Annotated in this window: 247 protein-coding genes, 1 tRNA gene, 1 riboswitch and 1 other annotated feature (2 of these 250 only partly in view); of the genes, 178 read left to right on the plus strand and 70 right to left on the minus strand. The window is 38.6% G+C overall.

Annotation, left to right across the window (positions count from 1 at the left end):
- The 8 genes from J2S78_RS06040 to fabF all read left to right on the plus strand — a co-directional run.
- On the plus strand, positions 1–521 hold the final stretch of the coding sequence (locus J2S78_RS06040; RefSeq protein ID WP_306897058.1) for a carbamoyl phosphate synthase small subunit. Its footprint begins 562 nt before the window's first position; the window shows 521 of its 1,083 coding nt (coding positions 563–1,083); the start codon falls outside the window, past its left edge; its stop codon occupies positions 519–521.
- Complete coding sequence (gene carB / locus J2S78_RS06045) at positions 514–3,702, plus strand: carbamoyl-phosphate synthase (glutamine-hydrolyzing) large subunit (RefSeq protein WP_306897059.1); 3,189 nt, start codon at positions 514–516, stop codon at positions 3,700–3,702. The genes J2S78_RS06040 and carB overlap by 8 nt, the downstream gene beginning before the upstream one ends.
- 7 nt (positions 3,703–3,709) lie before the next feature.
- Positions 3,710–4,669, plus strand: coding sequence for an ornithine carbamoyltransferase (gene argF, locus J2S78_RS06050; RefSeq protein WP_306897061.1), 960 nt, complete (start codon positions 3,710–3,712; stop codon positions 4,667–4,669).
- A gap of 368 nt (positions 4,670–5,037) precedes the next feature.
- Entirely contained in the window at positions 5,038–6,015 is a 978-nt protein-coding gene (locus tag J2S78_RS06055; RefSeq protein ID WP_306897063.1) for a BMP family ABC transporter substrate-binding protein, read from the plus strand.
- Positions 6,016–6,095: 80 nt separating this feature from the next.
- Positions 6,096–6,281 (plus strand): ComZ family protein, encoded by a 186-nt coding sequence (locus tag J2S78_RS06060; RefSeq protein ID WP_125559115.1) that lies wholly within the window; start codon positions 6,096–6,098, stop codon positions 6,279–6,281.
- A gap of 72 nt (positions 6,282–6,353) precedes the next feature.
- Complete coding sequence (locus J2S78_RS06065; protein WP_306897065.1) at positions 6,354–6,653, plus strand: penicillin-binding protein; 300 nt, start codon at positions 6,354–6,356, stop codon at positions 6,651–6,653.
- Between the two features lie 219 nt (positions 6,654–6,872).
- The gene (locus J2S78_RS06070) at positions 6,873–7,808 is read left to right on the plus strand and encodes a beta-ketoacyl-ACP synthase III (protein WP_306897068.1); all 936 of its coding nucleotides are present in this window, start codon (positions 6,873–6,875) and stop codon (positions 7,806–7,808) included.
- A 36-nt stretch (positions 7,809–7,844) separates the two neighbouring features.
- The gene (gene fabF / locus J2S78_RS06075; RefSeq protein WP_306897069.1) at positions 7,845–9,089 is read left to right on the plus strand and encodes a beta-ketoacyl-ACP synthase II; all 1,245 of its coding nucleotides are present in this window, start codon (positions 7,845–7,847) and stop codon (positions 9,087–9,089) included.
- Positions 9,090–9,171: 82 nt separating this feature from the next.
- Here fabF and J2S78_RS06080 read toward each other — a convergent pair whose 3' ends face one another.
- Together J2S78_RS06080 and J2S78_RS06085 are read right to left on the minus strand one after the other, a co-directional pair.
- The gene (locus J2S78_RS06080; RefSeq protein ID WP_306897071.1) at positions 9,172–10,230 is read right to left on the minus strand and encodes an LCP family protein; all 1,059 of its coding nucleotides are present in this window, start codon (positions 10,228–10,230) and stop codon (positions 9,172–9,174) included.
- A 101-nt stretch (positions 10,231–10,331) separates the two neighbouring features.
- A complete protein-coding gene (locus tag J2S78_RS06085) occupies positions 10,332–12,890 on the minus strand; it encodes a CBS domain-containing protein (RefSeq protein ID WP_306897072.1) in 2,559 nt (852 codons plus the stop codon).
- A 259-nt stretch (positions 12,891–13,149) separates the two neighbouring features.
- Here J2S78_RS06085 and J2S78_RS06090 point away from each other — a divergent pair, with 259 nt between their 5' ends.
- Together J2S78_RS06090 and J2S78_RS06095 are read left to right on the plus strand one after the other, a co-directional pair.
- Positions 13,150–13,356, plus strand: a complete 207-nt coding sequence (locus J2S78_RS06090; protein WP_306897073.1) for a YuzI family membrane protein — start codon at positions 13,150–13,152, stop codon at positions 13,354–13,356.
- A gap of 84 nt (positions 13,357–13,440) precedes the next feature.
- Positions 13,441–14,190, plus strand: a complete 750-nt coding sequence (locus tag J2S78_RS06095) for a DUF3603 family protein (RefSeq protein WP_306897075.1) — start codon at positions 13,441–13,443, stop codon at positions 14,188–14,190.
- Between the two features lie 251 nt (positions 14,191–14,441).
- Here J2S78_RS06095 and trpS read toward each other — a convergent pair whose 3' ends face one another.
- Positions 14,442–15,431, minus strand: coding sequence for a tryptophan--tRNA ligase (gene trpS / locus J2S78_RS06100; protein ID WP_306897076.1), 990 nt, complete (start codon positions 15,429–15,431; stop codon positions 14,442–14,444).
- 163 nt (positions 15,432–15,594) lie between these two features.
- On the opposite strand from trpS, the gene J2S78_RS06105 reads away from it, so the two are divergent.
- On the plus strand, positions 15,595–16,680 hold the full coding sequence (locus J2S78_RS06105) for a glycosyltransferase (protein WP_306897078.1): 1,086 nt from the start codon (positions 15,595–15,597) through the stop codon (positions 16,678–16,680).
- A gap of 172 nt (positions 16,681–16,852) precedes the next feature.
- Positions 16,853–17,422, plus strand: coding sequence for a TlpA family protein disulfide reductase (locus J2S78_RS06110; RefSeq protein WP_306897079.1), 570 nt, complete (start codon positions 16,853–16,855; stop codon positions 17,420–17,422).
- Between the two features lie 19 nt (positions 17,423–17,441).
- On the opposite strand, the gene J2S78_RS06115 is transcribed toward J2S78_RS06110, so the two are convergent.
- A complete protein-coding gene (locus J2S78_RS06115) occupies positions 17,442–18,437 on the minus strand; it encodes a sodium:calcium antiporter (protein WP_306897080.1) in 996 nt (331 codons plus the stop codon).
- A gap of 340 nt (positions 18,438–18,777) precedes the next feature.
- Here J2S78_RS06115 and J2S78_RS06120 point away from each other — a divergent pair, with 340 nt between their 5' ends.
- From J2S78_RS06120 to J2S78_RS06130, 3 genes are all read left to right on the plus strand, one after another.
- The gene (locus J2S78_RS06120; protein ID WP_306897081.1) at positions 18,778–19,050 is read left to right on the plus strand and encodes a YciI family protein; all 273 of its coding nucleotides are present in this window, start codon (positions 18,778–18,780) and stop codon (positions 19,048–19,050) included.
- The gene (locus tag J2S78_RS06125) at positions 19,041–19,943 is read left to right on the plus strand and encodes an NAD(P)-dependent oxidoreductase (RefSeq protein ID WP_503167815.1); all 903 of its coding nucleotides are present in this window, start codon (positions 19,041–19,043) and stop codon (positions 19,941–19,943) included. The genes J2S78_RS06120 and J2S78_RS06125 overlap by 10 nt, the downstream gene beginning before the upstream one ends.
- A gap of 151 nt (positions 19,944–20,094) precedes the next feature.
- On the plus strand, positions 20,095–20,649 hold the full coding sequence (locus J2S78_RS06130; protein ID WP_306897083.1) for an NADPH-dependent FMN reductase: 555 nt from the start codon (positions 20,095–20,097) through the stop codon (positions 20,647–20,649).
- A 108-nt stretch (positions 20,650–20,757) separates the two neighbouring features.
- On the opposite strand, the gene J2S78_RS06135 is transcribed toward J2S78_RS06130, so the two are convergent.
- Entirely contained in the window at positions 20,758–21,306 is a 549-nt protein-coding gene (locus tag J2S78_RS06135) for an HD domain-containing protein (RefSeq protein ID WP_306897085.1), read from the minus strand.
- A 307-nt stretch (positions 21,307–21,613) separates the two neighbouring features.
- On the opposite strand from J2S78_RS06135, the gene J2S78_RS06140 reads away from it, so the two are divergent.
- From J2S78_RS06140 to pepF, 7 genes are all read left to right on the plus strand, one after another.
- Positions 21,614–22,816: a putative glycoside hydrolase gene (locus J2S78_RS06140; RefSeq protein ID WP_306897087.1), complete on the plus strand. Its 1,203-nt coding sequence runs from the start codon at positions 21,614–21,616 to the stop codon at positions 22,814–22,816.
- 207 nt (positions 22,817–23,023) lie between these two features.
- Positions 23,024–23,593, plus strand: a complete 570-nt coding sequence (locus J2S78_RS06145; protein ID WP_306898727.1) for a GNAT family N-acetyltransferase — start codon at positions 23,024–23,026, stop codon at positions 23,591–23,593.
- Positions 23,594–23,620: 27 nt separating this feature from the next.
- Entirely contained in the window at positions 23,621–23,764 is a 144-nt protein-coding gene (locus tag J2S78_RS06150) for a hypothetical protein (protein WP_306897089.1), read from the plus strand.
- Between the two features lie 372 nt (positions 23,765–24,136).
- Positions 24,137–24,532, plus strand: a complete 396-nt coding sequence (spxA, locus tag J2S78_RS06155; RefSeq protein WP_125559147.1) for a transcriptional regulator SpxA — start codon at positions 24,137–24,139, stop codon at positions 24,530–24,532.
- A 429-nt stretch (positions 24,533–24,961) separates the two neighbouring features.
- The gene (mecA, locus tag J2S78_RS06160; RefSeq protein WP_306897091.1) at positions 24,962–25,633 is read left to right on the plus strand and encodes an adaptor protein MecA; all 672 of its coding nucleotides are present in this window, start codon (positions 24,962–24,964) and stop codon (positions 25,631–25,633) included.
- A gap of 243 nt (positions 25,634–25,876) precedes the next feature.
- On the plus strand, positions 25,877–27,055 hold the full coding sequence (locus J2S78_RS06165; protein ID WP_306897092.1) for a competence protein CoiA: 1,179 nt from the start codon (positions 25,877–25,879) through the stop codon (positions 27,053–27,055).
- A gap of 77 nt (positions 27,056–27,132) precedes the next feature.
- Positions 27,133–28,953, plus strand: a complete 1,821-nt coding sequence (pepF, locus tag J2S78_RS06170) for an oligoendopeptidase F (protein WP_306897094.1) — start codon at positions 27,133–27,135, stop codon at positions 28,951–28,953.
- 56 nt (positions 28,954–29,009) lie between these two features.
- On the opposite strand, the gene J2S78_RS17150 is transcribed toward pepF, so the two are convergent.
- The 5 genes from J2S78_RS17150 to J2S78_RS06195 all read right to left on the minus strand — a co-directional run bounded on the left by J2S78_RS17150 (position 29,010) and on the right by J2S78_RS06195 (position 32,847).
- Positions 29,010–29,186, minus strand: coding sequence for a hypothetical protein (locus J2S78_RS17150; protein WP_503167817.1), 177 nt, complete (start codon positions 29,184–29,186; stop codon positions 29,010–29,012).
- Between the two features lie 85 nt (positions 29,187–29,271).
- A complete protein-coding gene (locus tag J2S78_RS06180) occupies positions 29,272–30,183 on the minus strand; it encodes a ClpXP adapter SpxH family protein (protein WP_306897096.1) in 912 nt (303 codons plus the stop codon).
- A 25-nt stretch (positions 30,184–30,208) separates the two neighbouring features.
- Positions 30,209–30,592 carry a globin domain-containing protein gene (locus tag J2S78_RS06185; protein WP_306897100.1) on the minus strand — a complete coding sequence of 128 codons (384 nt, stop codon included), beginning with the start codon at positions 30,590–30,592 and terminating at the stop codon, positions 30,209–30,211.
- 901 nt (positions 30,593–31,493) lie between these two features.
- The gene (locus J2S78_RS06190) at positions 31,494–32,174 is read right to left on the minus strand and encodes a lytic transglycosylase domain-containing protein (protein ID WP_306897102.1); all 681 of its coding nucleotides are present in this window, start codon (positions 32,172–32,174) and stop codon (positions 31,494–31,496) included.
- A gap of 85 nt (positions 32,175–32,259) precedes the next feature.
- Positions 32,260–32,847, minus strand: a complete 588-nt coding sequence (locus J2S78_RS06195; RefSeq protein WP_306897103.1) for a CYTH domain-containing protein — start codon at positions 32,845–32,847, stop codon at positions 32,260–32,262.
- A gap of 197 nt (positions 32,848–33,044) precedes the next feature.
- Here J2S78_RS06195 and J2S78_RS06200 point away from each other — a divergent pair, with 197 nt between their 5' ends.
- Genes J2S78_RS06200 through J2S78_RS06215 form a run of 4 tightly spaced genes read left to right on the plus strand, consistent with a single transcriptional unit; the run spans position 33,045 to position 35,827 of the window.
- Positions 33,045–33,422 carry a UPF0738 family protein gene (locus J2S78_RS06200; RefSeq protein WP_306897105.1) on the plus strand — a complete coding sequence of 126 codons (378 nt, stop codon included), beginning with the start codon at positions 33,045–33,047 and terminating at the stop codon, positions 33,420–33,422.
- Between the two features lie 33 nt (positions 33,423–33,455).
- Positions 33,456–34,094 (plus strand): GTP diphosphokinase, encoded by a 639-nt coding sequence (gene yjbM, locus J2S78_RS06205; protein WP_306898730.1) that lies wholly within the window; start codon positions 33,456–33,458, stop codon positions 34,092–34,094.
- A 29-nt stretch (positions 34,095–34,123) separates the two neighbouring features.
- On the plus strand, positions 34,124–34,924 hold the full coding sequence (locus J2S78_RS06210; protein ID WP_306897106.1) for an NAD kinase: 801 nt from the start codon (positions 34,124–34,126) through the stop codon (positions 34,922–34,924).
- A gap of 6 nt (positions 34,925–34,930) precedes the next feature.
- Entirely contained in the window at positions 34,931–35,827 is an 897-nt protein-coding gene (locus tag J2S78_RS06215) for an RluA family pseudouridine synthase (RefSeq protein ID WP_306897107.1), read from the plus strand.
- 7 nt (positions 35,828–35,834) lie between these two features.
- Here J2S78_RS06215 and prpE read toward each other — a convergent pair whose 3' ends face one another.
- Entirely contained in the window at positions 35,835–36,566 is a 732-nt protein-coding gene (prpE, locus tag J2S78_RS06220) for a bis(5'-nucleosyl)-tetraphosphatase PrpE (protein ID WP_306897109.1), read from the minus strand.
- 106 nt (positions 36,567–36,672) lie between these two features.
- On the opposite strand from prpE, the gene fabI reads away from it, so the two are divergent.
- From fabI to J2S78_RS06245, 5 genes are all read left to right on the plus strand, one after another.
- Complete coding sequence (fabI, locus tag J2S78_RS06225) at positions 36,673–37,455, plus strand: enoyl-ACP reductase FabI (protein WP_306897111.1); 783 nt, start codon at positions 36,673–36,675, stop codon at positions 37,453–37,455.
- 270 nt (positions 37,456–37,725) lie between these two features.
- Positions 37,726–37,808, plus strand: a riboswitch (cyclic di-GMP riboswitch).
- Between the two features lie 37 nt (positions 37,809–37,845).
- On the plus strand, positions 37,846–38,100 hold the full coding sequence (locus J2S78_RS06230; RefSeq protein ID WP_306897114.1) for a Spo0E family sporulation regulatory protein-aspartic acid phosphatase: 255 nt from the start codon (positions 37,846–37,848) through the stop codon (positions 38,098–38,100).
- 217 nt (positions 38,101–38,317) lie between these two features.
- Positions 38,318–39,154: a glucose PTS transporter transcription antiterminator GlcT gene (glcT, locus tag J2S78_RS06235; protein ID WP_306897116.1), complete on the plus strand. Its 837-nt coding sequence runs from the start codon at positions 38,318–38,320 to the stop codon at positions 39,152–39,154.
- Positions 39,155–39,346: 192 nt separating this feature from the next.
- On the plus strand, positions 39,347–41,401 hold the full coding sequence (gene ptsG, locus J2S78_RS06240) for a glucose-specific PTS transporter subunit IIBC (protein WP_306897118.1): 2,055 nt from the start codon (positions 39,347–39,349) through the stop codon (positions 41,399–41,401).
- Positions 41,402–41,615: 214 nt separating this feature from the next.
- Entirely contained in the window at positions 41,616–41,702 is an 87-nt protein-coding gene (locus J2S78_RS06245) for a YjcZ family sporulation protein (RefSeq protein ID WP_125559891.1), read from the plus strand.
- Positions 41,703–41,732: 30 nt separating this feature from the next.
- On the opposite strand, the gene J2S78_RS06250 is transcribed toward J2S78_RS06245, so the two are convergent.
- Positions 41,733–42,164: a hypothetical protein gene (locus tag J2S78_RS06250; RefSeq protein WP_306897120.1), complete on the minus strand. Its 432-nt coding sequence runs from the start codon at positions 42,162–42,164 to the stop codon at positions 41,733–41,735.
- Between the two features lie 142 nt (positions 42,165–42,306).
- Here J2S78_RS06250 and J2S78_RS06255 point away from each other — a divergent pair, with 142 nt between their 5' ends.
- Positions 42,307–42,807 (plus strand): hypothetical protein, encoded by a 501-nt coding sequence (locus J2S78_RS06255; RefSeq protein WP_306897122.1) that lies wholly within the window; start codon positions 42,307–42,309, stop codon positions 42,805–42,807.
- Between the two features lie 58 nt (positions 42,808–42,865).
- On the opposite strand, the gene J2S78_RS06260 is transcribed toward J2S78_RS06255, so the two are convergent.
- Positions 42,866–43,348 (minus strand): CotY/CotZ family spore coat protein, encoded by a 483-nt coding sequence (locus J2S78_RS06260; RefSeq protein ID WP_306897124.1) that lies wholly within the window; start codon positions 43,346–43,348, stop codon positions 42,866–42,868.
- Between the two features lie 218 nt (positions 43,349–43,566).
- On the opposite strand from J2S78_RS06260, the gene J2S78_RS06265 reads away from it, so the two are divergent.
- On the plus strand, positions 43,567–43,806 hold the full coding sequence (locus tag J2S78_RS06265; RefSeq protein WP_306897126.1) for a hypothetical protein: 240 nt from the start codon (positions 43,567–43,569) through the stop codon (positions 43,804–43,806).
- Positions 43,807–43,858: 52 nt separating this feature from the next.
- On the opposite strand, the gene J2S78_RS06270 is transcribed toward J2S78_RS06265, so the two are convergent.
- The gene (locus J2S78_RS06270; protein WP_306897127.1) at positions 43,859–44,317 is read right to left on the minus strand and encodes a GNAT family N-acetyltransferase; all 459 of its coding nucleotides are present in this window, start codon (positions 44,315–44,317) and stop codon (positions 43,859–43,861) included.
- A 2-nt stretch (positions 44,318–44,319) separates the two neighbouring features.
- Positions 44,320–45,054, minus strand: coding sequence for an alpha/beta hydrolase (locus tag J2S78_RS06275; RefSeq protein WP_306897129.1), 735 nt, complete (start codon positions 45,052–45,054; stop codon positions 44,320–44,322).
- 143 nt (positions 45,055–45,197) lie between these two features.
- Between J2S78_RS06275 and J2S78_RS06280 the strand changes: the two genes are divergently transcribed.
- Positions 45,198–45,749: a phosphatidylglycerophosphatase A family protein gene (locus tag J2S78_RS06280; RefSeq protein ID WP_306898733.1), complete on the plus strand. Its 552-nt coding sequence runs from the start codon at positions 45,198–45,200 to the stop codon at positions 45,747–45,749.
- Positions 45,750–45,884: 135 nt separating this feature from the next.
- The gene (locus J2S78_RS06285) at positions 45,885–46,067 is read left to right on the plus strand and encodes a hypothetical protein (RefSeq protein ID WP_125559751.1); all 183 of its coding nucleotides are present in this window, start codon (positions 45,885–45,887) and stop codon (positions 46,065–46,067) included.
- Positions 46,068–46,272: 205 nt separating this feature from the next.
- On the opposite strand, the gene fumC is transcribed toward J2S78_RS06285, so the two are convergent.
- Complete coding sequence (gene fumC, locus J2S78_RS06290) at positions 46,273–47,661, minus strand: class II fumarate hydratase (protein WP_306897131.1); 1,389 nt, start codon at positions 47,659–47,661, stop codon at positions 46,273–46,275.
- 269 nt (positions 47,662–47,930) lie between these two features.
- Between fumC and J2S78_RS06295 the strand changes: the two genes are divergently transcribed.
- Both J2S78_RS06295 and J2S78_RS06300 read left to right on the plus strand, forming a co-directional pair.
- The gene (locus J2S78_RS06295; RefSeq protein WP_306897132.1) at positions 47,931–49,610 is read left to right on the plus strand and encodes a methyl-accepting chemotaxis protein; all 1,680 of its coding nucleotides are present in this window, start codon (positions 47,931–47,933) and stop codon (positions 49,608–49,610) included.
- A 78-nt stretch (positions 49,611–49,688) separates the two neighbouring features.
- Entirely contained in the window at positions 49,689–50,657 is a 969-nt protein-coding gene (locus J2S78_RS06300; RefSeq protein ID WP_306897135.1) for a 2-hydroxyacid dehydrogenase, read from the plus strand.
- A 104-nt stretch (positions 50,658–50,761) separates the two neighbouring features.
- Here J2S78_RS06300 and J2S78_RS06305 read toward each other — a convergent pair whose 3' ends face one another.
- Positions 50,762–52,114 carry an alanine/glycine:cation symporter family protein gene (locus J2S78_RS06305; protein ID WP_306897137.1) on the minus strand — a complete coding sequence of 451 codons (1,353 nt, stop codon included), beginning with the start codon at positions 52,112–52,114 and terminating at the stop codon, positions 50,762–50,764.
- Between the two features lie 197 nt (positions 52,115–52,311).
- On the opposite strand from J2S78_RS06305, the gene J2S78_RS06310 reads away from it, so the two are divergent.
- Positions 52,312–52,881: an NADPH-dependent FMN reductase gene (locus tag J2S78_RS06310; protein ID WP_306897140.1), complete on the plus strand. Its 570-nt coding sequence runs from the start codon at positions 52,312–52,314 to the stop codon at positions 52,879–52,881.
- 170 nt (positions 52,882–53,051) lie between these two features.
- On the opposite strand, the gene mbcS is transcribed toward J2S78_RS06310, so the two are convergent.
- The gene (gene mbcS, locus J2S78_RS06315; RefSeq protein WP_306897142.1) at positions 53,052–54,641 is read right to left on the minus strand and encodes an acyl-CoA synthetase MbcS; all 1,590 of its coding nucleotides are present in this window, start codon (positions 54,639–54,641) and stop codon (positions 53,052–53,054) included.
- Between the two features lie 160 nt (positions 54,642–54,801).
- Between mbcS and J2S78_RS06320 the strand changes: the two genes are divergently transcribed.
- Together J2S78_RS06320 and J2S78_RS06325 are read left to right on the plus strand one after the other, a co-directional pair.
- On the plus strand, positions 54,802–56,433 hold the full coding sequence (locus J2S78_RS06320) for an acetolactate synthase large subunit (protein ID WP_306897144.1): 1,632 nt from the start codon (positions 54,802–54,804) through the stop codon (positions 56,431–56,433).
- Between the two features lie 15 nt (positions 56,434–56,448).
- Entirely contained in the window at positions 56,449–57,882 is a 1,434-nt protein-coding gene (locus J2S78_RS06325) for an aldehyde dehydrogenase family protein (RefSeq protein ID WP_306897146.1), read from the plus strand.
- Between the two features lie 81 nt (positions 57,883–57,963).
- Here J2S78_RS06325 and J2S78_RS06330 read toward each other — a convergent pair whose 3' ends face one another.
- The 6 genes from J2S78_RS06330 to J2S78_RS06355 all read right to left on the minus strand — a co-directional run bounded on the left by J2S78_RS06330 (position 57,964) and on the right by J2S78_RS06355 (position 62,099).
- Entirely contained in the window at positions 57,964–59,268 is a 1,305-nt protein-coding gene (locus tag J2S78_RS06330; protein ID WP_306897148.1) for a Glu/Leu/Phe/Val family dehydrogenase, read from the minus strand.
- 128 nt (positions 59,269–59,396) lie between these two features.
- The gene (locus J2S78_RS06335; protein WP_306897149.1) at positions 59,397–59,672 is read right to left on the minus strand and encodes a spore coat protein; all 276 of its coding nucleotides are present in this window, start codon (positions 59,670–59,672) and stop codon (positions 59,397–59,399) included.
- Between the two features lie 12 nt (positions 59,673–59,684).
- Positions 59,685–59,882: a spore coat protein gene (locus J2S78_RS06340; protein ID WP_306897151.1), complete on the minus strand. Its 198-nt coding sequence runs from the start codon at positions 59,880–59,882 to the stop codon at positions 59,685–59,687.
- Positions 59,883–59,914: 32 nt separating this feature from the next.
- On the minus strand, positions 59,915–60,760 hold the full coding sequence (locus J2S78_RS06345) for a manganese catalase (RefSeq protein WP_306897152.1): 846 nt from the start codon (positions 60,758–60,760) through the stop codon (positions 59,915–59,917).
- A gap of 14 nt (positions 60,761–60,774) precedes the next feature.
- Entirely contained in the window at positions 60,775–61,140 is a 366-nt protein-coding gene (locus J2S78_RS06350) for a DUF2512 family protein (protein WP_306897153.1), read from the minus strand.
- 125 nt (positions 61,141–61,265) lie between these two features.
- Positions 61,266–62,099: a manganese catalase gene (locus J2S78_RS06355; RefSeq protein WP_125559777.1), complete on the minus strand. Its 834-nt coding sequence runs from the start codon at positions 62,097–62,099 to the stop codon at positions 61,266–61,268.
- Between the two features lie 202 nt (positions 62,100–62,301).
- Between J2S78_RS06355 and J2S78_RS06360 the strand changes: the two genes are divergently transcribed.
- Positions 62,302–62,412: a YjcZ family sporulation protein gene (locus J2S78_RS06360; RefSeq protein WP_125559779.1), complete on the plus strand. Its 111-nt coding sequence runs from the start codon at positions 62,302–62,304 to the stop codon at positions 62,410–62,412.
- 116 nt (positions 62,413–62,528) lie between these two features.
- Positions 62,529–63,272: a succinate dehydrogenase iron-sulfur subunit gene (sdhB, locus tag J2S78_RS06365; RefSeq protein ID WP_306898734.1), complete on the plus strand. Its 744-nt coding sequence runs from the start codon at positions 62,529–62,531 to the stop codon at positions 63,270–63,272.
- A 9-nt stretch (positions 63,273–63,281) separates the two neighbouring features.
- Here sdhB and J2S78_RS06370 read toward each other — a convergent pair whose 3' ends face one another.
- Positions 63,282–64,514 carry a DNA polymerase IV gene (locus J2S78_RS06370; RefSeq protein WP_306897155.1) on the minus strand — a complete coding sequence of 411 codons (1,233 nt, stop codon included), beginning with the start codon at positions 64,512–64,514 and terminating at the stop codon, positions 63,282–63,284.
- 504 nt (positions 64,515–65,018) lie between these two features.
- Here J2S78_RS06370 and J2S78_RS06375 point away from each other — a divergent pair.
- From J2S78_RS06375 to J2S78_RS06460, 18 genes are all read left to right on the plus strand, one after another.
- The gene (locus J2S78_RS06375; protein ID WP_306897157.1) at positions 65,019–65,357 is read left to right on the plus strand and encodes a DUF192 domain-containing protein; all 339 of its coding nucleotides are present in this window, start codon (positions 65,019–65,021) and stop codon (positions 65,355–65,357) included.
- 13 nt (positions 65,358–65,370) lie between these two features.
- Positions 65,371–66,135: a hypothetical protein gene (locus tag J2S78_RS06380; protein WP_306897158.1), complete on the plus strand. Its 765-nt coding sequence runs from the start codon at positions 65,371–65,373 to the stop codon at positions 66,133–66,135.
- A gap of 36 nt (positions 66,136–66,171) precedes the next feature.
- The gene (cpaB, locus tag J2S78_RS06385; RefSeq protein WP_306897159.1) at positions 66,172–66,900 is read left to right on the plus strand and encodes a Flp pilus assembly protein CpaB; all 729 of its coding nucleotides are present in this window, start codon (positions 66,172–66,174) and stop codon (positions 66,898–66,900) included.
- Positions 66,901–66,923: 23 nt separating this feature from the next.
- Positions 66,924–68,177, plus strand: coding sequence for a CpaE/TadZ family protein (locus J2S78_RS06390; protein WP_306897160.1), 1,254 nt, complete (start codon positions 66,924–66,926; stop codon positions 68,175–68,177).
- On the plus strand, positions 68,177–69,550 hold the full coding sequence (locus J2S78_RS06395) for a TadA family conjugal transfer-associated ATPase (protein WP_306897161.1): 1,374 nt from the start codon (positions 68,177–68,179) through the stop codon (positions 69,548–69,550). Before J2S78_RS06390 ends, J2S78_RS06395 begins: the two co-directional genes overlap by 1 nt.
- An 11-nt stretch (positions 69,551–69,561) precedes the next feature.
- Positions 69,562–70,467: a type II secretion system F family protein gene (locus J2S78_RS06400; RefSeq protein WP_185819807.1), complete on the plus strand. Its 906-nt coding sequence runs from the start codon at positions 69,562–69,564 to the stop codon at positions 70,465–70,467.
- Between the two features lie 11 nt (positions 70,468–70,478).
- The gene (locus J2S78_RS06405) at positions 70,479–71,372 is read left to right on the plus strand and encodes a type II secretion system F family protein (RefSeq protein WP_306897163.1); all 894 of its coding nucleotides are present in this window, start codon (positions 70,479–70,481) and stop codon (positions 71,370–71,372) included.
- A gap of 14 nt (positions 71,373–71,386) precedes the next feature.
- Positions 71,387–71,893 (plus strand): A24 family peptidase, encoded by a 507-nt coding sequence (locus J2S78_RS06410; RefSeq protein ID WP_306897165.1) that lies wholly within the window; start codon positions 71,387–71,389, stop codon positions 71,891–71,893.
- The gene (locus J2S78_RS06415) at positions 71,878–72,330 is read left to right on the plus strand and encodes a TadE/TadG family type IV pilus assembly protein (protein WP_306897167.1); all 453 of its coding nucleotides are present in this window, start codon (positions 71,878–71,880) and stop codon (positions 72,328–72,330) included. Before J2S78_RS06410 ends, J2S78_RS06415 begins: the two co-directional genes overlap by 16 nt.
- Positions 72,323–72,730, plus strand: a complete 408-nt coding sequence (locus J2S78_RS06420; RefSeq protein ID WP_306897168.1) for a TadE/TadG family type IV pilus assembly protein — start codon at positions 72,323–72,325, stop codon at positions 72,728–72,730. The genes J2S78_RS06415 and J2S78_RS06420 overlap by 8 nt, the downstream gene beginning before the upstream one ends.
- Positions 72,731–72,821: 91 nt before the next feature.
- Positions 72,822–74,384 (plus strand): ICP22 family protein, encoded by a 1,563-nt coding sequence (locus J2S78_RS06425; protein WP_306897170.1) that lies wholly within the window; start codon positions 72,822–72,824, stop codon positions 74,382–74,384.
- A gap of 12 nt (positions 74,385–74,396) precedes the next feature.
- Complete coding sequence (locus J2S78_RS06430) at positions 74,397–74,570, plus strand: Flp family type IVb pilin (RefSeq protein WP_306897172.1); 174 nt, start codon at positions 74,397–74,399, stop codon at positions 74,568–74,570.
- A gap of 169 nt (positions 74,571–74,739) precedes the next feature.
- Positions 74,740–75,624: a hypothetical protein gene (locus J2S78_RS06435; protein WP_306897175.1), complete on the plus strand. Its 885-nt coding sequence runs from the start codon at positions 74,740–74,742 to the stop codon at positions 75,622–75,624.
- Positions 75,625–75,654: 30 nt separating this feature from the next.
- Positions 75,655–76,536, plus strand: coding sequence for a hypothetical protein (locus J2S78_RS06440; RefSeq protein ID WP_306897176.1), 882 nt, complete (start codon positions 75,655–75,657; stop codon positions 76,534–76,536).
- 144 nt (positions 76,537–76,680) lie between these two features.
- On the plus strand, positions 76,681–76,893 hold the full coding sequence (locus J2S78_RS06445; RefSeq protein ID WP_306897178.1) for a hypothetical protein: 213 nt from the start codon (positions 76,681–76,683) through the stop codon (positions 76,891–76,893).
- 104 nt (positions 76,894–76,997) lie between these two features.
- Positions 76,998–77,165: a YozQ family protein gene (locus J2S78_RS06450; protein WP_306897179.1), complete on the plus strand. Its 168-nt coding sequence runs from the start codon at positions 76,998–77,000 to the stop codon at positions 77,163–77,165.
- A 59-nt stretch (positions 77,166–77,224) separates the two neighbouring features.
- Positions 77,225–77,416 carry a hypothetical protein gene (locus J2S78_RS06455; protein ID WP_306897180.1) on the plus strand — a complete coding sequence of 64 codons (192 nt, stop codon included), beginning with the start codon at positions 77,225–77,227 and terminating at the stop codon, positions 77,414–77,416.
- A gap of 172 nt (positions 77,417–77,588) precedes the next feature.
- Positions 77,589–77,882 carry a hypothetical protein gene (locus tag J2S78_RS06460; RefSeq protein ID WP_125559816.1) on the plus strand — a complete coding sequence of 98 codons (294 nt, stop codon included), beginning with the start codon at positions 77,589–77,591 and terminating at the stop codon, positions 77,880–77,882.
- 118 nt (positions 77,883–78,000) lie between these two features.
- Here J2S78_RS06460 and J2S78_RS06465 read toward each other — a convergent pair whose 3' ends face one another.
- A complete protein-coding gene (locus J2S78_RS06465) occupies positions 78,001–78,384 on the minus strand; it encodes a hypothetical protein (RefSeq protein WP_306897181.1) in 384 nt (127 codons plus the stop codon).
- Between the two features lie 213 nt (positions 78,385–78,597).
- Between J2S78_RS06465 and J2S78_RS06470 the strand changes: the two genes are divergently transcribed.
- Positions 78,598–78,927 (plus strand): metal-sulfur cluster assembly factor, encoded by a 330-nt coding sequence (locus J2S78_RS06470; RefSeq protein WP_125559819.1) that lies wholly within the window; start codon positions 78,598–78,600, stop codon positions 78,925–78,927.
- Positions 78,928–78,990: 63 nt separating this feature from the next.
- Here the strand turns inward: J2S78_RS06470 and J2S78_RS06475 are convergent, their stop codons facing one another.
- On the minus strand, positions 78,991–80,031 hold the full coding sequence (locus J2S78_RS06475) for a zinc-dependent alcohol dehydrogenase (RefSeq protein ID WP_306897183.1): 1,041 nt from the start codon (positions 80,029–80,031) through the stop codon (positions 78,991–78,993).
- A 17-nt stretch (positions 80,032–80,048) separates the two neighbouring features.
- Positions 80,049–81,695, minus strand: a complete 1,647-nt coding sequence (locus J2S78_RS06480) for a glycerol-3-phosphate dehydrogenase/oxidase (protein WP_306897185.1) — start codon at positions 81,693–81,695, stop codon at positions 80,049–80,051.
- A 215-nt stretch (positions 81,696–81,910) separates the two neighbouring features.
- Between J2S78_RS06480 and J2S78_RS06485 the strand changes: the two genes are divergently transcribed.
- From J2S78_RS06485 to J2S78_RS06535, 11 genes are all read left to right on the plus strand, one after another.
- On the plus strand, positions 81,911–82,852 hold the full coding sequence (locus tag J2S78_RS06485) for a sugar-binding transcriptional regulator (protein ID WP_306897187.1): 942 nt from the start codon (positions 81,911–81,913) through the stop codon (positions 82,850–82,852).
- Positions 82,853–82,958: 106 nt separating this feature from the next.
- Complete coding sequence (locus J2S78_RS06490) at positions 82,959–83,360, plus strand: transcriptional regulator GutM (RefSeq protein WP_306897188.1); 402 nt, start codon at positions 82,959–82,961, stop codon at positions 83,358–83,360.
- Positions 83,348–83,899 (plus strand): PTS glucitol/sorbitol transporter subunit IIC, encoded by a 552-nt coding sequence (srlA, locus tag J2S78_RS06495; RefSeq protein WP_125559829.1) that lies wholly within the window; start codon positions 83,348–83,350, stop codon positions 83,897–83,899. Before J2S78_RS06490 ends, srlA begins: the two co-directional genes overlap by 13 nt.
- A gap of 30 nt (positions 83,900–83,929) precedes the next feature.
- Complete coding sequence (gene srlE, locus J2S78_RS06500) at positions 83,930–84,973, plus strand: PTS glucitol/sorbitol transporter subunit IIB (RefSeq protein WP_306897191.1); 1,044 nt, start codon at positions 83,930–83,932, stop codon at positions 84,971–84,973.
- Positions 84,974–85,172: 199 nt separating this feature from the next.
- The gene (locus tag J2S78_RS06505; protein ID WP_306897193.1) at positions 85,173–86,156 is read left to right on the plus strand and encodes a thiamine pyrophosphate-dependent dehydrogenase E1 component subunit alpha; all 984 of its coding nucleotides are present in this window, start codon (positions 85,173–85,175) and stop codon (positions 86,154–86,156) included.
- A 29-nt stretch (positions 86,157–86,185) separates the two neighbouring features.
- Positions 86,186–87,172 (plus strand): alpha-ketoacid dehydrogenase subunit beta, encoded by a 987-nt coding sequence (locus J2S78_RS06510; protein WP_306897194.1) that lies wholly within the window; start codon positions 86,186–86,188, stop codon positions 87,170–87,172.
- 12 nt (positions 87,173–87,184) lie between these two features.
- The gene (locus tag J2S78_RS06515; RefSeq protein WP_306897195.1) at positions 87,185–88,504 is read left to right on the plus strand and encodes a dihydrolipoamide acetyltransferase family protein; all 1,320 of its coding nucleotides are present in this window, start codon (positions 87,185–87,187) and stop codon (positions 88,502–88,504) included.
- 12 nt (positions 88,505–88,516) lie between these two features.
- Positions 88,517–89,902 (plus strand): dihydrolipoyl dehydrogenase, encoded by a 1,386-nt coding sequence (gene lpdA / locus J2S78_RS06520; protein ID WP_306897196.1) that lies wholly within the window; start codon positions 88,517–88,519, stop codon positions 89,900–89,902.
- A gap of 70 nt (positions 89,903–89,972) precedes the next feature.
- Complete coding sequence (locus J2S78_RS06525; RefSeq protein ID WP_306897197.1) at positions 89,973–90,917, plus strand: sugar-binding transcriptional regulator; 945 nt, start codon at positions 89,973–89,975, stop codon at positions 90,915–90,917.
- A gap of 29 nt (positions 90,918–90,946) precedes the next feature.
- Entirely contained in the window at positions 90,947–91,315 is a 369-nt protein-coding gene (locus J2S78_RS06530) for a PTS glucitol/sorbitol transporter subunit IIA (protein WP_306897198.1), read from the plus strand.
- Positions 91,316–91,338: 23 nt separating this feature from the next.
- On the plus strand, positions 91,339–92,622 hold the full coding sequence (locus J2S78_RS06535) for an NAD(P)H-dependent oxidoreductase (protein ID WP_306897201.1): 1,284 nt from the start codon (positions 91,339–91,341) through the stop codon (positions 92,620–92,622).
- An 830-nt stretch (positions 92,623–93,452) separates the two neighbouring features.
- Here J2S78_RS06535 and J2S78_RS06540 read toward each other — a convergent pair.
- Complete coding sequence (locus tag J2S78_RS06540) at positions 93,453–93,605, minus strand: hypothetical protein (protein ID WP_306897202.1); 153 nt, start codon at positions 93,603–93,605, stop codon at positions 93,453–93,455.
- Between the two features lie 43 nt (positions 93,606–93,648).
- Positions 93,649–93,954 (minus strand): hypothetical protein, encoded by a 306-nt coding sequence (locus J2S78_RS06545; RefSeq protein ID WP_306897204.1) that lies wholly within the window; start codon positions 93,952–93,954, stop codon positions 93,649–93,651.
- Between the two features lie 232 nt (positions 93,955–94,186).
- Here J2S78_RS06545 and J2S78_RS06550 point away from each other — a divergent pair, with 232 nt between their 5' ends.
- Positions 94,187–94,786 carry an MOSC domain-containing protein gene (locus J2S78_RS06550; protein ID WP_306898735.1) on the plus strand — a complete coding sequence of 200 codons (600 nt, stop codon included), beginning with the start codon at positions 94,187–94,189 and terminating at the stop codon, positions 94,784–94,786.
- Between the two features lie 7 nt (positions 94,787–94,793).
- Here J2S78_RS06550 and J2S78_RS06555 read toward each other — a convergent pair whose 3' ends face one another.
- The 5 genes from J2S78_RS06555 to J2S78_RS06575 all read right to left on the minus strand — a co-directional run bounded on the left by J2S78_RS06555 (position 94,794) and on the right by J2S78_RS06575 (position 97,605).
- Positions 94,794–95,021 (minus strand): hypothetical protein, encoded by a 228-nt coding sequence (locus J2S78_RS06555; RefSeq protein WP_306897205.1) that lies wholly within the window; start codon positions 95,019–95,021, stop codon positions 94,794–94,796.
- Positions 95,022–95,134: 113 nt separating this feature from the next.
- On the minus strand, positions 95,135–95,230 hold the full coding sequence (locus tag J2S78_RS17080) for a hypothetical protein (RefSeq protein ID WP_370871523.1): 96 nt from the start codon (positions 95,228–95,230) through the stop codon (positions 95,135–95,137).
- Between the two features lie 274 nt (positions 95,231–95,504).
- Complete coding sequence (locus J2S78_RS06565) at positions 95,505–96,332, minus strand: YihY/virulence factor BrkB family protein (protein WP_306897207.1); 828 nt, start codon at positions 96,330–96,332, stop codon at positions 95,505–95,507.
- A gap of 270 nt (positions 96,333–96,602) precedes the next feature.
- Complete coding sequence (locus J2S78_RS06570) at positions 96,603–96,758, minus strand: DUF1540 domain-containing protein (RefSeq protein ID WP_125559852.1); 156 nt, start codon at positions 96,756–96,758, stop codon at positions 96,603–96,605.
- Between the two features lie 31 nt (positions 96,759–96,789).
- Entirely contained in the window at positions 96,790–97,605 is an 816-nt protein-coding gene (locus J2S78_RS06575) for an MBL fold metallo-hydrolase (RefSeq protein WP_306897210.1), read from the minus strand.
- 133 nt (positions 97,606–97,738) lie between these two features.
- Here J2S78_RS06575 and J2S78_RS06580 point away from each other — a divergent pair, with 133 nt between their 5' ends.
- The 3 genes from J2S78_RS06580 to J2S78_RS06590 all read left to right on the plus strand — a co-directional run bounded on the left by J2S78_RS06580 (position 97,739) and on the right by J2S78_RS06590 (position 98,738).
- A complete protein-coding gene (locus tag J2S78_RS06580; RefSeq protein ID WP_306897211.1) occupies positions 97,739–98,077 on the plus strand; it encodes a YckD family protein in 339 nt (112 codons plus the stop codon).
- Between the two features lie 171 nt (positions 98,078–98,248).
- Positions 98,249–98,509 (plus strand): hypothetical protein, encoded by a 261-nt coding sequence (locus J2S78_RS06585; RefSeq protein WP_306897213.1) that lies wholly within the window; start codon positions 98,249–98,251, stop codon positions 98,507–98,509.
- A gap of 34 nt (positions 98,510–98,543) precedes the next feature.
- Complete coding sequence (locus J2S78_RS06590) at positions 98,544–98,738, plus strand: hypothetical protein (RefSeq protein ID WP_306897215.1); 195 nt, start codon at positions 98,544–98,546, stop codon at positions 98,736–98,738.
- 1 nt (position 98,739) lies between these two features.
- Here the strand turns inward: J2S78_RS06590 and J2S78_RS06595 are convergent, their stop codons facing one another.
- On the minus strand, positions 98,740–100,695 hold the full coding sequence (locus J2S78_RS06595) for an electron transport protein (RefSeq protein ID WP_370871559.1): 1,956 nt from the start codon (positions 100,693–100,695) through the stop codon (positions 98,740–98,742).
- 383 nt (positions 100,696–101,078) lie between these two features.
- Here J2S78_RS06595 and tagD point away from each other — a divergent pair, with 383 nt between their 5' ends.
- The 8 genes from tagD (at position 101,079) to J2S78_RS06635 (ending at position 108,762) form a co-directional block, all read left to right on the plus strand.
- Complete coding sequence (gene tagD / locus J2S78_RS06600) at positions 101,079–101,477, plus strand: glycerol-3-phosphate cytidylyltransferase (protein ID WP_125559863.1); 399 nt, start codon at positions 101,079–101,081, stop codon at positions 101,475–101,477.
- A 118-nt stretch (positions 101,478–101,595) separates the two neighbouring features.
- Positions 101,596–102,810, plus strand: coding sequence for a CDP-glycerol glycerophosphotransferase family protein (locus J2S78_RS06605; protein ID WP_306897218.1), 1,215 nt, complete (start codon positions 101,596–101,598; stop codon positions 102,808–102,810).
- Between the two features lie 23 nt (positions 102,811–102,833).
- Complete coding sequence (locus J2S78_RS06610) at positions 102,834–103,637, plus strand: ABC transporter permease (protein WP_306897220.1); 804 nt, start codon at positions 102,834–102,836, stop codon at positions 103,635–103,637.
- Between the two features lie 15 nt (positions 103,638–103,652).
- On the plus strand, positions 103,653–104,471 hold the full coding sequence (gene tagH / locus J2S78_RS06615; protein WP_306897221.1) for a teichoic acids export ABC transporter ATP-binding subunit TagH: 819 nt from the start codon (positions 103,653–103,655) through the stop codon (positions 104,469–104,471).
- A 183-nt stretch (positions 104,472–104,654) separates the two neighbouring features.
- Positions 104,655–105,233, plus strand: a complete 579-nt coding sequence (locus tag J2S78_RS06620; protein ID WP_306897223.1) for a biotin transporter BioY — start codon at positions 104,655–104,657, stop codon at positions 105,231–105,233.
- 10 nt (positions 105,234–105,243) lie between these two features.
- Complete coding sequence (locus J2S78_RS06625; RefSeq protein WP_306897224.1) at positions 105,244–106,785, plus strand: AMP-binding protein; 1,542 nt, start codon at positions 105,244–105,246, stop codon at positions 106,783–106,785.
- Positions 106,778–107,938, plus strand: a complete 1,161-nt coding sequence (locus J2S78_RS06630; RefSeq protein WP_306897226.1) for a thiolase family protein — start codon at positions 106,778–106,780, stop codon at positions 107,936–107,938. The genes J2S78_RS06625 and J2S78_RS06630 overlap by 8 nt, the downstream gene beginning before the upstream one ends.
- Positions 107,935–108,762 (plus strand): MaoC family dehydratase, encoded by an 828-nt coding sequence (locus J2S78_RS06635; RefSeq protein WP_306897228.1) that lies wholly within the window; start codon positions 107,935–107,937, stop codon positions 108,760–108,762. The genes J2S78_RS06630 and J2S78_RS06635 overlap by 4 nt, the downstream gene beginning before the upstream one ends.
- Here J2S78_RS06635 and J2S78_RS06640 read toward each other — a convergent pair.
- Positions 108,756–108,962, minus strand: coding sequence for a methionine aminopeptidase (locus J2S78_RS06640; protein WP_306897230.1), 207 nt, complete (start codon positions 108,960–108,962; stop codon positions 108,756–108,758). The genes J2S78_RS06635 and J2S78_RS06640 overlap by 7 nt on opposite strands.
- 159 nt (positions 108,963–109,121) lie before the next feature.
- Here J2S78_RS06640 and J2S78_RS06645 point away from each other — a divergent pair, with 159 nt between their 5' ends.
- The 5 genes from J2S78_RS06645 (at position 109,122) to J2S78_RS06665 (ending at position 114,435) form a co-directional block, all read left to right on the plus strand.
- On the plus strand, positions 109,122–110,117 hold the full coding sequence (locus tag J2S78_RS06645; RefSeq protein WP_306897231.1) for an S-layer homology domain-containing protein: 996 nt from the start codon (positions 109,122–109,124) through the stop codon (positions 110,115–110,117).
- A 156-nt stretch (positions 110,118–110,273) separates the two neighbouring features.
- Positions 110,274–110,522, plus strand: coding sequence for a hypothetical protein (locus J2S78_RS06650; protein ID WP_306897232.1), 249 nt, complete (start codon positions 110,274–110,276; stop codon positions 110,520–110,522).
- 50 nt (positions 110,523–110,572) lie between these two features.
- On the plus strand, positions 110,573–111,046 hold the full coding sequence (locus J2S78_RS06655) for an acyl-CoA thioesterase (RefSeq protein WP_306897234.1): 474 nt from the start codon (positions 110,573–110,575) through the stop codon (positions 111,044–111,046).
- A gap of 132 nt (positions 111,047–111,178) precedes the next feature.
- Entirely contained in the window at positions 111,179–113,197 is a 2,019-nt protein-coding gene (locus J2S78_RS06660; protein WP_306897235.1) for a methyl-accepting chemotaxis protein, read from the plus strand.
- Positions 113,198–113,334: 137 nt separating this feature from the next.
- A complete protein-coding gene (locus J2S78_RS06665) occupies positions 113,335–114,435 on the plus strand; it encodes an NADH:flavin oxidoreductase (RefSeq protein ID WP_306898737.1) in 1,101 nt (366 codons plus the stop codon).
- 73 nt (positions 114,436–114,508) lie between these two features.
- On the opposite strand, the gene J2S78_RS06670 is transcribed toward J2S78_RS06665, so the two are convergent.
- Positions 114,509–116,617: a heavy metal translocating P-type ATPase gene (locus J2S78_RS06670; RefSeq protein WP_306897236.1), complete on the minus strand. Its 2,109-nt coding sequence runs from the start codon at positions 116,615–116,617 to the stop codon at positions 114,509–114,511.
- Positions 116,618–116,789: 172 nt separating this feature from the next.
- On the opposite strand from J2S78_RS06670, the gene J2S78_RS06675 reads away from it, so the two are divergent.
- From J2S78_RS06675 to J2S78_RS06690, 4 genes are all read left to right on the plus strand, one after another.
- A complete protein-coding gene (locus tag J2S78_RS06675) occupies positions 116,790–117,659 on the plus strand; it encodes a peptidoglycan recognition protein family protein (RefSeq protein WP_306897238.1) in 870 nt (289 codons plus the stop codon).
- Between the two features lie 292 nt (positions 117,660–117,951).
- Positions 117,952–118,026 (plus strand) — tRNA-Val (locus tag J2S78_RS06680).
- 100 nt (positions 118,027–118,126) lie between these two features.
- Complete coding sequence (locus tag J2S78_RS06685) at positions 118,127–118,372, plus strand: hypothetical protein (RefSeq protein ID WP_306897239.1); 246 nt, start codon at positions 118,127–118,129, stop codon at positions 118,370–118,372.
- A gap of 200 nt (positions 118,373–118,572) precedes the next feature.
- Positions 118,573–119,337 carry a hypothetical protein gene (locus J2S78_RS06690; protein ID WP_306897240.1) on the plus strand — a complete coding sequence of 255 codons (765 nt, stop codon included), beginning with the start codon at positions 118,573–118,575 and terminating at the stop codon, positions 119,335–119,337.
- Between the two features lie 616 nt (positions 119,338–119,953).
- Here J2S78_RS06690 and tatC read toward each other — a convergent pair.
- The 6 genes from tatC to J2S78_RS06720 form a co-directional block, all read right to left on the minus strand.
- Positions 119,954–120,703 (minus strand): twin-arginine translocase subunit TatC, encoded by a 750-nt coding sequence (gene tatC / locus J2S78_RS06695; RefSeq protein WP_306897241.1) that lies wholly within the window; start codon positions 120,701–120,703, stop codon positions 119,954–119,956.
- Positions 120,678–120,911: a twin-arginine translocase TatA/TatE family subunit gene (gene tatA / locus J2S78_RS06700; RefSeq protein ID WP_306897242.1), complete on the minus strand. Its 234-nt coding sequence runs from the start codon at positions 120,909–120,911 to the stop codon at positions 120,678–120,680. Before tatA ends, tatC begins: the two co-directional genes overlap by 26 nt.
- Positions 120,912–121,100: 189 nt before the next feature.
- Positions 121,101–122,840 carry a GMC family oxidoreductase gene (locus J2S78_RS06705; protein ID WP_306897243.1) on the minus strand — a complete coding sequence of 580 codons (1,740 nt, stop codon included), beginning with the start codon at positions 122,838–122,840 and terminating at the stop codon, positions 121,101–121,103.
- Between the two features lie 17 nt (positions 122,841–122,857).
- Positions 122,858–123,619: a gluconate 2-dehydrogenase subunit 3 family protein gene (locus J2S78_RS06710; RefSeq protein WP_306897244.1), complete on the minus strand. Its 762-nt coding sequence runs from the start codon at positions 123,617–123,619 to the stop codon at positions 122,858–122,860.
- A 170-nt stretch (positions 123,620–123,789) separates the two neighbouring features.
- Positions 123,790–123,945, minus strand: coding sequence for a small acid-soluble spore protein P (locus J2S78_RS06715; protein WP_306897245.1), 156 nt, complete (start codon positions 123,943–123,945; stop codon positions 123,790–123,792).
- A gap of 160 nt (positions 123,946–124,105) precedes the next feature.
- Complete coding sequence (locus J2S78_RS06720; RefSeq protein WP_306897246.1) at positions 124,106–125,329, minus strand: dicarboxylate/amino acid:cation symporter; 1,224 nt, start codon at positions 125,327–125,329, stop codon at positions 124,106–124,108.
- Positions 125,330–125,515: 186 nt separating this feature from the next.
- Between J2S78_RS06720 and J2S78_RS06725 the strand changes: the two genes are divergently transcribed.
- From J2S78_RS06725 to J2S78_RS06735, 3 genes are all read left to right on the plus strand, one after another.
- Entirely contained in the window at positions 125,516–126,625 is a 1,110-nt protein-coding gene (locus tag J2S78_RS06725; protein WP_306897247.1) for a mechanosensitive ion channel family protein, read from the plus strand.
- A gap of 108 nt (positions 126,626–126,733) precedes the next feature.
- The gene (locus J2S78_RS06730) at positions 126,734–127,129 is read left to right on the plus strand and encodes an HPr family phosphocarrier protein (protein WP_306897249.1); all 396 of its coding nucleotides are present in this window, start codon (positions 126,734–126,736) and stop codon (positions 127,127–127,129) included.
- 139 nt (positions 127,130–127,268) lie between these two features.
- Positions 127,269–128,300, plus strand: coding sequence for an HD-GYP domain-containing protein (locus J2S78_RS06735; RefSeq protein WP_306897250.1), 1,032 nt, complete (start codon positions 127,269–127,271; stop codon positions 128,298–128,300).
- Here the strand turns inward: J2S78_RS06735 and J2S78_RS06740 are convergent.
- The gene (locus J2S78_RS06740; protein WP_306897251.1) at positions 128,297–129,181 is read right to left on the minus strand and encodes a LysR family transcriptional regulator; all 885 of its coding nucleotides are present in this window, start codon (positions 129,179–129,181) and stop codon (positions 128,297–128,299) included. The two genes, J2S78_RS06735 and J2S78_RS06740, sit on opposite strands and share 4 nt — an antisense overlap.
- A 120-nt stretch (positions 129,182–129,301) precedes the next feature.
- Here J2S78_RS06740 and J2S78_RS06745 point away from each other — a divergent pair, with 120 nt between their 5' ends.
- The 4 genes from J2S78_RS06745 (at position 129,302) to aceA (ending at position 132,887) form a co-directional block, all read left to right on the plus strand.
- Positions 129,302–130,516, plus strand: a complete 1,215-nt coding sequence (locus tag J2S78_RS06745) for an MFS transporter (protein ID WP_306897256.1) — start codon at positions 129,302–129,304, stop codon at positions 130,514–130,516.
- A 100-nt stretch (positions 130,517–130,616) separates the two neighbouring features.
- Positions 130,617–131,171, plus strand: a complete 555-nt coding sequence (locus J2S78_RS06750) for a hypothetical protein (protein ID WP_306897258.1) — start codon at positions 130,617–130,619, stop codon at positions 131,169–131,171.
- 114 nt (positions 131,172–131,285) lie between these two features.
- On the plus strand, positions 131,286–131,393 hold the full coding sequence (locus tag J2S78_RS17085) for an S-layer homology domain-containing protein (protein WP_370871560.1): 108 nt from the start codon (positions 131,286–131,288) through the stop codon (positions 131,391–131,393).
- Between the two features lie 216 nt (positions 131,394–131,609).
- On the plus strand, positions 131,610–132,887 hold the full coding sequence (gene aceA, locus J2S78_RS06755; RefSeq protein ID WP_306897260.1) for an isocitrate lyase: 1,278 nt from the start codon (positions 131,610–131,612) through the stop codon (positions 132,885–132,887).
- Between the two features lie 27 nt (positions 132,888–132,914).
- Here the strand turns inward: aceA and J2S78_RS06760 are convergent, their stop codons facing one another.
- From J2S78_RS06760 to rraA, 3 genes are all read right to left on the minus strand, one after another.
- The gene (locus J2S78_RS06760; protein WP_306897262.1) at positions 132,915–134,138 is read right to left on the minus strand and encodes an MFS transporter; all 1,224 of its coding nucleotides are present in this window, start codon (positions 134,136–134,138) and stop codon (positions 132,915–132,917) included.
- On the minus strand, positions 134,125–134,559 hold the full coding sequence (locus tag J2S78_RS06765; RefSeq protein ID WP_306898738.1) for a MarR family winged helix-turn-helix transcriptional regulator: 435 nt from the start codon (positions 134,557–134,559) through the stop codon (positions 134,125–134,127). The genes J2S78_RS06760 and J2S78_RS06765 overlap by 14 nt, the downstream gene beginning before the upstream one ends.
- Positions 134,560–134,741: 182 nt before the next feature.
- Positions 134,742–135,215: a ribonuclease E activity regulator RraA gene (rraA, locus tag J2S78_RS06770; protein WP_306897264.1), complete on the minus strand. Its 474-nt coding sequence runs from the start codon at positions 135,213–135,215 to the stop codon at positions 134,742–134,744.
- 147 nt (positions 135,216–135,362) lie between these two features.
- Here rraA and dapD point away from each other — a divergent pair, with 147 nt between their 5' ends.
- The 5 genes from dapD (at position 135,363) to J2S78_RS06795 (ending at position 139,880) form a co-directional block, all read left to right on the plus strand.
- Positions 135,363–136,085 (plus strand): 2,3,4,5-tetrahydropyridine-2,6-dicarboxylate N-acetyltransferase, encoded by a 723-nt coding sequence (dapD, locus tag J2S78_RS06775; RefSeq protein ID WP_306897267.1) that lies wholly within the window; start codon positions 135,363–135,365, stop codon positions 136,083–136,085.
- Positions 136,086–136,192: 107 nt separating this feature from the next.
- Entirely contained in the window at positions 136,193–137,407 is a 1,215-nt protein-coding gene (locus J2S78_RS06780; protein WP_306897268.1) for an aspartate aminotransferase family protein, read from the plus strand.
- Positions 137,404–138,522: an N-acetyldiaminopimelate deacetylase gene (locus J2S78_RS06785; protein ID WP_306897269.1), complete on the plus strand. Its 1,119-nt coding sequence runs from the start codon at positions 137,404–137,406 to the stop codon at positions 138,520–138,522. The genes J2S78_RS06780 and J2S78_RS06785 overlap by 4 nt, the downstream gene beginning before the upstream one ends.
- Positions 138,523–138,585: 63 nt before the next feature.
- Positions 138,586–138,768, plus strand: coding sequence for a cold-shock protein (locus J2S78_RS06790; protein ID WP_125559225.1), 183 nt, complete (start codon positions 138,586–138,588; stop codon positions 138,766–138,768).
- A 200-nt stretch (positions 138,769–138,968) separates the two neighbouring features.
- Positions 138,969–139,880 carry an NAD(P)/FAD-dependent oxidoreductase gene (locus tag J2S78_RS06795; RefSeq protein ID WP_306897273.1) on the plus strand — a complete coding sequence of 304 codons (912 nt, stop codon included), beginning with the start codon at positions 138,969–138,971 and terminating at the stop codon, positions 139,878–139,880.
- 35 nt (positions 139,881–139,915) lie between these two features.
- Here J2S78_RS06795 and J2S78_RS06800 read toward each other — a convergent pair whose 3' ends face one another.
- Positions 139,916–140,761: a mechanosensitive ion channel family protein gene (locus J2S78_RS06800; RefSeq protein ID WP_306897275.1), complete on the minus strand. Its 846-nt coding sequence runs from the start codon at positions 140,759–140,761 to the stop codon at positions 139,916–139,918.
- A 161-nt stretch (positions 140,762–140,922) separates the two neighbouring features.
- On the opposite strand from J2S78_RS06800, the gene J2S78_RS06805 reads away from it, so the two are divergent.
- The 3 genes from J2S78_RS06805 to J2S78_RS06815 all read left to right on the plus strand — a co-directional run bounded on the left by J2S78_RS06805 (position 140,923) and on the right by J2S78_RS06815 (position 142,863).
- Positions 140,923–141,486 (plus strand): peroxiredoxin, encoded by a 564-nt coding sequence (locus J2S78_RS06805; RefSeq protein ID WP_306897277.1) that lies wholly within the window; start codon positions 140,923–140,925, stop codon positions 141,484–141,486.
- A 70-nt stretch (positions 141,487–141,556) separates the two neighbouring features.
- Positions 141,557–142,012, plus strand: coding sequence for a TlpA family protein disulfide reductase (locus J2S78_RS06810; RefSeq protein ID WP_306897278.1), 456 nt, complete (start codon positions 141,557–141,559; stop codon positions 142,010–142,012).
- Positions 142,013–142,197: 185 nt separating this feature from the next.
- Positions 142,198–142,863 carry a potassium channel family protein gene (locus tag J2S78_RS06815; RefSeq protein WP_306897281.1) on the plus strand — a complete coding sequence of 222 codons (666 nt, stop codon included), beginning with the start codon at positions 142,198–142,200 and terminating at the stop codon, positions 142,861–142,863.
- A 181-nt stretch (positions 142,864–143,044) separates the two neighbouring features.
- On the opposite strand, the gene rnjA is transcribed toward J2S78_RS06815, so the two are convergent.
- Positions 143,045–144,712, minus strand: coding sequence for a ribonuclease J1 (gene rnjA, locus J2S78_RS06820; protein ID WP_125559237.1), 1,668 nt, complete (start codon positions 144,710–144,712; stop codon positions 143,045–143,047).
- A gap of 3 nt (positions 144,713–144,715) precedes the next feature.
- Positions 144,716–144,925, minus strand: a complete 210-nt coding sequence (locus J2S78_RS06825) for a DNA-dependent RNA polymerase subunit epsilon (RefSeq protein WP_125559239.1) — start codon at positions 144,923–144,925, stop codon at positions 144,716–144,718.
- A gap of 362 nt (positions 144,926–145,287) precedes the next feature.
- Between J2S78_RS06825 and J2S78_RS06830 the strand changes: the two genes are divergently transcribed.
- Complete coding sequence (locus tag J2S78_RS06830) at positions 145,288–146,064, plus strand: Cof-type HAD-IIB family hydrolase (protein WP_306897284.1); 777 nt, start codon at positions 145,288–145,290, stop codon at positions 146,062–146,064.
- A 108-nt stretch (positions 146,065–146,172) separates the two neighbouring features.
- On the opposite strand, the gene def is transcribed toward J2S78_RS06830, so the two are convergent.
- A complete protein-coding gene (def, locus tag J2S78_RS06835; protein WP_306897286.1) occupies positions 146,173–146,700 on the minus strand; it encodes a peptide deformylase in 528 nt (175 codons plus the stop codon).
- A gap of 200 nt (positions 146,701–146,900) precedes the next feature.
- Positions 146,901–147,119 carry a YjcZ family sporulation protein gene (locus J2S78_RS06840; protein WP_370871524.1) on the minus strand — a complete coding sequence of 73 codons (219 nt, stop codon included), beginning with the start codon at positions 147,117–147,119 and terminating at the stop codon, positions 146,901–146,903.
- Between the two features lie 234 nt (positions 147,120–147,353).
- Between J2S78_RS06840 and J2S78_RS06845 the strand changes: the two genes are divergently transcribed.
- From J2S78_RS06845 to lpdA (J2S78_RS06865), 5 genes are all read left to right on the plus strand, one after another.
- On the plus strand, positions 147,354–148,031 hold the full coding sequence (locus J2S78_RS06845) for a YkyA family protein (protein WP_306897288.1): 678 nt from the start codon (positions 147,354–147,356) through the stop codon (positions 148,029–148,031).
- A gap of 523 nt (positions 148,032–148,554) precedes the next feature.
- Entirely contained in the window at positions 148,555–149,598 is a 1,044-nt protein-coding gene (gene pdhA, locus J2S78_RS06850; protein ID WP_125559369.1) for a pyruvate dehydrogenase (acetyl-transferring) E1 component subunit alpha, read from the plus strand.
- Between the two features lie 3 nt (positions 149,599–149,601).
- The gene (locus J2S78_RS06855; protein ID WP_125559247.1) at positions 149,602–150,579 is read left to right on the plus strand and encodes an alpha-ketoacid dehydrogenase subunit beta; all 978 of its coding nucleotides are present in this window, start codon (positions 149,602–149,604) and stop codon (positions 150,577–150,579) included.
- A gap of 94 nt (positions 150,580–150,673) precedes the next feature.
- Positions 150,674–151,954: a dihydrolipoamide acetyltransferase family protein gene (locus J2S78_RS06860; protein WP_306897291.1), complete on the plus strand. Its 1,281-nt coding sequence runs from the start codon at positions 150,674–150,676 to the stop codon at positions 151,952–151,954.
- Positions 151,955–151,956: 2 nt separating this feature from the next.
- Positions 151,957–153,363, plus strand: a complete 1,407-nt coding sequence (gene lpdA, locus J2S78_RS06865; RefSeq protein ID WP_306897293.1) for a dihydrolipoyl dehydrogenase — start codon at positions 151,957–151,959, stop codon at positions 153,361–153,363.
- Between the two features lie 323 nt (positions 153,364–153,686).
- Here the strand turns inward: lpdA (J2S78_RS06865) and J2S78_RS06870 are convergent, their stop codons facing one another.
- Positions 153,687–155,291 (minus strand): glycine betaine uptake BCCT transporter, encoded by a 1,605-nt coding sequence (locus J2S78_RS06870; protein WP_306897294.1) that lies wholly within the window; start codon positions 155,289–155,291, stop codon positions 153,687–153,689.
- Between the two features lie 357 nt (positions 155,292–155,648).
- On the opposite strand from J2S78_RS06870, the gene J2S78_RS06875 reads away from it, so the two are divergent.
- The 3 genes from J2S78_RS06875 (at position 155,649) to J2S78_RS06885 (ending at position 157,834) form a co-directional block, all read left to right on the plus strand.
- A complete protein-coding gene (locus J2S78_RS06875; protein WP_306897297.1) occupies positions 155,649–156,491 on the plus strand; it encodes a polysaccharide deacetylase family protein in 843 nt (280 codons plus the stop codon).
- Between the two features lie 96 nt (positions 156,492–156,587).
- A complete protein-coding gene (locus J2S78_RS06880) occupies positions 156,588–157,547 on the plus strand; it encodes an NAD(P)H-dependent flavin oxidoreductase (RefSeq protein WP_306897299.1) in 960 nt (319 codons plus the stop codon).
- Positions 157,548–157,558: 11 nt separating this feature from the next.
- Positions 157,559–157,834, plus strand: a complete 276-nt coding sequence (locus tag J2S78_RS06885; protein ID WP_306897301.1) for a UPF0223 family protein — start codon at positions 157,559–157,561, stop codon at positions 157,832–157,834.
- Between the two features lie 109 nt (positions 157,835–157,943).
- Here J2S78_RS06885 and J2S78_RS06890 read toward each other — a convergent pair whose 3' ends face one another.
- Complete coding sequence (locus J2S78_RS06890; RefSeq protein ID WP_125559260.1) at positions 157,944–158,573, minus strand: YktB family protein; 630 nt, start codon at positions 158,571–158,573, stop codon at positions 157,944–157,946.
- 253 nt (positions 158,574–158,826) lie between these two features.
- Here J2S78_RS06890 and J2S78_RS06895 point away from each other — a divergent pair, with 253 nt between their 5' ends.
- Positions 158,827–159,015 carry a YkzI domain-containing protein gene (locus J2S78_RS06895; RefSeq protein ID WP_306897304.1) on the plus strand — a complete coding sequence of 63 codons (189 nt, stop codon included), beginning with the start codon at positions 158,827–158,829 and terminating at the stop codon, positions 159,013–159,015.
- Positions 159,016–159,161: 146 nt separating this feature from the next.
- A complete protein-coding gene (locus J2S78_RS06900) occupies positions 159,162–159,971 on the plus strand; it encodes an inositol monophosphatase family protein (protein WP_306897306.1) in 810 nt (269 codons plus the stop codon).
- A 44-nt stretch (positions 159,972–160,015) separates the two neighbouring features.
- Here J2S78_RS06900 and J2S78_RS06905 read toward each other — a convergent pair whose 3' ends face one another.
- Positions 160,016–160,189 carry a DUF5325 family protein gene (locus tag J2S78_RS06905; protein WP_306897308.1) on the minus strand — a complete coding sequence of 58 codons (174 nt, stop codon included), beginning with the start codon at positions 160,187–160,189 and terminating at the stop codon, positions 160,016–160,018.
- 153 nt (positions 160,190–160,342) lie between these two features.
- Between J2S78_RS06905 and typA the strand changes: the two genes are divergently transcribed.
- The 3 genes from typA (at position 160,343) to J2S78_RS06920 (ending at position 163,248) form a co-directional block, all read left to right on the plus strand.
- On the plus strand, positions 160,343–162,187 hold the full coding sequence (gene typA, locus J2S78_RS06910) for a translational GTPase TypA (RefSeq protein ID WP_306897310.1): 1,845 nt from the start codon (positions 160,343–160,345) through the stop codon (positions 162,185–162,187).
- Between the two features lie 47 nt (positions 162,188–162,234).
- Entirely contained in the window at positions 162,235–162,597 is a 363-nt protein-coding gene (locus J2S78_RS06915; protein ID WP_306897312.1) for a YlaH-like family protein, read from the plus strand.
- A gap of 249 nt (positions 162,598–162,846) precedes the next feature.
- A complete protein-coding gene (locus J2S78_RS06920; RefSeq protein WP_306897313.1) occupies positions 162,847–163,248 on the plus strand; it encodes an acyl-CoA thioesterase in 402 nt (133 codons plus the stop codon).
- Between the two features lie 36 nt (positions 163,249–163,284).
- Here the strand turns inward: J2S78_RS06920 and J2S78_RS06925 are convergent, their stop codons facing one another.
- Positions 163,285–163,485: a YlaI family protein gene (locus J2S78_RS06925; protein WP_306897315.1), complete on the minus strand. Its 201-nt coding sequence runs from the start codon at positions 163,483–163,485 to the stop codon at positions 163,285–163,287.
- Positions 163,486–163,706: 221 nt separating this feature from the next.
- Here J2S78_RS06925 and J2S78_RS06930 point away from each other — a divergent pair, with 221 nt between their 5' ends.
- Both J2S78_RS06930 and J2S78_RS06935 read left to right on the plus strand, forming a co-directional pair.
- On the plus strand, positions 163,707–164,162 hold the full coding sequence (locus tag J2S78_RS06930) for a pyridoxamine 5'-phosphate oxidase family protein (protein ID WP_306897317.1): 456 nt from the start codon (positions 163,707–163,709) through the stop codon (positions 164,160–164,162).
- Positions 164,163–164,362: 200 nt separating this feature from the next.
- Entirely contained in the window at positions 164,363–165,691 is a 1,329-nt protein-coding gene (locus J2S78_RS06935; RefSeq protein ID WP_306897318.1) for a PhoH family protein, read from the plus strand.
- An 84-nt stretch (positions 165,692–165,775) separates the two neighbouring features.
- Here J2S78_RS06935 and J2S78_RS06940 read toward each other — a convergent pair whose 3' ends face one another.
- Positions 165,776–166,279 carry a peptidyl-prolyl cis-trans isomerase gene (locus tag J2S78_RS06940; protein WP_306897319.1) on the minus strand — a complete coding sequence of 168 codons (504 nt, stop codon included), beginning with the start codon at positions 166,277–166,279 and terminating at the stop codon, positions 165,776–165,778.
- Positions 166,280–166,405: 126 nt separating this feature from the next.
- On the opposite strand from J2S78_RS06940, the gene glsA reads away from it, so the two are divergent.
- The 5 genes from glsA (at position 166,406) to J2S78_RS06965 (ending at position 174,201) form a co-directional block, all read left to right on the plus strand.
- On the plus strand, positions 166,406–167,356 hold the full coding sequence (gene glsA / locus J2S78_RS06945; protein ID WP_306897321.1) for a glutaminase A: 951 nt from the start codon (positions 166,406–166,408) through the stop codon (positions 167,354–167,356).
- Between the two features lie 126 nt (positions 167,357–167,482).
- Positions 167,483–167,767 carry an Fpa/YlaN family protein gene (locus J2S78_RS06950; RefSeq protein WP_125559281.1) on the plus strand — a complete coding sequence of 95 codons (285 nt, stop codon included), beginning with the start codon at positions 167,483–167,485 and terminating at the stop codon, positions 167,765–167,767.
- A gap of 321 nt (positions 167,768–168,088) precedes the next feature.
- On the plus strand, positions 168,089–171,538 hold the full coding sequence (gene pyc, locus J2S78_RS06955) for a pyruvate carboxylase (RefSeq protein ID WP_306897323.1): 3,450 nt from the start codon (positions 168,089–168,091) through the stop codon (positions 171,536–171,538).
- Between the two features lie 68 nt (positions 171,539–171,606).
- The gene (locus J2S78_RS06960; RefSeq protein WP_306897324.1) at positions 171,607–173,025 is read left to right on the plus strand and encodes a cryptochrome/photolyase family protein; all 1,419 of its coding nucleotides are present in this window, start codon (positions 171,607–171,609) and stop codon (positions 173,023–173,025) included.
- 6 nt (positions 173,026–173,031) lie between these two features.
- Complete coding sequence (locus tag J2S78_RS06965; protein WP_306897326.1) at positions 173,032–174,201, plus strand: GNAT family N-acetyltransferase; 1,170 nt, start codon at positions 173,032–173,034, stop codon at positions 174,199–174,201.
- Between the two features lie 41 nt (positions 174,202–174,242).
- On the opposite strand, the gene J2S78_RS06970 is transcribed toward J2S78_RS06965, so the two are convergent.
- Positions 174,243–175,148, minus strand: a complete 906-nt coding sequence (locus J2S78_RS06970) for a COX15/CtaA family protein (RefSeq protein ID WP_306897328.1) — start codon at positions 175,146–175,148, stop codon at positions 174,243–174,245.
- A gap of 389 nt (positions 175,149–175,537) precedes the next feature.
- Between J2S78_RS06970 and cyoE the strand changes: the two genes are divergently transcribed.
- The 6 genes from cyoE (at position 175,538) to J2S78_RS07000 (ending at position 181,304) form a co-directional block, all read left to right on the plus strand.
- On the plus strand, positions 175,538–176,443 hold the full coding sequence (cyoE, locus tag J2S78_RS06975; RefSeq protein ID WP_306898742.1) for a heme o synthase: 906 nt from the start codon (positions 175,538–175,540) through the stop codon (positions 176,441–176,443).
- A 147-nt stretch (positions 176,444–176,590) separates the two neighbouring features.
- On the plus strand, positions 176,591–177,745 hold the full coding sequence (gene coxB / locus J2S78_RS06980) for a cytochrome c oxidase subunit II (protein ID WP_306897330.1): 1,155 nt from the start codon (positions 176,591–176,593) through the stop codon (positions 177,743–177,745).
- 43 nt (positions 177,746–177,788) lie between these two features.
- A complete protein-coding gene (gene ctaD, locus J2S78_RS06985) occupies positions 177,789–179,645 on the plus strand; it encodes a cytochrome c oxidase subunit I (RefSeq protein ID WP_306898743.1) in 1,857 nt (618 codons plus the stop codon).
- Between the two features lies 1 nt (position 179,646).
- Complete coding sequence (locus J2S78_RS06990) at positions 179,647–180,270, plus strand: cytochrome (ubi)quinol oxidase subunit III (protein WP_306897332.1); 624 nt, start codon at positions 179,647–179,649, stop codon at positions 180,268–180,270.
- Positions 180,271–180,273: 3 nt separating this feature from the next.
- Positions 180,274–180,618: a cytochrome C oxidase subunit IV family protein gene (locus tag J2S78_RS06995; protein WP_306897334.1), complete on the plus strand. Its 345-nt coding sequence runs from the start codon at positions 180,274–180,276 to the stop codon at positions 180,616–180,618.
- Positions 180,619–180,758: 140 nt separating this feature from the next.
- Positions 180,759–181,304, plus strand: coding sequence for a DUF420 domain-containing protein (locus J2S78_RS07000; RefSeq protein ID WP_306897336.1), 546 nt, complete (start codon positions 180,759–180,761; stop codon positions 181,302–181,304).
- 108 nt (positions 181,305–181,412) lie between these two features.
- Here J2S78_RS07000 and ytvI read toward each other — a convergent pair whose 3' ends face one another.
- Positions 181,413–182,471, minus strand: coding sequence for a sporulation integral membrane protein YtvI (gene ytvI, locus J2S78_RS07005; RefSeq protein WP_306897338.1), 1,059 nt, complete (start codon positions 182,469–182,471; stop codon positions 181,413–181,415).
- Positions 182,472–182,636: 165 nt separating this feature from the next.
- On the minus strand, positions 182,637–182,999 hold the full coding sequence (locus J2S78_RS07010; RefSeq protein WP_125559303.1) for a YugN family protein: 363 nt from the start codon (positions 182,997–182,999) through the stop codon (positions 182,637–182,639).
- Between the two features lie 160 nt (positions 183,000–183,159).
- Between J2S78_RS07010 and J2S78_RS07015 the strand changes: the two genes are divergently transcribed.
- The 6 genes from J2S78_RS07015 to J2S78_RS07040 all read left to right on the plus strand — a co-directional run bounded on the left by J2S78_RS07015 (position 183,160) and on the right by J2S78_RS07040 (position 185,878).
- Positions 183,160–183,588: a CBS domain-containing protein gene (locus J2S78_RS07015; protein ID WP_306897340.1), complete on the plus strand. Its 429-nt coding sequence runs from the start codon at positions 183,160–183,162 to the stop codon at positions 183,586–183,588.
- Positions 183,589–183,731: 143 nt separating this feature from the next.
- A complete protein-coding gene (ylbD, locus tag J2S78_RS07020; RefSeq protein ID WP_306897342.1) occupies positions 183,732–184,115 on the plus strand; it encodes a spore coat protein YlbD in 384 nt (127 codons plus the stop codon).
- Between the two features lie 14 nt (positions 184,116–184,129).
- On the plus strand, positions 184,130–184,351 hold the full coding sequence (locus J2S78_RS07025; RefSeq protein ID WP_306897343.1) for a YlbE-like family protein: 222 nt from the start codon (positions 184,130–184,132) through the stop codon (positions 184,349–184,351).
- 65 nt (positions 184,352–184,416) lie between these two features.
- Positions 184,417–184,833, plus strand: a complete 417-nt coding sequence (locus tag J2S78_RS07030) for a hypothetical protein (RefSeq protein ID WP_306897345.1) — start codon at positions 184,417–184,419, stop codon at positions 184,831–184,833.
- Between the two features lie 60 nt (positions 184,834–184,893).
- Positions 184,894–185,349, plus strand: a complete 456-nt coding sequence (locus J2S78_RS07035) for a YlbF/YmcA family competence regulator (protein WP_306897348.1) — start codon at positions 184,894–184,896, stop codon at positions 185,347–185,349.
- Between the two features lie 109 nt (positions 185,350–185,458).
- Complete coding sequence (locus tag J2S78_RS07040; protein WP_306897349.1) at positions 185,459–185,878, plus strand: hypothetical protein; 420 nt, start codon at positions 185,459–185,461, stop codon at positions 185,876–185,878.
- A gap of 112 nt (positions 185,879–185,990) precedes the next feature.
- Here the strand turns inward: J2S78_RS07040 and cbpB are convergent, their stop codons facing one another.
- Together cbpB and J2S78_RS07050 are read right to left on the minus strand one after the other, a co-directional pair.
- Positions 185,991–186,434: a cyclic-di-AMP-binding protein CbpB gene (cbpB, locus tag J2S78_RS07045; RefSeq protein WP_306897351.1), complete on the minus strand. Its 444-nt coding sequence runs from the start codon at positions 186,432–186,434 to the stop codon at positions 185,991–185,993.
- Positions 186,435–186,601: 167 nt separating this feature from the next.
- Entirely contained in the window at positions 186,602–186,907 is a 306-nt protein-coding gene (locus J2S78_RS07050; RefSeq protein WP_306897353.1) for a MerR family transcriptional regulator, read from the minus strand.
- 215 nt (positions 186,908–187,122) lie between these two features.
- Here J2S78_RS07050 and bioB point away from each other — a divergent pair, with 215 nt between their 5' ends.
- The 4 genes from bioB (at position 187,123) to J2S78_RS07070 (ending at position 191,146) form a co-directional block, all read left to right on the plus strand.
- Positions 187,123–188,124: a biotin synthase BioB gene (gene bioB, locus J2S78_RS07055; RefSeq protein WP_306897354.1), complete on the plus strand. Its 1,002-nt coding sequence runs from the start codon at positions 187,123–187,125 to the stop codon at positions 188,122–188,124.
- 513 nt (positions 188,125–188,637) lie between these two features.
- The gene (locus J2S78_RS07060) at positions 188,638–189,204 is read left to right on the plus strand and encodes a nitroreductase family protein (protein ID WP_306897356.1); all 567 of its coding nucleotides are present in this window, start codon (positions 188,638–188,640) and stop codon (positions 189,202–189,204) included.
- 15 nt (positions 189,205–189,219) lie between these two features.
- The gene (locus tag J2S78_RS07065; protein WP_306897358.1) at positions 189,220–189,558 is read left to right on the plus strand and encodes a hypothetical protein; all 339 of its coding nucleotides are present in this window, start codon (positions 189,220–189,222) and stop codon (positions 189,556–189,558) included.
- Between the two features lie 220 nt (positions 189,559–189,778).
- Positions 189,779–191,146 carry an aspartate kinase gene (locus tag J2S78_RS07070; protein WP_306897359.1) on the plus strand — a complete coding sequence of 456 codons (1,368 nt, stop codon included), beginning with the start codon at positions 189,779–189,781 and terminating at the stop codon, positions 191,144–191,146.
- 61 nt (positions 191,147–191,207) lie between these two features.
- Here the strand turns inward: J2S78_RS07070 and J2S78_RS07075 are convergent, their stop codons facing one another.
- The 4 genes from J2S78_RS07075 to proB form a co-directional block, all read right to left on the minus strand.
- The gene (locus J2S78_RS07075) at positions 191,208–192,047 is read right to left on the minus strand and encodes an ion transporter (RefSeq protein WP_306897361.1); all 840 of its coding nucleotides are present in this window, start codon (positions 192,045–192,047) and stop codon (positions 191,208–191,210) included.
- A gap of 160 nt (positions 192,048–192,207) precedes the next feature.
- Positions 192,208–193,041: a pyrroline-5-carboxylate reductase gene (gene proC, locus J2S78_RS07080; RefSeq protein ID WP_306897365.1), complete on the minus strand. Its 834-nt coding sequence runs from the start codon at positions 193,039–193,041 to the stop codon at positions 192,208–192,210.
- An 11-nt stretch (positions 193,042–193,052) separates the two neighbouring features.
- Positions 193,053–194,300: a glutamate-5-semialdehyde dehydrogenase gene (locus J2S78_RS07085; protein WP_306897366.1), complete on the minus strand. Its 1,248-nt coding sequence runs from the start codon at positions 194,298–194,300 to the stop codon at positions 193,053–193,055.
- A gap of 1 nt (position 194,301) precedes the next feature.
- Positions 194,302–195,420, minus strand: a complete 1,119-nt coding sequence (gene proB / locus J2S78_RS07090; protein WP_306897367.1) for a glutamate 5-kinase — start codon at positions 195,418–195,420, stop codon at positions 194,302–194,304.
- A gap of 44 nt (positions 195,421–195,464) precedes the next feature.
- Positions 195,465–195,697, minus strand: a binding site (T-box leader).
- A 125-nt stretch (positions 195,698–195,822) separates the two neighbouring features.
- Here proB and J2S78_RS07095 point away from each other — a divergent pair.
- The 5 genes from J2S78_RS07095 (at position 195,823) to coaD (ending at position 199,682) form a co-directional block, all read left to right on the plus strand.
- Positions 195,823–196,608, plus strand: a complete 786-nt coding sequence (locus J2S78_RS07095; protein ID WP_306897368.1) for an SDR family NAD(P)-dependent oxidoreductase — start codon at positions 195,823–195,825, stop codon at positions 196,606–196,608.
- An 88-nt stretch (positions 196,609–196,696) separates the two neighbouring features.
- The gene (locus J2S78_RS07100; RefSeq protein ID WP_306897370.1) at positions 196,697–196,972 is read left to right on the plus strand and encodes a YlbG family protein; all 276 of its coding nucleotides are present in this window, start codon (positions 196,697–196,699) and stop codon (positions 196,970–196,972) included.
- 180 nt (positions 196,973–197,152) lie between these two features.
- Positions 197,153–198,343 carry an MFS transporter gene (locus tag J2S78_RS07105; RefSeq protein ID WP_306897372.1) on the plus strand — a complete coding sequence of 397 codons (1,191 nt, stop codon included), beginning with the start codon at positions 197,153–197,155 and terminating at the stop codon, positions 198,341–198,343.
- Between the two features lie 275 nt (positions 198,344–198,618).
- Complete coding sequence (gene rsmD, locus J2S78_RS07110; protein WP_306897373.1) at positions 198,619–199,173, plus strand: 16S rRNA (guanine(966)-N(2))-methyltransferase RsmD; 555 nt, start codon at positions 198,619–198,621, stop codon at positions 199,171–199,173.
- A 14-nt stretch (positions 199,174–199,187) separates the two neighbouring features.
- Positions 199,188–199,682 (plus strand): pantetheine-phosphate adenylyltransferase, encoded by a 495-nt coding sequence (gene coaD / locus J2S78_RS07115; RefSeq protein WP_306897376.1) that lies wholly within the window; start codon positions 199,188–199,190, stop codon positions 199,680–199,682.
- A gap of 208 nt (positions 199,683–199,890) precedes the next feature.
- Here the strand turns inward: coaD and spoVV are convergent, their stop codons facing one another.
- The gene (gene spoVV, locus J2S78_RS07120; protein ID WP_306897377.1) at positions 199,891–201,117 is read right to left on the minus strand and encodes a dipicolinic acid transporter SpoVV; all 1,227 of its coding nucleotides are present in this window, start codon (positions 201,115–201,117) and stop codon (positions 199,891–199,893) included.
- Between the two features lie 199 nt (positions 201,118–201,316).
- Here spoVV and J2S78_RS07125 point away from each other — a divergent pair, with 199 nt between their 5' ends.
- Positions 201,317–202,369, plus strand: a complete 1,053-nt coding sequence (locus J2S78_RS07125) for a SepM family pheromone-processing serine protease (protein WP_306897379.1) — start codon at positions 201,317–201,319, stop codon at positions 202,367–202,369.
- A gap of 19 nt (positions 202,370–202,388) precedes the next feature.
- Here the strand turns inward: J2S78_RS07125 and J2S78_RS07130 are convergent, their stop codons facing one another.
- Positions 202,389–203,609: a nucleotidyltransferase gene (locus J2S78_RS07130; RefSeq protein ID WP_306897382.1), complete on the minus strand. Its 1,221-nt coding sequence runs from the start codon at positions 203,607–203,609 to the stop codon at positions 202,389–202,391.
- Between the two features lie 174 nt (positions 203,610–203,783).
- Here J2S78_RS07130 and J2S78_RS07135 point away from each other — a divergent pair, with 174 nt between their 5' ends.
- The 3 genes from J2S78_RS07135 to J2S78_RS07145 all read left to right on the plus strand — a co-directional run bounded on the left by J2S78_RS07135 (position 203,784) and on the right by J2S78_RS07145 (position 205,474).
- Positions 203,784–204,317 carry a YceD family protein gene (locus J2S78_RS07135; RefSeq protein ID WP_306897384.1) on the plus strand — a complete coding sequence of 178 codons (534 nt, stop codon included), beginning with the start codon at positions 203,784–203,786 and terminating at the stop codon, positions 204,315–204,317.
- Between the two features lie 75 nt (positions 204,318–204,392).
- On the plus strand, positions 204,393–204,569 hold the full coding sequence (gene rpmF, locus J2S78_RS07140) for a 50S ribosomal protein L32 (RefSeq protein ID WP_306897386.1): 177 nt from the start codon (positions 204,393–204,395) through the stop codon (positions 204,567–204,569).
- A gap of 290 nt (positions 204,570–204,859) precedes the next feature.
- Entirely contained in the window at positions 204,860–205,474 is a 615-nt protein-coding gene (locus tag J2S78_RS07145) for an RsfA family transcriptional regulator (protein ID WP_306897389.1), read from the plus strand.
- Between the two features lie 172 nt (positions 205,475–205,646).
- On the opposite strand, the gene J2S78_RS07150 is transcribed toward J2S78_RS07145, so the two are convergent.
- Complete coding sequence (locus J2S78_RS07150) at positions 205,647–206,153, minus strand: N-acetyltransferase (RefSeq protein WP_306897390.1); 507 nt, start codon at positions 206,151–206,153, stop codon at positions 205,647–205,649.
- Positions 206,154–206,343: 190 nt separating this feature from the next.
- Here J2S78_RS07150 and J2S78_RS07155 point away from each other — a divergent pair, with 190 nt between their 5' ends.
- From J2S78_RS07155 to pgeF, 24 genes are all read left to right on the plus strand, one after another.
- Positions 206,344–206,736 (plus strand): DUF3397 domain-containing protein, encoded by a 393-nt coding sequence (locus J2S78_RS07155; protein ID WP_306897391.1) that lies wholly within the window; start codon positions 206,344–206,346, stop codon positions 206,734–206,736.
- A 67-nt stretch (positions 206,737–206,803) separates the two neighbouring features.
- On the plus strand, positions 206,804–208,426 hold the full coding sequence (gene bshC / locus J2S78_RS07160; protein WP_306897393.1) for a bacillithiol biosynthesis cysteine-adding enzyme BshC: 1,623 nt from the start codon (positions 206,804–206,806) through the stop codon (positions 208,424–208,426).
- Between the two features lie 153 nt (positions 208,427–208,579).
- On the plus strand, positions 208,580–209,011 hold the full coding sequence (gene mraZ, locus J2S78_RS07165; protein WP_125558669.1) for a division/cell wall cluster transcriptional repressor MraZ: 432 nt from the start codon (positions 208,580–208,582) through the stop codon (positions 209,009–209,011).
- 39 nt (positions 209,012–209,050) lie between these two features.
- Positions 209,051–209,989 carry a 16S rRNA (cytosine(1402)-N(4))-methyltransferase RsmH gene (gene rsmH, locus J2S78_RS07170; protein ID WP_306897396.1) on the plus strand — a complete coding sequence of 313 codons (939 nt, stop codon included), beginning with the start codon at positions 209,051–209,053 and terminating at the stop codon, positions 209,987–209,989.
- 11 nt (positions 209,990–210,000) lie between these two features.
- Positions 210,001–210,369: a cell division protein FtsL gene (ftsL, locus tag J2S78_RS07175; RefSeq protein WP_125558672.1), complete on the plus strand. Its 369-nt coding sequence runs from the start codon at positions 210,001–210,003 to the stop codon at positions 210,367–210,369.
- Positions 210,370–210,454: 85 nt separating this feature from the next.
- Positions 210,455–212,665: a penicillin-binding protein gene (locus J2S78_RS07180; protein ID WP_306898744.1), complete on the plus strand. Its 2,211-nt coding sequence runs from the start codon at positions 210,455–210,457 to the stop codon at positions 212,663–212,665.
- Positions 212,666–212,772: 107 nt separating this feature from the next.
- On the plus strand, positions 212,773–214,707 hold the full coding sequence (locus J2S78_RS07185; protein WP_306897399.1) for a stage V sporulation protein D: 1,935 nt from the start codon (positions 212,773–212,775) through the stop codon (positions 214,705–214,707).
- Between the two features lie 81 nt (positions 214,708–214,788).
- On the plus strand, positions 214,789–216,258 hold the full coding sequence (locus J2S78_RS07190) for a UDP-N-acetylmuramoyl-L-alanyl-D-glutamate--2,6-diaminopimelate ligase (protein ID WP_306897401.1): 1,470 nt from the start codon (positions 214,789–214,791) through the stop codon (positions 216,256–216,258).
- 16 nt (positions 216,259–216,274) lie between these two features.
- A complete protein-coding gene (gene mraY / locus J2S78_RS07195; RefSeq protein WP_306898745.1) occupies positions 216,275–217,249 on the plus strand; it encodes a phospho-N-acetylmuramoyl-pentapeptide-transferase in 975 nt (324 codons plus the stop codon).
- Entirely contained in the window at positions 217,246–218,625 is a 1,380-nt protein-coding gene (gene murD / locus J2S78_RS07200; RefSeq protein WP_306897403.1) for a UDP-N-acetylmuramoyl-L-alanine--D-glutamate ligase, read from the plus strand. Before mraY ends, murD begins: the two co-directional genes overlap by 4 nt.
- 75 nt (positions 218,626–218,700) lie before the next feature.
- A complete protein-coding gene (spoVE, locus tag J2S78_RS07205) occupies positions 218,701–219,807 on the plus strand; it encodes a stage V sporulation protein E (RefSeq protein WP_306897405.1) in 1,107 nt (368 codons plus the stop codon).
- 22 nt (positions 219,808–219,829) lie between these two features.
- Entirely contained in the window at positions 219,830–220,945 is a 1,116-nt protein-coding gene (murG, locus tag J2S78_RS07210; protein ID WP_306897407.1) for an undecaprenyldiphospho-muramoylpentapeptide beta-N-acetylglucosaminyltransferase, read from the plus strand.
- A complete protein-coding gene (gene murB, locus J2S78_RS07215) occupies positions 220,945–221,865 on the plus strand; it encodes a UDP-N-acetylmuramate dehydrogenase (protein ID WP_306897409.1) in 921 nt (306 codons plus the stop codon). The genes murG and murB overlap by 1 nt, the downstream gene beginning before the upstream one ends.
- Before the next feature lie 25 nt (positions 221,866–221,890).
- Positions 221,891–222,679 carry a cell division protein FtsQ/DivIB gene (locus tag J2S78_RS07220; protein WP_306897410.1) on the plus strand — a complete coding sequence of 263 codons (789 nt, stop codon included), beginning with the start codon at positions 221,891–221,893 and terminating at the stop codon, positions 222,677–222,679.
- Complete coding sequence (locus J2S78_RS07225) at positions 222,666–223,358, plus strand: DUF881 domain-containing protein (protein ID WP_306897411.1); 693 nt, start codon at positions 222,666–222,668, stop codon at positions 223,356–223,358. Before J2S78_RS07220 ends, J2S78_RS07225 begins: the two co-directional genes overlap by 14 nt.
- 1 nt (position 223,359) lies before the next feature.
- Positions 223,360–224,052 (plus strand): DUF881 domain-containing protein, encoded by a 693-nt coding sequence (locus J2S78_RS07230; RefSeq protein WP_306897412.1) that lies wholly within the window; start codon positions 223,360–223,362, stop codon positions 224,050–224,052.
- On the plus strand, positions 224,052–224,402 hold the full coding sequence (locus J2S78_RS07235; RefSeq protein WP_306897414.1) for a small basic family protein: 351 nt from the start codon (positions 224,052–224,054) through the stop codon (positions 224,400–224,402). Before J2S78_RS07230 ends, J2S78_RS07235 begins: the two co-directional genes overlap by 1 nt.
- 213 nt (positions 224,403–224,615) lie before the next feature.
- A complete protein-coding gene (ftsA, locus tag J2S78_RS07240) occupies positions 224,616–225,902 on the plus strand; it encodes a cell division protein FtsA (protein ID WP_306897416.1) in 1,287 nt (428 codons plus the stop codon).
- A gap of 111 nt (positions 225,903–226,013) precedes the next feature.
- Entirely contained in the window at positions 226,014–227,174 is a 1,161-nt protein-coding gene (gene ftsZ, locus J2S78_RS07245) for a cell division protein FtsZ (RefSeq protein ID WP_306897418.1), read from the plus strand.
- 225 nt (positions 227,175–227,399) lie between these two features.
- Positions 227,400–228,305 carry a sigma-E processing peptidase SpoIIGA gene (locus J2S78_RS07250; RefSeq protein WP_306897420.1) on the plus strand — a complete coding sequence of 302 codons (906 nt, stop codon included), beginning with the start codon at positions 227,400–227,402 and terminating at the stop codon, positions 228,303–228,305.
- 38 nt (positions 228,306–228,343) lie between these two features.
- Positions 228,344–229,042 carry an RNA polymerase sporulation sigma factor SigE gene (gene sigE / locus J2S78_RS07255; protein WP_306898746.1) on the plus strand — a complete coding sequence of 233 codons (699 nt, stop codon included), beginning with the start codon at positions 228,344–228,346 and terminating at the stop codon, positions 229,040–229,042.
- Positions 229,043–229,221: 179 nt separating this feature from the next.
- Positions 229,222–230,007 carry an RNA polymerase sporulation sigma factor SigG gene (sigG, locus tag J2S78_RS07260; protein WP_125558701.1) on the plus strand — a complete coding sequence of 262 codons (786 nt, stop codon included), beginning with the start codon at positions 229,222–229,224 and terminating at the stop codon, positions 230,005–230,007.
- 116 nt (positions 230,008–230,123) lie between these two features.
- Positions 230,124–230,369: a YlmC/YmxH family sporulation protein gene (locus J2S78_RS07265; RefSeq protein WP_306897421.1), complete on the plus strand. Its 246-nt coding sequence runs from the start codon at positions 230,124–230,126 to the stop codon at positions 230,367–230,369.
- Between the two features lie 104 nt (positions 230,370–230,473).
- A protein-coding gene (gene pgeF / locus J2S78_RS07270; RefSeq protein ID WP_306897422.1) for a peptidoglycan editing factor PgeF crosses the window boundary here: on the plus strand, positions 230,474–230,686 show its 5' portion. It continues 618 nt past the right edge of the window; the window shows 213 of its 831 coding nt (coding positions 1–213); it begins with the start codon at positions 230,474–230,476; the stop codon falls past the right edge of the window.

Here is a 230,686-nt window from a genome sequence, read left to right on the forward strand (position 1 = left end):
AAGGCTGCAAAGTGACGGTCGTTCCTTATGATATAAAGCCTGAAAAAATAGCGGCGCTTGACCCGGACGGCCTTTTGTTTTCAAACGGTCCGGGCAATCCTAAACAGCTTGAACACTTGTTGCCGCAATACCGTCAACTTTCACAGACTTACTCTTCACTTGGGATTTGCTTAGGTCACCAACTTTTGGCACTTGCATATGGAGGGGATACAGAAAAACTTCGTTTTGGACACCGTGGTGCGAACCAACCCGTTCAGGATACGTATTCGAATAAAGTGTTTATGACTTCCCAGAATCACAGTTATGTCGTGAAAGAAAATAGCTTACCAACTGGTGAATTCGTCGTACAGCATAAAAATATTAATGATGGTTCCATTGAAGGTTTATCCCATATGAAATATGATATCGTTACGGTTCAATTTCATCCAGAGGCGCATCCAGGTCCCGCGGACAGCGAAGAGATTTTTGACCAGTTTTTAGAACATCTGAAGAATAAAGGGAGAGAGAAGACCTATGCCTAAAGAGACAGATATAAAAAAAGTACTGGTAATTGGTTCAGGACCAATCATCATTGGCCAGGCAGCAGAATTTGATTATTCCGGCACACAGGCATGCCTTGCTCTACGTGAAGAAGGAATGGAAGTTGTGCTTATTAACAACAATCCAGCTACTGTGATGACGGATGAAGCTTGTGCGGATAAAGTATATTTCGAACCATTGACTGTAGAGTCTGTAGAAAACGTAATAATAAAAGAAAAACCAGATGGTCTGCTTGCTACACTTGGTGGTCAGACTGGATTGAATTTAGCGTTTTCTCTTGATGAACATGACATATTAAATAAACATGGAGTGGCGCTACTAGGGACACCGATTGAATCAATTAAGCAAGGAGAAGACAGAGAAGCTTTTCGTTCGCTCATGCAAGAACTTGGTGAGCCGGTTCCGGAAAGTGATATTGTCGAAAAAGAAGAAGAAGCTGTTTTATTCGCTGATAAAACAGGATATCCGATTATTATCCGTCCAGCCTATACGTTAGGTGGAGGTGGTGGAGGTATTGCTTATAACGAAGAACAACTTCGATATATTATCTCCGGAGGATTAGAAGCAAGCCCGATTCACCAATGTTTGGTTGAAAAGAGTATTGCCGGCTTTAAAGAAGTTGAGTATGAAGTAATGCGCGATGAAAACGATACGTGTATTACTGTCTGCAATATGGAAAACATCGATCCTGTCGGCATTCATACAGGAGATTCGATTGTTGTTGCTCCATCACAGACACTGACAGATGTAGAATATCAAATGTTGCGGGCTTCCTCTTTGAAAGTGATTCGGGCACTTGGCATTGTGGGGGGCTGTAATATTCAATTTGCATTGGATCCTTACAGCAAAAACTACTATTTGATTGAAGTAAATCCTCGTGTCAGCCGGTCTTCAGCCCTTGCTTCTAAAGCAACAGGATATCCGATAGCTAGAATGGCCGCAAAATTGAGTGTTGGCTATCATTTACACGAACTATTAAACCCGGTCACTGGACACACGTACGCAAGCTTTGAGCCTGCACTTGACTATGTTGTCGTAAAATTTCCGCGTTGGCCGTTTGATAAATTTGTGCATGCGGAAAAACAACTAGGAACGCAAATGAAAGCAACAGGCGAAGTGATGGCAATTGAAAGAAATTTAGAAGCGGCACTTCAAAAAGCAGTACGTTCGCTCGAGATTAAAACAAAAGGGCTAGAAGTTCCAGAATTTGCTGCAAAAACGGTAGAAGAACTTTATGAAATGTTGAAAGACCAGGATGACCGTCGCTTTTTCGTTATAATGGAACTTTTACGTAAAGGTGAAACATCATCAACTTTGCATGAATTAACGGAGATTGACTTTTTCTTTTTGCAATCTTTTCAAAAGCTAGTACAGATGGAAAAGCATATTTACCAGCATGATTGGAAAGAAGTTGACTACGAGCAGTTATACACATGGAAAAAAGCAGGCTTTACTGATCAATGGCTCGCAGATCAATGGCAAGTTAACGAACAAGATATTTATCAACAGAGAAAACAATGGGAAATGCTCCCTTCTTATCATATGGTTGATACATGTGCGGCTGAATTCACCGCAGAAACACCATATTACTATTCTAGCTGGTATAAACAAAGCGATGAAAAACAAGCTAGCGAAAAACCGAAGTTATTAATAGTTGGATCAGGTCCAATTCGTATCGGACAAGGAATTGAATTCGACTACTGTTCCGTTCATGGAGCGATGGAAGTAAAGAAGGCAGGGTATGAAGCCGTCATTATGAACAATAATCCTGAAACGGTGAGTACCGACTTTGAAATGGCAGATCACCTTTATTTTGAACCATTGACAAAGGAAGATGTTATTCACGTTGCTGAGACTGAGAATGTTGAGGGAATTATTGTTCAATTAGGTGGTCAAACCGGAATCTCATTAACAAAAGATCTTGAAGAAGCAGGATGGAATGTGCTTGGCACCTCTTCTGATACGATTGATCAGTTAGAAGACCGGGGCCGCTTTTACGAGTTTATGAACCAAGTCGACGTTCCGCATATTCCAGGAGTTACTGGTTTGAATAAAGAAGACGTCTTAAAAAAAGCCGAAAAGATTGGATATCCTGTATTGCTCCGCCCATCCTATGTAATTGGAGGACAAGGGATGGCTATTCATACGACGGAAACGGAGCTGAACGATTACCTTACTGATATGGATCAAAATGTACAATACCCTATTCTTATTGACGCTTATATTCCAGGAAAGGAACTAGAAATTGATGTATTGACCGATGGATATGATATTTTAATTCCGGGAATATTTGAACATGTAGAACCAGCAGGAGTTCATTCGGGAGATTCACTCGCCATTACACCGCCGTATTCGATTAATGAAACAACCAAAGCTTTAGTTGTTCAATACGCTCAAAATATAGCAAGAGGCATGGATTTTAAAGGTATTTTTAATATACAATTTGTTTATGAAGATAATAAGCTGTATGTTATTGAAATTAATCCACGCGCCTCGAGAACGGTGCCGATTTTTTCAAAGGTTACTGGTATTCATATGGTCGAGGGAGCCGTTGAAATGCTGCTTGGCACATCTTTGCAAGAATGGAGTAATCAAAAAACAGGCTTGAATGAAGAAACGGCTTATTACACAGTAAAAGCGCCTGTATTTTCTAATGATAAACTGCCGGGAATCGATCCGTTGTTAGAAGCAGAAATGAAATCGACGGGAGAATTAATAAGTGTCGCTAATACTAAAGAAGAAGCATTTAAAAAGGCATTTGCCTGGTCGGAAACCCAAGTACCGCTTCTTTTCAGCAAAAAAGGAATAGTTTTTTGTGATATACACGACACCCAGCTTGAAAAAGTTAAAACATCGCTCAATCGTTTGCAAAAACTAGGCTACACATTAGTAGCAGAAAATCCTGCAGATTCGGCATACCAACAAATGACTTTTGAAGAATGGGTGAATCATTCGGATGCCGTCGCTCTACTCAGCATGCCTAAGACAGGGTATTCGACAGGGAAACACAGACGGCAGGAAGCATTAAAACAACGTAAAACCATCATCACAAACACGAGCACTTTTGCTGTAATGACAGAAGCAATGACAGGTACAATAAAAGAACCGCGGGCTATCGAAGAATGGTTGGAAGATGGAGCACCGGCGAGTGAAGGAGTGTGAACGTATAGTGAGTGAGAATAGAAAAACCGAGCCTTTGACGGAACTAAAGAAAAGAGATGTTTTAACGTTACTGGATTTCACTTCGGAGGAAGTAAAAAATCTGATAGAATTGGCAGGTCAATTAAAACAAGACCAACAACAAAACAACTCTACCCCGCTTTTGGCAGGGAAATCTCTTGGTATGATTTTTGAGAATGCCTCTACAAGAACGAGAGTGTCATTTGAAGTAGGAATGACACAACTTGGGGGCCATGCGTTATTTTTAAGTCCACGAGACTTACAAATTGGACGTGGAGAACCGGTGAAGGACACAGCAAATGTATTGTCACGTTATGTGGATGGTATTATGATTCGCACTAATTCACACGAGATGGTTGAAGAACTTGCTACACACGCAGATGTTCCGGTTATAAATGCGTTAACAGATCTTTATCATCCGTGCCAGGCTTTGGCTGATGTTTTAACGATAAAGGAACATAAGGGAAAATTAGAAGGCCTTAAAGCGGTTTTTATTGGCGACGGAAATAATGTTGCTCATTCTCTCATGATAGCTTGTGCCAAAGTAGGCATAGACGGTGTGATTGCTGTACCAAAAGGCTATGAACCGGATGCAGAAGTATGGGAAGAAATGAAAAAAGTAGCAGAAGAAAACAACACGTCAATGGAGCTTATGAACTCGCCGCAAGAAGCGATAAAAAATGCTGACGTGGTTTATACAGATGTATGGGCAAGTATGGGATTTGAAGAAGAACAAAAGAAGCGCGAAGAAGCATTTACAGGCTTTCAAATTAATGAGTCTATGTGCTCTCATGCAAAGGAAGATTTTATTTTCATGCATTGTCTGCCGGCACACCGTGGAGAAGAAGTTTCAGAGGAAATTATTGACGGCGTGCATTCTGTCGTTTATGATGAAGCTGAAAATCGTCTTCATATACAAAAAGCAATTCTTGCTTCTGTAATTGAATAGAATGATTGTTTAAGAATGACTGCTTTAACGGCAATATAAGCTGTTAAAGCAGTTTTTATTGGAAGCAGATGGGAGTGTATAAAAGTGAAATCGATATATGTGGGAGTCCTTCTATTCTGTTTAGTATTGATAGGAACTTATAGTATTTTGCAATATGTTATGCAAATAGGAGAAGGTATCTCCGTTATTTCAGCTATCGTTTTAGCACTTATAGTAGAATGGCTTTATCGTAAAAGGTACTCATAGATGCAGATAGTTCTTCATAATAGTTAAATGATACCTTAAGAAAGAGCAGGACTTTTGGTGAGCAGGTCGAATAATTTTATGGTGCAGTCTATTGTGTAAATGTCAAAAAGGGAGTGTTCTTTATGAGCAGAAGATATAAAAGAGCAGGAGTGTGGGGGATGTTCGCATTTGGCGCGGTGTTAACACTAACTATCATCAATGCCTGTGACTCTAACGTTTCTACAGCTCCAGCTGATAATAAAGCCGCTCTTCTTTTAGAAAATACAATAGACGATCAAGGGTGGAATAGTAAAGGGTACGAAGGGCTTTTGCATGTTCAATCTGATATTGGGATGGATGTTACGTATAGGGAAAATGTTTCTGATGCAAAAAAAGTGAAAAATACTGTGGAAGAACTTGAAGATGAAGGGATAGAATTAATATTTGGTCATGGTAGATTTTTTGCCGACCACTTTATGGAGATAAATGAGAATTATCCTAATATCCATTTTGTCAGTTTTAATGGAGATGTAGAAGGACATAATATAACATCTGTGCACTTTGAAGGTTTTGCAATGGGATATTTTGCTGGCAGACTTTCTAGTGAAATGAGTGAAACGAATACAATTGGAGTTATATCAGCTCAAAAATGGCAGCCAGAAGCGGAAGGTTTTGTGGAAGGCGCGAAGGATTCCAGCGATTCTATTCGTGTGTTGAACGAAAATGTTTACGGATGGAATAAGGAAGAAGAAGCGCTGCAGACCCTAGACGATATGACGGAAAAGAAAGCAGATATTATATATCCAACGGGTGATGGTTTTCATGTCGAAGTGATTAATAAAATGAAGGAAAAAGATCTCCAAGCAATTGGTTATATGGGTGATCAATCTGATTTAGGAGAGGCCACTGTGCTAACTAGTACAGTGCAGCACGTTGAGCGAGTGTACCAGAAGATCGCAAAACAGTATAAAATGGGAGAACTTGAAAGTGGAAACGTGTCGTACGGTTTTGAGGATGAAGCGATTTCGATGGGGCAGTTCAGTCCGGAAGTTCCAGAGAATATTCAGAAACAACTTATTGAAGAAATTGATCATTATAAAGATACGGGTGAATTGCCCTAAAAGATTTACTTGACCAAGAAAATCAATCATGCTTGAATAACAATATAAGAAATATTTCTAACATAATTAGAGGTGAAACGATGGATCAAGAACGAAATATGAAATTTATGCAAATTGCAATGAAACATATCCAAGAAGGGCGTGCTTTTTTAGACGAGAAAGGAATAGAATTGGACATGCATGATTTGCAGCCAGCTCTTGACATGCTCATGCAAGTAATGAATGAAGCCTACGAAATGGGTTACGAAGAAGGAAAAAACGAATAAAAAGCTAACACACCTTTCTTTTACATGTCATATAGTGAAATAACCTACATTGTAGAGAAAGGTGAGTATGAAATGTATTTTTCCCCTTATGGATACCGGAACGAGTTACACCAAGCTCCTTATAGTAATCGTTATTTTCCATTCCTACCGTTTCTGGCAGGTTTAGCCGTCGGTCCAATTTTATTTCAACATGGCCATTACGACGGTCCTTATTATGGACCAACATATGGTCCTCACTATGGCCCGAGTTATGGTCCATCCCATGGTCCTTCTTATTACGGACAGTCATACAATATGGGATATGGACCGCCTTTATATGGTCAGCATGATGGTGAACAGGATTGGCCGTTTCCCCCTTCCGGACATTTATAATCGAAATGGAAAGCTGTCCTTTTGCATAATGAGGACAGCTTTTTGTCTGGCTTTACATACTGTTGTTAGCCCCTTAAGGGGAAACGCTCATTTTTTAAAGTGCAGGAACCTAGACATTTACATTCATTTGTTATAAACTTAAAACCAGGTCATAAGATGAAGTATTAATCAATAGCACATTATAAAATTTTTCCTTTCACAAAAGAGGAGGAGCTTGTTATGCAAAATGCAGGAATTTGGGGTATAGGCAGTTTTACAGAAGGACGAGAAGTAACTAATTTTGATTTAGAAAAAACGTTAGATACAAGTGATGAATGGATTCGTACGAGAACGGGTATTGAAAGAAGAGTATTTGCAGAAGATGATGTTGATACATCAGATATGTCTTACTACGCTGCGGTGGATGCACTAAAAGAAGCAGAGCTTGACGCGTCTGAGTTAGATTTAATTTTAGTTGCCACTGTAACACCGGACTATCCATTTCCATCTGTATCTTCGTTATTACAAGAACGTCTTGGGGCACCTAAGGCAGCTGCAATGGATATTAGCGCTGCATGCGCCGGATTTATATATGGATTGGCAACTGCTGAACAATTTATAAAAACCGGGATGTATAAGCATGTTCTTGTTATTGGAGCGGAAAAATTGTCGAAAGTGACGGATATGGACGATCGAAATACAGCGGTATTGTTCGGAGATGGTGCAGGAGCTGCTGTTGTTGGTCCGGTAGATGAAGGAAAAGGATTTCTTTCGTTTGAACTTGGATCAGATGGGGAAGGAGCTATGCACATTCGTCAGGATCCTCAGTTAATTATGAATGGGCGGGAAGTGTTTAAATTCGCTGTTCGTCAAATGGGAGAATCTTCGATTAATGTGGTAGAAAAGGCAGGGTTAACGAAAGATGACGTGGACTTTCTTGTCCCTCACCAGGCTAATATCCGCATTATGGAAGCGGCAAGAGAACGATTAGAACTTCCTAAGGAAAAAATGGCGGCAACGGTACACAAATATGGAAATACTTCTTCTTCTTCTATACCAATTGCTATGGTCGAAGAATTAAAAAATGGTAAAATAAAAGAAGGAGATCTCATCGTCATGGTTGGTTTTGGGTCTGGTCTTGTTTGGGGAGCCACTGCCATGCGCTGGGGACGCTAAAATATTCATGGAACCAAAACAAAGGAGAGAAATGACATGAGCAATAATAATCGTGTAGTTATTACAGGATTGGGAACGGTAAATCCTTTGGGACTAGATGTGGATTCATCTTGGAAAAATGCAGCGGCAGGTGTATCAGGTGTCGGTGAACTGACACGTGTAAATAAAGACGAATTTCCAATGAAGACCGCGGCTGAGGTAAAGGATTTTGAACCATCGGATTTTATAGATAAAAAAGAAGCAAGAAAAATGGATCGCTTCACACAGTTTGCGGTGGCTTCTGCCGAAATGGCGTTAAAGGATGCTAATTATGAGATTACAGAAGAAAACGCCGAACGTGTCGGTGTTTGGATAGGCGCCGGTATTGGTGGAATGGAAACGTATGAGCAACAGTTTAACAATTTTCAACAAAAAGGGTATAAACGTGTTAGTCCATTTTTTGTGCCGATGATGATTCCAGATATGGCTTCAGGACAGGTATCGATTGTAACAGGAGCAAAAGGAATCAATTCTTGTACGGTGACGGCTTGTGCGTCTGGGACCAACTCTATTGGTGATGCGTTTAAAGTCATTCAACGCGGAGATGCGGAAGTAATGATTACAGGAGGTGCCGAAGCCCCTATAACAAATATGGCGGTAGCCGGGTTCTCTTCTGCTAAAGCGATAACGACGAATGAAGATCCAGCGACGGCATCTCGCCCGTTTGATAAAAACCGCGATGGCTTTGTAATGGGAGAAGGCGCTGGAGTGCTTATTTTAGAATCATTAGAATCGGCCAAAAGCCGTGGAGCTCATATTTATGGAGAAATTGTAGGATATGGTGCAACCGGAGATGCCTATCACCTTACAGCTCCGGCACCAGAAGGAGAAGGAGCTGTACGTTCTATGCAACAGGCAATAGATGATGCGGACTTACAGCCACAAGACATTCAGTATGTGAATGCACATGGAACTAGTACAGCCTATAACGATGAATATGAAACGACTGCGTTGAAATCGTTATTTGGTGACCATGCCTCTAACTTAATGATTAGCTCTACAAAATCCATGACTGGTCACCTTCTAGGAGCAGCAGGTGGTGTTGAGGCTGTATTCACTCTAAAAGCGATGGAAGAAGAGACTGTTCCACCGACCATTAATTATGATGAACCAGATCCAAACTGTGATCTTGACTACGTGCCAAACGAAAAAAGAAACGCTCCTATTAAGGTAGCATTGAGCAATTCATTAGGCTTTGGCGGTCATAATGCAACCATCATATTTAAAAAATACGAATCGTAAAAAGAAGGGCACCTTGAAACCATTTGGTTTATCAAGGTGCCCTTCTTTTTTTGTTAAGCCGTTTTCTTAAGAGAAGTGGTTCTTAATCTTTCTCTTCCTCGTTATTTGCTGCTGTTTGTTTATCACTATTAGTAGCGCCGTTTAGAAAATCTTTGAGTTCTTGGCTGTTTGTTTCTTTGTCCATTTCTAAAACAGCACCGGCATGGCTGTATCTCTCATTTGTATAGGAATCTTCAATCGGCACACGTAACGTATCAATATTATTAATTTGATTCAGAAGAATGTCTTTTCCAAGACCTAACATCTTGCTAGTTGAAACGTCGGTTTCAAGGTTTGGTCGGACAGCATTTATTAATTGGGGTACTTTTGTGACACTGCTTACAGACAAGAGTTCGTCTTTTAATAGATTTAACATCTCTTGCTGTCGTTCAACTCTCCCAAAATCGTTATTTCCATTTCCTCGAAAACGAACGTATTCCAGTGCTTCTTCACCGTCTAGTAATTGTTCACCAGGTTGAAAATCAATATTTACATTACCTGAATTATCTTGATATTGCATTCTTTCATCAATGTTTACTTCCACACCATCCGGTGCAACGGTATCTACTACTTCAACAAAACCATCAAAATTAATAGTAGCATGATAGTCTACATTTATATTAAAGTTTGTTTCGATGGTTTCTTTTAACAATTCAATTCCTCCATAGGCGAAAGAAGCATTGATCTTGTTGTTTTCATATCCTGGAATTTCAACGTAAGAGTCTCTCATAATCGAAGCAAGTCTTACGTTGCCGGTTTTAGGGTTTAAATTAGCAACCATAATGGTATCCGTTCTTTCGGCTCCGGATTCCTCTTCATTATCCACACCAACTAGTAAAAAAGTGAGAGCTTCATCATTACTGTTGTCGTTCGAAGTATTGTTTGTTTCATTTACATTCATATTACTACTAGATTCAGATTCAGTCATTTCATTACCATTTTCCTGCGTTTGTGAATTGTTATCTTTACTAGCAAACGGCTGACCGCCTTTAGAAAACACAGTCATAGTAGCAGTAATGGCTAAAACTGCTATTAAAAACGTTAAAACGTATAATTTCTTTTTGTTGGATGACTTGCGGTATCTCTTTTTATTTCGTGCCACCGTTCTAACCTCCCTCAAACATTCAACCTTGATTATAACAGAAATAAACGGGATGGTTGAATAAAAAATTAGAAAAAACGAGAAAATCCGACTTATTATAACTAATAAATTCGACTATGGATAAACTTTACCGCTTCTTTTTGATTGGTAACGACCTCATCTATGATTGCCTGTTCTAATTCAAACAGATATTCTTTAAAAGCAGGGCCAGGTGTAAGGCCTGCCTCGATTAAATCATTACCACTTACCCAATGCGGCAAGTTTTTTCGTTTTTCGTGATAAAAGTGTATCAAATGTGCTTTATGTTTTTCTTCATCGGCCTCGAAAGCAAGAGCGGTGAAGAAGAGGGCCTCTTCTTCGAGTGAATAAGCGTATTTATGAAACGTACCGGCTGAATCAAATAATTCTTTTGAATCGTTTTCGAAAAGATAGGTAATGTCTTGCACAACTTTCTTTTGTTTTTTCGTAACGGATATAGATTCAGCCATTTTAATAGTGTGTTGATTGTTCAAGTATAGACAACTAATGATAACAAACCATTTTTCCAATGCGAATTTTTTTTGAGGATTACCTTGCTGCAGAATTGATGTCAAAATGGAACATGTTTTATCATTCCAAACCGCCCCTTTAAAAAATTTGTTCAAGACTCCAAGTTGATCAAGCCTGTTTATTGTTTGCACAGGGCTGGTTTCGGAAAATAAATACTGGCACTCGGTTATTATTCGAGAGTAAGATAACTTATTGATTGCTGATATGGAATGATGAATGAACGCTTCTGTTTCTTTGTCTAACTGAAAAGAAAATCGGGATTCAAATCGAATACCGCGTAGTATCCGTGTTGGATCTTCGACAAAACTTAAGTTATGCAAAACACGTAGACGTTGATTTAATATGTCTTCATAGCCGTTAAAATAATCGAGTAATTGTCCAAATGAATCAGGCTGAAGAGACGCTGCTATAGCATTTATCGTGAAATCACGCCGATATAGATCTTCTTTTATATTTGAACGTGACACGGTGGGGAGGGCGGCAGGTTTTTCATAGTATTCTGTTCTTGACGTCGTAAAATCCAATCTTGGTCCAATCTTTGGTGTAACTGTTGCCGTACCGAATGTTTCGTGTCGGGTAATAGACGCTTCTGTTTCTGTAGCGAAAGCTTCTGCTATCGCAATGCCGTTCCCTTCAATCACAATATCGATATCTTCACTGCCTGTTTCAAGAATCAAATCGCGGACGATTCCTCCGATAATGAAAGCTTTGGCATTGTTTTTTTCGGCCAACTCCCCAAGTTGTTTTAATAAATGTATCGTACTCGTTGGGAGAAGAGAGTACATTTGATTTTTAATATCGACAGGCTGATTTTCGTTCGGACGTGAGAGCTGATGCAGTTGTTCGATGACATCCGTACGAGAGACAATACCGATGATTTTACTGTTTTCAAGAACAGGCAGACGACCAACGTTATACTGAATCAACAACTGCTGGATATTTTCAAATGAAGTTTCCTTTGTTACCGATATGGGGGTGTTACTCATATAACCTTTAACAGGAGCGTGTCCTAGATTATGCTGGGTTGCCTTATCTATATCTCGACGTGAAATGATACCGATAAGTTGATTGTTTTCATCTACGACAGGAAATCCGTTATGTCCGTAATGAAGCATTTGGTTTTTAGCTTCATCTACACGAGTGTTTTGGGATATTGTTTTTACCGGGGTAGACATAATGGATGCTGCGGTAACTGGTTTTTTCAGAGAATGAACAAGAGTTTCCCTAACTTCACTCCACACATGAGAAATGGATTTATTTTTTACAGATGCGGAAGCAGCTCGCTCATGTCCACCTCCATGAAAGCTTTGCATTAATTGAAGTAAATCGATGCGATTGGAAGAAGACCTGCCAATAATAAATACTTTGTTTTGCATGCTAGTGATGGTAATAACAGCATCAGCACCTGTTGTTGCAAGCAGTCGGGATGTTATCACGTTTACACTTCCAATATATTTGTCAGTTGAAAGGCTGGCCATCACTATGTGTAAGCCGTCTTTATTAATATTTTCAGCGGTAGATAGGTAATGATGAAAGGCATCTTGTTGTTTAGTTGATAATGTTTCTTCCGAAAACTGCTGAACTAGTTCAATCTGCATACCGTGTTCCATCAAAAAAACAGCAGCTTTTAAATCTCGTATCGTTGTATTTGGATAGGTGAATGCCCCTGTGTCTGTGTATAGTCCAAGAGCAAATAATGTAGATTCAAAACTGGTTAGTTCTAACTCTTGTTTCATTATTTCTTCAAGTAGAAGAGTAATCGCAGCACCCGTATTATCTACATAATACGTCGCATTTTCCGTTTTATTTTCTTCATTAAGCGGATGATGATCATATACGGTGACTGCTACATTACTCGTAGAGACAGAGGAAGCTATCGTACGATCAAGAGTGGAAACATCGGTTAAAATGATGTGATCAACATCTTGCCATACTATTTTCTCCTCCGAAACAAATGGGAAACTGTCCCGATAAATAGCTAAGTATTCTTGAACTTGTTCTGATTGCTGATTAGACAGCACCATAGAAGCATTTGGATAAATTCGTGATGCAGCTACCATTGAAGCTAATGCATCAAAATCCATATGATCATGAGATAATATAACGTCCATATTTATTCCTCCGGCTGCTTTTCGATTATTTTCATTCCATTTCTTGTGATCTTTGAGCGTGACGTACGATTTTGGGGGTTTATGCATAAAGTAATCTATGGGCGTTCAGCCTATTTAAACAAAGAGTGAATAAAAAATTCAAACGTTTTTTAGAAATTAAAGGAATTCGTTGTTTGTTTACCGAAATGATTCCCTATTTATATACCTAGTATAAATCAAAATGCCCGTTATTGTCTTTGAGTATAAGGGAGAGAAAAAGATGATTGTCAGATTTATGATGCTGACTATTGGGTTTGGGCTGGCAGCGGTTGGGGGAATAAGTGTTATAGCCTACTTAAATTATATTCCAGCCGGATTATCAATGATTGAATATATTTTATTTATATTTCAACGGTCGGAAGGTGCTCTTCTTGTGGTCGGATTACTTTTAATAACAGGCAGTATATATTGGCCGGAGAAATCATAACGTACATTCCTCGTATAGGGAGAATAAAACAAATTCTCTCTGACTATACTGTTGGTACAAATGGATAGCAAGGAGGGTGAAGCAATGCCCCGAATCCGTGATGTGTGGATTAACTGGTTTGAAGGGGAGGAAAATGGTTATAACATCTGTCCTTTTCACGAATGGAATTCTGAAGATCGAATTGAAGTATTAGATCAGGCAGAGATAGTAAAAGTTACGGAAGAGTTATTTGATTACATTGAAAATCGTCTAGAAGATTTACCGGACGATTTACTGAACGAGATTTTTCAAAAAAGCACACTTCGAAAAAAAATGACTCGTATTACCCTTGATTATTGTTTTGTGATGTACGATGGAAACAGAGTTCTAGCAGTGGATACATTGGGGTATAAAACACCGATTCGCAAAAGCTGTCTCACACCAAAACACGAACGCATTGTTAAAGAAATGATGGAAGTAGATCGATCGGATTGTTTTGACGTAATAGAAGCTCCAGCACCGAAAGAATATCATATTCTGTCTCCACATCCATGTTACATGACTGGTTTAACGAGAAAAGAAAGACAATTGAAGCAATTGTTGTTTATGGCGCTTGATCAACTGTATACATCAGGTGAATCGGCAGAAATTCGATACTGGTTTACAGAGTGGGATCCGTCCAAGTACGAAGAAATTCAACAAAATATCGACAAAGAAGTGATTTGGCAGCAATTGTATGAGGAAGTGAAATTAGGTTGGTCACCAGCTCATTATGAACTATGTAAAAAGATGATAAAAGGGCAGCCGTTTTTTGAAAAACTTTGGAATATGCAACATGAAGAAGAAGTTAGATGAACGGCAGATAAGTTTTCTTTACAGAACCTTCATTATTCCATATAATAAGGACAAGTAGAAATGTAAGGGCAAGGTGATAACATGGATGGACTAGCGTATGTTTTCATGCAAGGATTAACAATTTTGTTTGCTGTAGGAACCATTGGATTCAGCGTAATGATAGGTAAAATTTGGAGAAAACAAAAAGGGTATTAAACAAGAAAGAGGCCGTTCCCATGGGGGAATCGGCCTCTTTCTTTGGTTGGAGGTTTTTAATTTCTTTTTCTCCCCAGTCCTACAGCTCGTTCTGCTTTTTTTAACATCTTATAACTGACACGTTGAGCTTGCTCGGCTCCTTGATCTAAAATTTCATCTAACTCATCGGATTGCATCAATTCTTCATGGCGTTCACGAATTGGATTTAATAGAGTGGCTACAGCTTCTGCAACATCTTGTTTGAACTCTCCATAATTTTTTCCGTTATAAGTTTGCTCGATGGATGCAAGGGAATCTCCGGTGGAAAGGGATAAAATCGACATTAAGTTAGAAACCCCCGGCTTATTTTCTCGGTCAAAACGGACTTCATTTTCCGAATCTGTTACGGCGCTTTTTATTTTTTTTATAATCGTTCTTTCGTCATCTAACATAGAAATAAATCCTTTTTGATTTTCATCGGATTTACTCATTTTTTTCAACGGATCTTGTAACGACATGATCCGTGCTCCAACTTTTGGAATCTGCACTTCCGGTATTGTGAAAATGTCATTGTACTGTTGATTAAAACGTTCCGCCAAGTTTCTCGTTAACTCTAAATGCTGCTTTTGGTCTTCACCAACAGGCACAATATCTGTACTATACAATAAGATATCAGCTGCCATTAAAGGTGGATACGTAAGTAAGGCGGAGGAAACTCCTGTTTTACCAGCTGATTTATCTTTAAACTGAGTCATTCTTTCAAGTTCTCCGATATAAGAGACACATTGCATAATCCAGGCTAATTGGGCATGTGCCGGAACTTCAGATTGAATAAAAAGGGTTGATTTCTTTGGATCAATTCCCGTTGCTAAATAAAGCGCAGCCAGGCTTTTTATGTTTTTACGAAGTTCTGTTTTGTTTTGTGGCACAGTAATGGCGTGCTGATCTACGATACAAAAGAAACAATCATTCTCCTCTTGCATTCCCACAAAGTGTTGTAATGCTCCTAAATAATTTCCAAGTGTTAACGTTCCACTCGGCTGAATCCCTGAAAAAACCGTTGTCATGACTATGCATTCCTTTCTATGTATCTTCCTGGTATTTTAGCGTCTTTTTTCTCTTCTATATCATATCGAAACTCTCTTACCGAGTAAACCGCCTTGCGTCGTTTATGCATGTCTTTTCATTCTGTGGCATATACTAAAGCAAATAAGCGGAGGAGTTTAGCCTATGCGTATTCATATTTGGACTGTTTCGTATGGACATGGTCATAACAAAGCAGCTCTGTTATTGCACAAAGAGGCAGAAGCTATGAAACATGAATGCGTGATTTTCCACCCTTTAGAAGAAGGGTATCAGGTTCTGCATATATTCAGTTCTATGTTATATCGTACGATGTTGTCCTTTACGCCATATATTTGGCGTAAAATGTCTCAACAAGTCTTCCCAGCGGTTGTTCGAATGCTTGCTCAAGTATTTGAAAAGAAAGTACAGGAAGGACTTAAAGCAGATTTAATTCTGTCTGTTCATCCTTTGTTAACAGCTCTTGCTGGAGAAGGGATGAAAAGAATGGGAAGCTTTATTCCGTTGTATCATGTTGCGACAGACTATTGGCAGGCTCCTGTAGCGAATCATCCAGCCGTTAATGGATTTTTCTTGCCTGATATTGATAAAGAAAATCGGACAAGTATGAACGCCCCCGTGTTTCCTACTGGCATTCCTGTGGAAAAATTGAACAAGCGTTACACTAAAAAAGAATGTTGTTTGGAACATGGCTGGGACTTTTCGAAGCCCCTTTTACTCGTTTGTGGAGGAGGAGAAAGTCTGTTTCCGTTTCAAAAAGTTGTAGAAGAACTGAAAAAGCTTCCGACTTCGTCAACTATTGTTGTTATAGAAGGAAAACGGAAAAGAAAAGAAACAATTCAAAACCCCAAAGACAATGTACACGTTATCCCTTTCACTGATCGTTTTACTGACTATTTGCAGGCAGCAGATGTATTCATTACAAAAGCAGGAGGGATGACACTCACGGAAACCACTATATGTGAAACACCTACGGTATTGTATGCACCACTTGCCGGTCAGGAAGAACGAAATGCCTGTTACTTTGTAAAAAAACAGGCAGCTAGCTGGACCTTCACTCTAGAAGCAATGCGTAAAAAAGTAGCAACATACATTCATTGCCCATTCGAACGAGAACGGATGAAAAGAAGACAGCGTCGTTTACAGCGTCCAGAAAGTACAAAACAGATTATTACAGCAGCATCCCAGCACGCCTTAGGAACGGTGCTTCATGCCAAGATAAATAGCAAATAACGGAACAATTATCAATAAAGTGGTTGCCAGTGGCCATTCCGCTAAAATCGGAAACTGAAATGATAAAAACATGAAGGCGACAACTATTGCGGTGAAACTATATACGAGCAGACGCATTATGAACAAAAAAAGCCCTCCCTAATCATAACTTTTGAAAGGAGTGAATCCCCTCATGCGTTTTTTTCAAAAGAGATTACTATTCTTAAGTTTATGTGGAATTATATTTGCCTCGGGTTTATTCTATCAAGCATCAAACAATCCGGTAAAGAAAGCCGAACAAGCCGTAGCTGGCTATCCTGTAACACAAAATGGAGAGACAGCCCCCGAACTAGAATTAACAGGTATTAATCAAGAGACATATGCATTAGATTCCTTTATGGATAAGCCGGTTTTATTAACTTTTTTTTCTAGCTGGTGCGGGATTTGTCAACAAGAACTGCCAAAGCTTTCCTCCTATCATCAAGAAAACAAAGACGTTTTCAACCTGGTAGCTATTAATGCGACGCAAGAGGAAATGAATAAAGAGGATGTCTATCAATTCGTAAAGCAAGGCCAACTCTCCATTCCAGTACTGTTAGATGAAGAAGGACAGGCAATGGATGCTTTTCAAGTGACAGGTGTCCCAATTTCTTTTTTATTAAATGAAAGCGGGGTTATTGTACAATCGTTTTATGGACCAATCCAAAGAACTACGTTAGAAGAAGCATTGGCAACCACAGGGAAACGACCGTCTTCTGAATAATAGGAACGGTCGTTATCTACTATGCTATGAAAATAAAAAAGGATGTGATGAAATAAACAACAACAAGTAAAACAGACGGCCAAGTGTAGAGACGGAAGAATTGCTTTCGGCCGCGCAGTACAGAGAAGAGAACAATTGCAGCAAGAAGCGTGACAGCACCTGCCGTAATTTGATGCACTTGATTGGAAGCAGCGATGATTGGCCCGGAAAGATAGGCAATATCACTAATCGCGAGTAAAATCATATTAAATAAATTACTGCCAAGAATGGAGCCGAGCGCGAGATTATGATTTTGAAGCTGTAAAGCAATAAGTACGGCTACGGCTTCAGGGAGAGATGTTGATGCTGCAATAAGAAAACTCCCTATAAAACTAGAGCCAAGACCTGTTTGGACAGCAATCTCATCGCCGCTAATTGTGAGCAGAGAACCGGAGCCAAGAATAACAATTGCGGCAATAAGAAAACCGAATTGGGCGTGTTTTAACGAGATGGCGCTCGAAGGACTTATTTGATTTTCCTCGTTTACAGCAGCTGTTTGCGCGAGAGCATCTTCTTTAGTTTTTCGATTGATGATGGAAATACCGACAATGTAGGTAATTAATATAAATAACGAATCCACACCGATGCCTAAAATAGCTAAATCCGTCCGCAGGAAGAAAGCAATGAGAGCAAGGGCAGATAACATAATTCCAAGGGACGCTGTGTAGGCGTGAGACATATCTGTTCGAGAAAATAGCTTTTCTTTTCGGTAGTACAAGTCAAATGTTGCAATAATAAGCAAATTAAACATATTACTGCCAAGTACATTTCCAACAGCAATGTCGGGGTTGTCTAAAAATACCGCTGTTAAGCTCGTTGTTACTTCTGGCAGTGATGTAGCCCCTGCTAATAGTATCGTTCCAACCATTAAGCCGCCCCATTTTGATTTAAAACTGATGACATCGGCGTATGTAGATAATTTGACTGCCGATATAACGGTGAATATTGCTGCAAGAGCAAATATGAAAAATAACATATGTGTCTTTCCCCTTTCATTTGTAAGAAGCCATTAAAAAAGACCTTTTTATAAAAGGATGGAATGAATAAACTCCAATCCTTTTATAAAAAGGTCTTGCGTACTTCACCAGTGTGAAGCTTAACGAACCGAGCGGATGTTTCTCGCTGTCATGACGATTCATTAAACCTATTGGACGCTACTCCCCTTTTTCAATTGTCTATAAATATACCATCAAAGCATGGAGTAGTCAATAGATCAAAAAAATTGATAAATAGGCAGGATTAAAGGCGAGGTATATTTAATTATAATAATGCGTTAGTATAATATTTGTAATATTAGATGAAAAGGAGTCGAAAATATGAAATTGTTCGCTGTATTACTGCCTTTAAAAGATAAAGAATTAAGTCAAACTTATAGACCGGATCACCTTGCTTTTCTTCAAAAACAAAGAGAAGAAGGAAATGTTGCTGCAAACGGTAAATTCACTGACGGAAGCGGAGGTCTTGTTATATATCGTGCTGCAAGTGAAGAAGAAGTGGAAGCTTTAGTAAAACAAGATCCTTTTGTTGTACACAGTGCCAGAGATTTTGAGATACATGAGTGGGAAATGGTTTCAAAAGAATGGGCGTAAAGGAGGAAGACAGCAATATGCAAAAGCTGGCTTTTATTGGGCTTGGAAACATGGGAATGCCTATGGCCCGCAATCTTGTACAGGCAGGCTACTATGTGTATGGTTTGAATCGTTCAAAGGCTAAAGAAGATATCTTTGAAGAACTTGGTGGACAACGGGCTGAATCACTGGCACACATTGCTGAAAATGCGGATGTGATTATGACATGTCTGCCACAGCCGGAAGATGTCGAACAGATGCTGTTAGGGGATAATGGATTGCTCCAAATGAATATAAAGACACCGCTTATTATCGATTTCAGCACCGTCTCCCCTTCTTTACATGTGCGAATAGCAAAAGAAGCATCAGCCCGGGGAGCGCGTTATTTAGACGCTCCAGTGAGTGGAGGGACGGCCGGTGCAGAATCCGGTACGCTTGCTATTATGTGCGGCGGTGAAGAAGTAGCATTTGAAGAGGCTAAACCAATATTTGATGTGTTAGGTAAAAATATTACTCATACCGGTCCTGTTGGAAATGGTACGAAAGTAAAGCTCATCAATCAATACATGGTCGGTATGCATACAGCTGCCGTTGGAGAAGCACTGCACCTTGCTGATCAATCCGGCATTGATAAAAGTCTGTTATACGGTGTATTAAGTAATGGTTTTGCTCAAAGCAAAATTTTCGACCGTCATTACGGTGATTTTATATCAGAAAATAAAGATGAACCTGGTTTTGCGCTAGATCTTTTGTTAAAAGATTTGGGGTTAGCTGATGCAATGGCAGATGAATCTAATGTGTCTTTAAAAGCAGGGGACTTTGTCCGTAGTTTGTTTCAACAAGCAGATGAGAATGGTTATGGAAAAAAAGATATGAGTGCACTGTACCAATATGTGAAGCATATAGAAAATTAAACAAAAAGCTGTCCTAAAGTGAGGAGGACAACTTTTTGGTGCGCAAGAGAAGAATGGAAGTGTGAAACCATTATAGTAGCAATTGTTTATCGTTTTCGTTATAATAACTCTTGTGTTTTAATACATCATAATACTTTTTGGAGGGTTTATAATGAAAATTGCTGCTATCGTGGGGAGCACAAGAAACGATTCATACAACCTAAAATTGGCTAAGTACATCCAATCAAGATATGAGGACCAATTTACGCTTGATATTTTAGAAATTGGGCAACTGCCATTTTATAATCAAGATATTGAAAATGATCCACCGGGAGAAGTGACAGCATTTAAAAAAAGTGTGAAAGGTGCGGACGCGGTGTTATGGGTAACTCCAGAATATAATGGCACCATTTCTGGCGCACTTAAAAACGCAATTGATTGGTTGTCTCGAGTAGACCAAGTAATGATTGGCAAACCATCATGGATTGTTGGAGCCTCGATGGGAGCTCTTGGCACTGTGAAAGCACAGGCACACTTACGGGATATTCTATTTGCTCCAGGATTATCTTCTCCTGTTCTTCCAGCTAATGAAGTGTTAATTGGGTCGGTTCACGAGAAAATTGACGCAGAAGGCAATGTCATCGATGAAGGTACGATTTCCTTTTTAGATGATACAGTGAATAATGTTATGCCTTGGCTTGAAAAACAAACAACCGTCCGTAACTAAAATAAAAACATCCGCTGAGATAGTTATAAACTCAGCGGATGTTTTTTTGGAATATCATATCTTTAAATCGATGAGGAGTGTTTCCTCAAATGTCCGAATCGGATGATTTTATACTTCATTTGTCTGATGATGCACATGGCTTTTTAGTGCGTCATCCACTCGATGATCAAGTTCAACAATCTTTTTTCGCGCTTTCGCTTCCGAAATTTTACGGTAGTGATGATTGCCTGATGGCTCTTCGTCAAGCTCGTCGGCTTGTGCGACAATTTGCTGTAAAGTGCTGCGATTTAATTGCTCGTGTTCAACTGGTAAAAAGGAATCGGTGTGTAAAAGGACAGCAAGTGCAATTTCTTTTGCATTTCTCCGATCTTCTCCAAGACGAATTAATAGCTTATGAGCTCGTTCAGCACCTTTAATGGCATGAATATCGTTTTTTTTATATAAGTCAAAATCCCATTCCCCATCACGATACCAAGTGTAATGCCCCATGTCGTGTAGAAAGGCAGCTTTGACAGCAAGGTCGGGATTGACTTTATTTTTTTCGGCAAGACGGAAAGCGTGATAAGAAGTAGCAATCGCATGAGCCAACCCAGCACGTTTGACGTATTTTTGTGTCACCGGGTGCTCAAATATTTGTTCTAGCGTCACATTTCTCATCATCACCCCTCCTGATGTTTCATTATAGTCTTGAATATATTTTTACTATTATAACGAGTTAATATGAAGAATGCAAGGTGAATTTCACTTTATTAATCTAATACGTTTTAATCGTTATATTCTTCTACACAGATTCCATTATAAATGTGTCAAAGGCAATGGGTTTCGTGATAAAAGTCGGATGCTATAATGCTGTCAGTTTTTTCTTTTGACCTATTGGTGAAATGTGAAAAACTATGTATAATTTTAAGAAGAGAGAGATAAGTAAATATAGGATAAAAAACATATAAAAAGGGTTGGGGAGAACATGAAAAAAACGTTGATATCACTAGGAGCTGCATGTATTGTTGCAGGAGGATTTTTGCTGACAGGTGACCTGAGTGGAGAAGAAAATAGAACAGTCATGCATCACAAACATAAAAAAACAAATGAAATGCATAAAGACTTGGAAGAGAACATGTCTCGATTTTTTTACGACAGCGGTTATGACTTTACATATCCAGAAGACGGGGTGCGCGGTTTATATGTGACAGGTCACTCGGCAGGAGGATCTCGTTTTACAGATTTATTGGACCTTACAGATTCAACGGACTTAAATTCCATGGTTATTGATATTAAAGACGATTATGGAAACCTTACGTTTAATCCTGAAGGTGAGGCAGATCTTCCCAATATCGGTAAAAATATGATTAGTGATCCCTCAGAAATGATGAATACACTGGAAGAACATGATGTTTACCCAATCGCACGTATTGTTGTGTTTAAGGATTCGGTACTGGCAGAAAAACGCCCAGATTTATCTTTTAAGAAAAATGGTTCCATTTGGAAAAATGGAAGTGACGAAGCATTTGTGAATCCATATGAAAAAGAAGTCTGGGACTACAACATAAAAATTGCAAAAGAAGCAGCAAAAATGGGTTTTCAGGAAATACAGTTCGATTATGTTCGTTTTCCAGAAGGATTTGAACATCGAGATGAGGAATTAGATTATTCGAGAGGGGATTATGGTTCGGAAGGAAATAATGTGGAGCAGCGGGTCACAGCTGTAACTGAGTTTGTAGAGTATGCTAAAGAAGAATTGCAGCAAGAATTCGATATAGATGTTTCTGTAGATATTTTTGGGTATTCTGCAACGCTGGAACAAGCTCCCGGTATAGGTCAGAATTTCTCGAAAATCTCAAGTAACGTCGATATTATTTCATCCATGATTTATCCAAGTCACTGGACACCATATTTTGGCATTGATAAACCTGATTTACATCCTTATAAATTAACGGATGAATATGCTCAAGTTGAAAACAACGTTTTAAACGAACTTGATAATGCCCCAGAATCGCGGCCTTGGATTCAAGATTTCACTGCAAGCTGGCTTGGTTCTGGTAACTATTTAGAATATGGAGTAGATGAAGTAGAAGCTCAAATTGAAGCATTAAATGATAACGACATTGATGAATTTTTACTTTGGAATGCAACGAACAATTATACAGAAGGTGTAGACTATACCCCGTAACTGATATGAAAAAGCTCGGCATATTGCAGTATGACTCAGCAATAAGCTGAGTTTTTTTATATAGGATAAAATAACGTATCTTGGTTATGTTAACAGAAAATAAGGCCGGATATAGCGTTTGAAAAAATAAAGAAGAGGTGTGCAAATTCAAACTTTTCGATTTATAATAGAGAAAAGCAGAAGAAAGCGGAGGTTTTCATGGAACGGATGAATTGGTATGAGAAGCTTAATCAATACTTCCCAGTGGAAGAAATGAAATCAAAAGAACACCTGGAACTCTTGTTAAAAGAAAAAGGAGATATATATCATAAAGATGAAGGAGACCATTATGTAATAATGTATGTGGAAACAGATGACTTTATTTTTATTGATTATTTATTTGTTTCTAAAGAAGCAAGAGGGGAAGGGTTGGGGAAAAAACTTCTGAATAAACTTAAAGAACGTGGAAAACCTATTATATTAGAAGTAGAACCGCTCGACTATGAGGATTCTGATTCAAAGAAAAGATTCCGGTTTTATGAAAGAGCTGGCTTTAAGCACGCCAGTTCGATTGGATACAGCCGTAAATCGCTTGCTACAGATGAAGTAAATACGTTAGAAATTTTGTATTGGTCGCCAGAAAATGATTCAGAAGAAAGTATATATGAAAAATTGAAACAAACGTATAAAAATATTCATACGTATAAAGATAAAGAACTGTATGGGAAATCATATCAAAAAGCTGAAGAAGTATTATCTTATAATGGTTCGTTGGAAAGTGAGAATGAAAAGACGTAATTATTATGAGAAAAGGAGGGATGATATATGAAAAACAAAGATAAGCAAAAACGTCGGAAAAAGCGCGAAGTGTTAAAAGATCTCCTCCCCAAAAATCTAAAGGATTGGAACAAACTTCCTAAAACAGAACGTGGTTCAACGACTCCTTCCAACTCAAAAACATCAGCGTAGAAAATTCAGTAAAAGGGTTGTCACAAAAATGATACTTTTGTGACAACCCTTTTTTGTATTGCATTTATCATTTGTCACAAATTTATCACATGTTTTTCTAATAATTATGTTTTATCATTACAAAAAGAAGGAATGAGAAAGATGAACATTAGACAAAACGATGGACTACAACGTATCAATATCTATAAATCCGACGCAATCCCCCGGTGCACGGGAATACAAGGTAAATTTATAGGAATATAAGTTATTTATTAAAAATGCTTTTCAAATTAGAATAATTATTGTATAATGAACCATGTAAAGTCATATAAGTATAGTTCATGTCCGCGATATAGATTTTTTGCAGGACGAAGAAGGGAGAGGTTAATCCTGATGGTTACTTTACTGACATCTCCGAGTTGCACCTCTTGTCGTAAAGCGAAAGCGTGGCTCGAAGAATATAATATTCCTTTTGAAGAACGTAATATTTTTGCTTCTCCATTAAGTGTGGAAGAGGTGAAAGAAATAGTAAGACTCACAGAAGATGGAACAGATGAAATTGTTTCAAAACGCTCTAAAGTTTTTCAGGAACTTGATGTAGAACTCGAAAATCTTTCACTTCAACGTTTATTTGAATTGATCAGTGAGAATCCTGGATTGTTGCGACGTCCTATTATTTTTGATGAGAAACGTTTGCAGGTAGGATACAACGAAGCGGAAATTCGCCGTTTTCTACCTCGGAAAGTACGAACATTCAACTTGATGGAAGCTCAACACATGGTCAATTAAATAATGCGGTGAATAAAACTTCTACTTTTTTATGACGGTAGAAGTTTTTTTGTTTTCAAGATTGCTGAACCTTTGTTATCCTAAGGATAGAGATTTAAGATATAAAAAATGTAGCAATGAGTATAAATGATAACTACTGAGATGATGGTAAGGTAAAAGAGTTATGGTTTACTCTTGACAACTTGGATGCTTTGCTTGAAAATTAACATTTAATAGCAGGAAAGACCGCGTTTTCTCTTTCGTACGCTCCGCTCCCTCAAAAAATCATCGGCGGGATGAGCATTGGTCCTTAACAACCTTTATCTAAACGTATACAATAATAGTAATACGTTCGTTAAGATTTAGTTGCCCGTCCAAAGGGTATAATCTTAGTAAAGAGAGAAAACAAGGAAGCGGCAGCCACCTTACCTTCAAAGGAGGGAGAAAATCGTGGAAATCGAAAGAATTAACGAATCCACGGTCAAATTTTACATCACATACAAAGATATTGAGGATAGAGGATTTGACCGGGATGAAATTTGGTACAACCGCGAACGCGGTGAAGAGTTGTTTTTTGAAATGATTAATGAAGCACACGATCGCGAAAATTTTGAAATGGAAGGTCCTCTTTGGATTCAAGTGCAAGCCTTGGATAACGGGATGGAAATCGTTGTTACCCGTGGGCAAATGACAGACGGAAACGTAAAGCTTGAGATTCCAGTGTCGCAAAATAAAGGCGAGGATATTCCTGTTGATGATAATATTGTGGATATGCTTGATGAACAATTCCGCTCCTCGCAAAAATCAAGACAGGCTAATGGAAATCAAGATTCTGACGTTCTCGAAATTGTTATTTCCTTTAATGACTTGGAAGACTTACTTTCCTTGAGTAAGGCGTTTATCCCAACGAAGGTTCAAAATGAAGTATACCACTTCGAGGGAACGTATTATCTTTATCTTAAGTTTGATAACCAATATACTGAAGATGAACAAGACGATATGGTTAGCCATGTATTGGAATATGGTGAGGAATCTGACGTATCGATTTTCCGCATTAGAGAATACGGAAAAACAGTTGTAGGATCAAACGGTTTGGAGACATTACGCGAAAGTTTTTCCTGATGAATGTAAAACAGCCGGCCCTTTTTTGGGCTGGTTTTTTTTGTAATAACGTGCAACAGCGCAATTTTGCAGCATAAGTGGAGTAAGTCGCATCTCCAACCAATATGAGGTGGAGGGAATGCTTCGTCGAAAGCGTTCTCCTGAAGGTGATTGTTTTTAGGGTGATTCGGTTATTTACCAAAACAAAAAAAGGAATAGGACGATAGATGTCGAATAAGGTGATAGTAGAGAAAGGAGGGACATATGTTTGTAGCTCTTACTAAAATGAACGAACGAATATCGTTAGTTCATTCTTCCAATGTTGTACGTGATAATCCACCTTATTATTGTCCAGTTTGTCAGCAGGAAGTCGTGATGAAAAAAGGAACAAAACGACGTTGGCATTTTGCTCACCGCCAGTCTTATGAGTGTCCGGTTGCCTCTGCAGAACCTGAAACCGAAGAACACCTTGCCGGAAAAGCTGAACTATATAAATGGCTTTGCTCGAACGGTATTTCCCCGACGATTGAATTATTTCTCCCTGCTATTCAACGAAGAGCGGATCTTTTTTTCACCTACCGTAATCAAAAATACGCCATTGAATTTCAATGCGCTTCCATTTCTGCGGAGGAAGCATTGGAACGCACAAAAGATTATTTGTCGGAGTGCATTATTCCCCTTTGGATATTTTCCTCTCAAAGAATACGGTCTCTCACACCCACACCACCACGTTTTTCGATTCATTCTTTTGAATGGATTGGTTTAAGAGAACGTCATCATGATCATCAACGCGCACTCACTTATTTTTCTCCCTCTTCCGCAACATTTTATTTCTTATTTCCTCAAGCTGTTCTAACTTCTACTACAACATTTGCGGACCTTTATTCGCTTGCAGCTGTTAACACAAGTCTATCTCTTATTATTCGTCTTCCTGCAACGATAAATGGAAACAGGGATTGGTACAAATCATGGCTTTATAAGAAGAAGCAGTGGCGCTATAAAAGAAGTGATTGGCGTAATCATAAAGACAAATACTATGCTCGACGGTTATTTGCCTCCTTACGATCAGATATCCCATACTTTCCAGGGGAGGCTGGGTGGCCGGTAAACGGAATGGAATATGTGGAAACATCAACACATCTCTGGCAAAGTGCTTTTTTATTACAACTATTAACTACTGTTCCTTTGTATCACTCCTTTTCCTGGCGAACTGTAGTAGAAGCTTTTTCTCCGATAATGAATTCTCATTTTAAAACAAGGTCTCTTCCACTTATTACAAATCCTTTAGAAAACAGTATTCACGGGTATCTTGAACTGCTTCAAAAAATGAAAATTCTTCGTCAAACTAATACTGGTTGGATGAGAACCGAGCAAATATATTTACCCCGGTCACTAGATGAAGGATTCGAGATGGATAAAAAAAGGTACCGTAGCATATTTTAGAGAAAGAAGCATAATTGTAATGTTGGAGTTTCTTCCATAAGTTCGGTAAAATGGAAGAGAATATTGGAGGTGTTTGTATGAGCACGACAGAAACGAAAAATTTACCTAAAAGAGAAGATGTACCTAAAGAATGGACATGGGATTTAGAGGATATTTTTTCAACGGATGAAGAGTGGGAAAAAGAATTTGAAGCGGTCAAAAACTTGCTACCCGACATTACATCCTTTAAAGGAACGTTAGGGGAGTCTGCTGACAATCTCTATCATTGTTTAAAGAAGCAAGATGAAATTGGTGGACGTTTTGGACGACTGTTTTCGTATGCGCATATGCGTGCTGATCAAGATACAGGAAATTCCTTTTATCAAGGGTTGGAGGATAGAGCGTCAAGTCTTGCTGCAAAGCTTGGACAGGCTATGGCATTTGTCACTCCTGAAATTCTATCCATTCCAGAAGAAACATTAACTCAATTTTTAAAGAAGCATGAAGGACTCACATTTTATAAGCAAGCATTAGAAGAAATTAATGAAGAACGTCCACATGTGTTAAATGAATCAGAAGAATCGATTTTAGCACAAGTTTCAGAAGTTACTGCAACTCCTGGGAATACGTTTGGCATGCTGAATAATGCAGATTTAAAATTCCCGACGATAGAAGATGAAAACGGGGAAGAAGTACAAGTGACACACGGACGTATCTTGCGGTTTTTTGAAAGCGATGACCGTAGAGTTCGGCGCGATGCGTTTAATGCTGTATACAGCACGTACAAAAAATATAGAAATACCTTTGCAAGTACGTTAAGCGGGGAAGTGAAAAAACATTTATTTTCGGCAAATGTAAGAAACTACGAATCCGCGAGAAAAGCAGCTTTAAGCGCTAACCACATTCCTGAAGTTGTCTATGATCAACTTGTTGATACAGTGAATGATCATTTGCATTTATTACATCGATATGTCCGCTTAAGAAAACGTGTGCTTGATCTTGATGAAATTCACAACTACGATTTATACACGCCCCTCGTTAAAGATGTCGACATGAAAGTCAGCTATGAGGATGCACAAAAACAAGTATTAAAAGCAGTAGAACCTTTGGGTGAAGATTATGTAAAAACGGTGGAAGAAGGTTTTAACAGCCGCTGGATTGATGTGTATGAGAACGAAGGGAAACGAAGTGGCGCTTACTCGTCAGGAGCTTATGGTACAAAACCTTATGTTCTCATGAACTGGCAGGATAATGTGAATAATATGTTCACACTCGCTCATGAACTTGGACATTCCATGCATAGTTATTTTAGCCGCAAGCACCAGCCGATTCGTTATTCAGATTACACCATCTTTGTAGCAGAGGTAGCTTCTACTGTTAACGAATCTCTGCTGAATAGACATCTGCTACAAACAACAGAAGATAAAAGACAGCGAATGTATTTGTTAAACAACTTCTTGGAAGGATTTCGAGGAACTGTATTTCGCCAAACAATGTTTGCGGAGTTTGAACAGCTTATTCATGAAAAAGCAGCAGCTGGCGAACCATTAACCCCGGATTTGCTTGAAAAAGAATACTATCAATTAAATAAAAAATATTTCGGGGAAGATATGACAGTAGATGATGACATTGCGTTAGAATGGTCACGTATTCCCCATTTCTATATGAACTTTTACGTGTATCAATACGCTACCGGTTATAGTGCAGCTGCAGCGCTGTCCCGCCAGATTTTAGAAGAGGGAGAACCGGCAGTAAAACGCTACTTAGAGTTTTTACAATCAGGAAGCTCGGATTATCCTATAAATTTATTGAAACAAGCAGGTGTAGATATGACCTCACCAGCACCCGTACAAGAGGCGATGGTATTATTTGAACAAACTTTAAATGAAATGGAACAATTGTTAGCGGAAGAAAAATAGTATAACAATAAAACGCCCGTAAGCTTCAGTTACCTGAGTCCTACGGGCGTTTTGTGTTAATGATGAATTCCTTTAAAACGATGCCGTTCGTTAAAAAAGAATACAGAAAAGAAGATGGATAAGAATAATAAAAGAGTGGCTATAAAAAGGGGAAACATGTTCATTAGCCCCATGATAAAAAGTATAAAGCTGAAGGTGGTGCAACAAATACTGAAGAATACTTTTTTCATCATTATCCCTCTCCGATGACGGTTGTTGCTTTATTTTATGGAGAGGAGGACAAATATATGACTCTTCTCATATAGTAACTTCACAAAATTAGACGATTGATTTCCAAAACACTCCGTGTTTCACTGGTACCTGTTCAATCTTTTGCTGTAACGCGAGTTCGTTCAGCTTGGCTTTGGCTACTTTTTCGCTCCAATCATAGACAACAGCAACTTCTTTTGTAGCAACAAATTCAAATTTTTTCATGAATTCTTCGAGGCTTAATTTTTCTTTTGGAATCGGCTCTTTTCCGAGCATTTCTTTCATAATTTCTATATATACATCAAAAGAATAAAGACCGGAAACTTTTAAACCGCCGTCTTCTACGCAATCGTTAAAGAAAATAAAAGTAGGGGATTTTTCCACTTCCATTTCTTTTGTTGTCTTCACGTCGCATTGCAAAGCTTTCACGGCGCAGTCTGAATGTATATCTTTTTGAAACTCATCGACATCAAGACCGACGTGTCTGGCGCAATCCGTTAAAACTTTTTCATCGGCAATATTTTTTTTGTCTAAAAATAACATTTCACGAATACGCCTGAAAAATACGGTAGCAAGCTGTCGACCTTGCATTTCTGCTGCTTTTATTGCAAGAGACGGAGCGTAAGGTGAATTTACAGGGTTCTCATGCCAAACATCCCCGTCACAGGACATTCCGGTTTGGTATCCCGTTTGTTCATAAAGATCAGCCAAATTGCGCTGTTCTTTATGCTGTTTATTTTCGGAAACGTTCCACGAATCAAGGTGAGCTGCTACAAAAAAACGTAATGAAAAATAGTGGCCGTATTCAAGCACTAATTTTTTCAATGTTGGTTCAAAGGCCCAACATTCAGGGCAAAGCGGGTCGACGAAAACATAAAGTTCTAGTTTCTTTGGTTCCCGTTGTACTGCCCCCTCTTCCCCAGGAGAAAGACCGCAGACTCCCAGCGATTCATCGCAATCGAGCTGTTTATCTTTGTTCATGACTGGTCTCGACTCCTTTCTGTGTTTATTCTTCGGCTGTATTAACCATGTGTTGTGCGGTTAGGGTTAGTCGTTGCACTATTTCTTCTCGTGCAGGTTCTTCTAGTTCTATTTCATCCATAGCATCTTCCATGCACGATAACCAAGCGATTGCTCGTGTCCGTGTAATCGGAAATGGAAGATGCCTAGCTCTAAGTTTTGGATGTCCATGTTCTTCAGTATATAAAGAAGGCCCACCTAAAAATTGGGTTAAAAATTGTTTTTGTTTTCGGGCTGTTTCGGTTAAATCATCCGGAAATATCGGATAAAGAGCGGGATGCTCTTTTACATTCGAATAGAACATATCTACAAGAAGTTCTACTCTTTCCAGACCGCCAATCTTTTCATATAAAGTTTCGTTGTTTTGCATAATGGTGCTCCTCTCTCTACACACGTTCTTAAAAGCACTTGATTCAAGATAACGGGTAGATCGAAACTTTTCAAGGAAAAAGAATTATAGTCGTAACTCTTGATCACATAAATGTCACTTTCTTATTTTATTGTAGCAAGGCTGTTACAGGACAGCAAATGATTTGGTTTTGAGGTGGTTATTTTTATAAATTCCCTGCGAAAAGCACAAATATTAATTAAAGAATTAGAGAAAGAGAATAAAAATGCGCAAGTGGTTTGAAAGCCTGAGTGGCTGGACGCTTGCGTTAAAAAAACGACAAAGCATATATTTTCCTTTATAAACAAAAATAGGGTAGAGAAAGACGGAATAGTCTGCTTCAGACAATATGAAATGTCAAAATGATAAAAGTAGATATGTAACGTAGTCAAAATTTGAAGGCTCCGCGGGGGCTTCTGAAAAGGATGGAAAAAAGGTATAGGCACTGTTTATTTATATATACCTTTAAATAAAAAAAGGACGGTGATCATCTTGTGAAGAAGGCGTGTCGGTTAAAAAGCGGAGTATTTTGAAGGAGCGAGGGATAACAATTAGAAATGAGAGTCTGGGACAAAAGAAAGAAGTGTTGTGAAAAAACGAACATTTCGAGATTGATGTTATAGCTGCACGGAACAGCGAAGTCAAATGAAGTCGACTCCTGCGGGAATAGCACGTGTATCGAGACCCCGCAGGAAGCGGGTCAGATCGGTGTTGGCACAGGACGTGCCGCTTTTAGCCGATCTTTCTCTTTTCGATCCGTGCCCGCGGAAAGCGACCTCATTTGACGTAGCGATAAAACAATTTACAAAAACCCGAACGATTCATTGAAGGAATCGTTCGGGTTTTTTGTCTTTGATAATGTTTTTGTCCCAGCCTCACTCTTTTATGTAAGTGACTGATAATTGTTCATTACCGTTGGCACGTAGGATTGGGTTTCTTCAAATGGAGGAATACCATTATAACGATCTACATTACCAGGGCCGGCATTATAAGCAGCAAGCGCAAGTGACTCATCACCGTTATATTTATCCAACATATTTTTTAAGTATTTTGTACCCCCTTCGATATTCTCCTGAGGGTTGTAAGGGTTATCTACATTTAAATACTTAGCTGTGCCAGGCATAAGCTGCATTAGTCCCATCGCGCCTGCATTGCTTTTAGCGTCAGGATTAAAATTCGACTCCTGTTGAATAACGGCCTGAATAAGATTAGGATCGACTCCAAATTTCTCAGCACTTGAAGAGATGAGAGAAGAATAATCATCATCTGTTGTTGTTTCGTTATGGTTCAACGGCATTGCGTTTCCACCTGTTGTTGAGCCAACTTGTTCGGAAGATACAGCATTTTGAAAATAACGAGCGCTACTTTCTGGTGACAAAAATAAAGAAGACATCTCGTCAGAGGACGAATCGTTTTCTGTTTGAATACTGAACTGGTTGCCAAGTTCGTTGTCTAAATATGTTTGAAAAGAGGAAAGAAACGAAGGAGTATTTCCTGTATTAGAAGACGGATTGTAATGATTTGTTACCGATTTAAGTATTTGAAACAAAGGAGCAATCGTCAACCTTTTCACCTCTTTCATCTGCAGAACTATTTAAGAAAAATATACCAAAAATATTTATTGTAGGCAATATGTCTTAGTTACTGTTCTATTCTTTTTGTTCTTGTTTGCGCAAAAAAAATCGTTCTATTTTGTTAGGAGTTTGACGTACAGGGATTCCGTGTTTATTTAGAAGATCATTCATCCAGATTTGAACGGCTGTTTCGGTCGGTCCTTCAATTTCTATTTCAAAGTCTTGAGTATCTAAATACACACTTTGATCTAAAAACAACAGTCCTTCTTTAAAAGGTGTCTTGCCACGATAAGTTTCCAATGTCCCTAGTAAACGTAATGCATCACTATCGATATTAAGAGAAGATTGGAGTTCATCCTTTACTTCACCATCAGGAAAGAATGAAGATGATAGTGCTTGGTTCGCTTCTTCTTCACTTAAGTTCTGATTAGTTTCAAGCAAACCTTCTTTTGCCGGCTGCTTTAAAGTTAGTTCATACATATCTTTCTTTTTTCTAATACGCAGTGCAGCGCCTTGCTTTTTAATATCGTCGTTTACAGTGTCAAAATATGAATTCGCCTGCCAAAAAAAATCATTTTTATTTATTTGAAAGACTTCGGAAAGATGAAGAAATTCCGATTCTGTTAAAAGATTTTTTTTCTCAATTTCTGTTTCTTGGGCCATTACTATTTCTTCCTTTCACTCTTAAAATGATAAAGACGTATGCTCTGTTTTTATGATATCATATCGTTTGGAAATCGTCGTTCTTACCGATGGATTAAAATCACAAGAGCAAAACCGAATACTAGAATAGTGTTTTTCTTCCTATGGGAGAGGTATGGTAATATAGAAACAGATGAACGTAATAAAGAGGTGGAATGATGGAACACGTATTGACAGTTACCGAAATAATAAGAGAAGGAAATAAATTATACTTAAAACCAATTGAGGATTGGCCAGAGAGCGAGTGGGAAAAATTAGAAGACGGAGGACGTATGCTTGCCGATTCCGATGCGTTAACCCTTGTATATGTGCTCGAATCTGTTGAATCGTTTGTGCAATTACGTATGCCTAAACAAGTATGGCCACACTTGAAAGAAGCAAGCGATCAGCAATTGGAAATTATTCTTGAAGGTCCTTCAAATATTCGTCTTGATCAATTTCAAAGAGAGATGGCATATATCCTTGATAATGTACCAGGAAACGGAAACTATGGTTCGGCGATGGTAGAAGCTGTAGAAGAAGCATTTCAACTATGATTATAAAATTGTCCAGAACAGGTGGTGCTAGCTATTAGTAACTGGGATACCTTTTTAACACCGTATGTGCAAGCGGTGGAGGAATTGAAAGTGAAATTAAAAGGTCTGCGGGAGCAATATCAATTGTCTTCAAAACACACTCCGATAGAGTTTGTAACAGGGAGGGTAAAACCTGTGACAAGCATATTGGAAAAAGCGCAGCGCAAAAATATCCCACTCGATCGAATAGCCAGAGAAATGCAGGATATTGCAGGGGTACGTTTAGTTTGTCAATTCGTTAATGATATCGATACGATTGTAGAACTCATTCGTTCTCGCTCGGATTTTAAAGTGATGGAAGAAAGAGATTATATAAAAAGAAAAAAAGAAAGCGGCTATCGCTCTTATCATATGGTTATTGAATATCCTGTGCATACTATTGATGGAGAAAAATATGTCCTTGTCGAAGTTCAAGTACGAACTATGGCGATGAACTTTTGGGCGACAATTGAGCATTCTCTGAATTATAAATACAGTGGGGAAATACCGGATGAAGTGAAGGAGCGGTTGCAGCGGGCGGCAGAAGCTGCTTTTCAGCTAGATGAGGAAATGTCTAAAATAAAAGGCGAAGTACGGGAAGCCCAACAAATTATTATCAAAAACCGCGAAGGATCCTCAAGGTCCACAAAATAATAAAAAGGTAAGTGAAGGGAGGCGGCGGCATGCATTTTACGGTTACATCTAGAGGAGATGACGTATCCGATGCGCTAAAAAAAGATATTACGGCTAGTTTAAAAGAACATGGTTTGACTGAAAATGAGGATGAACCTGAAATTATAATTAGTGTTGGAGGAGATGGTACTCTTCTCCAAGCTTTTCATGATTACCACGAAAGGCTAGAGCAAACATGTTTTGTCGGCATACACACAGGTCACTTAGGGTTTTATGCAGATTGGCAGCCAGAGGAAGTAGAAAAGCTAGTAATTCATATTGCTAAAACCCCATTTCAAGTAGTGGAATATCCGCTTTTAGAAGTTGTCGTTCGCCATTATGATACAAAAGAAACAGACCGTTATCTAGCTTTAAACGAATGTACAGTGAAAGCGTTGGAAGGATCCTTGGTGTGTAATGTAGATATAAAAGGAGAACCGTTTGAGACATTCCGTGGTGACGGACTCTGTATCTCGACGCCGTCAGGCAGTACGGCTTATAACAAAGCGTTAAGTGGTGCTATTATTCATCCTTCGTTACCATCCATGCAGTTGACTGAAATGGCGTCAATTAATAACCGTGTGTATCGAACAGTTGGTTCTCCATTAGTATTACCACAGCATCATACTTGTCTGTTAAAACCTCTAAATGATGTAGAAATGCAAATAACCGTTGATCATACTTCCGTGGTTGATCAATCTATAAAATCAATTCAGTGTCGTGTTGCCGAGGAAAATGTCCGGTTTGCCCGGTTTCGTCCATTTCCGTTTTGGAAAAGAGTGAAAGAATCCTTTATTGGAGAGGGAGAATAAAGGAGTATGAATGCTTTTCATGTCCTTGAATGGAATGTTCCTTTAAAAGATGAAGGAAAAAAATTAAAATCATTTTTAAGGCAGACAAAAGGGATGTCATCGAGCACTTGGAAAACGGTAAAAAAAGATGGCCAACTTATAATAAATAATGAATCAGCCAGTGGATATGACATCCTTGAAGACGGCGATAGAATTGCCGTATATTTGCCAGCTGTTTCTTTTCCATCAGGTATTCCGCGAACTCCATTACCGTTATCGATTTTATATGAAGACAATCATTTATTAATTGTTAACAAACCGCCGAAACTCCCAACTTTGCCAGGTAGAGGACAAGAGCAGGAAACTTTAGCAGGAGCGGTTCGTCATTATTATGAAAGAAATAATATAAATGCTTCGTTTCATGCAGTATCGAGACTTGACCGTGATACGAGTGGTATTGTTACGCTTGCCAAGCATCGCTATGCCCATCAACGGTTGGCGGCATTTTTTTATAACAACCAAGGTCTCAAGAAATATACGGGGATAGTTAAAGGGGAATGGTTTCCCAAAACTGGAACGATTTTAGCACCTATTGAAAAACGCCCGGACAGTATTGTCAAACAGCATGTGGTGACAAATGGTAAAAACGCCCGGACAGGTTTTCGAGTAGAGCATAGGGGGCGTGGTCTGTCCCTTGTTACTTTCACCCTTTATACAGGACGAACCCATCAAATACGTATTCACAGTTCTTATGTCGGTCATCCTTTAGTAGGTGATGATTTATACGGAGGATTGTCTATAGAAATACCGCGCCAGGCTTTACATGCGAAAGAATTGAATTTTTGTCATCCAGTCACGGATACGTGGCATAAGATTGACGCGCCATTACCTGAAGACATGCGTAATCTTTGGGATGGGGGGTAATTGAATGTTATCTGAATTTCTCAACAATAAATGGCATGTTGGATGGAACTTTGGTGTAGGTCATTTCAGGGTAGTGAAGTCCGGTTAATTGGCCCCCGAATACACAACCTGTGTCGATATTGATAGTGTTATTAACCTTTCGAGGTTCCCGAACGGGAGTGTGCCCGTATACAATCAACGGTGATCCGTAGTATTCAGACGCCCAATCGCGCCTTACCGGCATTCCATCTTCATGCTTTTCTCCGGTAATATCACCATATAACACGAATGTTTGGACTTTTTTTCCCGTTTTACCGATGAGGTTTTCTGTAATACCAGCATGCGCAGCAATTACTTGACTATTATCCAGTCGAAGATAAAGCGGGGCGCTGTCATACAGATTCATAAAGGATCGACGGACATTACCGTATGTATTTGGAGAAAGATTTTGAAGCTCTGCAATGGTCGTTTCAAGACCGCCGCTTACGACAATATTACGCCCTAGTAAATAACGGTAAAGTTTATTGCAATGATTGCCGGGTACGTAATGAGCGAGTTGGTTTTCGACCATTTTGGTAACTAATGTGATTACCTCAACAGAACGAGGACCTCTATCTGTCAAATCCCCTATGAACACAGGGATACGCCCGTCAGGATGAAAATACATATTATCCCTATTTTTATAACCAGCCTTGTCAAACCACGTACAAATTTCGTCGAAACAGCCGTGTATATCCCCGATAAAATCATAAGTACTCATCTTTGGAACTCCTTTCTTCTATTGGATGACAATGCTATAATAAGTTTAACAGCTGCTATTAAGAACAACCAACAAATATTGTTTGATAAAAAAGGAGCGATTGTTAATGAATCTTTCGTTAGAAGGCAAAACCTATGTGGTGATGGGTGTTGCAAACAAACGCAGCATTGCTTGGGGAATTGCCCAAAGCTTATCAAAAGCTGGAGCAAGACTTATTTTTACATATGGTGGAGAGCGAATGGAGAAAAGCGTGCGAACGCTTGCTGATTCTCTCGAACAAGAAAAGACACTTGTGTATCCTTGCGATATTACTGATGACGAGGAAATAAAAAAAACGTTTCAACAAATCAAAGAGGAAGTAGGCACCATTCATGGGTTGGCTCATTGCATAGCGTTTGCGAATAAAGAAGAACTTGATGGTGACTATTTGAATACAACCCGCGATGGTTTTATGTTAGCCCACAATATTAGTTCTTATTCTTTAACTGCCGTTGCTAAAGTAGTTCGTGAATTGGATTTGATGAGTGAAGGCGGCTCTATTATAACAATGACGTATCTCGGAGGCGAAAAAATAGTCAAAAATTATAACGTTATGGGAGTAGCAAAAGCTTCCCTTGATGCGAGTGTACGTTATCTTGCCAATGACTTAGGGGAAGAAAATATTCGTGTAAATGCTATTTCGGCAGGACCAATGCGGACTTTATCTGCTAAAGGAATTGGTGGCTTTAATGAAGTTATTAAAGAAATGGAAGAAAAAGCCCCATTACGACGTCCGGTTACACAAGAAGAAGTCGGTGACACTGCGCTCTTTTTAATGAGTGATCTAGCGCGCGGAATAACAGGGGAACTGATACACGTAGATGGCGGCTATAATAAAGTAGGACTATAAAATATACCAAACCAGCTTGTCTGTTAGAAAGACGGCTGGTTTGTTCATTGCTTTATGTTATAAGGCGCAATTTATTTGCGATGCATTGATGAAAATCTCCCCCAAAACCGTTTAAAGGCAGTTTTCGTTTAGATTTGTTCTTCTCTTTCCCCCCCAATGAGCTCGTACTAAAAATTCATGAATTTTATTGCTAAAATTCAAAATTTTAGGTACAATGTATCCAATACCTTATTCCTATGTCATCTATGGGTCAATTCCAAATTGCAATAAGTACGACAAGGGCAAAGCCATTGAAAAATGGTGACGCAAAACTATAGGGGCTAAGTTTTTGGATATGCCAGCCAGTTATCGAATGCACTCCTAGTTCGTATGAAAAAGGGGGAATGTGGTTTGGATTTGTGTAAAAAAGATTATTTAGAAACCGTAGACAGAGATATTTATATACTGCGAAGACTGATGTACAAAGCGAGTGACGATGCCGGAAGTTTAGACAATCAATTAGTGATTGAAATCAGTCAGTTTTTAGATATAAAGTTAAACGAGCATGGCGATTTAGCCAAATCCCATAGATGCAAAAAAGAAAAGGAACAGGTTCATCCGTTAACAGAAATCAAACCATTGTTTACTAAAGGCGCATTAAAGTAGTGAAAAAATGAAAATAAATATGAATTGATCTAAGATATTTGTCATGGGAGAAGGTAAAACAGTTCACTTTTGCAGGAAGTGGACTGTTTTTATTGTGAAAAAAAACACCCCCTTCGCAAAAATAATAACTAAAGAGTAGACAATATGTCCCAGTTGACGATAAACTAAAACGCAGGTAAGATGGTTAAACGAATATAATAGGAAGATGGGTTGGTTTATGAAAGTAAAAAAAGTGCTGAACAACAATGTCATTATTGCCCACCATCCTGATTACGAAGAAGTTGTTCTCACAGGAAAGGGCCTAGGATTTGGGAAAGAAGAAGGTGCGCCGGTTGATGAAAGCGGAGCGGAGAAATTCTTTGTTTTAAAAAATCCTAAGGAACAAGAGCAGTATAAACAACTGCTCATCCAAGTGGATGAGGCTTTTATTGGTTGCATGAACGAGTGCATGGCCATGCTCGAAAATCGTTTTCAGGTTAAATTACACGAACATATTCACGTAGCACTAACGGATCATTTATTCTATGCTGTTCATCGAAAGAAACAAGGCTTGGATATTCGTAACCCGTTTTTACATGAGACAGAACTTGCTTATCCTGCTGAGTATCAAGCGGCGAAAGATCTTTTATTACATGTAGAAAAATGTACCGGTACAACGATGCCGGAAGGGGAAACGGGATTTGTAGCACTTCACATTCATACAGCGTTAACCCGAAGATCTATTAAAGAATTAAATGAACATACCATTTTAGTGTCGGAACTTGTCAAACGGATTGAAGAGACGCTGGATATTTCTATGGACACCAAAGACTTAGATCATCAGCGCTTGTTGCGCCATCTTCATCAAGCGTTAGAACGCATAAAAAATGGGGATTATGGTGATGAACCAGAAACTTTAAAAAATGTGTTGAAAAATGAATATCCGCTGTGTTACAATTTGTCGTGGAAGTTGATTAAGATGATGCAACAGTCATTAAGAAAGCCTGTACCAGAAAGCGAAGGAGTATATTTAACACTCCATTTGCAAAGGCTTTCAAGACAAACATATAAATAATACCAATCGCATTTTTGTGTTACTGGTCATGCAGGCATGAGAGAAAATAGATTGGTTCTCTAGCTACAAAACAGGTGTAGTATACCTTTAACCCTGTTTTAGTTCAGTGAACCCTTTTCTCTCATGCCTTTTTATGTTTGTCGTTTTATTTATGCGTTTGCATCAGACACTATAAAAAAAGGAGGACTTCACATGTGGAAAAAGTTATTTGGTTTGCTTCAACGAATCGGGCGTGCACTTATGCTACCCGTTGCGCTTCTTCCTGCTGCAGGTTTGCTGTTAGCGTTTGGGACGGCTATTCAGGAAGATAACATGGTTGATATTATGCCGTTTCTTGAAGCGGATGTTTTTGTCTTCGTTTCTGAATTGATGAAAGAAGCGGGGAATGTTGTATTTGATAACCTAGCTGTATTATTTGCAGTAGGTGTTGCATTAGGGCTTGCTAACAATGACGGAGTTGCCGGTCTAGCCGCCCTCATCGGGTTCTTTATTATTAACGTAACGATGGGTGTTGCCGAAGGTGTAGACATGGACATGACAGCAGATAACCCGGCTTATGCATCAATTTTAGGGGTGCCTACCCTGCAAACAGGGGTGTTTGGAGGTATTATTGCCGGTATACTCGGTGCCTTCATGTACAATCGCTATTATAATATTGAATTGCCACAGTATTTAGGATTCTTTGCGGGGAAACGTTTTGTTCCGATAGCAACAGCGTTTGGTGGATTGATTGTCGGAGGTATTTTGACATTTATCTGGCCTCCTGTTCAGGAATTATTAAATAGTATGTCGTACTTGGTGACAGAATCGAATACGACACTCTCCGTATTTATTTTTGGTATCATTGAACGTGCATTAATTCCATTTGGTTTGCATCACGTATTCTATAATCCATTTTGGTACGAATTTGGTACGTATGTTAACGCAGCTGGAGAAACCATCACGGGGGATCAACAAATCTTTTTCGCTCAATATGCAGATGGCGTAGAAGAATTCACAGCTGGAACGTTTATGACAGGAAAATTTCCTTTCATGATGTTTGGTCTTCCGGCAGCAGCGCTTGCTATTTATCACTGCGCTAAGCCGGCTAAGAAAAAGTATGTGGCCGGTATTATGGGTTCAGCTGCCCTAACATCGTTTTTAACGGGAATTACAGAGCCACTTGAATTCAGTTTCTTGTTTGTGGCACCGGTATTGTTTGGTATCCATACAATTTTTGCAGGTTTATCGTTTATGACGATGCACTTATTAGATGTCAAAATCGGGATGACGTTCTCAGGTGGTGTCATTGACTACTTCCTGTTTGGTATTATACCGAATGCGACACCATGGTGGCTCGTTATTCCAGTAGGGCTATGTTTCTCAGTTATTTACTACTTTGGATTCCGATTTGCGATTACGAAATTTAACTTAATGACTCCGGGTCGTGAAGATGATGCTGAAGAAACACCAGACAGCTCTTCGACTAATGCTGGAGAGTTACCTTACAATGTGCTCGAGGCATTTGGCGGTAAAGAGAACTTGAAAAATCTTGATGCTTGTATTACGCGTTTACGTATTACCGTTAACAACAAAGAAGAAGTGGACAAAGCTCGCTTGAAACAATTAGGTGCATCTGGTGTGATGGAAGTCGGACAAAATATCCAAGCCATTTTTGGACCAAGGTCTGACGCAATTAAATCGCAGATGCAAGACATTATAGAAGGACGAGCTCCCGCAGCACCTGCAGAAGGGACACCGGAACTCGATCCGAAAAAAGAAGCGGAACCAGCAGTGAAAATAGATGCAGAATCTCCACTTTCAGTAGGAAGCGTTGTAAATGGAGAAGTTATTTCCATCGAAGATGTACCAGATGATGTTTTTGCTGGTAAAATGATGGGAGACGGTTTTGCTATGAAACCGACAGATGGAGAATTTGTTTCGCCAGTTAACGGAACCATTAATAATGTATTCCCTACAAAACATGCAGTAGGAATAAAGACGGAAGAAGGTCTTGAAGTTCTTGTTCATATTGGTCTCGACACTGTAAATATGCAAGGAGAAGGCTTTGAGGTGCATGTAGAAGAAGGGGACAACGTGAAACAAGGACAACCGCTTGTTTCAGCAGATCTTACTCTTATTGAAGAAAAGGCAAAATCAACTATAACACCAATTGTATTTACAAATTTATCGCAAGATCAGTCTATGACCTTGCAGAAAAAAGAAACGGTCACAAAAGAAGAAGCAACCGTTGCTAAGATTCAATAAAAAATCCCCAGGTAAGAAAGTTTCCTTACCTGGGGATTTTTTATACTGTCAATCTTTATAAAATATAAGTATGTGAAAGTACTTTATTATGAAGTGTTGTTATTTAGGTAAATGCCTGTTTTGAGCAGCGAGCAAGAACGCTTTGCATTTCTTCGCATATAGCTATGGTGAGAAGCATATCTCTCAATCTTCCTTAGAAAGGGAGGAATAGCAAATGTCCTACGGGTATGGAAACAGTTTTACACTCATCGTTGTATTGTTCATATTGCTCGTTATCGTTGGGTCCGCTTACGTTTGTTAGAACGAAACGGAATCATGCAAGGTTCTGACCTTATATAGGGTCAGGGCCTTGTTGTTTTTGGGCGCGAAAACGAAAGTAAAAGAGCACCATGAAAAAAATGAATTGAGAAAAAAAGAGTATGAGCGAGGAGCGTCCTGATATTTCTCCTAGTATTGGCGCCATTATCCCTGCTAAAAAACCGTTGCTAATACCAACTACTGCACCATCTCTATCATAGAGACTGCCAAGCATAAGACCGCCTCCCATCCCAAGTGCAGCAGATGCTATACTCGTTTCTATAAATACTCCTACATACATATGCGTCAATAAAAGACCATTGCACAACGCAAATAACGGAACCGGGGTCGTTATTACGTTCAACGTATGAGAAACAAAAGATGATGTAGTATCTTTCATGTCGAGTAAGAATATATAAAGCATAACGAGAAGCCATATGTTCCCGATGAATAAAATCCAAAGCATAATATCCCTCATTTCTTGAACACCAGTTGTATTCTATATCTATGCGTCCATACGAAAAATTTGCAGGTGAATTGGAATGAACCATAAGTAAACGCATATAATGCAACAGAACTGACTTGTTTAGTAGAGGAGGGATAATAGAATGGAACAAGAACAACAGCCAAACCAACAGGCACAGCCATTGTATTATATTGAACAACCCAACTTATCACCATTATTTGATCAAGGACAAACGGTTTCTATTCGCAAAAAAATAGGAGAAGACACGCGAAAAAGATCTTCGTTACGCAAAGAAAAGAAAGCAAAGAAACGTCAATCTGAACAAATTAATCTTGAGACAAACGAAGAAAAGAAGGATGATGTTTCAACTAACATGGAAGAGGAAGTTGAGGAAAATACTGCTGATGATCATTCATTCACACGTGTTTCTTCTAAACGAACGGTTAAAGAAATGTTAGAATATATAGAATCTCTCCCTCATTATATTCAACCAATTATTGCTTGTGAAACAAAGCATCAGTATGTTCAAGGCACTTTAATTCAAGCTGATAATGGAGAAATTATAATAAAGGACAGACGCAATTTAACCAATAAAACTTTTAAGGAAAGTGAGATAACAGAAATGTACATCGTTAGTTTATAAATAAAAAAAGCAACAAAAACGGGAGTAATCCCGTTTTTTGTTGCCTTTTACAAATTTTTTATTTACAGTGGTGGTCGATATCGCCAACGAGATTTGGATCTAAACATTGAATCGAGCAGAAGCAATCAAGATCTACTTCAATACAATATCTAGTACGTTCTAACTCATCGACATCACAAATGGAGGTCGGATCTACGCAACACTTATCAAAGTCTAGGTCACTGTCTGGACGTAGCATTGACAAGGTAGCGCAGCAATTATCTTCATCTACACTTTCCACCCGAAAGAATATTGTTTGAAAACAATCATTTCTGCCGATGGCACCGACAGAATAAAAGTATTCACCTTTTTTGGTTTGAAGGATAAACGGAACAGTATCTAAGCCATTATTGTTTCCGTTAGGGCTTAATAAACTGTTGAAACAATTGTTTCTGCAATCCCCGCGACCATTGTTATCGACCTCATCCTGCGCTTTTTTTATAGCGGTAACCGCGTCACAAACGCAGCTTCCAGATTCTTCATCATGTTTTCTGCAACCCATGTTATTCACTCCTTTAGCTCTCTTTTCCTTATCATCATATAACCATAGGCTCAAAATGGTGTTAAATAATAACCAAAGAAGGAAGAAATGGGCGCAGAAGGATAAAAAAATTTTTTTAAAATAGGGTTGAAAATATTAAAAAAGGGTATACATATATTAAGTCCAGCTATTTCCTGCATTGTTGAGCGTTTTTTCAAACGTATGAATGAGGTGATATAATGGGATATATTGCACCAGTAAACAACGAAGCTGCACTGAACTATGGTAACCGTATGGTAGAAAATGAACCAGCGATTGCAAAGGTTGATAAGATTCCAGCTACGCTGTTTCCTCCTGTTCGAGAGGAAGATGAGCGAAATGCCTATCGACACGAACAAGAAATGGATGTCATGACTAAACGAAGAGAAATAGAACAAACATTATACGGTAAAGGACGTCAATTTGATGTCGACGTATAAAATAGAAAAAAGCTTCAGGATTTTTTCCTGAAGCTTTTTTCGTGGAAAAGTATTAGTGAAACCATGAAGAGGAATTGGTAGATGTGGAAAGGTTTTTTTTCATTTCGACATGAGGAATGCCTGCATCCATAAATTCATCAGAAGTAACCGTATATCCTAATTTTTCATAGAAACCAGCTGCACTGTTTTGTGCATTTAATTTCATAGCGCTATATCCTTTATGTAACGACTTCTTTTCAATAGCTTGCATAATATGTTGGCCGGCCCCAGTATGACGTGATGAAGCTATCACACAAATCCGTTCAACTTTTCCGTAATCATCAACAAAACGTAGACGTCCAGCCCCAACCGGTGTATTTCTGTCGTATGCGATAAAATGAATGGCAGTTTCATCGTGTTCATCGATTTCCAAACTTTCGGGAACGTTTTGTTCTTTAACAAAAACCTCAAATCTTACATAAAACGCATCATTTTTTTGTTGTTGATGAAGAACTTCTTGTACTTGAACCATAATTAACTCTCCTTTCCAGCGTCATTGGTAAACATGAAACGAAGGGCATCTGGCAAATCCTTTTCCCAGTACTTCCAAAGATGGCCGCCTTTGAACTCGTGGTAATGGTAACGATCGCACCCTTTTTGTAACAGTTCGTGTAATGTACGGTTTGGTTCTAGAAAGTCTCGAATGTTGCCATCGGTCGTTTCGACACGTGTTTCTTCCGTACCAACCGTATGATACATTTCAAAACTTCTCCATACATTGGTTCGCTGTGCGGCGTGTAATACTGTGTCGTTTACAAATGGAGAGTGCATAATGAGCCTTGCAAACGAATGGGGATACTTAAGCGCAGCAAGGAATGAAATGGTGGCGCCAAGAGAGTCTCCCATTAATGTTCGTCCATAAGGAAGATTGGACGTATTGAAAGTGTCCTCTAAAAAGGGCAATAATTCTTTTACTAGAAATTGTATATAAGATTTGCTGTCTGCACTGTCAGGGTGATACCACTTTCTTCTTTGCTGGACAGAAGGATAGGGAATACCAACGACAATCGTATCTTCGGCACCTTCCTCATATATGGCTTCGATTTTTCGGCCGATTTTACCGAATTGAAAGTAATCGCGTCCATCTTGTGTGATGGCGATATGGTATGTATACAAATGGCTGTAATGAGGAGGAAGGTAGACGTGAAGATCGAAAGTGTGATGTAATATTTTGCTGTGAAATGTCAGTTTTTTTATTGTTCCGTTCACGACGTTTAACTTCCTTTCAAGACGGTTATACGATAAAGAGCATAACACGTCTACAAACGGTTTATCAATAAATATTGTATATACGCCGATATCTAACGAAAACGACATGCATATGATAAAATAGAAAGAAGGGGGAGTCGATGATGAAAAAACCTGTAGCTAGTGATGTAGTAGAAAAAGCTGCTCGAGAGGCTCTAGAGGAAAGAGGCGTGAAAATAAAAGATATTGCAGAGATTGTCTATGAGATGCAAGCGAAATATGCCCCGAATTTAATGATGGATGATTGCATAGAAAGTGCAGATGCTGTGCTGTGTAAACGTGAAATTCAACACGCTGTACTGGTTGGCATTGAATTGGATAAACTAGCCGAAAAAAATCAACTGTCAGAGCCATTACAAACGCTCGTTGATACGGATGAAGGGTTGTTTGGTGTTGATGAAACAATCGCCCTTGGTTCCGTGTTTGGCTTCGGTAGTATAGCTGTTACGACGTTTGGATATTTAGATAAAGAAAAACACGGTGTCATAAAGGAACTTGATGAAAAAGAAAATGAGGTGCATACGTTTTTAGATGACTTAGTAGCAAGTATTGCGTCTAATGCGTCTGCGCGGTTAGCTCACCGTACGAGAGATAGAGACGAGAGCCGGACAAATGATAAAATTAAAAAGCGTGAAGATGAAGAATTAATTGGTTAATGGAATAGTTAGAAAATGATTAGATAAAGAAGAGGCTCTTTCGTTTTAAGAGTCTCTTTTATGTAAAAGATGATTTTTTATCAAAAATTGGATAAAATAAGGGAAAACATTATAAAAAGGAGTAGGATGATAGCGATGGCAACGAAACCACGCTGGATATACTGGAAAGAAACGTTTCGGTCTAAATTTCAAGCGGGTTGCTTGAAAGCAAAGCTTGAAGATAATTGGAGCAACGGGTATGAAATAGGACCGTTTGTCGAGATTCGCAAACTAAAAACAAATAAATACGTTGTTCGTTATACATATGATGAGTCATAGATGTAGCTCTAACGGTGGATAATGGAAACGTGAACAGGTATCTGGGATGGCAGATATCGCCGATAATCTTTTGGAACAAGCAGAGAAGAATTATCTTTTTTGTCTTCAACAAATTAAAAAGCAGCCGTAATGTGGTGCTCTCCCAATAAGTAGAGTAAAATCTGACTTTTGGGGTGTTTACTTATTACGGCTGCTTTTTTATTATTTATTCTTTTGGAGAAACCATTTTTGATGGATCAACGATTTCATGAAACTGTTCTTCCGTTAACAGACCGCTTTCCAACACAGCTTCTTTTAAGGTTTGGCCTTTTTCATGAGCCGTTTTAGCAATTTTAGCGGCATTTTCGTATCCAATATGCGGGTTCAATGCAGTAACAAGCATCAAGGAGTTACGCAAAAGCTCGTCAATTTTTTCTTGATTAGGTTCGATACCTACGGCACATTTATCATTAAAGGAATGCATCGCATCTGCGAGCAAATAAGAAGATTGTAAGAAGTTGTACACAATCACAGGTTTGAATACATTTAACTCAAAGTTACCTTGACTCGCAGCAAAACCGATGGTCGCATCATTACCCATAATTTGCGTAGCTGCCATTGTCATTGCTTCAGCCTGAGTGGGATTCACTTTCCCTGGCATAATCGAACTACCTGGTTCATTGGCGGGAATTGTAATTTCACCAATTCCGGAACGAGGACCGCTCGCAAGCCAACGCACATCATTTGCAATCTTCATTAGGTCAGCAGCTAATCCTTTTAACGATCCATGGGCATAGCTGATTTCATCGTGACTAGTTAGTGAATGAAACTTGTTTGGAGCAGAGCGGAATGTTTTACCGGTTACGCTGCTGATTTCTTCTGCGACGAAATCACCGAATTTGGGATGGGCATTAATGCCGGTACCAACTGCCGTACCTCCAATAGCTAAGTCTTTCACATGGTGAATACTTTCTTGAATCATTTCCATGCTTTTTTCAAGCATCCGGTGCCATCCACTAATTTCTTGTCCAAGTGTGAGAGGAGTTGCATCCTGCAAATGAGTGCGTCCGATTTTAATAACATCTTCAAACGCTTGTTTTTTCTCAGCAAATGTATTTTTTAACGTATTTATAGCTGGGATTACATCATTTTCTACTTTTTCAACAGCTGCGATATGCATGGCAGTAGGGAATGTATCATTTGAGCTTTGCGAACGGTTGACGTCATCGTTGGGATGAATAGATAAGTCACTGCCGTTTTCTTTTAAAATCTCAGAACCGCGCCGTGCAAGCACCTCATTCATGTTCATGTTCGATTGGGTGCCACTTCCTGTTTGCCAAACCACAAGTGGAAAATGATCGTCGAGTTTGCCGTCAATGACCTCATCAGCCGCTTTAGAAATTGCGTCTGCTTTTTCTGGTTCAATGTTTTCTAGGCGTTTATTAGCCAGTGCAGCAGATTTTTTTAATATTGCAAACGCATAAACAACTTCCATTGGCATTGTTTCTTTGCCAATCTTAAAATTCTCTATACTTCGCTGGGTTTGTGCCCCCCAATGTTTATCGGCAGGGACTTGCATTTCTCCGAGAGTATCTTTTTCGATTCTGTAGTCCATTTGAAATCCTCCTGCTTCATTTTCTATAAACGCATAATTCTCACATTACACAATTCGACGGAAGCGTCGAAAAAACCTTCTTCCTATAGGATAGAAAAAAAATGAAGGAAAGAAAAGCTTCGATTAGCATTTCACAAAAAATATTTATTAGCTGTGAAAAAAGACTCATGATGTAAACAATTCAAAACACGTGTCGATATAACAATAGGTAAGAAAAAAGACTTATTTATTTTTTATAAAACAAACAATTCAGGAAGAGGTAGATGTGAGTGAAGTCTATTCGTGCGAAATTAATAGGAGCCTTTTCAGTTATTCTTGGCTTGCTGTTAATTTTTACTGGCGTCATATATGTATTAATGAATGACATGAATAGCGAAATAGAAACAGTTGTGGAAGAGGATATGGAGACAATTTCTGCTTTTGAAGACTTAGCTTATAATATTGCGGAACGGCAGTCACTGGCGAATGCTTATGTGTTAACTGGAAACAATCAATACAAAGAAGAGTTTGCGACTTATACGGAGAATTCTTCAAAAATCGAAGAAAATCTGTTGTCTTATGTCGACGATCAGCGGTTAAATGACATCGTCAATACTTCGGTTGATTGGAGAGTACAAGTAGAGGATGACGTGTTTGCTGAATATGATGAGGGGAACCGTATAAATGCAGAAGACGCCTTGAGGTCAGATATTTCTCCGCTTGGAACAGAAATAAAAAATGAATTAAATTCTCTTATTGAAGAAGAACAAGCGGCAGTAGACTCTCATACCGACCAAGTAAGTAGTCAAGGTGACAGCCTTGTTGTCATTAGTATTGTTGCAGGTATCGGTATAACTGTCGTTGGGTTTATTATAGCAGTTGTTCTTTCAAATCGAATTTCTAAACCGGTAAAAACCTTATCTGAAAAGGCAAGACAATTATCCGATGGTGATTTGATGGTAGAGAATATGAACGTGAAAAGTAAAGATGAAGTTGGGCAGTTAGCCGTGAATTTCAATGATATGGCTGATAACCTGCGAACGATTCTTGGCAAAACAAGAACAGCGGCAGAACGTGTTGCAGCAACATCTGAACAGCTTTCTGCAAGCTCAGAAGAAACATCTGCATCAACAAATGAGATTGCGACAACCATTCAAGACGTCTCTCATTCGACTGAATCAACGAGAGAGCGGTCAACCGAAAGTTTATCCTTAATGCAGCAACTTTCTATTAACATTGAAAAAGTTACAGAAGCTTCAGCAAATGTAGCAAAAAAAGTGAAGGAAACCGAAGAAGCAGCAGCAAATGGTAATAAAGAAATTGTCCATTCTTCAGAACAAATGGGGATCATTAATACGCAAGTGCAAGATAGCGCCGACATTGTCAAACAGCTCGGAGAACGTTCAACGGAAATCGGTACAATTATTGAAACCATTACGAGTATTTCAGAGCAAACGAATTTGCTGGCATTAAATGCTGCAATTGAAGCTGCTCGTGCAGGGGAACACGGGAAAGGTTTTGCCGTGGTTGCCGATGAAGTTCGAAAACTTGCTGAAGAGTCAAATCAATCAGCTAACAAGATTACTCAATTAATTGAGGGAATACAGCAAGAAACAAAACGAGCGGTTGAAAAAATGTCCGAAGGTCAAACAGAGGCGAGTGAAGGTGTTGACGTCATTGAACGAGCAGGTACCGCCTTTCAAACGATACGTACTTCTATACAGGAAGTTGGAAGTCAGGTTCAAAATGTATCGGATATTTCTAAACAAATGCATGCTAATTCCACTCAAGTAACAACGGCAGTAGAGGAAATGAGTCAAGTCGCCGAAACCAATGCCGATAGTGCTCAAAACGTTGTAGCTGGAACGAAAGAACAGTTGTCTGCGATGGAAGAAATATCAAGCTCATCTGAAGAATTAAGTACTATGGCACAAGACTTACAAGAAGAAGTCAGCAAATTTAAACTATAGTGTGATTCACATGCCGTTCCAAAATGGAATGGCATGTTTTCGTATGCTATAATAAATTGAAAAAGGTGGAATCGAAAGTTGAGCAAACCTTATGTTTTTTTAACGCGTAAACTTCCAGATGACATTGTAAACATATTGGAAACCGAATGTGTCGTTTCAATGTGGGGGAAAGAGGAAACACCGCCTCCTACGTCACGATTAGAAGAAGAATGTAAAAATGCGGATGCGGTCTTTTGTAATGTATCTGATACGATCGATGCATCCATGCTAGATCAAGCAAAACAGTTGAAGGTTATTGCTACAATGGCAGTAGGTTATAACAATATTGACGTGAAAGCAGCGAAGGACAGAAATATACGTGTTGCCCATACTCCGGATGTTTTGTCCGAAACAACGGCGGATCTTACTTTTACACTATTAATGGCCACGGCAAGAAGAATACCGGAAGGAATCGATGTTATTAGAAATAATGAATGGGGAGCATGGGCGCCTTTCTTTTTAACGGGTAAGGATATTCATCATGCAAGACTTGGTGTAATCGGTATGGGACGGATTGGAGAGCTTGTTGCAAAACGTGGCATTGGCTTTGATATGGATATTGTTTATCATAATCGATCACGTAAGCCAGAAACGGAAAAGGCGATAGGCGCAAGATACGTGGATATGGATGAATTGCTCAAAACATCGGATTACATATGTGTACAAACCCCTTATACCGAAGAAACGCACCACCTAATAAATAGACAAGCATTTCAAAAAATGAAAAACAGCGCTATTTTTATTAATACATCGCGGGGAGCTATTGTTGATGAAAATGCCTTATATGAAGCGTTAAAGAATGGCGAAATTCAAGGTGCTGGGCTGGATGTGTTTGAAAACGAACCAATTCGTGCTGATCATCCACTTATGTCCCTGGCTAGTGTTACAGCGCTTCCTCATATCGGGAGTGCTAGTAAACAGACACGCTGGAAAATGGCTGAAATGACCGCTAATCATATTTTACAAGGGTTACGCGGCGAAAAAATAGACCACGAAGTGCAGCTGTAGCGTAATAGCTGATTTATTGAAATGGAAGAAAATTGGGCTATTGAAGTGAAAAGTTAAATGTAAACGGAAGACTTCCCAACATTCAGCGAAGTCTTCCGTTTGTTTTAAGTGGATTTTTCTTCTTCTCGTTTTACTTTTATAAAATGTGTTGTCTCCGCAACAACAATACCTGACAGGCCAAGCAAGCCGATCAAATTTGGAGCCGCCATTAGTCCATTCATAATATCAGCAATAGACCATACTGTTTCAAGATTTAACATCGCTCCTGCAAAAATCGCAGCGATAAAGATAACGCGATAAATAAAAATAGACGAAGGTTTTTTCGTCAAGTAGTATATACAACGTTCTCCGTAGTAGGACCACCCGAGCATAGTTGAGTAACAAAAGAAAATTAGACCGATTGATACAATCAAAGCCCCCACAGGACCGAGAAACATTTCGAATGTGGCAGATGTTAGTGCAGCGCCTTCGACATCCGAGTTTGCATCGATGTATAGTTCCCCCATAACAAGGGAGATACCAGTGATGGAACAAATTACAATCGTATCAATGAATACTTGTGTCATAGATACTAGTGCCTGTCTTCCTGGATAATCCGTTTTCGCTGAAGCGGCTGCGATTGGAGCGGACCCAAGACCTGCTTCATTAGAGAACACCCCGCGGGCTACCCCCATTTGAATGACAGCACCTATCGCACCACCTGCTACAGCTTGACCTGTAAATGCATCTGTGAAAATTAATCCGACCGCAGATGGAATAAGGTCAACGTTTAAAATAAGTACGGCAATACCTCCCAGTACGTATAAAACAGCCATAACAGGAACCACGTACGACACAACCCGTCCTATTGACTTAATCCCGCCTAGGATAACCATTCCAACTAGCAACATTAATATTAGGCCAGTACCCCATTCTGGAAAGCTCCAGTTTTCTTGCAATACTTCGGCTACAGAGTTAGATTGAACGGTATTTCCGATTCCGAAAGAAGCAACAGCAGCGAAAATGGCAAAGATAACAGCTAACCATTTCCACCCTAGGCCTTTTTCAATGTAATACATAGGACCACCGGCCATTTCTCCGCGTTCATCCTTTATTCGATATTTCACTGCCAGAATAGCTTCGGCATATTTTGTAGCCATCCCAAATAATGCAGATACCCACATCCATAAAACAGCTCCGGGACCTCCAATCACAACAGCTGTTGCTACACCAGCAATATTGCCGGTTCCAACCGTTGCGGCAAGAGCTGTCATTAGTGATTGGAAGTGAGAAATATCCCCTTCCGCTGATTTATCCTGCTTCTTTGAAAAAACAAGTTTTAACGCATAAGGAAGCATGGAAAATTGTAAAAAAGTTAAACGAAACGTTAGAAATATACCAGTACCTACTAGTAAAATAAGAAAAGGTGGTCCCCATACAAAATCATTAACAGTCCCTAATATCTCTTGAACATTCAACGAAATTCCCTCCCATTTTGTTACCTGCACTAGTCTCTTACCTACAATGTATGTATAATTTATTCATGTAGTAGACAGACTTGTCTGTGCAGATAAAAGTAAGTGTACTCCCAAGCTACTAAAAAAATAAATATGAGTATAGCAGAGTGGAAACTATTGTAACATAAAAATTTTCATAGAAGGATGTGAAAGGTAGGATGTCAAATCGAAAACGGAAAGTAGTAGGAATATCGGGAAGTTTACGTAAAGATTCTTATAACCGCGTCCTATTGAGAGCAATGGCACAAGAACAGCGTGAGGATATGGATGTATCTATTTTTAATTTAAAACACATACCCCTTTTTAATGCGGATATCGAGGTGAACGGGGACCCTGAAGCAGTGGAAGATTTTAAAGAGGCGATTCGGGAAGCGGACGGACTTTTGATTGTGACACCGGAGTACAGCCACGGTATGCCTGGTGTTTTAAAAAATGCATTGGATTGGGCTTCGAGTATGACAAATGAAAATGTGATGGATGGAAAGCCTGCATTTGTTTTAGGGGCTTCGCCAGCTAAATTGGGTGCTGCTTTTTCTCAAGCTCAAGTGAAACAGTCTCTTGCTGCAGCAGGAGCACTTGTTCTGCAACAGCCAGAACTTTATATTGGTCAGGTGAATAAAAAAGTCGACGATGCGGGAACGTTGACTGATGAAGATACAAAATCAGCTCTTCAACAATCTTTAGATGATTTTTCCAGCTGGATAGAAACGATGTCATCACGTCCATAATTGGAAATTGTTTCTTACTTTAAAAGATAGGAAGCATTTATTTGAAGTCTTGCATGTTAGTGCAAGTACCTAGCTGTTCGGGGATTCAGGGCGCTGTACTTTTCTTGAAAAGGTGTATATAAAAAGCAACCCTGCACTGTTATTCAGTGACATGGGTTGCTTTTGCTGTATTAGTCAAGGCGGTCCGGGTCGTTTTGACGAAGATCAATTCTTCTAATTTTGCCCGTATTCGTTTTTGGAAGTTCTTCGATGAATTGGATACGGCGTGGATATTTATAAGGCGCTGTTAAAGCTTTCGTATGATCCTGCAATTCTTTTTTTAGAGATTCTTCCTCATTTCGAACTGGTTTTTCTTTTAAAACAACAAAAGCTTTGACGACATTGCCGCGTATTTCATCAGGACTAGCCACAACGGCACATTCTTTTACGGCTTCATGATGATTTAAAGCATCTTCCACTTCGAATGGACCAATCGTATAACCAGAACTTACGATGATGTCATCGCTGCGACCTTCAAACCAAAAATATCCGTCTTTATCTTTAGATGCTCGGTCTCCTGTTAAATACCAATCCCCACGGAACGTTGCCGACGTGCGCTCTGGCTCTTTATAATATTCTTTAAAAAGGGCAGGGCAGTCTTTATGGACCGCGATATCACCAGCTTCTCCAATATCGACTGGATTTGCGTCTTCATCAATAATTTCTACAATATTTCCAGGTGTTGGTTTTCCCATAGAACCTGGTTTAATCTCCATTCCAGTTAAAGTGCCGACAAGCAGTGTATTTTCTGTTTGTCCGTATCCGTCTCGTACGTCTGCATTAAACGCTTCTTTAAACGTCTCAATAACTTGACGGTTTAAAGGTTCTCCGGCTGAAACGGTGCTACGGAGTGAACGTAAGTCGTAAGTGAAAAGATTTTCTACTTTTGACATCAGGCGGTACTCGGTTGGTGTGCAGCAAAGAGCATTTACATTCTCTTCATCTAATAACGTTAAATACGTATGTGGATCAAACTTTCCGTGATACACAAAAGCCGTTGCTCCAAGTGTAATAGTTGATAAAAGGGGACTCCAGATCCATTTTTGCCAACCCGGTGCAGCTGTAGCCCAAACGACATCCTTCTGACGGACGTCGAGCCATTCTTTAGCTGCTGTTCGTACGTGCGCATAAGCCCATCCATGCGTATGTACAACACCTTTTGGATGTCCGGTCGTTCCGGACGTGTAGGAAAGAAAAGCGATGTCGTCCCGGTGCGTTTTTTCACCTTGAAATATTTCTGACTGGCGATCCGCTATATCTTCAAATGCTTCCCAGTCATCTTTTTCCCCTCCGATAATAAATTTCTTTTCAAGAGTTGGAATCGACTCAGCTATACTGTCTGTTTCTGAAGTGGCCGTGTGGTATGCAACGATGCCTTTTGCTTCGGCATGGTGGATACGGTAGGTCAAGTCTTTGGCACGCAGCATTTCTGAGCATGGAACAGCGACAATTCCAGCCTTTAAGCAAGCAAGATGAATCATGTATGCTTCTGGCAGTCTTGGAAACACAAGCAATACCCGATCCCCTTTATTAATACCATTGGTTAAAAGGGCATTAGCGTACTGATTCGTCTTTTGGATAAGTTCAGCGTAAGTAACTTCCCGTCTTTCTCCTTTGTCACTCAACCAGCGGATGGCGATTCGATCGTCTTCATCAGCAAACGCCTCTAAATCGTTCGTAATATTATATATAGTTGGCGCGATTAAATCTTCTCGATTCAAGGTTGTCCCTCCATTCTTTGTTTATTGCTCTCCTATTATACTAAAAATTTCATAGAAGAAAATGAAATCCGCTTCGAATCCGTTAATTTTTTCGTCTATGTTTAAAAAAGATATTTATACAGAAAATAAATACAGAACTTAAAAAAAAGGGTGTTTCTAAATGAAAGTTGCGGAACTATTGATTAAATGTCTGGAACATGAAGGTGTAGAATATATGTTTGGTGTTCCGGGAGAAGAGAATATTGATATTATGGATGCACTGCTTGATTCAAGCATTGAATTCGTAGTAACAAGGCATGAAACAGGGGCAGCATTTATGGCTGGAACCTATGGAAGGCTCACTGGGAAACCAGCGGCTTGTTTGGCAACGCTTGGACCTGGTGCAACGAATTTATTAACTGGGGTGGCAAATTCTAATATGGACTTGAACCCACTAATTGCGATAACGGGACAAGCGGGGGTAAATCGCCAACATAAGATTTCTCATCAGTATTATGATATTGTTTCGATGTTTAAACCTGTAACGAAATGGAATACACAAATAAAAACAGCGGAAATTGTTCCGGAAGTGGTGCGTAAGGCAGCGCAGGTAGCCGTTCAGGATAAACCCGGCGCCACTCACATTGATCTTCCTGAAGATATTGCGAGTATGGAAGTGGAAAGCTCTCCACTTGATATTGCTCCTCCTTCCTTATCAGTAGCAAGTCACAGTATGATGCAAACCGCAGTTAACCGTATAAAAGCAGCAAAGCATCCATTGATTTTAGCTGGAAATGGTATCTCTAGAGGAAGAGCCTCGGAAAAGGTCAGGGACTTTGTTGATAAAACAAAAATTCCCGTTGTGCATTCGTTTATGGGAAAAGGAGCATTGTCCTGGAAACATGAGCTTAGCTTGCTGACGGCGGGATTGAGTGGAAACGATTATATAACTTGCGGGTTTAAACAGGCAGATTTGATTATTGCGATAGGGTTTGATATGGCAGAATATCCTCCAGAAAATTGGAATCCAGAAGGCCAAACTTCCGTCTTACACATTGATACTCAAGAAGCTGAAACGGATTCTCATTATCCAGTTGCAATACAACTAGTCGGAAATATTAACGGTAATCTAAAAAAGCTAACAGAATTTTTGCCTGATGCAACACGAGATAATGGGTGGGTAACAGATGTACGCAAGCAGGCGCTCGATGAGTTAGAACCTTTTCAACACGATAATAGTTTTCCAGTCAAACCACAAAAAATTATTTCCGATTTGCGTTCTGTGTTAAAGGAAGACGATATCGTTATATCAGATGTCGGGGCCCATAAAATGTGGATGGCACGCATGTATCATACGTACGAGCCGAACACGTGTCTTATCTCAAATGGACTCGCCTCGATGGGGATAGCTGTTCCTGGGGCAATTGGTGCGAAAATGGTTTATCCCGAACGTTCGGTGGTGGCCGTTTGTGGAGATGGAAGCTTTTTGATGACAGGTGCAGAACTCGAAACAGCGAAACGATTAAATCTGCCGATAATCATCTTATTATGGAGAGATGAAGGATATGGATTAATCGAATGGCACCAACGGCGAAATTTTAACCGGACGTCCTACATTTCATTTGGGAATCCTGATTTTGCAAATTTGGCAAAATCTTTCGGTTTTGAAGCTATTGAAATAGAGGGAGCAGACGAGTTGAAACCTTCCTTAGAAAAAGCAATAACGATGAATAAACCAGTCTTGATTGATTGTCCGGTGGACTATGGTGAAAATATGAAATTAACCGAAAAACTAGGAGATATTTTATGTTAAGAAAGGAGGAAAAAGATGAGAATTGGTTCTATTATCAATGGGAAAGAGCGAAATGAAAATGATCGTCATACCATGGAGGTAAAAAGCCCGTATAATCAAGAAACAATCATAGAACTGGCCCTTGCGAAAAAGGAAGATCTTGATGATGGTGTAAATAATAGCTACCATACGTTTCACTCCACGATGAAACGTATGGCCGCTCACGAACGTGGAGATATTTTACGAAAAACAGCCAATCGTATGGAAGAAAACATCGAAGAATTTGCAAAAACAATTATGGATGAATCAGGGAAGCCAATTAGATTCAGCCGTGAAGAAGTGAAACGTTCCATTCAGGTACTCCGATTTGCTTCAGAACTAGCCAAGCACATTACCGGAGAAATTATTCCAATGGATGCTGCTGTTGGAGGCGAAAATAAAATCGGTTTGGTAAAAAGAGAACCTTTAGGAGTTGTTGGCGCGATTACTCCATTCAATTTCCCATTAAATTTATCCCTCCACAAAATTGCGCCTGCAATAGCTGCCGGGAATACTGTTGTTTTCAAGCCTGCGGAAAAAACGCCATTATCTGCTTATAAGCTAGTGCAACTATTTCAAGAAGCCGGTCTTCCAGATGGAGCATTAAACCTTCTGATAGGAACGGGTGAAGAAACAGGAGAACCACTTGTTTCCCATGAAAATGTCCACAAAATCACATTTACCGGGAGTTTGCCGGTTGGTAGAAAAATTCGGGAATCGGCAGGGTTTAAAAAGGTAACCCTTGAATTAGGATCGAATTCTCCAAATATTTTGTTTGAAGATACGGATGTAGAGCAAACGGTGACAGCTTTAGTGAAAGGAGCCTTTGCATTTTCGGGTCAAGTTTGTATTTCTGCACAGCGTATTTATGTGCAACGTAATATATATGAAAGGTTTCTAGAAGAGTACGTGAAACAAACAGAAGATTTAAAGCTAGGAAATCCTGCCAAGGAAGAAACAGATATTGGTCCTATGATTAATGAGGAAGAAGCAGAACGTGCGAAGCTTTGGATTGATGATGCGGTTGAAAAAGGAGCGGTGATTCAGACTGGCGGTAAACAATACGGAACGATGCTAACACCAACCATTATGACCAATGTAGAATCCAACATGAAAATCATTGCCGAAGAAGTGTTTGCTCCGATAGCCTCTGTTATTCCTTTTGATACCGAAGAGGAAGTGATTGCTTCTGCCAACGACTCTATTTACGGCCTGCAAGCCGGTGTTTTTACAAAAGATATAGACAGAGCGATACGGGTAGCGAACCAATTAGAAATTGGCGGGGTTTGGATTAACGAGATTTCTACGTACCGCCAAGATAATCACCCTTATGGCGGCGTAAAACAAAGCGGAATCGGCAAAGAAGGAGTAAAGTATGCCCTTGAAGATATGACGGAGATAAAATTTATAGGTGTAAAGTTAAAACAGTGATCATGCTAATAAAGTCCAAACAAAAATCCTGATGTAATAATCAGGATTTTTAACGTTCTAGAATATAAATGTTTTTGTATATCAAGAAGTTAAATCGGAATCTTTAATTCGACCTCTCGCCTCAAATGCTTTGACAATGTGTTTTATACCGACGGAATAAGCTGCTTTACGCATACGTATCTGTTTTTGTTCTCTTAATTCGAATACATTGCGAAAACCTTCCACCATCCGTTCTTCCAGCTTTTGATTGACTTCTTCTTCTTTCCAATAGAAGTTCATCGCATTTTGAACCCATTCGAAATAAGAGACCGTAACACCACCCGCATTACATAAAATATCTGGAATAACGAATACATCTTTTTCTTCTAAAATTTTATCTCCTTCAGGAGTAGTAGGCCCGTTTGCAGCTTCGGCGACAATTTTTGCTTGAATGGCGGGGGCTGTGTTTTTAGTAATTTGGTTTTCGACTGCGGCTGGAATAAAAATATCAACAGGTAAGCCGAATAACTCTTCATTGTTAAGAGTTTCAGCTTCTGTGTATTCGCTAAGTGTCCCTCCTTCTCGAACGAAGGCTAACAATTCAGGTATTTGGAACCCATCTTCTCTATAAATGCCTCCCGACGCATCTGTAATTCCTACTATTTTTACACCTAATTCATATAAAAACTTTGCGGTCATACTCCCGACATTCCCAAATCCTTGTAAGGCAGCAGTAGCTTTGCTTAAATCCATTCCTAGAACTTTAGCTGCTTCACGGATAGTGAAAACGACTCCGCGGCCTGTGGCAGAAAGTCTTCCTTCTGAACCACCTATAATAATCGGTTTTCCTGTGAGCATGCCGGGAATATTATAACCTCTTAACTTGTCGTATTCGTCAATCATCCAGCCCATTACCTCCGGGTTTGTATTCACATCCGGCGCCGGGATATCTTTTTGTGGACCGATGATAGGCGTAATCATTTGAATATAGGCGCGGCTTAATGTTTCCAACTCCCGCTCTGACAAATCTTCGGGATCAACGATGACACCGCCTTTACCACCACCGAGAGGGAGATCTAGGATAGCAGATTTTAAAGACATCCAAATAGATAAAGCTTTTACCTCATCCACGTTCACTTCTGGATGAAAGCGGATGCCACCTTTGGTTGGACCGAGAATATCAAGATGCTGGGAACGAAATCCTGTAAAATGACGAATATCTCCGTTGTCCATGCGTATAGGAATAGATACTTCAAGTACTCTCATTGGCTTTTTTAAAAGGTGATAAATATTTTCATCCATATTCAGTGCGGTAATAGAATCTTTTAACAAGTCTTTTACGGTTTCATAGGGGTTTTTATGTTGAGTTGTAATATCCGCTTCTGCTTTGTCTTGTTTTGGTTTCATATGAATCCTCCACTCCGTTTTTATTTCATAACATTCCTTTTCTGGAATATGTATGACTAAAGGTAAAAGAGTAAACATGTAAAAGAAACCTGAAAAGGTGGGAAACATTCACCTTTTCAGGAAAAGTTTTATTGGTTTTGCTGCTGCATGGTTTGCTGTACAGCTTGTTGATCGACTTGAACCTGTTCATTTAAGTTGTAAGGATGATAATATCCTTTATTTATCATGTAATCAGTGACTTGTTCATGGAAGTGGACAGACTGTTGCAGCTGTTGAGATAACGCTTGTCTGACGTTTGGAGATGCAGCTTCGGTAATAGCGTAGGCACAATTTCTTACGCCCGATTTAGCAGATAGCAATAAATCTGTAGCGGCTGCTTGGTCATTAAAATTTTGTATTTGCACAAAAACACCTCCTTATTGTTGTTGAAGCAATTGTTGAAGCTGGGATACATTTTCGGTAGAAGCTTGGATATCTTGTTGTAATAATTGCTGTAATGCCGGATCTTGAACTTGATTTTGCATCATTTGTGCTTTCGATAAACAATTTGTTTTAAATACGAGCATTTCATGCAATTCTGCTTTTTCATGAATACCTAATCCTTGTTGGTGCATATGATTCACCTCCGCGGTTATTTTGACCTTCTTTATTTATTTTCATTCGTTATATTTTCAGCAAATAAAGGAGTGTCATGGATATAATGGGGAGCTGGATTTAAAGAAGGAACTTGTCCCATTGGTTCTGGGTTGGCATCATATTCAAAGGTTCCTTGATTATCCATGCTTTTTCCACTTGCCCAACGGCCGTTCTGACTCTTGGTTCCTTCCGAACAATTCATGAATGAATAGGCAACCTCCTGTTTCTCTTTTTCTTTTGGAAACGTGGAAGGTACGACTGGTGATTGCTGTTGTTCCAATTCTTCTATTGCGGCCATCCACTGATTTTGGTGCATGGTGTCTCTTGCAATGAGAAAGGACAGCATATCTCGAACGCCGTGGTCCGTTGTGGACTCGTACAATCGGACGACCTGCAGTCTGCCTTGTGATTCAGCATTAAGATTCGCTCGAAAGTCAGCGAGTAAATTTCCACTTGCAATGGTATATCTAGAGTTCCAAGGATATCCAGCACTATCAGTTGGCTGCGCTCCTAATCCTGAAACAATGATGTGTTGTGGATTCATTCCTCCCATAACAGCACCCAAAATCGGGTCTTGAGAGGCCTCTTCTTGAGTTTCTACCGGTGCAGAATCAAGTAATTGGGCTATCATGGTAGCGAGCATTTCAACATGAGCAATTTCCTCGGTCCCTATATCAAGCAGCATATCTCTGTACTTTTCATTGCCGCGGCAATTCCACCCTTGAAAAAGATATTGCATCGCGACTGTAATTTCTCCGAATTGCCCGCCCAATACTTCTTGCAATTTCTTGGCATAAACAGGATCGGGTTTATCCGGTTTAGCGTTGTATTGAAGTTCTTTTTTGTGATAGAACATAATAACTATCTCCTTTACGAATAAACTTTTGGATTTTTTGTAATGAGAGCGTTAATAAGATGTTTATGAAAAAACCATTCTCCGGCCCCAATTAAAATTCCTGACAAAAACGCTATAAAGAAAGGTACCGGTTGATTTAAAACAAACGGTCCAACAAGCCAGATAACCATTGTGCTTAACCCGATATCAGCTATTGTAGAAACGGTGTTGTTCGTTGCTTTTAATATCAATAAATCTCCAATGAAGTAAGCGGCACCTACAACAATGAGCGTTAAACCAATCGTGTTCCAGACGGGATACCTCTCTGCCAGAGACAACATAATAAGAAGAATGAATAAAGTAAGCACAGTTTTTATTCCTAAAGCGATAACGTGATTCATAGAATTATTTTCCTCCCTCCTGTCAGTCAACCCTTCTCCGCCACCATTAGGATTTGTAGTTTAAAAAGAGTTATACGCTTAGTAAAAAAAAATAACATGGCTTCTTAACAGCCATGTTAGCAATATTATGCCCGGAGCATAGGTGGAGTGTTAAATAAATAGTAAGGGGCAGGGATTAAATAAGGACGTGGCCCATATGGAACAGGGTTTTCGACGTAACGGAAGTAATATCTGTGATCAGGGGCGAGTCCTTGAGCCCACGGACCGTGACTGCTTTCGTTACCTTGGGATGTGTTATAAAAGTCATACGCGACTTCTTCTTTTTGGAGATTTCTTGGGAAGGTTGTTGGTACGATAATGTCCCCTTCTTCTGATTCTAATTCTCTAATCGCAGCAATCCACTGATTTTGATGAGCATTGTCTCTTGCGATTAAAAATGACAATGTATCCCGCACACCTGGATCATCAGTAAGCTCATAGAGACGGGAAACTTGCAGACGACCTTGCGATTCTGCGTTTAAATTGGCCCGGAAATCAGCTAGCAAATTACCACTTGCAATGGTGTATCTAGCATTCCAGGGGTAGCCAACACTATCTGCAGGCAGGGCACCCAAACCCGAAACAATGGCGTGTTGAGGGTTCATTCCGCCCATGATTGCTGCTATTGCAGGATCACTATTTACTAATTGTTCTTGATCTTTTGCCGGAGCATTATCCAACAGCCTTGCAATTAAGGTTGCCAGCATCTCAACATGAGCGATTTCTTCGGTTCCAATATCAAACAGCAAGTCTCTGTATTTTGCATCTGCCCGGCAGTTGAATCCTTGAAATAGGTATTGCATCATGACAGTAATTTCTCCGTATTGCCCACCCAACACTTCTTGCAGTTTTTTGGCATAGACAGGATCAGGACAAGCAGGCTTGGCATTGTACTGTAAGTCTTTTACATGGTAAAACAATACATTTTACACCTCCATAAGGTTATTCAAATTAGCCTATGTCATTATAACCTGTCTCTTTCCAAAATATTTTCAGGAGTTAGTCAGCCTGAGAGAAGGTCTTTGTCTAGATTGATTAAAAAAATGTGCCGACCGCCCAAACCAATGAGACAAATAGACATAGGCTAGCACTGTAATTGCAAATGCAGAAAGGAGCGTTTATATGAGTGCAGGAGGTTATGAAGGCGGAGGCTTTGCGTTAATCGTCGTATTGTTCATTCTTCTTATTATTGTAGGGGCATCATGGTACGGCGATGGTTTTGGCGGCTACTAATATTAAGTGTGAGGATCTGTCCCCAATCGGACAGATCCTTTTTGAATATCAAACGAACCATCTGTGAACCCTATAGAAAAAGCTTTTCTCACTCGAGTGGGAAGGAGGTTACGTCAATCGAAGCGACGATTCAGCTTGATATACTAAGACAAGACAATCCTGAATCAAATTCATATGTAGAATCGTTTCTTATTGAACATCGGCCTAATATGAATGTAATTTCTGCTCTAATGGATATAAGACAGAATCCAGTAAATAAAGACGGAAACAAAACCAATCAAGTTACTTGGGATATGGGCTGTTTAGAAGAGGTGTGCGGAGCTTGTTCGATGATGATAAATGGCAAACCTGGACAAGCTTGTTCTACATTGATAGATAGGTTGGAACAACCCATTCAATTGCAGCCGATGAAAACATTTCCTGTCGTTCGTGACTTGATGGTAGACCGGTCAGACATGTTTGATTCGATGAAGCGGACAAAGAGTTGGATTCCAATAGATGGAACCTATGACCTTGGGGCAGGGCCGAGAATGCCTGAGCCAAAACGACAATCCGCTTATGAACTATCCAAGTGTATGACTTGCGGTGTTTGTTTGGAAGCTTGTCCCAATGTTAATGATGATTCTCCATTCATGGGTCCTTTTATTTTTTCACAGATAGAACTGAAAATTGCTCATCCAACGGGAGAAATGAATAAAGTGGAACGACTTGAGGAGATCATGGGCGTTGGTGGAATAGAACATTGTTCTAACTCCCAGAATTGTGTGGAATCTTGTCCTAAGGGGATTCCGTTAACTACATCCATCGCCCTTTTAAATCGTAAGACTACGTTACAGGCATTTAAAAACTTTTTTGGCTAGCGTGAAAGCTTATTTATAATGTCCACCGATTTTTTTGGCCCGTAATAATGCTTGGCCGGCATTTGTAAGAGACGAAGCGTGCAAGATAGCATCGTTGCCAAATCGTTCTTTTAAATCGTCGATCGTGTGATTTAGGACTTCTTTATCTTGAATTGGATGAAACAAAGAAAGTTGGCGGAATGTATCAGGAACAAGCTGATCAAGTGTAATACCGACACTGCGTATAGGATATCCATCCCAGTATTCTTCAAACAGCCGAAGGACGATGTGATAAATAACAGTACCGTCGTTCGTATAGTCTTCCAGTTTACGTTGACGGTGAAATCCGGTGGGGAAGTCAAAATCATGCCCTCCTGCACCGGTAGAAACCGTCATCCCCATATAACTGTTTGCTCGAGCGCGACGTGCTACCTCTTCGCTTAACTCTCTTAAGACAACCTTCACTTCCCTCCAGGTGCAATAGTCTCGTGTGAGTGTCATATGATGTCCAATTCCTTGGCGGCGAATGTGTGTATCTACAGTAACAGGAGAAGAATCTTCCCCGTAAGCAGTGCGCCAAAGCAGTTCTCCGTTAATTCCCCAACGCTTTTGCATTTGTTCGAGTGGAAAATTAGCAAGCTGTCCAATCGTGCGAATCCCCATGTTTTGTAAATGTTTTTTCATACGGCCTCCCACGCCGAATAAATCACCAATGGCACGAGGCCAAAGCTTTTCCTGAAGGTTGTTATAGGTCAGAGAAAAAATACCATCCGATGTCTTCTTGGCAAAATGATCGCAAGCCATTTTTGCAAGCACCTTAGTAGGACCAATACCAATACGAGCATTTACACCAAGCATACGTTTCATTTGGCGTTTCATAACATGAGCTGCAGCATAAGCATCCCCTTCATAACCATCAAGAACATATGTCATTTCAACAAAAATTTCGTCGACGCTGTAAGGTTCTACTTGATCACTGAAAGACTCGAGTACTGATGCAATTTCAACGGATGCATCTAAATACGCCTGCATCCGTGGTTGAATAACAACAAGGTCAGGGCATTTATTTTTTGCTTCCCATAGAGCTTCTGCTGTCTTTATCCCCCATTGTTTTGCAATCGGGCACGCTGCGAGAATTACTCCACTGCGGATTTTTGGATCTCCTGCCACAACGACAGGTTTATCATCCAAATTTATCTGATAGACTTTTTCAAAGCTTGCATAAAAAGACTGCATATCGATTAAAAACACGGTACGTTCCATATCATTCGCCCCACGATAAAAATAAGGTGTCCCTTTATTATATGGGAACTTATGTTCTTTTATCAACTAGAGACATTTTCCAAAATTTTATGTAGGGAGTCACATTACATAAGTCAAAATGAGTGTTTTTTTACAGAAAGTAAAATAGTTTATGAATGACTAAAGGACCATATAAAATACTTTTATTTTAAAATATTTTGTTTTGAAATTGTTGCTCACAAAGTAACCTCCAAAATTTATAAACAAGGATTTTTTAGTAAAAAGCAATTCATTCCCTGAAAAAAGAGTAATGATGATAACTGGTTATTTTTTCTTGAATAAAAAGTAGGAATAATAGATAAATCCTAGGAAAGTCATAAAATGTGGGAAAAAGGGGAACATTGACCCTTATTAAAACCTTGTGATATAAAACAGGTGGCCCATAATTTTCCTATATAAATAGTCATTTACATGTTTTATGAATAATCTTACAAGTAAATATTTTGAAAAGTGAAAGGAGGAAAAATGAAGATAAGAAAACACGATGGTGTGTATATCAGTGAAAAAATTGAATGGGGAAGGACGATTTGGACAAGGGCCAGGGGGCTAATTGGAAAAAATTTAGATAGTGACGCAGCTTTCATTCTTTCCCCATGTAATCAAATTCATACGTGGTTTATGAAAGAAGAAATAGATTGCGTGTTTTTAAATAAGAATAATGAGATTGTTTACATATTAAGCAGTTGCCCCCCATGGAGAGCCAGTAAGAAGATAAAAAATGCTACGTGTGTTGTCGAACTGCCCTCAGGGAAAGTTGAGGAAATGAATATCCAAATAGGCGAATCATTATTTATCGAATCATAAAAGGAGATAAAAAATGTATATTCAACCAGATAATGTACAACCGGCAACGGCCAAAACATTAATTAGTCAATCATTTAAGAAATCAAAAGAACTGTTCACGACATCTTTAATACTGACAATTCCTATATTTAGTATTATTTTCGCCCTGATGATTTATTTATATGATTTTCTTGCAGCTAATGAAATTAGCATCAGCACAATTCAGGACGAATCCCTCTCCGGTTTGTCTGTTTTTAATGGTTTACTCATTGTCTCTGTAGGAGCAGTTATTATGTTCCTATTACTAGTGAACAATGAAAGTGAAAGAAAGAATCAAGTTGTCTTTACGTTGAAAAAAACAGTTGTTTTACTGCCGACAGTCATTGCTGCGACTATCGTTTATACAACGTTTGTGTTAATAGGGTTCAGTTTGTTACTCATACCGGGACTATTATTATTAGCTTATTTAGGGTTTTATACTCAAGCTATTGTTTTTGAAAGAAAAGGTATTTTTCAATCGATTTTTAGAAGCAGAGATTTAGTGAAAGGGTCATTTTGGAAAATATTTTTACTGTTTGTTTCCGTTCATTTAGCTATTTCTATTATTCAAGTAACGGTTCTAACCTCTGCTTTGATGTTTGTAGATTATACGAACTATGTAGAAATCTTTTGTTTAACACTTATCAATGCAATTATCACCCCTTTTATAGGGACGCTTTTCAATTTGTTTTATCTGAATCTGCGTTCAGGGCAGGAAGCTTTTGACTATGAAACTTACGAACAAGAAAACCCTTATTAATTATCGTCATAAATACGGAGCGAGCGGAGGATACTGATGTTAGGAAAAATCAGCTTAAGACTTATACTAATTTTGGGGAGTGCTGCCGGAATCGCATTTCTAACGTATCAATATTTGCAATCCTTACAAGAAACCGAGACTCTCGTTGTAGCAGACACAACAATCGAGGAGCATTCGGTCATAGAAGAAGATATGATCTCAACGGTTGAAGTAGAAGCAAATGCAGCAAAAACATTAGTTCAGAATTCCATTGAAGATCCTGAAGTGGTCAAAGGAGCTATCGCAAAAACAGAAATCAGCTCGGGAGAACCATTAGAGTTGGATCCGGATTTACTAGTATATCCAGAAGATAGAGAAGAGTACTTAACGCAAGATGGATCAATAGATAGTTCTGAATTTATACCAGCAGAAAAACGTTTATTTACTGTTGCGTTAGAACCAGACGATGCAGTTAATAATACGTTACAGTCTGGTGATTTGGTAGATGTAATAGTAACACTAGATTCTGAGGAAACGGGGGAGCGCTTTTCCCGAATGCTTAGCCAAGCCATTAAAATACATGACGTAGAGACAGTAGACGGGAGCGGAGAGTCTTATGGTAAAGACGGTTTAATTCAACATATTACTCTTGTTGTCAGCCCGCAAGAAGCAATTGCTCTTTCAACTGCGAAAGAAGAAGGCGTTGTAACGCTGTCTTTAAATCCATCTGATGGCGGAGAAAAGGTTGAAGTAGAAAGAATTTATGAATCTTCACTAGAAAACTAATAGACAATGAAGGAGTTTATACAATGGACATCGATTTCATCCCCGGTAAAAGCCAGCAGCAACTCGTTAAAGTTGTGATTGCTGATGATGAAAAAGTCTATATGAATGACATAAGTTCTTATTACGAACAAAGTGAAGACGTCCTGCAAGTTGTTCAAATGGTGGAACGTTTTGATGATTTGAAATTATATATTCTTAATCATAGTGTGGATATCGTTATTGTAAATGAGAGCTTAATTCCAAATGAAATGGAGTGGGGACAGCTCCTTAAAGATGGGGATTTAGTTAAATTAGTTGTCATAACTGATAACTTGCAAATTATGAATGAAAAAGAATTAAAAGATGAACGAATTGATTTGCTTTATAAATATACACCGATTGGAACGTATACTTCCAAACTTTTGTCCTTTCCAGTGAAAGGAAAAGATAAAGATATTTTCACACAAGTGAATCCAGCTTCAAAAGAAGATACAACCCAAAAGTCCATTTTGTTTTACTCTCCAAAAGGAGGAGTAGGAACTACCACACTTACTGTGAATGTTGGAAGTCAATTAGCTATTAAAGGAAAAAAAGTATTGTTGGTAGATTTTGCAGTTTTTGGCCATATATCCGTAGCGTTTAGCCTTCCACAACGCTCAAAAGGGCTGTCAGACATTATTAGTTTTATTGAACAAGGGAGAGACAATGTTGATGAGTTAAAAGAAGTGATGAATGAAGCAGTTCAAACAGTATCCGTGCATGGAAAAGAAATCGATGTTTTAAGTGCCGGACCTCCTTTGAAAATGTCGTCTCTTACGTTGGAACAGACGGATTATATCATGAAAGCCATATACATGATGGAGTACGACCACATCATTTTTGATACATCCAGTGAGCTATCTGAGAAAAATATATCATTACTAAATGCAAGTACGGACTTAGTTTTTGTGATGACGACAGATGTATCGGCAAATTGGTCGCTCTTGTCTTCTGTAGACGTTATTAGAAGATTAAACAATCCTTTACAAAATAGATATTTGGTGATTAATGGTTATCATGAATCAATCGGGTTTCCGGTAAGAGAAGTGGAAGAGATGCTTTCGATGCAAGTATCTGCTATTGTCCCGTACAAGTATGACCAAGTACAAGGGTTTGCAAATAGAGGGACGATTATGGCAGAAAAGCCTTTTCTTAAATTAAATAAGCATTATCGAAGCATCGCTAACTTAATCGATCCCATTTTTTCTCAATCGGAAGTAGCAAAACGAAATGGCCTGAAAAAGGGAGTGCTTGCTTAATGGGAATTGAACAAGCTATTAAAAAAAAGCAATTGGAAAACGAAGGTACATCTGAAGAATGGGGACATGAATACGAAAATAGCATCGAGCAGCTAAAACAGGCTGTTCGAGAAGACGTTGTGAAAAAAGGAAACAAAGATCATAAGTTATTAACAGATGTCGACAAATTGAGAGTCGCCGTATGGAATGCCCTTGAAGATGGAGAAGGTGATCAGTTTCAAGAGTTGTTGTTAACCGCAGAAGATCGCAAGACGCTTACTGAGGAAATTATGCAGCAGCTTATTGGTTATGGAATAATAGATCCTCTTGTGCGGCGTGATGATATTACTGAAATAATGATTAATGGTACAGATAATATTTTCATAGAAAGATCCGGGAAAATTGAGTATGCCTATGATGAAGAAGGGCAACGGATGCAATTCAAATCAGAATCAGATCTTATGACTATTATTGAAAAAATTGTAGCCCCTATTAATCGTAAAATTGACGAGGCCAATCCCATTGTAGACGCTCGTTTGCCCGATGGTTCCAGGGTGAACGTAGTCATACGTCCTATATCACTTGGGGGGCCTATAGTAACAATTAGAAAGTTCCCGGAAAATCCATTTTCGATGGATGAACTTGTGGAATTTGGAGCACTCGATGCCTCGATTGCGGAATGGTTGAAAAAGTTAGTGCAAGCTCGCTACAACATAGTCATCTCAGGTGGGACAGGTTCCGGAAAGACTACATTCTTAAATGCGTTAAGTATGTATATTCCAGTTGGAGAAAGAATTATTACTGCGGAAGATTCAGCTGAGTTAAAACTATCACATATAGAAAATCTCGTTAACTTGGAAACAAGGCCGGCAAATGTTGAAGGAAAGGGAGAAATTTCTATGCGGGACCTTGTACGAACAGCTTTAAGAATGCGTCCGGACAGAATTGTAGTCGGAGAGGTTCGGGGGGGAGAAGCTCTTGATATGCTGCAAGCTATGAATACAGGACATGACGGGTCATTAACAACTGGGCACGCCAATTCGTCTGTTGATATGCTTTCTCGTTTAGAAACAATGGTATTAATGTCTGGTCTTGATCTTCCGGTTTCTGCTATTCGAAGACAAATAGCATCATCTGTCGAGATTGTTATACAGCTAGGAAGATTAAGAGACGGATCCCGTAAAGTAGTTCAAATCTCAGAAATACGAGAATTTGAAAACGGTGAGATAGATCACGTAGATTTGTATCGGTTTGAAACATCGGTCCAAGACAGTAGTAACGACGCTGTTCATGGACGTTTGAAACCAACTGGAGAAGGCATCGTTCAAAATGAAAAATGGCAAGCCGCTGGTTTTGGAGAATCTGCTTTAGAAGGCAATCAGCTACTTGTCTAGGAGAGATGCATATGTTGTTTACATACCTGATGATTATTGTTCTTATTTTTATTTTGATTAAAGCGGTTATTGATTTTTGCAAAATAATAATTTTTGGAAGAACAAGAAAAAAACAAGAGCTTCCAAAAGCTTTTGACAGGCTGCAAGGAAAGAAAAACTCTAATTTTCGCTCACAACAAAAAAAAGGTCCATTCGTACAAACAACAATAACGAACATGATGACCATTTTGATTTGTTTTTCTATATTTTTTATTGGAATGGTCTTATTTCAAAACATGTTTTTTGCATTACTATTAGCTGCATCTGGTTTATTTTATCCGAAGTTTAACTCGAAGCAAGCGATAAAAAAACGAAATGAAAAATTAATATTGCAATTTAGAGAAGCTATCCTTTCATTAGCTAGTTCATTAAAAGCCGGTTCTTCTTTACAAGTGGCATTTAAAAGGTGTGAAAATGATTTAACAAGAGAGCTGCAGTTTCAAAAAGATAAGCCAATGCTAGAAGAACTTGAAAAAATAAATAGTGATATTCAACTAGGAAAATCAATGAATGAAGTACTGTTGGATTTTAAAAACGCTAACGATATAGAAGACATTCATCAGTTTGTGGACGCTATGTTGATGACAAAATCCCGTGGAGGAAACCTAGCAGATGTGATAGAAACGACAGCTGAATCAATTTCAGACAAGATATTAATTCAGGAAGAAATAAAATTAGCAACGACTCAAAAACGGATGGAAGCGAATGTACTAACCTTCACTCCCGTTTTTGTCTTAGTAATTATTATGCTAATGAATCCCGAATATATGGAGCCTATGTACAATAATTTAATCGGGACCATTGCTATGTTTATGGCAGCACTTATGCTAATAGCTAACTTTTTGATTGGCCGTAAGATTACAAATATTAATGTATAAAGGGGGAACACATGGTGCCAGCAGTGATATCAACAATAGTATTTATCTTCGTAGCAACATTATTTGTTCCCTCGCAATGGTTTGAGGCAAACATTGTGAAAAAAAGGCTGGTCGATGGTCCAAGGATCGTTAACGCAGAGACCAGATTTTCTGTGAAAAGAATGACTCCTTTGGTAATGAATCTGTTTACTATATTGAATATAAGAATCTCAACGGATAAACGAAAAAACATTGAAAACCAAATACAACTAGCGAATAAAGAAAGTAAGTGGATAGTAGAAGACCTCATAACATTGAAATTTTTCTCAGGTACAGTGGCATTCTTTTATTTTATGATGTTAGGCATGATGAGTGCTAATGCTCTCATGCTTGCTTTAGCACTACCAGGGAGTTTTTTAGGTTATCGCATTCCAGAATTTTGGTTAAAAGTAAAAATTCGAAAACGTCAAGATCAAATAAAGAAAGAACTCCCCTATATATTAAATGCTATAGCCATTATGAGTGGGGCAGGAATGAACTTAATCCCGGCAATGCGTGAAGTTGCTTCAAAACAGAATGGACAACTGGCCAAAGAATTCAATCAAGTTATACACGATGTATCTGTTGGCTTTTCTCAAGTAAAGGCGCTTGATCGAATGGCAGAACGCTGTCAGGTGGAGGAAATGAACAGATTTATTTCTTCTCTTGTTCAAAATATAGAAAGAGGTTCCTCTGGCATTACTAACGTAATAAGAGCACAATCTAAAGAACTTTGGGAAAATCGAAAGAAAAAAGCGCAACAATTAGGAGAAAAAGCATCAATGAAACTTTTTTTCCCGTTGTTACTTCTTGCCTTCCCGGCAACTTTAATATTCATCCTAGGACCAGCTCTAATAACCATTGTTGAGTTTTTTGCTAACTATTAAAAGGAGAAAGTGTAATGTCAATCTTTATCGCTATTTTATCTCTCATAATAGCTGTCCTATACGACTTGAAACAAAGACGTATTCCAAATTGGCTCACATTTGGGTTAATGATAGTAGGTTTGTCGATTAGCGTGATAGCACATGGAACATTCGTACTTTTAGAACATACCTTAGCGATGCTGGCCGCTTTCTTGTCTTTCTTTATTATATATCTTTGCAATGGTATAGGAGCTGGAGATGTAAAGTTGGTTACAGGTTTAAGTGCATTGCTAGGACTCCCTTTTATCATGGTAGGCATCCCACTAATCCTTATATTCGGGGGAATTTACTCAGCCACTATATTAATTTGGCACAGGGGACTGCGTTATATCGGAAGAGATATCATAAATGGTTTCTTTGCTTCTTTATGGAATAAGCGAATGCACCAGTATATGAAATATGTAAAAAAGAATGGAATATTTATTCCCTATTCCATCGTAATTTTTATAGGGAGTGGCGTTACACTATGGATCATTTATTAAAGGTTGTAAAAAGGAAATTAAAGAAAGTGAAAAAGGATGAAGAAGGACAAGCTCTAACAGAGTTTGCTATGGTTGCTCCTTTGCTCATTCTTATCGCTGTTGGAGTCTTACTTTTAGGTTATTTCCTGTTTGCTCAAATCATCGTTGTAACTTCTGCCAACCAAGGAGCACGAGCAGGAAGCGCTTTAACTGCTAACGAAGGTGTCAGCTTTTCAGAAGCTGCAAACCGCGCAGAAACAACGGCCGAATCAGCACTGAGCCAGGGACTAAATGTGAATAACAGTGATATAAATGTACAAAAAAATGGTGATGAATTCGTTGTACACATAAATTATGACTTCGATTTTTTTGTGAATTATGACGATCTTTCTTTACCTGGTAGTTCTACCATCACTCACACTTCCTCATACCAGATATGGGGGGAGGAAAATGATTAAAAACATAAAGAATGAGCGAGGATCTGTATATCCGCTTGCCGCTGCCATGATAACAGTCATGATAGCAGTGGGTGGATTATTAATAGATGGAGGGTTTGTCCTATATAAATACACCCAACTTGCAAGCGCTGTTGATTCGGCGGCTATAGGCGCATTAGACAGTTATGATGAAGGTTTATGGGAGGAAGAAGGAAAAATAGAAATAGACGAAGGGAGAGCAAGAAGTCAGGCGCAACACTACTTAAATAAAAACATGACAGAAGCATCGAACTTAATAGTAACGGTAAACAATGCAAACGTTGAAGTTCATGCAGAAGCAACAGTTCCTATGTTTTTTATGTCTTTGTTTGGATATAGTGAGATCCATATTGAATCAGAAGCTAGTTCAGATCTCTCTTGATGGTTATGTCTAAAGTTGATAAACAGAATAATTAATTACGAAAAGGAGGTGAACTGATTTTTAGTCTGAAGAAAGGAGGAAATAAAACATAGTGAAAAATGTATTCCAGAAAATTATACTCATTCTCATTGCTTTCGTTCTAACAGTATCTCCTGTAAGTATTATGTTTGCAGAAGAGGAAAGCGAAGATATTCCACCGCCTGATCCTGGATTGAATGAAGCAGATGAGTGGAATGACCGGCAGCCAGGTGATAATTCAGAAGGATCCTCCCCGAATCAAACAGAACCGCCTGCTAGTGATGGGACTGGCATTCAGGAAAATCAGGATAATACAAGTTCCGGTGAATCAGGTGAAAATACAGATGATCATTCGAATTCTGATGAGTCTAATAAAGGAGAAAATAGTGAGGGATCCAGTCCTAATAAGGATGCTGAAAACGGAGAGAATTCAAGAACTGATAATGAAAATAAAGCTGGAAATCAAGACAAAGGCAATGAAAAGGACGAAAATTCAACTGGAACAAAAGAAGACATGGAAATCAATGATGAAGCGGATAATCAATGGGAGTCGACTCCGTACGGGTGGAACGAAGATGGCTATCCAAATCATGTACTAAATCCGAATCTCATTCTGGAGAAAGATAATTTGTATTCAGGTGAAAATAAAAAGGAAGCTGGATCTAATACAGATGAAGATTCCTTAGGGTTTAATTCGCCAGAAGATGTACTCAAAGGTGTTACTAATGCAGCAACAGGAAAATTAGAGTTTGCAAAGGAGATGGACAAAACGACCACCACCGATGCATCTGTCAATAAAACCGCTGTAGGGAAAAGCTTTTTGAGCATGACAATAGGGGCAGCGGCACCTGCTTTTTCCGATAATTTAGGTGGAGTGGTGGAAGTTGGAGATTATTTTGCCTCTTCTTATGTAAATGTGAAAGAGTGGTGGGATAATAAAAAACCAATAAAAAGATTCTATAACACATCTCCTCAACTGGTGAAAAAAACTTGGACAGGGATTAAAACGTTTAAACTAGGAATAGGCATTTTAGGTGTAGGAGTCACTGGATTGGAAGTTAAAGGACTAGTTGATGCATTCCAAGAAGGAGATGGCTGGGGCATTGCTGAACACTCTTTCGGGACGGTAGGAAGTGTTGCGGGTATATTTGCTCTTTCTGGTATTCCAGCCTTAATATTTGGTCTAGGTATTGGAATTTCGTTAGGAATAAAATATCGAAAGCAATTAGGGGAAGCTTTTGATTGGGCGAGAGATAAATATGGTGATTTAGCTGAATGGTCTAATGATAAGGGTGGTCAATTTATGGAAACAGCTGCAAATGCTGTTGGAAATGTAGGAGAAAAAGCTGCGAATGCAGTTGGAAACGGTGTAAAAGGTGCGGGAGAAGCAGCGTCAAATGCTATAGATAAGGTGGGTTCTGTTGCGTCTAACGTTAACCCACCTGTACTCGGAGAAGGATTGGATCAAGCTGCCTCTACTGTGGCAGAAAGAACAGAAAAAGTATCCGAGGCGGCTGGAGATGCTATCCAAAAAACCGGAGAAACGATTTCGAATGGGGTGAAGTCGGCTGGTGAAAAGGCTGGTAATGCTATGAAAGATTTTGGAAAAGAAGTAAATAATTTTGTAAGTCCATAGGGAGGTAATATAATGAATTTATATGCGAGAATAAAAAGTGTAGTTGCGAATGAAAAAGGACAATCATTAAGTGAATATGGTTTAATCATAGCGTTAGTCGCCATAGCTGTTATTGGCACGTTGTCGACTTTAGGAGGATCACTAGAAGGAATATTTGACCAAATCGTTCAGAAACTTAGTGTATGATAGATTAGTTAATAAAGAGAGTCCGTCTTTTATAGCATTAACGGGCTCTCTTCTCCAATTAATAATCTTTTAAGGAAAGATTTTTATTTAAATGAAAGTTGGTAGTAAATAGACAATACAATTACCAATGTTTTTAGTGGTCTATTCTATTTGTTAAGGAGATTATACGATGAAAAAAAAGCTACCTGGTCATAGACGAATAACGGGAGAGTTTAAAAAGCTGGCGAAGCAGCATATGAAATGTATGGAAACAGCGCAAATGAGTCCTTATTTTTTTTGGGAAGGAAGAAAGTATAGGATCATTATTATCCATTCTCTGTTTTCCAGAATTATTCTAAACCCAGGAGGACGTATATATATCATTACGGATGATCAAGCAAGAAACATTAAAGATAAAAATATTTTTATAGAAATGCTTCGTAAAGAATTTCATTTTTACTGTTTAATCAACCAATCATCTATTATTAAATCGGATGCAAAGTCATTTGACGCGAAAAACTTTGCGAACCAAAAGAAAATTTTTGATCAGGTTTTGGCTCACATAGAAAAAGAGGGACAACCTTTTACAGAAAGGGAAATCGATGCCTTTCGTACGATGGCATATTTTATCGGAGAAAAAAACAAATTGAAGGAAGATATTAGTTTTTATACCAAACAGCTTCAACAAATCCATAAAAGATTGAAACGGGAAAAACCAATCGAGTGGGATAATTCGAATGTAGAAGAACTTCATAACTTACACGATTTGCATCAAGAGTTAAAAATTAAATTAGATATAAGGCTGTTGGAAACAATCGAAGAAAGAATGCTAGTTCTTAACAATATAATAGGAAAACTTAAAAATATCAGAATGAAAAGAGTAATTAAAGGTCAGCTTGTAGGACAGCAATACTATATAAATAAGGTGGTAAGCTCAATCGAATTGGAAGTTGGAAAAAGAGATATACCAAGTTGTATAAGCTACAAAAAGGCACATACTTATGAATCTGATTTGCGAAGTCAATCAGAAGAGCAGCTGGTTCATTGCTCTCTTATTAACGAAACTACCTCTTAGGGTAATGGTGATCAAGGAGAGAATTATGTAATGAAAAAGCTACCTGGTCATAGACGAGTAACGGGAGAGTTTAAAAAGCTGGCGAAACAGTATATGAGATTTATGGAAACAGCGCAAATGAGTCCTTATTTTTTTTGGGAAGGAAAGAAGTACAGGATGATTATTATCCATTCTCTGCTTTTCAGGATCACTCTCAACCCAGGAGGACGTATATATATCATTACGGATGATCAAGCAAGAAACATTAAAGATAAGAATATTTTTATAGAAATTTTTCGTAAAGAATTTCATTTTTACTGTCTAACCAACCAATCACCTATTATTAAATCGGATGCAAAGGAATTTGACGCGAAAAACTTTGCGAAGCAAAAGAGAATTTTTGATCAGGTTTTGGCTTACATAGAAAAAGAGGGACAACCTTTTACAGAAAGGGAGGTCGATGCATTTCGTACGATGGCATATTTTATCGGAGAAAAAAACAAATTGAAGGAAGATATTAGTTTTTATACCAAACAGCTTCAACAAATCCATAAAAGATTGAAACGGGAAAAACCAATCGAGTGGGATAATTCGAATGTAGAAGAACTTCATAACTTACACGATTTGCATCAAAAGTTAAAACTTAAATTAGAGAACAGACTGTTGGAAACAACCGAAGAAAGAATGCTAGTCCTTAACAATATAATAGGGAAACTTAAAAGTATCAGAATGAAAAGAGTAATTAAAGGTCAGCTTGTAGGACAGCAATACTTTATGAATAAGGTGGTGAACGCAATCGAATTGAAAATTGGAAAAAGAGATATACCAAGTTGTATAAGCTATAACAAGGCACTTACTTATGAATCTGAGTTGCGAAGAGAATCGGAAGAGCAGCTGATTCACAGCTCTCTTATTAACGACACTACTTCTTAATGGAATTCATAGATTACTAGTGATAGTGATCAAGGAGAGAATTATGTAATGAAAAAAGCTACCTGGTCATAGACGGGTAACAGGAGTATGCTTGCTAAACAACTTCGATAAATAGATAAAACATAGATACTGGAGGAGATTACGATGAAGATATATTGGTATATATTATTAGGGGTCAGTGTGTTTATTTTAACGCCGTTATTAATTCTAGACATGGTACAAACGAAAACATTTAATTTAAAATTTCCTTTAATGATAATTGTGCTTATCACTGTTTATCAGAGTATTTTTAAGAAGAAGGACAAAGATAATGAAAACAATGTGCAAAATGATAAACAATCCAGTGGAAACGAATAACATTTTCAGATAGTATATGGGTTAAAAACAATGACACATTAAAAGAATATCTCCTTCATTTTTGTCGCACCATATAGGTAATGACAAAAAAAGGAGACTTTTCAATGGATAAGAAATCAACAAATACAGATAAGACTAATCATCCTGATGACTATAATAGTAATGAATCTGTCTCCCGTGGGTTGGCAGATACACATGAACAGGTATCTGATACGTATACAGCGGGTACCATTGATGAATTAAACAAACGAACTTCTCGAAAAAAACAGTAATCCTTAGTAGTGATCGTATTTTGTAGCTATTTACAAAAGTGTTGAAAGGAGGACCTCCATTGGCTGATGCCCAAGGGAACGAAAAGCAATATATTATTGGACAAGAAGTTTCGTATAAGGGGAAAGTGTGCACGGTGATTGCAGAATACACACGAACGATATGTATTGAGTATATTGATTTTCCTTTTCAAGAAGAGGAGGAATTCCCATACCAACGCGAAATTGTGTTAAAAGATGAAGCAGCAAGCTGACTCTAAACGGAAAATGAAAGAGGCTGTTCCATTTAAATTTTGGAAGGTCTCTTTTTATCATTTGTGAAAAATAAAAAAATAATATTGCTTGTTTTCAACGCTAAGTCATACGTTTAAAATTGTATCGTCAGGGTATTTACAAAAATGTAAGTTATTTTAGAGGAGGCACAACTTGAAAATTGACAAAGTAGTAGTGGAAGAAAAAAACGATAAAATTACTTTTAACACAGGTGAACTCCATGTAAAAGACGGTGATCCTGAAAAATGGGAAGCAACTCTACATGGTGTAGAAAATCAACGTTTTTTCATGGAGGCCATGCGTGACAGTCGTAAAGAACACTTAACCTTCGAGACAGAAGCTGGAACGATGGATGGCTTCGTCGCTGTGGAAGGTCTAGACCCAGCTGCGACACAAAATGTTGTGACTTTGACTGGAGCTAGTGTGTTAAATGGATACCAACAATAGTGAACAGCAAGACCAGAGCTGATTATGGAGGCTCTGGTCTCTTTTTAGGAAAGCTGTAGCGCTACAAGAGAATACAAAAAAGCCTCTCCAAATTGGAGGGGCTTGTGCACCGGCTCTGTTAGCTGCAATCTACTTTCACAGACGTTTTGGATGTTTCATCTCCAGACACAACAGCAAATCCTGTAACAGTACGCCCGTTTTTTTGGAGAAGACGAATGCTTAAGTTTCTAGAAACTTTGTCTGGAGCCACCACAAAAATCTGGTTAGCATCTATTGTTTGGAGATGACGTTTTAAATAAGGATAAGGTAGGGTGTGAGCATTTTTTACTGGAAAACGGTCGGCGTCTTGATAATCTCGAATATCAAGTACGACAGTATTATCCGGTAATGGTTGTTTAGGAAGAGGAGCACACTTTACACCAAAGACCGGCATCCATCGTTGATAGAAAAAGATAAGAGCGACAAAACAAACCGTTCCAAGCAAAATGGTGGACCACATCAATATTTTTACCTCCATCGGGTTCATATTTTTAATTTACAAATAGGATTCTATCTATAAAGCATGATAGACGCAAATGAAATGCATGTCGTTCAGCATTAATTAGTATACTATAAGGACAAGCACATCGAATAGGGGATATGAAAAATAAGACAAAATAATTTTGAAAAACGAAAATGTTTGTTACAGTTAGAGTAAGTATAAGGAGGTGTTGGGATGTCTGAAGAAAATAGCGAATTAGAGGAACGAATAATAGCTGAGCTTGAAAATGTAACAGACCCTGAGCTTGGCATAGATATTGTAAACCTTGGTCTCGTGTACGGAGCTGACGTTGACAGTGATTTAAACGCCAAAATCACGATGACATTAACAGCTATGGGATGTCCGCTTGCTGAAACAATCGTCAGTGATATTAAATCAGCATTAAGTGATTTACAAGAATTCGGAGAAATCAACGAAGTCGACGTGAATATCGTGTGGAACCCGCCGTGGGACAAAAGTAAAATGTCTCGTTACGCTAAAATCGCATTAGGGGTTGCTGATTAATAAGAAAAGCTGTCCGCCTGAAAAAGGCAAGGACAGCTTTTCTTATAATATAACATTTGTATATCATTCGTGCGGTTTTACAATACATTTCAATCCTTCTTTGCTGTCAGCGGTTTGAAATGCTTTGGCCGTTTCTTCCAATTGGAATGAGTGAGTGATGAAAAAGTCAAAATCAAGAAGCCCTTGATCAATCCACTTTACTGCTTCAACATGTGAAGCACGGGGAGCGCCGTGTGTACCAATTACACGCAATTGTTTGTACATCATTTGATTAGTATTTAAAGGAACAGATGATTGATTTTTAATTCCAGCGAAAATAAGAACATCCCCCATTTTTTTTACAAGATCGAGTGCCTCGTTTTGTGCGTCGGGCGATGGAGCGGTGATAATAATCGAATCGGCCCCTTGACCATCTGTTTCTTTTATCACTTGCTGAAGGGTGTCAGCACTGGTTGGGTTAATAACAACATCAGCTCCTGCCTCTATAGCTTTTTGCCGACGCGGAGCGGAACGTTGAATGACAATTACTTTAGCAACCCCTATTCTTTTTAATGCAGCAATGTACATACAGCCTATAGCTCCGGCACCATAGACGACAACGGTGTCTCCGGGTTCTGGCTGAAGCTCTTGTAATCCGCTTAACACGCACGAAAATGGTTCTGATAGACAGGCCTGTTCATATGAAGTAGTAGCCGCTATTTTCTGGATAGATCCGTTTTCGACGAAGGTGCCAGGAAGCACTACATATTCTGCGAATCCACCGTCCACTTGATACCCCATCGAGTGTCCTTTTACGCAATGATGTCCCTGGTTTTTTTGACAATAGACACAAACGCCGCAAGGTATATGCGCACCTAGCGTTACTCTATCTCCAATATCAAAACGTGAGATGGAACTTCCTAATTCCACCACTTCTCCAGCAATTTCATGGCCGATAATGCGGGGCAGTGAAATTCTTGAGTCACCGTGTTGAAAGATACGAAGGTCAGATCCGCATATGCCGATTGCATGTACTTTCAATAATATTTCATTATGCTCTAAAGGTGGTAAAGTCTTTTGTTGATATTCTAATGTTTGTTTGTCAGTTAGTGCGACACCGTACATAACCAATTTCTCCTTTCTTACTCTAAAAAGGTTAAGGCTTGGTCGATTAAAACCTGGATGGAATGCCGTTCATTTTCCTTGCGATAGGAATCCCAGTTTAATTTATTAGCAAGAATCTCAGTAACTACCGGTTCTGTACGTTTCACTCTGTCAATGTCAAATAATAGATAACTTGTACGCCGGTCATAAAAATCTGCTAACGTTGCAACCATCTCATGCTCAACTGTATACATTGCTTCAGCCGCAATATTTCTTTTTTCATGATTTGTATAGGTGGTATCAAACGATTCTATTTGTTCTAAAAGCAGTTCAGTCCGAGAACCGTATCGGAAGACATAAGTATGGATGTCTTGCTTGGAAAGTTGCAAGTGTTCATATTGTTTATACAGTTCGTTAATATATAAATGCATGTCTTGGTCTGATGCAAAGTTCCCTCCGGCTAATGGAACCCATTCTGTTTGAGACGGGGATAGTTTAATGTTACCTCTACGAGCAACATAATCCATGATACGCTCTGCCATTTTTCTATATCCAGTCAATTTACCGCCAGCAATTGTTATTAAACCAGCTTCTGATTCAAAAATTTCGTCGTGACGTGATAGTTCGGAAGGTTTGCTGTTATCATGACCTATTAATGGACGGATTCCAGCCCAACTGGAGGCGATATCGTCTATACTTATATCCAAATCAGGAAACATGTCATAAAGGCAGCCAATTAAATAATTACACTCGGATTTATAAACATAAATGTTGTCCATATCTTCCTCATAGAGAGATTCAGTCGAACCTACATAGGTTGTGTCTCCTCTTGGAATCACAGCAATCATTCTACCATTGTGTTGAAAATAGATAGAAGAATGCACAGGAATCTTCTCGTAAGGAAAAACGAGGTGAATCCCCTTAGCATGTACCATATGTTTTCCTGTTATCGGGTGATCTTTTTTTCGTACCTCATCTACCCAAGGCCCAGCGGCATTAACAATGTAGGTCCCATGAAGGGGAAATGAATCTTCATTTAAATGGTCATTTACCAAAATGCCTGTTATTTTTTCTTCGTCGTCTCTGATAAAATCTGTCATCTCCGTGTAGTTCAACACAGCAGCGCCTTTTTCAAAAGCTGTTTTTGCCGTTTCCATAGTTAATCGACTGTCATCTGTTCGGTATTCAACATATTCACCGCTGCCTGTTACCGTTTTTTTATGAAAGAGAGGCTCATTTTGTAAGGTGGACTTTTTTGAATGAATCTCGTGTCGTTCTTCACTTTTCACTCCAGCTAACCGGTCATAGACTGTTAATCCCGCCTTTAATGTAAGCTTGTTAAACGACTCTCCTTTGATTAAGGGAAATACCATATTGATAGGGTAAACGAGGTGTCGGGCATTGTTATACACAATATCTCGTTCTCTCCCAACCTCTTTAACGATTGAAAACTCAAAATTTTTAAGATATTTTAAGCCACCGTGAATTAATTTTCCTGATCGGCTGCTTGTACCGGATGCAAAATCTTTGCGTTCAATTAAAGCGACTTTCATCCCTCGGGTTACAGCATCTAAAGCAATACCACTCCCTGTTATTCCGCCCCCAATAACAATCATATCAAACGAAGTATTTTCTAAATATTCTCTTTGCGCATCCCGTTGTTGTGTAGAAAATCTCGTTTGCATGAATCACCCCTCCTTTACAATAGTTCAATTTAATATCAAATGTAAATATAGTATAACTAGAATATCTTATTCTTATTATTTCGTCAATAAAGGGCTTACATTTTTGATGAAACAGGTTTGGAACATATTAGTCGAAAACTGTTTCAAAATATCAACACTTCCTGCTATGATATGAATACCCATTATATTTACAAATGTAACAAGGAGGGTCATAAATGGACTGGAAAGAACGACGACAATTGGTAAAAATAGCCAAACTATATTACTTGGAAAATTGGACACAAACGGAAATATCTAAAAAAGTGGGCTTATCACGTCCAATTATTTCAAAATCTCTGCAGCTTGCTAAAGAAACGGGTATTATAGAAATTCATATAAAAGACGAAACCCTTCATACTGTAGAGCTTGAAAATGAAATAGAAAAAAGATATGGATTGGAAGATGTGGTTGTGTTGGCTTCTTCCAATCATGGATCAGAGATGATAAAACGTCGTGTGGGACAAGCAGCTTCTGCTTATATCTCTAAAAAATTAGATCATGTTAACAAGATTGGTATTTCCTGGGGAAAATCAATGTATTCTTTTATTGATGAATTTCCTTATCAAGATAAGAAAAATGTGCACCTGGTTCCCCTCATAGGAGGAATGGGAAGCAATTACGTACACTTACATTCCAACCATTTAACTTTCCATCTTGCACAAAAGTTAAACACTACTTCGTCCTATCTACATGCTCCGGCTATGGTAGAAACAGATGATTTAAAACAAAAGTTAATGGATTCTAAAGATATTTCAGAGGTGCTAGAACAAGGAAGGAATGTAGAAGTGGCGGTAGTAGGCGTTGGTGTTCCTACTTCACAATCGACGATGGCAGAAATGGGGTATATTGAGAAAGAAGATGTAGCGTCGTTAAATAAAGAAAGTGCAGTAGGAGATATAAATTCTCAATTTTATGATGAGCACGGACAAGATATCATGCACCCGTTAAACCAAAGAACAATTGGATTAACATTAGCCGATTTAAAACAAATACCAGAGGTGATTGCTATTACCGATGGAACAGAGAAGGTAAATAGCCTCCATGCCGCATTAAAAGGCGGATATATAAACGTTCTCATTGTCGATGACAATATGGCTCAAGCTTTGATTTCCAAGTAATAAATTTTTATAGTTTTCTAAAAATGGTTGACATTACTTTGTAAGCGTTTTATTATTTTATTTACAAAAGTTTTGATTATATACATTTGTAAAAAGGAGGAAGAATATGTGGTCAACTTTCTTTATAGTGTTTGCTAGCATTTGGGGGCTGCAGTTTTTGTTAACCCATCTTCAAGTAAAACACTATCAATCGAAAATTAAAGAAGTAAGCCATCGAAACTCAGGTTATTTGGGGACAGGATACTTTAAAAAAAAGCTTGGAAATGGGGCAGTCATGCTAATTGTTTGTAACGAAGATTCCGAAATAGTGGAAGCAAAAGTGATGAAAGGATTAACTGTCTTTTCAAGATTCAAAGATAGTAAGCGCTTACTTGGGATGACGCTTGAAGATAGTAAATCGTCGGAATTTTTAAGTGAAAAAGAAACAAATGCTCTGACAAATGCAATCAGCATGATAGAAAATGAGATGAAAAAGAAAAGAGAGGAGAATGAAGCATGGATTTCTTGATTAATTTAGCAGAAGGCTTCATTGGAATGTTTGAAGCAGGCGGAGAAACCTTTACAGGACTTGTGACAGGTATTATTCCATTATTGATTGTACTCATAACAGCTGTAAATGCTCTTATTAAATTTGTAGGGGAAGAAAGAGTAAATCGTTTTGCACAAAAATGTACGAAGTATTTCATATTGAGATACACTATCTTTCCATTTATGGCCGTGTTTTTCTTAACGAATCCAATGTGTTATACGTTTGGACGGTTTTTACCAGAGAGACAAAAACCAGCCTTTTATGATTCAACGGTATCATTTGTTCACCCAGTAACGGGTCTTTTCCCACACGCAAACGCAGCAGAATTATTCGTTTACACAGGTGTTTCTGCTGGTATTACAGAGCTTGGTTTGTCACTTGGACCACTAGCAATGAGATTTTTACTCGTAGGTATTGCTGTCATGTTGCTTAGAGGTATTGTAACAGAGTTAATAACGGGCTACATGATTAAAAATAATAAGAAGAAAAAAGTGCAGCCTGAAGCAGAAGCTAGCTAATATTTCTAACGTTTGAAGGAGGTTTAACCAATGAGTGAATACAAAGCTGTAAAAGTACACAAAGGTTCAACGGGATGGGGAGGCCCACTAGTTATCCAGCCGGATGATGAGAAAAAATATATTGTATCGGTAACAGGTGGTGGAATCCATCCTGTCGCACAGGCCATAGCGGATAACACAGGCGGTATTGCAATTGACGGCTTTGAAAAATCAGTCGAAAAAGAAGAAATGGCATGTGCTGTCATCAATTGTGGAGGAACGGCAAGAAGTGGTGTGTATCCAAGAATGGGTGTTTTAACGATCAATGTGTTTAGCAATTCACCATCTGGACCATTAATGAAGTTTATTAAAGAAACGAACTTTGTATCTGGCGTTGGGACGGAAAATGTAGAAATGACAGATGGCGAACCGGTAGAAGCAAGTGTAGAAGAGGCAAATGAAGAAGTAGAACAACATTCATCGAATAACGACACGGAAAAGAAAACGAAAGAAGAAGCTAAGCAAGAAGTCGCTAAAAGTGGAAATGGAGGACAAGGTAAGGGGAAAATAGGAACTTTTATTGATGCCCTTGGTTCCAAAATTGGAAACGTTGTCAGTATATTTTTCCAATCCGGTCGGGAAACCATTGATACGGTGATAAAAAATATTTTACCGTTTATGGCATTTGTCAGTATGCTAATTGGAATTATTAATTACACGGGAATTGGCGATCTCATTGCAAATTATGTTACACCGCTGGCAAGTACGCTTACAGGAATGTTAATCTTATCACTTTTATGTGCGATTCCAGTTATTTCGCCAATTCTTGCGCCGGGAGCCGTTATTGCACAGGTAGTTGGTGTTTTAGTTGGTGTTGAAATAGGAAAAGGAAACATTCCGCCACAAATGGCACTCCCTGCTTTATTTGCGATTAACCCACAAGTAGGAATGGACTTTATTCCAGTAGGTCTGACACTTGGAGAAGCGGAGCCAGAAACGGTTGAAGTAGGTATACCCGCGGTTCTATTCTCGAGACTGGCGACCGGACCGGCAGCCGTTATCATTGCTTACTTTGCTAGTTTTGGAATGTATTAAAAAGAAGATGTCTTCCTCTTATGAATAATAAAAGGGGAAGACCACCTTCTTAACTGCAAAGGAATGGAAATTTTTTTGACGTTATTATTACAAATGTTCCTTTTAAGAACAAAAATAATATTTAATTGACATTTAGTTGTTTTGATACTAATATAATTACAAAAGTTATATATATGAACAAATGTAACGGAGGTGCAATATGTTAAATTCAGTACAACTTTATCCAGAAAAGTCAAATGATGAATTGCTCAGTCTTCTAAAAGAAATGTGGACGATTCGTTTTTTTGATGAAAAGGTCGACGAATTTTTCGCAAAAGGAATGATTCACGGTACTACTCATTTGTGCGTCGGGCAAGAAGTAACTGCAACCGGCCCTTGTGCTGTTATCAAAGAGGAAGATAAAATCACGAGCACACACCGCGGACATGGGCATTGCATTGCTAAAGGAGCAGATATCAACCGGATGATGGCAGAGTTATTTGGCCGATCAACAGGATATTGTAAAGGAAAAGGCGGCTCTATGCACATTGCAGATGTAGAAAAAGGAAACCTTGGTGCCAATGGTATTGTGGGTGGAGGAATTCCTCTTGCAACAGGTGCAGCACTAACATCCAAAATGAAGCAAAAAGATGAAGTTATTCTTAGTTACTTTGGAGATGGGGCGGCAAATGAAGGGAGCTTTCATGAATCTTTGAATATCGCCTCCATTTGGAATTTACCAGTCATATTCATTTGTGAAAACAACCAATATGGCATGTCAGGATCGGTAAAAGAAATGGTAAACATTGAACATATTGCTGATCGTGCAACTGCCTACGGAATTCCAGGAAAAGTCGTAGACGGAAATGATCTCATTGAAGTCATGAATGAAACCCATGAAGCTGTAAAGCACGCACGTGATGGAAAAGGTCCAGTCTTAATTGAAGCAAAAACGTATCGTTGGAAAGGTCACTCCAAATCGGACGCGAGAAAATACAGAACTCGTGAAGAAGAACAAGCATGGAAAGAAGCAGACGGCATCAAACGTTTTCGTGATCTTCTCATCAGCGAAGAAATAGTAACGGAAGAAGCGGCAGATAATTTACGTAAAGAAGCGAAACAGGAAGTCGAAGATGCTGTTAAATATGCTGAAGACAGTCCAGAACCATCAATAGATACATTAATGGAAGATGTGTACGCCTAGAGCTTTTCTTTTAAAGGAGGGGAAAACGAATGAGAGAACTCACTTATGTGGAAGCATTACGAGAAATGATGTCTCAAGAAATGCGGGAAAATGAAAATGTATTTCTAATGGGAGAAGATATTGGAGTTTATGGTGGCGCTTTTGGCGTGACACGTGGAATGATTGAAGAATTTGGACCGGAAAGAGTGAGGAATACACCGATTTCTGAAGCAGGAATTACAGGATCTGCAATTGGTTCTGCTTTGACAGGCATGCAGCCTATTGTTGAATTGCAATTTTCGGATTTTATTACGATAGCGATGGACCAATTGGCTAACCAAGCGGCGAAACTTCGTTATATGTATGGCGGGAAAGGAAATGTACCGATGGTTCTCCGAACACCCGCAGGATCTGGAACGGGAGCTGCAGCTCAGCATTCCCAAAGCCTTGAAGCTTGGGTAGCTCACATTCCAGGGTTAAAAGTAGTGCAGCCATCAACGGCATATGACGCAAAAGGCTTGTTAAAAGCAGCGATTGACGATCCTAACCCTGTTATTTTTTATGAGCACAAATTACTTTATAAAACGAGTAGCGAGGATGTACCAGAAGAGCCTTACAGCATTCCACTAGGTCAGGCAGATGTTAAACGAGAAGGGGAAGACGTAACTATTATTGCGACAACCGTAATGGTTCACCGTGCCCTTGAAGCAGCAAAATCATTAGCTGAAGAAGGAATTAGTGTAGAAGTTATCGATCCTCGTTCGATCGTACCTTTAGATGAAGAAACCATTATACAATCTGTTATAAAAACAAATCGTGTTGTTGTCGCTCATGAAGCAGTGAAACGAGGTGGATATGGAGGAGAAATTGCGAGCATGATTACCGAAAGTGAGGCATTCGACTTTCTCGATGCTCCAGTTAAACGATTAGGCGCTTCTCCAGTACCGGTCCCTTACAATCCTGAATTAGAAAAAGCAATGACACCACAAACGGAAGATTTAATTCGGGCTGTTAAAGATACATTGAATCGAGAGTAAGGAGGGGAGAATGTGGCCAAAGAAATATTCATGCCAAAATTAAGCAGTACGATGGAAACCGGTACTATTCTACAATGGTTAAAAAACGAAGGGGACCCCGTAGAAATGGGGGAACCGGTATTTGAAGTTATGAGCGACAAAATCAATATTGAAGTGGAAGCTTACGAGGAAGGTGTTTTATTAAAAAAATACTACGAAGTGGACGAAGTTGTACCGGTAAATACGGTTGTGGGATATATTGGTGAAGAAAATGAGGAAGTACCGGATACAGCACCAGCGGGAGAGGAAGAAAAAGCAGAAGAACCTGTATCTGAAGCCATAGAGGAAAATACATTAGAAACCACTACTGACAAAACAGATACTTCCAAAGTGCGTGCCACACCAGCAGCTAGACGCGCAGCAAAAGAAAAAGGGGTTTCTTTGTTTGAAGTGACAGGTACGGGTCCAAAACAGCGTATTCATCAGGATGATGTTCACCTTCATGCTGAAGAAGATGGCCAGCAAGAACTAAAAGCGAGCCCGCTTGCTCGTAAGTGGGCAGAAGCAGACAATGTCAATCTGGAAAATGTTGAGGGAAGTGGTCCGAGAAATAAAATTTATACCCGCGATCTTACTTCGCAATCAGAACAAATAGACGAACCAGAACGTGTACCTATGCAGGGGATCCGTAAAGTCGTAGCGGATAGAATGACCGAAAGCGCTTCTAATGTACCGCATGTCACTCTCTATTCTGATATTGATATGACCGAAGCGATTCGTCTTCGCAGCCAGCTCCAGGATAAAATGGTAGAAAAAACGGGATATAAACTATCTTACACAGAAATTATTGCAAAAGCTGTAGCTGTCACTTTAAAACGACATCCTTATTTAAATGCTTCGTTGAATGAAGAGAAAAATGAAATTATTCTTCATCAAGAAGTAAATATTGGGATCGCTGTTGCAACAGAACAAGGATTGGTTGTACCTGTTGTTTCCAAAACGGATCAAAAAGGTTTCACAGAGTTAGTGAAAGAAACAAAGCAACTTGGTGAGAGCGCTAGAAAGCAACAATTGCAGCCAAATCAAATGCAAGGTGGCACATTTACAATTAGTAATCTTGGTATGTATGCCGTGGACGGGTTCACTCCGATTATTAATCAACCGGAAGCCGCTATACTAGGGGTTGGAAGAATGAAAGAGACACCAGTAGGCGTTAATGGGAACATTGAATTGCGTCCTATGATGGCATTTAGTCTATCCTTTGATCATCGAATCGTCGATGGAGCACCAGCGGCTGCGTTTCTCACAGATTTAAAGCATGCGCTTGAATCGCCGTATGAATTGTTAATGTAAGGAGGTTGAGCTATGAGTTCCTATGATATTGTCATCATTGGAAGCGGGCCGGGTGGTTATATAGCTGCCATTCGGGCTTCAAAAGCAGGAAAAAAAGTTGCTGTTGTAGAGGAACGGGATGTAGGAGGAACATGTTTACATCGCGGTTGCATTCCTTCTAAAACGATGTTGCAGCATGCAGAGGTTTTACACCAAGTAGAAAACGCAGCAGATTGGGGGATTCAAACGGGAGAGACCACCTTCTCATTCGAAAAAATGTTAAAACGAAAAGAGAAGATTGTTTCACAATTACAAAACGGCATATCCTCTTTGTTAAAGCAGGGGAAGATTGATGTCATCCAAGGTCTCGGTCAAGTGACTCATCCCGAAAACGTAGTAGTAGACACATCGAATGGAGAGAAACGTTTACAAACGAAAAAGATAATAGTAGCGACAGGAACAAACCCAATTATTCCACCTGTTAAAGGGCTGGAGGATATCCACTTTGATACAAGTGATAGTATATTTCATCTACAAGAACTTCCCTCATCTCTATTAATCGTTGGAGGCGGCATTGTTGGGGTAGAATACGCTAGCTTATTTGCAAGTCTTCATGTCGAGGTAACGATTGTTGAAATGAACGAAGATATTATTGTGGAAGAAGATCCCGATGCTGCAGCTATATTACGTCAATCTCTTGAACGCCAAGGGGTATCAATTCTCACGAATACAACTCTAGAAAAAGTCGAGGAAAATCAAGGGAAAATAACAGCATCGTACAAAAACAATGCTGGAGAGTCTGGTCAAGTTCTTACCGATCATGTATTAATAGCAGCGGGTCGAAAGCCAAATGTATCAGCTCTAAAAAATAGTTCGGTTGCATATGAGGAAGGTTTTATAAAAGTAGATAAAAACATGCAGACTAATATACCAGGAATATACACGATAGGGGATCTTGCAAGCGGAGGATGGAAACTTGCTCATGCTGCAAGTGCAGAAGGAATAACAGCAGCAGAGCATGCTTCTGAAATTCAACCTACCATTAATAAGAACCTTATTCCTCGATGTATCTATACATCTCCTGAAATTGCAGCTGTAGGTCTAACCGAAAAAGAAGCGAAGCAGCAAGGATATAACTATAAGATAGAAACGGTTCCTTATCAAGGGAATGGAAAAGCGATGGCTATGGGAGAAACAAACGGTTTAACAAAAGTAATTATTGATAAAGAATTTGGGGAAATATTAGGGGTTACGCTTATTGGACCTCACGTAACTGAAATGATTGGCGAACCGACAGCATTTATTCACCTTGAAGGAACGGTAGAGGAATTAGCTGCAATGGTTCATCCTCACCCTACTTTATCGGAAAATCTTTTTGAAGCAGCAAATGCCTGGCTTAATAAAGGCATACATCATTAAAAATTTCTGATTGAAATGGGGAATGGTACAATAAGGAAGCAAATGACTATCGTAAACAAAGGGGATCTTTATGCTAAGTTGGGAAGAACGTCGACAAATTGTAAAGGTGGCCAATCTTTATTATTTTGATGGTTGGACACAAGCACAAATTGCCAAAAAAATGAATGTGTCTCGGCCTGTAATTTCAAAACTACTCCATAAAGCAAAAGAAGATGGCATTGTGGAAGTTTACATTAAAGATGAGAACGCACACACCGTAGATTTAGAGCAAAAATTAGAAAAACAATATGGATTAGATCAGGCTATTGTATTATCAACCAGCGGTTTTACACCGGAAATGGTAAAGCGGTTTTTAGGAAAAGTTGCCGCATCCTATTTATCTAAACAATTGGATGAAAATAAAAAATTAGGATTGTCATGGGGAACAACGTTATCGGCACTTATAGAAGAATATCCGTATGAGCGCCGGGATAATGTGCATATTGTTCCGTTAGTAGGCGGAATGGGGCGTTCCCATGTAAATATCCATTCCAATTCTTTAGCTTTTAATTTAGCACAGAAGATGAATGCGACGTGTTCTTATTTATATGCACCCGCTATAGTGGAGTCAGAAGAATTGAAAGAGAGACTTGTGAACTCAAAAGACGTAGCGCATGTGCTGGAACAGGGGAAAAATGTAGATATTGCAGTAGTTGGAATGGGTGATCCATTTAAAAATTCAACCATGGAACAAATCGGATATTTGCAGCCAGAAGATTTACATTCGCTTCGAAAATCAGGTGTTGTCGGGGATATCAGTTCAAGGTTTTTTGATGCGGTAGGAGACCAAGTCGATCATCCATTAAACCACAGAGTGATTGGGTTGGATTTACCTGACTTAAAACGTATACCTCAAGTGATTGGCATAGTAGAAAGTTTGTACAAATTAGAAAGTATTGAAGCGGCATTAAAAGGCGGGTATTTGAATGTTCTTATTACAGATGACCGCACTGCCCAAGAACTTGTGGAAGAATAACATTATAATCAATGGGAGGTTAACTAACAATGACAACTTATTTTGAAGCGGACGTCACAACAATTGGTCCAGAAGTAGAATTAATGTTAGAGGATAATATACTCATTTTATTTAATGAAACGGCAACAGAAGATTTAAAAGAAATAGCGGTTATTCATAATGCTCAAGGCATTTCTGGAGAAATTGAACCCGGTGATGAATTTGTTATAGACGATCATGCATATAAAATCTTATTTGTCGGGGGCAAAGCCAACGAAACGATGAAGGATTTAGGGCATGCGACGTTACAATTTAATGGGGAAGACGATTCTGATATGCCTGGAACCATTTGCTTAGAACATGGTCCGAATAACAACATTTCAGAAGACTCGAAAATTCAATTCCGTAAAAGAAACTAAGAGGAGAATAAGGAGGTTCACTTATGTTAGGAATAAATAGAAAACTTCAAAAGCTGCAAGCGGAAGATAAATATATAAAAGTAGGGTTAATTGGCGCTGGTCAGATGGGACGTGGAATGATTTCACAAATTGAAGGAATGAAAGGAATGAAGGTGGTAGCAACCGCTGACATTCAAGTATCAAATGTGGTGAATGCTTATGAAAACGCTGACATCCCTTCGGCAGATATTGTTCAAACGGAAATAGAATCTGAAGCCATAAGAGCTATTGAAAATGGAAAAGTGGTTGCCTCTTCTGATTCAAAACAAGTGGCCAGTATGGCACCAGTTGATGTTGTTGTGGATGCAACCGGAATACCGAATGTAGGTGCGGAAATAGCATGGGAAGCAATTTTAAATAAAAAGCATATCGTCATGTTGAATGTTGAAGCTGATGTCACGGTAGGCCCAGTTTTAAAGAAGTTAGCTGACAGTGCAGGTGTCGTATACACAGGTTCTGCTGGAGATGAGCCAGGGGCAGTGATGGAATTGTATGACTTTGCAGACGCACTTGGATTTGAAGTAGTTGCGTTAGGAAAAGGGAAAAACAATCCACTAAATATTGAAGCTAATCCATCTACTGCTGCAGAAGAAGCGCAAAAAGTAGGAGCAAGTCCTAAAATGTTAGCCTCTTTTCAAGATGGTACTAAAACAATGGTAGAGATGAATGCCGTTGCAAACGCAACAGGATTTGCTCCGGATCAATCAGGAATGCATGGTTTTAAAGCATCAGTTGATGAACTAGCCGATATCTTTCAATTGAAAGAAAACGGGGGCGAATTGAACTCAACAGAAATTGTGGAATATGTACAAGGTGTTGCACCTGGGGTTTTTGCCATTATTTCTTCTAGTAACGCAGAGGTTCATGAAGAATTAAAATATGTTAAACTAGGAAATGGACCCCACTATACATTGTATCGCCCTTATCATTTAACAAGTCTGGAAACACCTCTTTCCGTAGCTAAAGCTTACTTTGATCAGGAAGCAACGATTGCACCTCATTATGGATGCCAAGGTGAAACAATAGCCGTTGCGAAAAAAGATTTGAAGGAAGGGGAATATTTAGACAGCATTGGCGGGTATAGTGTATATGGGACGTTAATGAAGAAAAAACAAGCAGAAGCAAGTAACGGATTTCCAATCGGCCTGGTTGACAGCAATGTAAAAGTACTTCGTGATGTGAAAAAGGGAGAAACCTTAACGTATAATGATATTGAACAGACGAAAGAGTCCACCATTTGGAGACTGCGTATGCTTCAAGACGAATAGTTTTTCTGAAAGATATGGGGACGAATTGATGCCTGTCAAAGAGGTGAGTAGTATGAAAACGAATAGTATGGAATCAGACCTTTATTGCAACCAGTGCAGAGAAGAAGTTCCTCATGTCATTCGTTATATTAATCACGAACTTTCTAGTATCATGTGTCAGAAATGCGGTAGGGAATTAGAGGTTGACGTTGACATTATGAACGAACTATATGGGGAAGTTTATAGTCGCATTACAACAAAACCTTCGCGCATCACAAAAGAATATAGGCACAATCATAGTGACTTTTTCTTCTCTCTACCTACACGAGTTATAAGCAAACCTTATCGGCTGATGAAAGACATGCATGAGACCCAAAAAGTAATACGGCGATATAAAAAATAAGTGTAAAAAAGTTGTTCTGCGGCTATAAACGTAGAACAACTTTTTTACGTCTTCCATGTTAGGTGCAAACGCACAGTTATTTTGTTTTTTTAGAAGGTAAGAAAGGATAGATTTTGCGCGATTTATATTTCCGGGCGAACCTTCAGATTTAGGGATGAGGTCAAGGGCTCACACGAGGGGCCTGCAGGATTAAGGTCCGTTCGGTGTTGCCACAGGACGAGGCGGTTTTACCTTAGGGGCTTTTCTCAATTGAATGTTTAAAGGATAACACCGAGGAATGATAATCAAAAGGGGAAATAAAGGTGTGATAAGAAAACTAATAAAGTACATTATCTTTGGATATGTAGTGAAAAAGGAAGGCAAATGTTTTCTAAAAACATTAGAAAATAGTTGTTTTTCTAGTGATGTTAGTAAAAAGGTCGGAGGGGGAAGTCCCCTCGTACTCGGTTTATTTGAATAGTTTACGAAGTAATTTTCCTGTTTGACGCCCAGCTACACGCCGTCCAACTCGCTTTCCAATCGTTCCACGCTTAACGGCATTCACATCGCCCAAAACACGCGATAGTTTATACAATACTCGTCTTATGTTATTCATTTTCATTAAAATCCTCCCCCTTCAAACTATAATATGAGGGAATGTATATTTAACGAGATTGTAAATACTTCTCAAGTCTTTCTTCTGCTATTTTGGCGGAAACAGAGGTTTCAGTCAGCATCCCTAATACCATATCTGTTTTACCTTGTTGTTTTAAAAAATGGAATACATTTGGTTTTTGGACTTTTAGAATAGATATCATTTCAACCGTTGGCAGAGGTTGATCGGATGATTTAAGTCGTAAAAAATAGCGTAAAAAGTTTCTAAACTCGTGCACTGATTGCTTAGTGTCAGGATATGTGTCCAACATCGTTTGGAACTTTGCAATCGCTTGCTCTAATTCTCTATTTTGCATTTTCTTAACTCCTCCTTTCTACTTATTTCGACATATTTTTAAAAGTTTTAATACAAAACTTTTAAAATAGGAACAGAAGGGAGATGGTATATGTGGTAGTCGTATTTTATGGTAGTACTTGTTTCTAATCATACGGATGATAAAATAAAAAAAACAGACAGAGGAGGAAAAATGAGTGGGGAAACAGGGAGCAAATCAAATACACCATTTAGCAATTGGACTGCCTAAAGATATGAATCATGGTGAAAATAAACAAATACGAACAGGTATTCAAAAACAACTAGTTGAACACGCTTATTTAACTGAACATGGTTTTGAAAGGGATGATGTAGCTGATAAAAAAAATCATGGCGGACCCGATCGGGCAGTATGCATTTACCCATACAAACATTACAAAACATGGGAACGCGAATTTGGGGTGAAACTTGATAAAGCAACATTTGGAGAGAATTTGACGGTAGAAGATATGAGTGAGGATGATGTATATATCGGCAACACATATAAAGTGGGAACGGCGGTTATTCAAGTGACACAAGGACGGATTCCGTGTGACACCATCAACAAACGCACTGGCATATCCACTTTACTAAAAAGAGTGATTGAAACGGGATATACTGGGTTTTTATGCCGGGTGTTGAAAAGTGGAAAAGTAGAAGCAGACGACGAGTTGGAAATAATCAATACCGATTCTCGTCGTGTTAGTGTGCTTTTTGCTAATCAAACCTATTTCCATGATGCTTCAAATAAAAAAGCAATCGAAAAAATTTTAACGGTAGATGCTTTGGCGGAATCTTGGCGTGAGAAATTAACGAAACGATTACGAAAGCTGTAAGTTACTTTTACTCGACCAAATGAATAAGCTTTTTATTACGGGCTTGTTTTTCATCGTAATCAGCAAGATCATATTTTTTTAAAAGGTGAAACACCTCATTCAGCTTATCTTGTTGCAACTCTTCGTTTAATTTCTTTTTACAGTTATTGTATAAAGAGGAAGGGAGATGTTGTTTCTGGCTTTCTAATTTTTCGTATACAGACTCATTGGAGTGGTCGATATTACAAGAACTCATTGTAGTATCTCCTTTCTCGTTTTCTTTAATTCTGCAGCTATGAGAATATACGTTAAATGTAGAATCTCGAATAAACCCAAGGGCAGTAATGTTTAAATTTTCAGTCAATCTTATTATATTACAAGGTCGGTGGGGGTATCTTTTATTACTCCAATTTTTGCGATTTTTGTCAACATTTCTGAGGACAATCTGCCGCTGAACACTAACATTTTATCACGAATGGTTATATGATTTAACAGGCAACGTCCATAAAGTTTATCGAGTGCTGCCGATATGATATCGATTTACAATAACGTCAGACGTAGAACAAATGGCGACATTGCGAACGCCTCCTGTTTTTTAATAACTTTGATCCTACTTCTCTCACAATAGTGTCGTATACACTGAAAAAATTCTCCGTCTTTCTAGGTCGATATCGGTTTTTAGATATTCATTTACATGACATGTCCTTCCTCATCTCTAATAAGCGAATAACGAATTCCATTAGTCATAACGTCTATTCTTATGAATGATTGCATTGATTTCTCCGCCGATAACAAGAGAAAGTCCTGTTAAAAATAACCATAACATTAAAACGATGACACCACCGAGACTACCATAAGTAGCCGAATAGTTCCCGAAATTACTAACATAAAATGAAAATCCAAATGAAATCAGCTGCCAAAGAATGGTGGCTGATATTGCTCCTGGCAGGACATAGCGGAATGAAAGTTTAATCTTGGGTGCAAAAAAATAAAGGCAGCATAAGAGAGCAATCATAACGACGATAGTTAGAACCCAACGCAATATTTGAAATAAAACTTCTGTTTGTTCTGGTAATGTAAAATAAGAAGTTATCATATCAAGTAAAAGTTCTCCAAAAATAGATAGAATAAAAATAATGATAAGGGAAGCTAACATACCGAAAGTAAGAATGATGGATAAAAATCTAGCTTTCCATATGGGTCTATGTGTTGTTACATTAAATGCTTCATTCATTGCCTTAATAAAAGCATTCATGCCGGCAGATGCGGACCAAATCGTACCAATAACCCCAAATGTCAGTAATCCCGAGTTGTCATTTTGTACGACATTAATAACGTTTTCCTCTATCATTGCTGCAGTTTGAGGAGGAAGGGCCGTTTCAATGAAAAACATAAGACGGTCCATGTCCATTGAAAAGTAAGGAAGAACAGACAAAAATAAAATCAATAAAGGAAAAAGAGATAACATATAAAAAAAGGCCTGTTCTGCTGCAAGACCAGTCGCCCGGTCTGATTGCATTTCTTTACCAAGAGTCCTTCCGAACGTATACATACGCATAATACGCATTAAACTTCCCCCTCTCTTTCTCTTTTTTCCCAAACGAGACTGCGTTTAACCATATATACTCATAACGTATTGTTTTTATTTCATTTCATTCGGGAAAAATAAAATAACAACAAGAAAAAGAAATGGAGGATGAATGTATGATACGGACAATACTAATGATTATAGGTTTGGTTGTAGTAGTAAGTGCGATAATAAATTTTGTATTTTAGTATTCAAAATTACAAGCCCCTTTTCCTTTGCAGGAAGAGGGGCTTGTATTAATTAAGATGGTTAATGTGCTTTTTCAAACGTTTTACAATCTGTTTCATGCACATTGGAAGCTTTTTCTCCTTGATGGCTGACAACATAAATTTTATCTGCGTTGCAAAGATTTCCGTCTTCCCAATAATGACAGTTATGGACCTCACAAAGCACGTCCTGAGCCATGTATTTTCACCTCCTTTCAAATAAGGATTCTCTAAACATATTCTCCGTAATCAGGAATAGCGATCTGGTCAAAACGAGTGACAAGTTGATTTAAACCTGCTTTTAGGTCATCTCCACCCATTGGAATCCCGTGACCGGTGATAGCAATATCAGGTTGAAGGTCACGCAATTTTTCCACCGATTGTCGGGCGGCATTCCAGTCTGTTGTTAAGTAACGTGGTGGACCATGAACTTCCTGGGTTTGCATGGTGACCTTGAATAAAGAATCTTGTTTTACCGTTACAAACGCATCACCTGCGATTAGTACTTGATTCGTGTCATTATATAAAGAAATATGACCAGGTGTATGTCCGGGAGTATGAAGCCATTTCCACCCTTGCATAACAGGAATCGAACCATCTTCTGGAAGCTGTTTTATTTGTTTACTGATATCAATTCCTTCATTTGGGAACATTTTTGACATTTTAGCTACCCAACCTCCTTCTACACTCGTGTCCGGCTCTGGATAATTTCGTTCACCTGTGAGGTAGGGCAGTTCTTTTTCATGAGCATAAACAGGTACATTCCAACATTGTGCAAGTTCTTCGACTGCACCGACATGATCGAAGTGGCCGTGGGTAAGAATAATTGCTTGTGGTGGATGATCGCTGCCTATTTGTTTTTTGGCCGCTTTACGAATGGCATCTGCTGAATGTGGCATTCCTGCATCAATAAGCACCCATTCTTGTTCCGCTGATATATAAAAACAAACATTTACCACTTGATTCGTATAGGAAAAAAGTGTATCTGTCACTTCTTGAATCGACCCATTCATAATCGAAGTAACAGGTAACAGTTTATCTTTCATTTCTAATCCTCCTAGTGTAAGTAACTGCTATATTCCATACGTTTTGCGAAAATGAGTGATGTTAAACAAGAAAAAAATGAATAAAATACCTATACTTTCACAAAATAAAACGACGATAGAAGGAGGGATAGTATTGAATAAATATTGTATGAGTTGGTTGACTGCAGTTGTTGCAGCGGTAGTAGTCATGTTTGTTATACCACAGCAAGTGACGGCCGAAAGTTTTCATGAAGGGATGGAAGACGTAGAACTTACGAAAAAACAGCAAAAAGAGCTATCGGAACTGCATACAAGCATTATAGAACAAGAAAAAACAGTGATTGAAAAGTATGTTGAGTTTGGAGTAATACCAAAAGAAAAAAGTGAGAAAATAAAATCACATTTAGACAAACGATACGCTGACTTAGAAGATAATGGGTTTATTCCACTTCCTCATCACCACCACAAAAAATCAAAAGAAGAAGCTTCTTAATACTGGATAATTAGTAAATTGCCACTAAGATGAGCTATTTGTATGAGGTTCATAAAAAGAGGCATCTCAAGATGTAAATGGGATGCCTCTTTTTGCTTTAAGAAAAATAAAAGAATCATTCTTGAAACAATCTTCCTTTTTTTTCGTAAAAAAAGAAACAAGGAGGATAAAATGTTATTCATGATAATTATTACTCTATGTTGGTTTCTACTGGCTGCTTTGTTTGTATTTGCTGAAGGGGGACCTATTTTAGGTTTTTCCTTAGAATTTTTTTCGAGCATGAAAGAGGTAAATTTTGTAGAGAATCAAATTATCAATGTAATTAGCTTTCACTTGGGAACCATGTGGATGCTTGCAGCTCCGGCCATTTATGTGAATAAAAAACAGCAAAAAAAGAGGAATTCCATTAGTAGGAGCGAACATGTAGCTTAAGGTTGTTATAGGCATGAAAAGGAGGTGCGGGGTGATGGCAAAGAAAAAGACGAAACCGGCAGTTGGTCTTGCCAGCTCCATCATTTTAATGAGTTGGGGGGCTTATCGCCTATCGACAGTCTCCTTTTCTTCTAACTTATGGATAGTTCCGATGGTTTTAATGGTAACAGGTTTCATTGGAGGCATTGCAAACCTATTGTATTTTTTTAGAAGGAAAAAGACTGAATAAGTCAGTCTTTTTCCCCATCCAATTGCAATACATACTCTACTAGTGCGTTTTGTTCTGCCCTCGTAAATCCTCTCCTCTTATCGACCCAAAAAGAGTGACCTCCCCCTTTGATATCCAACTTTTTCAGTTTTGTCGATGATTGATTAGCATCTATCACTTTTTGTCGTAACGATTCATCCACCATTGCTTTCATACTGAGGTAAGGATCTGGATTTATTCCTTTGTTTAGAGTTCCGGGAATACCTATATCCTTCTTTTCATCTGGACCTACGGCAACGCCTCCATCATGTAAATATGGGGCCTGCCAATAAACTCCAGCAAGTCCTTTTACTTTGTATCCCCCATCTGAACCGTTGTGAGCAAAACCTAGTTTTACATCGTTTTTCGAGAAGCTATTTGAAGGAATTTGTAAACGAAGAGGTTGGTTAGGTACTGGAACGGGTGTGTCTGGCGCATATATAGATGCTTTATCCCAAATTTTTTCTGTTGAGGCTAACGCTTTCGCACGAGTTGGACTTGTGCCGATTTCTTTAGAAGGAATAATTTGATTGTTTGTTTTGAAACGACCAGCGTGACAAGACGAACACCCTGCTCGTTGAAATACCTCTCTACCTTGTTTAATAACCGCATCACTGACGGACCGCTCCGGCTTTGGTGGAACAAGGGTATTTTGATACGCGGATACTGCATTGTTTTGTTCATTCACTTTATATCCGGGTGATGATACAATCAATCCGTCTGGAGCTGCTAATGTGACTCGCGGAAAAGTCGGAAGCTTCACTAATTCGTTCACACCAGGAGTTTGTGGATTTGGATCGACATCCTTGAAAAAAGAACTTGGCTTTTTCGAGGAGGACGGTTGATAACGAAATCTTTCATTAGCAGCGTTTTGAAGAATAGTGCCGATATACATTTCTTCATCTATCTCAAACATTTCTTTACTAATATGAGACTGTGCAAGAGCATCTGCACCTTGTGCATGAACATTGTTACTAAGCGTTGTTAAACCGTTGAATGGTCCAGCCATTCCCATTCCACTCCAACTGTACGGGTGATCTCCAAAAGTAAAAGAATCGCCTACCTGTGTGGGGTTGGATGTAAGGTCTACCGTCGCATCAAAAAAACCACGCGGCCAGCTAATTAAAGTTTTATCGACTTCTTGTTCAAATGTATTAATGTCGGGTAACTTAGCCGTTTTATTATCAGATGTTTTAATTTCGCGGCTAGAGGAGCTAACGTATTTCTCTATATTTTCTTTTTCTGTATGGGTGAAATAGGCTGCTGAATTACTAGCGAGAGCCATCAGCAGCCCAACATTCAAATTTGTATTTGTTGCTCCTTCGACTATTTTACCATTGCGCTCGTCGACTCTGGCGTGACAGGCCGCACAGGTAATACCTGCTTTCACGCGTCCTTTTTCTACCGTCAGCGGCATCCCAATCGGCATCATGCCACCTTTAGGAACAGCCAAACCTGTATCAATTTTTTCTCCTTTTTCAAATGTCTTATCGTCTATTGTAATTGTCTGAGCTAATTCGACTTGAAGGTTGTTTGTCCCTTTCCCTTTCAAAGCAAACGATGCTTTCGCAATATTCCAGATAGATAACGGGCCGTCAAGAATCCCCATAATATCTGTTAAAAATACTTCATTCCCAAACGTTTCCTTATAAAAAACTTCTCTTCCAAGATCAAGCAAATCTTGATCAATTTTCACTGTTCCCTTTTTTGATGAAAGTTCTGCTGGTGATTTTGAAGATGCTTCTTCTTCTGAAACCGATTCGCCCCATGTATCGTAAACTTGTTCAATACGACCGTTACGATAAATGTCGTCTTTATTAGCTACTTTATCAAACGACGGCATATAAGCTATTCGAAAAGATGGAATAAAAAACAGAAAGAATGCTGTAACAGCTAACACTATAAAAATAATGGTACCGTATTGCACGCGTTTTCGAATCAAACATACCTCCCTTTCTTTTCTATGATGCTCGATGTTGTGTGTATTATGAGGAGTTATGTTTAAATCAACATCAAGGATGGAAAAGAAAATGCAGGTATGAAAAAATGTGAGGACAGAATGTGTATTGGATAAATTTCTCTAATACCGAGCATGACTGTATATATAGAAATATTACTATAAGTGTTTTGAGAATTTCACATATTTTTTTATAATATTTAGGCGATATTTGATTAATTGTTTATAGTGAATCTTTGAATGGTGTGATATAATTCTGAAAGTCAATGAAATTTTCCTGTTTTTTTCATTAAGCTTGTAAAGAAAATATAAACGATTATAAAGAACTTCATGATAACGTTAGAGAGAAGCTAGGAGGAATACAAATGAAAAAAGTTATAACGTATGGAACTTTTGATTTGCTGCATTGGGGTCATATAAATTTGTTGAAGCGAGCTAAAGAGTTAGGAGATTACTTGATTGTCGCAATCTCAACAGATGAATTTAATGAAATAAAAAACAAAAAAGCATATTATCCTTATGAACAAAGAAAAATGATTTTAGAAGCAGTTCGTTATGTCGATGAAGTCATTCCTGAAAATGAGTGGGAACAAAAAGCGAAGGATATCGTTAACTATAAAGTGGACTTGCTGGTAATGGGAGATGACTGGAAAGGGAAGTTTGATTCTCTTGCACAGTACTGCGAAATCGTGTACTTGCCAAGGACCGCTAATATTTCCACGACAAAAATAAAAAACGAATTGCTCCTTGCGAATGCGTATTAATGAAAAAGAGGGATTTTTTCTCTCTTTTTTTGTTTTACACTATGAAAAGGGTATATAATAGACCGGACCGCTGTAAATACTAAGATTACTTGTTTTAAACAGAAGGGTATTGAATGTTATGAAAAAGAAATTAAAAAAAATGCGAAAAAAATGGAAGAAGATGAAAAAATCAAAAACGATACGAAAAATGTATCGTAAAGTATTTGGATTAGTAGGTAAACTCCCTAAAAAAGACAATATTATTGTGTTCGAAAGTTTTTTAGGGAAACAGTACAGTTGTAATCCAAGAGCAATTTATGAAGAAATGAAAAAGCAAGATCGTGATTTTACCTATTATTGGAGTATTGATCATCGGTATAAAAAACATTTTGAAGAGCATGGTGTACGAACGATTCATCGTTTTTCTATCAAATGGTTCATTGTTATGATGCGTGCAAAATATTGGGTGTTCAATAGTCGATTGCCAAAATGGATTCCCAAGCCGGCAGAGACCGTTTATTTACAGACTTGGCATGGTACACCGTTGAAAAAATTAGCGCTTGATATGGAAGAAGTGCATATGCCTGGAACAACAACCGAAATGTATAAGAAGAATTTTGTGACAGAAGCAAAAAGGTGGAATTATTTAGTTGCACCTAACGAATATTCGGCTGAAATATTCGAGAGAGCGTTTGAATTTGACCATACATTTTTAAAAACGGGTTATCCTCGTAATGATTACTTGTTTCGTTACAACAAGGAAGATGTTGATGCTATAAAAAACAGATTGAATATATCTCATGACAAAAAAGTTATATTATACGCACCAACTTGGCGGGATAATGAATATCACTTTATCGGAAAATATAAGTTTTCCGTTAAAATGGATATGGATGCAATGAAAGAAGAACTCGGAGATGACTATGTGATTTTATTCCGACTACATTATTTGGTCGCTGATCACTTGGATCTCAGTGATTATGAAGACTTTGCAGTTGATGCATCCCATTATCCGGATATTCGTGATCTCTATATTGTAAGTGACTTGTTAATCACTGATTATTCGTCGGTAATGTTTGATTTTGGTGTGTTAAAACGACCAATGCTATTTTATGTTTATGATATTGATAATTATCGAGATATGCTACGAGGATTCTATTTTGATTTTGAAAACGAAGCGCCGGGACCTTTAGTTACAACAACAGAACCGTTGATAGAAGAAATAAAAAATGCGGATACCATACGAGAGCGATATCGTCCTCACGTTGATACGTTTGAAGAGAAGTTTCACTCGCTTGAAGACGGAAATGCGGCTAAGCGTGTGATAGAAAGCGTTTTTGGCCGGTCGCGGTAACAATAAAAAAAGAGGGAATCGCTATGAAATCTGTCTTTAATATCGCAAAAGAACTTTGGCAGAACGTTTATTTAATTAATAGACTGGCTCTGTATGAAATAAAAATTAAAAATAACAATAACTATTTGGGGGCGGCCTGGGAGCTTATCACCCCACTCTTTTTCATAGCCATTTATTGGTTTGTTTTTGGTTACGGCATAAGAGAAAACAGTGCTGTGGATGGTATTCCTTTTCTAAACTGGATGACGGCAGGCATAACCATTTGGTTTTTTATTCAACCAGCGATAACACAAGGTTCAAAAGCTATTTATACCAAGATTAGACTAGTGTCGAATATGAACTTCCCAACTAGTGTTATTCCTGCTTATGTCACGGTATCAAAATTATACCCTCATTTAGTTATTTTATTTCTCGTTATGGTCTTCATGCAGTTTACGGATTACAAAATAAATTTATACTATATACAGTTTCCGTATTACATTATTAGTATGGTGATTCTAACGTTAGCAGTTGTACTTATTACTTCAACGCTAACGACAGTTATTCGAGATGTCCAAATGTTTATTCAATCGACCATACGTGTGTTCTTATATATTACTCCTTTCTTGTGGATTGCTGATATGCCAGGTTGGGTTGAATCGCTTATGCGGTTAAACCCTTTATATTATTTAGTGGAAGGTTATCGTGCCTCTTTTTTCGCAGAATCGTGGTACGCAGTAGAAAACTGGGAATATACGTTATATTTTTGGGGGCTTGTTGTTGTCTTGTTCGTTATCGGGGGATTTTTGCATATGAGATTCCGCAGACACTTCATTGATTTTCTATAAAAGGGGGGATTGACTATGTCTAAAGCGGTAGTGGCAAACAATGTAACGAAGAAATTCAAATTATATGAATCCCAGACCGAGCGTTTAAAAGATTTACTGATGCCCAAAAGTTTCGGAGAGGAGTTTTTTGCTCTTCGTAATGTTTCTTTTGAAGCAGAACAAGGTGATATTATTGGATTGTTAGGCGTGAATGGATCTGGGAAGTCAACATTGTCGAACATTATCGCTGGCATCGTTCCAGAAACCAGCGGTGATATACAAATCACTGGTGAACCCGCTATTATCGATATATCCTCCGGTTTGAATAGCAAATTGACTGGTAGAGAAAATATCGAAATGAAATGTTTAATGCTTGGATTTACGAAAAAGGAAATTAGAAACATGGAGCAAAACATTATCGAATTCGCCGAAATGGATAAATTTATTGATCAGCCTGTAAAATCTTATTCTAAAGGGATGAAATCAAGATTAGGTTTTTCAATAAATGTTAGTATTGATCCAGATATTTTGATCGTAGATGAAGCGCTGTCTGTCGGAGACAAGGCATTTGCAAAAAAAAGTTTGGAAAAGATGCAAGAGTTTAAAGAACGGGGCAAAACAATGTTTTTTGTGAGCCATTCTCTTGGTCAAATAAGAGAATTTTGTAATAAAGCCATTTGGCTTGAATTTGGTGAAATGAAAGCTTCCGGCCCATTAACCGAGGTTGCTGCTGAATATGATCAATTCTTGAAAGACTATAACACTTGGACGAAGAAACAACGTAAAAAGTTCCGTCAGCGTGGGTTTGCCCAACAAAGTCAAACGGAGCAAAGCTTGAATACGATTGTGAAATAAAAAAGGTACAAAAACCAATATGTTATACACACTCGGATGACAGTCATTCGGGTGTTTTTTATATTATCGAAAAGTCATTAATTTTCGTAACACACCTTATTGTTAACTTTAATAAATTAAATGTTGACAATTATTTTTTTCTTGTTAACATTCTATATAGACTTATTTTTGGAGGACAAGTGTATGAGAACAAGAACAATGATGTATGTTGCAATGTTTGCGGCGGTAGTTGGAGTGCTTGGACTGATACCGCTGATTCCATTGCCATTTTCACCGGTACCGATTACAGCACAGACACTGGGGGTTATGCTTGCTGGTTGTCTTTTAGGAGCAAGGTTGGGCGGAGCAAGTATGTTTCTTGTGTTGGCATTGATAACAGTAGGTATACCACTTTTATCAGGTGGACGTGGAGGAATAGGTGTATTGTTAGGTCCAAGTGGAGGTTATATTTTGTCATGGCCAATCGCTGCTTTTGTTATAGGATGGATAATAGAACGTTTCTTACCACGTCTTCGTATGATTCAAGCGTTAACGGCTAATGTAATAGGTGGTATTTTGATTATTCATATATTCGGTATATTGTATTATGCTTACATTACGAATGTTTCGATTGCAACGGCAGTTATTTATGATATAAGTTTTTTACCTGGCGATACGTTAAAAGCAGTTGTCGCTTCATACATTACTGTAAAAATAGCTAATAATCACCCTTCCTTGTTAAACGGAGTACAAAAGACGATCTTATATAAAAACGCTAGTTAGGTGAATGGATATGACTATTGCTTCTAGATTTCGTAACAACGCAAAAACAAATCCGGATAAAATAGCTATACATACAAAGGAAGAATATGTAACCTATCTTGCCTTAGATAAAAAAACAGATACGGTTGCCGGAGCACTGTTAAAGTATAACTGTGCTAATAGTGACACTTCGCCACCTAAAATTGCTATTTTAATGTCTAATAAAATCGAATTTATAGAAGTGCTTCTCGGTTCGGCAAAGGCAGGATGGCTGACTGTAACGTGCGACCCAAAATGGAGTGAACGAGAAATTCTAACGATGTTAGAGCAGGCGCGACCAGAAGTATTATTTATCGATTCCTCTTTTTTCTCACTCATAGATGTTCTTCCTAAAAAAATACGTATTGTTGTTTGTGATGAATTGGAATGCCAAAGCAGTCTGTCTTACCAAAACTGGCTCTTGCAAGGGGGAACTGTAACTTATTATTCTAAGCCATACTTTAAAAACCGTCCTTTTTATATGGGGTTTACATCAGGTACAACGGGGCTTCCAAAAGGATTTATTAGAACTCATCAATCTTGGATTACAAGCTTTATCGAAGCAGATAAAGAATTGCAGTTACAATCGACGGATGACATATCAGTTCCTGGTCCACTCGTCCATTCTCTATTTCTATTTGCCGTGTTATACGCACTTCATTTAGGTTCTACTTGTTATTTAGAAAGAACTTTTTCGGCCCGGGCGCTTAAGCAAACATTAAAAAACAACCATATAACGGTAATGTATGGAGTTCCGACAATGTATGAAGCATTATTTTCTTCATTACAGGAATTTGAACAAAAGGACATAATCTTAGAAAAATGCATCATATCTGGTGATAAGCCCTCCAAACATAAAATAAAGGAATGGGAAATCATTTTACCAGAAACAGAATGGATATCGTTTTACGGGTCATCAGAGCTAAGTTTTGTAGCTATTCTCCCACATGTTGATAGATATAGAAAAGAAGAGGGGATTGGATATCCTTTTTCAACTGTGGAAGTTTCTATTCGAGATCAGTTGGGAGAAGAGTTGCCACAAGGTGAAATAGGAGAGTTATTTGCACGAAGTCCGATGGTTTTTTCTGGGTATCATCAAGAAAGGGTTATGGAGAAGGGGGAATGGATCTCTTCTGGAGACATGGTTTGGTCAGAAAAGGACGGTTTCTTGAATTTAGCAGGACGTAAGAAAAATAAAATAGTGACAGGAGGATTAAATGTTTTTCCAGAAGAGGTGGAAACCTTATTAAAATCTCACTATTTGGTGGAAAATGCAGCTGTTACAGGAGTTAACGATGAATATTGGGGTGAAAAGACTGCAGCCTTAATCGTCTTGTATCATCACAGAAACATAGACAAAGAAAAAGTTATAGAGGAATTGAAAGCCTATTGTAAAAATAATCTGGCTGTTTATAAATGCCCACAAAGATGGGAGATTACAAACGAAATTTTCCTTACGACAAGTGGAAAACCTGCAAGAAGTGTAATGAAGGAAAAGTTGCAAAAGAAAGATAGGGACAATATAGATGAATAAACCAGTTATCGTATGTGCTAAACGAACAGTGATTGGCAAAGTAGATGGAATTATCCGAAATATTCCACCGGAACAGTTGGTTAAAACGCTCATTCAAGATATTTTGCTAGAAACAAAAATTCCTACGGAGGAAATAGATGACGTTATTCTAGGAAATGTTGTTGGTCCGGGTGGAAATATAGGCCGGCTTTCATCTCTTGAAGCCGGTCTGCCAGTGAATGTACCTGGAATGACAGTAGATAGGCAATGTGGATCGGGACTTGAAGCTATAGGTATAGCTTCAAGAATGATTCAAGCCGGTGCAGGCAACATTTATTTCGCAGGTGGTGTGGAAAGTGTAAGTTTGGCACCTTGGAAAATGGAAAAACCAAAAAATGTATATAAAGATTTCCCACGTTTATATGAAAGAGCTCGTTTCTCCCCCGATGTAATCGGCGACCCAGAAATGGGAGAAGCGGCAGAAAATGTAGCAGTGAAATATGGGATTTCAAGAGAAGATCAAGATATTTATGCTGCCGAAAGTCACCGTAAGGCAACCGAGGCGATGGAAAATGGCCGGTTTGATAATGAAATAGTGAATCTTGTTGGTATTTCTAATAATGATGAATGTCCAAGACGTAAAACAAGCAAAAGAATGCTACGACGTCTTCCCCCAGTGTTTATGCAAAACGGAACAGTTACCGCTGGAAATTCTTGTCCGAAGAATGACGGTGCCTCTATTGTTTTAATTATGGAAGAAAAAAGAGCAGTAGAGTTGGGACTTGATCCAATCGTAGAGGTGTTGGATACAGTGACGTCAGGCGTGGACCCGAACTTACTTGGAATTGGTCCAGTTCCTGCTGTTCATCAATGTTTGGAACGAAACAGATTGCAGATGAAAGATATTGATCAAATGGAATTTAATGAAGCCTTTGCGTCTCAAACTCTTGCTTGTATAAGATCATTTGAGATTCCGGTTGATAAAGTGAACACTGGAGGTGGTACGATTGCTCTTGGTCATCCATACGGTGCAACGGGAGCGATTATTACGACAAGGTTGTGTACGGAGATGACACAAAGACAGACAGAGTTTGGTATTGTAACAATGGGCATTGGCGGTGGAATGGGAATTGCCATGCTTTGCAAAAATAAAAACGGAGGAACAAAATCATGATAAATTCCTCTTGGGAAGGCGCAAAAACCGATACTAAAGATTTTTCGATAACAAGTGAGATGATTAATCGTTGGATAAAGTGTGTGCAGGACAAACATCCAATATACACAGACTTTCAAACTTCATTAAAATATGGATATATTGATGTGGTAGCCCCGCCAACCTTTCCGATGTCTTTTTGGCACTATTTTTTTCTTCCTTGGATGAAACAAGAAGACACCGTCATTCATCAAAAACAAATGTTTATTTATTACAGCCCCCTTACTGCTGGAATGAATATTAAAGCTTGGATTACATTGAATGAAATAAATACAATAAAGCTGTCATCAGGATTATTTCAACGAGTGCGACAAACATTGTCGGGCGCAGAAAATAAAAAATTAGTGTTTGAAGCTGTAGTAACCACGCTAATTCCTTTGAAACATAAGTTTTCCAAAACGTCTAGAAAGCCAAAAAATATAGAAAACATAAAAACAAATGCCGATTTCCACACTTCATTTTCATTGGAATGTCTGCAACATTACGCGAAATGTTCGGGTGATATTCAGCCGATTCATCTTGATGAACGAATAGCACGTCAAAAAGGATTTTCCCGACAAGTCGTACATGGTATGTTAATAATGGGATTAGTTGCTCGTTTGTATCATGCGAAAATGAACCAAGGGTACATCATGAGATCGTTTGATATGCAATTTGTATTTCCATTATTAAGGGATGAGAACATATTTTTTCTAAGTAAAAATCAGAGCCCCAATAGTTCATTGTTGAAAGTACGAGGGTTTAATGAAAGGGGGACTCTGATTTTTACAGGAACAATTCAATGATATTCATTTTCCCAGTCGGAAAATAATCCACTCCCCTCACAGCCGGGGCACGATAGAGGATCCGTGTAGTAATACTCATTTGGAACTAATTGAATTCCCCTTCCGCGGCAGTCGGGACATTTCCCCTGTTTTTGCATGGCCTCAATCTTGTTATTTCGAGCAGATGTTCTCCAATCTGACCACCATTGCCAAAGATTCATTATAAAACACCTCCTCTTTACTGTTTGTATTATGGCAAGGAAAAGGAAGATATATACAAGTTAGAAATGAGTAAAAATGTGGTATATAACTATAAGTAGTTTCTTTTCGTATTTTCCTATTGTTATAGTAGAGATTAAATGAAGATGGAGGGGAACCCTATGAAAAAAATAAAACAAATGATGGTACCTGCTTTTCTCATCTCTTTATTCGTTCCAGTTTATGCATCTGCTGAATCAGATGATTTTCGTGATGTAGAAGAAGATTATTGGGCAGCGGATGAAATTAATTATTTAGCAGATAAAGAGATTGTTTCTGGTTATGATGATGGAAGTTTTCACCCCGGTGAAACGGTCATACGAAGTCAAGCTGCATCAATGCTTGTGAAAGCACTTGACCTTGAAATCGAAAACAGAACAAATCCGGATTTTTCTGATGTGAGTGAAGACTTTCACGCTTATGACGTAGCAGCAGCTGTTTGGGATGAAGAGATAATTTCAGGAAGAAATGGAGCATTTATGCCAAATGATGCTTTGACGAGAGGACAAATGGCCGCTGTACTAAACCGTGCCTTTAAATTTGGTGATAACGAAAATAAATCGGAATATTTCTCTGATATAGACCAAGATTATGCTTTGTATAATGACGTTCAGATGATAGCACAAATGGGGATAACTACGGGGTACAGTGACGGTAGTTATAAACCTAACAATGATGTGACAAGAGCACAATTTGCGGTATTTTTAGCGCGCGCTTTAGATCAGGATCAATTTGTGAATCCGAATCATACAACTTATACAAATAATCGTTTTGGATTTGAAGTGACATACCCTGATAATTGGGAGGATGGAGAAGAAGCAGATAATGGAGATGGAAAAACGTTGTTAGATGATAACAATTCAACAATCAGGGCATATGGTACGCATTATAAAGAAAATCAAGCACCAGACGTTGACGACTATGAAGAAGTTACACTTGATAATGGGAAAACAGCGTATTATCATACAACACAATCTGACAACAAGATTGCTTTTGATCTCTATCGTGTGACCGAAGAAACCGAATACCATGTCAACGGTGAAGTGACAAAAGCGTTCTATTCTGAAAATGCAAATGACATAAGAGACACACTTTACAGTCTAGTTACGCGAAATTGACGTGTATGTATAATTGAATGACGCACCTATTTTTCGGAAAGAATAATAAAAAGATGGGTATACTAAAATAATTATGAGAAGTTATCTTACAATTCTAGAAAATGACTTGTAATGTTACACAAATATATTATGATGAAAGTAAAGGAGGTTACATATATGGAGAAAGAATTAGAACAATTAATAGAAAAACTACCCGAACAGGAAAGGGACGTATATCAATTCATGCAGAATGAATACGACCAGTTGGAACAAGCAGGAGAAAAGCATGATGTAGCAGAGAACGATACATTTGTTGAAAAAAAAGCAAGTGAACAATTTGATATCACAGAAGAAGAAGCAGGAAATATTTATGCTAAAGCAGAATCACAGATAAGTCGTTTTAACAAATACGGGGCATCCAAGTAACGGATGCTCTTTTCTTATATGCAAAATTTTTAATGAAGGGGTTAATAAATATGGAAAAGGCATACCCAATGGAACGGTCAAGAACGATTCAGACGAGACTAGTATTGCCACCTGATACGAATCATTTGCAAACAATATTTGGTGGTAAAGTGTTAGCTTACATAGATGAAATCGCCGCTTTATCTGCGATGAAACATTCTAATAGTGTTGTTGTGTCAGCATCCATAGACTCGGTTGATTTTTTGTCCGCCGCCAAAGCGGGAGATGCTCTAGAGTTAGAAGCATTTGTTACCTCCACCGGGCGAACATCGATGGAAGTATTTGTTAAGGTGTATGCAAACAATCTATTAACAGGCGACAAACAATTAACAACAGAATCTTTTTTAACGATGGTAGCAGTAGATGGAGAAGGTAATCCAATAGAAGTTCCGAAAGTGAAACCTTCAACAGAAGAAGAGCAACGTTTATTTGATACAGCTGATGCACGCAAAGAACACCGGAAACATCGCAAAAAAATAAGGTGAATGGACATATAGTTCTTAAGTAATGAGTATTATTTTTATAATTTGTCGAATTAGGTAGAAAATCTTAAATACCTTCCCTATAAAACTATTACTTTTGTTACAATCAAATTAATAGTTTGAAGGGAGGACAATATGAACATTATTACATCTACTATAAAAAGAAAATTAATTGTTAGTTTTCTACTCGTTGGGTTGATACCAATGGGAATTGCTGCCTACTTTATTTATCAACTAAGTAGCGATGAAATTGTTTTACAAGAAGAAGAGTCGATGGAAGAGTTAGCTCAAAGTACTGCTAGTGGAATGGAGCAGTGGCTAGACCGGAGATTGTCAGAAATCAAACTTACCTCTCAGTCTGAAGACATAAAATCAGAAAATGTAGATGATCAATTACAACTAATGAATTATGTTATTAACCAGGAAGATACGTTTGAAACGGTAGTATTTACCGATCCGGAAGGTATCGTTCGCGCCCATACGACAGAAGACAATATTGACGAATTGGATTTGTCGGATAGGGAATATTTTCAAAACGGAATGTCAGGTAATGATACTATTTCTGATGTGCTTGTTTCCAATTCGACAGGTAATCGAATTGTTGTCGTAGCATCGCCAGTGGAAGATGATTCCGGTGAAATAATCGGTGTCTTATCTGCATCTGTTAACTTTGAGGCGCTAATTGCCCAATACTTAGATCAAGAGAATAACGAATTAGGTAACATAGAACCCGTTTTTGTTGACGGTGAGAATACAATACAACTACACAAGAACGAAGATTTAATTGGTACAACTGTCAGTGAATCCGGATTAAATGAGGAATGGGTATCTGTTTTTGAACAAGGTAAAGAGGAACAAGGATTTTCAATCGTAACAGAAAATAATGGAGATGAAACGCTTTCTGCTTTTGCTCCGATTCCATTAGCTGGATATGGATTGTATTTAACGACCCCGATGGATAGCGTTCTTTCTGTCACGGACCATATTCAACTATATACAATTATTATAACGATCGTTGCCGCTGTTGTTATCATCTTCGTGGCAGCAATTGTTGCAGGGAAAATCAGTAATCCGATACGAGTTATTACAGAAAAAGTGAAACAGGTAGCAGACGGTGATTTATCGGGAGAAAAGGCCGATGTCAAAACGAATGATGAAGTCGGAGAACTGACGACACATTTTAATACAATGACGACTAATTTACGAGAAATTATTCAAGAAGTGGAAGAAAATGCTGAGCAGGTTAGTTCGTCCTCAGAAGAGCTAACGGCTAGTGCAGAACAATCAAGTCAATCGTCGGAAGACATCACACAATCGATTCAACAAGTGGCTAGTGGATCAGAAACACAAAAAAATCGAGCTCAACAAAATGTTGAGTCTATGGAAGAAGTGTCTCGCGGAGTTGAACAAATGGCATCATCTGCAACCGAAATGGCTGCTACTTCTGCGCAAACCCTTGAAAAAGCGAATGAAGGGGGACAAGCAGTACAACAAACGGTTGAAAAAATGCAGACCATTCATGAAGCTGTAACGGATTCAAATGAAGTCAATCAATCTCTAGGACAACGTTCGAAAGAAATTGAAAGTATTTTGAGTGTTATCTCTGACATATCTGAGCAGACAAACCTATTAGCTCTAAATGCAGCGATTGAAGCAGCTAGAGCTGGGGAACATGGTAAAGGGTTCGCAGTTGTGGCCGAACAAGTACGAAAGCTAGCTGAAGAATCACAACAATCATCTAACCAAATATCTAATATTATCGGAGATATCCAACAAGATATGGAGAAATCTACGGAATCTACCGCAAAAGTTACCCAGGAAGTAGAAGATGGCATGTCGATTGTTAACCAGGCCAAAGAACGGTTTGAGGAAATTAGATCCTATACACAATCCGTCGGTGAGCAAATTGAACAAATCGCTGCCACTTCCGAAGAAATATCATCAAGCAGTGACGAGGTCACCGCGGCATTTAGAGAAATGACTAAAATAACGGAAGAAACATCATCAAGTGCACAAAATGTAGCTGCTGGTTCGGAGCAACAATTAGCTTCAATGGAAGAAATTGATTCAGCTGCACAATCGTTAAGTAAAATGGCGACGGATTTGCAAGAAGTCGTTAATCGATTTAAACTCAACAAAGACACTCGCAGTTAATTCTGCGAGTGTTTTTTGCGGTTGATAGTATCACGAATGGTGATAATAATAAAGCAGATTACTTTGCATTCCTAAGATTTTCTGCGACAATGCTTTTTGTTGGTATTTAAACAAAGGAGGACGTCGCATTGAGTAACATGACAGAAAACGCATCTATAAAACCTTTATTTGAATCGTTTCATAGCAAAAATCTTTCTCTGCCAAACCGTACAGTGATGGCGCCGATGACTAGAGGCTTTTCACCTGGAAATGTACCTGGAGAAGATGTGGCAGCTTATTATCGTCGCCGAGCTGAAAACGATGTTGGATTAATTGTGACAGAAGGTACAGGAATTAATCATCCAGCATCTGTATCAGGGGCAAGCATTCCAGTCTTTCATGGAGAGAGCTCGTTGAAGGGTTGGGAAAATGTAGTAAAAGAAGTACATGAAGCTGGAGGGAAAATTGTACCGCAACTCTGGCATGTTGGTATGACACGTCAGGTTGGAGATCTTCCAAACAAAAACGCAATGCCAGTTGGACCATCTGGTCTTACATTAGACGGTGAAAAGATCAGTGAACCAATGACTGAACAAGAGATTTCTGAGATGATTGAAGCTTATGCTCAAGCAGCTGCGGATGCAAAACGGATAGGTTTTGATGGTATCGAAATCCACGGGGCACACGGATATCTAATTGACCAATTTTTATGGGAACAAACGAATCAACGTACTGACAAATATGGAGGAGATCTTACTTCCCGTACACGTTTTGCTGTGGAAATAGTGGAGGCTTGTCGAAATAAGGTTGGACCTGACTTCCCGATTATCTTCCGTTTTTCCCAATGGAAGATGAATGATTATAAAGCTAAAATCGCAAATTCTCCAAGTGAATTGGAAAATATCCTTCAGCCTCTTGTAGAAGCAGGAGTAGACATCTTCCACTGCTCCACGCGCCGTTTCTGGGAACCAGAATTCGAAGAGTCTAGTTTAAATCTTGCTGGTTGGACGAAGGAACTATCCAAAAAGCCGGTTATTTCTGTTGGTTCTGTAGGTCTTGATGGTGAGTTTACAAGTGGTACTAGTGCCAATACAACGAGTTTGGATGGATTAATGAAAAAATTAGAGAATGATGAATTTGATTTAGTTGCCATCGGTCGTTCCTTGCTAATGGATCCAGCCTGGGTTGCTAAAATTCGTGACGGCAGAGCCGATGAATTAAAGCCGTTTAGTAAAGAAGCATTGAGCACATTGTATTAGATATAGTAAAGGGAGCGCCCGAAAGCCCCTTTCTAAAAAGATTAAAGCAGCCGTGATGAATATCATACGGCTGCTATTTTTTTGTTCTCATTAATCGAAGGGCGTTCATTGTGACGAGTATGGTTGCTCCCATGTCGGCAAATATAGCAATCCATAACGTGAGCCATCCTGGAATCACAAGTAGCAACGCAAGAATTTTAATCCCGATGGCAAACGAAATGTTTTGTTTAATAATACGAAGAGCTTGACGGCTGAGTCGAACCGTGTAAGGGAGTTTTTCTAAATCGTCTGCCATTAGTGCAATATCAGCCGTTTCAAGGGACGTATCTGTGCCAGCACCTCCCATTGCTATACCTACCGTTGCACTTGCAAGAGCGGGTGCATCATTAACACCATCACCAACCATTGCTGTTTTTTTGTGCTCTTTTCTCATCTGTTTTATAAATGTAAGTTTATCCTCTGGTAGAAGTTCTGATTGAACGTTTGTTACACCAACAGCCTTCCCAATTGTCTCTGCTGTCTGCTTATTATCTCCCGTTAGCATTACTATTTCCCGTACACCAGAGTTTTGTAATTGTTTCATAACAATACTGCTGGAATCACGCAATTCGTCAGCAATTGCTGCTAAAGCAATGATCTTATACTCATCTCCCATTAAAATAACAGTTTTTCCTTCTTGCTGAAAATCTTTGATTTGTTTTTGGATATCATGAGTTAAGCCGTTTGTGAAAAAGGATGGTTTTCCAACGTAATAGGTCTTGCCATTAATGGTTCCTTGAATTCCTTTTCCTGTTACGGATTGAAATCCACTCACTTTCATATCTGTATAAGAAATTCCTTCCTGCTCCGCTTTTTTTAAGATGGCCGATGCCAGAGGATGATTAGAGTGATATTCCAATGCAGCTAAAAGTCGGAACACTCCTCCTTTTTCCGAAAAGAATTGTATATCTGTAACAGCCGGAACTCCTCTAGTTAAAGTTCCAGTCTTGTCAAACGCAATTGCTTTGAGTGCTCCCATCTCTTCAAGATAAATACCGCCTTTTATGAGCACTCCGTTTCTAGCAGCATTGCCAATTGCAGTAACGACAGACACAGGAGTGGATATTACGAGTGCACATGGACACCCAACGACAAGAACAGCAAGGCCCTGATAAATCCAAGTGCTCCATTCCGCAGTCGATAAAAGCGGTGGCAAAACAGCAACTATTAGAGCGATTATCATAATGGCAGGGGTATAGTAAGCTGCAAACCGATCGATAAAAGCTTGTGACGGTGCTTTTTCAGCTTGCGCTTCTTCTACGAGGTGAATAATTTTTGAAAGTGTAGTATCCTCGACCCGTTTTGTCACTTCGATTTCTAAATAGCCTTCTTCATTCAAGGTTCCGGCATAGGCGTTATTTCCGGGGTGTTTCTCAACCGGAACGGACTCACCGGTAATAGATGCTTGATTAATACTCGAAAAACCTTTGATAATTCGCCCATCCATTGCAATTTTTGTACCTGGTTTTACGATTTGGATATCTCCAATTTCAACATCTTCCACTGGGATTGTTTGAATTTCACCGTTCTGGCGTATGATTGCCTGGTCTGGTGCTATATCCATTAATGAACGAATCGAATGACGGGCTTTATCGAGTGAAAAACGTTCAAGAACTTCGCTAATAGCAAATAAAATTACAACAATCGCAGCTTCTCTCCATTCTCCAATCAACACAGCACCGGCAACCGCTACAGTCATTAATGTTTTCATGTCAAAAATAAGTTGTAAAAGATTAGAGAACCCTGTACGAAGCAAGGAATGTCCTCCGACAAGAATGGTGAAAGTATACGCAAGTATTGTATAAATAGAATACTCTCCATGAATTCCATGAAAAGTGAAACCTAAACATAATAAAATAAAAGCTAAAATGAGAGTGAAATACTTTTTCCATATTGAAATTTTCAGCGGAGGATTTTTCTGATTTTCAGGACGTACGGATAGATTTTCGAAAGCACCAGCTTTTTCTAAAGCATGTATAGATGTATCTCCATAAACTGTTAGTTTACCTGCACCAAAATTCACGCATGCATCTGTCACACCCTCCAGGTGTTGCACGTTCTTCTCGAACGTGGACGCGCAACCTGCTCAAGTGAACCCATCTACACGATAGATTTGTTTTTGCCCTTCTTCATGTAAAGACATATAGAAACCCCCTTCTATATTCAAATAACCATTTGAATATAGTGTATCATAATCAAATGTTTATTTGAATAATAAAGTAGTTTTCTCTGAGTCAATGATACAATCGTTTTTTCAATTTTTTCATAGTTTGTAAATGTAAGATGCTTTATAGATTCATCAAGGAGGTGACCTTATGCCTGATATTGAGGACATCCGCAACACCACTCCGAAACGTTCTCATAGACGAGAAGAATCTAGCATTCGTATGATTGTTCGTCATCATTCTGCTTCCCAAACAGGTGATTTTTGGTCTTTTTGGAACAACACCTGGAGTAAATTCACTCCTTCATGGCAAACGGGAGGATATCATGAAATTATCTTGCGCGATGGCACCGTGCAAGTGTGTTACCGCCCTACGATGGTAACGAACGGCGTAGCGAATCATAATTCCTATACGTATCATATTTGTCTAGTTGGGAATGGTTCTTTTACAGATGTTCAAGAAGAAAGTTGGACCGAAAGAGCGAAAAGGGCGATGGAAAAATTTAATATTCCCATAGAACATGTTCTAGGTCATAATGAACTGCCAGGAACTATGACAGCTTGTCCTGGCATAAACATGAATGATGTTCGAACAGCTTTGAATAATAATCGACCTTTGTCTGGTTCAACTTCCTCTTTATTGCAGAGAGGAGACCAAGGGAACAGCGTCAAACAATTACAAGAACATTTAATACAAGTGGGAGAAAATTTATCCGTATATGGAGCTGATGGCGATTATGGTTCCGAAACCGAATCAGCTGTCATTTCTTTTCAACGTAAACACAAGTTAAAAACAGATGGTATCGCTGGCCCTCGTACTTTAGCCAAACTGGAAGAAGTATTATCTAATGGGGGGGGCGAAATGAGTAATAATAAACCCCATTCCTCGCACGAAAAAGCTTGGAATTGGGCAGAAAAGGAAGGACTTATGAATGGAGAACGACCAAAAGATGCGTTGACCCGCGAACAATTGGCAACAGTTTTATATCGGTATCATCAAGCGGTTAAAGGAGAGAAATAATGTGTGGAAAGCGATTCGTAATATGTGGAACAATTTCTTTAAACGGGACAAGCGTCCAATCACGATAGAAGAAGGGGAAGGAGACAGTGAAACAGAATTAAATAACCGAAATGAAATTTAAATAAACGTGTATAAATGATAGAACCCTGTAGTTATGTTGTTACAGGGTCTTTTTTTCTATCAAAACAGTCATATCAATGGGAATAAACAAATTTTTAACGAAAGGTATTGCAAACTCGTTGATTAAATCGTAAAATAAAAATCATCGTTAATATAAAGCATTTTACAAAAAGAGCCGTTAGTTCAGTGGGAGAACGCTTGCTTGACAGGCAAGAGGTCACTGGTTCAAGTCCAGTACGGCTCACCATACATATTCGACAGCGTTATAAGTAAAGAGTCCAAAAATGGAACTTACCAACCTCTTTTTTAGAATCCTTTTCAGGGGATTTTAAGAAAGGGGTTTTTTTATGGCTTCAATCGAAATGGCACAGCAAGAAATTCTATCTGAGAAGCGCTTTGAAGGTCTGACTGAAAATAGCCTTGAATCTTCATCTGGTTTTTTCGAAGTTGGAATGAATGGCTACAAGAGCAAGGAATTACTCAATGCGAAAGGTTGGTCTGTGAAAACGTTCAATGGAAGGCTGAAGTTGATGAGAGTTTTTTTTAAAATGGCTCATGGAAGAGGGGGTGATTCAGGAGAGTTTTGTAGATAGGGTAAAATACAAAAAACAAGATGACACGCCAAAGTTTTCTAAACACTATAGTATTTAAGACCTAACAACAAAAATCTTTTTACCTATTTTTTACTCATTCTCTTTTATCTCTTTATTTTTTTAAGTATCCTTATTATCGTGTGAAAATTCCATCCTTATAAGCTAAAATTTTATAAAAATTGATATTAATGGAGGTTTCTATGAAAAAGTCAGCATTGATACTTACTTTAACATTTATCGTCGCATTAATGGCAGCCTGCAGCTCTGATGAAGAGGACACAGAAGCAGCTGATGACGCTGCAGCAAATTCTGAAGCACAAGAAGAGGTAAATGGAGAAGAAACAGAATCAGAAGATAAAGATAATGAATCTAATTTAGCGGATGTTTCTTCCGAAGAAGAACAAGATACTGGGGAAGAGGAAGAATTTGAATCTTATGAATACGAAGAAGTATGGGCAGACGTTGGATTAGAGGTTGAATCGTCCAAAGATGAGATAAACAGCGACGTAGAGAAATTTCAACCAATTCTCAACTCCCTCAGGAAGATAGATTACCATCGTTATATTAATGGCATTTTAAATTCTATGCAAGCAGAAGATACGGTTGGTGTTCATTATAAAAAGTTTATGAATAATATTCCTGACATGTTAATGGACTTAAAACGAGTGGAATTAGAAACAAATGAAATGGATTACGCTCGGCAGCAAATGATTAAAGCTTACGAAAAAGCTATTGATACAATTGAGCCGTTGGAATCAGAAATTGACGACATTCACGATGGCAATTTTGACACCGAGAGTATGAATGAACTTGGAAATAATTTGTTAGAAGCTTATCACTATGAAGCTCTAGCGTGTGTTCAATTACATAGAATTTACGAGGAAAAAGACGTGGATTTGGAGCCGGGGGATGAGGACGAAGTTCTCGATTTCATTGACAACTATATAATAGAGGACAAATTATAATTAAGAGAAAACCGCAAGCCCCTTGAATGACTGCGACAGGTCTAATTCCGACGTGCAGGGATTCCCGCAGCGGGAAGAAATCCAGAGCATTTGGACGTTACAAGTATAAAAGGAAAAGCTGACCTGAAGTGATTACAAACACTTATCGGTCAGCTTTTTTCTTTATAAAAAACCATGTTCGACATGAGGTTTTTCTTCTAATGTTATAATCCCGAAGGAACAATACGGAGGTTTTCGTTTATATAAAAGAGAACCGGGATTAATGTCCCAAATATAGACGTAGTACTTAATTCTATATTTGGGACATTTCCCTCTTAAATTTGTACTCATCCCACTTCCGTCCAGATATTCTAGTTATGATTTCTAACCTTTTATTTGTGACGAACGAAGTATCCCTTTAGTCATTGACAAGAAGCTTTTCTACAGTGATGTACCGTATAAAAAGATATGTTTTGTTTCTGAAGTATTCATAATAGTAAATAAAAATGTCATATATAGCGAATGCCATGAATACATAATTAAGCATCTTATCTTATAGATAAAAAACCGCCGTGAAGCACGACGGCTGTAATAAAAATTCATCCTAAAATCAAATACTTTAACCTCGATTTTGTCATTATGATGCTTTCTGGTTATTTTCTGCCCGTAATTTACGCTTGTATATTACTTTGGAAAGAACAACACCTAATTCATATAAACCAATTAAAGGGCCGAGAACAATCACTTGGGAAATGATATCAGGCGGCGTAATCAATGCAGAAATAATGGCCATGAAAATATAACCATATTTTCTGACTTCACCTAACTTTTTGGGTGTGATAACTCCTATTGCTGTAAGGAACATGAGCACAAGCGGGACTTCAAAAAGAAAACCAAGTGGAATGGATGTCATTAACATAAAAGAAAAGTATTCTTTTGCTGTAATCATCATATCAAAATTATTGGTTCCAATATTCATGAGAAATCCATAGACGGTGGGGAAAATCACGAAAAAACCGAACGCTATACCAGCGACAAAGCTGATGAAAATACTTGGAATGAATGATATAGCTGTTTTGCTTTCTTGGTTAGACAAGGCTGGACGGACAAATTTCCACATTTGATAACCGATAAAGGGTGCAGAGAAGCCGAGACTAAGACTTCCTGCAATTCCGGTATAGAATCTCACAACATCGAGCGGCCCTAGCATGACTAAGTCATTTTCTGCCGTTAATATTGGTATCACTTTATTAATGGAAACAAGAATGATAATAAAGCAGGCAACAAAGAAAACCACAGAACGTATGATAGCTTTTCTAAGATCTGTGATATGTTCGATAAGGGTTTGTTCTTGTTCTTGTTTACTGAGTTGTGTTTCCGTCATCATCGTTCCCCTTCTGCTCACTTGCAGAGGTTTCAATCTTTTTTGGTTCCGGCTCATCATCATTCATTAACGTGTTTGCGGATTTTTTAAACTCGGACAGAGTTTGACCAAACGCAGATCCTATTTCTGGTAGTTTTTTCGGCCCAAAAATTATTAATGTGACGACAAGGATGATAATTAAACCAGGAATGCCTATATTGGTGAGTCCCATCGTAATCGCTCCTTTTTAGAGGTCTTTGTTAGCAAATAAATGAGTAAAAAACGGACCGAGACGAGGGAAAAACGTCCAAAAGCTTCGTAGTTAAAAATGGCAGCACGTATCAGCAGGAGATGCTGAACGTGCCATGCTTTATTAATTGGAGGCATTTCCCTGAACGTTCGGACCGATTAGTTTTAGACATTAAACTTGTTTACTGCTTCTTTTACCTTGCACGAGCTGTCCGTTTTCTTCTCTGAATTTTTTTATACCTTCTGCTGCTCGGTACGCTAATGCACCGACAGTACCAGTAGGATTATAACCTCCGTTGTGCGCAAAGGCAGAAGCTCCTACAACGAAAAGGTTGTCGACATCCCACATTTGTAGGTAATTATTGACCGCCGATGTATCAGGGTCTGCACCCATAATGACACCACCTGTATTGTGAGTGGTTTGATAAGGCACAATATTATAGTGGTCACTTATTTCACGTGGTTCTACATTATCCGCCCCCATTTCACGCACAATTTCTGCACATTTCTCACTAAGATAATTGTGTAGCTTTCTATCTTGTTCTGTATAGTCGTAAGTCATACGCAAAAGCGGTTGTCCGAATATGTCTTTATAATCTGGATCTAAACTCAAATAATTGTTGCGGTGCGGAATTGAAGCACCTTGTGCGCCAACAGCTAAAACACGGTGATAATATTTAATTGATTGGGACTTGAATTCGGCGCCCCAATTTGGCGTGTCGTTGGGAACGGTATTATTGTTAATTGGACGCTGTCCGGTTTGGGTGATAGCGGCTACACCACCGTGGATGAAGTCAACATCTGAATGATCAAAATTGTCCCCATTATAGTCGTCCACAGCAGCACCGAGAGAGCCTGCTCCCATGTACGTATTAAATTTTTCTTCCTCAAAAAATCCATTAGCACCTGGCAAAATTTGATAGCAATAATTTTTACCAATCACACCGGATCTAGTCTCTGGATCATAAGGACGGCCAATTCCTGAATTTAAAAGCAAACGGACATTATTCATCACATAACTTGTCAATACAACGATGTCGGCAGGCTGAATAAATTCTTCCCCTGTTTGTAGATCGGTATATCGAACACCGGTGACCGTATCCCCGTCATACATTAATTCCGTCACGTTAGAATGCATTCTTAATTCGAAATTGTCTGTCCCGAGAGCAGTTGGAATGACCGTCATGTTTGGAGTAGACTTAGCCCCATATTCACAGCCGAAACGTTCACAAAATCCACAGTACTGACATTGATTAATTGTTTCTCCATCTGGATTTTCATACGTTTCGGATAAATTACCCGATGGTATATGAAAAGGGTTCAGGTTCAAGCTATTTGCAGCGTCTTTAAATCGTTGTGTAATTGGTGTCTCCTTCATGGGTGGTGTAGGATAAGGATTGTTTCGCGGAGCACCTTTTGGGTTTTCTTCACCACTAATCCCAGCTGTTTTTTCAAATTGGTAAAAATACGGCTCTAGTTCATCGTAGGATATCCCCCAATCCTGCAAAGTATAGTCGTCTCCTAATTTATTTTCGCCGTATCGTTCATCGGTTTTGGACTTGATTTCTAAGTCATATGGTAAAAAACGCCACGTTTGTCCATTCCAATGAACACCCGCACCTCCAAGCCCTTCGCCGAGTAAAAACGATCCTAACTGACGCATGGGAAGGGCACGTTCATCTCGATGATTTCTAAAAGTAATCGTTTCTCTCGATAAATCCTGCATCAATTCGTATCGGATGGCATATCTATATTCGTCATGAATATGTTGAAAGTCTTCTGTTGAACGACCTTTGCCTCGTTCGAGTCCCACCACTTGGGCTCCTTCTTTTGCTAGTTCGGCAGCAATAATACCGCCTGTCCAACCGACTCCGACTGTCACGATTTCTACTTTTTCTAATTCAGTTGCCACGTGTCATCCTCCATTCTTTATTGAGTTGAAATATGTGCTCGTAAAGCTTTAGGTTCTTTTGTAATAAATTCTTCTTCACCTATTTCATCGATATAGCTCATGTAGTTACCAGGAAATTCCTTCATCATCCACCCTTCCATATTACCGTTTCCACCATAAAGCGGATCGGAATAAGCGCCTTCTATCGTAGCTGAGCGGAGAAGTTCAAAGAAGGTAGAGGATGTTACCCCTTTTAATTCCACATCACCATCTTGTAGTTTTTTCAAAATCTGATCTTGTTGCTCTCCTTCAAGTTCTTCAAAAGATGCATCAAACTCCTTTTGGCTTTCTCTATCCATTGCTTGGATACCGACATCGAATACTTCATGACGTTTAAGCCGGGTCTGATAGCCTTGAAAATCAGAACCAGGGTAAAAGGGACCCTGCATATATTCTCTATCGTTATGACCATATGCGCCTGCCAATTGATGATCAATGAAAAAAGGGACTCCTAAAGCTATAGCTCCTGGACCATTGTCATCCTCAGGGAAAATTCGTTCGGTCGCCTGACTTAAAATGTTAAAATCTTTCTCTCTTGTGAAATACATCAAAGCCCGATTGAAGTTTTGAGAAGAATCGCCTGAGGATTCTTTTGGAGCGGTTCCTTGATTATCGTTTAAAAGATTTCTTCCGAGTACAGTGCCGAGAACGCCGCCGCCTATTGCTCCACCTGCAACATAACTTGAGTTTTTAATAAATCGGCGGCGTGACATGGTTGTTTTTTCATTATTTTCCGCCATATTATTTCTCCTTCCAAGTATGGGAAATCTGATTATTACCTTGTTAGCAATGTAACCATTAATTAGAAAATATATACGTAGTTTGGAACCATAATAAATATTAGACGACATAAAAAAATCTGTTGGAAACAGAGTTCTGTTCCCAACAGATTTTTCACGAACGATAAAATTTACATATCGTGAGAAGCGTTCTTTTTTTGTCGTGAATGATTCTGATTTTTTTCCTTGTGAGAGCCACTCATTGGCTCACCGTATGGTTGCTTGGGAGATTGAGGCAAATTAGGTTCTTGTTGTTGTTTAGGACCTTTTCGGTTTTTCGACTTCATGAATATCTTTCCCCCTTCTTCATAGTATAGGTTTTGTAAATAATAATAATCTATACAAGCTAATTGGAAGAACGAATGGGATTGCAGTACTACTATCTAAATAAAAAAGCCAACCGAATACTAAAAAAGAATCGGATGGCTTCGTAGATTGAGACGATTATTAAATGTCTGAATTCCTTTTTTCAGTGGCATTTATAACAGTCGTTCCGGTTAAGTCGCCGGTTATATTTGTCATTGTAGCTCCCATTCCAACGAGAGCATCAATAGAACTCAATAGTACGACCGTTTCAATTGGCAGCCCCGCCATAGAAAATACTGTTGCAATCATGACTAGTCCGGCTCCTGGAACGCCGGCTGTTCCGATGGTGGCAAGAGTTCCTACAACGACGATTTCAATTAAATTCCCCATTGAAAACGAAGCTCCGACGACATTTGCAGCAAACACAGCAGATACACCAATTCGGATAGCAGCGCCATCCATATTAATCGTAGCTCCTAGTGGCAAACTAAAACCGTATAGTCCACGAGACAGTTTCAAGTTCTTGGCAGCATTTAAAGTAAGGGGAAGCGTACCAGAGCTACTTTGAGTTACGAAAGCCGTAATCATTGGAGTTCTAGCTTGCGAATAAAACTGTCTAATATTAACTTTAAATAATTTTAAAACGATAGTGTATAAAATAATTTGAATGACAATAGCTCCATAAAATACAGCAACCATCTCTCCAAGTGACGTAAGTGTATCTATTCCTTGATTACCAACTGTTTTCGCCATAATTGCGAAAATTCCAATAGGAACATATTGCAGAACCCAAGACATTATTTTGAAAGTAGCCTCATTCAAACCCTCTACAACGTAAAAAACAGTATCACCGAGATGTTTCGTTTTTTCAGATGCCCGGATAGAAGCAATAGCAATACCAAAAATAATGGCAGTAAAAATAATGCCAAGCAAGTTCATCTCACTAAAGGCACTTACAATGTTTTTAGGAACAATTTGCAGCAGAACACTGGTGAATCCGGGATTATCAGGAATGTTTACCTCTTCATCCGTTTGTAACGTTACACCATCACCTGGGTTAATAAGACTGGCTAAAGTTAGTGCTACAGTCAGTGCAAGTGCTGAAGTGATGATGTAGTATAAAAAAACTTTTCCTCCCATGCGGCTTAGATTTGTTAATCTAGTCTGGTTAATGCCGACTATTAAAGTGAACAGAATCAATGGAATAATGAGAAAGGTTAATAAACGAATAAGTAAATCCCCAAATGGTTCAAGCACAGCGGCGTTTTCCCCAAAAAGAAGTCCGGTAATAATTCCTAGAATAAGTGCAATCGTAATTTTTAAAATTAATGACGTGTTTACGTATCCTTGCCAAATGTGTTTCACTATACCCCTCCTTTGTAAATAATTGTGAAAGAATTATAGCATTACACTGTAAGGGAAACAAAATATATGATTTAAACCCTATCAGAAAAATAAGAATTACTGCTAAAAATGATGTTGGTTTGGATGGTGAATGGAAGCTCTATCATGTTAAGATAAAGCAGGTAGGTTTTAGATGGAGGGAAGACAATGGACTTTACATACAATTGGTATTATGCGTTTCTTGGTTTACCTTGGACAGAAATAGGAATCGCATTTGCTATATTTCTGGTTATTTTTGTTTTCAGGAAAATTTTCACGAGATATATTTTTAAAATCATTATGAAAATCGCGAAAAAATCTCCGACATCTATTTTTACGAATATGCTTGTCGCATTTGAAAAACCAGTTCGTTTTTTTATAGGTATATTAGGTTTTTATTTAGCGATCCTGTATTTACCTATTCCAAATGAATTAATGACAGTCATAAACACGATTTACCGATCTATCGTAATTATTATTATCGGCTGGGGATTATTTAATTTTTCCTCGACTACGTCAAGTTTGTTCCATCGAATATCTCATAAGATGGAAGATGGGGCAGATAGTATGATTATCCCATTTATGTCAAAACTGACGCGATTTGTGATTGTTTTATTAACCATAACAGTGGTTGCATACGAATGGGGTTATGACATTAATGGACTCATCGCAGGACTGGGAATCGGTGGACTTGCTGTTGCATTGGCTGCACAAGAAACCCTTAGTAATTTTTTTGGTGGAGTCATTATTGTAGCGGAGCGTCCATTCAAGAAAGGAGATTGGATAGAAACTCCAACAGTAGAAGGATTAGTAGAGGATATCACCTTTCGAAGTACGGAGGTGCGGACATTTGCCGATTCGCTTGTCACTGTTCCCAACAAAACACTCGCAAATGAAGCAATTACCAACTGGTCAGAGATGCATGTGCGCCGAATTAGTTTCACAGTAGGGATTGAATACGCTACGCCTCCTGACAAAATTGAAAAAGTAGTGCAGCGGATTGAAGAGATGCTTCAAAATCATGAAGAAGTCGATAAAGAACTCATTCTTGTAAAATTTAGTCAATTAAGTGATTCGTCTTATGATATTTTCTTATATTTTTTCACGAAAACGACGGCCTGGGTCGAATGGTATGATGTAAAACAACAGATGAACTTAAATGTTATTCGCATTCTGGAAGAAGAAGGAGTTAATGTTGCTTTCCCATCAAGATCGCTATATTTTGAAAAAAATCCAGAAGCTTTTTTAGCATCCTTGGATCGAAACGAAGATGATTAGAGTTCGAACTTTCTGTGACATCTTCTTTTGAAACGGTAGAAATTCGGGCATAGACTCTTTATAATGAGTACGAATATAAGGTACGTATGTAAAGGGGAAGATATAGAAATGGAACAACTTGAAACTTTTTCATTGTATAAAGGGTTATCTGTGCAGAAAGTGATCGAACTCGTTCATCTGTTGGAGCATTATGAAAGTGATGTATTTTTTGAAAAGAAACAAGCCGCTGCCAATGGAAAAAGTGTGCTCGGGATGATGTCGGTATTTACGACGGTGCGTGTGGGGGATAACATTCACATGCGAGTGAAAGGTGATGATGCGGACTCGATGCGCTCTGCTGTGCGTCACTTTTTACAAGATTCTAAGACAGAAGATGAAACGCTTGGATATTGGGAGCAAGAAGGTGTAGAAACAGTAGAAAAGGCGATGACAGCGTCTTTAAATAGCTGGACTCCCGATGTACGAAATGTAGCCAAATCATATTTGAAAACAACAAGACAATAGAAGGACGAAGCTGTTTTCACCAATAGGAGGTGGACAGCTTTTTTTATAAAAAATATTGTATCAAAACTGTTACATCCTGGACTTACCTCCGATATAATAGAAAGAAGATGCTTTCGAGAAGACAAAAGGTGGTAAAATCATGCGATATACGTTGACAGCAAATATTGAACAAGGAGATAAATTAGCAAAAAATATATACTCAGCCGACGGCAGAATATTGTTAAATGCAGGTATTCCTTTAACAGTAGGATTGATAGCAAGGTTGAATCACATGGGAGTACAAGCCGTTTTTCTTGAAGATGAACAGCTTAGTGATGTCACAGTAGAAGAGGTTGTTTCAGAGAAAACAAGACGCGAAACAACGTCAGCACTTGCTGAGTCTTTTCAATATGTACAAGATGGTGGAGAGTTAAATGTTAAGTCATTAAATAAAACCATTTATTCTTTGTTAGAAGAAATTCTGGCAAATAAAGATATTTTATTAAATTTAACGGATATTCGTACAGAAGACAACGCATTATATACTCATTCTTTAAATGTGTGTATGATGGCCATTTTGACCGGTAATAAAATGGGCTTAGAACGTGTGAAGCTACAGGAGCTTGCTATTGGTGCTTTGCTGCATGATATAGGAAAAATACTACCACCACGCGCAGATGAAGAAATAAACCACCATGCATGGCGCGGCTTTAATTTTTTACGGAAAAATAAAGAAATAAGTACGTTATCTTCTCATATTGCGCTTGCTCACCATGAACAAATTGACGGGAGTGGAGAGCCGCGCGGACTCGAAGAAAAGGATATTCATTTGTTGGCAAGGATTACTTCTGTTGCAAACTATTATGATAACTTAGTGAGTGGCAATCATGACGGAGAACGACCGTTGCAGCCATATGAAGCTTGTGAAAAACTACTTGGTCTCACGAATTATTCTTTTTCTTACAATGTCGTCTGGAAGTTCATGCGGACGATTGCGTTCTATCCGACCGGCAGCCAAGTAAAACTTACAACTGGCGAAGGTGGAGTAGTCGTACAACAACATAGGGGACTACCTCAGCGCCCGATTGTACGTACGTTTAAGACTTTTGCTGGACATTCTGATGATTTTGAGATTACCGACCTTGATCTTGCCGAACACACGACATTGTTTATAAGAGATTCCATGGATTAGTCCATTGGATATTCTTCTATTGATTTTAGAAAAGACAAAAAGGAGGCATTTGCTGTAGAAGGCGGATGCCCTTTTTTATGTGCTAATCCAAGCGTCAAATGAATGGGTGGATCAAAAGGAATCGCAATTAAATTTTCATCAGGGCGAACAACCATGTGTAAAAATACGGTAACACCAAAACCACGGGCGGCCAATGATTTTGCCAATGAAATCTGGTTCGTTTCAAATGCGATCTGGACAGGGGAGCTCGAAAGCTGACTCGCTTGTTCAATTATTTTTCGTTGGTAATACCCTTCTTTAAAGAGAATTAGCGGTTCTGCCGCTAATTCAGTTAAACCCACAGAGGTTCTTACTGCAAATCGATGGGAAGGTGGAACGACAATCATTAGTTGTTCCTTTAAGAAAGGATGGACTTCAAGTTCTGGTGATACATCATTTTGTACAACCGTTCCTATTTCAAGAGCTCCATCGAGAATTGCTTGTTCAATGACAGTTGTCCCAGCTTCGTATAGTTCGATGTCAAGCTGGGGATATATTTCTTTGAACCATGCTAGTTTTTCCGGAAAATAATAAGAGCCAACCATAGAGGGGATGCCAATCTTTACTGTTCCCCTTATCCCTTCTTTTACTTCCCGCAGCTCCTTTTTTGCTTGATGTATGTTTTGGAGAAGTACGTCGGCATGTTTTTTTAATAGTTCTCCTTCCATTGTTAAACGAATATATCGTTTTTCACGGATAAATAAAGGGAGTTCAAGCTCTTTTTCCAAGTTTTGAATAGCTTTGCTGATAGCAGGCTGTGCTATTTTTAATTCTTTTGAAGCTTTTGTAAAACTTCCCCATTTTTCTACTTCTAAAAAATAATATAGTTGTTTCACATCCATGTATTACACCTTCTATAACCAAAAGTTATTATTTCTATTCTTATTATATATTTTATTTATGAAAAATGCAGTGCTACGATGTAAAAAGATATATTTCGAACGAAGGAAGAAGGATTACTTATGATTGAACGAAAAACGAAAAAGTTTTGGCAGGCAACGATGGCACTTGGAGTATCTTCCTTATTAATTTTTGCAAACATGTATTTTCCACAGCCGTTACTACCTTTATTTTCAGATGAATTTAACGTTTCAGAGACAACATCAAGTTTACTCATTTCTATATCACTGTTTGTTTTGGGAATTAGTTTTTTCTTGTACACCGCACTTTCAGATGCGTATGGCAGGCGGAATATTATTTTTATTGCGATGGTGCTTGGAACGATGGGAACAGTTGGGATAAGTATTGCTCCCACGTTTGAATGGATGTTGATGGCACGGGTGTTCCAAGCAGCGGCATTAGCTGGTATTCCTGTTGCTGCGATGGCTTATATTAGTGAAGAATTCAGTGTTCGCGCAATGACGGTTGCAGTAGGAATATACATAAGTTGTAATAGTTTAGGCGGGATGGGAGGACGTGTGTTAAGTGGTGTCGTAACCGATAGTTGGGATTGGAGAACAGCTTTTATAGTAATGGCCATTATTAACTTCCTGTTATTTATTGTCGTTTATATGTTGCTGCCATATTCAAGACAGTTTCAGCCTCGTCCTTTTCAACTAAAAGAAGTGTTTCAGAACAACTTATATCATCTTTCTAACCCGATAATGACGTACGCATATATTATCGGGGGTCTTCATTTTCTTGTATTTATCGGTATTTTTAATTTTATTACCTACTACTTGAGTCACGAACCCTTTCGCGTTTCCACAACGATATTGGGATTACTTTTCTTAACGTACGGCGCGGGAACAATTAGTTCTACTATGGCTGGAAGAGCGGCACAACGATGGAAGCAAACAACTTGCATGGGAATTGGAATCACTTGCATGGTGTTTAGTATTGCGATGACTTTAATACCATCCTTTTTTATAATTATTGTAGCACTTATTATTTTGAGTTTTGGTTTCTTTTTTGTTCATTCTAGCTCTAGTTCATGGGTGACTAGACACGCAGAACAAGCGAAAGCAAGTGCTTCCGGCCTTTATTTGACCTCTTATTATTTGGGAGGAAGTTTGGGAAGTTTATATTTTGGTTGGTTATGGTCTCATTTTGCATGGACAGGGGTTACATTAGGTGCACTATTCGTGTTAGCGGGGACAAGTATTTGCGTTATTCTTTTGAACAAAAAAGAGAAACAAGAAGTAGAATCAACTCCCGTTAATTCTGCAGTGGAATAGTGAAATTATCCGACTAATGTATCAAATTTGAGATTTAAGGTGTGAAAAGTTATAAGCAGAGGTATTCATTAAATAACGATATAAAAAGGAGGGGAAGGCTGTGAAGATAATAGGGAGTTTGGTGGTTTGTGTTGGAATACTGACGGGCTGTATCGATGTGGACCAAGAAGAACAGACTGTAACCTCTATGGTATCTGCTAAAAAAGCCGAAACTCTTAATGTAGAAAAACAGCCTCCCACAGCCGTAAAGAGTGAAACAAATCAAACAAATGAAGGACGCGAGGCATTTTCAACCCTTTTTCAAGACACATATAATAAGAATTTAACCTATCTGGAGAAGTCCGAAAAGGATATTCAGGAAGCTTATGGAGAACCAGATGAATCAGGTTGGTATGAAGGTGGTGAATTTTTGCAATACGACCAGTTCACTTATTTTATTCATCCTGAATCCAATCGAGCAGAATCAGTAGCCGTTCAAGATGTTTCGTTAAAACAAGCAGACATTAACGAACGCCTCGGTTCAGCGGATAAACGTTATGAGAACAAAATGGAAGGGCTTTGGACAGAAGAATATAATTATAATGATGGAAAAATTGTCGTAGAGAAGGCCTCGGAGTCTTCCGAAGAAGTCATGTGTATATGGTTTCGTAAATAGCAAAAAATGTATGTGTAATATCGTTACATGCAAGTCAGCCCTGATGGAGAATAACTAATCCATCAGGGTTGCTTTGTTTCCTGATTTAACCGGCCCTTTAGAATAATATACATTATAGTCGATGGGTACGAGAATAACACATTTCGTCCAGAGTCTTTGTTAACTCGAGCTCAGTTTGCAGAAGTACTATATGATTTAGGATATCATATAGAGCCACTTTAATAAGATACAAAGCATCCTTTTCGTTGAGAGAAGGATGCTTTACTATTGTGTGCAGTGTTATGTAACACTATGGTTTTTGAAATAACAATATATTCTAAGCAATTTTTATAAATTTTAGAAAAATCACGATTTTTTGTTGTAAAACAGATTAAACTGTTATATTATAATAACCGTAAATAAAAACTGTATTAATACAGAAGAAATGGAGGAGAGGATATGATGAAAAAAAGAGAAGAAGCTAAAAGAATTCAAAAGGAATGGGAGCAGGATGAACGCTGGATAGGTATCAAAAGACCTTATTCAGCGGAAGAAGTAGTAAATGTAAGAGGTTCACTCCCAATTGAACACACATTGGCCAATCAAGGAGCAGAAAAGCTATGGAAATTGCTTCATTCTGAGCCATTTGTTCCTTCGCTAGGGGCTTTGACAGGAAACCAAGCGGTTCAACAAGTGAAAGCAGGTTTGAAAGCGATTTATTTAAGCGGGTGGCAGGTAGCGGCTGACGCTAATCTATCTGGGCAGATGTATCCTGATCAAAGTTTGTACCCCTCTAACAGTGTGCCACACGTAGTTAAACGTATTAATCAATCGCTTCAACGCGCCGACCAAATTCAATACATGGAAGGTGGAGAAGATATTGATTATTATGCTCCTATTATAGCTGATGCAGAAGCTGGATTTGGGGGCCAACTAAATGTATTTGAATTAATGAAAAGCATGATTGAAGCTGGAGCTGCAGGTGTTCATTTTGAAGATCAATTAGCATCAGAGAAAAAATGTGGTCACTTGGGAGGAAAAGTTCTTGTCCCTACCCAAACAGCTGTGCGAAATCTAGTTTCCGCAAGACTTGCTGCAGATGTATGCGGAACGAAGACCTTACTATTAGCTAGAACAGATGCCGATGCAGCAGATCTTATTACAAGTGATATAGATCCTGCTGATGAACCATTTCTGACGGGTGAGCGTACGGATGAAGGGTTTTATCGTACACAGTCTGGAATGAATCAGGCCATTGCAAGAGGGCTTGCATATGCTCCATATGCCGATTTAATCTGGTGTGAAACATCTAAACCTGATTTAGAAGAAGCCAAACGTTTTGCGGATGCGATTCATGAAAAGTTTCCAGGAAAAATGCTAGCCTATAATTGTTCCCCTTCCTTTAATTGGAAAGGGAATTTAGAAAATGATACTATCGAAAATTTCCAAGCAGAATTAGGAAAGATGGGATATAAGTTTCAATTTGTAACTCTCGCAGGATTTCACGCCTTAAATCATAGCATGTTCCAATTAGCTCAGGGTTATAAAGAACGTGGCATGGGTGCATATTCAGAATTGCAGCAAGAAGAATTCACAAGTGAAAAAAATGGATATACTGCGACGCGTCACCAACGAGAAGTAGGTACTGGATATTTTGATGAAGTGTCACAAATTATATCAGGCGGATCCTCATCAACAACCGCAATGAAAGGTTCAACAGAAACAGCACAATTTTAAAGATGACCGAGGCGGCCGGGCAAATAGTTATTTGCCAGCCGTCTCGACTTCTTGTTCTTTCCATTCTGAAGAAGAGGAAGCCGAAATCCGGTTAAATACGACATAGAAACTAACCGTAAGGATGAGCACAAAAACGGCACTATAGAGAAACAATAAAGAAAATCCGGTGAAGGATACAACAATTCCTAAAAAATAAGACCCGAGTGCAATGCCAGAATCAAACATCATGAAAAAGGTTGCGGTGGCATAACTGTTACGGTGACCGGCAGAGGATTGTACGGATATTGATAACAAAGAAGGTAGGAGCGTACCATATCCGATACCAATTAAACCAGCAGAAATGAGAAATAAAACAGCGGATTCAGCTATACCTAATGTCAAAAGACCGAAAGCAAAAATGATCAAACATGGCAGGATCACAATTTTTGGGCCGCGTTCGTCAAATAAACGGCCAAGATATGGTCTAGTTAAAAGCATTGTCACAGCAAATACGAGAAAGAAGTAACTCGATATTTTTTCAAGACCAAGTTCTGTTGCATATACGGAAATAAAAGAAATAACACCGGAATACGCGAATGCTACAAGACTGCTCATTAAAGCGATAGGTAATGCATTTAGTTCTAAAAAATCGTGAATAGACATTTTACGTTTTACATCCTCAGGGGCAGGATGAGATTGCTCTACAGTTTTGACAACCAAGGAACAAATAACCCCGACTATCATAATAATGCTTAAAATGATAAACAAATACTTAAAAGATACATATTGGATTAGTGTCAATCCGAGGAATGGACCGACAACGACAGCTAGATTCATAGACATCGTAAAATAACCAAGCCCTTCACCGCGTCGCTCATCCGGTACAACATCGGCAGCAATCGCTGCAGTTGCGGTTGTTAAAACTCCAAATGAAATGCCGTGAACTAAACGGAGTAACATCAAGGCGGTGAATCCTTCTGTCCAGATATATCCAAACGTAGTTGCTGTAAAGATAAGCACGCACGATAGGAGAATTTTTTTTCGTCCTAGCCGTTCAACTAAACTGCCTGAAAAGGGTCTCATAAGAATAGCGGTGATAAACATTGCCGTAACAACTAATCCACCTTGTGCTTCCGTTCCTCCTAGCTCATATATTACATATAGCGGTAACGTCGTTAAAAATGTATAAAAGATGACAAATACGATAAAATGAACAAAAGAAATGCTTAGAAAATCTTTTGTCCAAATAGGTGGTTTTTCATTCGCTTTCATTGGTGTTCGCATTCCTTTCGCTGCCTAATTTTTTCAAAAGCCGATAAAGTTCTTGTTGCTCATTAGTTGTTAAATTTGTCGTAAAATCATTTTCGAACTGTTGGACACTTTGTTGAATCAAATCCAATTTTTCTCTTGCTTCGTCTGTTAATAAAATAATTTTTTCTCGTTTATCATTTCCTAGTTTTTTTATAATCCAACCACTTTTTTCCATACGAGTTAACGTTCTCGTGATAGTTGGAGCTTCCACTTGAAGGTATTTCCATATGTCCGTCTGAGTCATTGGTCCGTTTTCTAAAAGGATATACAATATTGTCCATTGGGAAGAGTAAAGGTTATGTTGCTGTAAATAATCATTCATTTCTTTCGAAAAAAGCCGCACTTTTTGGTTTAAAAGGTGAAAAAGTTCGCTACGATTCATCATGTACTCATTGCTCCTTATATGTTTACCTAGGTAAATAATTACGCCTTTATTATTATAGAGAGTACTTCACTACTTGTAAACTGGGTTTTCTTATGTAAAGGTATTCAAAGATGGGAAATACGCATATAAAAAAGCTGTTCTCAAAAATTTTTAAAGAACAGCTTCGGGATTCGTCTTTATTATAATTGTTTTTCAGCTACTAAAATACCGTCTTCATCGGCATATACCCAACTTCCGGGCTCCCATGTAGTGTTTGCGAACTGCAGTGATGTACCGCGCTTGCCTTCCCCTTTTTTTATAGATGGAAAAGGGGTTGTGCCGAGTGCAAATATACCAACAGGCATCTCATTAATTTCCCCCGCATCGCGAATCGAACCATGAATAATAACACCGGCGAGATTTCTTTTTTGCGCAATAGCTGCGAGATTGTCACCCATTAATGCGTAACGTCGAGACGCACCACCATCAATGACAAGAACACTTCCTTCTGGAATCGTTTCAAGCGCTTGTTTTACGAGAACGTTGTCTTCAAACACCTGAACCGTTTGAACTGGACCAGAAAACGTTGTCGTATTCCCATAATGATGAAAGATTGGATCAGCTAATACTACGTTATCTTTATGTTCATCACAAATATCTGCTGTTAAACCCATATCAACTTCCTCCTTTTATGTATATACTCTTTCATGAAAATTCTACATACCTGTACTATTTTCCTGTTATAAATAAGACAAATAGGTTTCTTTCAACGGTTTCCTATGATAACCTATGAAAGAGAATTGATAAGGAGGCACAAGACCATGAAGCAAATGGATGCAAATGAGATAATTTCCTTTATTTCTGAAAGTGAAAAAACAACACCGGTGAAAGTACATATTAACGGTGAAGGTCTGGAAACAATAGGGTTCGGTAATGAGACAAAACGTTTTATTACAGGTAATACAGGTGTACTTTTCGGAGAATGGAAAGATATAAAAAACGGAATTGAAGAAAATCAAGACAAAATCGATGATTACGTTGTGGAAAGCGACCGTCGCAATTCTGCGATTCCACTTCTTGATACAAAGGATATCCCAGCACGTATCGAGCCGGGATCGGTTATCCGCGATCAAGTAGAAATCGGTAAAAACGCAGTAATCATGATGGGGGCAACAATTAACATCGGATCGGTCGTTGGTGAGAACACAATGATTGATATGAATGTTGCACTTGGTGGACGCGCAACAGTTGGTAATAATTGTCACATTGGTGCAGGTTCTATTCTTGCTGGAGTGATTGAACCGCCATCTGCACAGCCTGTCGTAGTAGAAGACGGCGTTGTTGTTGGTGCAAATTGCGTGATTCTTGAAGGAGTAACAGTTGGGGAAGGTTCTGTTGTTGCAGCAGGAGCTGTTGTCACTGAGGACGTACCAGCTAATACAGTTGTAGCAGGAACACCGGCACGCGTCATTAAAGAAATTGATGATCAAACGAAAGGCAAAACGGAAATGAAGCAAGAACTTCGCCGTTTAAATGAAGATTAAAAAGTAAAATAACGTTTTACTAAAAAGACTGCCCGGCTTGGAAGATGACTTCTAATCCGGGCAGTCTTCCATCTATTCAAGGCCTTTAACAGAAAGGAAAGAGAACAATGAGTTGGAGTAATTTAGATCAAGAATATCTTATGCATACGTATCAGCGTCTCCCTATTGCTATTGAAAAAGGAGAAGGGAACTATTTAGTTGATGAGGAAGGAACCTCCTATTTGGATTTATTTACTGGTCTTGCTGTTAACATATTAGGACACTCTCATCCTTATCTACTTAGAAAATTAGAAGAACAGGCGCATCAGTTTTTGCATATTTCTAACGTTTTTCTTAATAAACCTGCAATTACACTAGCCCAGCGCTTAATCGATCAATCTGTGCAAGGGAAAGTATTTTTTGCAAATTCAGGGGCAGAAGCGGTAGAAGCGTCTGTAAAATTAATTCATCAATGGAAAAAACAAAATAATAATATAAAAAGCGGTATTGTTGTGCTGGAAAACAGTTTTCACGGTCGAACACTGGGATCTATTCGACTAACCCGTCAAGCTGGAATATATCAAGATTTTCCAGCTGCTGATTATCCGGTGTATGAGACCAAAGCACATGACTTAGAATCTTTAGAAGCAGTCTTTCAAGAAAAAAAACCTGCGGCTCTCTTAATGGAACCTGTCCTCGGCTCTGGTGGTATTATGCCGTTGTCAGAAACGTTTTTAGAAGAGGCAGAGAAATTGTGTAGGCAATATGGTGTACTATTTTGTGTGGATGAGATTCAAACTGGAATGGGTCGTACGGGACCGCTGTTTGCTTATCAACATACAAATGTCGAACCTGATATCATCCTTTTTGCCAAAGGCATTGGCGGTGGACTACCGCTTGGGGGGTTAATTGCAAAAGGAGGACTTGATAATCTTTTTCAGCCGGGTGACCACGGAACAACGTTTGGCCCCAACCCTCTAAGTGCAGCACTTGGGAATGCCGTTCTCGATGTATTACTTGACCAAGGGGGACTAGAGAACGGGCGTGATCACGCAAATTACTTGTGGAGTCAGCTTGAATATTTGAAGGTTCGTAGTGGTGGGAAAATAACAGAAATTCGTGGAAAAGGCATGATGTTGGGCATCTTATTAAAAGCAGGAGAAGGTGAAGTGAAAAACATGCAGCAAAAACTTTTGTGCCGTGGTTTCATGGTGAATGTAACGCAAGGAACGATCATTAGATTACTGCCTCCTCTTACCTTGAAAAAACAAGAGACAGACTCCTTTGTGCAAGCACTCGAAGAAGAATTAACCATTATGAATGAAGCGGGGGAGCCTGAATGAAGCAAGAAGAGCTTATTTCCATTCGACGCGAATTACATCAAATACCAGAAATAGGATTTGAGGAAGTGAAAACGCAAAACTATGTAAAAGAAAAGATTGCGGGTATGCCGGATAATTATGTGACTATAAAAGAATGGCGGACGGGATTGCTTGTTTTTGTAGAAGGGCATACACCTTCAAAAACTATCGGTTACCGAACGGACATGGATGGACTACCAATAAAAGAACAAACAACTTACTCTTTTCCATCCCTTCATGAAGGAAATATGCATGCTTGTGGTCATGATTTACATATGACGATTGCGCTTGGTATTCTTGATCACTTCGCGCATAACCAGCCAAAAGAGAATCTCCTGTTTATTTTTCAACCGGCTGAAGAAGGTCCAGGCGGTGCATTACCAATGCTACAATCAGAAGTATTTAAACAGTGGAAGCCCGATGAGATTTATGCGCTTCATATTGCACCTGAATATCCTGTAGGCACGATTGCTACTAGACCTGGACTTTTGTTTGCAAATACGTCGGAATTATTTATTAATTTAAACGGAATCGGTGGCCATGCTGCACGTCCTCATCAAGCAAACGATATGGTTGTCGCAGCCAGTCACCTCGTTACGCAATTACAAACTATAGTTGGGCGCAATGTTGATCCACTTGATTCAGCGGTTGTTACCATTGGGACCATAGAGGGCGGAACCAAACAAAATATTATTGCCGAAACAGCAAGATTGGAAGGGACTATTCGAACACTATCCTTAGAAAGCATGCAAAAAGTTAAGCAAAGGATTCGGGGGATTATTCAAGGTGTTGAGACGAGCTTTGATTGTAGTGCGACAATCGATTGGGGTTCCACGTATTGTCAGGTTTCTAATGATGAACGTTTAACTCAAGCATTTATGAATTTCAGTGAACAACAAAAAGATGTCCACTTGATTGAATGTAGGGAAGCAATGACAGGCGAAGACTTTGGTTATTTTTTAGAAGAAATTCCTGGAACTATGTTTTGGCTGGGCGTTAATACACCGTACGGGCTGCATGATGCCCGCATAGAACCTAATGAAAATGCAATCTTTACAGCAATTTCACATATGACAGCATTTTTATCGCAAGCTTGACCTAAAATACTTCTTCTTCGAAAGTGTGGTATACTAGAAGAAGTATAAAAGGAGGGTTGGGTTATGGCTTATTACAACGGAAAGAAAGAACCGCCACCACAAGTGGAGACAAACATTTGGTCATGCACAAGTGACGATTGTGCGGGCTGGATGAGAGAAAATTTCACGTTTGAACAGACGCCCAGCTGCCCATTATGTCAAGCGGATATGAAACAAGAAGTAAAAACATTGCCGCAAATTCAATAACGGACTGCTTCATCCAGGCTGTCTCGCTTAGTGATTATTCACTAGACGGGGCAGTTTTTTTATGATGACAGATGACATATTTGTGTTACCAAAACAGCCGTAGGGCAGTATAAGTCCAGAAGAAATGATGATACATGGGGATAGGACGTCTTTTCTTGCATCAGACTAATACATGCAAATAGGGAGGAGGATTTTTATATATGAAGATTTGGGATGTTATTGTGATAGGAGGAGGACCTGCTGGATTAAATGCGGCACTCGTGTTGGGACGTTCTCTTCGAAAAACAGTGATTATCGATGCGGAAACTCCACGAAATAATGTGACTTTGTTTTCTCATGGTTTTCTGACAAGAGATGGAGAAAAACCACAAAGGTTTCGGAACATAGCAGTTGCACAATTAAAGAAATATAAAACGATCGCAAAAACAAAGGATATTGTTAAGACGATTACTAAACAAAATGATTTATTTTTTATAGAAACAAAGAGCAATCACATTTTTCAAAGCAAAAAAGTGATTGTCGCGACAGGGCGGGTAGAAGAATTACCAGATATAAAAGGGTTGCAAGATGTTTTTGGAACGTCAGTCTTTGTTTGTCCTTATTGTGATGGCTGGGAGCATAAAGATGAGCCGTTAGCTGTGTTTGGGAGTGGTAAAACAATTGTCCATTTTACGTCATTGATATCGAACTGGAGTCGTGACGTGGTGGTGTTTACAAACGGAGAAACTCTAAAACGAGCGGATAAACAAGAGCTGATAGATCATCATATAAAAGTAGTTGAATCCCCGATTCTTGAATGTCAATCGAAGGAAGGAAAACTACAATCGATACGAGTAGAGCAGAAAGAGTCGATTTGCCGTACAGCTGGATTTATTATGGGAACAGGAAAGAAAGAGTCGTTTCCACTGCCGGAATCTTTAGGGATTAAAAGAAACGAACGTGGAGAATACGAAACAGATGCGCATGGTGAAACTACGGTAGAAGGTTTATATGTTATCGGAGATGCAAAACATTCATTTACTGGTCTGGTTTGTGCTGCAGGGGAAGGGTATGAAGCGGGAGTGAAGATTAATCAAGCGTTGGTGAATGAACAGTGGGCGAGTATAAAATGACGTCGTCACGACTAGCAACGACGTCAAATGTTTTATTATTTTGCTTCGTAATTCTTTTCGACATATACTTGATGAGGAAATGGAATGACAATACCATTTTTGTCTAATGCTTCTTTACAAGCTTTACGGAGCTTGCGTTCAATGCCCCATTGTTCCATATTTTCGGTTTTTCCTAAAATACGAATTACCACATCGGAATCTCCGAGCCCCTGCACACCAAGAACATCGGGACCTTCTTTGATAGCAGGCTCATCGGAAGCCACTTGGTCACACACATCTTGTAAAATACGAACAGCTTCATCAATATTGTCATCATAAGATATACTGATGTCTACCATGGCACGCATGTTTCCACGTGAATGATTGTTGACCGCGCTAATTTCACGATTCGGTATAAAGTGAAGGGTTCCATCGAATCCTCGAATTTGTGTTGTACGTAGCCCGACTTCTTCCACTACTCCTCCAATCCCAGCTGCTGTTACATAATCTTCAACGTCTATTTGTTTTTCGAGCAATATAAAAAAGCCAGTTACAATATCGCTGACAAGACCTTGTGCCCCAAATCCGACAGCGAGACCAACAATACCCGCACCAGCGATAATAGGTGCAATTTCAAGTCCAAAAATGGCAATAAGGATGGTAATAAAAATAAAGATAAGTATGTACGAAAATACATTAATACTAAGTTTCAGCAGTGTTTGAACCCTACCTGGGTGCATGTTTCGCTGTTCTTGCATTCGTGAGAACGCTCGGTTAATTATTCGTTTACCAATCGCTCTTACAATAAAAAAGCCTATAATAACTAGTACAATTTGTAAGGCGCCTTTTAACGTTCCTCCTAAAACAGAACTCCAAAACTCATTTTCCATCAATTGTTCCATGTTTTACACTCCTTATCATTCATATGCTAATTATGCTGTACCCCTGAAAGAATACGACAAAACACGATGTCGTTTGTTGAATGAATGATATTATAACATAATCAACAATTTTGTATAGTATAGAAAGAGATAAAAGGATAATGGGGAAAGGGGTAATGAGAGTGACTGCTGAATCATTAATAGGAAAGCAAGCACCGCTATTTACAATGGACGTTGTAATGCCGGATACATCATTTACCAAAATTAGTTTACGTTCGATTATGAAAAAAGATAAGTGGACGGTTTTATTTTTCTATCCAATGGATTTTACAACTATTTGCCCGACGGAAATAACTTCCATTAGTGATGATATAAAAGAATTCGAGGAATTAGATGCAGAAGTGATAGGAGTCTCTACAGACACTATTTACAGTCATAAAACTTGGAGAAATATACCGCGTGAAGAGGATGGGCTGGGGAAAATAAAATATCCACTAGCAGCAGATACGAATCATAAGGTATCAAAAGATTATGGAGTGTTTGATGCCGAAGAAGGAATTGCACATCGAGGCCTTTTTATTATAAGTCCTGAAGGAGAAGTTATGTACGCTGTTGTTCATCATCACCATGTCGGACGTGATGTTGATGAAATATTACGTGTTTTATTGGCTTTACAGACAGGGAGGCCATGTCCGGCGAATTGGAAACCAGGACAAAGCACGCTCGAAGAACATACATCTTCATGACGAACCGGCTCCTTAATGCATACAGTATAAACAGTACGAATGGCTAGATAGAGGAGGGGCAGAAAGAATTATGCCGTTAAAATTGAAATCTGAAATGCCAAATATACCTGATACCCAAAATTGGTATAATGATAGGATTACAAAAAATGATTTGATTGGTGAAAAACCTGCGTTAGTTCAATTTTGGTCGGTAAGTTGTGATCTTTGTAAACAAGCGATACCAAAAGTAAATAAACTTTGTGAAGAGTTAAAGGATACAATAACTACTTTGTCCGTACACATGCCTCGTTCAGTGAAGGATCAAGATATTGAAAAGGTGAAAAAGACTGCTCATAAATTAGGAATAAAACAGCCTATTTTTATTGATAATGATCATCATTTAACAGACGCCTTTCAAAATGAATACGTGCCAACGTATTTTATTTTTGATAAAGATGGGAAACTATATTACGTTCAATCCGGAGGTGGGGGAATAAGGCTGCTGCGAAAAAAAATTCATCGTGTTCTTTGGGAGCAAGAAAAATAAAGTTTTTACCAAGCGGTGATTCATGTATAGGATTGTACTGCTTGATATCGGCAGAAACAAACAAGTTTTGATAGATACTGTGTTCAAACTCGGCAATTGCCGAGTTTTCTTTACGCGGCTTCCCTACATCGTTTAAAATAAAAGAAGTTTCAAAACATAAAGTTATGTGCGACGGAGGAAATTCAATGAAAAAACAATTTGCCGTTATCGGTCTAGGACGTTTCGGGGGAAGTATTTGCAAGTCGCTTGTAGAAGAAGGAATGGAAGTGTTGGCCATTGATGAGGATGAAGAAAAAGTAAATGAATTTGCTTCTCTAGCGACACAAGCTGTTATCGCAGATACAACGGATGAAAAAGCTTTACGCGGTCTTGGCATCAGAAATTTTGATCATGTCATTGTAGCAATTGGAGATAATATACAAGCGAGCATTTTGACGACGTTAATGCTAGTCGAAATGAAAGTGAAACATATTACGGTAAAAGCACAAAACGATTATCATGAAAAAGTGTTGAATCGGATTGGAGCAGATGAAATCATTCACCCTGAACGTGATATTGGAATCAGAATTGCCCACAGTGTGGTATCGAAAAACGTCCTGGACTATCTAGAATTGTCAGATGAGTATAGTATTGTTGAATTAGGGGCAGGAACTACACTACATGGAGAAACCATAGTAGATCTCGATTTACGTGCTAAATATGGGTGTAATATTTTGGCGGTTAAAAGAGGGGACAATATTCATGTCTCTCCTAGACCTGAAGAAAAAATAGCGAATGGGGATATCCTCATTGTTATAGGAGCAGACGATGACATTAATCGATTGGAAAACCAGTGGATTGATGAGCCATAAATCGGCAAGCACAAGTTTTTCTGCTTGCCGCCTTTTTTTGTTCAGAAAGTATAAGCTTAGCTGATGCTACAGGTAGGAGCAGAACTTGAGGATGTTGAAAGTAGCCCTGCTGAAAGCATCCGCCTGCCTATGATAAAAGAAAAAACCCCCGAAAAACGAGGGTTGTGATTATGCAACTTTTTTATACTTCCATAATGATAGGTAGAATCATTGGTTTTCTTTTTGTTTTTTCATACAAATATGGAGATAATTGATCAATAACCTCATTTTTAATTTCTGCCCATTGGGTTGTTTTTCGCTTCATCACTTCATTTAGATGCTTTGTCAATTTTGATTGAGCATCATTAATTAAATCACTAGATTCTCTCATGTAAACAAAGCCCCGGGAGATGATATCAGGCCCGGCAGAAACTTTGAAGTTTTTCATATCAATACTGACAACAACCACGACAAGGCCTTCTTCAGACAGAATGCGACGGTCACGCAGTACGATATTCCCAATATCTCCAATGCCGTTTCCATCTACATATACAGACCCGGAAGGTATTTTGCCTACAGTTTCTGCGCTTTTTCTCGTCAATGCCAATACTTCACCATTTTCCATAATGAAAGAATTGTCCTCTGGAACCCCACAATCTTTAGCAAGACGAGTGTGCATTTTAAGCATGCGGTATTCGCCGTGAATAGGCATAAAGAATTGCGGTTTCATGAGACGAAGCATTAATTTTTGTTCCTCTTGTCCGCCGTGCCCGGATGTATGGATGTTATTTAACGATCCATGGATGACTCTAGCTCCCGCACGGGAAAGTTGATTAATAATTTTATTAACGGACAATGTGTTACCTGGAATCGGAGAACTTGAGAAGACAACCGTGTCTCCAGGGATAATTTGAATTTGACGGTGTGTACCGTGAGCTACCCTTGATAGAGCTGCCATCGGTTCCCCTTGACTGCCTGTACATAAAATGGCAGCTTGATTATCAGGAATCCGGTTTAACTGAGAGGCATCGACAAATGTACCTTTCGGAGCATTAATATAGCCGAGCTCTTGTCCAATCGTAATCGAAGATTCCATGCTTCGTCCGAATACTGCAATTTTACGACCGTACCTGACTGCCGCTTCAACCGCTTGTTGAAGTCGGTAAATATTAGAAGCAAAAGTTGCAAAAATTAAGCGACCTTCAGCTTGACGAAATATGTTGTCGATACTTTTACCGACTGTTCTTTCTGACATGGTAAATCCAGGAACTTCACTATTGGTACTATCAGATAGAAGACAAAGTACACCTTCTTCTCCGATTTCCGCCATTTTTGAAAGGTTCGCAGGTTCACCGACAGGGGTGAAATCAAATTTAAAATCTCCTGTCTGCACTATATTACCTTCAGGCGTATTCACTACAATACCAAAGGAATCGGGGATACTATGTGTTGTTCTAAAAAAAGACACCTTTGTTTTCTTAAACTTAATAACTTGATCTTCATTAACAACATTTAATTTTGCACGGCGAAGCAGCCCATGTTCTTCTAATTTACTTTTAAGAAGACCAATCGCAAGCTTGCCACCATAAATAGGAACATTCACTTCCCGGAGTAGATAAGGAATGCCTCCAATATGGTCTTCGTGTCCGTGTGTGATAAATAGACCTTTGATCTTGTCTTTGTTGCGGGCTACATAGGTGTAGTCAGGAATAACGTAGTCAATGCCAAGTAGTTCATCTTCTGGAAACATAATTCCGGCGTCAATGAGAATGATCTCATCTTGATATTGTATGGCGTACGTATTTTTGCCGATTTCGCCTAGACCTCCGAGGGCGAAAATGGCAACTTGATTTTTTTTCATTTGTTTCATGCTTTACAGGTTCTCCACTTTGAAATCTTCTTTTTGTTTTTCATGTTTCAAAAGGTCCTCGGAAACCGGTTGAATATATTCAATGTTGTAGTTTTTATCCGCCAATTTTAGCCGTACTTCACGCTCTGTTTCCGCTTCTACGAATAATGAATCCGTATTTTCTCTTACTGGAATCTGATTAAAGTCTTTTTGATAGTAAACTTTAAATATCATGTTTATCTCTCCTTTTATCTATATACATAAAGAAACACCACCTGTGGTCTCCGGTGTCCATCAAGTGAAGCATCTCCAAATAAACGCTCATTGTATACTTCTACCACATATTATAAATCAAATGATAAAAAGTAACCATAATGAAATTTTATAGCATTACGTTCACACGAAAGTATTCAATTAACAAATTGTAATCGATATTGGCTTTTTTTTCAATAGAACAACCGGGAGCGAGCAATTATTCTTGCCATTATTCATAGAGAAAAGTGAATGAAGATTGCATTATATGTTATGCTGTGGAATGTATTTTATATTGTCTGTAGGTGTACTATTTTTATTATTTAGAAAGCAGGGAGATACATATGAAAAAACCCTCTATTGTATTCTTTGACATTGATGGAACATTGTATACTGAAAAAATGGAGCTGCCACCGTCAACGAAAAAAGCAATCAAAGCCCTAAAGGATAGTGGCGTTTATGTAGCGATTGCAACAGGCAGGGCGCCGTTTATGTTTGAGCCGCTTCGACAGGAGTTGGGTATTACAACGTTTGTAAGTTTTAATGGATCTTATGTTGTTGCCGATGGAAAAGTAATAGATAAAAAGCCATTAGAGACAGAACAAGTAGATTATTTACATAAAGAAGCCGTTGAATCTGAGCATCCCATGGTGTTTCTTGATCATGAACAGGCTGTTGCGGACGTAGAAAATCATGCTCATATCCATAAAGGGATGGGCGATTTGAAAATGGATTATCCACCTCTTAATAAATTTTATTATAAAAACAATGAAATTTATCAAGCTTTGTTGTTTTGTGGAACAGACGCCGAAGAAAATTATAGCACCAACTACGATACATTTCGATTTGTAAGATGGCATGAGTTGGCAGTGGATGTTGTTCCTTCCGGTGGATCGAAAGCGGAAGGACTTCGGGCGGTTGCGAATCACTTAGGATATACAATGGAAGAAACAGTAGCTTTTGGTGATGCGTTAAATGATATGGAAATGTTAAAAGAAGCGGGCATAGGTATTGCTATGGGGAATGCCCTTGAACAAGTAAAGAAAAAAGCAGATATTGTGACCGATCCTGTTTATGAAGATGGAATTAAACGAGGATTGGAACGGATTGGATTAATATAAGGTTTTAGATGAAATAGAAAATGAATGTCCATCTAATTCCTTCCTGTCCCTCATGAATGTAATAAGGGGCTGTCCCAAAAGTTGGAACAGCCCCTTATTAGGTTATCTTTAGTCTGTTTCTGGGACACTATCTTCAATTCTGTCATAAAACATAATGCCGTCTAAGTGATCGAGTTCATGCTGAAATACTATTGCAGGCAGTTCCCGCAAACGAAGCTGGACTTTTTCATTGTCTAGTGTTGTACCTTCAAGTGTGATTCGTTTATATCTTGGCACATTCCCTGGAACTTCACGGTCAACGGAGAGGCATCCTTCGCCACCTTCTAGATGTGTCAACTCCACCGAATGTCTAGTGATTTTTGGATTAAACAATCCATAACTATATAAATTATCCTTCTCGTCAGTAACATGAACCGCAAACATTCTTTTGTTGATTCCGAGTTGCGTTGCAGCTAGTCCAACACCAGAACGTAATTCGTACTTTTCTGCCATTTCCGGATCTTGACTATTTTTAAGAAACTCGAGCATTTCCTGTAATGTCTTTTTATCTTCCTCAGAAGGCGGCATTGGAACTTCTTTTGCAATTTGCCGCAAAGCGGGATGTCCTTCGCGGACAATATCCTTCATCGTTAACATTTATATCCCTCCATGGTGTTATGTTTTTATGTAAGTCATTACATTCTAAAATAGTATTATATCAGTATATCAGAAATGAGACAGCGTAAAAAGTAGAAGCTTTTTATTTACAGAGCAATTGCAAACAGCGTGTTTCACGTTGTAAGGAAAAGAAAAAGAGGGAGAATCCCCCTTTTTCTCGAACAAACATTACTTATCATCTAGCAATGATCTTTACTGTCTACTTTAGAAGCTCCAACGATAATTAATAAAATAAACAACACAACGATTAACGCAAAACCTTTTCCTCTACCACTGCTGTAGCCGCCTACTTGCGGACCACCATAGCCACCTACTTGGCAGCCATAACCGTTGCTACTATATCCACCTACTTGGTTTGGGCCTTGACCGGTCGGATTATACATTTGATTTGCCCACATTGATGTTTTCCTCCTTTAGAACATGTAATGCCCGTTATGGGTTATTTCCTTATTACCATATGTCACGAGTGTAAAATGTGAATAGGCATAAACCTAAAAAAAGAGAATCTTTATTGATTTAACGTATATGTTGTTTTATGATTGTTAGGGTAAAAGCGTATGAAGGATTACATATATGGAGTATAGAGGTAAGAACTGACTCAGATGGGATTAGATGGGGAGGAAAAAGTGATATTGTTAAATAAAAAAAATGCATTAATCGTTACAGCGTGCGTCTTCATTGGTATATTGAGTGCCTGTGGAAGCACCTCGGCGGAAAAGGTGTACACTCATTTGGAAGAAGCAGCGTCGATGGAAAATGAGTTTGAAGCACAGCAAGAACCGATTATGGAACTTGAACAACAGGAACAAGAGCTGTATGAGGAAATGTTGTCTTTAGGTATTGAAGAACTTGAACAAATCGAGAGCTTATCAGAAGAAGCAACGGGGTATGCTAAAGAACGAAAAGAATTACTTGAAACAGAGAAAGAGAGCATAGAAGCAGCTTTTGAAGAGTACAAACGAGGAGAAGAACAATTGGATAATATGGAAGATGCCAATGAAGAGGCAGAAGCAGTAAAAGAAGCGATGAATAATCGCTATGAAGCCTATCAAGATTTGTATGAAAGTTATAAAACAGCAATTGAAAAAGATATCATATTGTATGAAGCTTTTACTAAAGAAGAGTTGACGATTGATGATTTACAAGCTGAAATCGACGAAGTGAATGAACAATATAGTATGGTAGTAGAAAATAGAGATCAATTTAACAAATATACGGATGAATATAATGAAGCAAAAGATGCTTTTTATGAGAAATCAGACTTGGAAATCAAAGGTGAAGAATCTGAAGATGTAGAAGAATCTGATTAACTTACAGAACTGTTTCAAAAAAGATGATGATCTTTTTGAAACAGTTTTTTATTATTCTCTTATTCGACAAAAACTGTATTATAAAAACAGTAATTAAAACCGTTTTCATGAGTGAAAGCTGTTTATAGCAATATATGAATGATATATAACAGTTAGGTTTTCTTACGTTGTAGTGAAGGCTATAAAATCCTCATAAAAACGGATAAGCGAAAAGGATTGACGAATCTTTTTAAAGTGGTATATTCTTATCAAAGAGCAGGGTTGTTTCATTTTTTTTGAATTTTGACTGGAACAGTTGTATCATAATATAAAGAAGGTACGAATGAGTACTACAAAGCTTCACAGGGTACATTAGTTCTAGTGGAAATGATAAACATCCATGCTGATGATTTAAATCAGATGTGGTTACCCTAAATGCAGGGATAAGGTGCTTTTGATTAAGTATTTTTACCCATGGAAAGAAAGGAAGAGGTGAACATTTGTGACTACCAATATATTAGAGCAAGCGGAAGGTCACTTCGAAATGTTTCAGGTTTTGAATGAAGAAGGGGAAGTTGTTAATAAAGAGGCCCTTCCTGATTTATCAGACGAAGACTTGAAAGAACTTATGAAACGGATGGTATACACAAGAATCTTCGACCAACGCGCTGTATCATTGAATAGACAAGGGCGTCTTGGTTTCTACGCTCCTGTAGCAGGACAAGAAGCGTCGATGCTAGGGTCGCAGTACGCACTAGAACAAAAGGATTGGATTATTCCGGGTTACCGTGATGTTCCACAAATTGTATGGCACGGTCTCCCGCTATATCAAGCATTCTTATTTTCACGCGGTCACTTTCATGGAGGACAAATTCCTGAAGAGTTGAATGTGCTGTCACCGCAAATAATAATCGGTGCACAAATCGTACAGACTGCTGGTGTTGCACTTGGTTTAAAGAAAAAAGGTAAAGATAGTGTAGCGATTACTTATACAGGTGATGGTGGCGCTTCACAAGGTGATTTTTATGAAGGTATGAACTTTGCTGGTTCATTTAAGGCGCCTGCTATTTTTGTCGTCCAAAACAACCAATTTGCGATTTCTGTACCAGCTGGTGAGCAGACTGCTGCCAAGACTATTGCACAAAAAGCAGTGGCCGCTGGTATTCCAGGTGTACAAGTTGACGGAATGGACGTTCTTGCTGTTTACGCAGCAACACAAGAAGCTCGCAGTAGAGCATTGAACGGTGAAGGCCCTACGTTGCTGGAAACATTGTGTTATCGGTATGGTCCGCACACGATGGCAGGAGACGATCCGACTCGTTACCGCACGTCCGACCTTGATGATGAGTGGGAAAAAAGAGATCCACTTGTCCGCTTTCGTAAGTATTTAGAAAGCAAGGATCTATGGTCAGAGGAACAAGAAAACGAGGTTGTCGATAAAGCAAAAGAAGAAATTAAAGCAGCTATTAAAGAAGCGGATGATACACCTAAACAGAAGGTATCCGATTTAATAGAAAATATGCATGAAGTGCTGCCTCCTCATTTGAAGGACCAGCTCGAAGAATATAGAGAGAAGGAGTCGAAGTAAGCTATGGCGCAAATGACGATGATTCAAGCAATAACTGATGCGATGCGTACGGAGCTGAAAAACGACGAAAACGTGCTTGTTTTCGGGGAAGACGTTGGGCAATACGGCGGTGTGTTCCGTGCAACAGAAGGTCTTCAGAAAGAATTTGGGGAAGACCGTGTGTTTGACACTCCATTGGCTGAATCGGGAATTAGTGGACTTTCTATCGGTCTTAGTTTGACAGGATTCCGTTCTGTAATGGAAATTCAGTTTTTCGGCTTTGTATTTGAAACAATGGATGGTATAGCAGGACAAATGTCTAGACTTCGCTATCGTTCCGGCGACCACTATAACGCACCAGTCACAGTACGCTCACCATTTGGCGGGGGAGTAAAAACACCGGAACTTCATGCGGATAGTCTTGAAGGGTTGATGGCTCAATCTCCAGGACTCAGAGTGGTTGTTCCATCCTCTCCTTATGACGCTAAGGGATTATTAATATCTTCTATTCGTGATAACGACCCGGTTGTATTCCTTGAACATATGAAATTGTATCGTTCTTTCCGGGAAGAAGTTCCAGAAGAAGAGTATACGGTTGATCTTGACAAAGCAGCGGTGAAACGTGAAGGAAAAGACGTTTCTATCATTACTTATGGTGCGATGGTTCAAACATCTCTGAAAGCCGCGGATGAGCTCGCAGAAGAAGGAATTGAAGCAGAAATCGTTGACCTTCGCACAATAAGCCCTCTTGATATGGAAACCGTATTGGAATCAGTGAAAAAGACAAACCGTGCCATTGTTGTTCAAGAAGCACAAAAACAAGCAGGTATAGCAAACAATGTTGTAGCAGAAATTAATGAACACGCTATTCTACATTTAGAAGCTCCAGTACTTCGTGTAACCGCACCAGATACAGTGTTCCCATTTGCTGCAGCAGAAGATGTTTGGTTGCCTGATCATACAAATGTTATCGAAAAAGTGAAATCCGTAGTAAATTTCTAATTTAGACAGAGCAAAGTGATTCAGACTGAAGAAGAAACAATGAGTTTCTTTTTCAGTTTCTTATGTATTTTATAAATCAAAGGAGGCAACCGTATTGGCTTTCGAATTTCAATTGCCAGATATTGGCGAAGGTATACATGAAGGTGAAATAGTTAAGTGGTTTGTAAAAGCAGGAGATACCGTTCAAGAAGATGACGTTTTGTGTGAAGTACAAAACGACAAAGCTGTTGTTGAAATTCCTTCTCCGGTAGAAGGAACAGTGAAAGAAGTAAAAGCTGAAGAAGGAGTAACAACAAATGTCGGAGATGTTATTTTGACTATCGACGACGGTAGTGCTGATTCCCCTTCAACTGAAAGTAGCGGTGAAGCTGAAGAGAGTCAAGAAAAAGCAGAGCCGAAGCAGGAAGAATCTAACGAACAAAAAGAAGAAGTATCTGCATCTGCAGACGATCAATCGGAAGACGATGGGAAACGCGTCATTGCGATGCCTTCTGTACGTAAGTTCGCTCGTGAAAAAGGCGTCAATATTCAAAAAGTCCAAGGTACCGGTAAAAATGGTCGTATTTCAAAAGAAGATATAGAATCCTTTATTGACGGTGGGCAAGAATCCACTCAAGAAAAAGGAGAAGAAAAGGCAACAGCATCTACATCTTCTGCTGTTCAAGATACCACTGCACTCGAAGAACGTGTACCAATGAAAGGTATCCGTAAAGCGATTGCTAAAGCGATGGTTAATTCCAAACAAACAGCACCACACGTTACTCACTTGGACGAAGTTGATGTAGAAAACCTAGTCGCAAACCGTAAGAAATTTAAGTCTGTAGCAGCTGAAAAAGATATTAAGCTAACATACTTGCCTTATGTGGTGAAAGCTCTAACATCAGCTATTCGTGAATTCCCTGCGTTAAATGCATCCATTGATGATGAAAACGAAGAAATTGTCTACAAAAAATACTTTAATATAGGGATTGCAGCAGATACTGAGCAAGGTCTTGTTGTGCCTGTGGTTAAAGACGCAGATCGTAAGTCCATCTTTATGCTTGCTGATGAAATTAATGAACTTGCAGGCAAAGCTCGGGATGGTAAGTTGTCATCTGAGGAAATGAAGGGCGGTTCAACCACCATTTCAAACGTTGGATCGGCTCAAGGACAATGGTTTACACCGGTTATTAACCATCCAGAAGTCGCTATATTAGGGATTGGACGTATTGAGGAAAAAGCAGTTGTTCGAGATGGAGAAGTTGTCATCAGACCTATGCTTGCTTTATCCTTAAGTTATGACCACCGTCTCATTGATGGAGTCACAGCACAAAATGCGTTAAATCACGTAAAACGCTTATTGAATGACCCAGAATTACTAGTAATGGAGGGGTAAGAATGGTTGTAGGAGATTTCGCAGAAGAAGTAGACACACTTATTGTTGGTTCCGGTCCAGGAGGATATGTAGCCGCAATTCGTGCAGCTCAACTCGGACAGTCTGTCACTATCGTAGAAAAAGGCGATATCGGCGGTGTTTGTCTTAATGTTGGATGTGTTCCATCAAAAGCACTTATTCAAGCCGGTCACCGTTTTCACGAGGCACAAGCTGACGATATGGGGATTACAGCTGAAAACGTAAGCGTCGATTTTTCAAAAGTACAAGAATGGAAATCAAGCGTTGTCAATAAGTTAACTGGTGGCGTAGATGGTCTACTAAAGGGCAATAAAGTTAATGTAGTACGTGGGGAAGCATATTTCTCTGATCGTGATTCTGTTAAAGTATCTACGGATGAGTATAGTTCCCAAACGTACAAATTTAAAAATTGCATTGTAGCAACAGGTTCACGTCCAGTAGAACTGCCGGCTTTCAAGTACTCAAAACGTGTTATTAATTCTACAGGAGCGCTTGAACTAGATGAAATTCCACAAAAACTTGTCGTTATCGGCGGCGGTTATATAGGAATTGAATTGGCTGGTGCCTATGCTAATCTAGGAACCGAAGTTACCGTTCTTGAAGGGGAAGAACGGATTTTAACTGGCTTTGAAAAGCAAATGGCTCAAATTGTAAGCAAGCGATTGAAAAACAATAATGTAACTATCGAAACAAAAGCTTTTGCCCAATCTGTTGAAGAATCAGAAGATGGTGTTACGATTAAAGCTACTGTTAACGATGAAGAAAAGACATATGATGCTGATTATGTTCTCGTCTCCGTTGGACGTAAGCCAAACACAGATGAGTTAGGACTTGAGCAAATCGGTGTTAATATGAGCGATAAAGGCATCATTGATGTTGATGAACAATGCAAAACAAGCAATGAAAAGATTTATGCTATTGGGGATATCATTGATGGACCACAATTAGCACATAAAGCATCATATGAAGGCAAAATTGCTGCTGAAGCAATTGCAGGAGAAGCATCAGCGGTAGATTATCTTGCTATCCCAATGGTTGTCTTCTCTGATCCTGAGCTTGCGAGTGTCGGTTATACGGAACAAGAGGCAAAAGATGCTGGATACGATGTGGTGGGAGCTAAGTTTCCGTTCCAAGCTAACGGTAGAGCATTATCCCTTAATGACTCTGAAGGCTTTATGAAGCTGGTAACCCGCAAGGAAGATGGACTTGTCATCGGTGCTCAAATTGCAGGACCGAGCGCATCTGATATGATTGCTGAAGCAGGACTAGCCATTGAAGCAGGTATGACTGCTGAAGATATGGCAATGACCATTCATGCTCACCCAACTCTTGGAGAAATCACAATGGAAACCGCAGAAGTTGCACTAGGAACACCAATTCATATTAAATAGAACAAAAGATAAGCCATCCCTCGAGCAGAAAAGCTCTTAAGGATGGCTTTTTTGTTGATTTTTATTTCTCAACAGAATTGGAAGACGGACAAATCCAGCGGGAAAGGTATTATGGGTCAAACCCCCTAAAGCAGTTCTGCTGAAAACTGCCTGCAACACAGACCGTACAGTACTACACTTAGGTTCAAAAAGGAACGGATCTTGGTCGCTTTTCTCAAGATCCGTTCCTTTTGTGTCTTACTTTTACTCGAGTTGGTGCCACGTCTAGAGAGACCGAAGACAAGACGTGTTTGATAGACTACAATCTTCTTATAAAATATATACTAACGTTTTTTTGTTGATTTAATTTCTTTCTTTAATTCTTCTTTTTCTTTTTTCAATTTCTCTTTTTCTTCACGCAGTTTATTGCGCTCCGCTTGAACAACAGCTTTGTCTGTTTGTATCAGATGCCGTTCGTTACTGAGAGCTTTGAATATAGAAATAACCATCAGTAGCATAATAATTGTAAATGGCAGGGCAGCTATAATCATTGCCGTTTCAAGTCCATCTAGACCTCCGAAGTATAGGAGGACAGCAGCTGACGAAGATTGAATTGCCCCCCAAACCATTTTGACGGATAAGGGTGGATTTAAGCTACCATTCGTTGTTTGCATCCCAAGTACAAAAGTAGCTGAATCGGCGGATGTAACAAAAAATGAAATAATTAAGAGAATAGCGAGAGTAATCATAATTGATGCTAACGGGAATTCGTTAAGCAGTGAAAATAATGCGAATTCATCCCCTTGATTAGACATTATATCATACAATCCACCGTCTAAGATGCCATCCAATGATATACCTGTTCCACCAAAAACAGAAAACCAAAGGGAACCAAATAGTGTTGGAACTGCTATTACCCCAAGCATAAACTCACGAATCGTACGACCGCGTGAAACTCTTGCAATAAAGGTACCAACGAATGGTGACCAGGCTATCCACCATGCCCAATAAAATATGGTCCAACTTTCAAGCCACCCTCTATCCCCAGAAAATGCAGCAGTGTTGAAGCTCATACTAGGGAGATTTTGAATGTAACTTCCAAGTGTTGTCGTAAAAGCATCGAATATATACACGGTAGGACCTACTGCTAATAAAAAGAGCATTAATCCAATAGCTAATACAATATTCGTCATACTCAAGATACGAATACCTCTATTAAGCCCCGTACCAGCTGATATTAAATAAAGTATGGTAATTAATCCAATCACAATCAATTGTGTGCCTATATTATTGTTAATAAAATCAAATGTATAGCTTAACCCACCGGTTACTTGAGCTGCTCCCAAGCCAAGGGAAGTGGCCACTCCAAATATAGTTGCAAAAACGACGATGACGTTCACAGTAGTACCAAAAGGTCCGTCCACTTTATCTCCAAAAATCGGGCGAAGAGCGGCGCTTAGAACACCGGGAGCGTCATGACGAAATTTAAAATAAGCCAGTCCCAGTGCAACAATCGCGTAAATAGCCCAAGGATGAATACCCCAATGAAAAAAAGAATACTGAAGTGCATCAGCTGCTGCGGCACTGGTTTCAGGTTCAGATGTAGGTGGTCCATAGTAGTGATAGAGAGGCTCCGCAACCCCCCAAAATACTAGCCCTATACCCATACCAGCTGTAAAGAGAAAAGCAAACCAAGTGAAATAATTATATTCAGGTTTTTCGTCAGGTTTACCAAGTCTGATTTTACCATAAGGGCTAAATATTAAATAAATGGCAAAAATAACAAAAGCAGTGGCAGACAAAAGATAGAACCAGCCAAATTTTTCGGAGATATAACTTTGAATACTGCCTAATGTTTCATTTACATGTTCAGGTGCGATAGCGCCCCAAAGAATAAAAATAATCGCGATAAAAAACGAGATGTAAAATACGGGTGTGAGTTTCTTCATCTCAGGCAAAACCGCCTTTCCTGTTTAATTAAGTACTGAAATAGTTATCTGGATTTATTTTTCTTTACGTGCGAATGGACGATTTTTTAAAGATCAATCAAGATGGATGGCTTATACATAAATAAAAGAAATAAGTATGCGGATGAATAATATGCGAAAAGTTAATCTCATGTTTTTTCAAAATGATTTCTTTTATTATCTGAAAAAGGACACGGTAAAATACCCAAAAAACCACAAAAAACATTATAACACGAACATAAAAGGAAACAACATTGAAGTTTATAAATTAATTGAATCCCCATGGTGACATGATTTCTGGTAAAATAAACAAAGAACAAAAATTTTGGGGGTATAAACTTGAAGGGGATATTAACACTTGGAATAACATGTCTGTTGTTGAGTGCGTGCAACTCGAATGCAGAAGAAATGAATTCCGAGAGCGAGGAAAACCAGCAGGAAGATCAAGAACAAGATCAGATTCAAGAAGAAGAGCAAGACAATAATGAATCAAAAGAAGAGAATGAAACAAAGGAAGACACGGAAAACTCAAAAGAGCAAGAAAATAAAGTAAAGTATGAAGTGAACGAACAGGATTCCTCCCTTCAAGCTTTAGAGGAAAAAGTGGACGAACAGAAAGTGTTAATAACGATTGATGATGCTCCGGATACATATAGTGTAGAAATGGCTGAATACTTAGCTGAACAAGATGTCCCGGCTATATTTTTTGTGAATGGCCACTTTTTGCAAGATGAAGAAGGTAAAGAAGATTTAAAAAAAATTTATGATATGGGATTTGAAATAGGGAATCACACAATGAATCATGTCGATGTGACGGAATTATCAGAAGAAGAGTTAGAAGAAGAAATTGTCGGGTTAAATGACTTAATAGAGGAGATAATTGGAGAACGACCTGACTTTTTTCGTGCTCCATTTGGTATAAATTCAAATGCATCAAAAGAATTACTCACTGAACGTGGGATGGTATGGATGAATTGGACCTACGGTTATGATTGGGAAGCAGATTATCAAAATGCAGAAGATTTGTCCGAAATTATGGTGGAAACGGAGCTTCTCCGGAATGGTTCCAATCTTCTTATGCACGATAGAGAATGGACAAAAGAAGCACTCCCCGATATTATAGAAGGATTTAGAGAAAAAGAGTATGGTTTTATAAATCCCGACTATATTGTCAAAAACTAACCTAATAATAACTTTTATCTCCTGCTTTACGGCTGGGAGATATTTTTTTGTTACAATAAGCGGGATAAGTTAATAAGAGAAGAGAGGAGACCTGCTATGAAATGGAAGACAGCAGTGAACGAATTGTTAGAAATAGACTATCCGATAATACAAGGTGGCTTGGCGTACCTTGCATATTCCGATTTGGCCGCCGCTGTATCAAATGCAGGTGGATTAGGGCAAATAACAGCAATGTCTCTTCGGGATGAAGAAGCATTAAAAGACGAAATAAAAAAAGTGAAGACAAAAACAGATAATCCGTTTGGGGTGAATTTTGCTATTAGTAAGCATGGAAGTCCTTATCATCATATGGTGGAAGCGGCTCTGGAAGAGAATGTGAAAATTATTTCAATGACTGGCAGTAATCCTTCACCGATTTTTGAAATGCTAAAAGGGACGGACGTCAAAACGCTAGTGTTAGTTGCATCGAGAAGGCAAGCACAAAAAGCAGAAGAACTTGGAGCAGATTTAGTGATGGTTGTTGGCCAAGAAGGGGGAGGACACATTGGTCGAGATGACACGGGAACAATGGTTTTGCTGCCTCAAGTAGTGGATAGTGTTTCGATTCCGGTTATCGCCTCAGGAGGTATTGGAGATGGTCGAGCAATGATGGCAGCGTTGGCACTTGGAGCAGAAGGCATTGAAATGGGAACTCGATTTATAGCAACGAAAGATTGTATACATGCCCACCCTATGTATAAAGAGGCATTGATGAGGGGGACAGAAAATGATACAGTACTTATCAAACGTTCCATAGGTACTCCGGGGCGGGTTCTAAAGAATGAGTGGACGGAAAAAATTTTAGATATAGAAAATGAAACCCCGGACTATGAATCGTTAAAAAACTTCATTAATGGGAAAGCAAATTGTGCCTATATACATGAAGGAAATGAGACAAAAGGGTTTGGTTGGGCCGGACAGGTTATTGGTAGAATAAACGATTGTCCTAGCGTGTCAGAGCTTTTTGAACGTATCATTTATGAAGCAGATCAGGTAAGAAACAGTTGGATGAAGTAGGGGGTTATAAAATGGAAGAAGAAATGCCAATGCCGATATCTATGGATTGGTCGACAGAAGAAATCACGGACGCAGTGAATTTTTTTCAAATAATTGAAAAGTCATATCAACAAGCCGTCGTAAGTGAAAATATCTTAACTTTGTATAATCGTTTTAAAGAAATTGTCCCATCAAAAAGTGAGGAGAAGCAATACTTTAAAACATTTGATGAACAGGCAGGAGTATCCTGCTGGAAAACTATACAAAAAGCAAAGGCAGCACCTGATGAAAAAATTAAAATGCCATAATAAAAACGATTAACGCTTTTACGTTAATCGTTTCAATAGGAATGTATAAAATGTTGGCAATGACCCAATCCATTTACTTTGGACGCAATCGCCGCTTTGATATAGGTGTTTATTCTTGATGTAATGACATTTGATAAAATGGCAGAAGTGTTTCAAAAGTTTTTTTGGCTTCTTGTAAAAATTCCTGTCCGTTTTCTAAAACAGGGTCATTTTTATCGATATGTTTTCCTATTAGAAATTCCCCTTTTTTAACGTCACGAAAACGTTGAAGAGCTTCTGTTATTTCATCTGAATCACTTTTCTTAATAGAAAAAGCATCTTTTTTCGTATGATCTAAAGATATAACGTAATCTTTAGGGAGACTTTCAAGTTTTTCCTGGTTTTCTAAAAAAGTTTTTGCGACTTCCGTTTTATTAGGCATTTCATAAATATAGGCGAGCCATAAAAATACGTGATCATCAAACAATCCTACTTGAAAATGAGGATGTTTTTTATAGCCACGTTTGTCGTCAGCAATACCAAGCCAAGTGTCCGTCGGTGGATTTTTAGTACGTCTGGCATGTTTTGCTATATGGAGGTACATTTCTTTTCCAAGCATAACGGATAATTCATCCGTCAAGTACTCCCCAATAGATTTAAATTTTGGCTGAATACGATTGCGTATGGCCTCCATTCTTTCATCTAATTCATCAATATAAAATGTTTCAAAATCTGAGGGCCTAAATCCTTGAAAAGGCATCAAAGATTCTCCTTTCTAGCAACAGTTACTTAATATATTCTTTATCTATATTATCCTGTGTTTCATACTAAAATCAAATCAAATGTTGAAAATAAAAATATATTTTTAAAAAAAGGATGTATCATTTGAAATACGGAAATCATATGGTATAATATCAGAAACATAATATTAATATCAGAATATTTTGTTAAGGTTTCATAAACTGTCAGAAGGCCCGGGGAACATCGAAATATACAAAGGGGTGTGGGTGGCCATGGAACAAGTAATTCAGACCTTTAAGAGAAAAGATGCAGAAGAGAGAATACCTGTACTTCGAATGGAAATCGATTATGAACTGGTCAGTTTACATGACGCAATGTTAGAAGGAAGCTTGGAAGCGGTAAATCAGTGTAAATGCCGATTAGAATTGTTACGGCAAGAGCTGGTAAGACTTGAAGCTTAATGAAACAATACACATGATAAATGATAGGTGGTTGGACAGGTAAATCCGTTGTCCAACCTTTTTTTAGGTAGAGTCCATTTTTAGTTTGTGTTTTTTTTATTACACTTATGCCATAATGGGGGATAGACATACACAGGAGTGGTTGAATGAGTGAAAATTGGAAAGAGATAAAAGATATAGCAGTAAAGTGGGTAGAAGAGGCAGGAAAAATGTTAAAAGAGTCGCTTCATAATTCGCTGGATATTAAAACAAAATCAAATCCGAATGATCTTGTCACAGAAATGGATTATAAAGTAGAGAGATTTTTAACAGAAAATATCGAAAAAAGATTCCCACAGCATAAAATGATGGGGGAGGAAGAAGTTGGGCAGAACATAGGTTCAACTGATGGCATTCTTTGGATTATTGATCCAATAGACGGAACAACTAATTTCGTCCATCAAAAATATAACTTTGCTATCTCGGTTGCTGTTGTAAAAGATGGTGTCGGAAAAATTGGAATCATATATAATGTTATGCAAGATGAATGGTTTACTGCTATAGAAGGAGAAGGAGCTTATATTAATGAAATACGGCTTCCTATGGCAACGTGTGTTGACTTGCCGGAAGCTATTATCGGATTAAACGGGCGTTGGCTCGCACGTGAAAAGCGAAGTGATGATAAATCATTACATGAAATGGTGCGTAAGTCTAGAAGTGTCCGCTCTTATGGAACGGCGGCAATTGAATTGGCATTTGCAGCGTGTGGACGACTTGATAGTTATATCAGCTTTCGCCTTTCCCCTTGGGATTACGCAGCGGGGCTTGTTTTGTTAAAAGAAGTAGGAATGGTGGTAACTGATTTTCAGAATAAGCAGCCTTCTTTGCTTGAACAAAGCACAATCCTTGCGGCTCGTCCAAGCTTACATGAAGAGCTACTTTCATATGTTTACAATCATAACGGGTTTAATCATTAAACCAGCTGTCCCTATATTAATAATGGGGACAGCTTTTTTGTTGATTAATAGTCAATTTTTGCACGTAACAGTCTCGCTAAGGTAAAGGATCCGGCAAGTCCAATGAAACAAAAGACAGCAATTAATATCGATCGCTCTGCAACCGCAATGCCGATGGATGCAATGGAGAGAGTTGCGATTACCGCTAAAATTAAATAAGTCAGTTTAAGAGGATTCATGGTTTCACCTTCCATATCTAATATCCGATATTATCAAGTTTACATGGAATACTAAAAAAAGAAAAGGTGTAACGGTTGTGTGTCATCCATAAATTTGTGATACAATTGATAAGTTAAAGTAGGAACGTAAAGAATAGGAGCGATGAAAGTATTATGACAGTATTACGTGACGATCTACGCAACATAGCAATTATTGCCCACGTCGATCATGGAAAAACGACGTTGGTAGATGAATTATTAAAGCAGTCAGGCACCTTTCATGAACATGAACAAGTTGATGAACGTGCGATGGACACAAATGATATTGAGAAAGAACGCGGAATAACAATTTTAGCTAAGAATACCGCGGTTCGCTACGGCGATACAAGAATTAACATCATGGATACACCTGGCCATGCCGATTTCGGCGGTGAAGTGGAACGTATTTTGAAAATGGTAGATGGTGTTCTTCTTGTTGTAGACGCGTATGAAGGATGTATGCCACAGACTCGTTTTGTGTTGAAAAAAGCATTGGAACAAAAACTTACACCATTAGTTGTTCTAAATAAAATCGATCGGGACATGGCTCGTCCTGATGAAGTCGTTGATGAAGTACTTGACTTATTTATTGAACTGGGTGCAGATGAAGATCAACTTGATTTTCCAGTCGCTTATGCCTCAGCTATCAATGGAACGGCAAGCGCAGATCCGGAAAAACAGGACGACAATGTAAATGTTTTATTTGAAATGATTGTTAATAATGTCCCAGCCCCTGTAGATAACAGAGAGGATCCTTTCCAATTTCAAGTGACGATGCTGGATTATAATGATTATCTTGGTCGTATTGGTGTTGGACGAGTGTTTCGGGGAACGATTAAAACCGGAGATCGAGCAACATTAATTAAAAGGGATGGCACTTTAAAAAACTTCCGTGTTACTAAACTTTTTGGTTATATGGGATTGAAACGGGTTGAGATTGATAAAGGTGAAGCAGGTGATTTAATTGCAATCACTGGTGTGGAGGACATTAACGTTGGGGAAACCATATGTCCAACGGATCATCAAGATCCACTTCCGAGACTTCGTATTGACGAACCAACACTACAAATGACATTTCTAATTAATAACAGTCCTTTTGCCGGCAGAGAAGGCGATTATATTACGAGTCGTAAAATTGAAGAACGTTTACTGACACAATTAGAAACGGATGTCAGTTTGAAAGTTGAATATACAGATTCTCCTGACGTTTGGACCGTATCAGGGCGTGGCGAACTTCACTTGTCTATTTTAATTGAAAACATGCGTCGTGAAGGATACGAGTTGCAAGTGTCGAAACCTTCCGTGATTGTTAGAGAAATTGACGGAGTAATGTCTGAACCTGTCGAACGTGCTCAAATTGATGTCCCTGAAGACTACACAGGAAATGTCATGGAATCTCTTGGAGACCGTAAAGGTGAAATGATTGATATGGTCAATAAAGGTGACGGCCAAGTGCAAATGGACTTTATTGTGCCTTCACGTGGATTAATTGGTTATACAACTGAATTCATGGCACAAACTAAGGGTTACGGAATTTTAAACCACACTTTTGATGGTTATCAACCGCTTCATAAAGGTCAAGTAGGTGGACGTCATCAAGGTGCTCTTGTTTCAATGGAAGATGGGAAAACAACACCTTACGGAATGATGCAAGTAGAAGATCGTGGTACGTTGTTTGTCGAACCAGGAACAGAAATTTACTCAGGAATGCTTGTTGGAGAACACACTCGTGAGAATGATTTGACTGTAAATATTACAAAAGAGAAGCAGTTAACTAACGTCCGTTCGGCAACAAAAGATACAACTGTTTCATTAAAACGCCCTCGGTCTCTTTCACTTGAAGAAGCTTTAGAATTTCTAAATGATGATGAATATTGTGAAGTGACACCGAAATCCATCCGTCTTCGTAAGAAGGTCTTGGATAAAAGTGAGCGTGAACGTGAGGAAAAGCGCAAAAAACTTGCAAATAAAAACACGTAACTCCGTCTTTTCACTGTATAAATGTTATAGTCAAGAGGTGAAAATAGATGCACAAAGTCGTTGCGTCCGCAAATGATGTTGATATAACTAAAGAAGACCTTAGCTGGATGGCCGGCGTCTTGAATGTTCATGAAAATCCTATAACAGGATTTTGGCTCTTATATGCGGTTGTCGTTATAATGTGCGTCATTGTATATAATCTCGGTTTTGCAAGAAAACTTCCGATATTAAAAAATGTAATTGTTTATGCGGCAATGTTATTAGGAGCTATATTACTCACCATTTTTGCGATTGGGATGGTTGTAGTAGAATCTTTAATTGCGGCGGCAATTGTGTTGGGTATTTATAAAATCCGTCTCCGCCGTCATAAGAAACAACAAAAAAAACAGGAAAATGCATCACAGTTATAATAAAAGGGCTGTTCCAAATGTCGTATAAAACGATAATCGGAACAGCCCTTTTTAACTTATTTATATGAGAGCGTTAAATCAGAACAACCTTATGGGGAGAGTCTGCATTTTGCTTTAGAATAAGTATGTCGGCGTAGTGATACCATAACATGTATTATTCATCTGATATATAATGTGTAGTAAGATAGGTGTAAGGATTTTATGTTTTTCCTGAATCCAGGAGATAATATAAACAAAGGAGGAAATACAATGGCACATGATTGGAAAGTAAAAGTAAGAGCCAGCGAAACCGATGGACTTGGTCATGTAAGCAACATTAGTTATTTTATTTATATAGAGGAAGCACGAATCGAATTGTTTCGGGAGTTAACTACAATGATGGACATGAAAGAATGGCCTTTTATTTTAGCCTCAGCTTCATGTGACTATATCCAACAGGCTTATTTCGACGATATATTACATATATCTACTACCGTAACGCATGTCGGTAATTCAAGTTTTTCTCTACACCATGAAATCTCTTGTGAGAGAGGTATTATTGCTAAAGGAAACTCAGTTGTTGTTCATTTTAATTTTGACACCCAAAAGAGTGAATTATTGCCAAATCAATGGAAAGACATATTACACCAGCACGATACCACCAAAACATAGAAAAGCTGAGGAATTTATATCCTCAGCAAGTGTGGTTTACCAATCATCGTTTGTTTTTTCGTCCCGATACGGACGAAAATTCCCAGTTTCCCAACGTTCATGTGTTCTTTTCTCAATGCGACTATAACATTCATCACACATATACGTGTGTATGGGTCTATTGCGAAGTTTCTTTGCTAACGGATCACTGTCATCAAGTGTATGGATCTGATCACAAATCACACATTTTACCTTCATAATACTCACTCCTGTGTAAAAAACCACAATGAATTCAAATCTAATCAAAGTATAACATGGAACAATATCATAGACATATATCCATGAACGAAAAAAACATCGAAAAATATGAATGGAAAAAAGGATTCTAAGGAATAGTTGTCTAATATTATATGTAAGCGAAACTTTTTCGCGTAGAATATTAAAGAAAAGCAAGCAAGATCACAAGGAGGTCAAAAGACATGGCTAATAAGGTTGAAACATCACTTAGTAATGAATTATTAACCCTTTTGCGTCAGGAAAGGTACGTATCGCTGTCTACTGTTGATTATCAGACTGATGCACCTAGTGTGAGCGCCATTTCATGGCTTTATGCGCTTGATCAGGATACTATCCGATTTTCAGTGGAAAGCCGATCTAACATTATAGAAAATCTAAAAAAGAATGACAGTCTTGTGATTACATTTATAGGAAATGGTTCGACTTATGCGATTTCTGGAAAAGGAAGAATATTGTCTGAAGAAATAGAAAACATGCCGATAAAGTTGGCATTGATTGAATGTTCGGTAGATGAAGTGAAAGATATTATGTTTTACGGGGCGAAAATGGTAAGAGAACCAGAGTTTGAAAAAACATACGATGCGGAAGCTGCTTTAAAATTAGATAATCAAGTAATGGATGCGATGAAAAGGGCTTAGACCGGCTAGTACCTGGCCAGCTCTTTTTTTAGTTGAAAAATTAATTTCGGGTATATGAATGATTACCGTCAATATTGTCCAAGTTGAAGCATATGAAAGAAGAAGAAGTATTTTTTCATAGCAAGGGATTTCCTCCAAATGTATTGTTTGTTTTGAACTAGTAGAAAAGTGTTTCATTTTTATGTGGGGAGGAACAATTTTTGAAGAAGATATATGTAATTGATACAAATGTATTATTACAAGAACCCCGTGCCCTGTTTCAATTCGAGGATAATGAGGTGGTTATACCAGCTGTTGTATTAGAAGAGATTGATACAAAAAAACGATATATGGATGAACTTGGACGTAATGCAAGAGAAGTGTCTAGAATTTTGGACAGCTTGCGGATGAAGGGAAAACTTCATGAAGGGGTTCCACTTCATGAAGGTGGAACCATACGTGTTGAACTCAACCATCGATCATTTCAGTACTTGAAAGAAACGTTCGCAGAGATCACAAATGATAATAGAATTTTGGCTGTGGCGATGAATTTACAAATGGAACAAGAAAACGAGTTCCAACCCAAAAAAGTAATTATTGTAAGTAAAGACGCTCTAGTAAGAGTGAAAGCAGACGCATTGGGAATGAAAGCAGAAAACTTTTTGAGTGATCGGGTTACAGAGTACGATAATATCTATAAAGGGAAGGTTGAATATGAAGTTCCGTTAGAGTTATTGAATGAATTTTATGAAAATCAACGCCTCCCGTCATCATGTATCGATACTGATAAGCGTTATTCTAATCAATTTGTCATACTAAAAGATGCGCTTGGAACCTCAGCTTCTGCAGTAGGTAAAATAGATGCCACTGGAAAATGGATAAAGCCTTTCGTAGCGGAGGTAGAGCATGTTTGGGGGATAAAACCTCGAAATGTAGAGCAGAAAATGGCATTAGAATTATTGCTTCATGATTCCATTCCGCTTGTAACGTTAACCGGTAAAGCTGGAACAGGAAAAACACTTTTATCTCTTGCTGCTGGTTTATTACAGACAGAGGATTTAGGAAAATACAACAAATTATTGGTGGCCCGGCCAGTTGTTCCAATGGGGAAAGATATTGGTTATTTGCCTGGAGAAAAAGAGGAAAAATTAAGACCTTGGATGCAGCCCGTATTTGATAATCTGGAGTATCTTTTCAACACAAAAAAACCTGGGGAGCTTGACCAAATACTTGCAGGAATGGGTTCCATTCAAGTAGAAGCTCTAACATATATAAGAGGACGCAGCATACCGGATCAATTTATTATTATTGATGAAGCACAGAACTTGACTAAACATGAAGTAAAAACCATTCTAACTCGAGTGGGAGAAGGTAGCAAAATTGTTTTTATGGGTGATCCAGCTCAAATCGACCATCCTTATCTTGATGAGTTAAACAATGGTTTGGCTTATATTGTTGAAAAGTTTAAAGGGCAAGGTGTAAGTGGCCACATTAAGCTTGAAAAAGGGGAAAGATCAGGATTAGCACAATTAGCAGCAGATATATTATAAGCAGGTATCAATGTTTTTAATATAAAAAGAAAGCTGTGCGAGAAATAAATCCCGACAGCTTCCTTAAAAACAACAAAATGGTGATTAAACGACACGAAATCCTGTCACGTGAGTGATGGGATTTTCTTTGTTACTGCCATCACCGTAATAAACATGAACGGGTCCTGTCTCTTTTAAAGGTTCTCCGTCTTTTGAAAAACCAGTCACAAACTGCAGGGCATCTTGGAGATTTACTGTATGTTCTGTTCCATCTGATGTTTCAACAACTACTTGTTTTGCGTCTGCTTCTGGTTCTGCATTTTCTAAAAAAGATCGAAAAGGCATGGCGAACGTCCCATGGATGAGCTGTTCCTTTTTCGAACGAACTTGATTGGTTTCCGAACGTTTTGGAGCATCAACTCCTTTGGTTATTTCTTTATCCCATTGTTCGGAAACGGATTTTTGGTAAGCCTCTATTTCTTCTTGCTTTCTGTTTTCTTCTCCCGACCACGTTGTTAAATCAATTTTTCGATCGTCAAATATCCAAACGGTCGGATCAATAGTAATTTGATATTTAATATTTCCGTGAATAAAAACAATAAAATCCAATGACTTTCCTTCCTCCTTCATTAACCTATCAAACTTATCCTAACATATTTTCTTTTCTGTATGAGAACAGAGTCACTCGTTCAAACTAAGATTTAACATAGGATAGATGTAAAAAGGGGCGGCCTTATGGATGATTTGTTTATTAAACAGGAGGAATTAACGGCGCTAGTGAATAAGATTCGATCCGTTGCTAAGAAAGGAAAAATAGCTTCTTATATTCCGGCGTTGAAGGAGTCTAATCCTAATGATTTTGGATGTGTGATATATAATGGAAGGGAAAGAATAGAAGCGGGGGATACAGACGTTCTTTTTACTATGCAAAGTTCTTCTAAAATATTAAGCCTTGCGCTTGCATTAATGGATCAAGGTGAAGATACAATCTTTTCTAAAGTGGGAATGGAACCTACAGGCGATCCATTTAACACAGTACAAGCATTAGAAGAAGAAAATCCCTCCAAACCTTTGAACCCAATGATTAACGCCGGAGCTCTTGTGGTGACAAGTTTATTAGCCGGAGATACAGCAGAGGAAAAAATTAACCGATTACTTCGATTTATTCGTGAATTAACAGGTAATAAAAGCATACAAGTTTGTGAAAAAACGGCGGCTTCTGAAAAGAAAAATGCCAACTTAAATCGTTCTTTATGTTATTTTATGAAAAGTCACGGAATCCTGGCAGGAGACGTAGAAACGATATTAGACGCGTATATTAGACAGTGTTCGATATTAGTAAGTTGTGAAGATTTAGCAAAAATCGGAAGTATTATAGGAAATAATGGAAAAAACCATAATAATCAAAAAAGTATTATTCCAGCACGCATTGCAAAAATAATAACCACATTCATGATTACATGCGGCATGTATAATGCTTCGGGTTCATTTGCAATGAAAGCTGGAATTCCAACAAAAAGTGGCGTTTCAGGTGCACTTTTAAGCGGACTTAAAGATGGAACGGGTATAGGTGTATACAGTCCTCCGCTTGATAGTAAAGGAAACAGTGCAGCTGGTGTTCAATTTTTAGAAAAGATTTCCGATGACTACAACTTAAGTATATTTAGCACATATCGAAATAGTTAGTCATGTTTACTAGACGATTTTAGGAATGTCTGAAAAATTTTATAGTATTCTTCCTACGTTCTGTTGCATTTTTTTGATATAGTCGATAAGATAGGGTACAGGAGCTAATAAGTAGGAGGGATCACCTTGAGCGTAGAGGCGCAAACGGAACATAAAGAAAAAGCATTCGCCTTGCTTAAAGCCGACGCAGAACGGATCCGTAAGTTAATCGAAGTACAAATGGACAATCTTACACTGCCGCAATGCCCTCTTTATGAAGAGGTTTTGGATACGCAAATGTTTGGTCTTTCTCGTGAAATTGATTTTGCTATCCGTTTAAACTTAATAGACGAAGAAACGGGCAAACAAATTTTATCGGAACTTGAACGAAAACTATCAGCGTTCCATGAAGCAGCGATCGGTAGCAAATAACTGGAACCAGGCTATTCCACGGAGTAGCTTGGTTCTTTTTTAAAAGATAAGAGAAAGAATTTATAAAATGTGGGGCGGATCTTGGGAGATTTTCTCAAGCTACGTTTTCCTTGTTGCAAAGCGATCTTTCAAATATCTTAAAAATTGCTTTGCAATAAGGAATTTTTACTCATACAATGATTTTTAGAAACAAATTTTTTTGACAGATTTTTTAGAAGTGTTATGATAAATTATATTTAGAATTGTCAGTAAAAAACAAAAGGGATATAGCTCTTTGTATATCTGACTGAGTGGAGAGTAACTATACCAAGGAGGAATTTGATGAATGGCTTAGGAAACATTAGAAAAGTTATGGTGGCAAACCGCGGTGAAATTGCAATAAGAATTTTCCGCGCCTGCACCGAATTACATATTCGCACGGTTGCGATTTATTCGAAAGAAGATACAGGTGCATTTCACCGTTATAAAGCAGATGAGGCTTATCTTGTCGGAGAAGGTCAAAAACCGATAGATGCCTACTTAGATATTGAAAGTATCATTGAAACAGCTAAAGCGAATGATGTAGATGCAATTCATCCGGGATATGGATTTTTGTCAGAAAATCTTGAATTCGCAGAGCGTTGTGAACAAGAAGGTATTATATTTATCGGTCCAGGGACTGAACATCTAAACATGTTTGGTGATAAAGTAAAAGCCCGTGAGACAGCAATAAAAGCAGATATTCCGGTAATTCCGGGAAGTGATGGTCCTGTTTCCGGAATTGAAGAAGTGAAACAATTTGCTGAAAACCACGGCTATCCTTTTATTATTAAAGCGTCTCTTGGCGGTGGCGGACGAGGAATGAGAATTGTTCGTAATCCGGAATCATTAAACGAGGCGTATGATCGAGCAAAATCTGAGGCAAAATCTGCATTTGGAAGCGACATTGTGTATGTAGAAAAGTTCATTGAAAATCCAAAGCATATTGAAGTGCAAATTCTCGGAGATAACGAGGGAAATATTGTTCACCTGTATGAAAGAGATTGCTCCGTACAGCGTCGTCATCAAAAAGTTGTAGAAATTGCTCCGAGTGTAGCCTTGAGCGAAAAGCTTCGTGAAGACATTTGCGATGCGGCTGTGAAACTAGCTAATAATATAAAATATAGAAATGCTGGTACAGTAGAATTTCTCGTTAACGATAAGGAAGAATTTTTCTTTATTGAGGTGAATCCTAGAATCCAGGTTGAGCACACGATTACAGAAATGATTACTGGTGTTGATATCGTTCAATCGCAATTATATATTGCTGCTGGTAAAACACTTCATGATAAAGAACTTGCTTTACCGAACCAAGATAATATCAAGACAATCGGTTATGCAATTCAATCTCGTGTGACAACCGAAGACCCATCAAATAATTTCCTCCCTGACACCGGGAAAATTAATGCCTATCGTTCTAGTGGCGGTTTTGGCGTTCGTTTAGATGCCGGAAACGGGTTTCAAGGTGCTGTGATTACACCTCACTATGACTCTTTATTAGTGAAAGTATCAACGTGGTCACTGAGTTTTGAAGGTGCTGCAGCAAAAATGCTTCGGAATCTAAGAGAATTCCGAATTCGTGGTATTAAAACAAATATTGCCTTTTTAGAAAATGTTGTGCAACATGAAAACTTTTTATCTGGTGAATATGACACATCCTTTATTGATTCCACACCTGAACTGTTCGTGTTTCCGAAACGAAAAGACCGTGGAACGAAGATGCTTACATTTATCGGAGAGACTATTATTAATGGCTATCCAGGTTTGGAAAATGATAAAAAGCCTATATTTGAACAGCCGGAACTGCCGACTATTAAGCGCAGTGAACCAGTTCCTGAAGGAGCCAAACAGGTGTTGGATCGCCAAGGTCCGGAAGGTTTAGCCGATTGGGTAAAAAATAAGAAAGAAGTACTTTTAACAGATACAACATTCCGGGATGCTCACCAATCCTTGCTTGCAACACGTTTTCGCACAAATGACTTGAAGAAGGCAGCTGAACCTACGGCAAGACTGCTTCCAAATTTATTTTCTGAAGAAATGTGGGGCGGTGCAACATTCGATGTGGCAATGCGCTTTTTGCATGAAGATCCATGGGAACGTCTTTTGCAAATAAGAGAAAAAATGCCAAACGTGCTGATGCAAATGCTATTGCGTTCTTCAAATGCTGTAGGATACAAAAACTATCCGGATAATGTCATTAAAGAATTTGTTGAAAAGTCAGCAAGTGCGGGTATCGATGTTTTCCGTATCTTTGATTCATTGAACTGGGTTGACGGCATGAAGCTCACAATCAATGAAGTGCGGGAACAAAATAAAATTGCAGAAGCCTCTATGTGTTACACAGGTGATATTTTAAATCCACACCGTGATAAGTACGACCTAAAATACTATAAAAATCTGGCAAAAGAACTTGAACAAGCAGGTGCTCACATTCTGGGTATTAAGGATATGGCAGGTTTATTAAAGCCAGAAGCTGCTTATCAGCTAATTACAGAGCTGAAAGAGACGATTGATATACCAGTACATCTGCACACACATGATACAAGCGGCAACGGTATTTTCTCTTATGCCCGTGCTATTGAAGCTGGTGTGGACATTGTCGATGTGGCTGTTAGTTCAATGGCAGGCCTGACATCTCAACCAAGCGCAAATAGTTTGTATTATGCTTTGAAGGGAACAGAACGCCAGCCTAACATTGATATCAAAGCACTCGAAGAATTGAGTCAATATTGGGATTATACAAGAAAGTATTATCAAGGGTTTGAAAGTGGCATGAACTCTCCTCATACAGAAGTTTATGAGCATGAAATGCCAGGAGGCCAATATAGTAACTTGCAGCAGCAGGCGAAAGCTGTTGGACTTAAAGGACGTTGGAATGAAGTCAAAGACATGTATCGTCGAGTGAATGATATGTTTGGTGATATCGTAAAAGTTACACCTTCATCTAAAGTAGTTGGAGATATGGCACTTTACATGGTTCAAAATGATTTGACTGAAGATGATGTCTACGAGAATGGGGAGAATCTTGACTTTCCTGACTCCGTAGTAGAATTGTTCCAGGGTCACCTCGGTCAACCTTATCAAGGATTTCCGAAAGAGTTGCAACGGATTATTCTTAAAGGAAAAGAACCAATTACAAATAGACCTGGTGAAAACCTAGAGCCAATTAACTTCCAAGAAATAAAAGAAGATTTGTACCATAAACTTGATCGTCAAGTAACAAGTCATGATATGATTTCGTATGCGTTGTATCCAAAAGTGTTCATGGATTTTGAGCGATTCCGTCAACAATTTGGAGATGTATCTGTTCTAGATACTCCGACGTTCTTCTATGGTCTACGGTTAGGTGAAGAAATTGAAGTAGAGATAGAACAAGGAAAGACCCTTATCGTTAAACTTATTTCTATATCTAAGCCGCAAGAAAACGGTAATCGTATTGTGTATTTTGAATTGAACGGGCAACCGCGTGAAGTTATTATTAAAGATCAAAATGCAAAAACTACAGAAGCGGAACGCCCTAAAGTTGATAAAACAAATCCAAATCAAATTGGAGCTTCGATGCCTGGAACGGTTGTTAAAAAACTCGTTGAAAAGGGAGAAAAAGTAAAGAAAGGGGACCATCTCATGATTACGGAAGCTATGAAGATGGAAACTACAGTACAAGCCCCATTTGATGGAGAAATTAAAAATGTTCACGTAACAGACGGTGATACTATTGAATCCGGTGACTTGTTAATAGAGCTTGATAAATAATAAGAAAAGAGGGTTGTCCCTATAACTGGGGCTTCCCTTTTTATTGTGAGGAGCTGGAGAAGAGAAAGATGAGGGTTCTTTGGTTTAGAAGAGATTTGCGTTTGTCTGATAACAAAGCAATGTACGAATTAGAAAAAGCCTTATCAGAAGATAGTGATGCCACTTGGGTTGCGATATTTCATTTAGACTCTTCGTTTCTAAATGAACAATGTCTACATCATGCCTATTTTTTTCAAAACGTCAAAGCATTTGAAGAAGAATGTGAAAGCAATGGGATTCACTTATATTATATATATGGAGATGTACATACTGCATTTTCCGAATTGATTTATTATGTGCCTGAAATATCCGATGTGTATTTTAACGAAGATGAAGCGTCAGAAGAGGCAAATCGTGACACGGAAATATCAGATTATTTAAGCGGTAAAGGTGTAAAAATGCATTCTTTTAAAGATGCCCATTTTCATGATTCGTCGGAAGTAAGAAAAAAAGATGGGGAGTACTACGAGGTTTTCACCCCATATTTAAAAAAGTGGAGAACACTACAAAAACCTAGACCATATCCTTGTTATTTGGCGAAATGGAAAGACAAGCAAGCTTCCTTAAGTATTCCTCAAACAAAAAAGAAAGATATACTTCATGACTTTATCTATCAAAGTGAGGTGCATTGGAACGCCATTTATGAAAGTGATGCACACACTCGGCTGGATTGGTTTCTCAAAGAAACTTTAATGGGCTATGACGAAGAAAGAGACAAACTGGAAAGTGACGGTACAAGTAAATTGTCTCCATTTATAAAAACTGGTCGGATTTCAGTTAGGACGATTTACGACAGCATGGCGTCTTCTATTGAAGAGGGGAGACGCGGGGCGGAAGCTTTTTTAACAGAATTAGCCTGGCGCGATTTTTATAATATGATCCATGTTCATTACCCTTATCTAAAAAAGCAGGAATTAAAAGAAAAATATCGAAATATGCAGTGGAAGTTTAATGAGGAACAATGGGAGAAATGGAAAAAAGGGGAAACAGGTTTTCCTATTGTCGATGCTGCTATGCGTCAATTAAATTCTGAAGGCTGGCTGCATAACCGAGGACGGATGATTGCGGCTTCTTTTCTTGTGAAAGATTACTTGTTCGATTGGAGACGGGGAGAGGACTATTTTAGGAAACAATTAATTGACTATGACTCTTCTTCTAATCCCGGCGGATGGCAGTGGGCGGCTTCAACAGGTACTGATGCGGTGCCATATTTTCGTGTTTTTTCTCCTACTCGCCAAAGCGAACGTTTCGACCCGAAAGGTACGTATATTAAACGGTACATTCCGGAGTTAAAAGACGTTCCTGTTACTTATATTCATGAACCGTGGAAAATCGACAGTACTTTACAAGAACAGTTTCATTGCATACTCGACCAAGATTATCCAAAACCTGATATTGATCATAAGGCAGCACGAACTCGAGCAATTAACATCTTTAAAGGAGTTTAATATTACATGGATATTAGAAAAATGAATGCTTCACAAATGCGGCAGAGTCTGGAGTTAGATCAATTTGCGTTTCAATTCGAATTTTCAAAGGAAGAAAAGAAAAATCATGAGCGGATGATGAAACCCGAAAATACATGGATTGCAGAAGAAAATGGGCAACTTTTGTCTAAACTAACCATTCTACCTGTAAATGTGTTCGTAGGCAGAGCAAGTCTGCCGATGGGAGGAATATCAAGTGTTGCGACCTGGCCGGAATCTCGCCGTGGTGGTTTAGTGAGAAAGTTGCTTGATGCAGCGCTGTTGGATATGAGAGAACGCGGGTACGTTCTTTCTTTTCTTTATCCGTTTTCCATTGGATTTTATCGAAAGTTCGGTTGGGAGTTGTTTGCTGATACTGTTACTTGGGAAATTAAAAAAGAACAACTGCCGAAAAAAGGAGAAATTACAAACGGGACAATTCGGCGTATTCCGCCTGCTCAGTGGCCAATACTGCAAGACATTTATCAAGCTTTTGCATATCAGTTCAACGGCATGGTGAACCGTACCGAATCGTGGTGGCGTTATACTGTGTTGAAGCAAAAAAAAGGTCAAATTGCTGTCTATAAAGATGAAGAGGGAATAGATAAAGGGTACCTTATATATAAAGTGAAAGAACGTTATATGACCATTCATGAATTCATCGCAATAGATGAGAACGCCCGTGCTCAATTGTGGAGTTTTATTGCTAATCACGATTCCATGATTGAAGGTGCGAAAATAAAGACGACTACAGAAGATCCTACTCGATTTATGCTTCCTGATCCAATGATTAAAGAAACGAGAGACAGTTATTTTATGGCTCGTATAGTGGACATGAAAGCTTTTCTGGAACAATATCCGTTTCACCTAGAATACGGAGAAGAGCTTACGATAGAGACTACAGACAAAAATTGTTCATGGAACAATGGTGTTTTCTCAATAAAAAAAGAGGAGTGTAGTATCGAGGTAACAAAGCTTTCAAATGTAACAGAAGCAAAGATAACAATGGATATTAATACTGCAGCAGCTGTGTTACTAGGATATATTTCTGTTGAAACGGGAATCGCTACCAACAAAATAAAAGCTACTGAACAAGATAAGGAGAAACTAGAGCGTGTTATCGTTAAGGAAAAACCCTTTATATATGACTTTTTCTAGATGAGAGCATTAAAAAGGTGGAGCGCGATGGCTCCACCTTTTTAATAGCTCTTTTTACGAGTACTAACCATTCCTAAATAACATAACACAGTAAATAATATACTAATGGTCAAAGAGTGAAACAATGCCGGTGTCAAATAAGTATTAGCGTATAATATTGATACTCCTGCCGTACCTTGTATGATTACAAGGACGAGTACAGCTGTACTTCCCCAAACGAGACTTTTATAATGACGAAACTTCGAAATCGTCCATATCCACAAAATAAGGATAACAATGCTTAGTGAAATAGCAGCTATACGGTGAGTCAATTGAATACCTATTTGATACCCCAATGTACCATTAAGGTCAGGTAAAAACTCATTATTGCAGAGAGGGAATCCACTACATACATATGTAGCATCCGTGTGTTTCACGTATGCCCCCGTGTAAATAACGATATAGCAGTAAATAAGTACGAAAAACAAATAGTTTCGATACTTTCTTGAAACACTAATTACCGGAGCGTGCTTTTTATCTTCAAATGCAAGTATATTTAGCAAAACAACAGAAGCAAAAGAAATGGCCGATATTCCAAAATGCAGAGCAAGTACGATATCGGAATTACCCCAAATTACAGCACCTGCTCCCATCAAACCTTGGAAAATGATAAACAAGACTGCCATTAAAGCCATAAATTTTGTTTCTCTCATATGTGACAATTTGTTCCATGACCATATAGCCAATATAATAACAAAAAGACCCATTAAACCCGACCAAGCTCTATGAGTATATTCAATCAAAGTTTCCATCGTTTGAGTTTGTGGAACAAGTTCACCAAAGCATAATGGCCAAGTGGCACCACACCCGTCACCGGAACCAGTTTTTGTAACTAGAGCCCCTTGTAATAAAACAATCAACATGCCGATAGAAGTAATAATACCAAATATTTTAAGTCCTTTATGCAATTTTAATCACCTCCTCGTCTTATAGGAGAAAGACTTTCCTTTATATTTCTTAATATACTTATCGTAATGAAAATACGGGAAAAAAGTCAATTTTAAAAGAGTGAACATTTTAATAAGGATATAAAATGTGAAGATAGTGTGAAACTTTCTAAATTAATGAAACAATAATGAGTTTAGGATATAATGTTTATAGTATGATATTGGGTGAAAAGCATAATTGCTGTTTCTCTCATTGTGTGGTTTTGTGGTACAATCTGATTATTAGTGAAGAATATCAGGGAAACCTGTCGAGTTACCTGGTTTCTTTATGAGATAATTGTTCCTGACCGCCAATTTAAAAGGGGGTGAAAGGTTTGGATAAGACGAATACAGCCATTAATTCCTCAGACATGGAAGGGTCTCATATGGATGAAGAAGCAATAGATGCAAAAGATAAGTCCTGGAGAGATTATGTGACTCTTGCGAAAATGGGTATTGTCAATTCCAATCTTGTTACTGTATTTGCTGGATTATTTCTGGCTTCTGTATATAATACTGACTTTCAATTAATGCAAAATATGCATATTCTTATCTTGACATTAGTTGGTGCTGGATTGGTAATGGCAGGTGGATGCACGCTCAACAATTTTATTGACAGGGATATCGATCCAGTGATGGAACGCACTAAAGAAAGGCCAACGGTAACTGGGAAGTTAAAACCTTCCAATGTGCTCATTGCCGGATTATCTGAAGCCGCTTTGGGAATTATGATACTAGGGGCTGTAGAACCAGTAGCAGCTCTTATATCTGTGATAGGTTTGATTGTGTATGTACTCGTTTACACAATATGGCTAAAACGAGTATCAACATTAAATACAGTCGCCGGTAGTTTTTCTGGAGCTGTACCTCCGTTAATTGGATGGGCAGCAATTGAACCAAGCTTGCATATATATGCTTGGCTATTGTTTTCTATTATGTTTATTTGGCAGCCGCCTCATTTCTTAGCTCTTGCTATGAAGAGATGTGAAGAATATCGCGCAGCAGGAGTGCCAATGCTTCCTGTTGTCGCAGGATTTGCGATGACAAAAAGACAAATAGTATTATACGTTGCCACGTTGTTACCTATTTCTTTACTATTGTATGAGTTTGGTGTGATTTATATTGTCTGCGCCAGCGTTTTAGGAGTCGGATGGCTAGCCTTGGGGTTAGTTGGCTTTAAAATGAAAGATGATGTAAAATGGGCACGACTCATGTTTGTGTATTCTCTTAATTACATGACAATATTGTTTGTAGTTATGGTTGTTGTCCACCTATAGGGGAGGCTTGTTTTCAGGTAGAAAATAGACTGTATATAGTCTTTTTCTTTCCTGAATATCCTGAATATACACAGGCTGAAGGTGTAGGATAATAGCTGTAAATACCATAATACAAAATACTTAGCGAAAGAGAGGTTTGATTACTCTATGAAAGGACGCATAGGATTGTGGCGTTTTCTTCCTTTATCAGCCATGTTTTTTCTGTTGGCAGGCTGTGGGGAAGACAAATTAACAGCTTTAGATCCATATGGCCCACAGGCTGAATGGATCCTTGACAACATGATTCTCAGTTTATATGTCATGGCATTAGTAATTATTGTTGTTTTCACACTATTCTTTATTGCAGTCATCAAGTTTAGAAAAAAAGAAGGCGATGAAGAAATACCAAAGCAAGTTGAAGGGAGTAAGACGTTAGAATTAACTTGGACAATTATTCCAGTCTTTTTACTTGCTATACTTGCAGTACCAACTATTGCAGGTACATATAACATGGCCGAAGAAGCACCAGAGGCTGCTGGATCAAGCGGTGAAGAAGGGGAAAGTGCAGAAGGCGAAGATGGTGAAGAAAACGGTGAAGAAGTAGAAGAAGAAGATGCAGCAATTGTAATCGATGTGACTGGTCATCAATTTTGGTGGCAATTTGATTATCCAGAAGGATTTTCAGCTGGTAATGAAGTCTACATCCCTACTGGAGAGAAAGTTTGGTTTAATTTAACTGCAAGTGACGTTATTCATTCATTCTGGGTACCGGCTCTTGGGGGGAAAATTGATACCATACCAGGTGTAGAAAACAGTATGTGGCTTGAAGCCAATGAACCTGGTGTGTATAAAGGGAAATGTGCTGAATTATGTGGACCTTCCCATGCATTAATGGACTTTAAAGTAGTTGCGATGGAACCTGATGAGTACGAAGTTTGGGCAAAAGAAATGTCTGGTGAACAAGAGTCTTCAGCCGAAGAGTCAGAAGGTGGAGGAGCAACTGAAGAATCTCAAGAGGAAGATACTCAGGATTCCACAATGTCTGACGGACGTCAAGCTTTTGAAGATCAGGGCTGTATTGGATGTCACGCAGTTGAAGGACAAGGTACAGGTCAAGGACCATCATTATCGAACTTTGCCGATCGTGAAAAAATCGCGAATGTTATTGATGTAAGTGACGAAAATCTTGAAGCATGGATTCGTGATCCGGAATCATTTAAGCAGGGCAATAATATGCCAGCATTTCCAGATATGAATGATGAAGATATGGACGCGATTATCGACTATTTAAATTCTTTAAGTGTCGAAGATGAATTAGAATAACATTAAAAAGGAGGTAAATCTTGTGGCAACAGCTACTGCTTCTATGAATAATAATAAAAGTGTCTTATGGGACTGGCTGACGACCGTCGACCATAAAAAACTTGCTGTGTTGTATTTAATTGCAGGTACACTGTTTTTTGTAAAAGCTGGTGTTATGGCTTTATTTATGCGAATTCAGCTCATGTCAGCGGAAAATGATTTTTTAACCGGTCAAACGTTTAATGAGTTTATCACTATGCACGGAACAATAATGTTATTTCTGGCAGCAACACCGTTAATTTTTGCTTTCATGAACTTTGTGATTCCTTTACAAATCGGAGCACGGGATGTGGCATTTCCCTTTGTAAATGCTCTTGGATTTTGGATTTTCTTTTTCGGGGGATTATTAGTAAGTGTAAGTTGGTTCTTTGGGGGAGCGCCAGATGCTGGTTGGACAGCTTATGTCCCCCTTTCGAGTGGAGAATATGCTGATTTAGGTTTGGATTTCTATGTTCTCGGTTTACAAATAAGTGGTATTGGTACATTGGTATCTGCGATTAACTTTATCGTTACAATCATTAACATGCGCGCTCCAGGTATGACGATGATGAGAATGCCGCTGTTTTGTTGGACTGGTCTTGTCACATCGATTCTTATCGTGTTTGCGTTCACACCACTTGCAGCAGGGTTGGCCCTGCTTATGCTCGATCGTATATTTGGAGGACAATTTTTCGTTCCGGATTCCGGTGGTAATGCAGTGCTCTGGCAGCATATTTTTTGGATATTCGGGCATCCTGAAGTATATATACTAGTACTGCCTGCATTCGGTATTATTTCTGAAGTAATCCCGGCCTTTTCTAAAAAAAGATTATTTGGCTACACTGCTATGGTATTTGCAACACTTATTATTGCATTTTTATCGTTCATGGTATGGGTTCACCACATGTTCACTGTAGGAATTGGTCCTATAACCAACTCCGTTTTTGCAATAGCTACAATGGCAATTGGTATTCCTACTGGTATTAAGATATTTAATTGGCTATTTACCATGTGGGGAGGGAAATTAACATTTAATACAGCAATGCTCTGTGCTTCTTCCTTTGTGCCAACGTTTGTACTTGGTGGAGTCACGGGTGTTATGCTTGCGATGGTTCCTATAGATTACTTGTATCATGACACTTACTTTGTGGTTGCTCACTTCCACTATATTGTTGTAGGTGGTATTGTACTCGGATTATTAGCTGGTACGTATTATTGGTATCCAAAAATGTTCGGCCATAAACTTAACGAAAAGTTAGGTATTCTGATGTTCTGGTTATTCTACATTGGATTTCATCTGACCTTCTTTATTCAACATATCCTCGGTCTGATTGGTATGCCAAGACGTGTGTTCACATATTTGGATGGTCAAGGTATGGAAACAATGAACCTTGTCTCAACAATCGGTGCTTTCTTAATGGGTGCGGGAGTTGTTGTACTAGTCATTAATATTGTTTACTCAGCATTCACATCAGAACGTGTTGCTGTACGCGATCCGTGGGATGCAAGAACGCTGGAATGGTCTACTACAACACCTGTACCAGAATATAACTTTGCGCAGACACCTCAGGTTCGTTCATTGGATCCTTGGTTTTATGAAAAAATACATGGCGATGGATTGATGAAATCAGCGGAACCTATGGATGAGATTCATATGCCAAACGGTTCCATTCTGCCATTCATGATAGGCTTAGGATTATTCATTTGGGGATTTGGCATGATTATGTTAAATATGGAAAATCCTATTATGCCACCGGCTATTGTGATAGGCGTTGGATTTGTCGTTACTTTTGGGTCCATGCTAGTACGGTCTATTAAAGAAGATCACGGCTACCACATACCTCTCGATAAAGTTAAGAAAATCGAAAAGGAGGTAAGTTAACATGTCAGATTCTGTAGATGTATCTAAAGGATTACCATCTAACCCGGAAAAGGCAACATTAGAAGGTAAAAATAAATTTTTAGGATTTTGGGTTTTCCTAGGTGGGGAAACAATAATGTTTGCTACCTTTTTTGGGACATTTCTCGGGTTGAAGGAAGGAACAGCAGCGGGACCTACGGCAGACGAGTTATTCTCCCTGCCTTTGGTCTTCATTATGACAATGTTATTGTTAACAAGTTCGTTAACAAGCGTACTCGCAATGTTTTCTATGAAGAAAAACAATTTTAAGAATATGATGATATTAACGGCAATTACGGTAGTGCTAGGATTAGGATTCCTTGGTTTTGAAATATATGAATTCTATGAATATCTACATCATGGTTTAGGGTACACCACTAGTGCCTTTGCTTCTTCCTTTTACACTCTTGTCGGTCTGCACGGGGCTCACGTTGTATTTGGTTTAAGCTGGTTTATCACCTTAATGATTCGCTATAGCCGGACTGGCGGTATCACATTAACAAATGCACCAAAGTTTTATCTAGCTAGTTTATATTGGCACTTTATCGACGTTGTTTGGGTGTTCATTTTTACAGTTGTTTATTTAATGTCAATAGGAGGTGCGTAACGGATGTCAGATGAACTTTCAAAACCGTTTACAGAAAGCTCATTGTCTAAGGAAGAACTGATGAAAATGAATCGGGAAAGACGTGTACAGATTATAACTTTCGCGTTTATGATTTTTTTAACAGTGTTGGCATTCATAGCGGTAGGGATGGAAATGATAGAACCGAGTTTCGCGATTCCATTCATCCTGCTTCTGGCTGTTGTTCAATTTGTCCTTCAATTGTTTTATTTCATGCATCTGAAAGATAAAGATCACCAATGGCCGAATGCTTTTATGCTGACAGGAATTGTTGTGGCAACGCCGGCTGTTATTGCACTTGTGTTGCTGCTCGGTGTTACTAAATATTAAAGTAACGAAACTGCTCCTTATCTTTTGGATAGGAGCAGTTTTTTGTTCACTGTATCGTTAGAGATTTACACTATGGAAGTGGATTATATTTTGTATAATGGGAATAAATGATAAGAGTATTTCAAAAGGGGGTTGGATAGATGTCGACGAATAAGGAAAACCATGTGAATGATAAAACAAATGTATGGATTGCAGTAATTTTAACTATAGTGATAAATGGGTTAATTACTATTTTGTTTTTCATGGATGGCAATGATGAAGGAATTGGGTTTGATTTAACCATTTTGCCAATGTTAAATGCAATATTTAATAGTTTTACAACTGTTTTTTTACTGATGGCTCTGTTTTTTATTTTACGTAAAAACATTAAAATGCACCGTCGTTTTATATACGCAGCATTCACGACAACATCTCTATTTCTAGTTACTTATCTCGTTTATCATTATCTAGCAGAATCAACAGAATATGGTGGATCCGGCTGGTTAGAAAGCGTGTATTATTTCATTCTCATTTCGCACATTATTTTGGCGATTGTTATTGTGCCACTTGCGGTTATTACATTTTTACGAGGTATAAAATATCAAGTAGCAAAACATCGTAAAATCGCGCGTTGGACAATGCCGATATGGCTTTATGTAAGTGTCACGGGGGTCATCGTTTATATTATGATTTCACCGTACTACTAACCCTGTTTTTACATCCCCGCCTCTTAAGTCAAAACATAACCTCGTGTATTATTTTTATAATAAAACCCCTGAACTACGCTTTTGACAATAGTTCAGGGGTTTTTAATGTTAAATCTTAAAGTTAAACTTAATAATACCAGCTTCTCTAGCGGAGGTGAATGCAATAACAGTCAGTGGGCCTACTATAAATCCAATGACCCCTAGTAATGATAGCCCGATATACAGCGAGATGAGAGTGGCTAGTGCAGAAAGTCCGATATGACTTCCCATTACTTTTGGTTCTACTGTACGACGAATGATTAATAGTACAACACCAAGTCCTATAAGTTGTGTGCCAAGCACAATGTCTCCGGCAATAAAATGATATAAAGCCCATGGAGCCAATATGGCGATGGAACCAATGATAGGTATAAAATCAATTAACCAGATAAGAATCGCCATTAGTAATGCAACATCCGGAGTGAAAATATACAATCCTATCAGCGTTACAATAAATATAATAATACTCACTAAAAACTGGGCTTTAAAGAATCCAAGTATCACATAAGATAATCTGGATGTCATAAATTTAAACTTTTCAGCAGAATCTTCTTTCAAAAAAGAGTACATTTTCTTTTTTAACCGTGGTAAGTCTGTTAAAAATAAGAATAAGGCTATTAGATAAACGAGAAAAGACACAATAAAGCCGGGAATGGAAGCAAGCATACCTGGAATTTCGTCAACAAATGCTAGTAGTTTTTCTCTCCAGCCTTCTAGCCCATCTATGATTTGTGTGTTGATTTGCTGAATCGCCTCAGGTGGAAGATTCATATCTTGATAAGCTGTATCGATGCGAGATTGTAAACTTAATAATGCTTGGTTTAAATCATTGACATAGCCGGGAAAGTTATCGATAAAATATACTGCTTGTGCAACAACTTGGGTTATTACAAAGTAACCAAATAAGGAAACTGCTAATAAGAATGAAATGAAAACGGTGACCACAGCTATACCTCTGGACATCCTCATTTTTTCATGAAGCAGTCTGACAATTGGAGATAAAAACAGTGCCGTTAATAATGCAAGTATAATTGGACCGGACACAGGCAGAATAAAGTAAGCTCCGACTATTAGGATGATGATAGATAATATACGTAGAATTATTTTTTTGTTAAAAAGCGACGCCACAGCCAATCCCCTTTCGAAAAGTCCTTGTTTCTAACCGTTCTATGTGTCTTTATTATAGTATGAATGATGAAAAAAGAACAGAAAAACGTCCTTTGTGACTGCGTTATCTTGAAAAAAACCGGTGAATGCAATGATTCATCCGGTTTGACCTATGTATGGCTGCCACTAGGCTTGTTCTGCTTCCACCAGTTCGTTATAAACACTTTCTATCTTTTGTTTACATTTATTGATTACTTTATCTGGAAAATCTTCATCATATTCAATGCCGTGGGGATAGTAGTGTCGTCCGAAAAAAGGAGTAAGTAATCTTACTTCAGCGTCTTCTTTTGGAATTTCTCCCTTTATGGCAATTGCTTGAACACGTAAAAAATAAGTAGCGTCATCGGTTTTATCGAGCATTTTGTAATCAAATGTGACGCGTTCATAATCCCATTGTCCTTCGTGAATGAATCCGTTATTTTCCATCACGTGAACTAAACTTCCAAAGTTGAATTCTTTACCATGGAAATCAAAATCTTCAATTTTCATATAATACCCTCCTGCACAGTGGTTAACAACTATTTAGCTAATTTAATCATAATACGAATAAACAGAAGATGCAACGCTATTATATGTGAACATGAAGAATAAATACATGAACTTCGGTTAATAGTAATAATTGAATTAATAATAAGGAGGATAATCATTCATGTCGAATATTCAAGAAGTAATGACTACTGATGTTGAAACATGCAAACCAGAAGAAACGGTGTATGAAGCTGCAAAGAAAATGAAAGAGTATCATATTGGATCCATACCTGTTACAGAAGATCGAAATCTAATGGGGATGATTACTGATCGTGATATTGTTCTCCGTTGTATTGCGGAAAAGAAACCGGAAACAACAAAAATTTCAGAAGTTATGAGTTCTAGTATTATAACTGCAGAGCCTGATATGAACGTGCATGAAGCGGCTCGTATGATGGCGGAAAAACAAATACGCAGACTTCCTATTGTGGAAAATCAACAATTAATCGGGATAGCAGCTCTTGGAGATCTTGCCGTCGACGATGGCACGGATGAAGAGGCTTCTTTTGCTTTAAATGAAATCTCAGAAAGACCAGAAGTTCATCACTAAAAGATATCGGGTTTACTTTTCTTTTAAAAAAGGGAGGTAAACCTTTTTTTATATAACTTGTCGTTTATTAAAAAATGGGCGAACGAACCAAGGACAGTTGAGTAGTATGGTATCAAATAGTTAATGTAGGAGGTGTCTTATACATGAGTGATTCCATTCATGAGTCCGTTTATGAATTTCGTGAGTTTTTATATCAGCATCCTCTGTTGATAAGAGAAGTGAGAGAAGGAAAAAGAACCTGGAATCAGCTTTACCAAGATTGGGTTATATTAGGAGAGGATCATGAGGATTGGTCCTCATTTAAAAGAAAAGATAACCAAAAGGACAAAGGGACAGAAAACGGACAAACAGACTCATTGTCGGCGATAATGAAAACATTAGGACAAATAAATGTGGAAGATCTACAAAAGCAAATTTCTCAATTTAGCGGTATGATGGGGAATGTACAACAAGCATTACAGCATTTTCAAAAGCCATCCGGCCCTCCTAAATCACCACAAGATCCGTTTTCTTTTAGAGGATTTTAAAAAGGGGTGACCTCATGCATCCAAATTGTTATCATTTCATTCAGTCAAAATCAGAATACAAAGAATTTATCCGTTTTCACCCGAGTTGGTATAGAACATTAAATAGACATCCCGATTCACTTCCACAATTTGTCGAGGCGGCTCGTCAATATCATGGTCAGACCTTCCCACAACAACTAGAAAGATGGCAAAAAAATATTAATACTATATCAATGATTATGCGTCTATTGAAATAATTGAATATTGCCGTTTAAAAACCTTCTTTTGCTGCATACTAAAGAAGCAAAGGGAGGTTTTAAGTATGAAACGTTTAATGAAAATATTAAGTATCACTATAATATTTACATCTATAGGATACTTTATTGAGGAAACAGAAGCATCAGATTACACAGAAGAAATAGAAATTAGAACCATTCCTGTAGCAGATGTTAAAGAATCAGAAACAAAAGATTGGACGCTTCAATATAAAATCAAAAATTCAGACTTACTAGTGGAGTGTATTGTTCCTGGTTTTTCGTTATCAAAAGAAGAAAAGAGTGGACATGGTTTCTTAGTGGTGAAAATGAATGGAGAAAAGGCGGCAGAAATGGGTCAAGCAGCTTTTATGATGAAAAATTTACCTCCTGGTACGCATAAAATGGAGGTTACACCAAAGTCATATGATGGAGATTCAAAGAAACAATCGATAGAATTTGAAGTAGAAATCCCGTCTTCATAATATCTTCTTCTTCAATCGTAAGACGTAAACGTGTTACAATGAATAGATGGAGGTGTTCACATGTCTGCAGTTATTTCAACTCCAGTTGATCTGCTTGATGAATCTGCCCAGCTTGGACAAATTATTCTTCAGTCCGAGGTTTTTATAGAGTATAAAAATGCGCGTAGACGTATGGATGAAGATGAAGAAGCTCAGCGTCTCATTTCTAAATTTTCGGCTGAGAAAGATAGGTATGAAGAGGTTCAACGTTTCGGAAAATATCATCCTGATTACAAAACGATATCTAAAGAAATTCGTACCGTAAAACGGGAAATGGATATGCATGAATCAGTGGCTGCTTATAGAAGAGCAGAAAGAGCTTTAGAAGAGTTATTGAATGAAGTTTGTGGTGAAGTTGCTGGTATAGTTTCTCCGACGATTAAGCTCCCTGGAAACAATCCTTATTTTGAAAATGAAGGTTCTGGATCATGTGGCAGCGGCGGATGTGGCTCTGGCGGAAGTTGTGGATGTTCTTAGTATAGTAAGGAATTATTAAAATATAACATAAATAAGAGGACCGGGCGGTTTTTACCGGCCGGTTCTTTATAGAGTATTTGCACCTAGTCCCTCTCAGGAGGAATACAATATGTTTCAAGGGATTTTTACGTATCAAACCATTGTTAAAGCGGATGTGTATGATGTGTGGAGTTTTTTTCAAAACCTCAATATGTTAGAACGATTAACCACATTTCCTAAGGTCCAAGTCCTTCCTAGTGAAAGAGAGTCCTTTATCAAACTACGGATACAGGCCGGTATTTTAACCTTTTATTGGTATGCAAACATTATTGAATCAAAAGAGCCCATATATTTTATTGATGCAGGACAGTCACTGCCTTTTCCTTTTATTGATTGGATACACAAACATTTGTTTACCCAGTGGGGATGTCTAACTGGTATAACAGATTATGTTTATTTTAAAAGCTATGTGCCATCTTGGATGGTTAAAACAGGGTTAAAACAAATGTTTCGTTCGAGAGAAAAAGCATTAAAACAGTTTTTTTCCTAGTAAGGCAGAAATCCGGAACATATGTGTTCCGGATTGTCATAAAATCTCATTTGTTTTTAACTTTAGAGGGCCAACTTCCTATATAAGTAACGATTCATGAATCGTTACTTTTTTAAATTTTCTCTAGGTGACGGTGAATGAGGGCAAGGATGGAGCGACGTGTCATGATGCCAAGAAATGCTCCATCATTATCTTCTATACAAACAAATGGATGATTGATAGAGAGCATTAATGCTTTACCAAACGTTTCATCTTGTTTCATTCTTGGAACTTTCGCCGTCATAACATCCGACACAAAGTATTCGTGAAGCCGTTCCATTTCAATGCGTTCCATGCCTAAGATGGAATCAAGAATTTGAGCTTTGCCTACTTGACCTTGCACTTTATATTCTTTGTCGAGTACAGGAATAGATGTGTAACCGGACTTGATTAAAACTAAAAGTGCATGATCTAAAGGATTATTAGATTGAACATGTGCTACTTTTTCTTGAGATATCATTAATTCGCTAATCTCATTATCGGTAATCTGACTGTTTTTTAATGTTTGTAACAACATTATCACTTTCTTTCCTTATAAATAAATTTACTATCGTCAAAAGAAAGTGGCCCTAAACAGAAAAAATAAAAGCTCCCGATTTTCAAAACCCAATTTAATATTAGAGGCAGAAATGTAATATGTCAAGTGTTAATGAAAGCGTTTTCTTTTATTTATTCTTAGAAGATTTATTTTCGTATGTTAAATGCGGCATTGAGTTGTCCCCGCAACATTCGCTCACGAAGCTCTTTTTTTGGAAGTTTTTTCTGCTCCATTCGGCGTATATCAAATGTTTGCATTCCATCTTCCATTTTATCCGCTATATCTATAAGTCTTTCGACATCATCAAATGAATATTTACGAGTTCCACCCTGAGTACGTTCAGGAAATACAAGCTTTCTTTCTTCGTAATAGCGGATTTTTCTTTCAGATAGACCTGTTAATTCACTCATAACTCCAATCGTAATGACTTTTTTATCTTTGTAAGAAGACATATCGATGCGCTCCTTTTCAAATTCTTAAAATGTCTCTCCCTGTGTACAAATATATCACATAAAAAATAAAAAAAAAGCCTATATGTTAGAAAAACTAACATATAAGAAGAAGATAATTAACATAAAATAATAAAAGTGATGGTTGTCGCTATTCGTCATTAATGTTAACCTTTATATAATTAAAGTTAACAAAAATTTAGAGAGGATGGCTTATTATGGGTGGAAGAAGAGACTGGTCATTGTTGGCTAATGAAATATTAAGAGGAACTCCGGCGACGAAACAGGATGGATTAGACACACTTCATGCGGGTGATGGAGAGCTACTGTCAATATTAAATGCAGCTTATGCCCTTCGTTATCACTATTATAAAAACGAAGTAAAATTAAATATGATTGTGAACGCAAAAAGTGGTTTGTGTCCAGAAAACTGTGGATATTGCGCGCAATCATCCATCGCTGATACTGCAGTTGATAAGTATCCGTTATGGAATAAGGAATCGATCATTCGTGGTGCAGAAGAGGCGCTAGAGCGCAAGGCAGGAACATATTGTATAGTTGCTAGTGGAAGAGGTCCAACAAATAAGGAAATTGATCAGGTTGTGAGTGCTGTAAAAGATATTAAATCGACAATGCCTTTGACGGTTTGTGCCTGCCTTGGAATCTTAAAAGAAGGACAAGCGGAACGTCTGAAACATGCAGGAGTGGATCGATATAATCACAATTTAAATACGCATGTTGATCACCATGAGGCAATCACGACTACACATACATATGCAGATAGGGAAAATACAATCCATGCCGCCAAAAAGGCAGAAATATCACCATGTTCTGGAGTTATTGCAGGAATGGGAGAGACTGACGAGCAATTGATTGAAACGTTTTTTGAATTAAAAAAATGGGGAGCTGACTCTGTACCAATTAATTTATTGCACCCGGTTGAGGGAACGCCGCTTGAAGATAAGGAAACAATTGGACCGTTACGATCTCTAAAAATTATAGCGGCAGCAAGATTTATTATGCCCGATAAGGAAATAAGGGTGGCTGGAGGTAGAGAAGTTAACCTGCGTACATTACAGCCACTTGCTCTTTATCCAGCTAATTCTATTTTTGTAGGAGATTATTTAACAACGGGGGGACAGCAAGTCAAAGCTGATCATCAAATGATTAAAGATATGGGATTTTGTGTTGATGAACCTTCCCTGTCGAAAACATATTAACATGTTTAAAAGAGGTTGGGACAAAAGAAAAATATGCGGTAGTAAACACGAATGTCTTGCGCTGGTCAAGAGCTGCATATTAGCGGAGCCAAAATGCTTCGACTCCTGCGGGAAAAGCACGAAGGAACTTCTACTAAAACCGCACACGTCCTGTGTAAAACGTAGAAGCCACCGCATCCTGCGGAAGTGAGACCCCGCAGGCAGGGGTTTTCTGCCGAGGAGGCTCGAGCCGTGCCCGCGGAAAGCGAAGTATTTTGGCGCAGCGATTTGTCTTAGGAACGAAAAATGCCGAACGATTTTGTGAAATCGTTCGGCATTTTTCTATCTTATAAAGGTTTAGTCCCAGCCCCTTTTCGATGGAAGGATACTTTTAATAAGGGTGATCTTTTCTTGAACATTGCTTATGTTTATCTTAGAAATTTATTATTATTTCTAGGAGGAAGAGAGGTACACAGGTTATAATGAAAGGGAGGTATCCAGCAGTAGTTCTACTTATGGAGAGGATGATAACTGATGGAATTAATAGAAGGATTGTTAAGAAGGCGCACAATTTATTCTTTTAAACAGGAAGAAGTGAATTCGACGGTCATTGATAGAGCTTTGGACTGTGCTATCATGGCTCCAAATCATAAAATGACAGAACCCTGGCATTTTTATGCAGTAAAGGGTGAGACTAAAGAAAAACTTGCACAAAGAAAAAAAGAATTAAAATGGGAAGGTTTTCTAGACCAAGACTCTGAGCGGGCCAAACGAGCAGGAGAATCGGCATATACGTACATAGTTAACTTGCCATGGGTAATTGTTGTTACTACACATCGTTACAGCGTGGATCCTGTGAGGGAAAAGGAAGATTATGCTGCTACTTGCTGCGCCATTCAAAATTTTCAATTAGCAGCTTGGACTGAAGGGGTAGGAACAAAATGGTCTACAGGCCAGTTGGTGAAAGATCAAAAGGTACGTGATATCCTTGGTGTTGGAGAAGAAGAGGAAATAGTAGCTGTTTTATACCTTGGATATCCTGAAGATGTTCCAGAGCAAAAGAAACGCAATCGTACAGAAATAGTGAATTGGTTGAGTTGAACAGGAGTGAAACGGATGAAAGGAACACTAACTATTGGTGCCATATTATTAGCTGCAATCATAATCTCGGGTTTTTTTATACCGATTCAACTAAGTGCTCCGCCTGACGTAAGGACAATTGTAGATCATACGAATCAAGAGTATGTAAGTCCACCTTGTTTTAATGAGGCAGAACTCAGTAACTACCTGCAGGAAAGTGACTTGGGTGAAGCTCAACAGCTTGATTATGAAGCAGAATCCAAATGTACAACGAATAGTTTAGTAGAAGAAGACGTCACATTGAACATAGCATTGCTTAAAATGTTGGGGCTAGTTGGAAGTAAATGGAGTAGCAGTTTGTGGGAAAAGCAATAATTATTTGACAATAATTAAGAACATATAAGTATGAGCGATAGATAAAGAGAGTATGTTGAATGATGAGTCCTCACGCTTTCATACGCTAAGGCACTAGTTTGTATAAAGTCAAAACACCTTTGTTAGGATACAAGACGTATGATAAGCTGATATTTGTGAAATTTTCAAATATAATGTAAGGAACATCACACTATGACACATAGGAGTTGTAATAACAGAGATGAAAGTAGCTAAATTTGGAGGCAGTTCGCTTGCCAGTGCAGATCAAATTAAGAAAGTATCGGATATAATCACAGCCGATCAAGACCGCAAATTTGTTGTTGTGTCAGCACCAGGAAAACGGAACGATGAAGACACGAAAGTCACAGATTTGTTAATAGAACTTGGAGAAACCTTTTTGAAAGAAAAAAAGGCAGAGGAGCCGTTACAGAAAGTTGTGGAACGATATCGCGATATTGCTAAAGGCCTCGGACTTGATGAGGACATCGTGCAAACTATTGAGGATGATTTGAAAAGCCGTTTAGCTTTTGATCCGACTGACAGAGATCGTTTTATGGATCAAATGAAAGCAAGCGGAGAGGATAACAATGCAAAAATTATTGCTCGTTATTTGCAAAGCATTGGTATTGTAGCTGATTACATCCATCCTCAAGATGCAGGTCTGTTTGTAAGTAACACACCGGGGAACGCTCAAGTTTTGGATGAAGCATATGATCATTTATACAAACTACGAGACAAAAACGGCATTTTAATTATTCCTGGATTTTTTGGTTTTTCCAAAGAAAATCAGCTTGTGACTTTTCCGCGTGGTGGATCAGATATTACTGGTTCCATTATTGCAGCAGGTGTTAAGGCTGAACTTTATGAGAATTTCACCGATGTCGATTCAGTTTTTGCGGCGAATCCAACGGTGGTAGACAACCCATGTGCGATTAAACGCATGACTTTCAGAGAAATGAGAGAGCTATCTTATGCAGGGTTTGGTGTGTTTCATGATGAAGCGCTCATACCAGCGTTTAAAAGCAATATCCCCGTTTGTGTAAAAAACACAAATAACCCTGGAGCAAGCGGCACAATGATTATTAATGAACGGGAATATGCGTTGAACCCTGTGATAGGTATTGCAGCGGATAAAGGTTTTAGCACCATTTATGTACGAAAATATTTAATGAACCGTGAAGTTGGTTTTGGTCGCAAGTTATTATCGATTATTGAAAATGAAGGAATTTCATATGAACATATTCCGTCTGGTATTGATGATACATCCGTGATTTTAGAAAATGACCAATTAACTCCTGAAAAAGAAGAAAAAATCATTCATCGTATTATAAATGAACTTGGTGCGGATGATGCGTACTTTGAAAAAGATTTTGCAATGATTATGCTTGTTGGTGAAGGAATGCATGAAACGGTAGGGATTGCAGCAAGGGCAACCAAAGCTCTGTCTGAAAAAGAAGTTAATATTGAAATGATTAATCAAGGTTCTTCAGAAGTTTCTCTATCGTTTGGTATACATGATGAGGATGTAGATAAAGCAATCCGTGGATTATATGAAGAATTCTTCAGTACAAAAGAAGTGTTACAGTAGAATCGATGAAAAAGCTCTTTTGCCACATCCAGGCAAAAGAGCTTTTTGTTATACTTAAAAATTATTTGCTTCGATGCTTTTTTTCATCTAGGAGCAGTTCTTTTAATTCTTGAACTTCCTTTCGCAACTCTTTCACTTCATTTTCGGAGGATTTCTCAGAAACTAGAGTACTATCCTGTTCCATTCCCATTTCATCAACTTTTTCCACATTATTAACGATGACACCGATGAATAAGTTAAAAATGACAAAGGTACCAACAAGTACAAAGCTGACAAAGTAAATCCAAGCTGATGGTGAAGTCTCTAGTAATGGCCTCATGACATTACTAGCCCATGACTCTAACGTAACTACTTGAAAAAGTGTGAGCAAGGAATCTCCAAGACTTCCGAAATATTCAGGTGCAATATGTTGATATAATATCGTACCAATTACAGCATAAATATAAAAGATGATCCCCATTAAAATCATAATATTTCCAAGTGCTGGAATAGTCATAAGCAGTGCATCAACCAACCGCCGTAATGATGGGATGAATGATATTGCTCGAAGAATTCTTAACACTCTTAGTACACGCAGGACTGTTACAAAATGAGCGCCGGTAAATATAAAGCCAGATATAACTATTAAGAAATCAAACCAATTCCATGGGCCTCGAAAAAAAGAATAAAAGGGTTTAGAACCAACGATTCGCAACGCAATTTCAATCGTAAAAATCCATAGTAGGATCCGGTCGGCCATGTAAAAAAGTGATTGATTATTTTGATAAATCCCTTGAAATGTTTCTAGTCCAACAATCGCCGCATTGATGAGAATTATAATCATCACCGAATGTATAAATAGTCGATGTTCGACAAGACGTGATATTTTATCTCTCCAATTTTCCGCAGACTTGCTGTTCATAAGTATCGATTTCCTCTCCTTTACGATTCCTTTCCTTTTCCGCTGCTTTTTGATTCTACTAGAAGAATAGAAGAGAATAAAGATGATAAATGAAAAAAACGTGTACAAACAGTGAAAAGACGCAACACCCTTTTCTTGGAATGTCACGTCTTTATCGTTACTAATTATTGAACTTTGTAGAACCTCCTAAAGCTTTTGATTGATTAATGGCAGCGTGAATAGCTTTCTGAAAGCTTTCTTGTAATCTATTACTTTCCATTGATTGGAATGCTGCTTCTGTTGTACCTCCTGGACTTATCACTTCATTGTAAAGGTCTCGCGGGGACAAATGTGATGATTGAAGGCGGACAGCTGCACCATAGATTGTTTGTATGATTAATTCTTTCGCTTTTTCTTCAGATAAACCAGCATCTTTGGCTACATTACTCATAGCTTCTACAAAATAATAGAAATAAGCCGGTCCACTGCCGGAAATGCCAGTAACAGCATCTAGATGAGATTCTTCAAGAATCGTCACGGTTCCAATAGCGGAGAATAAGTCCGCTGCTTGATCGAGATGATGTTGGGCTGCATAATAACCAGAACTGACTGCTGTTGATGATGCTCCTACTTTCGCTGATGTATTAGGCATTACACGAACAACAGGAATGGGATTATCTAATAATTGTTCGATGTAAGAAGTAGTCACACCGGCTAGAACAGAGAGAACTAATTTATTTTCTGTTATAACAGGTTTGAGTGTAGCAACAGCTTCTTCTATATGCTTTGGTTTCATAGCTAAGATGATGATATCTGCTATTTCGACTGCTTTTGTTGGAGTAGGTGTTGTATTAACACCAAAATTGTTTTTTATGTCTAGTAAACGTTGCTCGTTAGAATGATTAGTAACAGTAATATTTGTTGGTGATACAAGATGTTTTTTGAGCAAACCACCGATAATTGATTCTGCCATCGATCCTGCGCCAATGAAGGCAATGGTTTTGTCGTCTGTCATCATGTTTCCTCCTATTCTTTTATTTGGCCGCTGCCTTCTACTAAATATTTCAAAGATGTTAAAGCATTTAATCCCATTGGTCCACGGGCATGAAGTTTTTGAGTACTGACACCAATTTCTGCTCCGAAACCAAACTCAAAACCGTCGGTAAATCGGGTAGATGCATTATGATAAAGAACAGCTGCGTCCAAGTTTGAGAAAAATAGGTTCTTATTGGATTCTTCTTCTGTTATGATCGCTTCAGAATGTCCGGTACTGTATTCTTTAATATGAGCAATAGCACCATTGATATCTGGTACCATCTTGACAGCGGTGGTTAAGTCCAAATATTCTTCTGACCAGTCTGTTTCGGTGGCGGCTTTAACATCAGGGTGGATTGACTGTACACTTTGATCACCCCGAACTTCAACCTCATTTTCTACGAGCGTTTTAATAAGTGCTGTCCCGTGTTGCTCCGCCCATTTTTCATGTAAGATAATTGTTTCAGCAGCATTACATACAGACGGCCTATTCGTTTTAGCGTTAAGAGCGATATTTATTCCCATTTCTTTTGTGGCGCTTTCATCTATAAACACATGACAGTTTCCTACTCCTGTTTCAAGAACTGGAACAGAAGACTGCTGTACAACGGTTTGAATAAGACCTGCTCCACCTCGAGGAATAAGGACATCCAAATAATCGTTCATCGTAAACAATTCTGCAGCTGCTTCTCTGGATGTATCTTTTGCTAACTGAATGGCATCTGTTGGAATATTATGGTTTTCGAGCACTTTATGAATGGAAGAGACGACTGCTTTGTTTGAAAAATCAGCTGATGAACTTCCTCTTAAAAACGCTGCGTTTCCCGTTTTTAAACATAGTGCAGCGGCATCTGCTGTCACGTTAGGGCGGGCTTCATAAATAATACCAACTACGCCAAGCGGAACACGAATACTTTGGATATGAATGCCGTTAGGGCGAGTCCAGCTTTCGATTGCTTGGCCGATTGGGTCTTGAAGACTTTGGATATGCCGAAAGCCGTCGGCCATATTGTAAATACGCTGTTCATTTAATCGTAATCTGTCCATTAGAGCTTTGGAAATACCGTTATCGTAACCAGCTTGTAAGTCTTTTTCGTTTTCAGCTAAAATCAGTTCTTTATCTTTTTCAAGCTGATCTGCTATTGCAGATAATAACTCATTCTTTTCTATAGAGGTAAGCATTGCTATGCTGTCTGCGGCTTTTTTCGCTTTTTTTCCCTGTTCTAAAATAATTCCCATTTTATATCCTCTCCTTTTCTATATGAACCCACTCATCACGATGGATGACCTCTGCTCTTTGGGTAACGGTCATTGCAGCTGCTTCGAGGGAAGATTTCCCTTTAATTTGCATGATTTCAGTCGCTGACATGTTGACCTGGCCTTTTCCAATCAAATGTCCTTTATAATCTTTCACTTCTACGACGGCTCCCATTTCAAATTGACCATCCACCTTAATGATGCCGGCTGGAAGTAAGCTCCGTCCTTTTTGCAATAGGGCTGTTTTTGCCCCTTCGTCTATAGTGAGTTCCCCTGTAGATAAAGAATGAAGGGCAAGCCATTGTTTTTTACTGTTCAGCACAAAACGTCCTGGGAATCCGATGTAGGTGCCGTCTCCTTTTCCGGCTAAAACATCTAATAATGATGAAGGACCCGAAGTCATTCCGATAAATGCTCTCAATCCAAGTGATAATGCTGTATGAGCAGCCTGAAGTTTTGATTTCATTCCACCAGTACCGACGCTACTCCCACTTTCACCAGCCTCCTCAAAGAGTTCCTCGTGAACTTCTGATAGAAAGTGATATCGTTTAGCATTTGAGTTCGTTTTAGGATTAGAATCATAAATTCCATTTATATCTGTTATAATGATTAGACAATCGGCGTGAATAAGCCCCCCGACAAGTGCGGACAGCATATCATTATCACCAAATGTTAGCTCATCAACAGCAATGGAGTCATTTTCGTTAATAATTGGGAGAACGCCGCGGTTTAGCAATTCGGTTAAAGTAGAGTAGGCATTTTGATATTGAGATTTATCGGAAAAATTATCGCGCGTCAAAAGTATTTGACCGGTTTCAATACCATATTCTTTAAATGCTTCTGTGTACGCCTGCATTAATAAACCTTGGCCCACTGCCGCGGATGCTTGTTTGCCTGCAAGAGTAACAGGACGGGTAGGATATTTTAATCCTGAAAACCCAGCTGCCACCGCACCAGAAGAAATAAGGACGACTTGATGGCCTTCTTTTTTTAACCTAGCAATGGATTCAACATAAGCATTTAGTTTGGTCCGGCTTAATTCTCCGCCGGAATTCGTTAACGAACTACTTCCAATTTTAACGACGATACGCTCTTTTTTCATATTTATCACCCCTTTCAAACAAAAAACTCTTCCGTCCTTCTTTCTAAAAGGACGGAAGAGTCATCGGTTCCGCGGTACCACCTTTATTAGACAACAAATGAAAAAAAGATGTCGTCTCTCTTGATACATCCTGTAACGAAGGATAGACGGTCAAGTTATGTCCTGACAGCTCCAAGGCGGGTTCAAAAACGTATTTTCCGTGCAAAACCTCTCAGCCTAGGGTTTTGCTCTCTGAATGGAAATGCGGAATTTTACTATTCCCTTTCGCGGCCGATTTCTGTATAAATATTGATTACGTTAAAATTTTATATGTATCTTAATTATCTGAGAAATTGAATCCATTTGTCAAGTATTTATCGATATTATATATTAACTTACATAAAGCGGGAAAGGGGCGATAAAATGGCCCGTACACCAAAAAATATACTAATTACAGGGGCATCGAGTGGAATTGGAGCAGAGCTTGCCAAAAAAGCAGCTGATAACGGTGATTATCCTTTACTTGTTGCAAGATCTGTTCAGAAATTAAAAAGTCTTGAGAAGGAACTTAGGAGAATGGGCTGCGTTTGTAGCATTTTTCCAGTAGACGTAACAGACGAACAAGCAGTAATAGAAATGATAGTGGAGATTGAACAGCATTTTGGTGAAATTGATGTTGTCATAAATAATGCTGGTGTTGGAACTTTTGACTTGGTGGAAAACTTAACATCAGAAGACGTAAAACAGATGATTAATGTGAATATCACAGGTGTGTTTAATATAACAAAAACAATACTGCCGTATATGAAGACACGTAATGATGGCCATATCATAAATATAGGCTCTCAAGCAGGTCGTTTAGCCACACCGAAATCCTCAATCTATGCAGCAACGAAGCACGCACTAATTGGATTCAGTAATGCTCTTCGTTTGGAAACATCGGCATTTTCTATTCGTGTTTCAATCGTTAATCCTGGACCAGTACGAACACCATTTATAAGAAAAGCAGATCCAAGCGGAAACTATGAGAAGGCTGTAGAGAACTTTTTTGTTGATCCTGCTAAGCTTGCAAAAAAAATCATGGGATTGGTAGATAAACCACGGCGGGAATTGAATTTACCATGGTGGATGGCAGCTGCAGCTCGAATTCATGCTGTGATTCCGGCTGTTGTAGAAAAGCTAGGAAACCGTCAGTTTAAGAAAAAATAAAACAGCTTTATTTATAAGCTATATTGCTGTTACGATAGACTCGTGCTAGACTGAGTGAAACTCATTTTAATGAAAAGGAGACAGACCGATGCATGTAGATCGAGTAGGAATCGCCGTCTGGCTCCGTTCGACAAAACAAGTACGTCACTTGCGCAAATACGGAGTCGTATATTATGTTTCGAAGAGTATGAAATATGCTATTTTATATTGCAATCGTTCGGATGTTCATCATTTAGTACAGGAGTTAGAGTCATTATCTTATGTAGACAAAGCGGAACGATCAAAAAAACCAGAGATTCGAACGGAATTTAGCAAGCCAAGCAAACCAAAAGAAAATTCTTATGACTACAATGTAGGTATTTAAAAGAGCGTCTCTTTCTTTTTTGGAAAGAGACGCTCTTTTTTGCCAGTTATTTTGATGATTACTGTAACGTTTGACGTGATAACAAATGCTTCTTTTACGGGAGGTTTGATCATTATTTCTATTAATTGTTTCGTTCCTCGAATTGTATTAAAATAACGGAGTAGAAAGAAGGGACTTTTCATGATTAATTGGAAGAAAAATCTTTATATATTAACGGTTTCAATATTTATTGTAATGGCGGCAATGACAATGATTGTCCCTTTTTTGCCGCTGTATTTACAGGAGCTTGGTGTAACAGACCCTGCCAAAGTCAGTACGTGGGCGGGTCTTATTTTTGGTATTAACTTTTTTAGTGCTTTCCTTGTTTCTCCTTTTTGGGGGCGGTTAGCAGATAAGCACGGACGACGTTTAATGGTGTTGCGTTCCGGTTTTGGGATGGCGATTGTTATGATACTGATGGGATTTGCCACAGGTCCATGGAGTCTTTTCTTTTTTAGGTTACTAAATGGAACGATTTCTGGTTTTAACCCAGCATCGATAGCATTGATATCGACTAATACACCAAAAGAGTATGTCGGTCGGGCGCTTGGCATTTTACAGGCTGGCGCAGTAGCTGGCAGTATTTGCGGACCGTTATTCGGTGGATTGATGGCAGAAATTGTAGGATTCCGTATGATTTTTAATATTACAGGAATTTTTATTGCACTGGCTGCCTTTACTGTATTGATTTTCGTAAAAGAAGATTTTACCCCTCCGAAGAATGAAGAGAAAACAAGTACTAAACAGGATTTTAAAACTATTGCTGCAATAAAGCCGATTCCGTCCATTTATGTTATTATATTCTTAATTCAATTCGGTTTAGTCGGTGTCAATCCGCTTGTATCGCTGTTTGTAGAAGAATTGAGTGAAGGGATGAATAGTGCTTTCTTTGCTGGTCTGGCAGTTTCTTCAATGGGATTTGCCAATATGTTGGCATCACCGAAACTTGGAAAATGGAGCGATCGAAAAGGAGCACAATATGTTTTATATGGTTCCTTAATCGGGGCTGCTATTTGTTCGATACCACAAGCCTTTGTAACGGAGTTGTGGCAGCTTATTGGTATGAGATTTTTCACTGGATTATGCTTAGGAGGACTGCTTCCGGCTGCTAACACGCTTATTCGAAAGCTTGCACCTGAGGGGATGGAAAGCCGAACGTATGGATTTTCGAATAGTTTCTTGTTTTTAGGAAATATGCTTGGTCCAATGATTGGAGGCTTCATAGCGGGATTTGCTGGTATAAGAAGCTTGTTCATCATTTCCGCTTTGTTATTGTTTATTGGTGTTATCACGATGAGAAAACAAGTTTTGCCGGTATTGGATAATAGATAAAAGTAATAAAAAAAGGCTGTTCCTCAGGGTTGTAGGAACAGCCTTGCCCGTATATCCCGGGCTATGGGAGAGGAGAAACCGGAGGAAGAACTTATGGGGAAACGTAAGCCTTCTCCGCGGTTGCCAGCAACATGGATTCATGCTGCTGTTTGTAAGTATGCACGATGAAAAGCAGATTTATACGTGTTTTTTGGATGAATCATAAATTCTTATGTTTGCCTTTTTCTGTTTTTGTGGTAGGATTAGGACGAAATTTAAGAAAGGAAAGAACGTGTATGCGCGTCATTTCTGGTGTTTATAAAGGAAAAACTCTGAAAGCGGTTCCCGGGATGAAAACAAGACCCACGTCTGATAAGGTGAAAGAAGCACTGTTTCACCGGATTGGTCCTTATTTTGAGGGAGGATACGGGCTTGATTTATATGCTGGCACAGGAAGTTTAGGTATTGAAGCTATCAGCCGCGGTATAGATTCATGTATGTTTGTTGATAAAGCGCCGCATTCGGTGAAAATAATAAAACAGAATCTAAAAACGGTTGCAGTAGAAGAACATACGGAAGTTTATTGTAATGATGTTCTTCGGGCATTATCAGCTCTTGGTAAAAGAAAAAGAACTTTTGATATTATCTTTATGGATCCTCCTTATCATAAGCTCGTTATATCTGAATTATTAGAAGGTATTGCAGAAATGAGTTTGTTGAACGAAAAAGGAATAGTAATATGCGAACATCATTCGTCGTCAACACTTTCGGATGAAATTGCAGGGTTCACAAAACAAAGTACGGAACGTTATGGGGATACAAGTGTATCTATTTATGAAAGAGCGGAATAAAGGAGGAGGTTATTATGGCCAGCGTTGCAGTTTATCCTGGTAGCTTTGACCCTGTCACTAACGGACATATAGACATTATTGAGAGAAGTGCCAAAGTATTTAATAAAGTGATTGTGGCCGTTTTACATAATCGTAACAAAGATCCATTGTTTTCAATAGAAGAGAGAGCTTTAATGCTTCAACATTCGGTTGCAGACATACCGAACGTAGAAATTGATTCTTTTAATGGTTTGCTCATTGATTATGTAAGAAATAAGAATGCAAAAACAATAATCAGAGGATTGAGGGCTGTGTCTGATTTTGAGTATGAGATGCAAGCAGCATCTATTAACCGCAAACTTGATCCTGAAATTGAGACATTTTTTATGATGACAAATAATCAATATTCTTATTTAAGTTCGAGTATTGTTAAAGAAGTAGCAAAGTATGAAGCGAATGTGGATGGTCTTGTACCAGAGTATGTCGCAAGGTCATTATATGAAAAGTATGGACCATTCTCTACCACGTAACAGTCTGTGTTTTTGGATGAAATCTATGGAAAATCGTGCACCCTAACAACTAATAACGGAACAATTTCACTATGAAAAACTGCTGAATAACAAGGGTTGCCTCCAAAGTTGTATGGGGGCAGCCCCTTTTCTTATGACTAATAACTCGGACGATAAATTGGTTCATGCATGAATCTTAGTGATATTGTCGTGAAATACTGTTAAATGATTAAAACGAATCCCGATTCCTTGTATGTTCCTTTGTTGTAAAGGATGTTATTAGTAGAATATAAAGGAAAAGAAACACCATTGTCACGAAACTACCGTAGTTTATGATCTGTTTATTGATGGTTTCCCATATTACAATAAATGATTCATTCGTACTTCCTGACACTGCCGGTTGCTCCAGCCGTTGGATATATAACGGCTGCCAGAAAATATAAGTTAACAAAGCTGCAATAATACCATGAAGCCAGCGGGCGAAAAAAAACGGGGAAAAACGAATGTCAGTTTCTGCGAGTAAACTTGCTACTTGAGCGTGGACAGAAAAGCCACTGAATCCAAGAATAAATGCTGCCACCACAGCTTTTTGCAGTAAAGGTATAGAAGCTAAATCGCTAATTAATTTATTCCCAACGGTGATTTCGAAAAATCCAGAAAGCCAGGGGAAAGCAAGGTCCGATCCATAGGATACGGATGCTAATATCAGATTAGGGAACCACGCCATATAATCAATTATTCCAGTTACGTTCAAAAGTCTGTATAACACAGAAAATAAAACGATAAATCCACCAATCATGAACAATGTATTAATAGACGATGTGACAGCATCCCCTAGCTTTTTTCCAAAAGGGCGCTTGTCATTATTTTGTTCATGAAGTGCTGCTTGAATGGCAACTTTTACTGAGTGAGAGGATACCGCTTCCGTTGAAGGAGAGGTAGTAGATTTGTAAAAACGCATAATTAATCCGACCACCACATTGGACGAATAATGAGTAAAGGCTAACAATAAACCAAGAGATACATTATGAAAAAAACCAACAGCAACTGCACCGCATATAAAAAGAGGATTAGAGCAGTTTGTGAAACTAACCAGACGTTCAGCTTCTTCTTGTGTGATTTTTTTTTGCTTCCGAAGCCTTACCGTGAATTTTGCACCAGAAGGAAATCCTGATACGAGCCCCATTGCCCAAACAAAACCTCCAGCTCCCGGTACATTAAATAATGGACGCATAATAGGATCTAATATAACGCCAAGAAAGCTAACTACCCCAAACGCGATTAACAATTCAGCAGCAATAAAAAATGGTAACAGAGAAGGGAAGACAGAATTACTCCATATGAGAAGACCGTCTCTTGATGATTCGAGTACTTCCTGTGGGTATATAATTAAACTTAGCGTAAAGATACATACTAACAGCGCCATGATAAGCATCGTCAGTTCTCGTAGTCTCAAGTCCGGATTCCTCCTCGCAGGCTATGTTACAAAGTCAAACACAAAGCATTTGTTTGTTAAAACATGTTAAAATAAACGTATCTCTTTCTTTGAATTTGGACTAGTTCCTCTCCAACATGAATATGTAATGAATAACGATATTTAGACCAAAGTGACAAAAAAGACATTGAAAATGAGCAGCGATGAAAGGAGATGCAGCATGAAACACCGGAAAAAAACTACTATTAGCCGCAGTTGGATTATACTTATCGTGCTAATTCTTATCCTTGCCATTAACCAGATTCCCTTGCCTTATTATTATTCACAACCAGGTGAGGCTTCAGGGCTTGCGGAAATGATAGCAGTAGAAGAAGGTTATGAAGAGCAGGGTGAATTTTACTTAACAACTATTCGTCAAAGAAAAGCAAACATTCCGTTGTATGTCTGGGCGCAACTTTCATCTTTTCGTGACCTAACACCTGAGGAAAACTTTTTGAGAGAGGGCGAAACAGATGAAGAATATTTTCATCGTCAGGATATGTTGATGGACAGCTCCCAACAATCTGCTAAGATTGCTGCTTATAAAGCAGCTGATCGTACTTTTGAGGTTAGGTATAACGGTATTCGAGTAGCGCAAGTCATTGAGGGAATGGATGCAGAAAACCATCTACAAGAAAATGATAGGATTACAGGAATCAATGGAGATAGTGTGAATACGCTAGAGGAAATGAATGCAATACTTGAAAATAAAGACGTCGGTACAGAAATGGAGATTACCGTAAAAAGAGATGAACAAACCGTAACAGAAAATGTGGAAATCGACACTTTTCCAGAGGAACTAGATAGTTCAGGAAGAGCAGGACTTGGTCTTCTTTACCCATACACGGATAGGGAAGTAACATTTGATCCAAATGTTGAGATTAAGTCTGGTTCAATCGGAGGACCATCCGCTGGTTTTATGTTTTCCATGGAAATATACAATCAGCTTACAAAAGATGATTTGACAAGTGGATTAGATGTTGCGGGAACAGGAACAATAGATGATGAGGGGAATATAGGCCGAATTGGTGGAATTGATAAAAAAATTGTCGCAGCAGATAGTTCGAATGTGGACGTATTTTTTGCCCCTGATGATGATGCTGCATCTCCATCGAATTATGAAGAAGCGGTAGAAGCCGGAGATGAAATAAATACGTCAATGGAAATTGTTCCTGTTCAGCATATAACAGATGCGATAACTTATTTAAACGAGAAACAAGATTCTTCATCATAAATAAACAGCCTCCGATTCTTTAATTCAAAATAATCGGAGGCTGTTTATATTCATGATCCCATTTTATTTTTCGCATTGATGGAGGTAGGACAGTGTAATAAGCCATCGCAGCTTTTTCATCCAATTGTTGTTGTGGTGTTTTATTTTTTGGAAGTGTTGAAAATACGGGTATATCAATGTGTTTTTTTATTTGATTTAAATATGCTTGCCCAGATGAGTTCATTCCTAGGACACGAATATGGTCTGCTTGTTGTGTTTCTAGAGCAAGTCTCGCTTCAGATTTCAATGTCCCCGTTAATACTTGCACCGCTAAACGTTGTAGCCTTGTCCAAGTATAGCGCTTTGTTTTTAATGCTGTCATAAAACTGTGAAAGGAAGCATGCGTTTTTATTAATGTTTGAAAACGGTGATGCAATCCTTCTTCCGCTTCGTATATTTCTGATAGAAATGCAGATGATAAAGTAAGCGTTTTTGCTTGAAGAAAACAAAAGTATTGCTCCCAATTGTAATAATGGCCTCCATTGTTTAAAAAATCTTGTATCACTTGAAACGTACTAGCGGGTACTACATTGTGAATTTTTTCTGGAGTTTTGGAATCTTCTATAAGAGAACGGCGTATGCTGGTTGCACTGGAAATCGAGGAGCCCGATAAATTTTTATCGTGGTAATGCGACGCTGTTCGTTTTATTGTTTCTGGTGTAATGGAACAATTTAAATAATTGATCGCACGCATGTAGTGATAACCTAATACGTTGTTAGGCTGTGATAAATCAGGACAATCTTTATCGGGATCTAATTTTGCGAATGCCAGAGAAGCTGCTTTCGGAAAACTATATCCCTGTTTACTAAATTTTTTTATATAGGTATCGTAGGTTTGACTCTTGGTCTCCAAAAAATCAAGCAACTTTATAAATGGAGTAATCTCCCCATGTTCACTTCCAAAACAAACGGTATCTACACCTAGTTTATCTAATATAGAAATAGCGCCTTGAGCGAACCAGCCCGCATGTTGACTTGAGAATATGTAAGGAAGTTCGACTACTAAGTCAGCTCCGCCCTGAAGTGCCATCAATGTGCGATCACGTCTTGGTAATAGTGCGGGTTCTCCTCGTTGCAAAAAATAACCACTCATTACACAAACTACTACATCGGCATTTGCTGCTTTTTTGGCAGCTTGGACGTGATATTGATGACCATTGTGAAAGGGGTTATATTCTACAATTAATCCGACGGCTTTCATAACGATAAAGTCTCCTTTATAACAGCTATATATATCATGCATCTTTCGCTCGGGTGGAAGACATGTTATGATAAGTAAACTGTTTGTTTCCTTTTAGTATAATGTAAAGAAAAAATATTGACAAATAAATGTATGGTGGATATAATTACTCTTGTTGCCTAGAGGTGATACCCAATGAGATGGAGTATTCAACAACTGCTTGCGAAGAATGAAACTGGATTTGACATCGATGATTCTGTTGATGTCAGTGATTTAACAGAACGTGATCGTGAAATTCGGGATATCAGCTCTGTGAAAGTCACAGGTCATGCTGCATTTACTGGTGAAACAATTACCTTTCATCTTCGTTTAGAAGGATCGATGATTTTGCCTTGTTCACGCACGCTTGCCGATGTCAATTTTCCATTTGATGTTCAAATGCTAGAAAGTTTTCGTTTAGACGGCAATCCGGTCGATGAAGAAGAAATTCAATTACATGAGCCAGAAAACGGCTATGTTGATCTTCTTCCTTATATAAAAGAAAATATTCTAGTTGAACTTCCTATTCAAGTTTTCGCTGAAGATATCGGTGAAGATGAAGCACCAGCCCCGCAATCCGGGAAAAATTGGGAAGTTATAACCGAGGATAACGTTAAGGAGAAGAAAGAAGAGGATAAATCAGAAGTCGATCCTAGAATGGCTGATTTAGCCAAGTATTTTGACAAATAGGATGTAAGAGCGAAAGAGGCAATATGTTAATCTTCGCCTGGCAAAAGTATTCAACTCTTAAAGGAGGTGGGACATATGGCAGTACCAAAAAGACGTACGTCAAAAACGCGTAAAAAAGAACGTCGCACACATCATAAAATTTCCGTGCCTGGCATGGTAAAATGTCCAGATTGCGGTGACATGAAACTATCTCACCGTATTTGTAAACATTGCGGTTCCTATAAGGGAGAAACCGTAGTAGAAAACAATTAATGGTAAAAAAACTGCTTTTCGAGGAAGTTCCCTCTGAAAAGCAGTTTTTTTGTGTTATTGGATAGTCTTTGTGACAATTTGCCATCGATTCTAATGTCACTCAAAACAACTAATGACTAGTACATACAATCATGTGAAGGATTATTTCAAGCCTTGTCTCATAACTATATTTGTTCTCTTTTTTTAAAAAGGGAATAATTTCACGAAAAAAAGGAGATAATCATTTGATAGAGCGATTCTATCTTCTATTTAGAAATCATAGAAATAAAGTAAAGAACGGAGGGATAACAATGACACTATCACGTCAGGATGCGTGGTCGGCAGATGATGATATTATGCTAGCTGAAATTGTGTTAAGACATGTCAGGGAAGGAAGTACACAATTATCTGCCTTTCAGGAAGCAGCTGAAAAGCTATCAAGAACAGCTGCGGCTTGTGGATTTCGCTGGAATGCATGTATAAGAAAAAAGTATGAAAGTGCAATAGAAATGGCTCGCACACATAAAACAGGTACGAAACAACCAGCGATAATGGAAGAAAAAGAGGATAAGAAAAATAACGAGATCGAAGAATCAACCGATTATTCTGTCCAACAAGGACAGCAAGAAACGACGAAATCAAATGAGATGTTAACGCAACTAAAAGAAACGATTTTATTTCTGCAAGGTCTTTCACAATTTATGGACGAAACAAATAATGAAAAACTAGATGGACTCGCTGAGAAAAAGGAAGCGATGCAACAAGAAAACGAGAAGCTCGAAACGGAACTTCTACAAGTAAAAAGGGATTTCAAACGATTGAGAGAGGATTATAAGGCACTGTTAGATGTAATGGAAAAAGCAAGAGCGCTTTCAGAAGGGGCTCTTCCGTATTTACAAGAAGATGAAATGGAAGAAAGCGGGTAAACAATGATAAATGTAACGTGTAAGATGGAAACAACTGCGTATAAATTAAAAATGCCGATTCAGTCGAATCGGCATTTTTGAGTTTTTTGTCATATAGTATTTCATAAAACTCTTACGTATAAGGTTTTTGAGAGAAATTCAATTATAGAGTCTATAGGCAAATGAATCTTGTTTATTCAGGGGCTAAACTAGATTCGGTTCCAGACTGTTTTTGTGCTTGAACGCCTTCTGGGTACCATACATAGGGATTTTCGCCGCGATCACGATCTGGATTATAAGTGACAGACTCAAAATTCATTTTTTCCCAAAAATAATCAGAACGTTGACGAGCATTGGTTTTCACTGGTAAATTAAATGATTTAGCATAATTCACTAATGTTTCGCCAAAACCAAGTTTCCTGTAAGGTTCTAATACTTCTAGTTTCCATAGCTCAAGGTAATTTTGAGGAGGATCAAAATAAAAATCAAATTTGCTGTCGATTTTATAGAGACACATGCGGGCGACAAGACGATCACCATAATAAATACCATAGAACGGAGATTCGCTGTCATTTTCAATGATATTTTCTTCAAGCTCTTCTTTCATTGAAAGCTCTTGAACACCGATTTCTTTAAAGTTTTGAAACTCTTCTAATGTCTTATAATTTACTAGTAAGCGCTTTACATCTTGTTTACTCATAGTAAACCTCCTTACCTATCCGAATGTCTTCATTATACTATAGAAAGGAATATTTTTGTAAAAAAGATATTGCAGTATAGAATATACATAATTATTTTAATATTCGGACACAAGAAAAGATTGATTCATGTGAGTGACTCGTATATGCTACAAAGTACATGTGTTATATGGAGAAAGGGGAGGAACGATATTGAGTAATATTATCGTTTCAATATTAGCTACTTTGCTCACTCTTCCTTTTCTAGCCTGGTACATTGTTTATATTACTATTGTAAAATCGACAAAAAGAAAATCTAAAGCTATCCGGATGGCGACTGACATCACAACTGTTTTCTTTATTGCGGCGGTTCACTTGCTCGTAATGGAAATATGGGGCCAATCGTATTTATGGGTCATTTTTCTTGTTATTTTAGTGACAGCCGTGTTATTTACGATTGCGCATTATCGTGCCAGAGAAGAGGTCGAGTTTGTCAAACTAATGAAAGGTATATGGCGCTTCACTTTTTTTCTATTTCTTGCTTCCTATTTATTATTGGTATGTTACGGGTGGATAAGCTATTTGCTTTCAGCTTTCATTGCGTAAACGTTCGTGATAATCTGATAAAAAAGAAACATGTACGTTGTAGTGTGAAAGAAAGGCAGGATTCATAATGGACGTATTTGAAGAATACATACCGCATACCAATAAATTTGTAAAAGATTATGTAGAAAACGGTGAAAGGGCTCAGTCTCTTTTTGATTATGGACAATCATCGGAAGATATAAAAAAGCGTCTTTATGAATTATCTAGTAGAACATACCCGAAAGAATCACTTTATAAGCATTTATACAAATATAATAATAAACTAAAGTATAATATTGGAGCTTTGCGGGAATTGGACAAACTTCATAATCCTGACGCAGTTATGATGGTGACAGGGCAGCAGGCAGGAATATTATCGGGCCCGTTTTACACGATTACAAAAGCTTTGACAATTCTAAAAGAAGCAGAAGCTAAAGAAGAAATGCTTGGTGTGCCTGTTCTGCCTGTGTTTTGGATCGCTGGCGAAGATCATGATTGGGATGAGGTTAATCATATATTCTTACCAAATGATGATAAGCCTAGAAAAGTGACGTATAAGGGAGAACATGACCCGGGTAAGCCGGTCTCTGACCAGCTGCTTGACGAGGAAGCTTTTGAAAGATGGTGGCGAGAGGTTATGACTGTGCTCCCAGAAACGAATCATACCACAGATGTATATCATTCGTTGCAGCAATTGGCAGGAAAATCGTTGACGATGACTGACTTTTTCGCCGAAGTGATGAGATGGTTGTTTAAAGACACTGGTCTAATAATGTTAGATGCAAATCATCATGACTTGCGCCAAATGGAAACAGATATGTTTTTGGAATTAATTCATGCCAATAACGTTGTAAGAGACGCCGTAAAACAAGGGATTGATAATCGTAAGGCATTTGACTATGAAACCCCAGAAGGTTTGTCCGACAAAAGTGCTCAGCTTTTTTATCATTATCACCAAAAACGGCAGTTGTTATATAAACAAAGTGAAAACATGTACACAGATAAAACTGGAAACCTATCCATCCATGAAAATGATTTAATAAAGCAAGCATCATCTCATCCGGAAAACTTAAGCACAAATGCTTTGACACGTCCATTAATTCAAGAACAATTACTTCCTGTACTCGGTTATATAGCAGGTCCGGGTGAAATAAATTATTGGTCTTTGTTGAAGCCTTTGTTTCACCGTTTTGGGCTGTATATGCCACCTTTGCTTCCGAGGATGGAGATAACAGTCGTTCCTCGCTTCGTTCAATCCGTTATGGATAAAGAATCATTAACTGTACCACAATTGCTAAAAAGCGGAGCGGGGTCGCATATTGAACAAATCCGCAAACATGCCAAAAAAGTCGATGGAGCCTCCATGGCAGAAGAGCTGTTACAAGAAATAGAACCGTATCATGCCAATATGCAACAAGAGTGGGGAAAGATTGCCCCATCAGAAAGAAGTTATGGTGAGACGAATTGGAAAATCATTCAGAAAGAAATCTATTCCTTTGCAGAAAAAATAGATAATTATCAAGAAAACAAGGAGATGGACCGTGTTCAAAGAATCAAAAAAGCAGAGCAAATGCTAGTCCCTTTCAACAATCCACAAGAGAGAGTCTATAATATGATTTTTTTCTTAAATAAATATGGAAGCACCTTTGTTCAAGATTTAAAATCCCTCGAAATCGAACGAAATGGAAAACATAAATATATAAAAATGTAAAAAATAAGAAAATGTCTAAAACGAAAGCAGTTTTTGTAAACTCCCGCTATGAAAGGGGAGTTTTTTTGTCGTTAAAAAATTTTCAATAAATCGTGGTATAAAGTGGGGGAATGTGGTAAGTTATAGATAGAAAGTGGAGGAGGATGGTTCGGCATGTTTATGGGCGAACATCATCATAACGTGGATGACAAAGGCAGAATGATTGTTCCTTCTCGATTTAGAGAGGGTCTTGGAGCCACGTTTGTTATTACACGCGGGATGGATGAATGTTTGTTCATATATCCGATGGATGAGTGGGAACGTTTAGAGTCTCAACTTAAATCGCTTCCGTTTACCAAAAAAGATGCCCGGGCTTTCACAAGATTCTTTTTTTCTGGAGCAACAGAATGTGAACTAGATAAACAGGGAAGGATAAGTATTCCCTCCACTTTGCGCCACTATGCAGGTATAAAAAAAGAATGTGTAGTTATTGGTGTATCCACTAGGGTGGAAATTTGGAGCAAAGAACAGTGGGAAACGTATTTTGAAGAATCGCAAGAATCTTTCTCTGAAATCGCTGAAAACATTGTAGACTTTGATTTTTAATATAGACGAAATAAAGATAAGAAGGGGGGGCACCAATCGTTGGAATCTTTTAACCATGATGCAGTATTACTGAAAGAGGCAGTAGAAGGATTAGCTGTGAAAAGCCACGGTACATATATTGATTGCACCCTCGGTGGCGCAGGTCACAGCGAAAAAATACTACAGTCCTTAAATAAAACAGGTCATTTGTATGCTTTTGACCAAGATGAAAATGCCCTGATTCATGCTGAAGACAGGCTTCATCAATATAAAGGTCAGTTCACTTTATTGAACGAGAATTTTGAATATCTCAAAGGACAAATGTCAAAGCATTCCGTAGTTGGAGTGGATGGTATACTATTTGATCTTGGTGTCTCCTCACCACAATTGGATGAAGCGGCTAGAGGGTTCAGCTACAGATATGATGCTCCGCTTGATATGAGGATGAATCAGCGCCAGGAACTAACTGCTGAAACGGTGGTAAATGAATGGAGCTTTCATGACCTTTCATTTATTATTTCTAAGTATGGAGAGGAAAAATTTGCGAAACAAATTGCCCGTAAAATTGAAGCTGCCAGGCAAAAAGCGCCGATTGAAACCACCTTTGAATTGACAGACATTATTAAAAAAGCGATACCGGCTCCTGCGCGAAGAAAAGGTGGACACCCTTCCAAGCGTACGTTTCAAGCCATACGAATTGCTGTGAACGATGAACTGGGTGTGTTGGAGAGAGCTTTAAGAGATGCTGTCGAGCTGTTAAATCCCGGAGGGCGCCTTTGTGTCATTACGTTTCATTCTTTAGAGGATAGGATTTGTAAGCAAATCTTTAAAGAGCAGAGCAGTACTCCTGATTTACCGAAAGGGCTGCCGGTGATACCGGAAGGGCAAGAACCGGTGCTAAAATTAATTTCCAAAAAGCCGATAACAGCAGAGGTAGGAGAATTAGATGAAAATAACCGTGCTCATTCAGCAAAACTGCGAATAGCGGAAAAACGTTAGGGGGAAGCGCTTTGGATAATTTGGCTCAGCAATTGCAACGTCAAAAACAGCAAACAGAGACAGTACATACACATGTGCAACAACACCAAATCCCTGGGAAAATTTCAAAAGGGGAAAAGGTTATCTTTTCCGCTATGATTATCGCCGTACTAATTGCTTCTGTTTTTGTGGTCACAAACTATGCTAATATTTATACACAAGAACGTGAAATATCCAATTTGAATCAGTCTATAAATGAACAAACAGAAATGAATCGCAGCCTCGAACTTGAAGTTTCAGAGCTCAGCTCTCCAGATCGTATTATGTATTATGCTAAAGAAGAATTGGGGATGGAACTAGACGACAAGCAAGTTAAAGTTATTCAAGGCGCGACACCTTAATAAATAGAGTGAAAATAAAAAAATGGGGGGCGGCTAATGCTTGCCGCCCTTGTTCTGTTTACATAGAAGTATCGTAGATGAGGTGGTGTATGGATTGGCTCAAAAACGAAAAAGTATTATTAAAAGAGCATTACTTCTATTAACAATAATTGTATTGTTTTTTCTAGTTTTTGCTGGAAGAGTCGTATATGTTCAGGTAGGTAAAGAGGTAGATGGTCAGAACTTAGAGGCAATGGCAGAATCTCGTTGGACGACGTCAACGACATTACATGGGCAAAGAGGAACAATTTATGATCGTGAAGGTTCCCCGTTGGCAGAAGAAGTTCAGTCCTACACTGCATTTGCTGTTTTAAATGAAGACTATGAAAGTTACGTGGAGAACCCATCAAAAACAGCTGAGGAATTAGCTCCATTGATTGAAAAGGATGTCTCAGAACTAACGAATATGTTTCGGAATGGAATAGAGGAAGGGAAATTCCAAATAGAGCTCGGTTCAGGTTCTAAATATTTATCGTTATCCGAAAAAGAGGAAATTGATGAGTTGAATCTGCCAGGTATTTATTTTCGCACGGAACCAAAACGATATTACCCGAATCAAGAATTTGCTTCTCATGTGTTAGGGTACACAGAGCATGATATGAGTGAAGCAAAAATGGGATTAGAGTTAGAATTAGATGAAAACATGTCTCCGACGGATGGGTCTCTATCTTATCAACGAAATCGACAAGGTACTCCGTTATGGAATGTCAATGAGCAGCTAGAAGAACCAGAAGATGGGGAAGATGTCTATTTAACCATTGACTCAAATATACAAACAGCAATTGAACAAGCAATGACCAAAGTAGAAGAGCAATATGACCCTAATAAAATGACAGCAATCGTAGCTAACGCACAAACTGGAGAGATATTAGGGATGGGGAATCGTCCAAGTTTTAATCCAAACGAATATGAATCCATCACTAATTATACGAACTATGCCGTTTCAGACAGGATTGAACCTGGTTCTACTATGAAGATGTTTACATTGGCTGCTGCAATAGAAGAAGGGGTCTTTGATGGGAGTGACACTTTTCAATCTGGTACGTATAACATAGGATCAAGTACGATTGGTGATCACAATAACAGTCAAGGTTGGGGAGAAATTACGTATGACGAAGGGCTCATACGTTCCTCCAATGTGGCTTTTGCAAAAGTGGCTCTTGAAAAATTAGGACCCGAACGTTTTTTTAAGTATATGAATAAATTCGGATTTTCAGAACGTACGGGAATTGATTTACCTAATGAAGCCAATAGTAACTTAGCCAAGCCTACTGATTTAAATACTGCGGTTACTGGTTTTGGACAATCGAGTGCTGTTACTCCGATTCAACTTCTTCAAGCAGCCACAGCGGTTGCAAATGATGGAGAGATGATGACCCCATATATTGTTGATAAAATTTATAATTCTAAAGAAGATCAATATTCATATGAAGCTTCTCCAGAATCAGCAGGAAACCCAATAAGTGAAGATACTGCTACAAGAGCAAGAGAGAAGCTAGAGAAAGTAGTAACGTCAGAAGACGGAACAGGGCAACCGTTTCAAATAGATGGAATAGATGTTGCCGGTAAGACAGGAACGGCACAAATTAGTGACCCGAATGGACCGGGTTATTTAAGTGGTGAAGACCAAAATATTTTTTCTTTTATTGGAATGGCTCCTGTTGATGATCCAAGTATTATTGTATATGTAGCGGTGGATCGTCCAAATTTAGAAGATACGGAATCTGGTTCATCACCTGTATCTCAAATATTTAATCCAGTTATGAAGCAAAGTTTATCATATTTAAATCTTTCTCCTAACGATGTTGAAGAAGAAGAGGTGTATGAAGAAGACGGAGTGAAAGCAGAGTCCTATGTTGATGAAAACCTTGATGAAGCCGTTGCACACCTCGAAGATAGAGGGTTAGCTCCACTTACAATTGGGGATGGTTCAACCATAACGGACCAATACCCGACGGCAGGAGAACCGCTCATTATCGGAGAAAAAGTTTTTCTGTTAACCGATGGAGAAATATCTATGCCGGATATGACAGGATGGTCTTTACGTGATGTGAAAAGATTGAGTACCCTTTTAGAACTCCAGCTAGATCACTTGGGTTCAGGGTATGTAACAGATCAAAGTATTGATTCTGGAGCTTCTGTCCAGAAGGGAGGACATCTGACAATAGAATTGCAAACAGCGGCAGAAAATAATTCTAAAACAAAGCAAGAACAACAAGAAAGTGATGAGCAAAAAGCAGAACAACAGAGAGAATAGCGAAAAACGCGTAGAATGAAATCCGTTCTTATTAAAGGTAAACAAGCATAAGGTTTAAACAAGACGTTAGCACGATTAATATAAACCTTATGGTGGTGGAACGCAAAATGCGCGTATCTTTCCTTACAGTCAGAAAAAGACTCTTTTTTGTACTTGTTGGTGGAGCTGTTGCTATAGCAATCTTGTTATTTCGGCTCGGTTTTGTTCAGTTTTCGATGGGGGAATGGTTGACAGAACTTGCGAAAGATTCATGGAGCCGTGATGTTCCATTTGAATCCGAACGTGGGGAAATTTTAGATCGAAATGGAGAAATACTAGCGACTAATATTAGTGCCCCTTCTGTGATTGCGGCCCCAAAACAAATTGAAAATCCAGAGCAGTCAGCAGCAGAGTTAGCTGTGACTCTTGGAGTAAGTGAAGATAAAGCATATGGTTGGCTGACTAAGAATGAATCATTGGTACGTTTAAATCCAGAAGGACGTAAAATAAGTAAAGAAAAAGCAAAGGCAGTAAGAGATCTTGATATAGAAGGGATATATATCGCTGAAGACAATAAGCGTCACTATCCTAAAGGGACATATCTTTCGCATGTGCTAGGTTTTGCTGGAATTGATAATCAGGGTCTTACCGGTTTGGAACAATACTATGATGAGAGACTTAAAGGTGAAGCCGGGCGGGTATCATTTTTTTCTGATGCAAAGGGACAAAAGCTGCAAGGGCTGGCGGATGAATATGAACAACCTGAAAAAGGTGAAGATTTAAGGTTAACGATTGATGACCGCGTACAAACAATCATCGAACGTGAATTGGACATCGCTGAGGCAACATATAATCCAGATGGGGCCCTTGCAATCGCAATGGATCCTGATTCAGGTGAAATACTCGGTATGAGCAGCCGCCCTGATTTTAACCCAGATAATTTTAGAGAAATCCCGGCAGAAGTTTATAATCAAAATAAACCTGTATGGTCGACATATGAGCCGGGTTCCACATTTAAAATTATTACACTCGCTGCCGCTCTTGAAGAAGAGAAAGTTGATTTAGAAAACGATCATTTTAATGATCCCGGTTATATTGAAGTGAATGGAACGAAACTTCATTGTTGGAAAAAAGGAGGACACGGCGAACAAACATTTTTGGAAGTTGTCCAAAATTCCTGTAACCCTGGATTTGTTGCACTAGGGGAAAGACTGGGCACCGATACATTATTTGACTATATTGATAATTTTGGTTTCGGAAAAAAAACAGGAGTGGATTTGCAGGGCGAAGGTACGGGCATATTGTTTAATAGGGAAAATGTAGGCCCATTGGAACTTGCAACTACAGCTTTTGGTCAAGGGGTTTCTGTTACCCCCCTCCAACAAGTAACGGCGGTGTCAGCAGCAGTAAATGGTGGTTATTTATATCAACCTTATTTGGCAAAAGAATGGCTAGACCCGACAACTGGAATGGTGAAACAATCGACACCACCTAAAATGAAACAAAGAGTGATCTCAGAACAAACTTCTAAAGAAGTACGGCATGCGTTAGAATATGTTGTAGCAAAAGGAACAGGAAAAGGTGCGTTCGTAGATGGATATCGAGTAGGTGGAAAAACAGGAACTGCTCAAAAAGCAGAAGGCGGGCAGTATTTAGAGAATAATCATATCGTTTCCTTTATTGGATTCGCTCCGGCGAATGACCCAGAAATAGTGGTTTATACTGCTATTGATAATCCGAAAGATACACTTCAATTCGGTGGAATCGTTGCCGCACCAATCGTTGGTAATATTATTGGTGATAGTTTAAGTGCTATGGGAGTGGAAAAACAGACTAATCAACTTGAAAAAAGTTTAGACTGGGATGATGATGTTTTGACAGAAACTCCTGATGTGACAGGGAAAAATCTGAAAGAGTTACATCAGGCCTATTATCCGTTCAACATAGAAAAAGAAGGAGAAGGATCGGTTGTGGTTGCTCAATCTCCCGAACCCGGAGAAAAAATAAAAGAAGGTGGAACAATAAGGCTTTATCTGGATGACAAATCGGAATCTTCCGATTAAAATAGATGAAGTGTCCAATGAAGGACACACAAGTAGCAATAGTACCTCGTTTATTAATCACGTATCAGGAGAGAAGTTATAATGAAAAAATTAAATGATTTAACAAGTCACCTTTTTATTACAGAAAGTATAGAACCTATTAATCCAACTATAACGTCTTTGCATATGGACTCCCGCTCTGTTGAAACGGGGGGATTGTTTTTTTGTATTAGAGGTTACACCGTAGATGGTCACGATTATGCTATTGGTGCCGAGAGTTCTGGAGCAGCTGCGATTGTTACAGAAGAGCGGCTTGATGTTTCTATTCCACAAGTTATTGTTGAAGACACAAAACGTGCTATGGCAGTGATAGCTAATGTGTTTTATAATCATCCAACTCGCTCTTTTCGATTAATTGGAGTAACGGGAACGAATGGAAAAACAACTACCAGTCATCTCATTGATGCCATTCTAAAAGAAAACGATAAAAAAACAGGTTTAATTGGAACAATGTACACAAAAATTGGAGAAATTGAATCAGAAACAGTGAATACAACACCAGAATCATTACCGTTACAACAATTATTTTCTGATATGGTCGCAGAAGAAGTTGACACGTGTGTTATGGAAGTATCCTCGCATGCACTTGACCTTGGCAGAGTTAGGGGATGCGCTTTTAATACTGCTGTCTTTACAAATCTCACACCAGAGCATTTAGATTATCATGGCACCATGGATGCTTATAAACAGGCAAAGGGGCTCTTATTTGCGCAATTGGGGAATACGTATGATGGGCCAGTTAAAACAGCGGTGTTAAATGGGGACGATCCAGCTTCCACTGATTATAAGAGAATGACCTCCGTTCCGGTTCTTACATATGGGATGAGCCAACACAATGATATTCATGCAAGGAAAATGAAAATGACACCGGGAGGGAGTTTTTTCGAATTAGTTACTCCGTGGGGGGTCCGAACTTTACGCTTGTCGCTTGTCGGTCGATTTAGTGTTTATAATGCACTTGCTGCTGCGGCTGCTTGTTTAGCAGAAGGGTTAGAATTGAATACCATCGTTTCTGCCTTAGAGAGGGTGACGGGAGTACGGGGTAGATTTGAACCAGTAGATGCTGGACAGTCGTTTGCAGTAGTTGTTGATTATGCTCATACGGCTGATAGTTTGGAAAATGTCTTGCGAACCATACAAGAGATGGCTGAAGGTGATATCTATGTTGTCGTTGGCTGTGGAGGAGATAGAGATAAAGCAAAACGCCCGAAAATGGCCCGTGTTGCTTTGGAATACAGCACCCATGCGATTTTCACTTCAGATAACCCTCGTAATGAAGACCCTCAACAAATATTGAATCAGATGACAGAAGGTATTTCAGAAGCTGAGTCCTATAACGTTGAACTCGATCGTGATCAGGCCATTCGTTCAGCGGTGAAACAAGCAAAGGCAAATGATATTGTCTTAATTGCAGGTAAAGGACATGAAACGTATCAAATAATAGGAAGTCAAGTTATTGAATTCGATGATCGAGCTAAAGCATACAACGCTATTAAAGAACTAAAAAAATAAGGAAGGAGGAAGCAAAATCGTGGTCTCCATTATATTTATTGCACTAGTTACTGCATTTATTTTGACAGTCATCATATCACCAATTAGTATTCCAGTTCTAAAAAGACTGAAGTTTGGCCAGAGTATTAGAGAAGAGGGGCCTAAATCCCATATGAAAAAAGGAGGAACTCCCACAATGGGAGGAGTAATGGTTCTTCTCTCTATTCTTTTCACAACCCTAATTATTCAAGGGTTTGTGCTAGAGTGGAGCACAGAAACCTTTTTGTTACTTCTGGTAACTATTGGATTTGGTTTTCTCGGCTTTCTCGATGATTTTATCAAAATAACAAAGAAACGAAATTTAGGATTAACTTCGAAACAAAAACTTGCTGGACAATTGATTATTGCGTTGATTTTTTTCCTTGTATTAAACGATAGTCAATTCAGTACCGACGTGGCAGTACCCGGAACGACCATGTCGATTGATTTTGATTGGTTCTATTTATTGCTTACTATCGTAATGCTTGTCGGTTCGTCCAACGCGGTCAACTTAACAGATGGATTAGATGGACTGCTTGCTGGTACAGGAGCGATTGCTTTTGGGGCATTTGCAGTACTTGCTTGGAATGTTGAAATGGGAAATGCTGCAGTTTTTGCAGCGACTACAGCCGGAGCTGTTCTTGGATTTTTAGTTTTTAATGCACACCCTGCTAAAGTATTTATGGGTGATACGGGATCCCTTGCTCTAGGAGGAGGGCTTGCGGCATTAGCTATTATTACAAAACTAGAATTGTTGCTGATTATTATTGGTGCGGTGTTTGTATTAGAAACTGTGTCGGTTATCTTACAAGTACTTTCTTTCAAATTAAAGGGAACTCGAATATTTAAAATGAGTCCGATTCATCACCACTTTGAACTTTCGGGTTGGTCGGAATGGCGGGTTGTTGTGACTTTTTGGGTAGCCGCAGCGGTTTGCGCTGTACTTGGAATTTATATTGAGGTGTGGGTATGAAGGATAAACGATGGTTTTTTCAAAAAAATATATTAGTATTAGGGCTTGCAAAAAGTGGGTTGGCGGCCGCAAAAACTCTTAAACAACTAGGAGCCAATGTAACGGTGAACGAAGCTAAAAATCTTAAAGGCAGTGTTGAAGAAGAGGAGCTCCGTCGATTGAACATAAAACTTGTATCAGGAGGTCACCCTCTTCATTTAGTAGATGACTCTCTTGATTATATTGTCAAAAATCCTGGTATCCGCTATGATAACCCAATCGTCAAAATCGCAGTAGAAAAAAAACTGCCTGTTGTAACAGAAATAGAGTTGGCTGACATTATAGGAGAAGGGGATATTTTGGCAATTACCGGCTCCAATGGTAAGACTACAACAACCACACTTATTTACGAAATGCTGCAAAAATCGGGTGTACCTTCACACTTGGCTGGAAATATAGGTAATGTCGCATGTGAAGTTGCAGAAAACACCAAAAAAGGTGACGTGATGGTAACGGAAGTGTCAAGTTTCCAACTAAAAGGAACCGAAGAATTTCATCCTCGAACGTCTGTGTTATTAAATATTTTTGATGCCCATCTTGACTACCATGGAGGAAGGGCGGATTATGAATACTCGAAAGGGAAAATTTTCGAAAACATGAAAAAGGGAGATTCGGCCATTTATAATGCGGAAGATCCTGTAGTGACCAAACTTGCGCACCAGTCTTTTGCATCGTTAATTCCCTTCTCGGTTCATGGTCACATTACTGATGGTGCTTATGTGAAAGACGATGTACTATATTTTCGCGGTGAAGAAATTATAACAGTGGAAGAGGCAGCCCTACCAGGCAAACATAATCAAGAAAATATGTTGGCAGCTATTGCTGCTGCTATTATTCATGGGGCTAATAAATCAGAAATACGAAAGGTGCTCATGGATTTCAATGGAATAGAACATCGTTTGCAATTTGTTGGTTCACTAAATGGTAGAAAAGTATATAATGACTCTAAAGCGACGAATATTTTGTCTACCCAAAAAGCAATTGAAGCCTTCACTAACCCTGTTGTTTTATTAGCTGGTGGATTGGACAGGGGAAACGAATTTGATGACTTAATACCATCTTTAAAAAATGTGAAAGCGGCTGTGTTTTATGGAGAAACAAAAGATAAATTAGAGCAGGCTGGAAAAAGTGCTGGTATTACAAAAATAAAAAAGACAAACACGTTAGACGAAGCTGTTCATCATGCGTATTTTTTTACAGAACAGGATGATGTACTATTATTGTCCCCTGCATGTGCAAGCTGGGATCAATTCAAAACATTTGAAGAACGAGGGGCAGCGTTTTTACAGGCTGTTGAAAAAATAAAATTGGAAGTGAAATCAGACCTATCAGGGTGACGCTAAGCATGTTCACCTTTCTATGGCATACATTGTAAAAAGAACTTTCAATGTATGTAAAAAGAGGTGGGCGAAATGGAAAATGCGACACGGCCGTTTGATAAACTGTTATTAGTTTCTCTATTATGCTTGTTAACAGTTGGAATGTTTATGGTTTATAGCGCTAGTTCTGCATTAGGGGAGTATGTTCACAATGATGCGTTTTACTTCTTAAAAAGACAACTGATATTTGCAGGTGCCGGTCTGGCCGCAATGATTGCAATAGCACGTATAGACTATTGGTTTTGGAAACGGTGGTCTTTTGTTATTTTAATTGTCTGTTTTTTCTTTTTGATTCTTGTTCTCATCCCTGGTGTCGGTATGGTAAGAGGTGGAGCGAGAAGTTGGATTGGCGCAGGTGCTTTTTCAATACAACCCGCTGAATTTATGAAACTTGGTATGATTATTTTTTTATCGCAATACTTAGTACGCCATCAAAAACGAATACCAGAATTTAAAAGAGGAATGCTCCCAGTTCTTCTTCTTATCTTTTTAGCATTCGCCTTGATAATGCTACAGCCTGATTTAGGAACAGGGACGGTGATGGCAGGAGCATGCTTTGTATTGTTATTTGTAGCTGGTGCTAGAATTAAACACTTTTTTTTATTAGGAGGTCTAGGTACTGCTGGATTTGTGGGATTGATTTTATCAGCACCATATAGAATACAACGTATTACATCATTTATTGATCCATGGTCAGATCCACTCGGAGCTGGTTTTCAAATTATCCAGTCTCTTTATGCGGTAGGACCGGGAGGATTATTCGGCTTAGGTTTTGGGGATAGCAGACAAAAGTTTTATTATTTACCAGAGCCACAAACGGATTTTATTTTTGCAATTATTGCTGAAGAGTTCGGATTTTTAGGAGCTGGTTTTGTACTTGTACTATTTGGTGTGCTGCTATGGAGAGGAGTAACCACTGCAATGACTGCCCCTGATATGTACGGCGCATTACTAGCAACAGGTATATGTGGCGTGATTTTCCTGCAAGTGCTTATTAATATCGGAGTGGTAACTGGTCTTTTTCCAGTAACAGGGATTACTTTACCTTTTTTAAGCTATGGAGGGTCTTCTTTAACTCTTCTATTGGCAGCAGCCGGAGTTCTACTAAATATTACAAGACACCGAACAGAGTATCATTAACAGTAGTTAACAGGAGGGTATTATGAAAGTAGTTGTCACAGGCGGCGGAACAGGGGGGCATATATACCCGGCGCTTGCCTTGGTCAAAGAGATAAAAAGATTAGAACCAAAAAGTGAATTTTTATATATCGGCACAAATCGAGGCTTAGAAAGCGATATTGTACCGCGTGCCGATATTCCTTTTCAGACAATTGCGATAAGTGGTTTTCAACGAAAATTAACTTGGAAAAACCTGCGGACGGTATGGCGTTTTGTACGTGGCACGGCAAAAGCAAAACAAATGATGAAGGATTTCGGGGCTGATATTGTTGTTGGTACAGGTGGTTACGTAGCTGGCCCGGTTGTGTATGCCGCCTCTAAATTAGGGATTCCATCAATTATACATGAACAAAACAGTGTCCCAGGATTGACAAATAAGTTTTTGAGTCGATATGTCGATAAAGTAGCTGTATCTTTTGAAGAATCAGCCTCATTTTTTCCGTCTGAAAAAGTAATTTACACGGGGAATCCAAGAGCCTCAGAGGTGACTAACATAACACCTCCTAGCCCACTAAAAGAACTTGGTCTCGATGAGTATAAGAAAACTATCTTAATTGTTGGAGGCAGCCGTGGAGCTCGTCCCATTAATGCAGCGTTTCTTGAAGCTCTCCCAACTGTTTCCGATAAAGAGTGGCAATTTTTATACGTGACTGGTTCCGTTCACTATGAAAACGTAATAGAAGAAGTGAAGAAAGCTGGAAACCCAGAAAATGTTGTTATTCAACCTTTTATTCATAATATGCCTGCTGTATTATCTTATGCTGATCTATTAATTTCAAGAGCAGGAGCGACGACGCTCGCGGAAATTACAGCATTAGGTCTTCCGTCTATTCTTATTCCAAGTCCTTATGTCACTAATAATCATCAGGAAAAAAATGCGAAATCGTTAAGTGACAAAGGCGCAGCACTATTGCGAACAGAAGATGACTGGAATGCTGATACACTTGTTCACGATACAGATAGCATTCTTTTCGATGATTCAAAATGGGAAGCTATGCATAAAGCAGCTTTAACGTTGGCTACGCCTCATGCGGCAGAAGACATTTACCGATTAATGGAAAATTTGATGAAGCCCGATAATGAAAAGGAGGGTGAATAATGAAGACGAAACAATTAATTAGCGATTTACAGGAAGCAAAAGTCGGAAAGGTAGTAGAAAATGAACCACTTTCTAAACACACTACTTGGAAAATTGGAGGACCGGCTGATGTTTTCATAGAACCGGATGGGGTAGATGCTCTTTCAAAAGCAATGGACATCATTAACTCTTATGACCTGTCCTGGAGAGTTATTGGAAGGGGTTCTAATTTATTGGTTGACGATGAGGGAATAGAAGGCGTTGTCATTAAACTTGGTCAAAACATTGGCCACCTTGAAAAAAATGACTCTACTATTCGTGTTGGAGGCGGATTATCATTCATAAAACTTGCAACCATTATGAGTAAGGAAGGCATGTCTGGCTTGGAGTTCGCTGGTGGTATTCCTGGTACGGTTGGAGGCGCAGTTTTTATGAATGCTGGAGCGCATGGATCTGACATGTCACATATTCTTGTTCAGGCACGTGTTCTCTTTCCGGATGGCAGGTTGGTATGGATTAATAATGAAGATATGAATTTTTCATATCGGACATCACGTCTACAAAAGGAAAAAGGAATTTGTGTAGAAGCAATACTCCAATTGCAGGCAGGGGATAAAGAAAAGGTTACCCATGAAATGAAAGAATACAAACAATATCGTCGTGAAACGCAACCTTGGAATTATCCGTGTGCCGGCAGCGTGTTTCGAAATCCCCTTCCTAATCATGCCGGGGCACTGATTGAAAAAGCTGGTTTGAAAGGGTATCGCCATGGAGGTGCTCAAATTTCCGAACAGCACGCTAACTTTATTGTAAACGTTGATCAGGCCAAAGCAGCTGATGTTCTAACAATTATTGAACATGTAAAAAAAACAATATATCAACTGTATAATGTAGAGATGTATACAGAAGTGGAAATTGTAGAGCGCAAGCAAATATTATAAAAGGTAGAATTGGAGGTTAAAAAAGATGGCAGACAAGAAGGTAGTGACCATTGACGACCGTATCCCAGGTATAAAAGAAAAACGAAAAAAAAGAACGAATAGACGGTTAATCACGTACCTTTCCATCTTTTTTATCCTTATATTAGTTGTCGTATATTTCCAATCTCCTTTAAGTGATGTAAGAAATATACAGGTGGAAGGAATGGTTCATGTAGATGCAGACAAGTTAGTAAACCAAAGCGGGATAGAAAAAGGAGTTAATATTTGGAATGCTGACTTAAGTGGTGCAGAGCGGAACGTAACGGAAATGGACCAAATTGATAGTGTATCTGTAGACCGTTCTCTACCGTCAACTGTGCTTATTAAGGTTAACGAATACAATCGTTTGGCATACATAGAGATGGATAGCGGCTATTCACCTGTATTACAAAATGGTACGATTTTAAGAGATGACGTCGAACAAGAACTTCCAGCTGACGCCCCCATATTAAGAAATTTTAGTAATGAGGACAAGCTTGAAATGTTAACAGAAGAACTGACACAGTTAGGGGAGGGCGTATTAAATAGAATATCGGAAATAGTGTATGCCCCGACAGATGAAGATGAAGGTGAACTGCGTTTATATATGAACGATGGAATTACGGTATCTAGTTTAATTAATAATTTTGCTTCTCATATGTCATCTTATCCATCTGTTGCAAGAGAAGTGGATGAGGATGCGGACGGAATTTTACATATGAAAATGAGTCCTTACTTTGAATCGACCGAAGAAGAAATAACGGGCGAAAAGGAGGAGAACGGTGAGGAAGAATAACATCCGTTGGTTGACCGGTTTACTTGTGATTATTGGATTTTTATTGACGCTTTCGTATAAAACAGCAGCAGATCAAGTCCCACAGGAAAAGGAACCAAATTATTTTGAAGAAGATCAATTAAGAAATACTGTCTTAGAAGAACAAGAGAAAAATTATGAATTAGAAGAAGAGTGGCGCTCTCTACAAACACAGGTAAGGGAAATGGAAGAAACTTTGGCGCAAAATGAAGAATCCTCTTTTAACCTAGTAGAAGATTTGGAAAAACTTCGTATGCTCACTGGTGAGGTTGGTGTAGCGGGACCAGGCATTGAAGTAACTCTTAATGATCACACATTTGTACCGGAAGAAGGAAACCCAAATGATTACATTGTTCATGAACGTCACATTCAACAAGTGATTGATGAATTGTTGTTAGCAGGAGCAGAAGCTATTTCTGTTAACGGCTACCGAATATCTAAAGATACCTTCATTCAATGTATGGGACCAGTAATAAAAATTGATAATAACACTTCAACGGCACCGTTTGTGGTAAAAGCTATTGGCGATTCCGAACAATTAGAAACGTCTTTAAAATTAAATGGTGGTGTTCAAGATAGCCTAGTTAATGAAAACATTGAAGTTCGTATCCAAACAGAAACCCAAGTAACCATGCAGGCTTTGGGAGGGGAAAGTGATTAATATGCCCAACATATGGAAAGTACTTTTTCTTCTCATTGCTGTATGTGGAGGATATTTGGCTATTGCCCAAGTTCCAGACGCATCGTCTATAAATTCAACGGAAAATCGTGATACACTTGAACTTAGACAGACAATCCGTGATGAACAAGAGCGAAGACAAGAATTATATGCACGCATAAGAGAGAATGAAAATCTAATAGAAGAATATAACAGAGAACAAAAAAATAGTACCGAATTTGCTATGAAACAAGCCGTGGAAAACTTAGAAGAAAAGGCCGGGCTGACTGAAAAAGAAGGGGAGGGTGTGAAAATAACGATTTCGGCATCAGATGATGTCTCTAATCAATCGATACGCCCTCAGCTATTACGTCAACTCGTTAATGAATTAAATCAATTTGGAGCAGAGGAATTATCTATTGAAGGAGAGCGAATTTTAGAAACAACAGCTTTTCGCGATATAGGGGGAGTTACTCACGTAAATGGAAAAAGGCTTCCTGATTTACCCGTTCAAATGAAGGTTATGGCAGAAGAAACTGATAAGCTACAAAATGAATTAATCGTTTCTGAGTCAATGGATTACTTTTCTTTTGAAAATATGGAGCTTGAGGTACAAGTAGAAGATAATATAAAAATTCCGGCTTTTGATGAGGTGAGACGGGTGCGATACATGGAAGTCTTGGAGGAGGAGAGATAATGTGGCTACCGGTTATGGGTCTCTTAGCAGGGATTATTATAGGGTTGTTAACCGGTGTGCAAATACCGACAGCTTATACTGTTTATTTAGTATTGCTCATTTTAATAATGGTGGATGCTTTATTAGGAGCGGTGAAAGCAAGTTTTGAAGACAAATTTTCTAACTCTTTATTTATCACAGGTTTAATATGTAATCTTGTTTTTGCTTTAGGTTTAGCTTTTCTAGGTCAACAACTTGGTGTAGACTTATATTTAGCGCCTGTTTTTGCATTTGGAGTGCGGCTATTTCATAATATTGCTGTTTTACGTCGGCAACTATTAAATTATTATAAGATTAAAAAAGAGAAATAAAAATCTTTGAATTTAAATGAAAAATAGCTAATGTAGAAGGATTTAGCGACTATTATGTAGAAGTGTAATAACATTGCAAGATAAACGTAAATATTTTTTACTGTTTTTTTCACACGAACCATCGATACGCGTGGTAAGATGGGGGAAAGGAATAAATTCAGTAGCAATCATGTAATAAATACAGTTAAGACATACAACGGGAGGTGCCAATACATGAACAACGAAGATACTTACGTCAGCCTTGATATCGGTACGTCCGGCGTTCGGGTGATTGTCGGGGAAATGTCCGGAGGCTCCTTAAAGGTTATTGGTGTAGGTAATGCCCCGTCTACTGGACTTAAAAAAGGCGCTATTGTAGATATTGATGAAACAGTTACATCCATAAAAAGAGCGGTTGATGAAGCTGAACGTATGGTAGGCTTAGATATAGAACAAGTGGTAGTGGGTGTCAATGGTAACCATATTGATATGCAGACGTGCAGTGGTGTTGTTGCTGTATCGAGTCCAGATAGAGAAATTAGAAATGAAGATATAGAACGGGTGATGGATGCTGCTCAAGTTTTATCTATTCCTCCAGAAAGGGAAATTATTGACGTTATTCCTGCTCAATTCATTGTCGATGGTTTAGATGGGATTAGTGATCCACGTGGCATGCTTGGTGTACGTTTAGAAATGGAAGGTACAATCATAACCGGAGCAAAAACAGCCATACATAATTTACTTCGATGTGTAGAAAAGGCGGGACTTGGTGTAGCGGATATTTGTCTGCAACCTCTTGCCGCTGGCTCGGTTGCCGTTTCTAAAGACGAAAAAGCACTAGGCGTTGCTTTAATTGATATCGGAGGCGGTTCAACAACCATTTCTGTTTTTCAAAACGGAAGAATGCAGACAATGTCGGTGTTGAATATAGGTGGAGATCATGTAACTAATGATATTTCTGTCGGTCTACGAACCACTACTGAAGAAGCTGAACGTATAAAGAAAGAACACGGTCATGCATTTATCGATGATGCTTCTGATGAAGTGACTTTTGAGATGGAAACTATCGGTAATGAAGCGTTAGAAGAGTATTCTCAATATGAAATTTCTCATGTCATTGAACCTAGGTTGGAAGAAATATTAGAATTAGTAGATGATGAAGTGTACAAGCTTGGTTATTCGGATTTACCTGGCGGATATGTGTTGACGGGTGGTACTATTATGATTCCTGGTACACTAGAGCTTGCTAGGGATGTTTTACGATTAAGTGTACGGATGGCTGTTCCGGATTATATAGGTGTTAGAGAACCTTTATACACAACTGGTATTGGGCTGATTGAATTTGCACATCAAAATGTTAAAATTCAAGGAAAAGAAACAGCCGCTTCATTATCTTCGAATAAATCGCCGGCTCCGGAACATAAAGTAGCATCCGAACAAACACCAAAGAAGGATAAAAATCCAAATGATCCAGGGGTAACGAGCAAAGTGAAAAATTTCTTTAAAGTATTCTTTGAATAAAGTAAAAAAGCTAAAATAATAATGATTTGACCTTGAAAAAATATGGTCAAGTTCTACTGATTTTTTATGCACAAGGTTGATGACAGATTTGACGAATTAGGAGGACCTTGAATGTTGGAATTTGAAATGGATATGGAACAACTGGCGCAGATTAAAGTAATAGGTGTTGGGGGCGGTGGTTCTAATGCGGTAAACCGCATGATAGAGAACGGTCTCCAAGGAGTGGAATTTATAGCGGTTAATACTGATGCTCAAGCACTACAATTATCACAGGCAGAAACGAAATTACAGCTAGGTGGTAAATTAACCCGTGGTTTGGGAGCAGGTGCAAACCCCGAAATTGGAAAAAAAGCAGCGGAAGAAAGTAAAGAACAAATAGAAGAAGCACTGACTGGTGCAGATATGGTATTTATTACAGCTGGTATGGGAGGCGGTACTGGTACAGGTGCAGCCCCTGTTATTGCTGAAGTGGCTAGTGAAATTGGCGCTTTAACAGTAGGAGTGGTTACTCGTCCGTTTATGTTTGAAGGAAAAAAACGTTCGACACAAGCTTCAACTGGTATTGGAGCACTAAAAGAAAAGGTAGACACACTTATTGTTATACCGAATGATCGTCTACTTGAAATTGTAGATAAGAATACACCGATGCTTGAAGCATTTCGAGAGGCAGATAATGTATTAAGACAAGGTGTACAAGGTATTTCTGATTTAATTGCTGTACCTGGATTGATAAATCTGGATTTTGCAGACGTCAAGACAATTATGAGTGAAAAAGGGTCTGCACTGATGGGCATTGGTATTGCTACAGGGGAAAATAGAGCAGCAGAGGCAGCTAAGAAATCTATTTCTAGTCCATTGCTTGAAACATCTGTAAACGGAGCCCAAGGCGTTTTAATGAATATAACCGGCGGCACCAATTTGAGTTTGTTCGAAGTGCATGAAGCAGCTGAGATTGTATCAGATGCATCTGATCATGATGTAAACATGATTTTCGGTTCTGTAATTAATGAAAATTTAAGTGATGAAATAGTTGTTACTGTTATTGCTACAGGGTTTGAAGATGCAGAAGATAAAAAACAGCAAAGCGCTGATCGCTCCAATTCCCAACAAAGAAGGGCTTCTTCTCAGCAACAAGCTCCACGCATGAACCAAGCACAGCAGGAACGTTCTACAGAAGAGCAACAAGAACCAATAAAAGATTCGCCAGAGGAAGATGAAGGCGATACTCTTGATATTCCAACCTTTTTGCGAAACAGACGTAGAAGAAAATAATAAAGAAATACGGTCGTACATCCATAATATAGGTGTACGGCCGTTTTTTTATATAACATACATTTTTTCCACCAAGTTGTAAGCAAGAAAGTGACAAAAACTCTAAAAATAAGAGGAAATGTCTGTCATGAACTGACAGACATTGAAATAGATTCCCTATATAATAAGTAATACTTTCTCCATATGATTGGATGAAAGAAGGGGATAGTTATTTATTATCTCGATTTGCTGTGGGGATTAAATGTTGTCATCCATATTGTTTTATTTGCGGGTACTGCTCGTTTGACGAAAAGATTTTTATCTAAAAAACGGTTATTAATCGTGTCGCTGATTGGATCGTGCAGTATTTTTATAGTACTTACGCCATGGGAGTTCCTACTTGTTCACCCGATTGGCAAGGTATTCCTTTCTATTCTGTTAGTATTTATTGGGTTTGGTTATGTCTCCTTATCCGTGTTCTTGCAGCAACTATTCATGTTTTATATCGTTAGTTTTCTCGCTGCTGGTACGATGATTGGTTTAGAAACAATGCGTTTTTCTGCAGTAGAACGGCAAGGCTTTATGACAGATATTTCATCTATTATGTATACCCGGTTCTCGTTTCCAATTATTGTATTAGCAATATTACTAATTTGGGTAATTTTCCAAGGTATAGCCCATTTTATGAAAACGAGACGACAGCAGTTTTCAAAGATAGTAAACATTACCGCTGTACTTGGAGACACAGAATGGGAGGGAAACGCATTAGTGGACACCGGTAATCAATTAAAAGATCCTATCACTCGATTTCCAGTTATGGTTATGGAGATAAATCTTTTAAAGGACCAATTGTCCAAAAAAGAGCTGGAACAATGGAGACATATGATTCGTTCACAACGAGTAGAAGAATTAGAACATATGAAACAATGGAAAGGCAGATGGAGTCTTGTACCTTTTCGTACAGCCGGGCAAGACATGAAAATGATGTTCACCTTAAAACCGGACTATCTTTTAATTGAAGAAGAAGGAAAACCTGAAAGAGTGGATTCAGTATTAATTGGACTTGAAGCCAATGTTTTATCTAGTAAGGGAGACTTTCAAATGATCTTCCCTGCCGATGCTTTGTCAACGTCCAAACATGACAACGCCTAATTTGATGTAGGAGGTTTTTTAAGTTGCGTAAGGTCAAAATGACAATGCTGTGGATTAAATTTTTAAAAAAAATTGGTATAAAACCGGACGAACTATATTACATTGGTGGAAGTGAAGCATTGCCGCCCCCATTGTCAAAGGAAGAGGAAGCTCATTTTATCAGTTTGCTACCTAGCGATGATGAGAATGCCAGGTCTGTTTTAATTGAAAGAAACTTAAGATTAGTTGTGTATATTGCACGGAAATTTGAAAATACGGGAATTAATATTGAAGACTTAATAAGTATTGGCACGATTGGTCTTATTAAAGCGGTGAACACATTTAATCCGGAGAAAAAAATTAAGCTCGCCACCTATGCATCACGTTGTATTGAAAATGAGATTTTAATGCATCTTCGGCGGACAAATAAATTACGCTCTGAAATATCGTTTGATGAACCATTAAATATTGATTGGGATGGTAATGAATTATTGCTATCGGACATACTCGGGACAGAAGAAAATATAATAACAAAAGGGATTGAAGATAAAGTAGATAGAAGGCTGCTTAGACGGTCATTAGAAGTATTAAATCCGAGAGAAAAACAAATTATGGAAATGCGATTTGGTCTAGCTGGAAACAAAGAAAAAACACAAAAAGATGTAGCGGATTTATTGGGGATTTCCCAATCATATATTTCCCGACTTGAAAAAAGAATCATAAAACGGCTGCGAAAAGAATTTAATAAAATGGTATAATTTCTTCCCTTTGTTGAGGGCTGTCTAAAAAAGACAGCTCTTTTTTTAACGCTGAGTCACTTAATGCTTCTGCATATTTTTTCCCTTGACGGACATACTGAACATGAACATACAAGAATAAAGAAATGTGAGAAAAGCGCTTATATCATTTCTTACATCATGACTTGGGGGGACTAACTTTGGCTCGAAGCAAGGTAGAAATTTGTGGTGTGGATACATCTAAGCTTCCTGTTCTTAAAAATAAAGAAATGAGAGAGTTATTTAGAAAATTGCAAGCAGGAGATGAATCAGCACGTGAAGAATTAGTGAATGGAAATCTACGCCTTGTGTTAAGCGTTATTCAACGTTTTAATAATCGTGGAGAACATATGGATGATTTATTTCAAGTTGGCTGCATCGGATTAATGAAGTCAATCGATAATTTTGATTTAGGTCAAAATGTTCGTTTTTCGACGTATGCTGTACCGATGATTATTGGTGAAGTACGACGTTATCTTCGCGACAATAATCCGATACGTGTGTCCAGGTCACTTCGCGATACCGCTTATAAAGCGTTGCAAGTTCGAGATCAATTAATGGAAGAGCGGGCTAGAGAAAAAGAACCTACCGTTCAAGAAATTGCTTCAAAGTTAGGAATGCCAAAAGAAGATGTCGTATTTGCGCTTGATGCGATTCAAGATCCAGTCTCCTTATTTGAACCGATTTATAATGATGGTGGTGATCCGATTTATGTGATGGATCAAATTAGCGATGATAAAGAACAAGATCAAAAATGGACAGAACACCTTGCTTTAAAAGAAGCGATGGTTCAATTGAATGGACGGGAAAAAATAATTTTGGATATGCGTTTTTTTCAAGGAAAGACGCAAATGGAAGTCGCTGAAGAAATTGGCATATCACAAGCGCAAGTTTCAAGACTCGAAAAAGCAGCCATTTCACAAATGAATCGCTTCTCCAATATGTAAACAGGTAAGACCTTCATCTACATTGGATGAAGGTTTTTTTATTATGAAGAAATGAAGCGCGATTTTCCTACATAGTATAGAATACGTTTATTTTTATACTAAAGGAGATATGAGTTATGAGAATCTCAGAGTTACAGACAAAGGATATTGTTAACATGCATACTGGTAAACGACTTGGGCACGTGGGTGATGTGGATATCAATGTAGAAACCGGATACGTAGAAGCTATTGTTGTAGGTGGTTCTACAAAAATGATGACATTTTTCAATAAGGAAAGTGAATTTATTGTGCCTTGGACTCATATTGTTAAAATTGGTTCTGACGTTATTCTTGTTAATTTGTATGAACCGGACCCTGAATGAGGCAAAACTAGACAACGTTTGGAACTTTTCTATGGCAGTGAGAAGAATTATGTTAAAATATAAACAATGAATAAAATGATACGTATAATGAAGGAAGAGATAAGATGAAAAACGATCCGTTTCTTCGACAAGAAGAAAGTCATTTCTTACTGAAAGAAGCTCCATTTGGGGAGAATGTGCACGTAACTGCTGGAATGACAACGCGTCTGAACGGCATAGGAAACGCACCATACGATACGTTGAATATGGCCTTTCATGTTGGTGATGAATCGGATGCGGTATTGGCGAACAGGGAACGTGTTGCAAAAGCCATTGGC

It is taken from the genome of Salibacterium salarium (assembly GCF_030813635.1).
Taxonomy (GTDB): Bacteria; Bacillota; Bacilli; order Bacillales; family Marinococcaceae; genus Salibacterium; species Salibacterium salarium.

Coding starts and splice junctions, on each gene's coding strand:
- carB (WP_306897059.1), top strand. CDS start 514: ATGCCTAAAGAGACAGATATAAAAAAAGTACTGGTAATTGGTTCAGGA.
- J2S78_RS06055 (WP_306897063.1), top strand. CDS start 5,038: ATGAGCAGAAGATATAAAAGAGCAGGAGTGTGGGGGATGTTCGCATTT.
- J2S78_RS06060 (WP_125559115.1), top strand. CDS start 6,096: ATGGATCAAGAACGAAATATGAAATTTATGCAAATTGCAATGAAACAT.
- J2S78_RS06065 (WP_306897065.1), top strand. CDS start 6,354: ATGTATTTTTCCCCTTATGGATACCGGAACGAGTTACACCAAGCTCCT.
- J2S78_RS06070 (WP_306897068.1), top strand. CDS start 6,873: ATGCAAAATGCAGGAATTTGGGGTATAGGCAGTTTTACAGAAGGACGA.
- fabF (WP_306897069.1), top strand. CDS start 7,845: ATGAGCAATAATAATCGTGTAGTTATTACAGGATTGGGAACGGTAAAT.
- J2S78_RS06085 (WP_306897072.1), bottom strand. CDS start 12,890: ATGGACGTTATATTATCTCATGATCATATGGATTTTGATGCATTAGCT.
- J2S78_RS06090 (WP_306897073.1), top strand. CDS start 13,150: ATGATTGTCAGATTTATGATGCTGACTATTGGGTTTGGGCTGGCAGCG.
- J2S78_RS06095 (WP_306897075.1), top strand. CDS start 13,441: ATGCCCCGAATCCGTGATGTGTGGATTAACTGGTTTGAAGGGGAGGAA.
- trpS (WP_306897076.1), bottom strand. CDS start 15,431: ATGACAACGGTTTTTTCAGGGATTCAGCCGAGTGGAACGTTAACACTT.
- J2S78_RS06105 (WP_306897078.1), top strand. CDS start 15,595: ATGCGTATTCATATTTGGACTGTTTCGTATGGACATGGTCATAACAAA.
- J2S78_RS06110 (WP_306897079.1), top strand. CDS start 16,853: ATGCGTTTTTTTCAAAAGAGATTACTATTCTTAAGTTTATGTGGAATT.
- J2S78_RS06115 (WP_306897080.1), bottom strand. CDS start 18,437: ATGTTATTTTTCATATTTGCTCTTGCAGCAATATTCACCGTTATATCG.
- J2S78_RS06120 (WP_306897081.1), top strand. CDS start 18,778: ATGAAATTGTTCGCTGTATTACTGCCTTTAAAAGATAAAGAATTAAGT.
- J2S78_RS06125 (WP_503167815.1), top strand. CDS start 19,041: ATGGGCGTAAAGGAGGAAGACAGCAATATGCAAAAGCTGGCTTTTATT.
- J2S78_RS06130 (WP_306897083.1), top strand. CDS start 20,095: ATGAAAATTGCTGCTATCGTGGGGAGCACAAGAAACGATTCATACAAC.
- J2S78_RS06135 (WP_306897085.1), bottom strand. CDS start 21,306: ATGAGAAATGTGACGCTAGAACAAATATTTGAGCACCCGGTGACACAA.
- J2S78_RS06140 (WP_306897087.1), top strand. CDS start 21,614: ATGAAAAAAACGTTGATATCACTAGGAGCTGCATGTATTGTTGCAGGA.
- J2S78_RS06145 (WP_306898727.1), top strand. CDS start 23,024: ATGAATTGGTATGAGAAGCTTAATCAATACTTCCCAGTGGAAGAAATG.
- J2S78_RS06150 (WP_306897089.1), top strand. CDS start 23,621: ATGAAAAACAAAGATAAGCAAAAACGTCGGAAAAAGCGCGAAGTGTTA.
- spxA (WP_125559147.1), top strand. CDS start 24,137: ATGGTTACTTTACTGACATCTCCGAGTTGCACCTCTTGTCGTAAAGCG.
- J2S78_RS06165 (WP_306897092.1), top strand. CDS start 25,877: ATGTTTGTAGCTCTTACTAAAATGAACGAACGAATATCGTTAGTTCAT.
- pepF (WP_306897094.1), top strand. CDS start 27,133: ATGAGCACGACAGAAACGAAAAATTTACCTAAAAGAGAAGATGTACCT.
- J2S78_RS17150 (WP_503167817.1), bottom strand. CDS start 29,186: ATGATGAAAAAAGTATTCTTCAGTATTTGTTGCACCACCTTCAGCTTT.
- J2S78_RS06180 (WP_306897096.1), bottom strand. CDS start 30,183: ATGAACAAAGATAAACAGCTCGATTGCGATGAATCGCTGGGAGTCTGC.
- J2S78_RS06185 (WP_306897100.1), bottom strand. CDS start 30,592: ATGCAAAACAACGAAACTTTATATGAAAAGATTGGCGGTCTGGAAAGA.
- J2S78_RS06195 (WP_306897103.1), bottom strand. CDS start 32,847: ATGGCCCAAGAAACAGAAATTGAGAAAAAAAATCTTTTAACAGAATCG.
- J2S78_RS06200 (WP_306897105.1), top strand. CDS start 33,045: ATGGAACACGTATTGACAGTTACCGAAATAATAAGAGAAGGAAATAAA.
- J2S78_RS06210 (WP_306897106.1), top strand. CDS start 34,124: ATGCATTTTACGGTTACATCTAGAGGAGATGACGTATCCGATGCGCTA.
- J2S78_RS06215 (WP_306897107.1), top strand. CDS start 34,931: ATGAATGCTTTTCATGTCCTTGAATGGAATGTTCCTTTAAAAGATGAA.
- prpE (WP_306897109.1), bottom strand. CDS start 36,566: ATGAGTACTTATGATTTTATCGGGGATATACACGGCTGTTTCGACGAA.
- fabI (WP_306897111.1), top strand. CDS start 36,673: ATGAATCTTTCGTTAGAAGGCAAAACCTATGTGGTGATGGGTGTTGCA.
- glcT (WP_306897116.1), top strand. CDS start 38,318: ATGAAAGTAAAAAAAGTGCTGAACAACAATGTCATTATTGCCCACCAT.
- ptsG (WP_306897118.1), top strand. CDS start 39,347: ATGTGGAAAAAGTTATTTGGTTTGCTTCAACGAATCGGGCGTGCACTT.
- J2S78_RS06245 (WP_125559891.1), top strand. CDS start 41,616: ATGTCCTACGGGTATGGAAACAGTTTTACACTCATCGTTGTATTGTTC.
- J2S78_RS06250 (WP_306897120.1), bottom strand. CDS start 42,164: ATGCTTTGGATTTTATTCATCGGGAACATATGGCTTCTCGTTATGCTT.
- J2S78_RS06255 (WP_306897122.1), top strand. CDS start 42,307: ATGGAACAAGAACAACAGCCAAACCAACAGGCACAGCCATTGTATTAT.
- J2S78_RS06260 (WP_306897124.1), bottom strand. CDS start 43,348: ATGGGTTGCAGAAAACATGATGAAGAATCTGGAAGCTGCGTTTGTGAC.
- J2S78_RS06265 (WP_306897126.1), top strand. CDS start 43,567: ATGGGATATATTGCACCAGTAAACAACGAAGCTGCACTGAACTATGGT.
- J2S78_RS06270 (WP_306897127.1), bottom strand. CDS start 44,317: ATGGTTCAAGTACAAGAAGTTCTTCATCAACAACAAAAAAATGATGCG.
- J2S78_RS06280 (WP_306898733.1), top strand. CDS start 45,198: ATGAAAAAACCTGTAGCTAGTGATGTAGTAGAAAAAGCTGCTCGAGAG.
- J2S78_RS06285 (WP_125559751.1), top strand. CDS start 45,885: ATGGCAACGAAACCACGCTGGATATACTGGAAAGAAACGTTTCGGTCT.
- fumC (WP_306897131.1), bottom strand. CDS start 47,661: ATGGACTACAGAATCGAAAAAGATACTCTCGGAGAAATGCAAGTCCCT.
- J2S78_RS06310 (WP_306897140.1), top strand. CDS start 52,312: ATGTCAAATCGAAAACGGAAAGTAGTAGGAATATCGGGAAGTTTACGT.
- J2S78_RS06320 (WP_306897144.1), top strand. CDS start 54,802: ATGAAAGTTGCGGAACTATTGATTAAATGTCTGGAACATGAAGGTGTA.
- J2S78_RS06325 (WP_306897146.1), top strand. CDS start 56,449: ATGAGAATTGGTTCTATTATCAATGGGAAAGAGCGAAATGAAAATGAT.
- J2S78_RS06330 (WP_306897148.1), bottom strand. CDS start 59,268: ATGAAACCAAAACAAGACAAAGCAGAAGCGGATATTACAACTCAACAT.
- J2S78_RS06340 (WP_306897151.1), bottom strand. CDS start 59,882: ATGCACCAACAAGGATTAGGTATTCATGAAAAAGCAGAATTGCATGAA.
- J2S78_RS06345 (WP_306897152.1), bottom strand. CDS start 60,760: ATGTTCTATCACAAAAAAGAACTTCAATACAACGCTAAACCGGATAAA.
- J2S78_RS06350 (WP_306897153.1), bottom strand. CDS start 61,140: ATGAATCACGTTATCGCTTTAGGAATAAAAACTGTGCTTACTTTATTC.
- J2S78_RS06360 (WP_125559779.1), top strand. CDS start 62,302: ATGAGTGCAGGAGGTTATGAAGGCGGAGGCTTTGCGTTAATCGTCGTA.
- J2S78_RS06370 (WP_306897155.1), bottom strand. CDS start 64,514: ATGGAACGTACCGTGTTTTTAATCGATATGCAGTCTTTTTATGCAAGC.
- J2S78_RS06375 (WP_306897157.1), top strand. CDS start 65,019: ATGAAGATAAGAAAACACGATGGTGTGTATATCAGTGAAAAAATTGAA.
- J2S78_RS06380 (WP_306897158.1), top strand. CDS start 65,371: ATGTATATTCAACCAGATAATGTACAACCGGCAACGGCCAAAACATTA.
- cpaB (WP_306897159.1), top strand. CDS start 66,172: ATGTTAGGAAAAATCAGCTTAAGACTTATACTAATTTTGGGGAGTGCT.
- J2S78_RS06390 (WP_306897160.1), top strand. CDS start 66,924: ATGGACATCGATTTCATCCCCGGTAAAAGCCAGCAGCAACTCGTTAAA.
- J2S78_RS06395 (WP_306897161.1), top strand. CDS start 68,177: ATGGGAATTGAACAAGCTATTAAAAAAAAGCAATTGGAAAACGAAGGT.
- J2S78_RS06400 (WP_185819807.1), top strand. CDS start 69,562: ATGTTGTTTACATACCTGATGATTATTGTTCTTATTTTTATTTTGATT.
- J2S78_RS06405 (WP_306897163.1), top strand. CDS start 70,479: ATGGTGCCAGCAGTGATATCAACAATAGTATTTATCTTCGTAGCAACA.
- J2S78_RS06410 (WP_306897165.1), top strand. CDS start 71,387: ATGTCAATCTTTATCGCTATTTTATCTCTCATAATAGCTGTCCTATAC.
- J2S78_RS06415 (WP_306897167.1), top strand. CDS start 71,878: ATGGATCATTTATTAAAGGTTGTAAAAAGGAAATTAAAGAAAGTGAAA.
- J2S78_RS06420 (WP_306897168.1), top strand. CDS start 72,323: ATGATTAAAAACATAAAGAATGAGCGAGGATCTGTATATCCGCTTGCC.
- J2S78_RS06430 (WP_306897172.1), top strand. CDS start 74,397: ATGAATTTATATGCGAGAATAAAAAGTGTAGTTGCGAATGAAAAAGGA.
- J2S78_RS06435 (WP_306897175.1), top strand. CDS start 74,740: ATGAAAAAAAAGCTACCTGGTCATAGACGAATAACGGGAGAGTTTAAA.
- J2S78_RS06440 (WP_306897176.1), top strand. CDS start 75,655: ATGAAAAAGCTACCTGGTCATAGACGAGTAACGGGAGAGTTTAAAAAG.
- J2S78_RS06445 (WP_306897178.1), top strand. CDS start 76,681: ATGAAGATATATTGGTATATATTATTAGGGGTCAGTGTGTTTATTTTA.
- J2S78_RS06450 (WP_306897179.1), top strand. CDS start 76,998: ATGGATAAGAAATCAACAAATACAGATAAGACTAATCATCCTGATGAC.
- J2S78_RS06470 (WP_125559819.1), top strand. CDS start 78,598: ATGTCTGAAGAAAATAGCGAATTAGAGGAACGAATAATAGCTGAGCTT.
- J2S78_RS06475 (WP_306897183.1), bottom strand. CDS start 80,031: ATGTACGGTGTCGCACTAACTGACAAACAAACATTAGAATATCAACAA.
- J2S78_RS06480 (WP_306897185.1), bottom strand. CDS start 81,695: ATGCAAACGAGATTTTCTACACAACAACGGGATGCGCAAAGAGAATAT.
- J2S78_RS06485 (WP_306897187.1), top strand. CDS start 81,911: ATGGACTGGAAAGAACGACGACAATTGGTAAAAATAGCCAAACTATAT.
- J2S78_RS06490 (WP_306897188.1), top strand. CDS start 82,959: ATGTGGTCAACTTTCTTTATAGTGTTTGCTAGCATTTGGGGGCTGCAG.
- srlA (WP_125559829.1), top strand. CDS start 83,348: ATGGATTTCTTGATTAATTTAGCAGAAGGCTTCATTGGAATGTTTGAA.
- srlE (WP_306897191.1), top strand. CDS start 83,930: ATGAGTGAATACAAAGCTGTAAAAGTACACAAAGGTTCAACGGGATGG.
- J2S78_RS06505 (WP_306897193.1), top strand. CDS start 85,173: ATGTTAAATTCAGTACAACTTTATCCAGAAAAGTCAAATGATGAATTG.
- J2S78_RS06510 (WP_306897194.1), top strand. CDS start 86,186: ATGAGAGAACTCACTTATGTGGAAGCATTACGAGAAATGATGTCTCAA.
- lpdA (WP_306897196.1), top strand. CDS start 88,517: ATGAGTTCCTATGATATTGTCATCATTGGAAGCGGGCCGGGTGGTTAT.
- J2S78_RS06525 (WP_306897197.1), top strand. CDS start 89,973: ATGCTAAGTTGGGAAGAACGTCGACAAATTGTAAAGGTGGCCAATCTT.
- J2S78_RS06530 (WP_306897198.1), top strand. CDS start 90,947: ATGACAACTTATTTTGAAGCGGACGTCACAACAATTGGTCCAGAAGTA.
- J2S78_RS06535 (WP_306897201.1), top strand. CDS start 91,339: ATGTTAGGAATAAATAGAAAACTTCAAAAGCTGCAAGCGGAAGATAAA.
- J2S78_RS06540 (WP_306897202.1), bottom strand. CDS start 93,605: ATGAAAATGAATAACATAAGACGAGTATTGTATAAACTATCGCGTGTT.
- J2S78_RS06545 (WP_306897204.1), bottom strand. CDS start 93,954: ATGCAAAATAGAGAATTAGAGCAAGCGATTGCAAAGTTCCAAACGATG.
- J2S78_RS06550 (WP_306898735.1), top strand. CDS start 94,187: ATGAATCATGGTGAAAATAAACAAATACGAACAGGTATTCAAAAACAA.
- J2S78_RS06555 (WP_306897205.1), bottom strand. CDS start 95,021: ATGAGTTCTTGTAATATCGACCACTCCAATGAGTCTGTATACGAAAAA.
- J2S78_RS17080 (WP_370871523.1), bottom strand. CDS start 95,230: ATGTTAGTGTTCAGCGGCAGATTGTCCTCAGAAATGTTGACAAAAATC.
- J2S78_RS06565 (WP_306897207.1), bottom strand. CDS start 96,332: ATGCGTATTATGCGTATGTATACGTTCGGAAGGACTCTTGGTAAAGAA.
- J2S78_RS06570 (WP_125559852.1), bottom strand. CDS start 96,758: ATGGCTCAGGACGTGCTTTGTGAGGTCCATAACTGTCATTATTGGGAA.
- J2S78_RS06575 (WP_306897210.1), bottom strand. CDS start 97,605: ATGAAAGATAAACTGTTACCTGTTACTTCGATTATGAATGGGTCGATT.
- J2S78_RS06585 (WP_306897213.1), top strand. CDS start 98,249: ATGTTATTCATGATAATTATTACTCTATGTTGGTTTCTACTGGCTGCT.
- J2S78_RS06590 (WP_306897215.1), top strand. CDS start 98,544: ATGGCAAAGAAAAAGACGAAACCGGCAGTTGGTCTTGCCAGCTCCATC.
- tagD (WP_125559863.1), top strand. CDS start 101,079: ATGAAAAAAGTTATAACGTATGGAACTTTTGATTTGCTGCATTGGGGT.
- J2S78_RS06605 (WP_306897218.1), top strand. CDS start 101,596: ATGAAAAAGAAATTAAAAAAAATGCGAAAAAAATGGAAGAAGATGAAA.
- J2S78_RS06610 (WP_306897220.1), top strand. CDS start 102,834: ATGAAATCTGTCTTTAATATCGCAAAAGAACTTTGGCAGAACGTTTAT.
- tagH (WP_306897221.1), top strand. CDS start 103,653: ATGTCTAAAGCGGTAGTGGCAAACAATGTAACGAAGAAATTCAAATTA.
- J2S78_RS06620 (WP_306897223.1), top strand. CDS start 104,655: ATGAGAACAAGAACAATGATGTATGTTGCAATGTTTGCGGCGGTAGTT.
- J2S78_RS06625 (WP_306897224.1), top strand. CDS start 105,244: ATGACTATTGCTTCTAGATTTCGTAACAACGCAAAAACAAATCCGGAT.
- J2S78_RS06630 (WP_306897226.1), top strand. CDS start 106,778: ATGAATAAACCAGTTATCGTATGTGCTAAACGAACAGTGATTGGCAAA.
- J2S78_RS06635 (WP_306897228.1), top strand. CDS start 107,935: ATGATAAATTCCTCTTGGGAAGGCGCAAAAACCGATACTAAAGATTTT.
- J2S78_RS06640 (WP_306897230.1), bottom strand. CDS start 108,962: ATGAATCTTTGGCAATGGTGGTCAGATTGGAGAACATCTGCTCGAAAT.
- J2S78_RS06645 (WP_306897231.1), top strand. CDS start 109,122: ATGAAAAAAATAAAACAAATGATGGTACCTGCTTTTCTCATCTCTTTA.
- J2S78_RS06650 (WP_306897232.1), top strand. CDS start 110,274: ATGGAGAAAGAATTAGAACAATTAATAGAAAAACTACCCGAACAGGAA.
- J2S78_RS06655 (WP_306897234.1), top strand. CDS start 110,573: ATGGAAAAGGCATACCCAATGGAACGGTCAAGAACGATTCAGACGAGA.
- J2S78_RS06660 (WP_306897235.1), top strand. CDS start 111,179: ATGAACATTATTACATCTACTATAAAAAGAAAATTAATTGTTAGTTTT.
- J2S78_RS06665 (WP_306898737.1), top strand. CDS start 113,335: ATGACAGAAAACGCATCTATAAAACCTTTATTTGAATCGTTTCATAGC.
- J2S78_RS06675 (WP_306897238.1), top strand. CDS start 116,790: ATGCCTGATATTGAGGACATCCGCAACACCACTCCGAAACGTTCTCAT.
- J2S78_RS06685 (WP_306897239.1), top strand. CDS start 118,127: ATGGCTTCAATCGAAATGGCACAGCAAGAAATTCTATCTGAGAAGCGC.
- J2S78_RS06690 (WP_306897240.1), top strand. CDS start 118,573: ATGAAAAAGTCAGCATTGATACTTACTTTAACATTTATCGTCGCATTA.
- tatC (WP_306897241.1), bottom strand. CDS start 120,703: ATGATGACGGAAACACAACTCAGTAAACAAGAACAAGAACAAACCCTT.
- tatA (WP_306897242.1), bottom strand. CDS start 120,911: ATGGGACTCACCAATATAGGCATTCCTGGTTTAATTATCATCCTTGTC.
- J2S78_RS06710 (WP_306897244.1), bottom strand. CDS start 123,619: ATGGCGGAAAATAATGAAAAAACAACCATGTCACGCCGCCGATTTATT.
- J2S78_RS06715 (WP_306897245.1), bottom strand. CDS start 123,945: ATGAAGTCGAAAAACCGAAAAGGTCCTAAACAACAACAAGAACCTAAT.
- J2S78_RS06725 (WP_306897247.1), top strand. CDS start 125,516: ATGGACTTTACATACAATTGGTATTATGCGTTTCTTGGTTTACCTTGG.
- J2S78_RS06730 (WP_306897249.1), top strand. CDS start 126,734: ATGGAACAACTTGAAACTTTTTCATTGTATAAAGGGTTATCTGTGCAG.
- J2S78_RS06735 (WP_306897250.1), top strand. CDS start 127,269: ATGCGATATACGTTGACAGCAAATATTGAACAAGGAGATAAATTAGCA.
- J2S78_RS06740 (WP_306897251.1), bottom strand. CDS start 129,181: ATGGATGTGAAACAACTATATTATTTTTTAGAAGTAGAAAAATGGGGA.
- J2S78_RS06745 (WP_306897256.1), top strand. CDS start 129,302: ATGATTGAACGAAAAACGAAAAAGTTTTGGCAGGCAACGATGGCACTT.
- aceA (WP_306897260.1), top strand. CDS start 131,610: ATGATGAAAAAAAGAGAAGAAGCTAAAAGAATTCAAAAGGAATGGGAG.
- J2S78_RS06760 (WP_306897262.1), bottom strand. CDS start 134,138: ATGAAAGCGAATGAAAAACCACCTATTTGGACAAAAGATTTTCTAAGC.
- J2S78_RS06765 (WP_306898738.1), bottom strand. CDS start 134,559: ATGAATCGTAGCGAACTTTTTCACCTTTTAAACCAAAAAGTGCGGCTT.
- rraA (WP_306897264.1), bottom strand. CDS start 135,215: ATGGGTTTAACAGCAGATATTTGTGATGAACATAAAGATAACGTAGTA.
- dapD (WP_306897267.1), top strand. CDS start 135,363: ATGAAGCAAATGGATGCAAATGAGATAATTTCCTTTATTTCTGAAAGT.
- J2S78_RS06780 (WP_306897268.1), top strand. CDS start 136,193: ATGAGTTGGAGTAATTTAGATCAAGAATATCTTATGCATACGTATCAG.
- J2S78_RS06785 (WP_306897269.1), top strand. CDS start 137,404: ATGAAGCAAGAAGAGCTTATTTCCATTCGACGCGAATTACATCAAATA.
- J2S78_RS06790 (WP_125559225.1), top strand. CDS start 138,586: ATGGCTTATTACAACGGAAAGAAAGAACCGCCACCACAAGTGGAGACA.
- J2S78_RS06795 (WP_306897273.1), top strand. CDS start 138,969: ATGAAGATTTGGGATGTTATTGTGATAGGAGGAGGACCTGCTGGATTA.
- J2S78_RS06800 (WP_306897275.1), bottom strand. CDS start 140,761: ATGGAACAATTGATGGAAAATGAGTTTTGGAGTTCTGTTTTAGGAGGA.
- J2S78_RS06810 (WP_306897278.1), top strand. CDS start 141,557: ATGCCGTTAAAATTGAAATCTGAAATGCCAAATATACCTGATACCCAA.
- J2S78_RS06815 (WP_306897281.1), top strand. CDS start 142,198: ATGAAAAAACAATTTGCCGTTATCGGTCTAGGACGTTTCGGGGGAAGT.
- rnjA (WP_125559237.1), bottom strand. CDS start 144,712: ATGAAACAAATGAAAAAAAATCAAGTTGCCATTTTCGCCCTCGGAGGT.
- J2S78_RS06825 (WP_125559239.1), bottom strand. CDS start 144,925: ATGATATTTAAAGTTTACTATCAAAAAGACTTTAATCAGATTCCAGTA.
- J2S78_RS06830 (WP_306897284.1), top strand. CDS start 145,288: ATGAAAAAACCCTCTATTGTATTCTTTGACATTGATGGAACATTGTAT.
- def (WP_306897286.1), bottom strand. CDS start 146,700: ATGTTAACGATGAAGGATATTGTCCGCGAAGGACATCCCGCTTTGCGG.
- J2S78_RS06840 (WP_370871524.1), bottom strand. CDS start 147,119: ATGTGGGCAAATCAAATGTATAATCCGACCGGTCAAGGCCCAAACCAA.
- pdhA (WP_125559369.1), top strand. CDS start 148,555: ATGTTTCAGGTTTTGAATGAAGAAGGGGAAGTTGTTAATAAAGAGGCC.
- J2S78_RS06855 (WP_125559247.1), top strand. CDS start 149,602: ATGGCGCAAATGACGATGATTCAAGCAATAACTGATGCGATGCGTACG.
- lpdA (WP_306897293.1), top strand. CDS start 151,957: ATGGTTGTAGGAGATTTCGCAGAAGAAGTAGACACACTTATTGTTGGT.
- J2S78_RS06870 (WP_306897294.1), bottom strand. CDS start 155,291: ATGAAGAAACTCACACCCGTATTTTACATCTCGTTTTTTATCGCGATT.
- J2S78_RS06880 (WP_306897299.1), top strand. CDS start 156,588: ATGAAATGGAAGACAGCAGTGAACGAATTGTTAGAAATAGACTATCCG.
- J2S78_RS06885 (WP_306897301.1), top strand. CDS start 157,559: ATGGAAGAAGAAATGCCAATGCCGATATCTATGGATTGGTCGACAGAA.
- J2S78_RS06890 (WP_125559260.1), bottom strand. CDS start 158,573: ATGCCTTTTCAAGGATTTAGGCCCTCAGATTTTGAAACATTTTATATT.
- J2S78_RS06895 (WP_306897304.1), top strand. CDS start 158,827: ATGGAACAAGTAATTCAGACCTTTAAGAGAAAAGATGCAGAAGAGAGA.
- J2S78_RS06900 (WP_306897306.1), top strand. CDS start 159,162: ATGAGTGAAAATTGGAAAGAGATAAAAGATATAGCAGTAAAGTGGGTA.
- J2S78_RS06905 (WP_306897308.1), bottom strand. CDS start 160,189: ATGAATCCTCTTAAACTGACTTATTTAATTTTAGCGGTAATCGCAACT.
- typA (WP_306897310.1), top strand. CDS start 160,343: ATGACAGTATTACGTGACGATCTACGCAACATAGCAATTATTGCCCAC.
- J2S78_RS06915 (WP_306897312.1), top strand. CDS start 162,235: ATGCACAAAGTCGTTGCGTCCGCAAATGATGTTGATATAACTAAAGAA.
- J2S78_RS06920 (WP_306897313.1), top strand. CDS start 162,847: ATGGCACATGATTGGAAAGTAAAAGTAAGAGCCAGCGAAACCGATGGA.
- J2S78_RS06925 (WP_306897315.1), bottom strand. CDS start 163,485: ATGAAGGTAAAATGTGTGATTTGTGATCAGATCCATACACTTGATGAC.
- J2S78_RS06930 (WP_306897317.1), top strand. CDS start 163,707: ATGGCTAATAAGGTTGAAACATCACTTAGTAATGAATTATTAACCCTT.
- glsA (WP_306897321.1), top strand. CDS start 166,406: ATGGATGATTTGTTTATTAAACAGGAGGAATTAACGGCGCTAGTGAAT.
- pyc (WP_306897323.1), top strand. CDS start 168,089: ATGAATGGCTTAGGAAACATTAGAAAAGTTATGGTGGCAAACCGCGGT.
- J2S78_RS06960 (WP_306897324.1), top strand. CDS start 171,607: ATGAGGGTTCTTTGGTTTAGAAGAGATTTGCGTTTGTCTGATAACAAA.
- J2S78_RS06965 (WP_306897326.1), top strand. CDS start 173,032: ATGGATATTAGAAAAATGAATGCTTCACAAATGCGGCAGAGTCTGGAG.
- cyoE (WP_306898742.1), top strand. CDS start 175,538: ATGGAAGGGTCTCATATGGATGAAGAAGCAATAGATGCAAAAGATAAG.
- coxB (WP_306897330.1), top strand. CDS start 176,591: ATGAAAGGACGCATAGGATTGTGGCGTTTTCTTCCTTTATCAGCCATG.
- ctaD (WP_306898743.1), top strand. CDS start 177,789: ATGAATAATAATAAAAGTGTCTTATGGGACTGGCTGACGACCGTCGAC.
- J2S78_RS06990 (WP_306897332.1), top strand. CDS start 179,647: ATGTCAGATTCTGTAGATGTATCTAAAGGATTACCATCTAACCCGGAA.
- J2S78_RS06995 (WP_306897334.1), top strand. CDS start 180,274: ATGTCAGATGAACTTTCAAAACCGTTTACAGAAAGCTCATTGTCTAAG.
- J2S78_RS07000 (WP_306897336.1), top strand. CDS start 180,759: ATGTCGACGAATAAGGAAAACCATGTGAATGATAAAACAAATGTATGG.
- J2S78_RS07010 (WP_125559303.1), bottom strand. CDS start 182,999: ATGAAAATTGAAGATTTTGATTTCCATGGTAAAGAATTCAACTTTGGA.
- J2S78_RS07015 (WP_306897340.1), top strand. CDS start 183,160: ATGTCGAATATTCAAGAAGTAATGACTACTGATGTTGAAACATGCAAA.
- ylbD (WP_306897342.1), top strand. CDS start 183,732: ATGAGTGATTCCATTCATGAGTCCGTTTATGAATTTCGTGAGTTTTTA.
- J2S78_RS07025 (WP_306897343.1), top strand. CDS start 184,130: ATGCATCCAAATTGTTATCATTTCATTCAGTCAAAATCAGAATACAAA.
- J2S78_RS07030 (WP_306897345.1), top strand. CDS start 184,417: ATGAAACGTTTAATGAAAATATTAAGTATCACTATAATATTTACATCT.
- J2S78_RS07035 (WP_306897348.1), top strand. CDS start 184,894: ATGTCTGCAGTTATTTCAACTCCAGTTGATCTGCTTGATGAATCTGCC.
- J2S78_RS07040 (WP_306897349.1), top strand. CDS start 185,459: ATGTTTCAAGGGATTTTTACGTATCAAACCATTGTTAAAGCGGATGTG.
- cbpB (WP_306897351.1), bottom strand. CDS start 186,434: ATGTTGTTACAAACATTAAAAAACAGTCAGATTACCGATAATGAGATT.
- J2S78_RS07050 (WP_306897353.1), bottom strand. CDS start 186,907: ATGTCTTCTTACAAAGATAAAAAAGTCATTACGATTGGAGTTATGAGT.
- bioB (WP_306897354.1), top strand. CDS start 187,123: ATGGGTGGAAGAAGAGACTGGTCATTGTTGGCTAATGAAATATTAAGA.
- J2S78_RS07060 (WP_306897356.1), top strand. CDS start 188,638: ATGGAATTAATAGAAGGATTGTTAAGAAGGCGCACAATTTATTCTTTT.
- J2S78_RS07065 (WP_306897358.1), top strand. CDS start 189,220: ATGAAAGGAACACTAACTATTGGTGCCATATTATTAGCTGCAATCATA.
- J2S78_RS07070 (WP_306897359.1), top strand. CDS start 189,779: ATGAAAGTAGCTAAATTTGGAGGCAGTTCGCTTGCCAGTGCAGATCAA.
- J2S78_RS07075 (WP_306897361.1), bottom strand. CDS start 192,047: ATGAACAGCAAGTCTGCGGAAAATTGGAGAGATAAAATATCACGTCTT.
- proC (WP_306897365.1), bottom strand. CDS start 193,041: ATGACAGACGACAAAACCATTGCCTTCATTGGCGCAGGATCGATGGCA.
- J2S78_RS07085 (WP_306897366.1), bottom strand. CDS start 194,300: ATGGGAATTATTTTAGAACAGGGAAAAAAAGCGAAAAAAGCCGCAGAC.
- proB (WP_306897367.1), bottom strand. CDS start 195,420: ATGAAAAAAGAGCGTATCGTCGTTAAAATTGGAAGTAGTTCGTTAACG.
- J2S78_RS07095 (WP_306897368.1), top strand. CDS start 195,823: ATGGCCCGTACACCAAAAAATATACTAATTACAGGGGCATCGAGTGGA.
- J2S78_RS07100 (WP_306897370.1), top strand. CDS start 196,697: ATGCATGTAGATCGAGTAGGAATCGCCGTCTGGCTCCGTTCGACAAAA.
- J2S78_RS07105 (WP_306897372.1), top strand. CDS start 197,153: ATGATTAATTGGAAGAAAAATCTTTATATATTAACGGTTTCAATATTT.
- rsmD (WP_306897373.1), top strand. CDS start 198,619: ATGCGCGTCATTTCTGGTGTTTATAAAGGAAAAACTCTGAAAGCGGTT.
- coaD (WP_306897376.1), top strand. CDS start 199,188: ATGGCCAGCGTTGCAGTTTATCCTGGTAGCTTTGACCCTGTCACTAAC.
- J2S78_RS07125 (WP_306897379.1), top strand. CDS start 201,317: ATGAAACACCGGAAAAAAACTACTATTAGCCGCAGTTGGATTATACTT.
- J2S78_RS07130 (WP_306897382.1), bottom strand. CDS start 203,609: ATGAAAGCCGTCGGATTAATTGTAGAATATAACCCCTTTCACAATGGT.
- J2S78_RS07135 (WP_306897384.1), top strand. CDS start 203,784: ATGAGATGGAGTATTCAACAACTGCTTGCGAAGAATGAAACTGGATTT.
- rpmF (WP_306897386.1), top strand. CDS start 204,393: ATGGCAGTACCAAAAAGACGTACGTCAAAAACGCGTAAAAAAGAACGT.
- J2S78_RS07145 (WP_306897389.1), top strand. CDS start 204,860: ATGACACTATCACGTCAGGATGCGTGGTCGGCAGATGATGATATTATG.
- J2S78_RS07150 (WP_306897390.1), bottom strand. CDS start 206,153: ATGAGTAAACAAGATGTAAAGCGCTTACTAGTAAATTATAAGACATTA.
- bshC (WP_306897393.1), top strand. CDS start 206,804: ATGGACGTATTTGAAGAATACATACCGCATACCAATAAATTTGTAAAA.
- mraZ (WP_125558669.1), top strand. CDS start 208,580: ATGTTTATGGGCGAACATCATCATAACGTGGATGACAAAGGCAGAATG.
- J2S78_RS07185 (WP_306897399.1), top strand. CDS start 212,773: ATGCGCGTATCTTTCCTTACAGTCAGAAAAAGACTCTTTTTTGTACTT.
- J2S78_RS07190 (WP_306897401.1), top strand. CDS start 214,789: ATGAAAAAATTAAATGATTTAACAAGTCACCTTTTTATTACAGAAAGT.
- murD (WP_306897403.1), top strand. CDS start 217,246: ATGAAGGATAAACGATGGTTTTTTCAAAAAAATATATTAGTATTAGGG.
- spoVE (WP_306897405.1), top strand. CDS start 218,701: ATGGAAAATGCGACACGGCCGTTTGATAAACTGTTATTAGTTTCTCTA.
- murG (WP_306897407.1), top strand. CDS start 219,830: ATGAAAGTAGTTGTCACAGGCGGCGGAACAGGGGGGCATATATACCCG.
- murB (WP_306897409.1), top strand. CDS start 220,945: ATGAAGACGAAACAATTAATTAGCGATTTACAGGAAGCAAAAGTCGGA.
- J2S78_RS07220 (WP_306897410.1), top strand. CDS start 221,891: ATGGCAGACAAGAAGGTAGTGACCATTGACGACCGTATCCCAGGTATA.
- J2S78_RS07230 (WP_306897412.1), top strand. CDS start 223,360: ATGCCCAACATATGGAAAGTACTTTTTCTTCTCATTGCTGTATGTGGA.
- J2S78_RS07235 (WP_306897414.1), top strand. CDS start 224,052: ATGTGGCTACCGGTTATGGGTCTCTTAGCAGGGATTATTATAGGGTTG.
- ftsA (WP_306897416.1), top strand. CDS start 224,616: ATGAACAACGAAGATACTTACGTCAGCCTTGATATCGGTACGTCCGGC.
- ftsZ (WP_306897418.1), top strand. CDS start 226,014: ATGTTGGAATTTGAAATGGATATGGAACAACTGGCGCAGATTAAAGTA.
- sigE (WP_306898746.1), top strand. CDS start 228,344: ATGACAATGCTGTGGATTAAATTTTTAAAAAAAATTGGTATAAAACCG.
- J2S78_RS07265 (WP_306897421.1), top strand. CDS start 230,124: ATGAGAATCTCAGAGTTACAGACAAAGGATATTGTTAACATGCATACT.